This window comes from Pseudomonas sp. R11-23-07 (genome assembly GCF_003852295.1).
GTDB lineage: Bacteria > Pseudomonadota > Gammaproteobacteria > Pseudomonadales > Pseudomonadaceae > Aquipseudomonas.
In genome coordinates, this window is sequence record NZ_CP027761.1 from 517,838 (window position 1) to 748,523 (window position 230,686).

Here is a 230,686-nt window from a genome sequence, read left to right on the forward strand (position 1 = left end):
CAGGTCAGGTATTGCACCATCCAGCCGCCCAGGGTCGGGCCGAGCAACGGGCCGAGCAGGCCGGGGATCGTGATGAAACCCATGATCCGCACCAGCTCGGAACGGGGATAGGCGCGCAGTACCACCAGGCGCCCGACCGGCAGCATCAGCGCCCCGCCCAAACCCTGGATCACCCGCGCACCCACCAGCATGCTCAAGCTGCTGGACAGCGCGCACAGCAATGATCCGATGCTGAATAGCAAAATGGCGCCGAAGAAGATTTTCTTGGTACCGAAGCGATCGGCGATCCAGCCGGATGCCGGGATCAGCAAGGCGACGGTGAGCATGTAGGCAATGACTACGCCCTGCATGCGCAGCGGGTTTTCCGCCAGGTCCCGGGCCATGGCCGGCAAAGCCGTGTTGAGGATCGTCCCGTCCAGCGACTGCATGAAGAAGGCAATCGCTACCACCCAGGGGAGCCAGCGGGCGGTCTTGGCGTCGAGAGGGGCACGATTCGGCATGGGATCCCTTTTGTTAGCAGGCTATGTGTCGGCGATTATGCGCCATCCGTCGCTGCTTTTCCCACTGGCGGTTCGTCTAAGTCCGACAAGGCCGCGTGTTCGCCGACCAAAAAATCCAGCAAGGCGCGGTGCACTGCCAGTGCCGCCTCGCGGGATTCCAGGTCGAGCAAATGGCCAGTATGTTCGGCCACGGCGAAACTGCTGCGCCTCACGTAACTGCCGAACAGTTGTGCATCGGCGGCGGGGGTGTATTCGTCCAGCGTACCGTTGAGAAAGTGCACCGGCGTTTCAATCTGCCTGAGCGCCGGCAGGTAGTTGCCGTCGCCCAATGCCAGCACCTGATGAATATGAAAGCGTGCCTGGCGATACTCGGTGGTGGCCATGTTCGCCAGATGGCGATGGTTGTTGCGCTTGAGGCGGGGCGACAAGTATTTCCCGACCGTCTCGTTGAGCAGATGGCCGACGGCGGATTTGTCATCGGCCTCGATCAACACGCGTACGCGCTCCACATACTCGAGCATCGCCTGGTTGAGGTTCGGCGCCAGGGCCATCACCACCGAGCTTTCGATGGAGGGCGGGTTATGGGCCAGGGTCAGCAGCGTGGAGATGCCACCCCACGAGGCCGAGACCAGATGGTTGACCGCAAAGCGCTGCACCAGCGCCCGTAGGATCTGCACTTCGTCATCTTTGGTGACCAGGTCGAGGTCGGTGTTGTGCTCGCGGGAATAGCCGGAGAAGGGCAGGTCGAACAGCAGCACATTGAAATGCTCGGCCAGGCATTTGCAGGTGCGGGCAAAGGAGCGCGTGGTGGACAGGGCGCCATTGACCATCAGCACGGTTTTTCTGTGTGGGTCGTTGCCCAGTTGCTCTACGTGGACGTTGTAGTGCTTGTACAGCTTGTCTATGACAAAACTTGCCTGGGTCATCGCAACACTCCCTGTCGTGTGGCGGTATGCCATTAGCTTTTATAACGGGGTTTTTTGCGGGCGACAACAGGCTGCCCGGAGTATGGGATTGAACGGTAGGAAGGGGCTCAGCGAAGTGTCCGAAATCAACACAGGACAATGTGGGAGGGGGCTTGCCCCCGATAGCGGTGTGCCAGTCGATAAATACTTGGCTGACCCACCGTCATCGGGGGCAAGCCCCCTCCCACAGGGGATTTCCTTGGTTTACAAGGTCAGTGTCAGGCGTTTGACCAGTGCGCCGGGAAGCAAATTGGATGAAGTGTTGCGCTGGCCATACGTACTCGCCGACAGCAGCAGTTCCCGATCCACAGTCAGCGCTTCCAACTGCGAGCCCAGCAGGCTGAACACGCTGTCGTCAAAGCGCATGGTGCTGACCGGCGCCTTGATCTCGCCGTCTTCCACCCAGAACGTGGCGAAGCGGGTCATTCCGGTCAGGCGCGCCGCCGGCAGGTCGGAGTAGTTCAGGTACCACAGGTTGCTGATGTACAACCCGGTGCCCAACTGCTTGAGGATATCGGCCTGGGCCAGGTTACCGGCGGCCATTTGCAAGGCGCTGGGGGACTCGTCGCTGCTGGCGCCATTGGCGCTCAGGCCATACTCGGCGGCGCTGCGCGAGTTGACCAATTGGCCGTCGGCCTGGCCGGCGTTGATCAACGTGACGTCGCTGCGCGGGTAGCCTTCGGTGGAAAATGCCTGGCTCAGCGAACCGCTGATCTGCTCGGTCACCGTCACCAGCGGGCTCAGGTGTTGTTCGCCGGCATACAGGCGTTGCAGCGAACTGCCCTTGCTGGCGATGGCCTGCGCGGAAAAACCGCCCCAGGTAATGATGCTGATGATTTCTTCCAGCGCCGCCGGAGCGAGGTAGGCGCGGTATTGTCCGGGTGCCAGCGGGTGCAACGGTCGGCCGAGGAATTCAAGCTGGTCGCGGGCCTGTTGGACGCGCCGGGCGAACTCGGCACTGTCCCAGGTGTGCCCGGCGTAGCTGGCCTTGACCGCTTCGCCATTGGCATGGAACAGACTGAAGTCGAAGTTGAAGCTGTTGGCCTGGTGCCAGCCGAACGCGCCGTCGGAGCTGGCAAAGCCACGGCTGATCGGGCCAGCGGCATAGAAGCCGACCAGGTCCACGCCTTCGGCGGCCTGGCTGATGTCGTGCAGCACCTGGGTCAGTTCCGGCAAGGGTCGCAGTTGTTCGTTGTGGCTTCGCCAGGCGTTGTGGTTCAGCAGCAGGTAGGGGTCTGGCGGCAGCAACGGCAAGGTTTCACGCAATTGCTGCAGGCCTGTGGCGAGGCGTTGGCGGTCCAATTGCGGATCACCCGCCAAGGTGATGCCGAGGTCGGCATGGCGACCGGCGTTGATCAGCTTGAGGTTGAGGCTGGCCTGCTGCACCTGGCCGGCCTGGCGTACCTGGGCGTGGTTGAAACGCACGAACTCGGACGCTTCAGCGGCAAAGCCGAGGTGAAACTGTTCCTGCTCGGTGATGGCCTGTTTGAGCCAGTCCACCAGTGCCTTGAAGTCGTTCATCAGGCATCTCCCCCAAATACGTCGACGTTACTGAACACACACGCCGGCGAAGCATGGCCGACGCGGATCACCTGGTTGGGTTCGCCTTTGCCGCAGTTCGGTGTGCCCAGCACCTTGAAGGTGCTGGCATCGCCGACCGCGCTGAGCTTGCGCCAGAACTGCGCGGAAATGGCGCGGTAGTTGGGATTCTTGACCACGCCCTTGAGCTCGCCGTTTTCGATCAGTTGGCCCCATTCGCAGCCGAACTGGAATTTATTGCGCGCGTCGTCGATGGACCAGGAGCGATTGGTCGACATCAGGATGCCGTGTTCGATACCGCCAATCAGTTGGGCCAGGCTCTGGTCGCCTGCCTCGATATTGAGGTTGGCCATGCGGTCGATCGGCGGGCGATTCCAACTGCTGGCACGGCTGTTGGCCACACCGCCCAGCCCCGCGCGAAATTGCGACAGCGCGCCGCCCAACGGCTTGAGCAGCAGCCCTTCGCGAATCAGGAACTGTTTGCTGGCGCGGCTGCCGTCATCGTCATGGCTGTAGCTGGCGAGCTGTTCGGGGATGTCCGGGTCGAACGTCACGTTGAGCAGGTTGGAGCCGTATTGCAGATGGCCGAAGTCGCTGGCCTTCACGAAGCTGGTGCCGGCGTAGTTGCGCTCATCGCCGAGAATGCGGTCCAGCTCCAGTGGGTGGCCGATGGACTCGTGGATCTGCAGGATCATCTGGTCGGGCATCAGCAACAAGTCACGCGGACCCTGGGGCGTGTTCGGTGCCAGCAGCAGTTGCAGGGCCTCATCGGCCACACGCGGCGCGGCGCCGATCAGGCCGAAGCGGCTGATCACGTCAAAACCGCCTTGCTGGCCGAAGTTGCTGCCGCCAAGGGTGCGGGTCTGGCTGTCGCTGCCATCGAAGGCGGTGACATTGACGCCGGGAAACACAAAGCGCTGGGCCTGGCGCAATTGCGCGCCAGCGGTGTTGAGGTAGATCTGTTCGACCGTGGTCTGGCCGAGGCTGACGTCCCAGCTCACCAGGCGCTCATCCCTGGGCACGGCGGCCGACTCATCGCCGAGCAGTTGGTAGCAGTCGCTCAGGGACGGGAAGGGCTGGTCGAAGTCGGGAGACAGGTAGTCGGCAACGTCACTCGAGACCGCTTGCTCGCGCAGGTCGAGCAGCGCGTGGGGCTTGATCCGCCGGGCCTGCTGCTCGGCACGTTCGAGGGCGGCTTGCAGGCCGGCCAGGGACAGATCATTGGTCGCGGCGTAAGCTTCGACGCCGTTGAGACGCACGGTGAGCATGGCGCCTTCGTCATGGCTCAGGTGTGGCGGTTCGGCGACGTTCTTGCGCACCGACAGGTACCGGCCGGATTCGCGCACATAGCGCAGGGAGAAGAATTGGGCGGTGGTGTGCAGGGCACTGAAGTGTTGTTTGAGCGTGGCGTGGTGTTCGAACATGGGGCCTTCCTTGTGGGCAGCTCAGCGCGGGGCAGGCCAACAGAGTAGGCCGGGGCTGGGGGGCTGATCAAGGAGGGGGAGGTGATCGTTCCCACGCTCCGCGTGGGAATGCATCCTGTGACGCTCCGCGTCACGACCTCAAGAGCAGACGCAGAGCGTCCAGGGCGGCATTCCCACGCGGAGCGTGGGAACGATCGGTTGGCGGTGTATCAGTTATTGCGCAGTGGCCCCACTTCACGCAGCGGCTTGCCACGCACCGGCGCATCGCCTGCCACGTAGTAGTCGGCGGTGCTGCGCGGCAGCGGCTGGCGGCCACGGATCTTGTCGGCGATTTTCTCGGCGATCATGATCGTCGGGGCGTTCAGGTTGCCGGTGGTGATGATCGGCATGATCGACGCGTCCACCACACGCAGGCCCTGCATGCCATGCACGCGACCCTCGCCATCGACCACCGCCATCTCGTCGGTGCCCATCTTGCACGAGCAGGACGGGTGGAACGCGGTCTCGGCGTGCTCGCGGATGAACTGGTCGAGCTGTTCATCGGTTTGCACCTCGATACCCGGGCTGATTTCGCGGCCACGGTATGGGTCCAGCGCCGGCTGCTGCATGATTTCACGGGTCAGGCGGATGCCGTCGCGAAATTCCTGCCAGTCCTGCTCGGTGGCCATGTAGTTGAAGAGGATGCTCGGGTAGTCCCGTGGGTTCTTCGACTTCAACTGCACACGGCCACGGCTCGGCGAACGCATGGAGCCCATGTGTGCCTGGAAACCGTGCTCTTTCACCCCGTTGCTGCCGTTGTAGTTAATCGCGACCGGCAGGAAGTGGTACTGGATGTTCGGCCATTCGAATTCCGGACGCGAACGGATAAAACCGCCGGCTTCGAACTGGTTGCTGGCGCCAATGCCCGTGCCGTTGAACAGCCACTCGGCACCGATGGCCGGCTGGTTGTACCAAAGCAGCGAGGGGTACAGCGACACCGGCTGAGTGCACGCATATTGCAGGTACAGCTCAAGGTGGTCCTGCAGGTTTTCGCCGACGCCTGGCAGGTCGTGGACCACCGGGATGTCGAGGCTTTCCAGCAGTTTGGCCGGGCCGACGCCGGAGCGTTGCAGCAGCTGCGGCGAAGCGATCGCGCCGCTGCAGACCAGCACTTCTTTACGCGCACGGGCTTCGACACGCTCTTCAGCAGCGCCGATCAGGTAACGCACGCCGACCGCACGCTTGCCTTCGAACAACACTTTGTCGGTGAGGGCGTGGGTAACGATGGTCAGGGTCGAACGCTTCTTGGCGACGTCCAGGTAACCGCGTGCGGTGCTGGCGCGACGGCCGTTCGGCGTGACGGTGCGGTCCATCGGGCCGAAGCCTTCTTGCTGGTAACCGTTCAAGTCTTCGGTACGCGGGTAACCGGCCTGCACGCCGGCTTCAACCATGGCGTGGAACAGCGGGTTGTTGCCGGCTTTGGGCGTGGTCACGCTGACCGGGCCTTCGCCACCGTGGTAGTCGTTGGGGCCGATGTCGCGGGTTTCGGCTTTGCGGAAATACGGCAGGCAGTCCAGGTAGGTCCAGTCTTCCAGGCCCGGCAATTTCGCCCAGTTGTCGTAGTCCATGGCGTTGCCGCGGATGTAGCACATGCCGTTGATCAGGGAAGAGCCACCCAGGCCCTTGCCGCGACCGCATTCCATCCGGCGACCGTCCATGTGTGGCTCTGGGTCGGTCTCGTAGGCCCAGTTGTAGCGACGGCCTTGCAGCGGGAACGCCAGGGCGGCGGGCATCTGGGTACGGAAGTCGAGGCGGTAGTCCGGGCCACCGGCTTCCAGCAACAGGACGGTGACGCCTTCGTCTTCGGTCAGACGGGTCGCCAGGGTGTTACCGGCAGAGCCGGCACCCACAATGATGTAGTCGTATTCTTGGGACATTGAATGCACCCTCTTTGAAGTGTGGTCAGGTCGGGCCTCATCGGGGGCAAGCCCCCTCCCACATTTGAATGTATTCACAAATCAAAGTGTGGGAGGGGGCTTGCCCCCGATGGCGGCCTCAAAGGCAATACAAATCCCGGGTGTTAAAACACCGAGGCGTAATCGCCCAGCTCAACCTGTACCGATTTGATGCGCGTGAAGTTATTCAGCGAGCTGATCCCGTTCTCACGGCCCACACCGGATTGCTTGTAGCCACCGACCGGCATCTTCGCGTCGGATTCGCCCCAAGCGTTGATCCAGCAGATACCCGCTTCCAGTTGGTGAATCACGCGGTGCGCGCGGTTCAGGTCTTTAGTGACCAGGCCCGCAGCCAAACCGAAGTCGGTGTCGTTGGCGCGGCGGATCACTTCTTCTTCGGTTTCATAGGTGAGGATGCTCATCACCGGGCCGAAGATTTCTTCACGCACGATAGTCATGTCATCGGTGCAGTCGGTGAACACGGTCGGTGCCACGAACGCGCCCTTGGCCAAGTCGCCGTCGGTCAGGCGGTCGCCGCCGCACAGCAGGCGTGCGCCTTGCTCTTTGCCTTTGGCGATGTAGCCCAGCACGCTTTCCATGTGCGCAAAGCTGACCAGCGGGCCGAAGTTGGTGTTGTCATCTTGCGGGTCGCCCACACGGATGCGCGCAACACGTTCAAGAATCTTGGCTTCGAACGCCGCTTGCAGGTGCTTGGGCACGAACACACGGGTGCCGTTGGTGCAGACCTGGCCGGAGCTGTAGAAGTTGGCCATCATCGCGATGTCGGCGGCGCGATCCAGATCGGCGTCTTCGAACACGATCAGCGGCGACTTGCCGCCCAGTTCCATGGTCACTTCCTTGAGCGACGAGCTCGAAGCGCTGGCCATGACCTTTTTGCCGGTGTCGGTGCCACCGGTGAACGAGACTTTCTCGATGCGCGGGTGCTCGGTCAGCCAGGTGCCGACTTCACGGCCGCTGCCGGTCAATACGTTGAACACACCGGCTGGAACGCCGGCTTCGGTGTAGATCTCGGCTAGTTTCAGGGTGGTCAGCGAGGTGACTTCGCTCGGCTTGAAGATCATCGCGTTGCCGGCGGCCAGGGCCGGTGCGGATTTCCACAGGGCGATCTGGATCGGGTAGTTCCACGCGCCGATACCAGCAACCACGCCCAGCGGCTCGCGGCGGGTGTAGACGAAGGACGTGTCGCGCAGCGGAATCTGCTCGCCTTCGATGGCTGGCACCAGGCCGGCGTAGTACTCCAGCACGTCGGCGCCGGTGACGATGTCGACGTATTTGGTTTCGGAGAAGGCTTTGCCGGTGTCCAGGGTTTCCAGGGCGGCCAGCTCATCGTTGCGCTCGCGCAGGATGTCGACGGCGCGACGCAGGATGCGCGAACGCTCCATGGCGGTCATGGCGGCCCAGATCTTCTGGCCTTTTTCAGCGCTGACCACGGCACGCTCGACGTCTTCCTTGGTTGCGCGTTGCACTTGGGCGAGAACTTCACCGTTAGCAGGGTTGATGGCTTCGAAGGTGGCATCGCTGCCAGCGTCGCTGTAGCCGCCGTCAATGTAGAGTTTTTGCAGGTCGAAACGGGCCATAAAGTCCTCGCAAGTGCATAAGTGGTTGGCGTTACCCGCCGAACAGTGGGCCATGTGGATGTGGCAATACTGCGCGGCGGACGTTCAGGGGTTGAGCGTTTATAAGGGCTCTAACTCACCTGCTTGGCCAATTGGAAATCCATGTAGTCGTAAGCGATCCGTTGCGCCTGCTCCGTGTCGAAAGCGTCTCCCGACAAGGCGCCGCGCAACCACAAACCGTCGATCAGGGCCGCCAGGCCTCGAGCTGCGCTGCGAGCCTCGGGTAACGGCATCGCACGGCGGAACTGGCAGCACAGGTTGGAATACAGGCGGTGATCGTTGATCCGCTGCAACCTGTGCAAAGACGGGTGATGCATGCTGGTGGCCCAGAAGGCCAACCAGGTTTTCATTGCCGGGCCGTTGACCTGGCTGGCGTCGAAGTTGCCTTCGATGATCACCCGCAGATGCGCCCGTGGGCTGTCATCGTTCAGGGCACGCCGGCGTTCCTGGACGTTCTCGATCAGCGCGTTCATCAGGTAACGCATCGTCGCTGCGATCAGGCCGTTCTTGTCCTGAAAATAGTGACTGATGATGCCATTCGAGACACCCGCCAGACGGGCGATCAGCGCAATGCTGGCATCTCCCATCCCAACCTGATCGATGGCCGTCAAGGTGGCTTCGATCAACTGCTGGCGGCGTATGGGTTGCATACCGACCTTGGGCATGTAGCACCTCTCCTTAGGCCTGCTGGCGGGCGATCACGTCCATCAGCTTGAAGGCCAGTCTATTTTGTTTTGATTGAACGTTCAATCAACAAAGAATAAGCTCTGCGACAAATGGTCGCTGCCTACAGATATTTCCTACCTGGCAGCCGCGACCTCTGACACCTGCGAAAACCCCTGAAACAGGCCGTATCAGGGCCTGGCTACCGCTTCGGCGGGGTTGAGGATTTTCGGGGTGTCTTTATAACACCCGTCCGTCGACTGCCGAAAAATCGATGTCCCGGGATAACCGTTGCCTTGTGTTTCTCTCTCGCACTGCCCGGAGCATCTGCGCCATGAGTTCTGCCTCTCTTATAAAGACCCCGCCGGAAAAGGTCCGGGTCAACGGTTGGGTGTTCTACACCTCCACCGCGCTGATTCTGTTGTTGACCGCCATCCTGATCATCGCCCCGCAGGAGGCCGGGCGCATGCTCGGCGTCGCCCAGGCCTGGCTGTCGAAAAGCTTCGGCTGGTACTACATGGTGGTCATCGCCGCCTACCTGGTGTTCGTGGTCGGCCTGGCGTTTTCGTCCTACGGCAAGTTGAAACTGGGCAGCAAGGACGACACCCCGGACTTCAGCTACGGCGCCTGGGCCGGCATGCTGTTTTCGTCGGGCATCGGCATTTCGCTGCTGTACTTCGGCGCCTCTGAGCCCCTGGATCACTACTTCAACCCGCCCGAAGGCACGGCCGCCAGCAATGGCGCGGCACGTCAGGCGCTGCAACTGACCTTCCTGCACTGGGGCCTGCATGGCTGGGCGATCTATGCGCTGGTCGGCCTGGCCGTGGCGTACTTCGCGTACCGCCACAACCAGCCGCTGGCCCTGCGTTCGGCGCTGTACCCGCTGGTGGGCGAGCGTTGGGTGAAGGGCGCGGCCGGCCATGCGGTGGACGGTTTCGGCATGTTCGTGACCCTGCTGGGCCTGGTGACCAACCTGGGGATCGGTTCGATGCAGGTGTCGTCCGGGTTGGAAAACCTGTTCGGCATGGCGCACAGCAACACCAACCTGCTGATCGTGATCATTGTGATGAGCACGGTGGCGACCATCGCTGCGGTGTCGGGTGTGGAGAATGGCATTCGCCGCCTGTCCAACCTCAACATCGTGTTGTTCAGCGGTTTGCTGATCTTCGTGCTGCTGTTCGGCCCCACCCTGCACCTGCTCAACGGCCTGGTGCAAAACACCGGTGACTACCTCAACGGCATCATTCTGAAAACCTTCGACCTCTATGTGTACGAAGGCGACGCCGACAAGACCGAGCGCTGGATGGGCCTGTGGACCCTGTTCTACTGGGCCTGGTGGATTTCCTGGGCGCCATTCGTGGGCATGTTCATTGCGCGCATTTCCCGTGGCCGCACCGTGCGCGAACTGGTCGCCGGCGTGCTGCTGATCCCGCTGGGCTTCACTCTGGCGTGGTTGTCGATCTTCGGTAACTCGGCGTTGGACCTGGTGCTGAACCATGGTGCGGTGGAGCTGGGCAAGACTGCGCTGGAACAGCCGTCCATGGCCATCTACCAGCTGCTTGAGCATTACCCGGCGTCGAAAGTCGTCATTGGCGTGTCGATCTTCGTGGGCTTCGTGCTGTTCTTGACGCCTGCGGATTCCGGCGCGGTGATGATGGCCAACCTGTCGTGCAAAGGCGGCAACGTGGATGAAGATGCGCCGCACTGGCTGCGGATCTTCTGGTCGGCGGTGATCACCCTGGTGACCATTGGCCTGCTGTTCGCCGGCAACTTCGAAGCCATGCAGACCATGGTGGTGCTGGCGGGGTTGCCGTTCTCGGTGGTGCTGATTCTGTTCATGTTCGGTTTGCACAAGGCCATGCGCCAGGATGTGGCCATCGAACAAGAGCAGGCGCAGTTGGCTGAACGCGGGCGCCGGGGGTTCAGCGAGCGCCTGACCGCGCTCGACCTGCAACCGAGCCAGGGCACCGTGCAACGCTTTATGGACAAGCACGTCACGCCGGCATTGGAAGAAGCCGCCACAGCGTTGCGCGAGCAGGGATTGGAAGTGCAGACCTTGCTGGGCAAATCCAAACGCTGCATCGGTGTGCGGATCGAGATGGAAGAGGGCAACCCGTTCGTCTACGAAGTCAGCCTGGATGCTTATTCCTCGGCGCCCACTGACCTGCCCGAAGAAGAACGCACCCGCTACTACCGCGCCGAGGTGTACCTGCACAACGGGCCGCAGGAATACGACCTGATGGGCTTCACCCAGGAGCAGATCAGCCGTGACGTGCTCGATCAGTTCGAAAGCCATCGGCAGCTCCTTGGCCGGGTTTATAGCTGAAGCCAAGCAATGCCCTAAATGTGGGAGGGGGCTTGCCCCCGATTGCGGTGTGTCAGTCAGCACATTTGATGCTGATACACCGCAATCGGGAGCAAGCCCCCTCCCACATTGGCCCGGTTCCTTCAGTTGTTTTGCGGTGTTGGTCAGCCCAGGTTTTTGCCTAGGAGGGCGTGATACAGCTCGCTGTCGCCCAGGATCCCCACCACCTTGTTGTTGTCATGCAACACCAGCTTGTTTCCCGTCTGATAGCGAATCTGCAGCGCATCACGCATGCCGATATTGGAATCCACCAGCGTCGGCACCCGGTCCAGGCCTTCTACCGCTTGGCCCGGCGCCCAGTTCTGCAGGTTCATTACCACGCCATTCTGGCGTGCGCCCTGGATGGTGTTGCCTTCGGCCAGGTCCAGCCAGGAATCTCCGCCTGGGTCCAGGCATACCGAACCGTTCACCCGCGTGCAGTTATCCAGCGTGCGCATCAGGCTGCGGCCGCACAGTACGTTGAGTGGATTGGTGTGGGCGACGAAGGTGCGCACATAGTCGTCCGCCGGGTTCAGCACGATTTCTTCCGGCACGCTGTACTGGATGATCTTGCCGTCTTTCATGATCGCGATGCGGCTGCCCAGCTTGAGGGCTTCGTCGAGGTCGTGGCTGACGAACACGATGGTCTTGCTCAGCTTGCGTTGCAGCTCCAGCAGCTCATCCTGCAGGCCCTGGCGGATCAGCGGGTCGAGGGCGGAGAAGGGTTCGTCCATCAGCAGGATATCGGCGTCCATCGCCAACGCACGGGCCAGGCCCACGCGCTGTTGCATGCCGCCGGACAGCTCATCGGGCTTCTTGTTGCGCCATTGGCTCAGGCCCACCAGCTCGAGTTTTTCATCGACCAGGGTGCGCCGTTCTTTCTCTGGACGGCCCTGCATTTCCAGGCCGAAGCTGATGTTCTCGCGCACCGTCAGCCAGGGCATCAGGGCGAACTTCTGGAACACCATGGCGATGCGTTTGGTGCGCATCATTTTCAGCTCGGCGGGGGTGCAGGACGCGATGTCGATCTGGCGACCTTCATGCTCCACGAACAGCTGGCCACGGCTGACGGTGTTGAGGCCGTTGATGCAGCGCAGCAAGCTCGACTTGCCGGAACCCGACAGGCCCATCAGCACACAGATCTCGCCTTTTTCCACATCCAGGCTGGCGTTTTCAACGCCGACAATCTGCCCGGTTTTCTTCAGGATTTCGTTACGGCTCATGCCCTGGTCCAGCAGCTTGAGCGCTTCGCGTGGGTCTTTGGAAAAGATCACGTCGACTTTGTCGAATCGGATAATGCTCATGCATCACCCCCTACTTTGGCATCGGGTTGTTTGCAGATACGGTCGAGCATGATGGCCAGCAACACAATGGCCAGCCCGGCTTCGAAGCCCAGGGCGATGTCAGCGGTGTTGAGTGCGTTGACCACCGGCTTGCCGAGGCCATCGGCGCCGACGAGCGCTGCGATCACCACCATCGACAACGACAGCATGATGCATTGGGTAATACCGGCGGCAATGCTCGGCATCGCGTGGGGCAGTTCAATGCGTGAGAGCAACTGGCGGCGCGAGCAGCCGAACGCCTTGCCGGCATCCATCAACTCTTGCGGTACATCACGGATGCCCAGGTAGGTCAGGCGGATCGGCGCGGCAATCGCGAACACCACGGTGGAAATCAAGCCGGGCACCACACCCAGCCCGAAGAGGGTCAGGGTAGGGATGAGGTAGACGAAGGTCGGTACGGTCTGCATCAGATCGAGAACCGGCCGCATCATGGTGTAGAACATCGGCTTGTGCGCGGCAACAATGCCCAGCGGCACGCCGATGACCACGCAGACCAGGGTGGCGAACAGCACCTGCGCGAGGGTTTCCATGGTTTCCTGCCAGTACCCCAGGTTGAGGATCAGCAGGAAGGAGGCGATGACAAAGACGGTCAGGCCCCATTTGCGTTGGATAAAGTGAGCCAGCAGCGCAATCAGACCGATCAATGCCAGCGGATTGAACCAGGTCAGCGCAAACGTCACGCCGTGGATCATCGTTTCCAGTGTCGATGCGATTGCGTCGAAGTAGTTGGCACCGTGTTGGGTCAACCAGTCGACGAAGGCAGCGATGTACTGGCCTAGTGGGATTTTCTGTTCAGTCAGCATGGTAGTGAATGTCCACATGCGAAGAGGAAAACATCCCGGGGCAGCGCACCGCCCCGGGGTCAGCGGGTGCTATTTGGCGAGGTAAGCTTTAACGGCATCGAGACCTGGTTGGCCATCAACGGTGGTGACACCGGCCAGCCAGGTGTCGAGGATTTGCGGGTTCTTCTGCAGCCAGGCCTTGGCGGCAGCATCGGGCTTCATTTTGTCGTCCAGGACGTTGCCCATCAGGGTGCTTTCCATGTTCAGCGTGAACTGCAGGTTTTTCAGCAACTGGCCCACGTTGCTGCATTCCTGGGTGTAGCCCTTGCGGGTGTTGGTGTAGATGGTGGCCTGGCCGTAGTTGGGGCCGAACGAATCGTCACCCCCGGTCAGGTACTTCATCTTGAAACGCGTGTTCATCGGGTGCGGTTCCCAGCCGAGGAACACGATGGCCTGGCCGCGCTTGGTGGCGCGTTCAACCTGGGAGAGCATCCCCGCTTCGCTGGACTCGACCACTTTGAAACCGGCTTTCTTGAGGCCGAAGGCATCCTTGTCGATCAGCGTCTGGATGGTGCGGTTGCCGTCGTTACCCGGCTCGATGCCGTAGATCTTGCCGCCCAGCTCATCCTTGAATTTGGCGATATCGGCGAAGTCTTTCAGGCCCTTGTCATACAGCGCTTCGGGCACCGCCAGGGTGTACTTGGCGTTTTCCAGGTTGGCGCGTACGGTTTCCACGGTGCCGGCATCGCGGTACTGCTTGATGTCGTTTTCCATGGTCGGCATCCAGTTGCCGAGGAAGATGTCCATGTTCTTGCCGTCAGCCAGGGACTTGTAGGTCACGGGGACCGAAATCATCGTGGTGCGCGGCTTGTAGCCCAGGCCCTTGAGGATTTCGCTGGTGGTCGCGGTGGTGACGGTGATGTCGGTCCAGCCGACATCGGAGAAGTTGACGGTCTTGCATTGTTCCGGTTCTGCGGCGTGCGCCATGACCGGCAGACTCAGCATGGCGGCCAACAACAACGAGGGTGAACCTTTCATCGGGGTAGACTCCTGTGTTTTTTCTGGCGGCATTCGCCGCGCTTTATAGGTGCTGCTATTGGAGTATGCGTCGGACAGCTCTGGCACGGTGCCTTGCAAACGAGTCGAGACTGATCATGTACCAGTGAAAATCTGACGCCTACAGGGGGCGTCGTATCCAGTACAGGGAGGGTCGCATCCAGTGTCGGTGACGTCGCTTACAGATTTTTACCACAGTGAAACTGCAGTTTTTACTCATCTGCACCGCTAAAAACGGCCAAAACAGGCGATCGCACGTTAGCGACGCTGGTGAGCATGGGTGCGTCGGTGTGAGACGCCGTGACGGCGGATAAAAGCTGGATGATGCCGCCATCTGGGCGATCTGAGCGTAGCACCTCGTTCAAGCCTGGCCGCGCTTATCGAGGAGTTTCAGGTTAATGGCTATCAGCGTTTTCGACTTGTTCAAGATCGGCATCGGGCCCTCCAGCTCTCACACCGTCGGCCCCATGCGCGCTGCGGCGTTGTTCGTTCAAACGTTACGCGAACGTGGCCTGTTGGAACAGGTTCGGCGTGTCGAAGTGCAACTCTACGGTTCCTTGTCGGCCACCGGCATCGGCCATGGCAGCGACACCGCCACCATTATGGGGCTGATGGGCGAGTGGCCGGACGCAATCGACCCGTCCCAGATTGGCGTGCGCATCCACACGCTGCGCGAAACCGACACCCTGTTGCTCGACGGTCGCTTGCCGGTGCCGTTCATATGGTCACGGGACATGCGTCTACTCGACGAAAACCTGCCGTTCCATCCCAACGCCATGACCCTGGTGGTGTTCGATGCTGACGGCGAGTTGCACCGCGACACCTACTATTCGGTGGGCGGCGGCTTTGTGGTGGATGAAGCCCAGGCCCAGAGCGGCGTGGCGGACATGGACCGCACCGAGCTGCCGTATGACTTTTCCAGCGCCGCAGAACTGTTGCAGCTGTGCAAGACCCACAACCTGCGCGTCGCCGAATTGATGCTGGCCAACGAGAAGGTCTGGCGCTCCGAAGAAGAAATCCGCAGTGGCCTGATGACCCTGTGGCGTGCCATGCAAGCATGCGTGGAGGAAGGCCTCAAGCATGAAGGCATCTTGCCCGGTGGCTTGAACGTGCGCCGTCGCGCCGCCAAATTGCACCGCAGCCTGCAGGAGTTGAACAAACCCAATGTGATCGGCTCGACCTTGAGCGCCATGGAGTGGGTGAACCTGTTCGCTCTGGCGGTCAATGAAGAAAACGCCGCCGGTGGGCGCATGGTGACGGCGCCCACCAATGGCGCAGCGGGGATCATTCCGGCAGTGCTGCATTACTTCATGAAGTTCAGTGAAGAGGTGACCGAGGCCAACGTGGTCGACTACCTGCTCGGCGCGGCGGCGGTGGGCATTCTGTGCAAAAAGAACGCCTCGATCTCCGGCGCCGAAGTCGGTTGCCAGGGTGAAGTCGGTTCCGCCTGCGCCATGGCCGCAGCGGGCCTGGCGGAAATTCTCGGCGCCACCCCCGAACAACTGTGCAACGCCGCAGAAATCGGCCTGGAACATAACCTGGGCCTGACCTGCGACCCGGTGGGCGGCTTGGTGCAAGTGCCGTGTATCGAGCGCAATGCGATTGCGGCGGTCAAGGCGATCAACGCCGCACAAATGGCCTTGCGCGGCGATGGGCAGCATTTTATCTCCCTGGACCGGGTGATCCGCACCATGCGCGATACCGGTGCGGATATGCATGACAAGTACAAAGAGACGTCGCGGGGCGGGTTGGCGGTGAGTGCGGTTGAGTGCTGAGACCGGGTCACCTGCATCGGCAGACGCAGGTGATCTCAGGCCTTCACATGGCCCAACGGCGCCAACTTCGCCAACCTCAACGCCACCAGCAACGCGCCGATCAGCAACGCCAGGATAAATGCGCCTATTCCGTTCCATCCGGCAAAGTGCCAGAAGAATCCGCCCGCCGTCCCGGCAATGCTTGAACCTGCGTAATAGCAGAACAGATACAGCGACGACGCCTGTCCCTTCGCCTTCACCGCACGACGGCCGATCCAGCTGCTGGCCACCGAGTGGGCGCCGAAGAAGCCGAAGGTAAAGATCAGCATGCCCGGCACCACCAGCCATAGCGGGGTGAAGAGTGTCAGGGTCATGCCGGCGAGCATCAGCACAATGGTGCCCCACAGCACGCGGCGGCGGCCCAGGCGGTCGGCGAGCGAGCCGATTTTTGCCGAGCTGTAGATGCCCGACAGATACACCAGCGACAGCAGGCCGACCACGGCCTGGCTCAGGTCATACGGATCGGCCAGCAAGCGATAGCCGATGTAGTTGAACAGCGTGACAAACGCGCCCATCAGCAGGAAGGCTTCAAGGAACAGCCACGGCAGGCCCGCGTCCTTGAAGTGCATGACAAAGCCGTCCAGCAGGTTGCGCGGCTTGAGGCTGCTGGCGCGGAAGTTGCGCGATTCGGGGAGGATTTTCCAGAACACCGTCGCGGCGATCAGCGCCAGGGCGCCGATGATCAGCATTGCGGTGTGCCAACTGACGAAGTCGATCAGCACGCCAATGATCAGGCGCCCGCTCATGCCGCCAATCGCATTGCCGCCGATGTACAGGCCCATGGCCAGGCCGATGTGCTGCGGGTGGATCTCTTCGCTCAGGTAGGTCATGGCCACGGCGGCCAGGCCGCTCAGGGACAAGCCCACCAGCGCCCGCATCAACAGGATGCCTTCCCAGCTCGGCATCAAGCCGCTGGCAATGGTGGCCAGCGCTGCGCAGAACAGCGCGGCGACCATCACCGGCTTGCGCCCCAGCCTGTCGGAAACCGGCCCGGTAATCAGCAGGCCGAAAGCAAGCATCGCGGTGGCGACCGACAGGATCAGGCTGCTTTGTGCGGCATTGATGGAAAACTCGTGGGACAGCGCTGGCATCATCGGCTGCACGCAATACAACAGGGCAAACGTGGCAAAGCCGCCGGAGAACAGCGCCAACACCGTGCGCATGAACATCGGTGTGCCTTTTTCGATGTACTCGTCGTTGAGCTGCGCGACGACCTCATCCAGGGCAGTGTGCGGGGCTTCTTGGGCGTGTGCAGCAACAGCAGATTTCACGGTGACCTCGGGGAGGAAAGACTGCCACGGCCGGCAATACGAAAAAGAATATAGCTGGCTAATGATTCTTTCCAATATATTGTTCGACCCGTTTGATAGCTTTAGCGACCTAATGAGGTTTGAATGGAATTACGTCACCTGCGGTACTTCATCGCCGTCGCCGAGGAGCTGCATTTTGGCCGCGCCGCGCAAGTGCTGGGCATCTCGCAACCGCCGTTGAGCCAACAAATTCAGGCGTTGGAGCAAGACGTGGGCGCGCGCTTATTTGAGCGCACCAATCGTCGGGTCGAGCTGAGCGAAGCAGGGCGACTGTTTCTGCACGAGGCGCGCCTGGTGCTGGCGCAGGTCGATAAAGCGGCAGACGTCGCGCGACGTGCGCAGCTGGGAGAGCTTGGAGAGCTGAAAATCGGCTTCACGTCGTCGGCGCCGTTCAACGCCAGCATCCCGCAGGCGATCTTTGCGTTTCGCCAGGCGTTTGCGGCCGTGCATTTGAGCCTGCAAGAGATGAGCAGCACCCAGGTGGCCGAATCGTTGCTGGATGAGTCGATCCAGGTCGGGCTCATGCGACCGTTGCCATTGCCGGATTCCCTCAGTGTGATCGAACTGATGCGCGAGCCTTTGGTGGCGGTATTGAGCGCCGGGCACCCGTTGGCCCAGGGCAGCGAAGGCGGCTTGCACCTGGCGCAATTGGCTGACGAACCCTTTGTATTTTTCCCGCGCAGTTATGGCAGCGGCCTCTACGCACAATTACTCAATCTGGCCCGCGACGCCGGGTTCAGCCCGCACTTTGCCCAGGAAGCAGGCGAGGCGATGACCATCATCGGCCTGGTGGCGGCGGGCTTGGGGGTATCGGTGCTGCCCGCGTCTTACCAGCGTATCCGCATTGATGGCGTGGTGTACCGCACCTTGCTGGACCCGGAGGCGGTGACGGCGGTGTGGCTGGTGCAGCGCAAGGGCGCGCAGTCGCCGATGGCGCAGGCGTTTGTGGAGTTGTTGACGCGTAAGGCGTCGGTGTAGGCCGGGTCACATCCGATCGTTCCCACGCTCCGCGTGGTAATGCATCCCGTGACGCTCCGCGTCACTCAGGTGAAGGGGACTGCAACCGTGCACTCGCGGCGGGACGCAGAGCGTCCGAGGCAGCGTTCCCACGCGGAGCGTGGGAACGATCCAAACAATCGGCGTTACTGCATTCCCGCCGAGCGCAACCCGGCCATGATGTCGCGGTCCAGCATGCTCACCCAACGGTTGTAGTTGCGATGGATCTTGCCGTCCTTGTAGCCCAGGTCGCGGCTGTCGCGGTAGGTGATGGCGTAGCTGTTGCGGGTGTAGCGGATGTCGATGGCTGCATAAAACTGGTTGCGCACGGTGATCTCGGCCTGCACCAGTTGCGGGCTCAGGCGTTGTACCGTCCACTCGCGTTTTTGCAGGGCAGCGACGATCACCTGTTTCATTTTTTCTTCGCTGACCTGAGTGGTGGCCGGCAGTTCGTGCTGGGTGTTGAGTACCGGTTTGTTGGTGCAGCCGGCGGTGGTCAGCAGGGCCAGGGTGATCAGGGTCGCGCGTAGCAGGGAAGACATTCCGTTTTCTCCAATTGATTTAAAAGTCAGGACCAGCGGCGGAAGATCAACGAGGTGTTGACGCCGCCGAAGGCAAAATTGTTGTTCATTACGTAGTCGTGATGCATCTCGCGAAAGCCACCTTGCAGGTAATCCAGCGCGCCGCAGTGCGGGTCGACGGCGTCCAGGTTGAAGGTGTGCACGTATTGGTCGCGGTTCATCATCTCGATGCTGAACCATGACTCCAGCGCCCCGCACGCGCCCAGGGTGTGACCAAGAAAACTCTTCTGCGAACTGATGGGCATGCGAGGGCCGAACAGGCTGCTGGTGGCCAGGGTTTCGGCGATGTCGCCCTGGTCGGTGGCGGTGCCGTGGCCGTTCACGTAGCCGATGGCGGACGGCTCAAGCCCGGCATCCTCCAGCGCCAGTTCCATGGCGCGACGCATGGTTTTCTGCTCCGGGCGGGTGGTGTGCTGGCCGTCGGCATTGCTGCCGAAACCAACCAGTTCGGCGTGGATATGCGCACCCCGCGCCAACGCGTGTTCCAACTCTTCCAGCACCAGCATGCCGCCGCCTTCACCGATTACCAGCCCATCGCGGCCGCTGTCGTAGGGGCGCGGGCTGGTTTGGGGCGCGTCGTTTTTCAGGCTGGTGGCGTAGAGCGCGTCGAACACCATGGCCTCGGTGGGGCACAGCTCTTCCGCGCCTCCGGCCAGCATCAAGGGCAGGCGGCCGAACTTGATCGCCTCGTAGGCATAACCGATGCCCTGGCTGCCGCTGGTGCAAGCGCTGGACGTGGGGATCAAGCGGCCGGTCAGGCCAAAAAAAATGCTGATATTCGCTGCCGTGGTGTGCGGCATCATGCGCACGTAGGAGTTGGCATTCAGCCCCTCGGCCACCGAATTCAGCAGCATATTGCCGAACGCTTTGATCTCGTCGGTGCTGCCGGTGGACGAACCACACGCCACGCCCATGCGCCCGTCCTTGATCGACGCGTCGCCGAGCAGGCCGGCATCCTGCAACGCCTGCTCCGCTGCCCACACCGCCAGGCGCGAGACACGGCCCATGCTGCGCAGCTGTTTGCGCGTCCAGTGGGCGGGCACGACGAAATCGTCGATCGGCCCGGCCAGGCGCGTGTTCAGTTCGGTAAAACGGTCCCACTCATCCATGCGCCGGATGCCGCTGCGGTTGGCGCGAAAGTTGGCCGCGATGGTGTCCCAATCGCTGCCCAGGGAGGTCATGCCGGCCATGCCGGTGACGACGACGCGCTTCATCAGCACAAGCCCCCGTTTACGGCCAACACTTGGCGCGTGATATAGCCGGCCTCGGCCGACATCAGGAAATTCACCGCCCCAGCCACTTCTTCCGGGGTGCCCATGCGCTGCGCCGGGATCATCTTCATCAGCTCTTGCACCGGGACGTTTTCATCCAGCATGGCGGTGTCGATCAAGCCCGGTGCGACACAGTTGACGGTGATCTTGCGCTTGCCCAGCTCGATGGCCAGCGCCTTGGCTGCGCCGATCAGGCCCGCTTTGGAAGCACTGTAGTTGACCTGGCCACGGTTGCCGATCAGCCCGGAAACCGAGGTGATGCACACGATGCGCCCGGCGGCACGCCGACGAATCATCGGCATCATCACCGGGTGCAGCACGTTGTAGAAACCGTCGAGGTTGGTGCGCAGCACCACGTCCCAGTCCTCTTCCGACAGGGCCGGGAAGGCGCCGTCGCGGGTCAGGCCGGCGTTGAGCACCACGCCGTAATAAGCACCGTGCTGCTCCACATCGGCCTCAAGGATTGCCTTGCATGCGGCGCGGTCTGCCACATCGAACTGCAGCACCCGCGCCTGGCGGCCCAGGGCCTGGATCTCGACCTGTACCGCGTCGGCTTCGGCCCGCCCGCTGCGACAATGCAGCACGATGTCATGCCCGGCCTGGGCCAGGCGCAGGGCAATGGCGCGGCCGATGCCACGGCTGGAGCCGGTGACCAGTACGGATTCAGTCATGGCGTTTCGTCCTTCGTTTCAGCTAAATAGTTGGCCGCCTGGGGCGGTCGAAATACGTTCAAGCGTGCGCTGGCCTGGATTCCATCGCCAGTGAGGTGGCATTCGAACACCCCCATGCCATTGTCGTCTTCCAGGGAGCGCAGGCCGTGGATGTTCAGCTCGGCGCCGGCGGGGAAGTGCTCCACGTTGCACTCGAACTTACGCGTGCCCAACAGGAAGCCCAGTTCCACCGCCAGGCCCTGCTGGCGCGCGCGACAACCGGCATAGGCGGCGACGCTTTGCGCCATCAACTCGATACCGACCCAGGCCGGCAGGCTGCCGTCTGCGCGGTTGAACAGGCCACCGGGCTTGACGGTGAGGCGGGTATGCACCTGCTCTTCATCGAACGACAGCACCTGGTCGAGCAGGATCATATCGCCCGCGTGGGGCAGCAGTTCGGCGAGTGGCCAATCGATCATGGGGCCTCTCCAATAATCAGGCTGACGTTGTTGCCGCCGAAGGCAAACGAGTTGCTCATCAGGTAGGGTTTTTCCAGGGTGTCGCCCTGTTGCGCCCACTGCAACGCGGGCAGCGCCGGGTCAAGGTGGCCGTCCCACACATGGGGCGGAACAAGGCCGTGAGTCAGGCTCAACCAGCAGAACGCCGCTTCCAATGCGCCCGCCGCGCCGAGGGTATGGCCGCTCATGGGTTTGGTCGATGAACAGGCCACGCCGCCCGGAAACAGGCTGGCGACCGCCTGGCTTTCCATGGCGTCGTTGTGTTGGGTGGCGGTGCCGTGCAGGTTCAGGTAACCGATCTGCGCAGGGGTAAGTTTTGCGCTGGCCAGGGCCTTGCGCATCGCCTGCAACGCACCCTTGCCGCTGGGCTCGGGCGCGGAGATATGGTGCGCGTCGCAACTGGCGCCACTGCCCAGCAGGGCGACCGGCGCCGCCTCGCGGCTCATCACGAACAACACCGCCGCTTCGCCGATATTGATGCCGTCGCGGTTCACCGAGAACGGATTGCAGCGCTCGGCAGACACGGCTTCCAGCGCGGTAAACCCGTTCAGCGTCAGCCTGCACAGGCTGTCGACGCCGCCGCAGAGCACCGCATCGCACACGCCCAGGTCGAGCAGGCGCTGGGCGCTCATCAACGCGCGGGCGCTGGACGTGCAGGCGGTGGAAATCACATAGGCCGGGCCGCTCAACTGCAGCCAGTCGGCGAGGAAATTCGCCGGAGCGCTGAGTTCCTGCTGCTGGTAGTCGTAGTCGCCAGGGAACGCGTGATCGCGCAGGTAGTGGGCAATGCCGCGACTGGCTTCGTCGATGCCCGAGGTGCTGGTACCCAGCACAACGCCCACCCGTGAGGCGCCGTAGGTGTCGACCACCTGGCGAATCTGCGCCTCAATCTGCAACGCCGCTTCCAGCAGCAACTGGTTATTGCGGCTGCTCTGCTGGCCCAATTGCGCCGGAATGGTTGCCAGCTCGCCGCGCACCGCCGCGACCGGCACCACGCGCTCCGGCACCCAGCCGCTCTCGGCGCGCATGCCGCAACAGTCACCGGCAAACAGGCTGCGGCTGACCTCGGCCTGGCCGCGCCCAAGGGCACAGATCACGCCGAGGGCATTGAGGTAAGCGGTCATCGGCCGACTCCCAGCGGAGTAATGCGATAGCTCAACGGTTGGCCCGCCATGTTCACGCTGAACACCTCCGAGGACTGATAGACGATTTGCCAATGGCCCGGCAGCGTTCGCGTGAGGTCCATGGCCTGGGCCGAAGGATACAGCGCACGCACGTCATCCGCCGAGGCCAGGGCAAACAGCAGCGCGGCGAACAGTTCTCGCGCCTGGGGATTGGGCGGCAGCAAGCCATCGGCCTGCCATTGCCCGTCGATCAGCTTCTGCCGGGCCTGGGGAATGCCCAGCGGATCCATCATCGACCAACGAATCGCCGCGCCTTCACGCTGGATCACCAACAGCCAGTCCTGGCTGCGCTCGCCCTCCAGGCGTTGCACATGCAATTGCATCGGCAAGGCCAGCGCCGGGATTTTCTCGGGTAACGGCGCCTGGCTGGCGCACGCGCTGAGCAGCAACAGGCAGCCCATCAACAGCCAGCGCATCATGAGCTCGCGGCCTCTAACGGTTTGCGCGCCACACAGTTGACCAGGGTTTCCTCACGCTGACCCACCGGCGGCGCCTTGCGCAGGCCCCAGCGTTCCAGCAGGCCGAAATCGCTGGAACGGCTCCACCACAAATAGGGATACGAGACGTTCCGCGCGCCGAATTCAAAGCCTTGCTCGCGCAGCATCTGCAGATACTCCTCGGCGCTTTTCTGCACGTGCATCGGGTGGCGGAACAGCCAGCGGATTACCCAGGTGTCGATATAGGCTTCGGTGGACTCGGCAAACAGCAAATAGCCGCCCGGCTTGAGTACCCGATAAAACTCCTTGAGTGCGCGATGTTGCTCGACCAGGTGGTGAAAGGTCTGGTGGCAAAACACGATATCGACGCTGGCGTCGGCGACGTCGAGGGTGGCGCAGTCGCTGCCGATCAGCTCCACGGCCAGGCCCTGGCGAGCGGCTTCTTCGCGGCTCAGGGCCAGGCTGTGAGGGTCGGCATCCAGGCCGATCAAACGCGAGGGCGCGAAGACCTGCTGCAGCAAGTTGAAGGATTTGCCCTGGCCGCAGCCGGCGTCGAGCAACACCGGCGCCACCGGCAGCGGTTCGCTGAACAGGCTGCGCAGGTCGTTGATCGCTACGCGCAATACATGGTGCTGCCAGGTGTGGCTGCGCAGGAACCAGAAGCCGAACCGGGTTTCTTCGACGTAGTTCTTACTCAGGTAGTTTTTTTCAACGGCAGGGCTGGTCATACCGTCTCACTCGCGCAGATTTGCGACAGCATGCGCAGGCGCCGCTTGGGCTCGCTGACAAACGGATTGCGTTCATCCCAGGCGTAACCGGCGAGGATCGAACTGATCATGCGGCGAATATCCGGCGAACTGCCGGCGTGGAAAATCACATCCTGGAACGTCCCGGCGTACCAGCCCTCGACGTAGCAGCGGAAGGTGTCGACCCCGCGCTTCAACGGTTCGGCGAACTCGGTTTGCCAGTCCACCGTTTCGCCTTGCAGTTGGCGATGCAGCAAGCCGGCGGCCATGCTCGCCGAGCGCATGGCGATGGTCACGCCGGAAGAGAACACCGGGTCGAGAAATTCCGCCGCGTTGCCCAACAGCGCAAAGCCCGGACCGTGCAGGGTTTTGACGTTGGCCGAATAGCCGCCGATGCTGCGCGCCGGGGTGTCCCACACGGCGTTTTGCAGCACGCCGGACAGGCTCGGGGTTTGCTCGATAAACCCGCGCAGGCAGGCGTCGAGGTCGCCGTCGTGGCCGTCGAAGTGCTCCTTGGCCGCGACCACGCCCACCGAGCAACGACCGTTGCTGAACGGGATGGTCCAGAACCAGATATCGCGCTTCTCGGGATGGGTGGTCACCAGAATCTTGGTGCGGTCGAAGCCTGGGTGTTCGATGCGGTCTTCGACGTGGGTGAACACGGCCTGGCGCAGCGGGAAATTCGATGGGGCTTCAAGGTCCAGCAGGCGCGGCAACACGCGGCCATAGCCGCTGGCATCCAGCACGAATTTGGCCTTGAGGTGGTACTCGCTGCCATTCTCGCGGCGTACGTGCAGGTAACGACACTCGCCGGAAAAGTCCACGCCGACGATGCTTTCGCCGTAGCGGATTTCCACACCCTGCAGTGCCGCCTGATCGGCCAGCAGCTTGTCGAACTCGGCGCGCTGCACCTGGAAGGTCGTCGGCTTGCCGTTGCTGAAGGTGTCACCGAAATCGAACGCGCTGTAGCGCTCGCCCCAGGCGAACGCGGCACCGGTTTTCAGTTGAAAGCCGGCCGCCTGCACGGCGTCGAGCATGCCGGCTTCTTCGATAAAGTCGATGCAGTGCGACAGCAGGCTTTCGCCAATCGAGAAGCGCGGAAAATGCTGGCGCTCGATAACCAATACATCATGCCCTTTGCGCTTGAGCAGCGCGGCCGCGATGGCCCCGGACGGCCCGGCACCGATCACCACCACTTGGCGACGTTCCATTTCAACTGTGGGCACGAAGGCTCCTTGCCGCTTTGGCGATAATCACATTCATAAGGCGTGTTTCTGTTGCCCGGCCCAGGGCGCCAGCATAAAGCTGAATGCCAGGCCGAGGCTGACCGACAGGCCGAAATTGCTCACTGCCGGGGTACTGGAGACGGCCAGCAGGCCGAACGATAACCAAGTGGTCAGCGCGGCCAGTAAGGTTCCCAGCAGGCTCACGGCAGCACCGCCGATCTGCTCGCGCATCAGGATCGCATAATCGACGCTGATGGCCGTGACCAGCAGCAGGCCGAACAGGCTGAACAGGGTCAGCGGCTGCCCCAGCCAACCGAGGCTGGCCAGGCTGCACAGCGCCGCCAGCAGCGGCAGCGCGACGATGCGCAAGGCGCCGATGAAGCCGAAGGGCAGCATCAACAGCACCACGATCAGTACACAGGACAGCAACTTCAACTCGGCGGCGCTGATTTGGGTGTCGGCGAACACGCGGTTCAAGTCACCCAGGCGATCCACCAGTTGCACGCCGGGCAAGTCCACGGCCTGCACCCGCAGCAAGGCCGGGTTGTTCAAGCCTTGCAGGCTGACCATCGCCGCCACGCCGCCGTCTACCGGGCCCAGCCACAGCGTACGCCATGGCTCGGCCAGCGGGCCTTTGAGCGCGGCGTCGATGTCTTCGGTGGGCAGCGCCTGCAACTGCGCGACTTCGGCCTGCAGCGCGGCGGCGGGCACGCCGAGGTCCAGCAGCGGTTGCCAATGCTGCGCGAGTGTATCCAGCGCCGCGCGCAGTTGCTGTTGTTCGGCGGGCAGGTTGACCAGCTGATTCAGCGCCAGGTAACCCTGCAGCTTGTCCATATTCACCAGTTGATCCAGGCGCTGGCCGAGGGCGGCCTGGCGTTCGAGTAACTGCTGCTGAGTCTCGGCGCGCACCAGGAAGAACTGGCTGGTGGGCTGGAACCCGGTGATGCGCGCCACGGCCTGGGCCTCCTGCAACAATTGCGGCGGTGCGCCGATCCACTGGCGGATATCGTTTTTAGTGTTCAGCTGCCACAGGCCACCGGCGCAGAACAACAGCACCCACACCAGCAGCACCGAGCCTGGTACGCGCTTGATCAATGCAGCCCGCCACTGCCACAAGCGTTCGGCGATGCGCAGCGGCCATTGTGCCGGGCGCAGTTCCACACCGCTGAGCAGCGCGGGCAACAGGCACACGGCTGAGAGATAAGCACCGACCAGACCGGCTGCGGAGAACACCGCGATTTGTGTCAGCGCCGGGAACGGCGTCCAGGCCAGGGCCAGATAGCCGATGCAACTGGTGGCCAGGCTCAGGCTCAGCCCTGGCAGGGTCAGGCGTAATGCCGGCCAACTGCGCCAGGGTTGCAGGCTCCAGCTTTTGGACAGGTAGTGCAGCGGGTAATCCACCGCCACGCCGATCAGGCTCGAGCCCAGCACCAGGGTCATCACATGCATATGGCCGAACAGCGCCACACAGGCCACGGCGCCAAACAGCATGCCGACCACGACCGGCACGAACGCCAGCAGCACCCGCCAGCGCCGGAACGCCAGCAGCAGCAACAGCAGGATGCCCACGGTTGCGCCGCCGCCGACCCAGGTGATTTCCCGCGTGGCTTGCTGCTGCCCATTGGCCGCATAGAGCAAGCCGCTGGCGGCGAGCAGTTGCACACCTTGCTTGCCTGCCTCGGCGCGGCTGGCCTGGAGCAGATCGGCCACTTGCAGCGGCAGTTTCATATCGAACGCATTGCCGGTGGTGCGCGCCCGCAGCAGCACCCAGCTTTTGCCGTCGGCATCGGCGATCAGCGCGCCGCTGCCGATATCCAGCTGTACCGCCCCGTGTTGCGGCTGGCTGTTCTGGATGCGCCCGGTCAGGCCCAGCCAGTCGTCCTGGCTCGGCACCAGGCTGAAGCCGGTAAAGGGGTCGAACAGCGACTGCACACGCTGCTGGATAAAGGCCTCAGGCTGTTCGATCAGTTGCTCGCGGTCCTTGGCCGCAAGCATCGCCAGGCGGCCGCGCAGCAGCTGTTCGCGCAGCGCCGGCAAGTCGGCTTGCAGGTTCCATTGCACCTTTTCAAACAGGCCGCTGGCTTGCCAGCGCTCGGCCAGTTGCTGCGCCACGGCCAGCGCTCGTTGGCGGTCGGCGTGCCCCACCAGCACCAGCATCTCGCGGTTCAGCGGCTCCTGCATGCGCTGCTCGGCTTGCAGCTCCAAGGCGTCCGGCGTACTGCCGGGCACCAGTTCCATCAGGTTGGCCGACAGCGGCGCACCCTCGCGCCACTGCCAGCCGGCCAGGGCCAATACGGCCGCCAGCAGGGTCAGGAACAGGCGCGGCAGCAGGCGCTCACTGGGCAAAGTCATGTTGCTCGGCAATGCTCAATGGCTGGTCGGCGCTGCTGTCCTGCATGCGCAGCAGCGTGCTGTCGCCCTGGGTTTCCAGCAGCTCAATGGTATTGACTAGCTCGCCGCCGTCGATATTGATCTGGGTAAAGACCTGCTTGAGCAGCAGCGAACGCGGGATCAGCGTCAGCTTCCATTGCTGGGCTTGCCCTTGCAGTTGCAGTTCGAAGTCACGTTGCAAGCCACTGCTGTCGCCCTGCAGCACCGCAAGGAACAGGCGATTCTGCTCGGCGCCGGCGCTCTTGTTCGGCAGCAATTGCCAGCCGTTGGCGTCACGCCGGGCGATGCCCTGGGCGCTGATGCGGTAGTCCTGTTGCAGCGGGGTCTTCAACAGCCACAGCAAGCCGTGGTCCTTGGCGAGCACGAAGGTGCCTTTGCTGACCAGCGGCTGGGGCAGGGCGCGCAGGTGTTTTTCCTGGATGAAGTTGCCGTGGATCACGCGGGGTTTGGCTAGTTGATCGCTGAGCTGTTGCAGGTCGAAGGCGTGGGCGCTGAAGCTCAGCAACGCGGCGGCCACTGTAGGAGCGAGCTTGCTCGCGAAAAACCTGAGGGCCCTGCGGGGCGTCAGGTGCAGCGCGTTATCGTTGGCGATCTTCGCGAGCAAGCTCGCTCCTACAGGGGATCTCATTTCAAGGCCCTTTCTACGGCGTCGGTGAATATTTTGGGGGAAGCGAGTTGCATCTCGCGGCTGGCGATCTCTACCGCCACTTGCACGGTGCTGGCGCGGGTCAGGCGTTCGCCGCTGGCGAGGTCGGTGATCAGGTAATTCACCTTCAAGCGATTCTCCCACTCCACCAGGCTGGCGCGCACGTTGAGGGTTTGGTCGAAGGTCGCGCCGCGCACATAGCGCAGCTGCATGTCGATGATCGGCCAGGCGTAGCCGGCTTCGAGCATCGCGGTGTAGTTGTGGCCGATTTTGTCCAGCAGCGCGCAGCGCGCCACTTCCAGGTATTTCACGTAATGCCCGTGCCACACCACGTTCATCGAGTCGATATCGAAAAACGGCACGAGGATTTCAGTGTCGCTGTGCAATACGCCGGGACTACGCATGCAGCCTCCAGTGTTGCGCGGCAATACGTTGCAGGCACAGGCGCAGTTCGCCTTCCAGGGCGCGGTCTTCAATGACCGGCGGGAAATCCTTGGCCAGCGCTTCATGCATCGCCGCCAGCGCCGGTGGCAACGGCCGGGCATCGTCGGCCTGGGCGCGAAGCCATACCCCTTGGTTGGCGGCGAGCAAGGTGGCGGCGGCAACCTGCTCGGTCAACTCCAGTACGCGGATCGCATCGCGGGCGGCGATGGTGCCCATGCTCACTTTGTCCTGGTTATGGCACTCGGTAGAGCGCGAAAACACGCTGGCCGGCATGGTGTTTTTCAGCGCTTCGGCGGTCCAGGCGCTGGTGCCGATCTGCACGGCCTTGAAGCCATGGTTGATCATCGCGCGGTCGGCCGGCGCGCCCGACAGGTTGCTCGGCAGGCCGTGGTTGTAACGCACGTCCACCAGCAGCGCCAGTTGGCGGTCGAGCAGGTCGGCGACGTTGGCCACCAGGGTTTTGAGGCTGTCCATGGCAAAAGCGATGTGCCCGCCGTAGAAGTGCCCGCCGTGCAGCACGCGTTCGGCTTCGGCATCGATGATCGGGTTGTCATTGGCGCTGTTCAGCTCGATTTCGATAAACGAGCGCAACCAATTCAGGCTGTCGGCCAGCACGCCGAGCACATGGGGCGCGCAGCGCAGCGAATAGCGGTCCTGCAGGCGGTGCAGCGGTGCAGTCGGTGCATCGATAGCCAGGTCCTGGCGCAGCCAGGCGGCAACTTGCATCTGCCCGGGGTGGGGCTTGGCGGCGAACAGGCGTTCGTCGAAGTGTTCCGGGTTGCCTTGCAGCGCCACCACATTGAGCGCGGTGATGCGCGTGGCCAGGTGCAGCAGGTAGTCGGCGCGGGCGAAGGCCAGGCAGGCAATGCCCGTCATCACCGCAGTGCCGTTCATCAATGCCAAGGCTTCCTTGGGCCGCAGTACCAGCGGCTGCCAACCCAGTTCGCGGTGCACGTCGGCGGCTTGGCGCCGTTCGCCACGAAACAGTACTTCACGCTCGCCGGACAAGGTCGCCGCCACATACGACAGCGGCGTCAGGTCGCCGCTGGCGCCCACCGAGCCTTCTTCTGGAATCAGCGGCAGCACATCGTGTTCGAGGAACCCCTGCAGGCGCTCCAGCAATTCCACACGCACGCCGGACACGCCGTGGCACAGCGACTGCAAGCGCGCCGCCAGCACGGCGCGGGTGGCTTGGGCGTCGAGCAATTTGCCCAGGCCGCAACCGTGGAAGGTGTAGAGATGACGCGGCAGCGCTTCGACATGGTGCAACGGCACCGCGACCACGCACGAGTCGCCGTAGCCGGTGGTCACGCCGTAGATCACGCCTTCCTTGTCCAGCAGCGAGTCAAGAAACTGCGCGCCCTTGGCGATGCGCTGGCGATACGCGGCATCGTTCTGCAAGCAGGTAGGCACCTGACGGTTGGCCAGGGCCAGTACGTCTTCGATGCGCAGGGGGCGTTCGCCAAAGGTGATCGGCTCAAGAGGCGTCGTCATCGGTCTTCCAGAAAGGGTAAAAGTTGAACCACTGTTGAGGCGCCTGCAGGCAGAACTCACCCAGGCGCGTGGCGTAGCGGGCGGTCCACAGGGCGATGACCTGCTCGCGGGTGCTGCGCTTCCATTCAATCGATTGCGCGAAGGGCTCGATGGTCAGGCGATAGCGGCCCTGGTGCTTGAGGCACATCAGCAGGTTGACCGGGCATTTGAGCAGGCCGGCCAGCAGCCACGGACCTTGGGGGAACGCGGCTGCATGCCCGAGGAAATCCACGCACACCGTGCGCCCGCCGTGCAGCGGGATGCGATCGCCGGCAATCGCCAGCCATTCGCCGTCGTCCAGGCGCTGGCTGAGCAGCAGCATGGTGGCCGGGTCCAGCTCGCTGACCTGGATCAGGCGCAAGTGGGTCGCGCCCGCTTCGCCCAGCAGGCGATTGAAACGCTCGGCATGCTTGGTGTGCACCAGCACATTCATGGTCACGCGTTCGCCGATTTCCGCCAGGGCGCGGCACACTTCCAGGTTGCCCAGGTGCGCGCCCACCAGCATCTGCCCGCGCTCGCCCCGCAATTGGCCGCGTAATTGCGCCGGGTCGTTGATGTCGATCTGTTCCAGGCGCAGCTTGCCGTTCCACACGTCCAGCTTGTCGAGCAGTGAGTCGGCGAAGGCCATGAACTGGGCAAAGACCGTCCTGTGGCTCGGCAGCAGGTCATCACGCCCGCTCCACTGCGCCAGGCGCTGCTGGTAGTGCCAGGCGCTCTGGCGCGCGGTGCGGCCGAACAGGAAAAAGTACAACACAATGCTGTAGAGCAACGGGCTCAACAGGCGGCGGCCGAGGACTTTTGCCGCGACCGCCGTGAGTTTCATCAACCAGAAGCTGCCGCGCTCCTCGCGGTCGGCCCAGTGTTTACCGCTGTCGCTCATGCCTGCCACCGGCGCCACAGGATGGCCGGCGCGCGCACCAGCATGCCGAAGAACAGCCGCGTGTGCATGGCGCTGATGCGCAGGTTGTCGCGGAACAGGCGGAAGTGCGACAGGCCGTCGGCGGGGTAATGCACCTGGGTCGGCAGCCAGCGCATGGGCTGGTTGCGCCAGGCCAGGCGCACGAGGATGTCCGAGTCGAAATCCATGTGCGTGCCAATGTAGGCCGAGTCCATCAGCGCCAGCGTGGGGGCCAGCGGGTACACGCGAAAGCCGCACATCGAGTCGCGAATCTGCAGCGACAGGGTGTTGATCCACACCCACACGTGGGTCAGGTAGCGTGCGTAGAGGCGGCCTTTGGGCACGCTGTCGTCGTATTCGGGGTAGCCGCAGATGACGGCGTCGGGGTGCCGGCGCGACGTGTCGATGAAAGTCTCGACTTCGCGCAGGTCATGCTGGCCGTCGGCATCCACCTGCAGGGCATGGGTGTACCCCAGCCGCGCGGCTTCGCGAAAGCCCGCCATGACCGCGCCGCCCTTGCCCTGGTTGCGGGGCAGCGTCAGCAGGGTGACATGTTCCAGCGTCGCCAACTGGGCCAGCACCGCCGCGCAGGCCGCGCTGCTGCCGTCGTCCACCAGCAGGCAGGGCAGGCCGCTGTCCAGCAGGCTGTGGACCACGGCGGGCACGGCGGCTTCGTGGTTGTAGACCGGGATCAGGGCGCAGGGGTTATGCATGGTGGACCTTCTCAAGGTTGTCGCTCATCTTGTGGCGAGGGAGCTTGCTCCCGCTGGGCTGCGAAGCAGCCCCAATGCAGGCGAACGAATTCATCCTGGCAAATGGCGGTGCCTGAGTCGGGAGTGCTGCGCACTCCAGCGGGAGCAAGCTCCCTCGCCACAAAAGCCTATTCACTTGGCAGGCTCCAGCACTATCCGCCCACTGGAGCAGGCGGCGGCGCCATTGCGGTAGGCGAAGTACAACTTGCTGCGTTCGCGGTCAAAGCGCAGGTGCAATTCGATGTGATCGCCGGGGCGCACCAGTTGCTGGAACTTGAGCACTTCCATACCCGCGAACGTCGTCGGCAGGTCGAGCAATTGCTGGCCCAGGTTGAAGGCCCATTCCACCTGCACCACACCGGGCAGAACCGGCGTCACCGGGAAATGCCCGCTGAAATAGGCCAGGTCCGGCGGAACGCTCAGTTGCAACGTCCACTCGCCGTCGGTTTCGACCTGCGCCAGCACCTCCGGCGCCTTGGGGCGCGGCGCCAGCAACAGCGCCTCGGTATCGGCCTGGGGCAGCTTGCCCTGGCTGTTGAGCGGCAGGTGGCGCAGCAAACGCCAGCGGCGCGGCAAGGCCAGGGCTTCGCAATGCTGGCTCAGGTGCTGGCGCAGGGTTTGGGTCACCGTGCGCCGGCCCTGGTTGCGCAGGGCATGCAGGCCCTCGGCGCTCATCACCACCAGGGCGCCGAGTGAGGCGCGGTTTTCCTGCACCACGCCCAGGCGGGTGTCGGCGACCCATGGATGGTTCATCAAGGCCTGTTCGAGCATCGGCAAGGCGATGCGTTTTTCTTCCAGCTTGACGATGCGGTCCAGGCGCCCGAGCAGTTCGAAGCGGCCATCGGCATGGATGCGCGCGGCGTCGGCGGTCTGTTCGATATGCCCTTCGGGCAAGTAAGGCGAGGCAATGCGCAGGGCACCGTCGGCATCCTGGCTCAGCTGTACGTCGGTAAACGGCTGCCACGGCTGGGCACCCTGGCGCCAGGCGATACCGCCGGTTTCCGAGCTGCCGAGGATTTCCGTCGGCCATTGCTGCAAGCGGTCGTAGAGGCTGGCGGCGGCGTCGACAGGTAAGGCACCGCCGGAGGAAAACACCCGGGAGACCTGGCTCAGCGCCGGCCAGTCGAGGTTATCGCCCATGCGCTTGAGCAATGCCGGGCTGGCCACCCAGGCGAAGTGCGGATGCTCGCGACTGGCACGCTGCATGTCTTCCGGGAATGCCAGCTGCCTGCGCCCAAAGGGGCGCCCGGCGCACAGCGGCCACAGCACACGGAACAGCAAGCCGTAGATATGTTGGGTGGCGACGCTGCCGATGATGCAGGCGTCTTTCAGGTCGGCGCCCCACAGCGCTTCCAGCGCCTGGACCTCATTGGCCAGCTGGCGCAGGGACTTGTCGATGCGTTTGGGTTCACCGCTGGAGCCGGAGGTGCACAGGCTCAGTTGGCAGCTATCCAGGTCGAGTGCGGCTGGGCTCAGTGGCGTGTGATACAGCGCTTGCAGGTCCGACGCCTGCGTCAGCCAGGCATCCACGGCGGCGGCCCAGCGTTGGCGGGTCTGGGGTTGCAGGTCGGCCGGCAGCAGCACGCTGACCCCGGCACGCCAGGCGCCGAGCAGGGCAATCGCCAGCACGCCCGCGTCTTCCAGGTGCACCGCCAGGCGCTGTATGCCACGCGCCTGCAGGCCTGCCGCCAGGCGCAGGGATTGCTCCACCAGTTGAGCATGATTCAGCGCAGGCTCAATAGTGACCTGGCGGTGTTCCTGCGGCTCGAGCAGCAGATGCTCAAGTTTCAAACCTTTCATACGCGGCCTCGAACCCTTTGTCGTACCAGCCATTCCACGGCAAACAACAGCCCCATCAGCCCGTAGGCGATCAAGCCGTTGTACAACGTCCACCAGCTCAGCGGCGCCCACAGGGTGAGGGCGGCGGCGAGCAGGCCATTACCCAGGAAAAACACACTCCACACGACGGTGACCCGGCGCGTATACACAATCGCGTGCGGCGGCAACTGCGGGTCGCTCATGCGCGCCAGGCGTTCGACCATCGGCGGCCCGTATTTAAGGCTCAGGCCGAACAGTGCCAGCATGAACGCGCTGACCAGGCTGGGGTACCAACGCAGCCACTGCGGGTTATCGAACCAGGCCAGCGCCAGGCAAAACACAATCACCACCACCGCCATCCAGCGACTGCCGGGGCGGCGTGCAGCGGTGAGCGCGCGCAGCAGCCACAGGCTGCCCAGCAGCAGGCCGAATTGCCATGGCGCAAAATGCTCGGTGCCGTAATACACCGCAAAGGGGTACAGCAGCCCCGCCAGCAGCAGGCCGAGGCCGATCAGCCGGCTCATGCGGCGGGCTGGACCAGACGGTACACCGCCTCAACCACGTCATTCACGGTGCGCACCGCCTTGAATTCTTCGGCGGCGATCTTCTTGCCGGTCTGGCGCTTGATATGGTCGATCAGGTCCACCGCGTCGATGCTGTCGATTTCCAGGTCCTGGTACAGGTTGGCATCGAGGGTGACGCGTTCAGGTTCCAGTTCAAACAGTTCCACCAAGGCGTCGCGCAGGGTGTTGAAAATATCGTCACGAGTTTGCATGGTCCGGTCTCAAGCTGCCTGTCTGGCCGTGACGAATGCCGCAAGGCTGGCCACGTTGGTGAAGTGATTGCGCGTGTCCTTGGCGTCGGCGTCGATCTTGATGCCGTACGTTTTCTGGATGGCCAGGCCCAGTTCCAGGGCGTCGACCGAATCCAGGCCCAGGCCTTCGCCGAACAGCGTCTGGTCGCTGCCGATGTCGTCGGCACTGATGTCCTCCAGGCCCAGGGCCTCGATGATCAGCGTCTTTATGTCGTGCTCAAGGCTAAGGCGGTGTTGGTCGCTCATCTTCGGCGAGCTCCTTAATGAAATAGTGATGCAGGTAATCGTTGAGCTTGCGTGACGCCTGGGGCGCGGGGCCCAGTGCGGCGAACGCCTGTGGTTCTATATCGGCACCCACGCGCAAACTGAAGTGGAATCGGCATCTGGGAATGCGATACCAGGGCTCGGCCTTGGTCAGGGTGGTGGGGCTGACCTTGATCACCACTGGGGTGATGATTGTCGCACCCCGCAGCGCAATGGCCGCGCCGCCGCGATGAAAGGCAGGTGGCGCACCGGGTGTGGTGCGGGTGCCCTCGGGAAAGATGATCAGGGTCTGGCCTGCGCGCAGGGCGTCGGCCGCCGCGTCCAGCATGTCGGCGCTGCCGTCGTTGCTGATATAGCCGGCGTCGCGCACCGGGCCGCGGGTGAACGGGTTCTGAAACAGGCTCTGCTTGACCACGCAATTGGTCTGGCGCATCAGGCCGATCAGGAACACGACGTCAATCAGCGACGGGTGGTTGGCGACGATCATCTGGCCGGGGCGGCCGAGTTTGTCCGTACCCTCGACGCTGTAGGTGAGGATGCCCAGAAACTTCATCATCCGGATAAAAAACCAGAACAGGCAACTGATGGTGTGACGTGCGCGTCGTTGATGCTGCCTGGCGTCGCCCGGCAGGCAACTGAGCAGCGGGAATACCAGCAGGCGCAGGCACAGCCCGCCGACACCGAACATAAAGAAGCTGGTGGCGGTGGCGAACAGGCGCCAGTAATAGGCCTGCCGTGGTTTGTCGGTCAGGATTTGCGTCGCCAGTTCCATACTCGGTTCTTCCAGGCATGTTGGCAGGCGCCCTGTTCGGTCAGCAGGGTGCGCAGCAGGTTCAGGGCGTGGGGCCACTGGGTTTGAGTGAGTTGGACCGCGCTGCTGTTTAGTTCCAGTTGCCACTCGTCGCCGGGCGTGAGCAAAAGACCGAGGGCGTAGGGGAAGGGCACGTCGGCGATCCAGCTGGCATACGCCTCGGGCGGTTGTTCCTCGGCAATCACCAGCAATACCGCCGGGGCGCCTTCGTTGAGCAACGCGGCGGCTTCGAGCAGGCCGTGTTCGAGGCCATCGCCGGCGGCGGCGAGGGCGGTCATTTCGCTGGTTTCATTGCGCAGGATCGACCACAGGCCAATCACCGCATTGTGCACCGACAGGCTGAACTGGGTCGGCGACAGCGGCTGTTCGTTGGCCAGGTCACTGAGGATGTCGAGGGTGCGCGGGGTCTCGCCGTGGCGCGAAACAAACACCAGCGGCAGCGCTTCACGGCCTTCGGCCAGCGGCCAGCCCACACTGAATGCCATGCGCGCCAGACGGCTCAAGCGCCGGCGCTGCATGGCTGGCAAAAATGACACATCCGGAGAGGCATCGCTGGCGGGCAGCAACACCGGGTCCCGGCACCAGGCCAGCCAGTCGTCCGCACGCTCCAGGCCAGGGGCCCAGGCGCGCCATTGGGCGATGTTGAAGTTGATCACTGAGAAGTTATCCCGCCCCTGCGGGCTTCCATGTGCGGCCAATGGCCCCGGATTCCGGGACAGAGGGCAATGGCCGAATGGCGCGCATTATCCCGGTGCCGTGGGCTTCTAGCAAATATTGGTAAAAATTTGTTCACGACGGATCACAAATAAATTGGACGGATTCACAAATTGTGCGCGATAGAGGGCCGAACTGGATTGTCGGAGCGTTCCCATTCATTTGTGGGCCAGACACAGCGTATGGATGAACGAGGTAGCTAACCGGCGCTTTTGCGCTCTACACTCGGTCATTCATTGATACACGGAGGTTTTCCCATGCGGCGCGTGGTGTTCAATCAGAAAGGCGGCGTGGGCAAGTCCAGCATCGCCTGCAACCTGGCGGCGGTCAGCGCCAGCGAAGGTTATCGAACCCTGTTGGTGGACCTCGATGCACAGGCCAACTCCACCCAGTACCTCACCGGGCTGACTGGCGACGATATCCCCATGGGGATCGCCGACTTTTTCAAGCAAACCCTGTCTTCCGGGCCATTTTCGAAGAAAAACAAGGTGGATATCTACGAAACGCCGTTCGACAACCTGCACGTCATCACGGCCACTCCGGAACTGGCAGACCTGCAGCCCAAGCTTGAGGCCAAGCACAAGATCAACAAGCTGCGAAAGCTGTTGGACGAGCTGAGCGAGGATTACGACCGCATTTACCTGGATACGCCGCCAGCGTTGAATTTCTATGCGGTGTCGGCGCTGATTGCCGCTGATCGTGTGCTGATTCCCTTTGATTGCGACAGCTTCTCGCGCCAGGCCTTGTATGGCCTGTTGGCTGAAATCGAAGAATTGAAGGAAGACCACAACGAAGGCCTGGAAGTCGAAGGCATTGTGGTCAACCAGTTCCAGGCCCGGGCGAGCCTGCCGCAGCAGATCCTCAATGAACTGATTGCCGAAGGCTTGCCGGTATTGCCGGTGTACCTGGCCAGCTCCGTGCGCATGCGCGAGTCGCACCAGGAGAGCAAGCCGCTGATCCATCTGGACCCACGGCATAAGCTGACGCTGCAGTTTGTGGAACTGCATAACCTGCTGGAAAGCGCCTGATCTTAAGGGCTGCATAGACCCAATGTGGGAGGGGGCTTGCTCCCGATAGCGGTGTGTCAGGCACTTAAGTGTCACTGACCCACCGCTATCGGGAGCAAGCCCCCTCCCACATTTTGGATAGCGATCGAGCAGGGGTATTTGGATTTTTCCCACATGGTCTGTAGGAAGGGTCTGGCGCAAGGGATTGGGTCTTGTGTCGTTGCCTACAGCTACGCCAGAATCCGCCGGCTTGTGCGTCTGGATGGGCATCTCTAAGGTTTGCCGGTCGCTGAATGTTCAGTGATCGGGTTTAGTAGCCCGTGGTGAGACGTACGGTAAATCGTCGGTCAGGACTCTCCTGAATTTGATGGTGGCTGTACGGAGGGCGCTTTCGGGCGCGCCGGTTGAGTCTCCCCGGTCTACTAACCTGCGTACAGCTGCCACCCTCCGTTTAGTAGCGGGTTGGTTGCGGCTTCTACCCGGAGACGATTCATGGTTAACCTCTATACCGTTACACCCAACCTGCCCACCGAAACCCTCGTGCTCAACAGCTACGAAACCTTCGCCTCAGTCCGCACCTTATTGCTCAATCTATCCAACGACCTCACCGGCGAACACCGCGATGTGGCCTTGGCTATCCATCAATTGAGTGAGCTTGGCGTCATGCTGGTCAGCCAAATGATGGACCGCCAAGCCCCACTGGTCCAAGGCTGAAACGCGGTCAAAATGTGGGAGGGGGCTTGCTCCTGATGGCAGAGTGTCAGGCACTTAAGTGTCACTGACCCACCGCTATCGGGAGCAAGCCCCCTCCCACACTGTCCTGTGGTGCTTTCCTGATCGGGTTAAACGCCCTGACTACGCAACCAACTCATCAATTGCGGCAACGGAAACGCCCCACTCTGGCGTGCTACTTCGCGGCCATTCTTGAACAGAATCAAACTGGGAATCGAGCGAATCCCCAACTGCGCCGACAACTGCTGATTGGCCTCGCTGTCCAGCTTGGCCAGCCGGCACTTGCCTTCCAGCTGACCGGCGGCCTGTTCAAATACCGGCGCAAACGACTTGCACGGCCCGCACCAATCCGCCCACACATCCACCAGCAACGGCAGGTCACCCTTGATCTGGCTGGCGTAGTCGCCTTGTTTCAATTCAAAGGGTTTGCGCAACAACACAGGCTGCTTGCAGCGCCCACATTTCGGCGCATCACCCAGGCGTTCGCCGGGGATGCGGTTGAGGCCGTTGCAATGTGGGCAAGGGATTACGAGAGGTTCGGACATCGGAGGCTCCTGGGGACTGGCCAATAGGTTGTATGTGGTGCTGGAGCGGAGATTTATCAAGGCTGGGTGCAGCGTCTCATTCGCTCACAGTTTTACCCGCGCTGCGGTGAATCGTCTGTCTAGGCTTCCTGGTGTGCGCCACCGGTCTGTTTGCGGCTATAGCAAATTGCGATAGTTCGAATTCAGGTTTAACCTCCATAGCAAGATGCGATAAGGACGTTGCATGCGAGTCATCAGTGAAAGCAGGATCTGGGAAGCAAAGGGAAAATGGCCGCGCTCGGCAACAGCGTTGGATCAGTGGTATCGCGTGATCAAACGCAACGCCCCCAAGGACTTCGCCGCAATGAAAACCATGTTTCCTGCCACGGACAAGGTAGGTGAATTTCATGTGTTTGATATTGGCGGTAACAAGCTGAGGTTGATTGCGTCGGTGCAGTATCGAATGCAGCGCGTTTACATCAAGCACCTGCTTGACCATCGCGATTATGAGAAGGACAAATGGAAGGAAAAAATCAGATGAGCGCACTTATGCGAGTGGCGGCAGAGCACTGGCAGTTCGTTTCGCCTGTGCTGCGCAAGCCGGAAAACGAGGCAGACTACGACGCACTGGTGTGCGGTTTGGATGAACTATTGAGCCTGGTGGGTGAAGATGAGGACAGCCCGCTGATGAGCCTGGTCGACATTCTGAGCGACTGGATCGAAGCTTATGATCGTGAGCATCGTCCAATGCCCGTCGCCAGCGGCGTCGATGTGCTGCGCTACATGATGCGCGAGCACGATCTCACCCAGAGCGACCTTCCGGGCGTTGGCGCGCAATCAGTCGTCTCGGAAATATTGAGCGGGAAACGCCAGCTCAACGTCCGCCAGATTCGTTGGCTGGCCGAGCGTTTCGGGGTGTCTGTGGAGACCTTTATCTAAGAGGTCAAGACGAACAACTAATCTCCAAATGCTTGCCCCAATCCGGCGGCCGTTGTGCGTACTGCTCCATCCCCGCTTGTTCTTCAAACGGCTTGGTCAGCACCTCATGCAGCCGTCGCACTTCGCTGTAATCGCCTGACTCGGCAGCGGCGATGGCGTTTTGGGCGAGGTAGTTGCGCAGGATGTACAGCGGGTTCACGGCATGCATGCGTTCACGGCGCTGTGCCTCGCTGTCGTCCCCGTCCCGGGCAACACGGGCCTTGTACAGGTCGGCCCAGGCATCGAAACCGGCCAGGTCGACAAAGTCATCGCGTAGCCGCGTGACTGCCAAGGCTGCCGACTCATCGCCAAGACGTCGGAAAAACAGCGTGTAGTCCACGCCGCTGTTCTGCATCAGCTTGAGCAAGCGTTCCACCAGCTGCTGGTCGTCGTCTTCGGCGGTCGTCAGCCCCAGCCGGCGACGCATCAGGTCCAGGTAGTGCGCTTGATACAGCGGCAGGTACAGGCCAAGGGCTTCTTTGAGGGCGTCAACGCTGATAAACGGCGTCAGCGCCTGGGCCAGCGCGCTGAGGTTCCACTGCCCGATCGGCACCTGATTGCTGAAGGAATAACGCCCCTCATGATCGGAATGGTTGCAGATGAAGTGCGCATCGAAGTCATCCAGAAACGCAAACGGCCCGAAGTCGAAGGTGATGCCCAGGATCGACATATTGTCGGTGTTCATCACGCCATGGCAGAAGCCATACGCCTGCCATTTGGCGATCATCTCGGCATTGCGTTCGACGATTTCACGGAACATCGCCAGGTAAGGCTCCGGCTGCTCGCGGCACTCGGGGAAGTGCAGGTTCAATACGTGTTCAGCCAGCTCGGCCTGCTGTTCGGGCTGCTTGGTGTAATAGAAATATTCGAAATGCCCGAAGCGGATATGGCTGGGCGCCAGGCGCAACACCATCGCCCCGCGTTCCTGTTTTTCACGCCATACCGGTGTACTGGAGCCGATCACGCACAAGGCGCGACTGCTGGGGATGCCCAATGCATGGAGGGCTTCGGAGGCGAGGAACTCACGGATCGAGGAGCGCAATACCGCACGCCCGTCGCCCATCCGCGAGTAGGGCGTCATGCCGGCGCCCTTGAGGTGCAGGTCCCAATGCTCGCCGGCCTGGTTATACACCTCGCCCAGCAGCAACCCTCGGCCATCGCCCAGTTGCGGGGTGTAGCCGCCGAACTGGTGCCCGGAATAGACCATCGCCCGCGGTTCAGCTTCGGCCCACAGCTTGTGGCCGCCGAACAGTTCGGCAAACACGGGCGTTTCGGCCGTGGCCGGGTCGAGATCGAGCAGGGCCATGGCGGCGTTGCTCGCCACCACCAGGCGCGGCTCGTCCAGGGGCTCGGGCAGCACATGGGTTGAGAACGCATCGCCCAGGCGTGCGAAGCGGTTGTCGAAGGTCAGTTCGTCGAGGGCTTTCACCGGCCATCTCCAGCAGGATGCCCCCAGCGTTTTGCTGGGGGTAATTCGTTAGTCGAGTTTGCTCGGCGGTGGTTCAGGCGCGTCTGCGACCTTTCCGGCGGGCGGCTCGGGGGTGTCCTGCTCGGGCGCGACGATGGTCTTGCGCTCGTCTTCCACCGGGACCAGTTTGTATTCCTGGCCTTGCATGTTTTTCAGGTACACCTCCATCTGTCGGAACGAGATGTTGATGTGCTGTTTCTTGAACTCACGGTTGATAAAGCGGTTGACCTCGTCCAGCACAGGGTTGCGGTCGCCCAGGTCGCGCACATGCATGCGCAGCTCGTGGTCGAGGGTGCTTTCGCCGAAGTTGAGGAAATACACGTGGGGCTCGGGCTCTTTCAGTACCCGTGGGTTTTCCTTGGCGGCCTTGAGTAACAATTCCTTCACCAGATCCAGGTCGGAGCCGTAGTCCACGCCCAGTTTCAAGGTGACCCGAGTGATGGTGTCGGTCAACGACCAGTTGATCAGTTGCCCGGTAATGAAGGTCTTGTTCGGGACAATGATGTCCTTGTTGTCGAAATCGGTGATGGTGGTGGCGCGAATGCGGATCTTGCTCACCGTGCCCGACAGGTTGCCGATGGTGATGGTGTCGCCGATGCGCACGGGGCGTTCGAACAGGATCATGATGCCGGAGATGAAGTTGGCGAAGATTTCCTGCATGCCGAAGCCCAGGCCGACCGACAGCGCGGCCACCAACCATTGCAACTTGTCCCAGCTCACGCCCAGGGTGGACAAGGTGGAGACAAAACCTACGCCGGCAATCACATAGGACAGCAGCGTCGTGGTGGCATAGGCGCTGCCTTGTGCGAGCTCCAATTTGGACAGCACCAATACTTCGAGTAGACCGGGCAGGTTGCGTGCCAGGGCGAAGGTGATACCGATGATGATCAGCGCGCCGAGCATGTCGCCGATGCTGATCGGCACCATGCTGATATTCGAGCCGGTGCCGCTGGTGTATTCGTACAGCGTGACGTTATCGAGGTAGGAAAATACCGAGATCAGGTCCGACCAGACCCAGTACAGGGCTGCGATAAAGCCCCCGAGCAAGGCCAGGCGGATCAGGCGCAAGGATTGCTCGTTGACCTTTTCGATGTCCAGGGTGGGCTCTTCCACCACCGCTTCGCCTTCACCGGCTTCCTTGGCGGCCTGGCGTTTGGCCAGGGCGCGCGCATAGGCCAGGCGTCGGGCGGCAACGCTCAGCCAGCGCACGAAGGTGGCTTCGATTACCAGCCAGAACATCAGCAGGTACAGGGTGTTGATCAAGCGGTCGCTGAGTTTCAGTGCGGTGTAGTAGTAGCCAAAGCACACGGCAATAAACAATGCGACGGGCAGGGCGGTGAAGACCAGCCCGATCGTCTTGCGAAACAGCGAGGCTTTTTCATGGGTGGGGCTGTTCAGCAGCAGGCGACTGAGCAACCACGCCATCAAGGCATAGCAGGTGAGGACCACGGCGATGCCCAGCACATCTTCGGCAAGCGCCGCCGGTTGGTGCTCGGCGATGGCGACCACGGCCACCAGGGCCAGTACCACCAGCCCGAGCTTGCGTACCCAGCCTTGCAGGAATTCGACCTGGGGTTTTTCCCAGCGAAAGTGCAACTCGGCCACGCCGCCGGGCGCCAGGATGCGGTAAGCGGTGTAGAACACCAGCCACGCCTGGGCGATCTGCAACAAAGCCGAGCCCAGGTTGGCGTTTTGCCCACGGGCGTCGATCTGCAACGCATAGCCGCACAGCGCCAGGCCCAGGGACACCGGCATCGCCAGCAGGATATTGATCAGGATCGCCTGCGGCGTGTGCCACTGGCTGTCGCGCTTGAAGTGACCGATGTCCAGGTGAACTTTGTTGAGGCGCTGATACAGCGCCTTGCGCCGCCACAGCAGCGCGCCGATCAACAGCAGCAGTGGCAGGAACAGCCACGGGCGCTGGGTCAGGCCGTCATACAGTTCGCTGACGCTGGAGGCCCAGGGCAGGGTGGTGATTTGCTTGCTCAGGTGCGCCGGTACGGTTTCCAGCCACTCGGTGTCCAGCGGCTTGTTACTCGGGATCCAGAACATCTGTTCATCGAGCGTGGCGCGCAGGGTGGTGGCGGTGCTCAGCAGTTGTTTCTGGTTCAGTTGCAGGGTGATGGATTCGTTGAGCAGCGCGCTCAGTTCACGGCTCAGGCGCTCCAGCAGGTCGCTGCGGGTAATTGCCAGTTCCAGCAGGGTGCGACGCAATTGCGGGGTGACCTCGTCCGGCGGCTGGTTGGCCAGCAGGTTATCCACATACGCGCTGGGCGAGCTGATCAGCTCGCGCTGCTGGTTGACCTCGAACTGGTACAGGCGAATGTTGGCGATGTCGTCGGCCAGGTCACGGTCGACAGTCAAGCGTGGCAGCGCCTGTTTCTGCTTGTAGAGGATCTTGGACAGCAGCAGGCTGCCCTTGAGCACGTTGATCTGCTCGTCCAGCGCCGAATCGCTTTGGGTGACGGTGTCCAGTTGCTGCTTGGTCTGCAGGTTTTTCTGGGTCAGGTCGTTGAGGCGGTCGGTGCTCTTGAGCAAGTAGTCGGAGAGCTTCAGGTTGGCCGCGCTTTCCGTGGCCAGCAGGCTGCTGCCGCCGGCTTTCTGCGCTTCGATGGACTGTTGGGTCACCGTCTGCTGGGACTGGGCCAGGCGTTTCTGGTTGATCAGGGTTTGCAGGTCCTGGATTTCCTGCTCCAGGCGCGCGGTTTTTTCCTGGATCAGGTCGTGCTGGCTGTTGCCCAGGTCTTGCAACTGGCTGTTGCCGGCCAGTTCCTGGCGGCGCAGGGGGATCAGCGCATTCAGGGCGGCGAGTTCGGCGTTGAGCTGGTTGCGCTGGTCGGCGCTGAGGGCTTTGCCGTTGTCTTTGCCGGTCTTGAGGGTCGCATTGATCTGCTGGATGCGCGTCTGGCTGCTGCTGATCTCGGTCTGGGCGCGCTCGGGGCGGGTTTGGGCGGCGATGGTCAGGCTATTGGCGTCGGCCAGCTCTTTTTGCAGATCACCTTGCTGGGTGGTGCGTTGCACCAGCAATTGTTCAAGCTGCGGCACGGGCAGGCTGGCGTAGCGTTGGGCCACCGGGATGATTTTGGTGGCCTTGAGCCGAGTCAGCTCGCGCTGGTTGTCCGTCGTCTGGCGCGGGGCATCTTCCAGCTGGCGCTTGAGGTCTGCCAGGCGCTGCTCGTACTCTTGCTTGTTAGCCAGGAACGTCAGGGTCTGTTGCAGGATGCTCTGCAACGCCTTCATGTCGGCGTCGGGCAGCTTGCGGTCGGGCAGTTTGTCCAGGGTTTGCTGGACGGCGTCGGCGCTGGGCGGGTCGGCCGCGTGAACGGTGCCAACACAAAGAGTCAGGCCCAGCAGGGCAGTAGCGAGAAAAGTGCGCAGGGTTGGCATAGAGACCGGTCGAGCTAGATGAAGAATCGGGGCGTTGTGGCCCCGCAGTTTAGAGGAAGAGACCGGGGCCCGGGCGACTTCCTTCGGGGAATCTGACGCCGACTTTGCCAATCTTGTTCCCGTCCATGACCGCGACGGTCCAGATGGTGTTGTTCCACTCCACCTGGTCGCCCACCACCGGCGCGCCGCCGACTTTCTGGGTGATGAAGCGGCTCAACGGCATGTCCGGGTCGATACCCTCGAGCTTGAGCCCGTACAAGGCCGACACCGCGCCGAGCTGGGCGTCGCCTTCGAGTACAAAGTCGCCGAAGAAGCGCAGGTCGAGGCCGCGTTGCGGCGCCTGGCTGAACAGTTTGCCCAGGGCCGGCAAGTTGTGTTCATGGCCGATGACGCAGAGCAAATCATCGACTTCCAGCACCGTACTACCCGACGGGTGGAGCAGTTGCTGGCCACGGAACAGCGCCGCGATCCGCGTACCCTCGGGCATTTTCAACTCGCGCAGGGCGGCGCCGATGCACCACTTTTCCGCGCCCAGGCGGTAGACGAACAGCTCCCACTCGCTGGTGACATGCACTTCCAGGGCGGCGCGGGAAATCGGCGCCGGGTCCGGCGGTACGGTGACTTTCAGCAATTTGGCCACCCACGGCAGGCTGGTGCCCTGCACCAGCAGCGACACCAGTACGATAAAGAACGCCAGATTGAAGTACAGCTGGGCATGGGGCAGGCCGGCCATCAGCGGGAACACCGCGAGGATGATCGGCACCGCGCCGCGCAGGCCGACCCAGGCGATAAAGGCTTTTTCCCGGCCGTGGAACGCCTTGAAGGGCAACAGGCCGACCATCACCGACAGCGGCCGTGCAAACAGGATCATCCACAGCGCCAGGCCCAGTGCCGGCAGGGCGATCGGCAGCAAGTCATGGGGCGTGACCAGCAGGCCCAGCACCAGGAACATGCCGATCTGCGCCAGCCAGGCCATGCCGTCGAGCATATGCAGGATGCCATGACGGCTGCGCACCGGTCGGTTGCCGATCACCAGGCCGCACAGGTACACGGCGAGAAAGCCGCTGCCGTGCAAGGCATTGGTCAGCGCGAAGACGAACAGGCCGCCGGCGATCACCAGGATCGGGTACAGGCCGGTAGCCAGGTTGATGCGGTTGACCATCTGCAGCATCAGCCAGCCGCCGCCCAGGCCGACCAGGCCGCCGATGCCGAACTCGCGGATCAGATGGGTCAGCAGGCTCCAATGCAGGCCGGTCTGGCCGCTGGCGAGCATGTCGATCAAGGTCACGGTGAGGAACACCGCCATCGGGTCGTTGCTGCCGGATTCGATTTCCAGGCTGGCGGTCACCCGTTCGTTCAAGCCCTTGCCGCCCAGCAGCGAGAACACGGCTGCGGCGTCCGTGGAACCAACAATGGCGCCGATCAGCAAGCCCTGCACGATGTTGAGGTCGAACAGCCAGGCCGCGGCCATGCCAGTGAGGCCGGTGGTGATCAACACGCCCACCGTGGCCAGGGACAACGCAGGCCAGAGTGCCACGCGGAAACTCGCCACCCGCGTGCGCAAACCGCCGTCGAGCAGGATCACGGCCAGCGCCAGGTTGCCCACCAGGTAGGCGGTCGGGTAGTTATCGAAGATGATGCCGCCGCCATCGACGCCGGCGATCATGCCCACGGCCAGGATGATCACCAGGATCGGGATGCCCAGGCGCGACGACAGAGAACTCACCAGAATGCTCGCACTCACCAGCAACGCGCCGATCAAGAACAGGCTGTTGATGGTCGTCGCATTCAAAGGCAGTACTCCAGAGCAGGGAAAGACAGGGCGCAAACTGACCATGCAGTCTGCGTGCCAGGGATTCTAACCTGTTGAATTGCTGCGCTGTCAAAAGATCGTTCCCATGCTCTGCGTGGGAACGCCTCATTGGACGCTGCGCGTCCGCTCTTGACGTCGTGACGCAAAGCGTCACCTGAGGCATTCCCACGCGGAGCGTGGGAACGATCAAGCCCCCTCCCACATTTTTACAGCCGGAAGCGGCCCACCATGCCGTTCAAATCCACCGCCAGGCGCGACAACTCGCTGCTCGCCGCGCTGGTCTGGCTGGCACCTGTCGCCGATTGCACCGACAGATCGCGGATATTCACCAGGTTACGGTCGACTTCCCGCGCGACCTGCGCCTGTTCTTCCGCTGCGCTGGCGATCACCAGGTTGCGCTCGTTGATCTCGACAATTGCCGTGTTGATGGTGTCCAGCGACATCCCTGCGCCCTTGGCGATGTTCAGCGTGGATTCGGCGCGTTCGGTGCTATTGCGCATCGAATCCACCGCATGCTCGGTGCCGGCCTGGATGCTGCCGATCATGCGCTCGATCTCGCTGGTGGACTGCTGGGTGCGATGGGCCAACGCGCGTACCTCGTCCGCCACTACCGCAAAACCACGCCCGGCCTCACCGGCCCGCGCCGCCTCGATGGCCGCGTTGAGGGCCAGCAGGTTGGTCTGGTCGGCCAGGCCACGGATCACGTCCAGCACTTTGCCGATATCGCGGGATTCATTGGCCAACTCACCGATCAAGGTGGCGGTGGCTTGCACGTCGCCGCTCATGCGTTCGATGGCGCTGACGGTTTCCTGTACCAGGTCACGACCATCACCGGCCGAGGTGGTGGCGTTGCGCGAGGCTTCGGAGGTGCTCACGGCATTGCGGGCGACTTCCTCGACCGCGCTGGTCATCTCGTTCACGGCGGTGGCGGCCTGTTCGATCTCATTGTTCTGCTGGGTCAGGCCACGCGCGCTTTCGTCGGTGACGGCGTTGAGCTCTTCGGCGGCCGATGCCAGTTGCGTGGCGGAGCCGGCGATGCGTTGCAGGGTGTCGCGCAGTTTGTCCTGCATCTTGGCCATGGCGGCGAGCAGGCGGCCGGCCTCATCGTTGCCGTCGACTTTGATCGGGCGCGTGAGGTTGCCTTCGGCCACTTCTTCGGCCGCTTCCAGCGCCTGGGAGATCGGCACGGTGATGCTGCGGGTCAGCAGCCAGGCGAACAACAGGGTCAGCGCGGTGGCGATCACCAGCAGGCTCACGACCATGTTGAAGGCCAGGTCGTACTGGTCTTTGGCTTGCTGGTTGGTGTCCAGGGCCATGCTGTTGTTGATTTCCAGCAGGCGGCTGAGCACCGCATTGACCTGCTCGGAGTTGTTCAGCAGTTCAGTGTTGAGCAGGGCGCGTAATTCGTCGACCTGGTTGGCCCGGGACAGGCTTTTCATGCGCTCTTCGATCTGATGGTACTGGGCCAGCAATCGCACGTATTCATCGTAGGTCGTTCGTTCTTCGCGGCTCTCGATCAGCTTTTCATACACGCCCTGGGCGGTGCGGATCTGCTGGTTGCGCACGTCGAAGGCTTCCAGGGTCTTTTGCTGTACCTCCGGCTCGCGGTTGGTGAGCAAGCGGTACGACAACACGCGCAGGCGCAAGGTCAGCTGGGTGAATTCGTCGAGGGCGCGGATGCTTGGCACGCTGGACAGGGTGATGTCTTCGGTGGCAGCACGGATCTTGCTCATCTGGTTCAGGGCGAACACGCCGAGAAACAACATCAACGCGCCGATAAACGCGAAGCCGAGGAAAGCCCTCGGGGCGATATTCATATTACGAAGAGACATGCTGGAATCCTGGGGAGAAGCGCGATCCATGCGGCCATGAGACGGGGTGTGCATCGCGTATCGGCCCTGCGACTAAAGTCTTAAGGGGGGCGCGCGCTTTTGTCGCAGCTGACCGGGGGTTGCACGGATTCAGGAACCAGATCGGGTAATTGCAGTCACTAAGGCTCGAAAGCGCGGCCCGGCCCTTGAACATCGGGCTGCGCGCCGGGGATAACCCTGGCATCCGAGGTGAATTTTCTTTATCGTCACCGCCCTTTTAAAAAGCCCGAGAAATCAAAATGTTAGAAGCATCCCTCAGCCAACTGGAACAACTGGTCAACGACCTGGTACAGCAGAACCAGGACCTGCTGAGCAGCAACGAATCCCTCAAGGCGCAGCTGGCCCAGGCCAAGGACGAAAACGACAGCCTGCAACTGAACCTGATGGAACAGGAAGAAAAGCATGGCGCCACCGCCGCCCGCATCCAGGCACTGGTTGAGCGTGTGAGCGCAGGGCCTGTCAGCGCATGAATGAAGGGATAAAGGTCGTTTCGATTCTCGGTGAGGATTACTCGATCAAGGCGCCGGCCGGGGAAGACCAGACCCTGATGCACGCCGTGACCATGCTCAAGGCTTCCCTGGCCACGACCAAGAAAAAGTACCCGACCCTGATTGGTGACAAATTATTGGTATTGGCCGCGCTGAACCTGTGCGCCGAGCAGATCGAAATGCAGCAGGCCCATCAACAGGAACTCGACCGTTACCAAGAGCAAGTCAGCGCCACGGTCGAAGTGATTTCCAAGGCGATCCAGCCTTAGAACCACGCATCCTGCATCCCCAGGCACGTATCGTCGCGTGCCTCCAGAATCGCCAGTTCATGATGGCAGCTTGGTACTTCCCAGGTCAGGAAGTACCGGGCGGCCTGGAGCTTGCCTTTATAGAAGGCCACATCGGCCGCATTGCCCTTGGCCAGACCTTCTTCGGCGCGAATCGCCTGTTCCAGCCAGCGCCAGCCAATTACCGTGTGCCCGAACACTTTCAGGTACAGCGCCGAGTTCGCCAGGCTGCTGTTGACCTTGCCCTGGGCGAGATCGCTCAGCAGGCCGAGAGTCACGCTTTGCAGGCGGTTGACCAATTGCTCCAGCGGTTCCCTTAGTGCGGTGAGCGATGGGTATGGCTGCGCCCGAGCACCTGTCTCGGCGATCAGTCGAATCAATTGCTTGAGGCCGGCCCCGCCGTTCTGCGCCAACTTACGCCCAAGCAGGTCCAGGGACTGGATGCCATGGGTGCCTTCGTGGATCGGATTCAGGCGGTTATCGCGGTAATACTGCTCGACCGGGTACTCGCGGGTATAGCCATGGCCGCCGAGAATCTGGATCGCCAGTTCGTTGGCCTTGAGGCAGAACTCCGACGGCCAGGATTTGACGATGGGGGTCAGCAGGTCCAGCAACTCGTGGGCTTGTTTGCGTTCGGTTTCGCTTGGCAGGGTGGTGGTGTCGTCGAACAGGCGTGCGGCGTACAGGCCCAGGTCGAAGGCGCCTTCCACGTAGGCTTTTTGGGTCAGCAGCATACGTTTGATATCGGCGTGCTGGATGATCGATACCGGCGCGGTGCTCGGGTCTTTGCTGTCCGGCAGGCGGCCTTGCGGACGTTCGCGGGCGTATTCCAACGAGTAGAGATAGCCCGCGTAACCGAGCATCACCGCGCCCATGCCGACGCCGATCCGTGCCTCGTTCATCATCTGGAACATGCAACTCAGGCCCTGGTGCGGTTTGCCCACCAGATAGCCGACACAGTTGCCGTTATCGCCAAAATTGAGTGCTGTAGACGTCGTGCCGCGCCAGCCCATCTTGTGAAACAGCCCGGCCAGCAGTACATCGTTGCGCTCGCCCAGGCTGCCGTCAGCGTTGACCAGGAATTTGGGCACGATAAACAACGAAATGCCCTTCACCCCGGCCGGTGCATCGGGCAGCTTGGCCAGCACCATATGCACGATGTTTTCCGACAGCGGATGGTCGCCGCCGGAGATGAAGATCTTGTTGCCCTTCAGCCGATAGCTGCCGTCAGCCGCAGGCTCCGCGCGGGTACGAATATCCGACAGGGATGAGCCAGCGTGCGGCTCGGTCAAGGCCATGGTGCCGAAGAAGCGGCCTTCGATCATCGGTTGCAGGAAGCGTTGTTTCTGCTCCTCGGTGCCGAAACTTTCGATCAGGTTGGCGGCGCCCATGGTCAGGAACGGGTAGGACGTTGATGCCGCGTTGGCGGATTGGAAGTGAGCGAAGCAGGCTTGGGACAGCAGGGTCGGCAACTGCATGCCGCCGGCCTCGAAGCTGCGGGCGGCATTGAGGAAACCGGCTTCCAGGAAAGCATCCACCGCCGGTTTCACTTCCGGAATCAGAATCGCCTTACCGTCTTCGTAGCGCGGTTCGTTCTCGTCGTTCTTGCGGTTGTGAGGCGCGAAGTACTTTTCGGCAATGTTGCGCGCTGTGCTGATGGCGGCGTCGAAGGTTTCGCGATTGTGCTCGGCAAACCGCTCGCGCTGGGTCAGGCCCTCGGCATCGAGGACTTCATACAGCTCGAAAGCCAGATTGCGGGAACTGAGCAGCGTCTCGGACATGGCGGCTTACCTTTGAGGAATTGCCGTGAGTCTAAGTGCGCGAATAGAGGCTGGATAGCAAGATTGATCTGGGTGATGGACGAGCAGAACTCGGAGAGAGGGAATTGAAATGCAATCAAATGTGGGAGGGGGCTTGCCCCCGATAGCAGTGTATTTAAGATCGTTCCCACGCTCTGCGTGGAAACGCCTCTCTTGACGCTCCGCGTCACGCTTCTGGACGCAGAGCATCCTTGAGCTGCATTCCCACGCGGAGCGTGGGAACGATCAGCCCCCTCCCACATTTTTTTTACCGCGTTTAACCGATGGTCATCAGGCTGGCATTGCCGCCGGCAGCAGCCGTGTTAACGCTCAACGCCCGCTCGATCACCAACCGCTCCAGGGCAATGGATGTCTCGCCCTGGGACAAACCATGCACCCCAACAATCGCCCCACCGCGCTGCGCCACTTGCTGGCACACCGCACGCAGCTGGTCGGAATCACCGTGATGCAGGACAGCGTCGAACACCACGTCCTTGGTCCAGTCGGCCACGCGCTTGATCTTCGCCTGAATATCTTTCGGCAGGCGTGGGAACACGGCCTTGGTCAGTTCGGTTTCCGGCCATACCGCAGAACCGCCTACCGCCAATACCGCAGCGAGTTGGGTCAGCAGGTCACCTTCCACTTCCGCCAGGCACAGCACGTGTTCACGCGGCAGGATCGCATAGCTGTTGCGCTCGCCGGTCGGGCCGGCCAGTTGGCGAGTGATACCGCTTTGCGACTGGGCGGCGAATTGGCTGCACAGGGCGCTCAGTTCGCTGAAGTTGTGGCTGTCGGCCCAGGTTTTCAACGCGGTCAGCGGTTGGCTCATGGCGTCGCGCAGGCGCAGGTCCGGTGCGGTCAATGCGTCGCCACGTACGAAGGATTGCTCGATCGCATCGGTAGGACGAGTCGACAGCAGGCGGTACAGGTACAGCGGGCCACCGGCTTTCGGGCCGGTACCCGACAGGCCTTCGCCGCCGAACGGCTGCACGCCCACTACGGCACCCACGATGTTTCGGTTGACGTAGACGTTACCGGCATTGACGTTGTCGATCACCTTGGCGATGGTCTCGTCGATGCGGGTGTGCACGCCCAGGGTCAGGCCGTAGCCGGAGGCATTGATCTGGCCGATGAGCTGGTCGATCTCTTTGCGCTTGTAGCGCACCACGTGCAGCACCGGGCCGAAGATTTCGCGTTGCAGTTCGTCGAAGCTTTCCAGCTCGATCAGGGTGGGCATCACGAAGGTGCCACGCTTGATCTCTTCGCCGTCGGCAATCGCCACCTGGTAAACGTTGCGGCCTTTGTCGCGCATGGCCTGGATGTGCTTCTCGATGCCAGCCTTGGCTTCGGCGTCGATCACCGGGCCGATATCTACCGACAGGCGTTCCGGGTTGCCCAGGCGGCATTCCGCCATGGCGCCCTTGAGCATTTCGATGACGCGGTCTGCCGAATCTTCCTGCAGGCACAACACGCGCAGCGCCGAGCAACGTTGGCCGGCGCTGTCGAAAGCCGACGACACCACGTCAATCACCACTTGTTCGGTGAGCGCCGAGGAATCCACGATCATCGCGTTCTGGCCGCCGGTTTCGGCGATCAGCGGAATCGGACGGCCCTGGGCATCCAGGCGACCGGCGACACTGCGTTGCAGTAAGCGTGCAACCTCGGTGGAGCCGGTGAACATCACGCCTTTGACGCGATCATCACCGACCAGGCGGGCACCGACGCTCTCGCCCTGGCCCGGCAGCAATTGCAGCACGCCTTGCGGGATGCCGGCTTCGAGCAGGATGCGCACGGCCTGGGCGGCGACCAACGGGGTTTGTTCGGCGGGTTTGGCCAGCACCGGGTTACCGGCAGCCAATGCCGCCGCCACCTGGCCGCTGAAGATCGCCAGCGGGAAGTTCCAGGGGCTGATGCACACCACCGGACCCAACGGGCGGTGGGCGTCGTTGGTGAAATCATTACGCGCCTGCACCGCGTAGTAGCGCAGGAAGTCCACGGCTTCGCGCACTTCAGCGATGGCGTTGGCGAAGGTCTTGCCGGCTTCACGGGCCAGCAGGCCCATCAATGGCTGAATCTCGCCTTCCATCAGGTCGGCGGCGCGCTCCAGGATCGCGGCGCGTTCGGCGGGCGGGGTGGCCTGCCAGATCGGCGCGGCGCTGATGGCGCACTGGATGGCATTGTCGACGTCTTCGACGGTGGCCTCCTGAACGTGACCGACCACATCGCGCACGTCGGACGGGTTCAGCACCGCTGCAGCCGGTTGTTCGCTGGCGGCGCAACCGAGCATCGGCGCGGCTTTCCAGTTGTTGTGAGCGGTGGCCAGCAGGGCGCAGGACAGCGATGCCAGGCGATGCTCGTTGGCCAGGTCGATACCGGCCGAGTTGGCGCGGTCGCTGCCGTACAGGTCACGCGGCAGCGGGATACGCGGGTGCGGCAGGCCGAAGCCGCCTTCCACCGTCGCCATCTGCTCGATGTTCGCCACTGGATCGGCCACCAGCTCCTGAATCGAGATGGAGTGATCGGCGATGCGGTTGACGAACGAGGTGTTCGCACCGTTTTCCAGCAGGCGACGTACCAGGTACGCCAGCAGTGTTTCGTGAGTGCCGACCGGTGCGTACACACGGCACGGACGGTTCAGCTTGCCTTCGGAAACTTTGCCCACCACTTGTTCGTACAGCGGTTCGCCCATGCCGTGCAGGCATTGGAACTCGTACTGGCCGGGGTAATAGTTCTGACCGGCAATGTGATAGATGGCCGACAACGTATGGGCGTTGTGCGTGGCGAACTGCGGGTAGATGGCTTCCGGCACCGACAGCAGTTTGCGTGCGCAGGCAATGTAGGAAACGTCGGTGTACACCTTGCGGGTGTACACCGGGTAGCCTTCCAGGCCCTCGACCTGGGCGCGCTTGATTTCGCTGTCCCAGTACGCGCCTTTGACCAGGCGGATCATCAGGCGGTGGCGGCTGCGGCGGGCCAGGTCGATGACGTAGTCGATCACGTAGGGGCAACGCTTCTGGTAGGCCTGGATCACGAAACCGATACCGTTCCAGCCGGTCAGTTGCGGCTCGAAGCACAGGCGCTCGAGCAGGTCCAGGGACAACTCGAGGCGGTCGGCTTCTTCGGCATCGATGTTCAGGCCGATGTCGTATTGCTTGGCCAACAGGGTCAGCGACAACAGGCGCGGGTACAGTTCGTCCATCACCCGCTCGTACTGCGCGCGGCTGTAACGCGGGTGCAGGGCGGAGAGCTTGATGGAGATGCCTGGGCCTTCATAGATCCCACGGCCGTGGGACGCTTTGCCGATGGAGTGAATGGCTTGTTCGTACGAAGCCAGGTACTTCTGGGCGTCGTGTTCGGTGAGGGCGGCTTCCCCGAGCATGTCGTAGGAATAGCGGAAACCCTTGGCTTCGAACTTGCTCGCGTTGGCCAGGGCTTCGGCGATGGTCTCGCCGGTGACGAACTGTTCACCCATCAGGCGCATGGCCATGTCGACGCCCTTGCGGATCATCGGCTCGCCGCTTTTGCCGATGATGCGGCTCAGGGACGAGGTCAAGCCTGCTTCGTTATGGGTCGCGACCAGTTTGCCGGTCAACAGCAGGCCCCAGGTAGCAGCATTGACGAACAGCGACGGGCTGTTGCCCAGGTGGGGGTGCCAGTTGCCGGTGCTGATCTTGTCGCGAATCAGCGCATCGCGCGTGCCTTTGTCGGGGATGCGCAGCAGCGCTTCGGCCAGGCACATCAGCGCCACGCCTTCCTGGGACGACAGGGAAAATTCCTGCAGCAGGCCCTGAACGATACCGGCACGGCCGCCAGCGCTTTTCTGGTTGCGCAATTTTTCGGCAATCGTGGCGGCCAGCTTGTTGGTGGCTTCGGCCATCTCTACCGGCAGGCGCGCCTGCTCGATCAGCATCGGCACCACTTCCGGCTCGGGGCGACGGTAAGCGGCGGTGATCGAGGCGCGCAGTACCGATTGCGGCAGGATGCTCTCGGCGAACTCAAGGAAGCACTGGTGGGCGTGGTCATGCTGGACTTCGCCGGCGTCGTCGGCATCCTTGCTGCCCGAACCGTTGAGCTCGGAAAGGGTTGCGCCACCCTCGAGTTTCTCCAGGTAATTGAAAATTGCCTGTTTGATCAGCCAGTGCGGCGTGCGATCAATGGAGGACGCGGCGGCCTTCAGGCGCTCGCGGGTCGGGTCGTCGAGTTTGACCCCAAGGGTGGTCGTAGCCATTTTCTTATCCTCATGGGTGCCACTACCGAGTGGCATCTGCTGGCGGCAAGATTAGCCTCGCCCATGAAGAGGTGCAACCGGGTGCAACCCTTTTTATTCAGGAAATTTCCGACGGTTGATCGGAAAAATTCCGGCCTTCTCTCGAATCAACTTCTTGTTGGTGCATTTGCTTCTGAGGTTGACTGTTCTTGCTCCGAAAAGGAGCAAAAACCCGGTGTTTGTCCTTAAAACCGCGTAGGTGCAACTTATTCGCGAGAAACTGGTTGCACCTTATTTGCTTTGTTGAATAGCATTCGCGCACCAAGGTGCAACCACTTCCACAGGTCGGTTCATCGGCTGGCGGCTTTCCTGGGGAAACGCCAGTCATAAATGCGCGGCAGGCAGCATCGTTTACCCGGTTAACCACCGGTAGCGGGCTGATTGACCGTCGCTACATAAAAACAAAGCCAGGGCGTCACTTCTATGAGCGTTAGTAATCCCACCCTGATCACGTTCGTGATCTACATCGCAGCAATGGTACTGATCGGCTTGATGGCCTATCGCTCCACCAATAACCTTTCCGATTACATCCTGGGCGGCCGCAGCCTCGGTAGCGTGGTGACCGCTTTGTCCGCCGGCGCTTCCGATATGAGCGGCTGGTTGTTGATGGGCCTGCCTGGCGCAATCTACATGTCGGGCTTGTCGGAAAGCTGGATTGCTATCGGCCTGATCGTCGGTGCCTACCTCAACTGGCTGTTCGTGGCCGGCCGCCTGCGCGTGCAGACCGAACACAACGGCGACGCCCTGACCCTGCCGGATTACTTCTCCAGCCGCTTCGAAGATAAAAGCGGGCTGCTGCGGATCATCTCCGCTGTGGTGATCCTGGTGTTCTTCACCATTTACTGCGCCTCCGGCATCGTGGCCGGTGCCCGCCTGTTCGAAAGCACCTTCGGCATGTCCTACGAGACTGCGCTGTGGGCCGGTGCCGCAGCGACCATTGCCTACACCTTTGTTGGCGGTTTCCTGGCGGTCAGCTGGACCGATACCGTGCAAGCCACACTGATGATCTTCGCGTTGATCCTGACGCCGATCATCGTACTGCTGGCGACCGGCGGCGTGGACACCACCTTCCTGGCCATCGAAGCCAAGGACCCGACCAGCTTCGACATGCTGAAAAACACCACCTTTATCGGCGTTATCTCGCTGATGGGCTGGGGTCTGGGTTACTTCGGCCAGCCGCACATCCTCGCGCGGTTCATGGCGGCGGATTCGGTGAAGTCGATTGCCAATGCGCGTCGCATCTCCATGACCTGGATGATCCTGTGCCTGGGCGGCACCGTGGCGGTGGGCTTCTTCGGCATCGCTTACTTCTCGGCGCATCCTGAGGTGGCCGGTCCCGTGACCGAAAACCCTGAGCGCGTGTTTATCGAACTGGCCAAGATTCTGTTCAACCCATGGATTGCCGGTGTATTGCTGTCGGCCATCCTGGCGGCTGTCATGAGTACCCTGAGCTGCCAATTGCTGGTGTGCTCCAGCGCCCTGACCGAAGACTTCTACAAGGCATTCCTGCGCAAGGGCGCGTCCCAGCTTGAGCTGGTGTGGGTCGGTCGCCTGATGGTGCTGGCGGTAGCCTTGATCGCCATCGCCATGGCCGCCAACCCGGAAAACCGCGTACTGGGCCTGGTCAGCTACGCCTGGGCCGGTTTCGGCGCCGCGTTCGGGCCTGTGGTGCTGATCTCGGTGATCTGGAAAAACATGACCCGCAACGGCGCACTGGCCGGCATCCTGGTCGGCGCGATCACCGTAATCGTGTGGAAGCACTTCGAAGTGCTGGGCCTGTACGAAATCATCCCAGGCTTCATCTTCGCCAGCCTGGCGATCTACTTCGTGAGCAAGATGGGTGCACCGACGGCTGGTATGGTCGAGCGCTTTGATGCCGCGGAAAAAGACTACAACCTCAACAAGTAATACAGCCGGGCGTTGATCGCCTGGTATTCGAAAAGAAGGCCCACGTCCTATGGATGCTGGGCCTTTTTTTATGAAGAAAAAAAGCCCTGCGCAGGATTTCGGCACTGTCGATGTAGGACGTTACTTATTTGCCGGCACAGCGCTCGACTCGGCAAACGGCTGAGGCAGAATCGCTCACCCACCCTTCGCAGAGAAACACCGGATGTTCGCTCCTGCCAATCAAAGTGCCTTTAACCTGACCCTGGACGGGGAGCCTTATGATCTCAAGGTTCATGGGTTCATGGGCGACGAATTTATCAGCCTGCCCTTTCGCTTTGACCTTGAGTTGGTGAGCGAGCGACCCGATCTGGACCTCGATGGCCTGCTGCACCGTCAGGCGTTCCTCGGGTTTGACGCTCAGGGCCACGGTATCCATGGCCGAGTTTACCGGGTCGCGCAAGGCGATTCGGGCAAGCGGCTTACCCGTTACCAGATGACCCTGGTGCCGCAGTTGGCCTATCTGGAGCACAGCACTCACCAGAGGATCTTTCAGCAGAAAACCGTGCCGCAGATCATTGCTCGGGTGTTGGAGGCCCAGGACATTCAGGGTGATACCTTCGTGTTCCGCCTGAGCGGAAAATATCCCGAGCGTGAGTACTGTGTTCAGTTCGACGAAACCGATCTGCAGTTCATTCAGCGCTTGTGCGTTGAGTCGGGCATTCACTATCACTTTCAGCACAGTCCCGAGCGTCACCTGTTGGTGTTTGGCGATGACCAGAGTGTGTTTGGCCAGCCGGACCAGGTCACCCCCTACCTGGCCGGTTCCGGGATGGTGGCCGAGGCCCCTGCGATAAAGCGCTTCATCCTGCGGCTGAAAACCCGTACCGCCGGCGTGAACCTGCGGGCCTACGACTTCAAAAAGCCCAGCCTGGTGTTGGAAAGCACGGCCTCCAGCGGGCAGCACCTGCCCCTGGACGAGCAACGTTACCCTGGAAACTTTACCGATCGTGCGCATGGCAAGTACCTGGCACAGCGTGTGTTGGAGCGTCATCGCAGCGACTTTCGCCAAGCCAGCGGCATCAGCGATCAGCCGGCCTTGGGCACTGGGCGGTTTCTGAAGATGGCTGGCCACCCGCGTCAGGAGTGGAATGACCTGTGGCTGGTTACCCAGTTGCACCACACGGGGCAACAATCGCAAGTGTTGGAAGAGTCTGCGCCTGACACCTATAGGGATGACTTGCCTGCGGGTTACAGCAACGATTTTGTAGTGACGCCCTGGGATGTGCCGTTTCGAACGCCTCTGATCACGCCCCGGCCGCACCTATCCAGCTACCAGAACGCGGTGGTCACCGGGCCTGTCGACAGTGAAATCCATTGCGACGAGTACGGTCGTGTCAAAGTGCAGATGGCCTGGGACCGCGACGGTGAGCACAACGATCATTCCAGCTGTTGGCTGCGCGTGGCGAGCGGCTGGGCCCATGACCGTTATGGGGCGGTGCTGATCCCGCGAGTCGGCATGGAGGTACTGGTGGGTTTCGTCGATGGCGACATGGACATGCCGCTGGTCATGGGTTGCCTGCCCAACGCGGCGAATCGTTTGCCCCTCGACCTGCCGGCGGACAAGACCCGCAGTATTTTTCGCAGCCAGAGCAGCCCTGGTGGCGGAGGCTACAACGAACTGCGCATCGAAGACCGCAAGGGCGCCGAGGAAATCTACCTGCGCGCTCAGCGCGACTGGACCCAGCATGTATTGCATGACCAACAGGTGCAGGTCGATAACCAGCGCCGGGTGAGGGTGGGCGGCGAATCGCACCATGAGTTGCAGGGCGAAGAGCAGCGCATTACCCATGGCAACCGCCTGACGGAACTCAAGCAGGATGACCACCTGGTGGTCGGCGGTTCTCAGCACATGCGTGCCGGTCGCACCCTTCAGTTGGCGGCCGGGCAAAGCATTGTTATCGACGCGGGAGCCAGCGTTACGATTCAGGCGGGAGGGCAGTCGATCACGCTGTCGGCGGGCGGTATTTTCAGCAGCGTGCCGATCCAGCTTGGCGGGGCGCCAGCCCCTGCGGCGGCGCCCTTGAAGCCGGGCTTGAAGGAGGCAGCACTGGCGGCGGTCCCGCTCCCTCTGAGCCCTGTGCAGATTGAGAGCCTGAAACGCAGCGCGCCTTTTTGTGAAGAGTGCGAACGCTGCCGTGACGGGCAGTGCAGTATCCCCGAGCATGCACGGAGTGTTTCTTGATGCAGACGCCCATGGACCCCAGCACCTGGCTGGCGCAGTTCCCGCTGCTTGCCGGTGAGCGAATCTTTGCCGTGCTAGGCACTACCAGCGACGCCAAGCCATTTGCCGCCTGGCAAGCCATGACGGCAGGGCCGGCGCCGCACGCGATCTGGGCCGGCACGGCCTACGACGCTTGGGATGAGGTGATGCCTTACGTGGGCATCGTCGAGTCGGGCAGCGCATTTCTCGATTGGGTCGCCACTGTGCAAGCCGTGGATTGGGGTTGGCTGGCGGTGTCCTCCAGCCCGTTGGAAACCGTAGTTGCCCATCTGCAAAGCTTGACCAAGGTGTTTATGCCCAATGACCAGGCGGTGTTCCTACGCTTCTGGGATGGCGCTCAGTTTCAGCCGATGTGGCAGCAATTGGGTGACGAGGCAGGGACGGTCTTGCCGGTGTTTGGACGTTATCTGATCAATGGTCAGCCGCTGACGGTGGCGACTGGCCCGATCACCCCTGCCAAGCCCTGGCCCTGGTGGCGAGTGCCTGAGCCGTTGCTCAGGCACCTGGCTGAGCGGTCGCCGCAGGTACTGGTCGACAACCTGTTGCAATGGTTGCAAGAGCAGCGTCCTGATGTGTATGCCGCGTTCACGCCGGCCACCTTGCAGCACAAGCTCGCCTGGTTCGCGCGCAGGCCGGGAGTCAACCATGCAGCGCTGGCCGATTACCTCGCTGCGCAGTTGAGTTAACAAAAACACCAGCCGCCATGCGGCCCTGCACCTTTGCGCCGGTAGAAGGTAAACTTCGCCCCCTGCGCAGGAGCAACCATGAATTATCGTCACGCCTTTCACGCCGGCAACCACGCCGATGTCTTCAAACACCTGACCTTGACCCGCCTCATCGCCTTGATGTCGCGCAAGGAGCAGCCGTTCGCCTACCTCGATACCCACGCCGGCATTGGCCTGTACGACCTGCAGGGTGACCAGGCCAACCGCACCGGTGAATACCTGGAAGGCATCGCCCGCCTGTGGGGCGCAGACGACCTGCCGCCGCTCACTGCTGATTACATGCGCGTGCTGCACGAAATGAACCCGGATGGCCAGTTGCGCTACTACCCAGGTTCGCCGGAACTGGCGCGGCGCCTGACGCGTCCCCAGGACCGTGTACTGCTCAACGAAAAGCACCCGGAAGACGGCGTGTTGCTCAAGGACAACATGAAGGGTGATCGTCGGGTCAAGGTGCACCTGGGCGAAGGCTGGCACGTACCGCGCGCCCTGTTGCCGGTGCCGGAAAAACGCGCGCTGATGCTGATCGACCCGCCGTTTGAAAAGCTCGATGAAATGCAGCGTTGCGCGGCGTCCCTCAAGGAAGCCGTCAGCCGCATGCGCCAGACGGTCGCGGCAATCTGGTACCCGGTGAAAGATCCGCGCATGTTGCGCCGCTTCTACCAGGACCTGGCCGGCACCGGTGCGCCGAAACTGTTGCGCGTAGAGCTGCTGGTGCATCCGCTGGACACGCCCAACACCCTGACCGGCTCAGGCCTGGCAATTGCCAACCCGCCGTGGGGCCTGGAAGAGGAGCTGCGTGAATTGCTGCCGTGGCTGTCCAGGCAACTGGGCCAGACTCAGGGCGGGTGGCAGATGGATTGGCTCATCGCTGAATAGCCTATTTCAAGCCAAACACAAAACCAGTGTGGGAGGGGGCTTGCTCCCGATAGCGGAGTGTCAGTCAGTGCATCTGTCACTGGTACACCGCAATCGGGGGCAAGCCCTAATGCCAGTCAGTTAAGCGTACACCACCGTCTGTAGGAGCGAGCTTGCTCGCGAAAAACTCACAGACACCGCGTTTATTCAGGAAGCACGCGTTATCGTTGACGTTTTTCGCGAGCAAGCTCGCTCCTACAAAAAGCCTTAACTGACTGGCTTTAGGGCAAGCCCCCTCCCACATTTTGAGCTGTGTTGCCCCTTTATATCGGGCAGGTCACGCCGGTGCCGCCGATGCCGCAGTAACCCTGGGGATTCTTCGCCAGGTACTGCTGGTGATACGCCTCGGCGAAGTAAACCGTCGGCGCTTCGTCGATTTCGGTGGTGATCTCGCCCAGGCCGGCCTTGGTCAGCTCTTGCTGATAAGCCTCGGCACTGGCTTTGGCCGCCGCCAGTTGCTCCGGCGTGGTGGCATAGATCACCGAGCGGTATTGGCTGCCGATATCGTTGCCCTGGCGCATGCCTTGGGTCGGGTTGTGCAGTTCCCAGAACATCTTCAGCAAGTCTTCGTATTTCACTTTGGCCTGGTCATACACCACCAGCACGACTTCGCTGTGGCCGGTCAGGCCTGAGCAGACTTCTTCGTAGGTCGGGTTCGGCGTGAAGCCGCCGGCGTAGCCGACCACGGTGCTGACCACCCCGTCGCGCTGCCAGAACTTGCGCTCTGCGCCCCAGAAGCAGCCGAGGCCGAAGATCGCAAAACCGACGTCGTCGGTAAACGGGCCCAGCAGCGGGTTGCCGTTGACGAAATGCGTCTCCGGCAGGTTCATCGGGGTTTCACGGCCAGGCAGAGCTTGTTCTTGAGTAGGCAGCACGTTTTTGTTCACCAGAATTTCCGAGCGCAAGACCATGATCAGTCCTCTCGTCAGGTTGATTAGCAGTAAATGGTCAGACAGCCAGTGTGCCCGAGTGTTACAGCGCTGTCAGGCGATTGGCCCGCGTGGATAGCGTTTAAGCTTCTCCAGCAGCTCTGCGCCGGGGATTGGCCGGTCGAACAGGTAGCCCTGGCCCACGTCGCACCGATGCCGGCGCAGGAACGCCAGCTGCGCGGCGGTCTCGATGCCTTCGGCCACCACCTTCAGCTTGAGGTTGTGGGCCATGGCGATGACCGCCGAGGTGATTTCCATGTCGTCCTGGTTATCCGGGATTTCGTGGATAAAGCTCCGGTCGATCTTAATGATGTCGATGGGGAATTTTTTCAAGTAGCTCAGCGACGAATAACCGGTGCCGAAGTCATCCATGGCCAGGGTCAGGCCAAAGCTCTTCAGTTGGTCCAGTTGCAAGCGCGTGTCTTCGGTGGCCTCCAGCAGCAGGCCTTCGGTCAGCTCCAGCTCCAGCAGATTGGGCGGCAACTGTTCTTCCTTGAGAATCGAGGCGATCGAGGCCACCAGGTCCGGGTCGGAAAACTGTTTGGGCGACAGGTTGATCGCTACCTGCAGATTACCCAGGCCCGCCGCTGTCAACTGCCGACTCATGCGGCACGCCTGGCGCGCGATCCATTTGCCGATGGGGATGATCAAACCGGTCTCTTCGGCCACGCTGATGAACTGGTCGGGGCGGATCATGCCCTTTTCCGGATGGTTCCAGCGCAACAGCGCTTCCATACCCAACAGGCGGCCACTGCGCAGGCACAGCTTGGGCTGGTAGAACACATCAAGCTCGTTCTGGGTCAGGGCGCGGCGCAGGTTGTTTTCCACGAACAGTTTGTAGCTCGCTTCGGCATTCAGGGCTTCGGTAAACACCTGCACCTGGTGTTTGCCGTTGGCCTTGGCCTTGTGCAGGGCCAAACCGGCGTTGCGCATCAGGGTCTGCGGGTCGCGGCCGTGCAGCGGTGCGCAGGCCAGGCCTACGGAGCCGGTCACGCTGATCAATTGGTTGTCGACGAACATCGGCTTGTCGAGGGTGGCCAGCAACTGGCTGGCGACCTGCTGGCCGGTCTCCAGGTCGGCATCGTCCAGCAACACCGCAAACTCGTTACTGGCAAAGCGCGCCAGGCTGCCGCCGCTGCTCAGGCTGTTGCGTAGACGACGGGCCAGGCTGATCAACAGCTTGTCCCCGGTCTGGTGCCCGAGGCTGTCGTTGATGCGCTTGAAGTTGTCGATGTCCACCAAAAGCAGGCTGATCGGGCTGTCGCTGTCGCGGGCAAAGCGCTCGTCGAGGTTGCGGATGAAGGCCGGGCGGTTGCCCAGGTTGGTCAGGTTGTCGGTGTAGGCCAGGCGTTCGATGCGCTGTTGCGCCAGCTTGGTCTGGGTGATGTCTTCGTAGATGCCGATGTAGTGGGTCAACTCACGGTTGTCGCCATACACCTTGGAAATCGACAGCTGGCCCCAGTAGGGTTCGAGGTTTTTGCGTCGGCTTTTGAATTCACCTTGCCAGCTGTTGCTCTTGGCCAGGCTCGACGGCGCATCGAACAGCAACTCGCTGAGGTTCTCCAGGGCCGGCAACTGTGCCAGGCGGTGGCCGTGCACCTCTTCGGCGCTGTATTGGGTGATCGCGGTAAAGCTTGGGTTGACGTACTCCACCACGCCATCGCAATTGACCAGCAGAAAGGCATTGGCACTTTGTTCCACGGCACGCTGGAACAGGTGCAGAGCGCTGGTGGCGGTGCGGCGGTTGTGGTTGTTGATGACTTGGGCGAACTGGTCCGCCAACTCGCCGGCAAAGGCGATTTCATCGGACTGCCAGGCACGCGAACTGCCGCTTTGCTCCAGGCACAGCACGCCGACGACCTGGCCATCCACCCGGATGCTCGCGTCGAGCATGGCGTGGATATCCTTGGCGAACAGGCTTTCGGCCATTTCCCGCGTACGCGGGTCGCGCAGGGCATTGGTGGCATCGATCGCGCGGCTGCTGTGCAGGGCTTCGAGGTAATCGGGGAAACAACTGGCGTCAATCGCTTCAGGCAAATGGTATTGCTGATCGGCGCGGTGATAGGCCGAAATCGGCACCAGGCGCTGGCCTTCCAAGTTCCAGATGCTGGCGCAATCAATCTGGTAGATGTCGCAGGCGCTGCGGGTGATCAGTTCGGCGGCTTCTTGCAGCGAATTGGGTGTGGTGTAGCGTTGGCGGGCCAGGAGCAGGATCAACTCCTGCTGGGCGCGTACCCGCTCCAGGTGCTGCAGTTGTTCCTGTTGCGCGCGCTGGTTGAGTTCCAGGGCGATTTGCAGGCGGCTGTTCTGGTTTTCCAGGTCGGCGGTCGGCAACGTGGCGGGAATTTCGCTGAACAGGCCATCAACCACCATCAGGTAGCCGCGCAGCAGGTGGCGATTGTGTTGTTTGTAGGCCTCGCCCATTTCCAGCAGGCTCAGCGGGCCATCGTTGGTGTGCAGGGTGTAGCGCACCAGGTAGTGGGGGCTGAGGCTCAGTTGCTGCTGGATCGCGTCGTGCAGTTGATAGCGTGCCTGGGGCTCCATCAGGCTGGCGTACGGCGTGCCGATCAGGGCGCAGAGTTCGACCGCCGGCAGGCCGAATTGGCGCTCGCAATTGGGATCGAGGTAGAGCAGCGCCCAGCTTGCCTCATTAAGCCGCTCGAAACGCAGCATACCGAGGCGCGAAGGCACCGGTAATTGCGTCACTACCTCGGCCGCCGTTCGGGCGACATCGGGTTGGCTTTTCATGGGGGAAACTCGCTTGGAAAAATGCGCACGGCGCCGGGCTCACGCCCTCTTTACTGTTGCCTGCGGCAAGGTTGCATCATGCGGCACGCACTGACAAGAGAGGATGAAGGCTAAGTGCTATAACCCTGTTATCGGCCACGCAGGGCGTTTCTGCAGTCGAAGTGACGGAAGGTGTACAAGCCTGTCCTATGTATACAACAAACGGGCAAAAAAAGCCCCGCCAAGTGGCGGGGTTGAGGTACGAGCGTGGCGCTCGGAAATCGGTGCGGCAAAGGCCTCCCGCTCAGGGGAGGCCGCTGCGGCTTACAGCAGGATGGTGCGGATGTCGTTCAGCAGCTGGCTCAGGCGCTGGGTGAAGCGTGCCGCCGCCGCGCCGTTGATCACGCGGTGATCGTAGGACAGCGACAGTGGCAGCATCAGCTTGGGCTGGAACGCTTTACCGTCCCAGACTGGCTGGATAGTTGCCTTGGACACACCCAGGATCGCCACTTCCGGCGCGTTGACGATTGGCGTGAAGCCAGTACCGCCAATATGCCCGAGGCTGGAGATGGTGAAGCACGCGCCCTGCATGTCGTCCGGGGTGAGCTTCTTGTCGCGGGCCTTGGCGGCCAACGCAGCAGCCTCGGCAGCCAGTTGCAGCAGGCTCTTCTGGTCGACGTTCTTGATGACCGGTACCAGCAGGCCGTCAGGCGTGTCTACCGCGAAGCCGATGTGCACGTACTTCTTGCGAATGATCGCCTTGCCGCTTGGCGCCAGCGAGCTGTTGAAGTCCGGCAGTTCCTTGAGCAGGTGCGCACAAGCCTTGAGCAGCAGAGGCAACACGGTCAGTTTCACGCCGGCCTTCTCGGCCACGGCTTTCTGCGCAACGCGGAACGCTTCCAGGTCGGTGATATCGGCCTGATCGAACTGAGTTACGTGCGGGATGTTCAACCAGCTCGCGTGCAGACCTGCCGCGCCGATTTGCATCAGGCGGGTCATCGGCACTTCTTCGATTTCGCCGAAACGGCTGAAATCCACGGTGCGGATCGGCGGAATGCCCGAGCCACCGGTAGCGCCGCCGGCAGCTGGCGCTTCCTTGGCTTTCTGCATCATGGCTTTGACGTAAGCCTGCACGTCTTCCTTCAGCACACGGCCGTGAGGGCCGCTGGCCGAGACGGCGCCCAGCTCGACACCGAACTCACGGGCCAGCTGACGCACGGCAGGGCCGGCATGAACCTTGGCACCGCTTGGCGCAGGCGCGGCGGCAGGAGCCGGTGCAGCTTCGGCTTTGGCAGCCGGGGCAGGAGCAGCAGCGGCCGGAGCCGCTTCAGCCTTGGCCGCAGCCGGAGCGGCGGCAGGTGCTGGAGCAGCAGGCGCAGCGCCTTGTACTTTCAGCTTGAGGATGAAATCGCCAGTGCCGACTTCGTCTTCCAGCTTGACCCCGATGCTTTCCACCACGCCGGCAGCCGGCGATGGGATCTCCATGGAGGCCTTGTCGGACTCCAGGGTGATCAGCGACTGGTCGGCTTCGACGGTGTCGCCGACCTTGACCAGCAGCTCGATGATCTTGGCCTTGCCCGACGAGCCGATGTCCGGAACGTGGATGTCCTGGACGGTGGCGGCGGCAGGTGCAGCGGCCGGGGCTGGAGCAGCCTCGGCAGCAGCAGGCTTTTCAGCAGCCGGCGCAGGTGCAGCGGCAGCAGGAGCCGCCGCAGGGGCCGCATCAGCGGCACCTTCGATTTCCAACTCCAGCAGTTCGTCGCCTTCTTTCAGGCGGTCGCCCAGCTTCACTTTCAGGCTTTTGACCACGCCGGCCTTGGGAGCAGGGATTTCCATGCTCGCCTTGTCCGACTCCAGGGTCAGGATGCTCTGGTCGGCTTCGACGGTGTCGCCAACCTTCACAAACAGCTCGATTACTTCACCTTCACCGCTGCCGATGTCAGGTACGCGAATGAGTTCGCTCACAAAAAATCTCCTCAGCAGTTCAGTGGGTTGCGTTTTTCCGGGTTGATCCCGAACTTGACGATGGCGTCAGCCACCACCTTGGGTTCGATCTCACCACGGTCAGCCAAGGCTTCCAGGGCTGCCAACACCACGAAGTGACGGTCGACTTCGAAGAAGTGACGCAGCTTCTTGCGGCTGTCACTGCGGCCGAAACCGTCGGTGCCCAGGACTTTGAATTCCTTGGACGGGACCCACTGGCGAATTTGTTCAGCAAACAGTTTCATGTAGTCGGTAGAGGCGATGACTGGACCCTTACGGCCGGCCAGGCACTCTTCGACGTAGCTCAGTGCAGGCTTCTGGCCCGGGTGCAGGCGGTTGCTGCGTTCCACGGCCAGGCCGTCGCGACGCAGTTCGTTGAAGCTGGTAACGCTCCACACGTCGGCGCCGACGTTGAACTCGTCACGCAGGATCTTCGCCGCTTCACGCACTTCGCGCAGGATGGTGCCGGAGCCCATCAGCTGTACGTGGTGCGCCGCTTCCTTGGTGTCTTCTTCGAGCAGGTACATGCCCTTGATGATGCCTTCCTCGACACCGGCCGGCATGGCTGGCTGCTGGTAGGACTCGTTCATCACGGTGATGTAGTAGAAAACGTCCTGCTGCTCTTCGGTCATCTTCTTCATGCCGTCCTGGATGATCACCGCCAGCTCATAGCCGTAGGTTGGATCAAAGGTGCGGCAGTTCGGAATGGTGGCAGCCAGGATGTGGCTGTGACCGTCTTCGTGTTGCAGGCCTTCGCCGTTGAGCGTGGTACGGCCGGCGGTACCGCCGATCAGGAAACCACGAGTACGGCTGTCGCCTGCGGCCCAAGCCAGGTCGCCAATGCGCTGGAAGCCGAACATCGAGTAGAAGATGTAGAACGGCAGCATCGGCTGGTTGTGGCTGGAGTACGAAGTACCGGCAGCGATGAAGGAGCTCATGGCGCCCGCTTCGTTGATGCCTTCTTCGAGGATCTGGCCCTTCTTGTCTTCCTTGTAGAACATCACCTGATCTTTATCGACTGGCTCGTAGAGCTGGCCGACGGAGGAGTAGATGCCCAACTGACGGAACATGCCTTCCATACCGAAGGTACGGGCTTCGTCCGGGATGATCGGCACGATACGCGAACCGATTTCCTTGTCCTTGACCAGCTGCGCGAGGATCCGCACGAAGGCCATGGTGGTGGAGATTTCGCGGTCGCCCGAGCCGTCCAGGATAGCCTTGAGGGTATCGAGTGGCGGCGTCGGGATGCTCATGCTCTTGGCGCGGCGTTGCGGCACGAAACCGCCCAGTGCAGTGCGACGCTCGCTGAGGTAGCGGGCTTCGGCGCTGTTCGGCTCAGGCTTGAAGAACGGCAGGTTCTCCAGCTCTTCGTCCTTGACCGGGATGTCGAAGCGGTCGCGGAACAGCTTCAGGCTGTCGACGTCGACTTTCTTGGTGTTGTGCGCGGTGTTCTTCGCTTCGCCGGCACCGGTGCCATAACCCTTGATGGTCTTGGCCAGGATGACGGTTGGTTGCTCTTTGTGGTTGACCGCTTCGTGGTACGCCGCGTAGACCTTGTACGGGTCGTGGCCGCCACGGTTAAGCTTCCAGATCTCGTCGTCGGACAGGTCGGCAACCATCGCCTTGAGTTCAGGCGTGTTGAAGAAGTGTTCACGCACGAACGCGCCGTCTTTGGCCTTGTAGTTCTGGTACTCGCCGTCGATGACTTCGTCCATGCGGCGTTGCAGGATACCGTCGACATCCTTGGCCAGCAGCGGGTCCCAGAAACGGCCCCAGATGACTTTGGTCACGTTCCAATGCGCACCGCGGAACACGCCTTCAAGTTCCTGGATGATCTTGCCATTGCCGCGAACCGGGCCGTCGAGGCGCTGCAGGTTGCAGTTGATGACGAAGATCAGGTTGTCCAGCTTCTCGCGGCCGGCCAGGGAGATGGCGCCCAGGGATTCCGGCTCGTCGCACTCGCCGTCACCCAGGAAGCACCAGACTTTCTGCTTGCCTTCGGGAATGAAGCCACGGGCTTCCAGGTACTTCATGAAACGTGCCTGGTAGATCGCCTGGATCGGGCCCAGGCCCATGGATACGGTCGGGAACTGCCAGAAATCAGGCATCAGCCAAGGGTGCGGGTAGGACGACAGGCCCTGACCGTCGACTTCCTGGCGGAAGTTGTTCATTTGCTCTTCGGTGATGCGACCTTCCATGAACGCACGGGCGTAGACGCCTGGCGAGGTGTGGCCCTGGAAGTAGATCAGGTCGCCGCCGTGTTCGTCGGTCGGGGCCTGGAAGAAGTAGTTGAAGCCGATGTCATACAGGGTTGCGCTGGAAGCGAAGCTGGAGATGTGACCGCCCAGGTCCGAATCCTTCAAGTTCGTGCGCATTACCATCGCCATGGCGTTCCAACGTACCAGCGAGCGAATGCGGCGTTCCATGAACAGGTCGCCAGGCATGCGTGCTTCGTGGGTAACGGGGATGGTGTTGCGGTATGGCGTGGTGATGGCGTAAGGCAATTGCGAGCCGCTGCGGGTCGCGAGTTCGCCCATACGGGTCATCAGGTAATGAGCACGGTCTTCGCCTTCTTTGTCGAGAACCGATTCCAGGGCGTCCAGCCATTCCTGGGTTTCGACGGGATCGAGGTCTTGCATGGCTTGCTCCAGGGCGGAAAGGCTACCAGAATCGGTTGCCTGAAGTTTGCGACTGGCCTTGTGGGCAGACGACATAAATTCTTGGATGGCCGAAGGTTGCTTCGGCGTCCTGTAGTTTTACTACAAATCGTCGGCCATTTCAGCCTTTCGAATGTATATACGAGTAGTAAAACTACACAAGACTGAGCGTATGGCTCGGTCTGGCTGGTGAGCATAATCGTTATTGTTGGTCTATTGCGAACAAGAAAAGGTGAAAGTTTGATGTTGCCTGCCAAGATTAATTTAATTTCAGCTATTTCTAACTTTTGTTCGACAGTCCTTCATCGAGCATGGCTCCTGCGTTCACAACTACACGCCATTTACACGCCGATCAAGGATAGACCATGAGCCTTCCAACGCTGGCCGAACTGCCGGCCATTCTCTTGCCTTACGCCAGCCGGGCCGAGCAGTCATTTCGTGACGCAGTGGCCGCGCTGGATGACGATCATGGCCTTTCTGGCTGGACGCCGCAACGGTGGGCCGAGTTCGCGCGGGTGTGCGCCGCCAGTGATTTTGTCATTGAACAGAGTGTGCGTGACCCTTTGATGTTGCTTGAGCTGGCGGCTTGGGGCGAGCTGGACCGGGGGTTTGCGCCGGGTGAGCTGTGCGGGCAGATTGCCGGTGCCGTGCAACAGGCCGAAACAGAAGACGAACTCGGCCGTGTGCTGCGGCGCCAGCGTACGCGTCAGCAAGTGCGCATCATCTGGCGCGACCTGACCCGCCAGGCGGATTTGGTGCAAACCTGCCGCGACCTCTCCGACATGGCCGACGCCTGCATCGACCAGGCCTACCAATGGCTGTACCAGCGCCATTGCGTGCAATTCGGCACGCCAACCGGGCGGCGCAGCGGCGAGGCGCAGCACATGGTCATCCTCGGCATGGGCAAGCTCGGAGCGGTGGAGCTGAACCTGTCGTCGGATATCGACCTGATCTTCGCCTACCCAGAAGGCGGCGAGACGGTGGGGGTCAAGCGCTCCCTGGATAACCAGGAGTTTTTCATTCGCCTTGGTCAAAAATTGATCAAGGCCCTCGACCCGATGACGGTTGACGGTTTCGTGTTCCGCGTCGACATGCGCCTGCGTCCCTACGGTTCGGCCGGCGCGCTGGTACTGAGCTTCAACGCGCTGGAGCAGTACTACCAGGACCAGGGCCGTGACTGGGAGCGTTATGCCATGATCAAGGCCCGCGTCGTCGCCGGTGACCAACTGGCCGGCGCGCAGTTGCTCGACATGCTGCGCCCGTTCGTCTATCGCCGTTACCTGGACTTCTCGGCCATCGAAGCGCTGCGCACCATGAAGCAACTGATCCAGCAGGAAGTAAGGCGCAAAGGCATGGCCGAGAATATCAAGCTGGGTTCGGGCGGTATTCGTGAGGTGGAATTTATCGCCCAGGCGTTCCAGCTGATCCACGGTGGCCGCGATCTCAGCCTGCAGCAACGTCCGCTATTGAATGTGCTGGGCACCCTGGAGGGCCAGGGTTACTTGCCGGCCGCCGTGATCAGTGAGTTGCGCAATGGCTACGAGTTTTTGCGCTACACCGAACACGCGATCCAGGCGATTGCCGACCGCCAGACCCAGATGCTCCCCGACAGCCCGGAAGATCAGGCGCGTATTGCCTTCATGCTCGGTTTTGCCGACTGGGCCGCGTTCCACGAACGCCTGATGTATTGGCGTGGGCGGGTGGATTGGCACTTCCGCCAAGTGATTGCCGACCCTGATGAAGAAGAGGGCGCAGAAAGCGAACTGGTCGTCGGCGGGGAATGGTTGCCGCTGTGGGAAGAATCCCAGGATGACGACGCCGCCTGCCGCCAGTTGAGCGAAGGCGGCTTCAGCGATGCGCCCAAGGCCCTCAAGGCCCTGGCTGGCTTGCGCGGCAGTCCGCAGCTGCGCGCCATGCAGCGCCTCGGTCGCGAGCGGCTGGATGCGTTTATTCCGCGCTTGCTGGCCCAGGCTGTCGAGCACGCCAACCCGGACCTGGTATTGGAGCGCGTATTGCCGCTGGTCGAGGCTGTCGCCCGTCGTTCGGCTTACCTGGTGCTGCTCACTGAAAACCCCGACGCCCTGCGCCGTCTGCTGACGCTGTGCGCCGCGAGCCCGTGGATCGCCGAGCAGATCACCCGTTTCCCGCTGTTGCTCGATGAACTGCTCAACGAAGGGCGCCTGTTCAAGCCGCCGTTGGCGCCGGAGCTGGCCGCCGAGTTGCGCGAGCGCCTTACGCGTATTCCCGAAGACGACCTCGAGCAGCAGATGGAAGCCTTGCGCCATTTCAAGCTGGCGCACCGTCTGCGGGTGGCCGCGTCGGAAATCGCCGGCAGCCTGCCATTGATGAAAGTCAGCGACTACCTCACCTGGCTGGCCGAAGCCATTCTCGAGCAAGTGCTGGCCCTGGCCTGGCGCCAGACCGTTGCCCGTCATGGCTCGCCGCAACGGCTGGACGGCAGCCTGTGCGATCCTGGGTTTATCATTGTCGGTTATGGGAAAGTCGGCGGTATCGAATTGGGGCATGGTTCGGACCTGGACCTGGTGTTTATCCATGATGGCGACCCGCAGGCCGAGACTGACGGCGCCAAGCCGATCGACGGTGCGCAGTTCTTCACGCGCCTGGGCCAGCGCATCATTCACCTGCTGACCACCCAGACCAACTCCGGCCAGCTGTATGAGGTGGACATGCGCCTGCGACCTTCAGGTGCATCCGGGTTGCTGGTGAGTTCACTGGGCGCGTTCGACCGCTATCAACATAATGAAGCCTGGACCTGGGAACATCAGGCGCTGATTCGCGCGCGGGTATTGGTCGGCAGCCAGGATGTGGGCCAGGCATTCGAGCAGGTCCGTGCCAAGGTATTGGGGCGTGAACGGGACTTGGCGAAGCTGCGCCAGGAGGTCAGCGAGATGCGCGCCAAGATGCGTGACAACCTGGGGACCAGGAGCACAGCGGCCGGTATGGGCGCCAATGCCTTCGAAGCCACGGCGCTGTTCGACCTCAAGCAGGACGCCGGAGGTATCGTCGATATTGAATTTATGGTGCAATACGCCGCTTTGGCGTGGTCTGCGCAACATCCATCGTTGCTGCGCTACACCGACAATATCCGCATTCTGGAAGGCCTGGAGCAGGTCGGGCTGATGCCCGCCGCCGATGCCCATTTGTTGCGGGAGGTGTATAAGGCGTACCGCTCCGCCGCGCACCGCCAAGCCTTGCAGAACGAGGCGGGCACGGTGGCCGGGGACCAATTTGCAGACGAGCGGCGCCAGGTGATGCGAATCTGGCAGGCGCTCGGTTTGAGCTGAAACACTATTAGGGCGGGGAGGCATAAGCCTCCCCGCATCGTTTGTGGAAACTACATGAATATTCTGATCGTTGGGCCCAGTTGGGTCGGTGACATGGTGATGGCACAGACACTGTTCCAGTGCCTGCGGCAGCGCTATCCGGACTGCCAGATCGACGTGCTCGCCCCTGAGTGGAGCCGGCCGATCCTCGAGCGCATGCCTCAGGTGCGCAAGGCCTTGAGCTTTCCGCTCGGCCATGGCGCGCTGGAATTGGCGACCCGCCGGCGCATCGGCAAAGCCATGGCCGGCCAGTACGACCAGGCGATCCTGTTGCCCAACTCGCTGAAGTCGGCGCTGGTGCCGTTTTTTGCCGGTATTCCCAAACGTACCGGCTGGCGCGGCGAGTTTCGCTATGTGCTGCTTAACGATGTACGCACCCTGGACAAAGCGCGCTACCCGTTGATGATCGAGCGTTTCATGGCCCTGGCCTACGAACCCGGCGCCGAGCTGCCCACGCCGTATCCGCGCCCCAGCTTGCAGATCGACCCGCTGACCCGCGATGCGGCGCTGGCCAAGTTCGGCCTGGCGCTGGACCGCCCGGTATTGGCCTTGTGCCCGGGCGCCGAGTTCGGCGAGTCCAAGCGCTGGCCGTCGGAGCACTACGCCAAGGTCGCCGAGACCAAGATCCGCGAAGGCTGGCAGGTGTGGCTGTTTGGCTCCAAAAACGATCACTCGGTGGGTGAAGATATTCGCCAGCGCCTGATTCCAGGCCTGCGCGAAGAGGCGGTGAACCTCAGTGGCGAGACGTCCCTGGCCGAAGCCATCGACTTGCTGTCGTGCGCCGACGCGGTGGTGTCCAACGACTCCGGCCTGATGCACGTCGCCGCTGCGCTGAATCGTCCGTTGGTGGCGGTGTACGGCTCGACGTCCCCTGGGTTCACTCCGCCCTTGGCCGACCAGGTCGAAGTGGTACGCCTGGGCCTGGATTGCAGCCCCTGTTTTGAGCGCACCTGCCGTTTCGGCCACTACAACTGCCTGCGCCAATTGCTGCCGCAGCCGGTAACCGATGCCTTGCAGCGGTTGCAGGGCGACGTGGTCGAGGTTCACTGAGTTGCGGGTACTGGTAATCAAGACCTCATCCCTGGGCGACGTGATCCACGCCTTGCCGGCACTCACCGACGCGGCGCGGGCGATCCCCGGCATCCGTTTCGATTGGGTGGTGGAAGAAGGCTTTGCCGAAATTCCGACCTGGCACCCGGCGGTGGACAAGGTGATCCCGGTGGCGATTCGTCGCTGGCGCAAGAACCTCTGGCAAACCATCAAGAGCGGCGAATGGCGGCGTTTCAAACAGGCCGTGCAGTCGACCAAGTATGACCTGGTGATCGATGCCCAGGGCCTGCTGAAAAGTGCCTGGCTGACCCGCTACGTGCGGGCGCCGGTCGCCGGCTTCGATAAAACCTCGGCCCGTGAGCCCCTGGCGGCGCGTTTTTATTCCCGACGCCTGGCCGTGGCCCGTGGGCAACATGCGGTGGAGCGGTTGCGCCAACTGTTTGCCGTGGCGCTGGGTTATGACCTGCCCAAGGGCCTGGGTGACTATGGGCTGAGCGTCGAGAAACTGCTTGGCCTGCCGCCGAAGAAACCCTTCGTGCTGCTGCTGCACGGCACCACCTGGGATACCAAGCACTGGCCCGAAGCCTACTGGCGCGAACTGGCCGAACGCATGGCCCGCCTGGGCGTGGACGTGAAGTTGCCGTGGGGCAACGCCGCCGAAAAAGCCCGCGCCGAGCGCCTGGCCCAGGGCTTGCCCAACGCCGAAGTGCTGCCAAAACTGAACCTGGCGGGCGTAGCCCGTGTATTGGCCAGTGCCCGCGCCTGTGTGGCGGTGGACACCGGCCTCGGCCACTTGGCGGCGGCGCTGGATGTGCCGACCATTTCGCTGTTCGGGCCGACCAACCCGGGCCTCACCGGCGCCTACGGCAAAGGCCAGGTCCACTTGGCCAGCGACTGGCCGTGTGCGCCGTGCCTGCAAAAGCACTGCACCTACCAACCCACCGCCGATGACCTGCGGCGGTTCGACATCACGCGCGAGTCGCCCCTGTGCTTCACGCGCCTGAATCCTGAGCGCGTAGCAAGCCGACTGAGCGCGTTGTTACTGGCTGAGGAGCAGCACTGATGCAACTGGCTTTCGTACTGTACAAATACTTTCCCTTCGGTGGCCTGCAGCGTGACTTCATGCGCATCGCCCTGGAGTGCCAGCAGCGCGGCCATCAGATTCGTGTCTATACGCTGATCTGGGAAGGCGATATCCCGCCCGGCTTCGAAGTGCTGGTGGCGCCGGTCAAGGCGCTGGTCAACCATCGCCGCAACGAAAGGCTCTACGCCTGGATCCAGGCCGACCTGGCCAGGCGCCCGGTGGACCGCGTGGTGGGCTTCAACAAGATGCCGGGGCTCGACCTGTACTTCGCCGCCGACGGCGTGTTCGAAGACAAGGCCCAGACACTGCGCAACCCGATGTACCGCTGGTTCGGGCGTTACAAGCACTTTGCCGAATACGAGCGTGCGGTGTTCGACAAGAACGCCAAGACCCAGATCATGGTGCTGTCCGAGCATCAACAACAACTGTTCAGCCAGTATTACGGCACCCAGCCCGAGCGGTTCCACCTGCTGCCGCCGGGCATCGCCCGTGACCGGCGCGCGCCGCCGAACGCCGCTGACATCCGCGCTGAATTTCGCCGTGAGTTCGGCCTGGCCGAGGATGATTTGCTGCTGGTGCAGATCGGTTCGGGTTTCAAGACCAAGGGCGTCGACCGCAGCCTCAAGGCCGTCGCCGCATTGCCGTCCAAACTGAAGAAACGCACCCGCCTGTTTGTAATCGGCCAGGACGACCCCAAAGTCTTCCAATTGCAGAGCGCCGCGCTGGGCCTGGGCGACCAGGTGCAGTTCTTCAAAGGCCGCAACGATATCCCGCGCTTCCTGCTCGGGGCGGACCTGTTGATTCACCCTGCCTACAACGAGGCGGCCGGCATGGTGCTGGTCGAAGCGGTGGTCGCCGGCCTCCCGGTCCTGGTGAGCCGGGTCTGCGGCTACGCGTTCTACATCGACAAGGCCCAGAGCGGCCGGGTGTTGGACGAGCCGTTCGAACAGGCCCAGCTCAACCAGTACCTGGTGGATATGCTCAAAGATCCACGCGCGCGCGCGACCTGGAGTCGCAATGGTCTGGCCTTCGCCGAGACGGCCGACCTGTTTAGCATGCCGCAGTACGCTGCGGACCTGATTCTGGCGGAGCCAAACCGATGAAGTTGATTCTTGCCGAACCCTTCAACACCCTCTGGGCCGGACGCGATGCGTTCGCCGAGGTAGAGAAGCTGCAAGGCCAGGTGTTCCGCGAGCTGGCCGCTCGCCGTACGCTGCGTACGGTGGTGCAGGGCCAACCCTATTTCGTGAAGATCCACCGTGGTATCGGCTGGGGCGAAATCCTCAAGAATCTGGTCACCGCCAAATTGCCGGTGCTGGGCGCAGGCCAGGAGTGGCTGGCGATCCAGCGCTTGCAGGAACTTGGCGTGCCGACCATGACGGCGGTGGCCTTTGGCGAAAAAGGCAGCAACCCGGCCGACCAGCATTCGTTCATCATCACGCAAGAGCTGACGCCGATCATCAGCCTGGAAGACCTGACCCTCGATTGGGTCAAGCATCCGCCCGTGCCGGCGATCAAGCACGCCTTGACCGTCGAGTTGGCGAACACCGTCGGGGCGATGCACCGGGGCGGCGTCAATCATCGCGATTGCTACCTGTGCCACTTCCTGCTGCACACTGACCGGCCCATTGCGGTCGACACCCTCAAGCTGTCGGTGATCGACCTGCACCGCGCCCAGGTGCGTGCGACGATCCCCGTGCGCTGGCGCAACAAAGACCTGGCCGGGCTGTATTACTCTGCCCTGGAAATCGGCCTGACCCAGCGCGACAAGCTGCGCTTTCTCAAGCATTACTTTCAGCAGCCGCTGCGCCAGATCTTCGCCGAGCAAACCGCGCTGTTGCGCGAACTGGAACGCATGGCCGCCAAGCTCTATGCGCGCAAGCAGCGCTACGGGGATGCGCTCTGATGGCGGGTTGGAATCTGGAACCTGCCTACGCCGCCCTCGCGGACGACTTCGGAAGCCTGGAAGCGGTGTTTGCCCTGCAAGGCGAGCGCCTGACCCGCGACCCACTGTCGGAAGTAATTCGGGTGGAGCGCGGCGGGGTCAATTATTACGTCAAGCGCTATGTCGGGGCTGGCAAAGGCCTGCGCCGCTACCTGGGCAAGCCGCGGGTCAAGTCCGAGTGGCAGAACCTCAAGCGCTTTGCCAAGTGGGGCATTCCCACCGCCGAGGTCATCGCCTGGGGCCTGCAACGTAGCGGATTGGCCTACGACCGTGGCGCGATGATCACCCGTGAGCTGCCCAAGACTGAAGACCTGTCGGCGTTGGCTGAGCGCAACGATCCGCGCCTCAAAGACCCCACGTGGGTTGATGCGATCAGCCGCCAGCTCGCCGAATACACGCGCACCATGCACGATCACCGCTTTACTCATAACGACTTGAAGTGGCGCAACCTGCTGGTCGACGACCAGCGCACCTTGTACCTGATCGACTGCCCCAACGGCGATTTCTGGCGCGGTTTCTGGCTCAAGTACCGCATTACCAAAGACCTGGCCTGCCTGGACAAGGTCGCCAAGTATCATCTGTCGGCCACCCAGCGCCTGCGTTTCTACATGCAATACCGCCAACGCACGCACCTGAAGACGTCGGACAAACAACGAATTCGCCATGTGGTGAAGTTTTTCGAGGGACGTGAATGAGTGACTTCCTGGCGGCCGAAGACCGCGCTCTGCTTGAGCGCAACGGCCTGGCTAGCTTCGACGCGCTGTGGGCCCGGCAACTGGACGCGGTGGACGAGCCGAACACCAGCGGCGACGGCTGGAGCAGCGTGTATCGCCTGGAGCTTGAAGGTCAGGGTTACTACCTCAAGCGCCAGAGCAACTACCTGACGCGCACCTTGCACCGGCCGTTTGGCGAACCGAGTTTTGCCCGCGAGTTTCGCAATATCAGCCTGTACCGAAAGCTGGGTATCCCGGCCTTGCAGGCAGCCTTTTTCGGCGAGCGCAAGGTTGCGGGCGAGCGCCGTGCGATGCTGCTCACCCGTGCCCTGGACGGCTGGAACGACCTTGACTCGTTGCTGGAGCAATGGACGCAACTGAGCGACGCCCAGCAGCACGCGATCCTCCTGGCCTGCGGCAAGCTTGCGCGGCATTTGCACAGCGTGGGCCAGGTGCACGGCTGCTTTTACCCCAAGCATATTTTCCTGCAGGGCCGTGGCGACAGTTATGCCGCGCAACTAATCGACCTGGAAAAAACCCGCCCGCTGCTGTTCGGCTGGCGTGACCGGGTCAAGGACCTGGAACCGCTGCTGCGCCGTGCACCGCAGTGGACCGACGCCCAGGTGCGACAGCTGTTGGCGGCTTACCTTGAGCAGCCCGAAGACAGCGCATCGGTGTCTACCTGGCACCAGCGCCTGACGGCGCGCCGCAGCCACAAGGAGAACCGCTGATGCGTTTGTCCGAGCTGAAAAATGCCGGTCGTACACCCCGCCTGCCGCTGACCCTCGATCTGGCGGATGCGGCAGGTCCGGGGCAACTGCAGCTGCTCAGCCTGTTGCGGGTTTTGCCGGGGCAGCGCTACGTCGGCGCCGCCGTGTGGCGCGGTCGCCCGGTGCTGGCCAAGTTGTTGGTGGGCAGCAAGGCGGCGCGGCATTTCCAACGTGAACTCAGTGGTGTGCGGTTGTTGGCCGAGCAAGGCTTGACCACACCGCTGCTGCTCGCCGACGGTTTGCAGGAAGGTGAGGGGGGCTGGCTGCTGTTCGAGTTTCTCGAAGGCGCCCACAGCCTGGGAGACGCCTGGCTCGCTGTCGAAGGCTTGCCGCCCTTGGCCGACGAACAAACCGCTGTGCTCGCCGAAGCGCTCGGCGCGATTGCGCAGATGCATGCCAAAGGGCTGTGGCAGGAAGACCTGCACCTGGACAACCTGCTGCGCCAGGACGGCAAACTGTATTTGATCGATGGTGCCGGAATCCGTGTCGAAGAGGCGGGCAAGCCGCTGTCGCGCAATCGGGTGCTGGAAAACCTCGGGGTGTTCTTTGCCCAGTTGCCGAAAAACCTCGAGCCGTTTACCGAAGAATTGCTGGTGTACTACCTGCTGGCAAACGGCGAACATGCCTTGCCCCTGGAAGCGCTCGAAAAGCAGGTGCGCAAAGTCAGCGCCTGGCGCTTGAGGGACTATCTGAACAAGGTCGGTCGCGACTGCACGCTGTTCAGCGTGGTGCGTGGCGCCTTCGGCCTGCGCGCGATTCGGCGTGAAGAAGAGGCCGCCATGCTGCCCGTGCTGGAGCAGGCCGATGCGCTGCTCGACCGGGGCCATCTGTACAAGACCGGTGGCGCGGCAAGCGTGGCCAAGGTCGAAGTGGCCGGCCGGCCCCTGGTGATCAAACGCTACAACATCAAGGGTTTCGCCCACTGGCTCAAACGCTTCTGGCGCCCCAGCCGTGCCTGGCATTCCTGGCGCGAAGGCAATCGCCTGGCATTCCTTGGCATCGCCACGCCCAAGCCGCTGGCGGTGTTGGAGAAGCGCTTTTTCTGGTTGCGCAGCCGTGCGTATCTGGTCACTGAATACCTGCCTGGCCCCGACATTATTGAGCGTTTTGCGCCCTATGTTGAAAACGGCGATGCGCCAGAAGATGAGCTGCTGGCGCTGGACCGGTTGTTCGCCGAGTTGATCCGCGAGCGCATCAGCCATGGAGACTTCAAAGGCCACAACCTGTTCTGGAGCGAAGGCCGCTGGGCGATGATCGACCTTGACGCCATGTGCCAGCACCACTCCGCTGCCAGCTTCGCTGGGGCGTATGCCAAGGATCGTGCGCGGTTCATGCGTAATTGGCCGCAGGGCAGTGCGTTGTATCAGGTGATTGATCAGCGTTTGCCCAGGATCTCTCTGTCTGATTCTGTAACGTAAGCAAAGGTCTGGCTGGACAGACCTTTCGATATTATCCCGGCGAACAAAAACGAAAACCTGGGATTAACAACTCCATGGCAAATGAACCGCCAGCTTCCCCGCAGTTTTTACTTTTTGAAAATGAAAGCGAGACTGAGCGAGCCGCAAAAAGTGTGATGGCCAGCTCGCCGACTGGGCAGTTCAGCGATTTCATCGTTTACGTGGATGAAAGCGGCGATCATGGGATGCAAACGCTTGACGTTAACTACCCTATGTTTGTATTGGCTTTTTGCGTGTTTCATAAGCGGCACTATTGCGAAAAGGTCATCCCCGCGCTTCAGAAATTCAAATTCAACCATATGGGGCATGACCTTGTGGGTTTGCATGAATTGGAGATCCGCAAAGAGAAAGGCGCGTTCTCGAACATGTTTATGTCACGCCAGCATAAACACGACTTTCTTGAAGAATTGACCAGTATTATCCAAGTGAGCAATTTCGTATTGATCAGTTGTGTGATTGATAAAATTGCACTTCGTGAACAGCAGGGGCCGATACACAACCCGTATCATCTGGCGTTGGGGTTCTGTCTTGAAACGCTTTACGAATTCCTTCAAGAGAAAAATCAACAGCATGCGTTAACTCATGTGATTTTCGAGCGTCGAGGCCGCAGGGAGGATAATGAGCTTGAGTTGGAGTTTCGCCGAATGTGTGACGGTGCGAATCGTTCAGGTGTTCGTATGCCATTTGACATTGTATTCGCTACAAAACAGGTTAATTCCACAGGGTTGCAACTTGCGGATCTCGTTGCGAGACCCATCGGCATGAGCGTCTTGCGCCCCGGCCAGGAGAATCGAGCCTTTGATGTGCTTACGCGAAAGTTCTACTGCAGTGGAGGGCGTGGCAAGGTCGGAGAAGGGTTCGAAAATTGGGGGCTGAAGATTTTTCCTGTCGCTGAAAGCGAAAAGCCCCGGTGAAACTCACCGAGGCTATAGCGCCGACCAGGATCCCCCAGTCCATTTGAAGCAAATTCTATGCGCGCGATTTTTAGGTGTCAACGCAGCTATTGAGCCAGCTTGCGGCCAGGCGGCGCCAGATGATGGAGCTGCAGTCAGAACTGATACTCCGCCCCCGCCCCCGCATACCACGACCGCCCCGGCGCCGCTTCGTAGTAGCGACCATTGCCGTCCCCCACGATCACCGAGCCCACGTACTGACGATCCAGCAAGTTATCCAGGCGCAAGGTCTGGTGAAAGGTCCAGTGCTCCGCCTTCTGCTCGAACCGCGCGCGCCAGTTGAATACGCTGTAGCCCGGTGCGGCGTGTTGGCGGTTGGTGTCTTCGACGTAGACTTTGCTGCGGTACATGCCTTCGAGGGCGGTACTGACCCAGTCGCGCGGTTTCCAATTCAGTTCGGCGAACAGCGTGGTTTGCGGCACGCCGGGCAGGTAGTTGCCTTTGTCGATGGTATTCGCGCCGCTGGCAAAGGCGCTGTCGTAGGTCGCCTGCAGGCGTGTATAGGCGAGGCTGGTACTCCACTGCTCGCTGAGCTGGCTTTCCACGCCCAGTTCGAAACCGCGACGCGAGGTTCGGCCAGCGTTCTGGTAGCTGGTGCGGCCACCGATGGATTGCTGCACGACCAGTTCGTCTTCAGTGGTGATCTGGAACACGGCGGCGTTGACGTGGGTGTTGGCCAGTTGAGCCTTCAGGCCTATTTCGTATTGCGTGCTGTCAGACGGCTTCAAGCCAAAGTTGAAGCCTTCGACATTGCCTGGTGCATAGGCCAGCTCGGCCTGGGTGGGGGTTTCGAAGCCTTTGCCTGCGCTGATGTAACCGTGCAGGTCGGGCGTGAACGCGTACATCACGCTCATCGACGGGGTGTTCTTCTGGTAGGTCTTGTTGCCGCTGGCGTCGCCATTGCTCAGGAATTGATCGTCGACGTCCAGCTGCATGGTGCTATGGCGGATGCCGGCTTGCAGGGTCCAGCGGTCGAGGGCCCAGTTGGCCTGGATATAGGGGTCGAGACTGCGGGCGGTGTCGATTTCATCACGGCGTAACTCGCCTTTCACGCCCAGGGTGTTGCCGCTGTAGTTCTGATAACCGTGGCGGCTGTCTTCGCTCTGGTCGAAGTCCAGGCCGGTGATGATCATCAGCTCGCCCGGCGCGCGTTCGATGGGCTGCATCCAGCGCACGCTGCCACCGTAGAACTTGCGGTCGAATTGCACGACGCCACCGCCACGCTCGTTCGCGGGCGTGCCCTTGGGGATCGACAGGTACTGAATCACGCTACGCCGCCCGGTGTAAGCGTTGACCTGCAAGGTAGCCTCGCCAAAGTACCGTTCGTAATTCATGCCCAATTGCTGATGATCGATACTTTTACGTGTGTTGTAGGTCAGCGCATTGGCGCTCACCGAACGTGGATCAGCCTTGTACGCCGCCCAGGTCTGGCCCAGCGGATCCTGCGTGCCATTCTGTTCCAGGCTGCTGTAGATCAACGCCAGCTTACTGTCGTCATCCGGCTCGACGTTGAGCTTGGCGAACGTCTGGTCGCGACGCGCGCTGCTGTGGTCGCGATAGCCGTTGGTGTCCATGCGCGAGGCGTCGAGCACGAAGCCGGCGCCGTTGGCCGCACCTTCGGCGGTGAGGTGGTTTTTGTTCAGCCCGTCGCTGCCGACCAGGGTTTCGGCACCGATGCGCGGCGGGCCCTCGCCGTCGCGGGAGAACATCTGGATCAACCCGCCGGCGTTGCTGCCATACAGCGTCGCGGCGGGGCCGCGCAGGACTTCGATGCGTTCGGCGGTATCGAGGTTGAAGGTCGCTGCCTGGCCCTGGCCGTCCGGGGTGCTGGCGGGAATCCCGTCGGCCAGCAGCTTGATGCCGCGCACGCCGAAGGCTGAACGGGCGCCAAAGCCACGGGAGGAGATTTGCAGGTCCTGCGCGTAGTTCTGGCGGTTCTGCACCACCAGGCCGGGCACACGGGACAAGGCTTCGGAGGCGTTGATGCCGAGTTGGCCGTCGCTGATCTGTTCGCGGCTGATGCCGTCGACCGAGTAGGGCAGGTCAAAGGTGGGGCTGGCGCTGCGCGAACCGGTGACCACGCTGGGGTCGAGGATCAGCGGCGCATCGTCAGCCTGGGCGGTATTCACCAAGCCCAGGAGCAGGGCCAGGCAAGCGGGGGTAGATGAGTTCATGAACAGGTCAGGTCCGTGGCGCCACCCGACTCAGGTGCGCGGGTGCAAATATCGCAAGTTTAACGATTCAGCCTGGGAATTGCCGAGTTCCTTGCCGTTGGGCCGAATGAGAGGTTTCCTACGCCAGGCAGCGGCTATGGAAACCTGAGTCGGCGGCTCTAGGGTGCTAGATTTTCGGTCCTCTCAATAAGAAAGAAGAAGCAAATATGTGGACGCTTATCGTGCGGTTATCGGTGCTGCTGGGAATATCTTTGCTGCTGGGCGGCTGCGGTACCGCGACCACTGTGCTGCGAGGTGATGACGTCACTGTTCGGGAGCTCAGGGGCAAGAAAACCTATTGCCAGTCTGTTTCACGCATCTACAGCGGCGTGGCGTATGACCTGTGTGTCCTGCACGGGCCCCCCAATTCCGCAGGCGGACTCTCGCTGAACGGTATTCCGTGGGCCATTCTCGATGTGCCCCTCTCCGGAGTGCTGGATACGCTCGTCCTGCCCTATACCCTCTACCGGCAAAACGCCGACGGTAACCTTGAGCTTCGCTAGCCCTTGGCGCTAACAGCTTCCTAGTGCTTTTAAGCTATAATCCCGCCCTTTAGCTGTTTCCCGCCCGTGCGGGAGGCACACTTTTTTCAGGCGCGACCCGCCTGCATGCAGACTAAAAGAGGCTAGACCCCAGTGGCATTGACGATTCTTGGCCTGTCCGGCGCCCTTAGCCATGATCCTTCCGCGGCCCTGTATATCGACGGCAAGCTGATCGCGGCCGCCGAAGAAGAGCGCTTCGTACGCGACAAACATGCAAAGAACCGCATGCCCTACGAGTCGGCGAAGTTCTGCCTGGAGCAAGCGGGCATCAAGCCTTCCGACGTTGACGTGGTGGCTATTCCGTTCGCTCCGATCAGCTTGTTCGGCGAAGCGCGCTGGCACTATGCCAAGCGTTACTGGTACGCCCCGGACCGCGCGCTCGACGCGATCCTGATGGGCAACCGCCGCTACAAGCGCTATCGCAACAAAATCGTCTGGTGCCTGGAGCAACTGGGCTTTGATCCGAAGAAAATCAAGATCGAACCGGTTGAACACCACCTGGCCCACGCCTCCAGTGCCTACCACTGCTCCGGCTTCCAGGAAAAAACCGCGATCCTGGGCATCGACGGCAAAGGTGAATACGCCACCACGTTCTTTGGTTACGGCGAAAACGGCAAGATCCACAAGATCAAGGAATTCTACGATCCGGACTCCCTGGGCGGCCTTTACGGCGCGATCACCGAGTTCCTCGGTTTCGAGATGCTCGACGGTGAGTTCAAGGTCATGGGCATGGCGCCTTATGGCGATGCCAGCAAATACGATTTCTCGCGCCTGGCCTCCTTTGAAAATGGCGAGTTGGTGATCAACACCGATTACGCCAACGTCATCGGCCTGCGTCGCTATAAAGAGAAGGGCAAGGGGTTCTACTTCTCGCCAAAACTGATCGAGTGGCTGGGGCCCAAGCGCGAAGGCGATATTGCCGACGAGCCGTACATCCACTACGCGGCCAGCATGCAGGCACTGTTCGAGAAACTGGCCTTGCAGATGATCGACCATTACCTGGGCGACATCCTCAAGGACACCGGCAAGCTGGCCTTTGCCGGCGGCTGTGCGCTGAACGTGAAGCTGAACCAGAAAATCATTGCCCGCGATGACGTCAAAGAGCTGTTTGTGCAGCCGGCGTCCGGCGATGCCGGCACTGCCGTGGGTGCGGCCGCCTATGTCTCCCACGCCCGTGGTGTGCCGGTGGAGAAGATGGAGCACGTCTATCTCGGCCCGTCCTATAGCAACGAAGACGTCATCGCGGCGTGCGCCAAGCACGCGAGCAAGCCGAACTGGCGCAAGATCGAAAACATGCCCAAGCGTATCGCCAAAATCATGGTCGATGGCAACCCGGTGGCCTGGTTCCAGGGCCGCATGGAGTTCGGCCCGCGTGCCTTGGGCGGTCGTTCGATCATCGGTTGCCCCAGCGCCACCGGCGTGGCCGATCGTATCAACCACCAGATCAAGTTCCGCGAGCGCTGGAGGCCTTTCTGCCCGTCGATGCTCGACACCGTGGCCCCGCAGATGATCAAGGTCGATCACCCGGCGCCGTTCATGACCTTCACCTTTGAAGTCTCGGAAGAATGGAAAACCCGCGTGCCGGAGGTGGTGCATGAAGACGGCACCTCCCGTGCCCAGGTGCTCAAGCGCGAATACAACCCGCGCTACTACGACATGATGAAGGAGCTGGAAGTCCTGACCGGCAATGGCGTGTCCCTGAACACTTCGCTCAACCGCCGGGGTGAAGCGATGATCTGCTCGCCGACCGACGCGCTGAACATGTTCTTCGGCTCCGACCTGCAGTACCTGATCATGGAAGACATCCTGGTGGTCAAGGACGGCGTGGACCCCTATGACGCCGTGGTTTAAATGCTGAACCGCTTGCGGGGCTGGCGTGAACGTGGCTGGACGCCTGTCGAGGCCGAGGTTTACGCCCAGGCCTGGCAGCGTTACGGCGGCAGTGTGGCGACCCATCCGCAGGTCATCGAACGCTTGGCCGGCCTGGCCCAGCTTCCGGTGCGCTACCTGGGTTGGGAGCAGGACGGCGAACTCAAGGGGGCGATTGCCACCTGGGGGCGCGACCTGGCCCTGTCCAAGGACGTACTCAAGCGCACGGGCAGGAAGGGCCTGTTTGACCTGGGCAATGCCGAGATCATCCTGCCGATTGCCGCCGATGCGCAGGCGCCGCTGCGCCACCGTGGGCGTTACCTGTCAGCGCTGAACGAAGGACGCATCAGCACCCTCAAGCCCCAGGCCGAACAATTGGCCATGGCGCGCACCCCTGAAGAACTCTCGAAAAAGTTTCGCTACAACCAGCGGCGTGAGTTGCGTTTGCTGGAAGAAGCGGGTGGCGTGGTGCGGGCGGTCAACGAGTTTTCCAGCGTGGAACTGGCGGCGATTTATTGCGACCTGTTCCAGCGCCGCTGGGGTTTCCCGGCGGCCGGCGCGGCGCGCTTGGCCGAGGTGCTGGAGCTGCTCAAGGAGTTTCTGTTCGGTTCGGTGCTGTTTCTCAACGACGCCGCAATCGCTGTGCAGTTGGTGTATCAGGTGCAGTCCCGCGAATGGTTCAGCGCCGAATACGTCAACGGCGGTGTCGACCCTGAAACTCGCGCGTTCAGCCCCGGCAGCGTATTGAGTTTCCTTAATACCCAAAGTGCCTGGGAGCAGGCGCGGGCGGCCGACAAGTCGCTGCGCTTTTCCTTCGGGCGTGCCGACCGCGAATACAAGGAGCGCTGGTGCAACCCGGTGCCGGTGTTCAGCGTATGAGCCGCAAACAGCAGTTGCTCAAGCGCCATCGGCGCAACAAGCGCATTGCGCTGTTAATCGGCTTGCTGGTGCTGATCGCGACCGGCGTGCTGGTGGCCTGGTGGCTGCTGCCGATCCTCGCGGTGCTGCTGTGGGCGGCCCATGAAGCCTGGTTTGCCGACCACCTGTTCTACTCGCCAAAAGACCCTTATGCGTACGCCTTCCCGGCCGGCAGCGAACAGCCCGGTTTGCGTCTGGAGGCAGGACGGCTATTGCTGGACGCGTCGTTGGCGGCCGATGAAACCCTGATCGTCGGGGTTGAGTTGAAAAGCTCATGGCTAGGGCGCTTCCTCGACCCGGCGTTGGACGTGCTGGGCCTGGAAACACCGGACCGGCAAGTCTTCGAACGGGGTGTCGCCGGGCGGCGTTATCTCAACCTGACCGGCGCCACTGAAGCACTTGCGGCGGGCAATATCGTCTTGCGCGGACGTTTTTGCCGGATCGAGGGCCAGCCGACGCTATGGCGTTTTCGCCAACCCGACTATCGCCAGCAACGCGTAATGGTGATCGCCCCCCACGCCGACGATGCCGAGCTGGCCGCGTTCAGCCTTTACAGCCAGGCGACACAAAGCTGGATCGTGACCCTGACCGCCGGCGAAATCGAAGCCGAGCATTACCAGCACATGGGTTTGCCCACGGCTGAGGCGGCACGGCTCAAAGGCCGCCTGCGCGCCTGGGACAGCGTCGCCGTGCCGCGTTGGGCCGGTGTGCCCGAGGCGCAGTGTGTGCAACTGGGTTATTTCTGCATGCAATTGCAGGCCATGCAGGCCGCGCCGGATCAGCCTCAGGCCTCGCGCGAAGCCGACTTGGCCGATACGCGACTGTTCCGTCAATTCAATAGCTTTGCTTTGCCCGGGGATGTGGACGGCGCGCCGACCTGGCACAACCTGATCGCCGACCTGCGCGCACTGCTGCTCAAGGCGCAGCCTCAGGTGATCGTGTTACCCACGCCGTTGCTCGACCCGCACGCCGACCATATCTGCGCCCATGCGGCGGTGCTTGAAGCGTTGCAGGGCCTGGCGTGGCAGCCCGACACATTGCTCGGCTACGCCAATCACCTGCATGATAACGACCGCTGGCCGATGGGCGATTCCGGGGCCGGGGTGGCGCTGCCGCCGCATTTCGATGCCGCCGTAGCGCTGGTCCCGTGCAGTTTTAACCTGACCTTGCGCCAGCAGCAGGACAAGGCCATGGCGCTGGGCATGATGCATGACCTGCAGCCGCGAGCGCCGTTCAAGCGTCGCGTGCGCAAGTGGTTGCAGCAGGTGCTGGCGGGCCGTAGTCCATCGCCTTATGGCGAGAACGAATTCTTTCGCAAGGCCGTGCGTCGTCACGAGCTGTTGTGGGTCCTTAAGCAGGACTGAGACCCTATCGAAGGCAGGCCGGCATGGGCCTGTCGCTGTTTTTTACCGGGCCGTGCGCCCGTAGCCAGATCGCTGCATGGAGAGTTATGAAGCCGCGTTTCAAGGTTTTGCAGTTACAGCCGGACTACAACGTCAAGACCCATGATTTCGCCGACCTGGGTGAGCAGATCGTCAAATCCCTGCCGGTTGAGCGTTTCGAGGTGACCTCCGGTTTTCTCAGTGGGCGTCCGCAGCCAGGCCAGCCCTTGAGCGTGGCCGAGCACTCCCACTATTTCGAGTTGCCGGAGAAGTCCCTCAAGGGCATCCGCTTTGGCGCCATGTGGCAGATCTACAAGTATTGCCGCGAGCAGAAATTCGACGTGGTCATCTGTAACCGCTTCAAATCGGTGAACATGATGCTGTCGCTCAACCGTTGGCTGAAGATCCCGTTGTGCATCGGCATCTCCCACGGTTTCGGCGAGTATGCCCGTAGCTATCGCCGGCGCCAGACCCGGCGTTGGGTCAGCCCGGCCTGGCGGTTCGTCGGTGTGTCGGAGGCGGTGAAGGACTACCTGGTGGACCTCAACTGCGGGTTCACCCGTGAGAACACGACCTATGTGACCAACGCGATCGATATTCCCCAGGCAGAGGCTTTGCAGCTGTCCCGCGAGGATGCCCGCCAAGCCCTGGGGCTGCCGATGGACGCACGCATGATCGGCGCCCTCGGCCGCCTGGTGCCGATCAAGGGCCACACCCATTTGCTGCAAGCCTTTGCCACCCTCAAGGACAAATACCCTGAAGCGCAGGTGGGCATCATTGGTTCCGGGCGTGCCGAAGCCGATCTGCGCGCCGACATCGAGCGCCTGGGCCTGACGGGCCGTGCGCATTTGCTGGGCTTTCGCGAAGACGGCATGAAGTACGTGCGCGGTTTCGACATCTGGACCATGCCATCGCTGTTCGAAGGCCTGGGCCTTGCGCTGCTGGAAGGCATGAGCGGCCACTTGCCGGTGATCGCTTCCAACGGCCCTGCGATGCTGCCCCTGGTGCAGGGCGCGGGCGGCTTGTCCCATGACCCAGGCAATGTCGAGCAACTGGCCGCGGCCCTGGACACTTATCTGGCACTGAGCGATGAACAGCTGCGCGCCAAGGGGGAAGAGGTGTTCCGCTATCTGGAAGCCAACCACACCCTCGACGAGTTCAAGCACAAGTACCTGACCCTGATTGAAACCGGTTTGCGTGAAGTAGGTAGAGCATGAATCAGCAGCAACCCCTGGTCTCGGTGATCATTGCTTCCTATAACCATGCCCGGTACATCGAGCAGAGCATCCTCAGCGTGTTGGGGCAGACCTACCCCAATATCGAGTTGCTGGTGGTGGACGATGGTTCCAAGGATGACAGCGTCGAGCGCATCCGGCGCCTGCAGGCCGAGCATGGCTTTGATTTCCAGGTGCAACAGAACCAGGGCCTCAGCGCCACCCTCAACGGCGCGATCGCTCGCGCCAAGGGCAGCCTGATCGCACCGTTCGGTTCGGATGACATCATGTTGCCGGACCGCATCGCGACCCAGGTGGCGTATATGGAAGGCAAGCCGAAGGTGGGCATGTGCGCCGGCAACATCGAGCTGATCGATGGCGATGGCAACCTGCACCCGGAGAAGAAGCAACGTCGCGATGTGCCGTTTCGCAGTCTCGATTTCGACGACATGTTCATGGACCGCAAGCCGTTCCCACCGGCGCCCACCATGCTGATTCGTCGGGACGTGCTCGAGGAGGTCGGCGGTTTCGACCCGCAGATTCCCCTCGAGGACCTGCTGATCCAATTGAAGATCACGGCGGCGGGCTACACCATCGACGCCCTTGACGTGGTGATGGCGCAGTATCGGCAGCACGGCAGCAACACCTACAAGAACCACCGCTACATGATCCAGAACATTCTCAAGACGTACGCCAAGTTCAGCGACCACCCGGCCTATGACGCGGTGCGCTACAACTTCCTGAACTCGATGTTCTTAAAGACCGCCCAGCGCGACCGGCCGTTGGCGCGCGAGATTCTCAAGCAGATTCCACTGAAGTTCTGGGGCCGCAAAACCTTGCGCGGGTTGGTGCGGCTCTACCTGGCACCGCTCAAAAGCTGAGGCGCTCCCCCTGTAGAGCAAGCTTGCTCGCGAAAAACCCGAGGACACTGCAGGCAGTCTGAATGCCCGCGTTATCGTTGACGATCTTCGCGAGCAAGCTCGCGCCTACAGGTGCTTATCACCTGAATGGGCCAGGCTGCGTACCTGCTCGCGAATTTTCGCAGTGGCCGTTGGGCTCGCAACCGTTGCGTAGCCCTTCACCAGCTGCTCGAAGTGCGTTTCGAACAGCCAGTTGCGGTCCTGCGGATAGCGCTGCATGTGGCGCAAATTACGCTGGCGCAATGCGTAGCGCAGGGGCGACGGGTAGATGCGCAGGTCGGCGACATCAATCAGTCCGAACTCGCCGTCGTCCATCAGCAACACGTTGCCCAGGTGCAGCGAGCGGAAGTACACGCCGCGCTCATGCAATTGCGCCATGAACCGACCAAAACGCTCGACCAGCGATTCGCGCAGGCTGCTGTCCAGGCTTTGCAGGGCCTGGCGCAGGGTCAGGCCGGGCAGGGGCGTGTAGGCCACGGCGCTGCTGGCATCGGGCAAGGAGTAGAGCCCGAGGATGTGCGGTGCGGGGATGCCCAGGGTGCGCAATTGCTCGCTGTTGCTGGCAAAGCGCTCTGAATACGGATTGAAGCTACCGGAGGTGTACCAGCGGCGTGGGCGGAACAGTTTGAGGAAACTGCCATCTTCCAGGCGCAGGACTTTTGGCCCGAGGCCATCGGCTTCGATTACATGGGCATTGCTGCACAGCTGGTCGAACTCTTGCGACTTAATGTCTGCCACAGGTAAGCGCAAGAGACTGCGTCGGCGCCGGGCGATATTCAGGCCGGCGATCAGCGCCAGCGGAATCCACAACAGGAACCAGTGCTCTTTAGGGCGCGAGAGAATACCGCCGCCCTCAGTTAGACCTGCACCGATCCCATATGCCAGTAGTGATGAGGCAAGAATGAAAAGCGCTTGGGTACGGTGTCGGAAGCTGCTGTACAAACCCCAGCAGATCATGAGAATCCATGGGATGAAGCCGATGATACCGACATAATACAGCACGCCTAGGGCAAAGCTATGGGGTTCACGCAGAGTTTCGCCCCAACCGAAGCTCAGGTATAGATCAGAATCGTAGCTGTGACCGATCCACGGATGCTCGGCGATACGCTCCAGCGAGAGCTGCCAGAGACCTAGGCGCGAAGAATCGCCGCGTACAGTGATAATTTCAGGGGCAATCGCCACTACCGTCGCGAAACCGAATATCAGACCCGCGATCATCAGAGCCGACCGACGGTTCGGGCTTATGAGGGTCAACCAGAGTGCGGCAACCACCAGCGCTACCAGCGGCGTCCTGGACCCTGTCGCCAATACTGCCGCAAGCATAATGGCAAGCGCGGGAACTGCGAACCACAGACTCTTGAGTTGACGGGTTGTTACGCAGACAAAGAGCCAGTAGATAGTAAAGAAACCGAAGATGTGAGAGCTGAGCAGTGGGTTGTCCAGTGCGCCGCGCCCACCAATCATGCGCATTCCGGGTTCAAAGCTTTTGATGAAATGTGCAAGGTTGAAGAGGGTGGTGACCAGCGCGATGAGCGCCGCGCTGAAAAAGATCGGCTTGAATAGTTCGTTACGGTAATGCAACAACATGCCGCAGCCGGCCAGCAGCATGAACGTATGCATCGGTCTCTTGAAAAGATCGGTATCAGGGTGATGCTCAGGGCTCCATAAGAGACTGATCAATGCCCAGGCCGAAAACATCACAAAAGCGATGATCACAGGCTCGCGGAAGGCCTCCTTGAACTCCCTTGGGCGCAAGCACAACAACAACAGAGTTGGCGCACTGAACAGGCCGTAATAGAGTTTATGCAGTACGTTACGGTTGCCGACGAAGAACAGCGCACTCAAGAGCAACAGCAAGCCAACAGGCAAAATCCACAAGACCAGGAAGTCGAAAACGCGATTTGAGCCATAGATAAGGCGCTTTGAGTGCATACGATAAAGCCATTCCAGAAAGAGAAAGCCGACCATCTTAAGGTAGTGGCTATGTAATGTCGCCCGTCTGATCCAACCGGGCTGCGGGTTACGCCGGGTGCAAGTACAACAGAGAAGCTGTGCTAAAGTCAGCCTCCTTTTTCAAAACGCCGCGTGATATGACCGACTCCAGTCCGAGCGCAAGCCCTTCGAGCTTGAAAATATACTTCCGCCTGCTCAGTTACGTTAAGCCTTATATGGGCTTGTTCGCGTTGAGTATCCTTGGATTTCTGATTTTCGCGTCGACTCAACCGATGCTGGGTTACATCCTCAAATACTTCGTCGACGGCCTGTCCAACCCCGAAGCCGTGCTGTTTCCGACCGTGCCTTTCCTGCGCGACCTGCAGCTGCTGCAGGCGGTGCCGCTGCTGATCATTCTGATCGCGGCCTGGCAAGGCCTGGGCTCATTCCTGGGCAACTACCTGTTGGCCAAGGTCTCCCTGGGGCTGGTCCACGATTTGCGCGTGCAGTTGTTCAACAACCTGCTGACGCTGCCAAACCGGTACTTCGACAATCACAACTCCGGCCACCTGATTTCCCGCATCACCTTCAACGTGACCATGGTCACGGGGGCGGCAACCGATGCCATCAAGGTGGTGATCCGCGAAGGCATGACAGTGATCTTCCTGTTCGCCTCGCTGCTGTTCATGAACTGGCGCCTGACGCTGGTGATGATCGCCATCCTGCCGTTGATTGCGGTCATGGTCAGCACGGCCAGCAAGAAATTCCGCAAGCAGAGCAAGAAGATCCAGGTGGCCATGGGTGACGTCACCCACGTCGCCTCGGAAACCATCCAGGGCTACCGCGTGGTGCGCAGCTTCGGCGGCGAGGTCTACGAAGAAAAAAGATTCTTCAAGGCCAGCCAGAGCAACACCAACAAGCAATTGCGCATGACCCGCACCGGGGCGATCTACACGCCGGCGCTGCAACTGGTGATCTACTCCGCGATGGCGGTGCTGATGTTCCTGGTGCTGTACCTGCGAGGCGATGCGTCGGCCGGTGACATGGTGGCCTACATCACCCTGGCCGGTTTGTTGCCTAAACCGATCCGCCAACTGTCGGAAGTCAGCTCGACTATCCAGAAAGGCGTGGCCGGTGCCGAAAGCATTTTCGAACAGCTGGACGAAGAGGTGGAGGTCGACCACGGCACCCTCGAGCGTGAAAAAGTCAGCGGCCGCCTGGAAGTGCGCAACCTGAACTTCACCTACCCGGGCACCGAGCGCCATGTGCTCAAGGACATCAGCTTTACCGCCGAGCCTGGGCAGATGATCGCCCTGGTGGGGCGCTCGGGCAGTGGCAAGTCGACCCTGGCCAGCCTGATCCCGCGGTTCTATCACCACGAAAGCGGTGAAATCCTGCTCGATGGCATCGAGATCGAAGACTACAAGCTGCTCAACCTGCGCAAGCACATTGCCCAAGTGACCCAGCACGTGACCCTGTTCAGCGACACCGTGACCAACAATATCGCCTACGGTGACCTGGCCGGCGCGCCACGCGAAGACGTCGAGGCGGCGGCGGCGGATGCCAACGCCAGGGACTTCATCGACCAGTTGCCCAAGGGCTTCGATACCCAGGTCGGCGAGAACGGCGTGCTGTTGTCCGGCGGCCAACGCCAGCGCCTGGCGATCGCCCGCGCCCTGCTCAAGAACGCGCCTGTGTTGATTCTCGACGAGGCCACCTCGGCCCTCGACACCGAGTCCGAGCGGCATATCCAGGCCGCGCTGGACAAGGTCATGCAGGGCCGCACGACGCTGGTGATCGCACACCGCTTGTCCACCATCGAAAAGGCTGACCTGATCCTGGTGATGGACGACGGTCGGATCGTCGAACGCGGCACCCACGGCGAACTGTTGGCGCAGAACGGCTATTACGCCCGCCTGCATGCCATGGGCCTGGACGCGCCGGTACCGGCCGATATCACCTGATCTGAAATACGCACACATCTACTGTGGGAGGGGGCTTGCCCCCGATAGCGAAGTGTCAGCTTGCAGAAGTGCTGGCTGATACAGCGCCATCGGGGGCAAGCCCCCTCCCACATTTGCCCTGCGCTATATTCGGCGTCGCGCCAGTCGCAAGCCAGCGCAAACCCTGTGCTAATATCGCGCCCCTGTTCATTTTGTATGTGGGTTGCTCCATGAAGTTGTCCATGCCGCGATTCAATCAAGCCCCTGTCTTGGTGGTCGGCGATGTCATGCTCGACCGTTACTGGCATGGTGGTACCTCACGGATTTCCCCTGAGGCGCCGGTACCGGTCGTCAAGGTCGAGCAAATCGAAGACCGTCCAGGTGGCGCTGCCAACGTCGCCCTCAATATTGCCGCGCTCGGCGCCCCGGCCTCTCTGGTGGGTGTGACCGGTGACGACGAAGCGGCCGACAGCCTGGCCAACAGCCTGCGCGGGGCGGGCGTGCGCGCATTATTCCAGCGCATCGCTCATCAGCCGACCATCGTCAAGCTGCGAGTCATGAGCCGTCACCAGCAATTGCTGCGCATCGATTTCGAAGAACCCTTCGCCACCGACGCCCTGGCCCTCAATAGCCAGGTAGAGGAGTTGCTCGAAGGCATCAAGGTGCTGGTGTTGTCTGACTACGGCAAAGGCGCCTTGAAGAACCACCAGGTGCTGATCCAGGCCGCCAAGGCCCGCAACATTCCGGTGCTGGCCGATCCCAAGGGCAAGGACTTCTCGATTTATCGCGGCGCCAGCCTGATCACGCCAAACCTCAGCGAGTTCGAAGCCGTCGTCGGTGGTTGCGCCGATGAGCACGAGCTGGTGAGCAAGGGCGCGGCGCTGATGGCCGATCTTGAACTCGGCGCCCTGCTGGTGACCCGTGGCGAGCACGGCATGACCCTGCTGCGTCCAGGCCATCCGGCGATGCACCTGCCGGCGCGTGCGCGGGAAGTGTTCGACGTCACCGGCGCCGGTGACACGGTGATTTCCACCCTGGCCGCGTCCATCGCCGCGGGTGAGGAGCTGCCCCACGCCGTGGCCCTGGCCAACCTGGCGGCGGGCATCGTGGTTGGCAAGCTGGGCACCGCTGCCATCAGCGCACCCGAGTTGCGTCGCGCCATCCAGCGCTCCGAAGGCTCGGAACGCGGGGTGCTGGGGCTCGAGCAATTGCTGTTGGCGATTGACGACGCTCGCGCCCACAACGAAAGCATTGTCTTCACCAACGGTTGCTTCGACATCCTGCACGCCGGCCATGTGACGTATCTCGAGCAAGCGAGCGCCCAGGGTGATCGCCTGATCGTCGCGGTCAACGATGACGCGTCCGTCAGCCGCTTGAAAGGCCCTGGCCGCCCGATCAATAGCGTCGACCGGCGCATGGCGGTACTGGCGGGTTTGGGTGCGGTGGACTGGGTGATCAGTTTTTCTGAAGGCACCCCGGAAAACCTGTTGGCCCAGGTCAAGCCAGACGTGCTGGTCAAGGGTGGTGACTATTCCGTCGACCAGGTAGTGGGTGCGGACATCGTCAGTGCCTACGGCGGCACGGTCAAAGTGTTGGGGCTGGTGGAAAACAGCTCGACCACCGCGATCGTCGAGAAAATCCGCAATAACGAATAAAGCCTGTAGCCGCTGGGCTCGCGCCTAGCGGCTGGTTTTCTTCGGCACGATCTTGCGCAGCATCTGCTGCGCCTTGCCGGTCAAGCGCTTGAGCTTCGATTCTTTTTCCGGTTCTGCCAGGCCTTGCTGGCGCAGCCAGTCCTTCCAGCGAATCCGCTCATCACGCACCAGCCAGCCTTCTTGCTGGGCGAAGCTTTCGGCCAGGTACAAACCACGCGTGCTCGCAGGGTACAGCTGATCTTTCTTGACCGTGTACAGCTCGGCCAGCGGCTCGCCGTCTTTGAGCGGCATCAAGTACAGATCCGGACGCTGTCGATCCAGGCGCGCCACCAGTTGGTCACCTTCCAGGCGCTCATCCACATGAAACAGGCTCAGCGACTTGGCCTCTTTCGGCACTTCCAGGCGCAGATCGTAAATCAACTGCAGTGAAGCCGTTGGCAGGTGCACATAGGCCCGTGGGCGCTCGATCAACTGGGTGGTCGCGCAGCGCACCGGGCGCGCGGCGCCGGACAGCGGGCTCAGGCGAAACGGCAGGGCTTCACGGTAATGCAGCGCGGCGGAGTAGGGCGCCGGCAGCCATGTGTCGTTGAAGCGCCCGCCGAGCCAGCCTTCCGGGGTTTCCAGCAAGCACTCTTCGGCAATTTCCTGGATGGCGGTATGCAGCGGCAGGTTCAGTTCATGGGCCGGGACGTAGCCGGAGATCAGCTTGAGCACCACATCGCCGCGATCCTGGCGCCGCTGGCGCACCAGTACCCAGTAATCCTTGTTTTGCCAGTGCAGCGTCAGGCGCACCGAGACGCCGAGGTTCGCCAGTTCCAGGGTGAAGCGTTCGGCGTCGGGCACCTCGACCGGCTTGCGCCGTTGCAGGGTCTGGGCGAAGTTGAGCGGCATACCGACGCTCTGGTAGCTCAGGCCTTCGGGGGTGGCTTCTACGTGCAGCGGCAATGTCTTGAAGTTGCTGGGGTTCTTTCTTATGAGCGTACGCGGCATGTCGGCTCCTTTTTGCGACGGGGTCGGCCGCGTGGGCGGCATCAGAGTTGACGGATGACTCGGGCAGCGGTTGCCACGTTATGGGCCAGGTGCAGCGGATTAATGGTCCCGACAATAGCACTGGCGACACCCGTTTGCGCAAACAACAACATGAAACTGGCCTGAATTGGATCCATTCCAGGCTCCAGGCACACGTGGCCGCTGGCCAGGGCTTTTTTCACCAGGATGCCCTTGCCATGGGCCGCTGCGTATTCAATGACGGCTTTTTCAGCTTGTTCGTTCAAATTGTAAGTGACCATTGCGCAATCACCCTGTTCCAGCGCCTTCACGCCGCCTTCAACGGTCTTGCCGGAGAAGCCGAAACCGCGAATTTTGCCCTCTTTTTTCAGCGCCGCCAGGGTCTGGTACACCTCGCAATCGTTGAGGATATGCAGGTCGTTACCGTCGGAGTGCACCAGCACCAGGTCGATAAAATCCGTTTCAAGTCTTTTCAGGCTGCGCTCGATTGACATCCGCGTATGGGCAGCGCTGAAATCGTGGCGGGAAACGCCCGCTTCGAATTCCTCACCGACCTTGCTGACGATCACCCAATCCTTGCGCTGGTCGCGCAGCAGTGGTCCGAGGCGCTCTTCGCTGCGGCCGTAGGCGGGTGCGGTGTCGATCAGGTTGATGCCCAGCTGGCGCGCCTGGCGCAGCAACATCCGCGCCTCGTCGTCATCCGGAATCTTGAAGCCGCTGGGGTATTTCACCCCTTGGTCACGGCCCAGCTTGACGGTGCCCAGGCCCAGCGGCGACACCAGCAAGCCGGTGCTGCCCAGGGGGCGATGCAGGTCGTGCAGGGTTGGCAGGCTCATGGCAACAGTTGCTCCCAGGCGGGTTGGCCGATAGCAGGCTTTGGCAGCTCGGGCAGGGGGGCGCTGGCGCTTGGGCGGATGCCGTCGCGTTCCAGGCGGGTGATGACTCGGTCGGCGAAATCCGGTGCCAGGGCCAGCTTGGTCGGCCACCCCACCAACAGGCGACCCTGTTCGGCAACGAAGGCGTTGTCGGGACGGGTCAGGCCCGATTGCAGTGGCTCGGCGCGGTTGACGCGCAGGGTGGCCCACTGGGTCTGGCTCATGTCGATCCACGGCAACAACTGGGCAAGCTCTTTCTGGGCGGTAGCGATCTGCTCTTGCGGCGTGCGCGCCACGCCGTCGGCCTCGGCGATATCGCCACCGATGTACCACACCCAGCGACCGTCGGCGGCCGGGTGGGTGGTCACGGTCAGGCGCGGCTTGGTGCCGCCGCCCAGGCAGTGGGCATACAACGGCTTGAGGCCTGGGCCTTTGGCGATGATCATGTGCAGCGGGCGGGTCTGCATCGCCGGCTGGCTCAAGCCCAGGGCCGCCAGCAGATCCGCCGTGCCGGCGCCGGCGCTCAGTACGATGCGTTGGGCGCGGATGCCGCGGCCATCAACCTTCAAGCCGACCAGCGTGTCGCCGTCGAGCAGTGGTTCGATCTGCCGGCCTGCGAGCAAACCGTCACCAGCCAGGTGCGCCAGGCGTTCAATCAGGCTCGGCACGTCCACTACCAACTCCGCCAGGCGATAGACCTTGCCCTTGAAGCGGCGATCTTGCAGCGCCGGGGGCAGTTCGTCGCCCTTGACCTGATCGACGCGACCGCGCACGGCTTTGCTGGCGAAAAAGCTGGTGAGATTACCGGCGAGGGTGCCGGGGGACCACAGGTAGTGGGCTTCGGAGAGCAGGCGCACGCCGGACAGGTCCAGCTCGCCAGTGCCGGCCAGGGCTTCACGCCAGCGGCGCGGCATGTCGGCAATTGCTTCGGAGGCGCCGGTGAGGGCGCCGTGCAGGGCGTATTTCGCGCCGCCGTGGATGATCCCCTGAGACTTCACACTTTGCCCGCCACCCAGGGTCGCGCTTTCCACCAGCACCGTGGAAAACCCCTGGCGGCGCAGGCGCGCATTGAGCCAAAGGCCGGCAACCCCGGCGCCGACAATCAGAACGTCGGTGGAAATAACGGATGGCATCGGCGACCTCAATGTTCAAGACAAGAGGTGCAGTATACAGGCTGTTGAGTGGTGGTCAGTGACCGGCGGTTTTCGAGAACAGCTGAATCACCACCACGCCCAGCACAATCAGGCCCATCCCCAGCATGGCCGGGATGTCCAGCTTCTGCCCGTAGATGAACAGCGCTGCAACGCTGACCATCACGATGCCCATCCCCGCCCAGACGGCATAAGCCACGCCCACCGGCACCGTGCGCACCACCAGCGTAAGCATCCAGAACGCCACGCCATAACCGACGATCACCAGCAACAGCGGGATGGGTGTGCTCCAGCCCTTGATGGCTTTCATGGAAACGGTCGCGATCACTTCCGAGCAGATGGCGATGGCCAGGTAACAGTAGGCGGCGTTCATGGTGCGTTCCTCAAGGTGAAGCTCGTTTGATAAGGTCGGCATTCTAGAGGTTCAACAGATGGGGTAAAGTCATTACCTATCCGAATTCAAGATAGGTTCAGCCATGAGCGTGCAGTGGGATCTGGAACAGATGCGCCTGTTTGTCAGCGTAGCCGAGCAGCGTTCGTTCTCTGCCGTGGCGCGCGGGCAACGCAAGGCGCAATCGGCCATCAGCAACGCTATTGCGATGCTGGAGGCGGACCTCGGCGTCAGCCTGTTCGAGCGTAGCAGCGGCCGCCAGCCGCGCCTGACTGAAGCCGGCGGTGTGTTGCTGGAGGAGGCGCGTGAAGTGCTGCGCCAGTGCGAGCGCCTGACGGGACGGGCGTTGTCGTTGACCCGTGGCGAGGAAGCGTGCCTGCGCCTGGCCCAGGACGAGGCGATGTTGTTCCAGCCGGTGCTCGACAGCTTGGAAGCGCTGGCCGTGCGCTATCCGTTGCTTGAAGTGCAGCTGTCCAGCGCCGCTCAGGGCGATGTGGCGCGCAAGTTGGTGGAACGCCAGGCCGACCTGGGCCTGTTGTTCTACCACGACCAGATCCCCGAAGCCCTCGAACGGCGGGTGGTGGGCAGTGTGGAAATGGTCACGGTGTGCGGTGTGAATCACCCATTGGCCACGGAAAAGTACGTGGATTGCCAACGACTGGCGCAGTTTCGCCAGTTGCTGATGTCGACCCAGACCAGCGTCTACCCCGGCAGCGAAGCCGCCAGCCCGCTGGTGTGGCGGGCCGACAGCTTCTACGTATTGGCCGAATGGCTGATGAGCGGCCTCGGCTGGGCCTGGTTGCCACGGCATATCGTGCAATACCCGACCTACCAGCAACAGATGGTTGAACTGGACAGCGAATGGACCCCGCCGGCGCTGGTGGTAGAGCTGGTGTGGCGCCGCGATGAACACCTCGGGCCTGCCGCACGCTTTTTGGCTGAACGTTTTGCCGAGTGCCTGCAGGCGATCGACTGAAAAAGCCGATAAACTCCGCCGCCATGAATAGAACTCTCTACAGCTGTCTGTTTTACCTGGCGCTGCCGTTGGTAGCTTTACGTCTATGGTTGCGCGCGCGCAAGGCGCCGGCCTATGCCAAGCGCGTGGGCGAGCGGTTTTCCTATGGCTTGCCGGTGATGCAGCCCGGCGGCATCTGGGTGCATGCGGTGTCGGTGGGCGAAAGCATTGCCGCCGCGCCGATGATCCGCGCCCTGCTGGAGCGTTATCCGCAGCTGCCGATGACCGTCACCTGCATGACGCCCACCGGTTCCGAGCGCATCCAGGCGCTGTTCGCCAATGAACCGCGCATTCAACATTGTTATCTGCCGTACGACTTACCCTGCGCCGCCAAGCGTTTCCTCGACCGGGTACAGCCTAGGCTCGCGGTGATCATGGAGACCGAGTTGTGGCCTAACCATATTCACGCCTGCGCCCAGCGCGGTATTCCGGTGGCCCTGGCCAATGCGCGGTTGTCGGCGCGCTCGGCCAAGGGCTACGCCCGGTTTGCCAGGCTGACCGCGCCGATGCTGGCGCAAATGAACTTGATTGCGGTGCAGACCGAGACCGAGGCCGAACGCTTTCGCAGCCTCGGCGCGCGTCCTGAAACCGTTGAAGTCACCGGCTCGATCAAGTTCGACCTGACCGTCGACCCGCAACTGCCGGCCCGCGCCGCCGCCCTGCGCGAACAATGGGGTGCCGGCGAGCGGCCGGTGTGGATCGCCGCCAGCACCCACGAAGGTGAAGACGAAGTCGTGCTTGCGGCCCATCGCCAATTGCTCGCCAGCTATCCCAACGCCTTGCTGATCCTGGTACCGCGTCACCAGGAACGCTTTGACCCGGCCTTTGAGCGTTGCTTGCAGCAGGGCTTTGCCACGGTACGTCGTTCCAGTGGCGAGCCGGTCACCGCAAACACCTCAGTGTTGCTCGGCGACACCATGGGCGAGTTGCTGTTTCTCTACGCTTTGGCCGACAGCGCCTTTGTCGGCGGCAGCCTGGTCCCGACCGGTGGGCACAACCCGCTGGAGCCGGCCGCGCTGGGCAAGCCGGTGATCATGGGGCCGCACCTGTTCAACTTCCTGGAAATCACCGCGATGATGCGCGACGCCGGGGCGTTGCGTGAGGTGGATGATGCAGACGGCTTGGCCGAGGCGGTGCGGCAGCTGTTCGAGTTGCCACAGGATGCGCGCAGGATGGCGCAGGCGGGGTTGAAGGTGATGCAGGCCAACCAGGGCGCGCTTAAGCGCTTGCTGGATGGTTTGGATCGATTGATCACTCACTGACTCAACGCCGATCCAAAATGTGGGAGGGGGCTTGCTCCCGATGACGGAGTGTCAGTCAAAACTACTTGAACTGACAGACCGCTATCGGGAGCAAGCCCCCTCCCACATTGGTTTTGCAGTGTTCTCAAGAACCCGGGCGGGCCTTCAACTGCTCGGCGGCGGCTTTGGCCAGGTCCGGTGGCAGGAAGTCCTTGTCCGGGTTGTAGTCGGCCTTGAGGTAGCGCGTCAGGTCCTGCAGATCCCCTGGGTTCAACGTGCCCGCAGCCTGCTTCAAGCGCAGGTTGTCGAGGATGTAGTCGTAGCGGCTATTGTTGTAGTTGCGCACCGACGCGTAGAGCTGGCGCTGGGCGTCGAGCACGTCGACGATATTGCGCGTGCCCACCTGATAGCCGATTTCCGTGGCTTCCACTGCGCTCTGGTTGGAGATGATCGACTGGCGGCGCGCCTGTACCTGCTCCACGTCGGTGTTCACCGCGCGGTGCAGGTTGCGGGTGTTTTCCACGACCTGGCGGCGCAGGCCTTCGCGTTGCTGCTCGGTCTGGCCCAGGCGCGAGTAGGACTCACGGACCTGAGAGCTGGTCAGGCCGCCGCTGTAGATCGGAATGTTCAGGCGCAGGCCGATGGTGCGCTGTTCGACGTCACCGCGATAGGGCGTGCCGAACGCATTCGGGTTGCTGAAGCCCAGGGCATCGTTATCGCCTTTTTCGTACTGCGCCACCGCGTCCAGGGTCGGCGCGTGGCCGGCCTTGCGCTGCTTGAGGGTTTCCTCGGCGGCAGTGACGGCGTAGTTGCTGGCCAGCAGGTTGAGGTTCTGGCGGCCGGCGGTTTCGACCCAGGCCTTGGCATCGTTCGGCAGCGGTGGCAACACCGGCAGCGTATGGACAATGCCCTGGATCGAATTGTATTGGCGATTGGTCAGGGTGATCAGCGCCTCGAAGGCGTCTTCCACCTGGCGCTGGGCGAGGATACGGTTGGCCCGTGCCGTGTCATAGCTGGCCTGGGATTGCAGCACGTCGGTCTTGTCCGACAGGCCCACATCGAAGCGTTCATTGGATTGGTCCAACTGGCGCTTGAAGGCATTTTCTTCGGCCTTGGTCGAGGCCAGGTTGTCTTGGGCGCGCAGCACGGCGAAGTAGCTTTCGGCGCTCTGCAGGATCAGGTTCTGTTCGGTCGCCGAGAGCTGCAGCGCCGCCTGCTCGTTGGTGGCTTCGGCAGCTTGCAACTGGAACCAGCGGTCGGCACGGAACAGCGGCTGGCTCAAGGTTGCACGCCAGGAGTGCGCATCGCGATTGGCGGTGGCGGCCGGCGTGTCGATCTGGGTGCGTACGTTGTTGATATCAGCGCCGCCGGTCAGGTTCGGCAGCAACCCGGCGCGAGCCTGGGGCACTACTTCTTTCTGCGCGCCGTACTGGGCGCGTGCGGCGGCCAGGTCGGCGTTGTTGTCCACCGCTTCCTGATAGACGCTGACCAGGTCGGTCCTGGCAGACAAGGGCGCTTCAGCTGCCCAGACCATTGTGTGGGTCGCACAAGACACGGCAACTGCCAGTGAAAGTTTGCGCAGCATGAGTCGATCCCTGAGTAAATATTACGATGATAATTTGTTGGCCAAGGCTACGGTGACCCAACTGGAGCGTCAAGCCTTGAGGCAGCTCCCGAGTGTAGTGGCCGGACCGCGGCACAACAATCCTGCAATCACGCCATTTATCATGCCCAATGCCGCGCCATTGGCAATTTGCCCACGCCATGGTCTAGACTGGCCGCGTTCTTGTCGGGGTGCCTTGTTGGAAGGCTGAGATCGGTAAATACCGGATCCCGTTGAACCTGATCAGGTTAACGCCTGCGTAGGGAACAAGATTTCTCGTCACCCGGCGAGTCCTCTTGTGCTTCGTCCGGGATGTTGTTCGACAATCGAACAGCCCTCGTGCGCCAAGCACAGCACTGGTTCCAGTGCCTCCGTCCGTCACAGGTTCGCTCCGACAAACATCCACCGCCTGGAGAGTTGGAGAGCCCGTGATGAGCACAGAAATAAAAAGTACAAAACTGAAAAACACCGTGCACTTGAGTGAATCGGCCAAGGTCGACTCCGGCTCCGTGCAGCCGTTTACCCGCTCGCAGAAAATCTACGTACAAGGCACTCGCCCGGACATTCGTGTGCCGATGCGCGAGGTCAGCCTGGATGTGACGCCCACCGATTTCGGCGGCGAAATCAACGCGCCCGTGGTGGTCTACGACACCTCCGGTCCGTACACCGACCCCAACGTGATCATCGACGTGCGCAAAGGCTTGGGCGATGTGCGCTCGCCCTGGATCGAATCCCGTGGCGACACCGAGCGCCTGTCGGGCCTGAGTTCGCACTTCGGTCAACAGCGCCTGAGCGATGCCGAGTTGACTGCCCTGCGTTTCGCCCATGTAAAGAACCCGCGCCGCGCCAAGGCCGGGGCTAACGTCACGCAGATGCACTACGCGCGCAAGGGCATCATCACCGCCGAGATGGAATACGTTGCCATCCGCGAAAACATGAAGCTTGAAGAAGCCCGCGCCGGTGGCTTGCTTGACCAGCAGCACGCCGGCCACAGCTTCGGCGCCAGCGTGCCGAAAATCATCACCCCTGAATTTGTGCGTGAAGAAATCGCCCGTGGCCGCGCGATAATTCCGGCCAACATCAACCACACCGAATTGGAACCGATGATCATCGGCCGTAACTTCCTGGTGAAGATCAACGGCAACATCGGCAACAGCGCGCTGGGCTCGTCCATTGAAGAAGAAGTGGCGAAACTGACCTGGGGTATTCGCTGGGGTTCGGACACGGTGATGGACCTGTCCACCGGCAAGCACATCCACGAAACCCGCGAGTGGATCATCCGCAACTCGCCGGTGCCGATCGGTACTGTGCCTATCTACCAGGCCCTGGAAAAAGTCGGCGGCGCCGCCGAAGACCTGACCTGGGAGCTGTTCCGTGACACCTTGATCGAACAGGCCGAGCAGGGCGTCGACTACTTCACCATCCACGCCGGCGTGTTGTTGCGCTACGTACCGCTGACCGCCAAGCGCGTCACCGGCATTGTGTCCCGTGGCGGCTCGATCATGGCCAAGTGGTGCCTGGCCCACCACAAAGAGAACTTCACCTACACGCATTTCGACGAGATCTGCGAAATCATGAAGGCCTATGACGTCAGCTTCTCCCTAGGCGACGGCCTGCGCCCTGGCTCGATCGCCGACGCCAACGACGCCGCGCAATTCGGTGAACTGGAAACCCTTGGCGAGCTGACCAAGATCGCCTGGAAGCACGACGTGCAAACCATGATCGAAGGCCCGGGCCACGTGCCGATGCAGTTGATCAAGGAAAACATGGACAAGCAGCTGGAGTGCTGCGACGAAGCGCCGTTCTACACCCTCGGGCCGCTGACCACCGATATTGCGCCAGGCTATGACCACATCACCTCCGGTATCGGCGCGGCGATGATCGGCTGGTTCGGCTGCGCCATGCTCTGCTACGTCACGCCCAAGGAGCACCTGGGCTTACCGAACAAGGATGACGTGAAGACCGGCATCATTACCTACAAAATCGCGGCGCATGCTGCCGACCTTGCCAAGGGCCATCCGGGTGCGCAGATACGCGACAACGCGCTGAGCAAGGCACGCTTCGAGTTTCGCTGGGAAGACCAGTTCAACCTCGGCCTGGACCCGGACACCGCGCGTTCCTATCACGACGAAACCCTGCCGAAGGATTCGGCCAAGGTCGCGCATTTCTGCTCGATGTGCGGGCCGAAATTCTGCTCGATGAAAATTACCCAGGAAGTGCGTGAGTACGCGGCTAACCAGCGCATTGAAGCGGTGGATGTGGACGTGGCCAAGGGCCTGGCGGAGCAGGCGGAGCGGTTCAAGCAGGAAGGCAGTCAGCTGTACAAAAAAGTCTGAAACCCATGATCGTTCCCACGCTCCGCGTGGGAATGCATCCCGTGACGCTCCGCGTCACAAAGGCGGACGCAGAGCGTCCAAAGCGGCATTCCCACGCAGAGCGTGGGAACGATCAGCCCCTCAGAGATACCCCCCTTGAACATTCAACCGAGTACCTACTCCCCCGACATCGCGGTGCCCACCGACAAGCGCGTCTTCGGCGCCCGCGACCTGTTCTCCCTGTGGTTCTCCCTCGGCATCGGCCTGATGGTCCTGCAAACCGGCGCGCTGTTGGCGCCGGGCCTGGGTTTGTCCGGCTCATTGTTGGCCATCTTCCTTGGCACCCTGGTGGGCGTGCTGTTGCTGGCATCCGTCGGTGTGATCGGCAGCGACACCGGCTTGTCCGCCATGGCCGCACTCAAGCTCAGCCTCGGTGCCAAGGGCGCCAGCCTGCCGGCGCTGTTGAACCTGTTGCAATTGATTGGCTGGGGCTCGTTCGAAATCATCGTGATGCGCGATGCCGCCAGTCTGCTGGGCACAAGAGCGTTCAGCGAAGGCAGCCTGCTGGCGAGCCCCTTGCTGTGGACGCTGTTCTTCGGCGGCCTTGCCACCTTGCTGGCGGTGAGCGGCCCGCTGACCTTCGTGCGCCAGGTCCTGCGCAAATGGGGTATCTGGCTGCTGCTTGCGGCCTGCCTGTGGCTGACCTGGAACCTGTTCGTCAAGGCCGACCTCGCTGCCCTGTGGGCCCAGGCCGGTGATGGCTCGATGCCGTTTGCGGTGGGCTTCGACATTGCCATCGCCATGCCGCTGTCCTGGCTGCCGTTGATTGCCGACTACTCACGCTTCGGCAAGCGCGCCAAAAGCGTGTTCGGCGGCACTGCGCTGGGGTTCTTTGTGGGTAATTTCTGGCTGATGAGCCTGGGGGTGGCCTACACCCTGGCATTTGCGCCAAGCGGTGAGGTCAATGCATTGCTGCTGGCCCTGGCCGGCGCCGGCCTGGGTATTCCGCTGTTGCTGATCCTGCTGGACGAGTCGGAAAACGCGTTTGCCGATATTCACTCGGCGGCGGTGTCGAGCGCTATTCTGCTGCGCTTGAAGGTCGAGCACCTGGCGTTGGCCATTGGTGTGATCTGCACCCTGATCGCCTGCTTTGCGCCCTTGGCGCAATACCAGAACTTCCTGTTGCTGATCGGTTCAGTATTTGCACCACTGTTCGGCGTGGTACTGGTGGATCACTTCATCCTGCGCCATCGGCGCCAGGGCGCGGTGACCCAGCTGCACTGGCCAGCGCTGGTGGCCTGGCTGGGCGGCATCGCTACCTATCATGTGCTGGCCAACCTCTATCCGGATATTGGCGCAACCCTGCCGGCATTGCTGCTGGCGGGGCTGCTGCAGTTCATCCTGGGGCGGGCGGTCAGTGGCGCGCGGGCATCAGCTCAGGCTTGATCACACCGGTAAGGCGCGCATAGGGGATGGTGATTTCGATCAACCCCTGTGCATAAGGCGCGATGGTGCTCACGTTGTACTTGAGCACCACGCCGCCACTGGTCAAGGCCACATTCGGGGTTTTCTGGAACGGCCAGTTCTTCACGAACTCCGGATCGCGGTCCATCTTGGTGTTGATCAACCAGCTATTGTGGGCAACTTTTGCCGTATTCCAGAAGGCCTGCTCCTGGCCGGGCAACAACATGTCGGCCAGGCCCAGCTCTTTATGCAGCACACGTGAATAGTTGATGAACCCGCGGCCAGGCTCACCGTGGGCCACGCCGGTGTCCAGGTAGCTGGACACTTCGACGATCACCAGGGCGTCATGCTGCTCGCGTACCTTGGCTTGCAAATACATGCTGTGGCGGTCGGGGGATTCGCGCAGGAACTTGTCCCGGTAGGCATTCAGGGTTGCCGGTACGCTGGCGCCGGGGCTGGTGCGGGTCATTTGCAGCAAGCGCTGCTCCACCAGGCTGTCGAGTTGCGGGTCGGCGGGAAAATGCACGGTATCGATATTCACCAGCGGGCAGTCAGGGCTGCCGCAGCCGGGCTTGGTTTGCTCCGATTTGTCGGTGGTGACGTCCAGCGGCTTGAGCTGGCTGGGTTGGAACAGGCTCTGGCAGGCACCCAGGGTCAAGGCAATACAAGCCACGGAGGCGATTTTTAAAAGCGACATGTGTGTCCTTCGTAAATCGATGGAAAGCGAAAAGAGTAGCGCTTGGACTGCCAACAAGGCCGCCAGTTCGCCACTAGACTGATTAGAGTGAGTTTGACGCCCGCCGTCTATCCCGGCAACCGGAAAGGGGCTGCGCCAACCTGCATGGGCGCGTTAGGATGGCGCCCATTGCACGGCTTATGACGAGGAAGGATATGACGGATTTTACGAAGTCGACGCCGAATAAAATCGAGATTGTTCAGCGCGACTCTGCCTACAAGGGCTTCTACCAGCTCGATCGCGTGCAGTTGCGCCACGAGAAGTTCGACGGCGGCATGAGCCGCGTGATCAATCGTGAAGTCTTCGTGCGCCATGATGCGGTGTGCGTGCTGCCCTACGACCCGCAGCGCGATGAAGTGGTGCTGATCGAGCAGTTCCGCGTGGGCGCCATGGGCCGCACCGACAACCCCTGGCTGGTGGAAATGGTCGCCGGCCTGATCGACAAGGACGAGCAGCCGGAGGAGGTTGCACACCGCGAAGCCGAGGAGGAAGCTGGGCTGACGTTCTCCGCGCTGTGGCCGATCACCAAGTATTTCCCCTCGCCTGGCGGCAGCACCGAATTTGTCCACTTGTACCTGGGCCGTTGCGACAGCTCCCAGGCCGGTGGTATCCATGGATTGGAAGAAGAGGCAGAAGACATCCGCGTCACCACCTGGGCATTCGAAGATGCCTTGCAGGCGGTACGCGACGGTAAGATTTCCAACGCAGCCAGCATTATCGCCCTGCAATGGCTTGCGCTTAATCGCGCGGAAGTGAGGGGGTTATGGCAGTAAAGGCACGGGAACGTTATCGGGTCGACCTGATCGGGCTGCAAGCCGCGTGCGAGGCCAACTACGCGCGGCTGATGCGCCTGCTGCCCGACATGCGCCACGCGCCCGAGGCGCGGCGCATTGCCGTGACCCACGGCGACCAGATGCTCGGCGTGCTGGCCCTGGAAGTCATCGTCAATTGCCCGTACACCACCACCCTGCGCGTGCGCCAGGAACACAGCCTGCCGTGGCTGCCGGTGCCGGAGCTGGAAGTGCAGGTGTACCACGATGCGCGCATGGCCGAAGTGATCAGCGCCGAACATGCACGGCGCTTTCGCAGCATCTATCCTTACCCGAATGTGTTCATGCACCAGCCCGACGAGAAAGCCCAGCTCAATGTGTTCCTTGGCGAATGGTTGAGCCACTGCCTGGCCTTGGGCCATGAGTTCGAAGTCGTGCGGTAGATGTGAACGGTGTCCGTTTGTCCAGGTTTCCTCTTTGTGTCCTGCCCCAGCATAATTGCCCCAACTATCTATTCCTGTGATTGCTAGGGAGAGCGCCTTGCCGAGCGTATCCGCCGTGAACCCTGACGCTGTGCTGCTGGTGCAGCTGACCGACAGCCATCTGTTTGCCGAGGCCGACAGTACGCTGCTGGGTATGAATACCCGCGAGAGCCTGCAGCGGGTGATCGAATTGGTCCGCGAACAACAGCCGTCTATCGATCTGGTGCTGGCCACCGGGGATCTGTCCCAGGACGGCACGCTGGCGTCATACCAGCAATTTCGCGATATGACTGCGCCGATAGGTGCTCCCGCGCGCTGGATTCCCGGCAACCACGATGAGCCGCAGATCATGGCCCAGGCTGCCGTGCACAGCGACCTGCTGGAGCCGGTGGTCGATGTCGGCAACTGGCGCATCATCCTGCTGGACTCCGCCGTACCCGGCTCCGTGCCCGGCTACCTGCAAGACCAGCAACTGCAATTACTCGCCCAGGCCTTGAGCGAAGCGCCGAACCGGCATCATCTGGTGTGCTTCCATCATCACCCGGTGTCGATCGACTGTGCCTGGATGGAGCCTATCGGCCTGCGCAACCCCGATGCGTTGTTTGCCGTGCTCGACCGCTTCCCGCAGGTCAAGGCGGTGCTCTGGGGCCATGTGCACCAGGAAATCGACCGCGAGCGCAACGGTGTACGTCTGCTGGCTTCGCCGTCCACGTGCATCCAGTTCGCACCCGGCAGTGAGGACTTCAAGGTCAGCGAGCAAGCGCCGGGCTATCGCTGGCTGCGCCTGCATGCCGACGGGCGGTTGGATACCGGCGTAGAAAGGCTCCAAGGCTTCGCGTTCCAGGTGGACTACGGCAGCAACGGCTATTGACCACCGACGGCGCGGCTATAGGTCCAGCGCCTTCGCCAACCTGACCACGGTAACGCCTTGCCCCAAGTGCCGCAGCGAGGGTTGGATCAGCACGCAGTTGTCATACGGCGTGAGGATTTCGCGTTCGGCGTCTCGGGCGATCACTGTTCCCGCGTGAGCGATCCGTTCCAGGCCACGGAAGTCATCGGTAAAACTGAAGTCCATGCTGTTCGCGATCACCGGATCGGTGACCTGCAAACAGTGCTGGGCAACGGGCTGTTCCCGGCTTAGAAACCTCGAAACGTCAGCCCCGGTGACGGTTTCAGTCGCCACCAGGAAACGAGCGGCTATATCGAGGGCGACGTGTTCGCTCTTTTTTGAAAAGTGCTGACCTGTTTCGATCAGCAGCGCGTTTTTGGTGCTTTTGGCGTCACCAAACCCGCCGTAGTCACGCATGCGTCGACCATTGGCGTGGCCGGCGTCGGCGACGACGGTGGCCGGTACACCCAACGATTTTGCAAATGCCAGGCCTTTGGCGCACGCCCCGCACATCATCAGGGGTGGGGACTCTTCGTGCATTGAATGGATATCGAGCAGAAAATCGACGTCGTCGATCAGCGGTCGCAGCTCACGGGCGCGGCGCAACTCGACAGACTCTCGCTCGCCGTCCAATACGGATGGCAGCCAGACACGGTTCATGTCCTCGTCAATGAAGCGGGACGCGTCGATGTTTTGCGGGTCGAAGCGTTGATAGGCCTCAACGTTGCCGAACGCCAGTGACAAGCGGCCCTTGCGCGGACGGATACCGCTGCGTAACAGGGTGTCTACCGCGATGGCTCCGCTGACTTCATTCCCATGGGTCAATGCCATGATCAAAACATGCGGCCCCGGTTCGCCGCTGTCGAAACTGTAAACGTAGTCGATCCCGCCATTACCGTTTTTCCATGGGCTGAGGTCGGGGAAGTTGACTTCAATCGGGTATGGCTTCAGGGATGCACGCACTTGCTCTAAGGTTTTCATTTCTGTCTCCGATAGACCAACGTTTAGACGTGTCGCCAGATAGGGCGCGACAAACATGGGAAGCTGGCTTTTATAAGGGCCCGGCTCAACTGGCCGAAGGTTGCGTACCGCGCATGCGCCGGCCGAGGCAGACGATCGACACGACACTGATCAAGATGGTCCCCATCACGTAAAAGCTCGGTGCGAGCTTGCTGCCGCTGGCTTCGATCAACGCGGTCACGATCAATGGCGCAAAACCACCAAACAGGGTGACGGAAAAGTTGTAGCTCAGCGCCAGGCCCGTGCCGCGAATGCTGGTCGGGAAAATGTCGGAAAGCATCGCTGGAATCGGCCCCAGGCAGGCTGCGATCAACAAGCCAACAAGGGCTTGCACGATCAGCAGTGTGGTGAAGCTGGGGAAGGTGTTGAGCAGCACGAACATCGGGTAAGACGAAAACCCGGTAATCAACAGCGCAATGGTCAGTACCCGGTATCGTCCGTAGCGGTCTGAAAGCCCGCCAAATACCGGCGCCATCAGCATTAACGTCACGCCCGTCATCAGCGCCCCGAGGTAAGAAGACGTGGCGGTGATGTTCAGTTGCTTGAACGCGTAGATCGGCATGTACAACTTATGGACATAATTGAATGCGGTCGCACCGGCCACTACACCGATAGCCAGCAGCAGGCTGACATGCCCCTTGATCAAGACGTCTCGCAGCGGGGTTTTGGCCGTGCTGCTGACCAGCGTTTTCTTGAAGTCCGGGGTTTCATCGATTTGTGTACGAATGTAATAGCCCACCGGCCCGATCAGCAGGCCGAAACCGAATGCGACGCGCCAGCCCCATTCGTTCAACTGCACATCCGACAGTACATAACTGAGGATCGCGCTGACCCCCGCTGCCAGGACGGTTGCCAGCCCTTGGGTGGACAGTTGCCAGCTGGCAAAGAAACCCCGGCGCCTGGCGTCTGCGTGTTCGACCATAAACGCCGTCGCGGCGCCGAACTCACCGCCTGTGGAGAACCCCTGAAGCATGCGCGCAACGATGATCAACAACGGCGCGGCCAAGCCAATCTGTTCATAGGTGGGTGCGAAAGTGATTATTGCGGTGCCGAGCAACATGATCATGATCGACAGTGTCAGCGAGGCTTTTCGCCCGGCTTTGTCGGTGTAGGAACCCAGCACAATGGCGCCTAGCGGACGCATCAGAAAGGAAATACCGAATGAGCCCACGGCCAGCAACAGTGAGGTGGTTTCGTTATCGGAGGGGAAAAACTGTTTGCCGATGACGACTGCAAAATAGCCGTAGATCAACAAATCATAGAACTCCAGCGCATTGCCGAAACTGGCAGCGATGATTTCCTTCCATGGGCCTCGTCGGGCTGGGGTCGTTGCCGAGGGTAAGACGGGTGATTGAGCGGTCATGGGTGTGCCCCGGGTGTATTTCACGTTTGGCATTCGGATTCGCCCAAGCTGCTACGCGGCCTGGCGAGATCGAAAGCGTTAATTGTTATGGGTGAAAGCCCGGATGAAAGTGAATCAATAGCGGTGTAGCGGCAATTGCTGATTTGGCACAGGTTTGAGCTGTTTTGGCACGGGCCAGGCCAGCCGCGGCTGGTAGCGGTGGTGAAGCGGAAAAACGGGCGATTATGAGGGGGGCGGCAGCGTTTCAAACGCTGCCAACGCTTCCCATATCTTCATCACCATCTCGCTCTGGTTATCGCGTAACCGATGCAGCGAGACGTCGAAGCTGACGCAAAACTCGGCGCCGCCTGCAATCAGCAGTTCGCCCGACGCCAGCGCATCGTTGACGACCATCTGCGGTAACCACGCAAGGCCCTTGCCACGCTTGGCCATTTCCAGAATCGCATCATAGGAATCGGCTTGGTAAACCATCCGCAACGCCAGGCGCTGTGGCAGTCGCTCCAGGTGCTGCGCCAGCACGCCGCGCAGCGCAAGGGAAGGTGAAAAGGCCAGCCAGGGAATGGGGAGGGCGTTACTGCTTGCGGCTATCTGCTGGCGCGGTTGGCCCTGAGCGTCCGGCGCACTGACCGGTAGCAATTGCTCCTTTGCCAGCACTCGAGAGTCAAAACGCTGCGGGTCGATCAATGACTGGGTCAGCGGGCTGGAAAAGCTCAGCAGCAGATCGACTTCGCCAGCCGACAGCCGGCTGATGGCCTCTTGCGCACCGCTGGTGAGCAGTGACACCGCAAAACTGCCCAATTGCGGGTGCAGCGACTCGTACCAGTCGGGGAAGAAGTCACAGGCCAGGGTTCGCCCGGTGGCGATACGCACGGGTTCATCGCGGCTCAGGGGGCCACCTTTGAATTGCGCTCTGACGGCGGTCAGCAGTTCCAGCGATTGGGTTGCAGCATCCAGAAACAGTACGCCGCAAGGGGTCAGTGACACCGGTTGTGTACGTTCGATCAATGGCGTGCCGACCCATTCTTCCAGCGCCCGGATACGTCGCCCGAACGCGGGGTGCGTGACGCACCGATTTTCCGCCGCGCGCGACAGGCTGCGGGTGCGGGTCAGTTCAATAAAGTCCTCAAGCCATTCCAGTTGCATGCTGTTTTCCCGCTCGGCAACCTATTTAACGCGCCGCCAGTACCGGCGAATTCCACAAGCAATGAAGAAAGAGTGCGCTGATCAAAAAATGAGCAGTTTGCAGCCGATCAGGTGCTTAAGGGGCGTGGAACGGATAGTAACGCCAGCGGCGATGGGCTGCACCCACGACCCCGCTGTTACCTGTAAACTGCGCCTCTTTGGCGCAAGCATGGAGAGCCCGGCATGTCCGCATCAATCTTGTATATCCACGGTTTCAACAGCGCGCCGGCGTCCAACAAGGCCAGCCAGTTGATGACCGTGATGGACAGCCTCGGCCTGGCCGACCAGTTGCGTGTACCGGCCCTGCATCACCACCCGCGTCAGGCGATTCCTCAATTGGAGGAAGCCATCGCGCAACTGGGTCGGCCACTGCTGGTGGGAAGCTCACTCGGCGGCTACTATGCAACCCATCTTGCCGAACGCCATGGCCTCAAGGCGCTGCTGGTCAACCCGGCGATCAGCCCCCATCGGATGTTTGACGGTTACCTGGGCACCCAGAAGAACCTCTACACCGATGAAACCTGGGAATTGACCCACGATCACGTCACAGCGCTGGCCGAGCTGGAAGTGCCGGCTCCTCAAGACGCCGCGCGTTATCAGGTGTGGTTGCAGACCGGGGATGAAACCCTGGATTATCGCCTGGCCCAGCAGTATTACCGGGCCTGTGCCTTGCGCATCCAGGCCGGTGGCGACCATGGTTACCAAGGGTTCGCCCAGCAATTGCCGGCACTGTTGAGCTTTGCCGGCATTGGCGCAGATCAGTATCAATCCTTCGATTTTTCGTCACTGTAAAAATCGCGGGTTACTTTTTTAATCGAACGACTCACGACGAGACCCCATGGCCACTCCCAGCGCTAGCTCTTATAACGCCGACGCCATCGAAGTCCTCTCGGGCCTCGACCCGGTGCGCAAACGCCCCGGCATGTACACCGACACCAGTCGGCCGAACCACCTCGCCCAGGAAGTCATCGACAACAGCGTTGACGAAGCCCTGGCCGGCCACGCCAAGTCGGTGCAGGTCATTCTCCACGCCGATCACTCCCTGGAAGTGTCCGATGACGGTCGCGGCATGCCAGTGGACATCCACCCCGAAGAGGGTGTGTCGGGCGTCGAGCTGATCCTTACCAAGCTGCACGCCGGCGGCAAGTTCTCCAACAAGAACTACCAGTTCTCCGGCGGCCTGCACGGCGTGGGTATTTCGGTGGTCAACGCGCTGTCGAACCACGTCCGGGTCAAGGTCAAGCGCGACGGCAACGAGTACGAGATGACCTTCGCCGATGGCTACAAAGCCACCGACCTGCAGGTGATCGGCACCGTTGGCAAGCGCAATACCGGCACCAGCGTGTACTTCGCGCCGGACCCGAAATACTTCGATTCGCCGAAATTCTCCATCAGCCGCCTCAAGCACGTGCTCAAGGCCAAGGCCGTGCTGTGCCCGGGCCTGCTGGTGAGCTTTGAAGACAAAGGCACGGGGGAGAAGGTCGAGTGGCACTACGAAGACGGCCTGCGCTCCTACCTGGAAGACTCCGTCAGCGACTTCGAGCGCCTGCCCAACGCGCCGTTCTGCGGCAGCCTGGCCGGTAACAAGGAAGCCGTCGACTGGGCGCTGTTGTGGTTGCCCGAAGGCGGCGACAGCGTGCAGGAAAGCTACGTCAACCTGATCCCCACCGCCCAGGGCGGCACCCACGTCAATGGCTTGCGCCAGGGCCTGCTGGATGCCATGCGCGAATTCTGCGAATACCGCAGCCTGCTGCCACGCGGCGTGAAGCTGGCGCCGGAAGACGTGTGGGAGCGCATCGCCTTCGTGCTGTCGATGAAAATGCAGGAGCCGCAATTTTCCGGCCAGACCAAGGAGCGCCTGTCGTCCCGCGAGGCGGCGGCGTTTGTCTCCGGTGTGGTCAAGGATGCCTTCAGCCTGTGGCTCAACGAGCACCCGGAGCTGGGCCTGGCCCTGGCGGAACTGGCGATCAACAACGCCGGTCGTCGCCTCAAGGCCAGCAAGAAGGTCGAGCGCAAGCGCATCACCCAGGGCCCGGCATTGCCCGGCAAGCTGGCCGATTGCGCCGGGCAGGACCCGATGCGTTCCGAGCTGTTCCTGGTGGAAGGTGATTCCGCCGGTGGTTCCGCCAAGCAAGCGCGGGACAAGGAGTTCCAGGCGATCCTGCCGTTGCGCGGCAAGATCCTCAACACCTGGGAAGTCGACGGCAGCGAAGTCCTGGCCAGCCAGGAAGTGCACAACATTGCCGTGGCCATCGGCGTCGACCCGGGCGCGGGGGACATCAGCCAGTTGCGCTACGGCAAGATCTGCATCCTCGCTGACGCCGACTCCGACGGCCTGCACATCGCGACCCTGCTGTGTGCGTTGTTCGTGCAGCACTTCCGCCCGTTGGTGGATGCCGGTCACGTCTACGTCGCCATGCCGCCGCTGTACCGGATCGACCTGGGCAAGGAGATTTTCTACGCCCTGGACGAAGCCGAGCGCGATGGCATTCTCGACCGCCTGGTGGCCGAGAAGAAACGCGGCAAGCCACAGGTCACGCGATTCAAGGGCCTGGGCGAAATGAACCCGCCGCAACTGCGCGAAACCACCATGGACCCGAACACCCGGCGCCTGGTGCAGTTGACCCTGGAAGACTTCGCCGGCACGTCGGAAATGATGGACATGCTGCTGGCGAAAAAGCGCGCACCGGATCGCAAAGCCTGGCTCGAATCCAAAGGCAACCTGGCCGAGGTTCTGGGCTGATGCGCACAGGCGTCGCCCTGGCGATCCTGATGGTGTGCGGGTTGGCGACCACCGATGTGGTTGCCGCGCCCGTGGCTGAACTCAAGCTGGTGTCGGAACACCCGGTAGACGGCATGCGCGGCGGGAACCTGTCGGGCCTGGCGCTATGTGGCGAGCAATTGTGGACCGTGTCGGACCGTGATGATGAGCAGATTTATCGCCTGGACACCCGCGCGCCGACCTGGACCGCCGAAGTGGTGAAGATCGACGTACCCCCCGTGCCCGAATCCGGCCTGCCGTGGGGTTTGCGCTCGCGCACCAAGGCGGCTTCGTTCGTTCGCGGTGGCGACCTGGATTTCGAAGGCATCAGCTGTGATGCCGCAGGCAACCGCTACATCGTCAGCGAAGCCCACGCGGCGGTGTTGCAGGTGCCGGTAGCAGGCGCACCCGAGTGGCTGAAAATTGCCCCAGGCATGGTGCGCGAGGCCCGGGCCAGCGGCATGTTGCTGCACTTCAATGCGTTGTTCGAGGGCCTGACGGTGAACCCGCAAGGCGATCGGATCTGGCTGGCGGCCGAGCGTGAGCGCCGCGGCCTGGTTTCGATCAAGCGCGGGCAGAGCGTGTGGGATTGCGACGGTGCTTGCGTGTTGTTGAGCGAGGCCGGCCTGGAAGTGCAACCGGCGCAGTTCCCCAACGCCAAGGCGGTGTCGAAGGACTTTGCCGACCTCGCGCTGTTCAACGGCAAGCTGTTTACCCTGGAGCGCAATGCGTTCCAGATTTGCCGGCGCGATACGGTGACGGCCAAGGTTGAGCTGTGCTGGTCGTTTGCCGACGAAACCCTGACGCCCGAGCGGCGTTACCCCCAGCCTTACGGCCTGGCCGAAGCCCTGGCGGTGGACGCCGACGGTGCCTGGATTGGCATCGACAATAATTTCGGCGCGCGTGCCGATGGTGAAAAGCGCCCGGTGGTCTATCGTTTCGCCGCCCCGGCCGGTGGCTGGAGTGCCCAGCCATGAGCCGTCACGAATTTGAATTGAATCAGCGCAGCGGCAATTCCGTTGCGCCTTACCCCATGATGAGGCCCGCATGAGTGACATCCTCGCAGACAGCTTAGATGGCGTAGAACGCCGATCGCTGGCTGACTTCACCGAAAATGCCTACCTCAACTACTCCATGTACGTGATCATGGACCGTGCCCTGCCGCATATCGGCGACGGCCTGAAGCCGGTACAACGGCGCATTATCTACGCCATGAGTGAGTTGGGCCTGGACGCCGACTCCAAGCACAAGAAGTCGGCGCGTACCGTCGGTGACGTGCTCGGTAAGTTCCACCCCCACGGCGATTCGGCGTGCTATGAAGCCATGGTGCTGATGGCCCAGCCGTTCAGCTACCGCTACACCCTGGTCGATGGCCAGGGTAACTGGGGTGCGCCGGATGATCCCAAGTCCTTCGCCGCCATGCGTTATACCGAGGCGCGCCTGTCGCGCTACTCGGAAGTACTGCTCAGCGAGCTGGGCCAGGGCACCGCGAACTGGGGGCCGAACTTTGACGGCACCCTCGACGAACCCCTGGTGTTGCCGGCACGTTTGCCGAACATCCTGCTAAATGGCACCACCGGCATCGCGGTCGGCATGGCCACCGACGTGCCGCCGCACAACCTGCGCGAAGTCGCCACGGCATGCGTGCGCCTGTTGGATGAGCCAAAAGCCACGGTCGAGCAGCTGTGCGAGCATATCCAGGGCCCGGACTACCCGACCGAGGCGGAAATCATCACGCCGCGCGCCGACCTGCTGAAGATGTACGAAACCGGCAAGGGCTCGGTGCGCATGCGCGCGGTGTACCACGTCGAAGACGGCGACATTATTGTGACCGCATTGCCGCATCAGGTATCCGGCGCCAAGGTGCTGGAGCAGATCGCCGCGTTGATGCAGGCAAAACCGTCGAAATTGCCGCAAGTCGCCGACCTGCGCGATGAGTCCGACCACGAAAACCCTTGCCGCATCGTGATCATCCCGACCAATAGCCGGGTTGATCATGAAGTGCTGATGCAGCATTTGTTTGCCAGCACCGACCTTGAGTCCAGCTACCGGGTCAACGTCAACATCATCGGCCTGGACGGCAAGCCACAGCTCAAGAACCTGCGCAATTTGCTGGTGGAATGGCTGGAGTTCCGCGTGCAGACCGTGCGCCGCCGCCTGCAATTTCGCCTGGACAAGGTCGAGCGCCGCTTGCACCTGTTGGACGGCTTGCTGATTGCCTACCTCAACCTGGATGAAGTGATCCATATCATCCGTACCGCCGAGCACCCGAAGGCCGAGCTGATCGCGCGCTTCGAGCTGAGCGAAATCCAGGCTGACTACATCCTCGACACCCGCTTGCGCCAGTTGGCACGCCTGGAAGAAATGAAGCTGCGCGACGAGCAGGACGCGCTGCTCAAGGAACAAGCCAAGCTGCAGGCGCTGCTGGGCAGCGAAGCCAAGCTCAAGAAGCTGGTGCGCAGTGAACTGATCAAAGACGCCGAAACCTACGGCGATGACCGCCGCTCGCCGATTGTCGAGCGCGCAGAAGCGAAAGCTCTGACAGAAACCGAGCTGTTGCCTAACGAGAAAATTACCGTCGTTCTGTCGGAAAAGGGTTGGGTTCGTTCCGCCAAAGGGCATGATATTGATGCCACCGGCCTGTCGTACAAGGCCGGTGATGGCTTCAAGACTGCGGCGGCTGGGCGTTCCAACCAATTTGCGGTGTTTATCGACTCGACCGGGCGCAGTTATTCGGTGCCGGCTCACACCTTGCCCTCAGCACGCGGGCAGGGCGAGCCGCTGACCGGGCGCCTCACGCCGCCGCCGGGGGCGAATTTCGAGTGCGTGCTGTTGCCGGACGATGATTCGCTGTACGTCATCGCGTCCGACGCCGGCTACGGTTTCGTGGTCAAGGGTGAAGACCTGCAGGCCAAGAACAAGGCGGGCAAGGCGTTGTTGAGCCTGCCGAACAACGCCAAGGTGATCCTGCCGCGACCGGTGGAGGATCGCGAGCATAACTGGCTGGCCTCGGTGACCACCGAAGGGCGTTTGCTGGTGTTCAAGATCAGCGACCTGCCGCAGTTGGGCAAGGGCAAGGGCAACAAGATCATCGGTATCCCTGGAGAGCGGGTGGCCAGTCGCGAAGAGTACGTGACCGACATCGCCGTCATCCCGGAAGGCTCCACCCTGGTGCTCCAGGCCGGCAAGCGCACGTTGTCCTTGCGCCCCGACGACCTTGAACACTACAAGGGCGAGCGCGGTCGACGCGGTAACAAACTGCCTCGCGGCTTCCAGAGAGTGGATGCTTTGTTGGTAGAAACGCCTGCTTAAGGCGTACTAGAGGCCTCGATCTACGATTTAACGCGTAGATCGACGCTTTGGCGCTGGAGTCATGGCGCATATTCACGGATGATATGGCCTTTCCAGCGCCGGCGTGGCCGAGCGTATTTAGGTTATTTTTAGTATTACATTGTGGTTCGCCGTGCGGCAGCCACCTGGATGGGATGATGACTGCTCCACGCCTTCCTCTATTTTTGATGCTCGCTGGCCTGTTAGGGCTGGCGGGTTGCAGCACGCACCAGCCGGTGTCGCTGTACCAGCTGGACAGCGGAAGTCCGGCTCAGCCAGCACAAACCGCCGGCATGGCCGTTCTGCTGGGGCCGGTAATCGTTGCCGATTACCTGCAACGCGAAACCCTGCTGCAACGTCAGAACGACGGCAGCCTGCAAGGTTCCACCGATGGTCGCTGGGCGGGCAGCCTGTCCTCCGATATCAATCAATTGATGTTGCGTCAGGTGGCCGGCCAGTTGGACAGCCAGCGCGTAGTCCTGGCGCCGGGGCCATCCGGGTTTACCCCGGATGTGCAGGTGCTGCTGACGATCACGCGGCTTGACTCCGGTACCTCGCAACCGGCGATCCTGGATGCACAGTGGCGCCTGATCGACCGTCGCGGCCAGGTGCGGGACAACCGTATCGTGCACCTGCAGGAAGAACATACCGGCACCACGGCGTCCCAGGTCCAGGCCCAGGGCGTATTGTTGCAGCACTTGGCGCAACAGTTGTCGGTAGCGCTCAAGCCGCTGGCCAACCAGCCGCCAATTGCCGAGGCTCCGCGCAAGCAGGCGCCGGCACAGGCCAAGCCGGCCACACCGGAAAAACCCAAGATGCCGATGGCGACACCGATTCGTACGGATTTGGAAGTGTTCAGGTTTTGATCTGAATGGCAGACAAGCAAAAGGCCCGCTGAGTAAGCGGGCCTTTTTTGTATCTGAAAATAGAAGCCATGGCGCAGTCAAATGTGGGAGGGGGCTTGCCCCCGATGGCGGTGTTTCAGTGAGTGATGTGCTGACTGATACTCCGCTATCGGGGGCAAGCCCCCTCCCACAAGGTTCTTGCAGCGTGCTTCAGGGCTTGCGCGTCTCATGCATCCGCGCCAGCTGCCGTTCCAGCATCGACGGGTAAGGCTCCATCAAGCGCTCCACGCAGCTGGCACCCTCAGGGCTGGCAATCGGGCGGATGCGTGCGCGTTGGCGGATCAGCGTGTCTTCACTGATCTTGCGCTCCACCAGCAGCAGGTTGCGGCTGTGTTGCGACAAGGCCAGGGCATCCTGGGCGATCTCGGTCAGCAGCAGGTCGATCTGGCTGATGCCGAACAGGTCATCACCCACCGTCAAACCGAGCTGCAGTTGCAATGTGATACCGCTGTCCGCCACTTCAATCTGCAAAGCATGACCCAGGGCGCGCAACAACTCGCCGCAGCAGATGGCGTTGGTCAGGTAGTCCTCGCCGCTGTCTTCGCTGTGGAACAGCATCAGCGTGCTGCCGTCGTTCAGGGTGTGCAGTTCGCTCTGGTAGAGCGAGGCGGCCTGGTCGAGACAGTCGCGGTAGCGTTCCAGCAGTTCCGTCAAGCGAGCGCGGGGCAGGCGGCGCAGTTGGTCCTGTGCACCCAGTTGCACGGCGAGTACGGCGCTGTACTGAGGTTCGCTGCTTTTGGCGGGAAGCGATTTGGGCGTTACGACGGGAGCGGACTCGGCGGTATCGCGCAGGTCGGCGAACGGGTCTTCGTCGTCCAGCTCGTCTTCTTCGGCCTTGACCACATGCCGCGGTGCAGGCTTCAAGCCCGCTACCGGAGCGCTTTCGTCGAAGCCTGGGTCGCGCAGGTCGCGTACTTCAAACTCAGGCTCGTCGGTGTAGTCGGCGTCGTCGTACTCGGGTTCGGGTTCGATCTCAGGCACGGTCGGCTCCGGGGCGAAGCTGGCATGCAACTGGCGCGCCAGGTCGCCGATTTCGTCCTGGCGGTCGGTGGCTGGAGTGTGTTCGTCGATATCGCGCAGCCAGATGCGCAGTTGCATCAACGGCGTGGAGATATGCCGTCCCAGGCGCAGGCTCAACGCCAGGGCGAGGGCCAGCAGGATCGCGCTCAAGATGCCCATGCTCTGCAGGCTGATGGTCATCGGCTGCTGGAATTGTTGCATGTCCAGGCTGATGCGCAATTGGCCGGCTTTTACATCCTGAAACGTGATATTGCTCTGGTACAGGCCCTCGGCTTCGCCCAACAGGCCGTTTTTCGGGCGCTGCCCGGCTTCGGCCATGATCCGGTTGTCCACGCTATAGATGGCGGCGTGGGCCACCAGCGGGTTCTTGGTCAGGTTGTTGAGCAATACGTTGAGGCTGAGGATGTCGTTAGACACCAACAACTCAGTCGCCGAGGTGGCGGTCTGGGTGGTCAGGCTCTCGCCGAGGGCGTCGGCCTGCTCGTGCATGGCCTGCTTGAACTGCAAACCCATCACGCAGGCGTAGATCACCAGGGCCAGGGCGACCAGGATCACATTATGGCTGGCGATGCGTAATGCGATCGGTACACGGCGGTGGCGCAGTGCCCGGAAGATCAGCAGGAAGAAGTTATCGGTTTTTACTGGCGTGGGCCGGTTCACTTGCGCTCGGCTCTTGGTCCGTGAAGTTGACGCGCAGTATAGCGACAGGCCCATGACCGGCAAAGCGCTGGCTGTGCCCGATGGTCACTGAAAGTGGGTAGAATGCGGTTTTTTTCCAGCCTGGGGGTGCGCTTTGCGCGAAATTGTCCTGATCAACATCACAGGTCTTGACCGACCGGGTCTCACCGCTGCTATTACCGGCGTTCTGGCCCAGGGTGGTGTGAACATTCTCGACATCGGCCAGGCGGTGATCCACGACACCCTGTCGTTCGGCATCCTGGTGGAAATCCCCAGCAACGAGCAGGCTTCGTCGGTACTCAAGGACATCCTGTTTACGGCCTACAAGCTGGATCAGCAGGTGCGTTTCACGCCGGTGTCCGAAGTCGATTACCAGCATTGGGTCGAAGGCCAGGGCAAAAAACGCCATATCGTGACGTTGCTCACCCGCAAGGTCACGGCCGAACAGTTGCAGCGCGTCAGTTCGATCACGGCGCACTACGGCTTGAACATCGACCATATCGACCGTCTGTCGGGTCGCATGCCCTTGGACACGCCCGCAGACAAAGGCAAGGGCTGCATCGAGTTCTCCGTACGGGGCGAGCCGGCCGATGCGCAGGCGCTGCGCGCTGAATTCCTGAGCGTGGCCCAGGAGCTGAATGTCGACATCGCCTTCCAGGAGGACTCGCTGTTCCGACGCAACCGTCGCCTGGCGGTGTTCGACATGGACTCCACGCTGATCGAAGCCGAAGTCATCGACGAACTGGCCAAGGCCGCCGGTGTGGGCGAGCAAGTCTCGGCCATTACCGAGCGCGCGATGGCCGGCGAGCTGGATTTTCGCGCCAGCTTCAAGGAGCGCCTGGCGTTGCTCAAGGGCCTGGATGTGAGCGTGCTCGATTCAATCGGCGCGTCCCTGCGCCTGACCGAAGGCGCCGAAACCTTGTTCGCCGAGCTCAAGCGCCTGGGCTACAAGACGGCTATCCTGTCTGGCGGCTTCACCTACTTCGCCAAGCAACTGCAGGCCAAGCTGGGCATTGACTACGTGTTCGCCAACGAGCTGGAAGTGGTGGATGGCAAAGTGACCGGCGTGGCCGTGGAGCCGATTGTCGATGCACAACGCAAGGCGGACCTGCTCAAGGAGCTGGCGCACAAGGAAGGCTTGCGCCTGGAGCAGACCATTGCGGTCGGCGACGGCGCGAACGACTTGCCGATGCTGGCGATTGCGGGATTGGGTGTGGCGTTTCGTGCCAAGCCATTGGTCAAGCAATCGGCCAAGCAGGCGATTTCGACCTTGGGGTTGGATGGAGTGCTGTATCTGCTGGGCTTGCGTGACCGTGATGGTCAGCTGTAACTCGACAGATCATTCCCACGCTCCGCGTGGGAATGCCTTCTGTGACGCTCTGCGTCAGGCTTTGGGGGCGCAGAGCGCCCTGCGCTGCATTCCCACGCAGAGCGTGGGAACGATCATCAGGCTTTAGGTGAGCCGATACCCTGGCCCATCTGCACCGGCGTGCCCGCCGCCAGTTCCTGCGCCCACTGCACCTGGTCCGGCCCGAACAGCACGATCGCAGTAGAACCCAACTTGAAGCGACCCAACTCCGCACCTTTCTCCAGGTGAATCGGTGCGCGAGCAGCTTCGTCATAGCGGAAGGTTTTCAGCTCGCGTTTCGGTGGTGTTACCAGCCCGGCCCACACCGTCTCGATCGAGGCCACGATCATCGCGCCCACCAATACCACGGCCATCGGGCCGCGTTCGGTGTCGAACAGGCAGACAACCCGTTCGTTACGCGCAAACAGTTCCGGCACGTTTTCGGCGGTGGTCTGGTTCACCGAGAAAATCCGCCCCGGCACATAGACCATCTCGCGCAGGGTACCGGCCAGTGGCATATGTACGCGGTGATAGTCCTTGGGCGACAAGTAGATAGTGGCGAAGTCACCGCCCATGAACGGCGCCGCCAGCGCTGCGTCGCCGCCGAGCAATTCCAGCACGCTGAAACTGTGGCCCTTGGCCTGGAACACACGGCCATGTTCTATCGGGCCGAGCTGGCTGACCGCACCATCGGCCGGGCTCAGTACGGCGCCGGGGGTCGGGTCCAGCGGGCGCGCACCGTCTTTCAATGCGCGGGTAAAGAAGGCGTTGAAATGCTCGTAGGCGGTCACGTCTTCAACCAGTGCCTGGGACATGTCCACCTGGTAACGCTTGGCGAACCAGCGGGTGAAGGCGTTCTTGAACCAGCGCACACGGCACTCGGCAATGCAGCCGGCCAAGCGCGACAGCAGGTGGTGCGGCAGCAAGTACTGACTGAGGATAAACAACTGCTTTTTCATTAAGTGTCCTTAAGCTTCAAATCTCGACGGGGGTGTCGGGGTGGTTGCCCCATTCGCCCCAGGAACCGGCATAACCTTTGACTCGCGGATAACCGAGCGCCTTGGCCACCAGGTAGGTGAAGCCAGAGCGGTGGTGGGTCTGGCAGTGGGTGATGATTTCTTTATCGCGGGTCAGCCCGAGGTCTTCGAGGATTTGCGGCATGTCGCGGCGGATACGCAGGCTACGCGCCTTGTCCATGCCGGCGGTCCATTCGAAGTTCACCGCGCCGGGAATGTGCCCGGCTTTGGCCGCGAGCACTTTTTCGCCGGAATACTCCAGCGGGCCGCGTGCGTCCCAGATACCCAGGTCGGCTGCGCCCAGCCGGCTTTGCAGGTATTCGCGGGTGGCGGTGGGGCCGTCGTGCAGCGTAAGGCTGACCGGGCCACCGGCTGGCGCGGGCACCTCGGTGGAAACCGGATGCTTTTCTTCCAGCCACGCCAGAAGGCCGCCGTCGAGGTAGTGATACTTCTGATGGCCGATGACGTCGAGCATCCAGATAAAACGACCGGCCCAGCCGCCGCCCTCGTCGTCGTAGACCACATAGGTGGCGTCGGGGGTGTGGCCCAGCTCGCCGAACAGCTTTTCCAGGTCGGCCTTGTGCGGCAGCAGGCCTGGCGCGGGGGGCTGGCCCAATTGGGTGCGCTTGGGGTCAACGAAATGCGCGCCGGGGATATGCCCTTCGGCGTAGCGGGCGGCACTGGTGAGGTCCACCAGAATCAGGTGGTCGGCATCCAGGCGACCTTGCAGGTCGCTGGATTCGATCACCAGCGGCAAGCCAGAGAAGTCAGGCATGTGAGGTCTCCTGGGCACAAATGTTGGCGATAAAGGAGGGCGATTGTAGCGCAAGCATCAGGCGCTGCGGTTGGTAAAGCTGTGCAGGGCCTTTTCGATGCATTGCGCGGTTTTACCAAAGGCTTGCACGGTGGTTTCCGAGAACGGCCCGCCACCCTGGTCCGCCACCATCAGCATCACCACGCGGCCATTGCAGCTCAGCGAGCGCAACAGCAGGTGCTCGCCGGTAAACAGGCGGCGCAGGATCGGTGGCAGCAGGGCGGCGAACTGTGCATGGTTGTCAGGGCTGAGACGCACCTGGGCGGACTTTTCCAGCAGGCGTTGCAGCAATGTACTGTTAACCACATCCAGGCTCAGGTTGGCAGCGTCCCTGGGCAAGCCATCGGCCTGATGCACACGCAAGGTGCTCAAAGCGCGATCCGCCATGAACAGCAATACGCGTTGCATGCCGCTGGCGACCAGGGCTTCCTTGGCGCAAGTGGTCAGGTGCATCGCATTGGCAAAGCGGCTCGGCTCGACCAATAGCTCGGTGCAGCGGCTGCGCCACAGTGCCAGTGCTTCGGCCGTGGGCGGCGGCGCGGGCAACAGGCCACGATGGACTTTTTGCACATGCCACGGCCAGATCAGCGACAGGGCCGGGTGCCAGAGGTCAGGCATCAAGGTGCTGCGCGCGCTGGTCACCGCTTGTTGGTGCACTTGCTGCTGCACATCGCCCAATGGCTCCTGCAGGTACAGCGCAGTGAGGTATTGCCAGCGCTCGGTGTGCGGACAGGTCCAGGACTCCTGCGCCGACATTGCCAGGCCATTGGCCAACAATACGGTGTTGGCCGGCTGGTTCAGCCAGCGGCGCAGGTTGGGGTCGGCGTCGAGTAATTGCTGGTGGCGCAGAGGGTCGTCTTCGCGCGCGATGCGCAAGGCCTTGACCAGCAGGCGACGCTCGCCCAGCAGCAGGTGATAGCCCTGGGATACCCAGATAGGCAGGTGCCAGGCCGCAGTCAGGCCAAGGCACAGGTCCAGCAGGCGCACGCCGAATAATTGCTGCTCGACCTGGTGCGCCGACTCGCCTTTGTGGATCACCCGCAGTTCCCATTCCTCCAGGAGCTTGGGGTAGGCGACGGCCATCGGCCACAACGGTGACAGAAACAACAGGCTGCCCCAATGAATATCCTGCCACAGACGCGCCAGGCGGTTGCCGAACAAGCCGTTGGCCTGCTGCGAGGCATGTTGGCTGATCAACAGCAGCTGGCGCAGCGCTACGGGAATTTCATCGGCCGGCACCGAAGGCAGGCGTGCCAGCAGTTCCTCGGCGCGCTTGAGACCGAGGCGGTTGAGCGCCACTTCGAGGTTTTCCGCCGGTTCCGCCAGGCTGCCGTGAGTGTGGCTGTTGGCCTCGCGCATCACGCTGAGCACCAGGGCCGGGCTGTCTTGCATCAGCTCGGCGATGTCCCTTAATGAGCTGCGGCTGTCGCGGATGGCTTTGCACACACGCTCGTGGCTGGCCTGGGGAACGGGCAGCAGCACGTCGTCCAGGCACTTGATCCAGGCGGCGAGTGTGGCGGGTTTTGCAGTTGGAACTGTCGTTTCATTAGCCATGATTGGGGCGCGATCGTCACTTGTGTTCAACACGCCCGGAACGGGCTGAATTGGCTTTTCGCCTTAACGGGCTATAGTCTGGCGCAGTTTTGCCGATAAGTAGAACAAGAGTTTTCCAGCTGCACCCACTATGTCCATGAACCCGACGGCGCAAGTACAGATCCCCTATGGCTAAAATTATCGGCATCATTGTCGTCCTCGCAAGTGTGCTCGGTGGGTACGTCCTGTCCCACGGTAAAATCGCCGCGCTGATCCAGCCGTTCGAAGTGATGATCATCGGTGGCGCCGCCTTTGGCGCCTTCCTCCAGGCCAACCCCGGCTACATGACCATGCATGTGATCAAGAAGTCGCTGGGCATGTTCAGCTCGCGCTTCTCGCACACGTTCTATCTGGAAGTGCTGGGGCTGGTCTACGAGATCCTCAACAAGAGCCGCCGCGAAGGCATGATGGCGATTGAAGGAGACATCGAAGACGCCGCCGCCAGCCCGATCTTCGCCAAATACCCGGCCGTGCTCAAAGACGAGCGCATGACCGCGTATATCTGCGATTACCTGCGCATCATGTCCTCCGGCAACATGGCCCCCCATGAGCTCGAAGGCTTGTTCGACATGGAGCTGTTCAGCCTCAAGGAAGAGCTGGAGCATCCTTCCCACGCGGTGACTGGCATTGCCGACGGCATGCCCGGTTTCGGTATCGTCGCGGCGGTGCTGGGTATCGTGGTGACCATGGCCTCCCTGGGCGAGGGCGACCAGGCGGCCATCGGCATGCACGTCGGCGCGGCGTTGGTCGGTACCTTCTTCGGTATTCTCGCGGCCTACGGTTTCTTCGGCCCGCTCGCCACGTCGCTGGCCCACGATGCCAAGGAAGAGATCAACCTCTACGAAGCGATCAAGGCGTGCCTCGTGGCTTCGGCATCCGGCATGCCGCCCTCGCTGGCGGTAGAGTTCGGACGCAAAGTGTTGTACCCGAAACATCGCCCAAGTTTCGCCGAGCTGGAACAAGCGGTTCGCGGTCGCTAAGCCATGGAAAACAACCAGCCGATCATCATCAAGCGCGTCAAGCGCTTCGCAGCGGGGCACCATGGCGGCGCCTGGAAAATCGCCTTTGCCGACTTCGCGACGGCAATGATGGCGTTCTTCCTGGTGCTGTGGCTGATGTCCACCGCTACCCCTGAACAGAAGATCGCCATCGCGGGTTACTTCAAGGACCCGATTGGTTTTTCGGAAAGTGGCACGCCCTTCGTGATCGACCTGGGTGGCTCGCCGCAGTTGGCGCCTGAGCGCACCATCAACCCGGAAGTGCAGACCGAATCGCCCCAGGAAAAAATCCCGATCGAGCGCGATAAGGTCGAAACCATGGCCGAACAGGTTGAGAAAGAACGCCTCGAGCTGTTGTTGCAGGAGCTGCAGACCAAAGTTGAGGAGAACCCGCAACTGCTGAAGTTCAAGGATCAGATTTCCTTCGAGATCACTCCGGAAGGCTTGCGCATCCAGATCACCGACGCCGCCAACCGGCCGATGTTCGATTCCGGCAGCGCACGCTTGAAGCCGTACTTCGAAGATATCCTGCTGGCCATGGCCGACACCATCAAGGCGGTGCCGAACAAGATCAGTATCAGCGGCCACACCGATGCCAAGCCCTATGCGGGGCAGGGCGACTTCGGCAACTGGGAACTTTCGGCCAACCGCGCCAACGCCGCCCGCCGTGCGCTGGTGGCTGGCAGCTACCCGGACCCGCAAGTGGCGCGGGTGGTGGGCTTTGCGTCATCGCAGCTGTTTGACCCCAAGGAACCGTTCAACCCGATCAACCGTCGGATCGACATCGTTGTGCTGACCAAAAAGGCCCAGCGTGCGATCGAGGGCGATCAACCGCCACCGCCACAGCCGGCTCAGGGTGAAGGCGCCCCCGGTGAAGTGCCGGCGGACCCGAACGCGCTCCCGCCAGGGCAGGAGCCGCTGCCAGCCCATGAACTGCGCCAGAAGCTGAACCTGTTTGATGATGGCGGCGTGAAGGACCCGACGGCGCCTGTGCCTGCGCCGTAAGCGGTCTCTATAAGCCAGAAATGAAAACGCCCCGATCAGCCGGGGCGTTTTCATTTGCGGTCAGAGTGGCAGGTACGCTTTGACGCCACCGATTACGCCCCGCATATCATCCGCGCACAGGCGCGGTACGAAGTACTCTCGACCCTTGGAGCGGGTCTTTCTGTGCAGTTTGTCGAGGCGTTCGAAGCTGACGGTGTAAATCATGTCGCACTTTACCCACAGCTCTTTGTAACGGTCGGATTGAAGTGGGTTGGCGCGTAGCAGATGGTGCCAGTCGTGCCGGATATCTGGTGCAGTAGAGGAAATCGGCACCACGGTGCACAGTTTGCGATTGTGCGTAGAGGTTGGGGATATCACTACGACCTTACGGATCTTCAGCATCTCCGGAGCCACAAAGCCCCGCGTGAAGTCGCACAGCAGTACATCGCCCTGTTTGGGGTGATAGTAGAGAGCCAAATGTTAATTCCCCACAAAAAGCAAAGCCGCCCGAAGGCGGCTTCATTCGACACGCAGCGGAGCTTGCTTCGCCCCTTCTGCGCCGCTGGATCAACTCCGAAAAGGATCCAGACTCCTGCCAGCTTTCGCTGGTGACGGAGCAATTATGGGCATCAGAAAATCCGAATACAAGCCAGCTCGTGTTGTAAGCCACCGAGTTGGACTGAATTCTTGATGCCTGCACCTATTAAATCAATGGATTATGAGGATCGGCGTCCTGATTTATATGTATCAAGACGTTGACCGTCAGTAACTGCTCTCAGGCAAACTCGCAATAATCGACCGATAGCTATTCATCCGTTGCTGCTGCACGCGGCCATCTTCCAGGGCCTTGAGCAATGCACAACCCGGTTCGCGGTCGTGTTTGCAATCGCGGAAGCGGCAGGTGCCGATCAGGTCGTTGAACTCGATGAAGCCCGCTTCCACGTCGCTGCGGCTGACATGGCCGAGGCCGAACTCACGAATGCCTGGGGAATCGATCAGCTCGCCGCCTCCGGGGAAGTGGAACAGCCGTGCGGTGGTGGTGGTGTGCGTGCCCTGGCCGGACAGCTCCGACAGCGGGCCGACACGGGTGTCGACTTCCGGCAGCAGGCTGTTGACCAGCGATGACTTGCCCACGCCGGACTGGCCGACAAACACGCTGATACGCCCGTCCAACTGCTGTTGCAGCTGTTCCATGCCGTTGCCGTGGTGTGCCGAGACTTCCAGTACCGGATAACCCAGGGTGCGGTAGACCGCCAGTAATGCGTTAAGCGCCGGTGCGTTCTGCTCGTCGATCAAGTCGAATTTGTTCAGCAGCAGCAGCGGGCGGATACCGGCATGCTCGGCGGCGACCAGATAGCGGTCGATCAGGTTGGCGTGGGGCTCGGGCAGCGGCGCGAACACAATCACGATCATGTCGACGTTGGCCGCCACCGGCTTGAGCTGGCCGCGGCTGTCGGGGCGGCGCAGTTCGGTACTGCGGGGCAACTGGGCGACGATCACGCCGATGCCCTGGTTGCCAGCGCGCCAGACGACCTTGTCGCCGGTCACCAGCGCAGGCAGGTTGGCGCGCAAATGGCAGCGGGATACCGAGCCGGCGAGCTCGCCTTCCAGCGCCTCGACTTCGACCTGTACGCCGAAGTGCGCGATCACCAGGCCCGTTTGTTCGGGACCCAGGTCGCCGCCCTCAAGCGCTTCCACGGCGGAGGACTCTCGTTTGGCGGCGCGCGCTGCGCGTTCACCTTGAATCTTTTCGATGCGCCAGTTTTGGCGACGATTGAGCTGGCGTTTGGCCATTGGTGTTCCGTGTCGATAATGCAAAAGTTGGGTGAAACGGTCGCGAGTCTAGCACGGCGCCGCCTGCTAAACTGCCTGGCTACGCCAAGGTGCCAAGAGAATCAAGCCATGCAAAACCCACAGAACCTGATTTGGATCGATCTGGAAATGACCGGTCTGAACCCCGACACCGACGTCATCATCGAGATGGCAACGATCGTCACCGACAGCAACCTCAACACCTTGGCCGAAGGTCCGGTGATCGCCATCCATCACAGCGACGCCGTGCTCGCCACCATGGACGAATGGAATACCCGCACCCACGGCAACTCCGGCCTGACCCAGCGTGTACGCGACAGCCGCATCAGCATGGCCGAAGCCGAAGCCGAAACCATCGCGTTCCTGGAAAAATGGGTGCCCAAGGGCAAATCGCCGATCTGCGGTAACAGTATCTGCCAGGACCGTCGCTTCCTTTATACGCATATGAAGGCGCTGGAGAGCTACTTCCATTATCGCAACCTGGACGTGTCCACCTTGAAAGAGCTGGCTGCACGCTGGGCGCCGGAGGTCAAAGACAGCTTCCACAAAGGCAGCACGCACCTGGCGCTGGATGATATTCGCGAGTCGATCGCCGAGTTGCAGCATTACCGCAAGCATTTCATCAAGGCTTGAAGACCTTCCGCCTTGGATCATTCCCACGCTCCGCGTGGGAATGCAGCCCAGGACGCTCTGCGTCCCAATGTGGGAGGGGGCTTGCCCCCGATAGCCGGCGACTCGGTTTATCGCCAAGCGCCCCCTTTTGGTGCCATCAGCAAATGATTAGACTGCCGGCCTCTCTGCAAGGATCGCCATCATGCTGCTGATGCTCTACCTCATCGCCATCACCGCCGAAGCCATGACGGGTGCCTTGTCCGCCGGCCGGCGCGGCATGGACTGGTTTGGCGTGGTGCTGATCGCGTGCGTGACGGCGCTGGGTGGCGGTTCTGTGCGCGATATGTTGCTGGGGCATTACCCGCTGACCTGGGTCAAGCACCCTGAATACCTGGTGCTGACCTCCGTCGCCGCACTGGTGACTATCTTTATCGCACCGCTGATGCGCCATCTGCGCTCGCTGTTCCTGGCGCTGGATGCCGTGGGGTTGGTGGCGTTCACCTTGATCGGCTGCATGACCGCCCTGGAAATGGGGCATGGCATGCTGGTCGCGTCGGTCAGTGGCGTAATCACCGGCGTATTCGGCGGCATCCTGCGGGATATTTTCTGTAACGACATCCCACTGATCTTCCGTCGTGAGCTGTACGCCAGCGTGTCCTTCCTCGCCGCCTGGTTTTACTTGCTGTGCCTGTATCTGGAATTGCCCAGCGAACAGGCGATCCTGCTGACCTTGTTCAGCGGCTTTCTACTGCGCCTGCTGGCGATCCGGTTTCATTGGGAAATGCCCAAGTTCGTCTACAACGACGACGTCCACTAGCGTGCGGCGTGCTGGTTCAGTGCCCATTCCACATGCTCACGCACCAGTTCCGACGGGTAGTCGCGCCGCGCCTTCAAGGCTTCCAACACCGGAATGCTCGAGGGTGCGTTACCCAGGCCCACCGCCAGGTTGCGCAGCCAGCGCTCGTATCCGGCCCGGCGCAAGGGTGAGCCCTCAGTGCTGCTGAGGAATTTATCCTCGTCCCACATAAACAGTTCGGCCAGGGTCGCGTTATCCAGATTGTGCCGTGGCTTGAAATCGCTTTCGCCAGTGGGTCGGGCGAAACGATTCCACGGGCAAACGATCTGACAGTCATCGCAACCGAATACCCGGTTGCCGATCAGTGGGCGCAGGTCCTCGGGAATGGCGCTCTTGAGCTCGATGGTCAGGTAGGAAATGCAGCGCCGGGCATCCAGCACGTAAGGGCCGACGAACGCGTTGGTGGGGCAGATGTCCAGGCACGCCGTGCAGCGGCCACAGTGTTCGGTGGTATGGGGTGGGTCGACCGGTAACGGCAAATCGACAAACAGTTCGCTCAGGAAGAAATAGCTGCCGGCCTTGCGGTTGAGTACCAGGGTGTTCTTGCCGATCCAGCCGAGGCCGGCCTGTTCGGCGATGGCTTTTTCCAGTACGGGTGCACTGTCGACAAAGGCTCGAAAGCCGAACGGCCCGATCTGCGCCTGGATACGGTCAGCCAGTTGCTGCACGCGCTTGCGGATCAGCTTGTGATAGTCGCGGCCCAGGGCGTAACGCGAGACATAGGCTTTTTCCGGCTCGGCCAGCAGTTGTGCCATTTGCGTGTCGCCGGGCAGGTAGTCCATGCGCAGTGACACCACGCGCAAGGTGCCGGGCACCAGTTCTTCGGGGTGGGAGCGTTTGCTGCCATGGGCGCCCATGTAGTCCATCTCGCCGTGGTAGCCCGCGTCGAGCCAGCGTTGCAGGTGCTGTTCATGCTCAGCCAGATCGAGGCCGCTGATGCCGACTTGTTGGAAACCCAGCTCGCGGCCCCAGTCTTTGATCGATTGGGCGAGGGCGGGCAGATCGGAGGTAATAGCGGGCATGAGACACGGGAAACCACAGGTTAGATGCGTATAATTCTGCCAGACATCGGAGCTTGAAGACGCATGCCTCAGACAAAACACGAAATAACCGACGTGCAGCCGCTGTTGCCCGGCCACTTGCCGCAACTGGCTGCGCGCTCCCCGGACGCCCATAAGGGGCAGTTTGGCCATCTATTGGTGATTGGCGGCGACCGAGGCTTTGGCGGCGCCGCGCTGCTCAGTGCCGAGAGCGCGCTGCGCAGTGGCGCCGGTATGGTGTCCCTGGCGACCCGCGTGGAACATGTTCCCGCCGCGCTGGCGCGCTTGCCGGAAGTGATGACCGTGGGCGTGAGTTCGGCCAATCAACTGATGGGCTTGCTGGAAAAAATCTCGGTCATTGTGATCGGGCCCGGTCTCGGCGATGCGTCCTGGGGTAAAAGCCTGCTATCCGTCGCCGCCAACGCGCACCTGCCACAGGTCTGGGACGCCGATGCCTTGAATCAGTTGGCGACCGGCAGCGTCAGCCTGCCTGCCAACTGCGTGATCACTCCGCATCCAGGCGAAGCCGCGCGGCTGCTGGGTATTTCGACAGCCGAGGTTCAGGCCGACCGTCTTAAGGTGGCGCGCGCGTTGAGCCGTAAATTCGACGCAGTGGCTATTCTCAAGGGTGCTGGCAGTTTGATTGCAAGCCCGGACGGGCGCGTTTCACGTTGTGACCAAGGCCATCCCGCCATGGCGACGGCGGGGCTCGGTGACGTATTGGCTGGCCTCGTGGGCGCGTTGCTCGCCCAGGGCATGCCGGCGTATGAGGCAGCTTGCCTGGCCGTGTGGTTGCACGCTACGGCAGGGGATCGCCAGGGCACGTTCGGTCGCGGGCTGGTAGCGAGCGACCTGATACCTGCCATTCGTCAATTGCTGGAGGAGCAGTCGCCGTGCCTGAAGTAAATCTTTTCCTGGCCGATGAAGACGCGATGGTCGCGTTCGGTCACGCTATTGCGCGAGTGACGGGCGGGGCGGGGCTGGTCTTTCTCGAAGGTGACCTGGGGGCGGGCAAGACCACGCTGTCCCGGGGCATCATTCGCGGGTTGGGCCATACCGGTGCGGTAAAAAGCCCGACGTTCACCCTGGTCGAACCTTACGAGATCGGTGAGGTGCGTGCGTTCCACTTCGACCTCTATCGCCTGGTCGACCCTGAAGAGCTGGAGTTCATGGGCATTCGTGATTACTTCGACGAAGACGCGCTGTGCCTGATCGAGTGGCCAGATAAAGGCACAGGCTTTTTGCCAAAGCCTGACATGACCATTACCATTACGCCGCACGAGCACGGACGTCAGCTGAAGTTGTTGCCCCAGAGCCCGCGCGGTGAAGCGTGGCGTGATGCTCTGGCATTGGAATTCAAATAATTGGTGGGGTTAGGTATGCGCTTTCGCGCGTTGGTTGCTGTCGTGGGGGTGTTGCTTGCGGCAATGACTGTCAATGCTGTGGCTGCTTCACAGGTCAAGAGTGTCCGCCTGTGGCGAGCGCCGGATAACACGCGACTGGTGTTCGACCTGTCGGGCCCGGTCCAGCACAGCGTCTTTACCCTCACGGCGCCTGATCGCCTGGTGATCGACATCAACGGTGCGACCCTGGCCGCGCCGCTGAAAGTCTCCACCGCCAACACCCCGATTACGATGATGCGTTCGGCGCAGCGCACGCCGACCGATTTGCGCGTGGTCATCGACCTGAAAAAAGCGGTCACCCCCAAAAGCTTCTCCCTGGCGCCCAACGCCCAATATGGCAACCGCCTGGTGGTCGACCTGTTCGACAACCCCGCCGATGCCGCACCACCGCCTGCGCCGACGCCCAGCGTGGCGACGGTGCCGGCGGTGCCGGTCAACCCCTCGCAGCCGCAGGTCAAGCTGCCACCGCCGCCGCCCGCTCCGGCAGGCAAGCGCGACATTATCGTGGTGATCGATGCCGGCCACGGTGGCGAAGACCCCGGCGCGTCCGGCTCGCGCGGCCAGCATGAAAAAGACGTGGTGCTGGCCATCGCCCGCGAACTGCAACGCCAGGTCAACGGCATGAAAGGCTATCGCGCCGAACTGACCCGTACCGGTGACTACTTCATCCCATTGCGCGGGCGCACCGAAATCGCCCGCAAGAAGGGCGCGGACCTGTTCGTATCGATCCACGCCGACGCCGCCCCATCCTCGGCGGCGTTCGGTGCGTCGGTGTTTGCCTTGTCCGATCGTGGCGCCACGTCCGAGACCGCCCGTTGGCTGGCCGACAGTGAAAACCGTTCCGACTTGATCGGCGGGGCCGGCAACGTCTCCCTCGATGACAAAGACAAAATGCTCGCCGGCGTACTGCTCGACTTGTCGATGACCGCCTCGCTGACCTCCAGCCTGAATGTCGGCCAGAAAGTCCTGAGTAACATTGGCCGGGTCACCTCGCTGCACAAGCAGCGCGTGGAGCAGGCCGGGTTCATGGTGTTGAAGTCGCCGGATATCCCGTCGATCCTGGTCGAAACCGGCTTCATTTCCAACGCCAACGAGGCCTCGAAGCTGGCCAGTGCCAGCCACCAGCAAGCGTTGGCGCGCTCGATCAGCGCCGGCGTGCGCCAGTTCTTCCAACAGAACCCGCCACCGGGCACTTACATCGCCTGGTTGCGTGACTCCGGCAAAATCGCCCAGGGCCCGCGTGACCACCGCGTGCAGCCTGGCGACACCGTGGCCATGCTGGCCGTACGTTTCCAGGTCACCCCCGCCGCCTTGCGCAGCGCTAACAACCTGAAAACCGACGAGTTGAGAATTGGCCAGATGTTGACCATCCCCGGCACTGAATTGGCGGCGCAGTAATGAGCGAATCTGTGTTGAATAGTGGCTCGCGCATCGAACTGCTCAGCCCGCGCCTGGCTAACCAGATCGCCGCAGGTGAGGTGGTCGAGCGCCCGGCGTCGGTGATCAAGGAACTGCTGGAAAACAGTATCGATTCCGGCGCCAGGCGCATTGACGTGGACGTGGAGCAGGGCGGCGTCAAGCTGCTGCGGGTGCGTGACGATGGCAGCGGCATCTCGTCGGATGACCTGCCGCTGGCCCTGGCCCGTCACGCCACCAGCAAGATTCGCGACCTGGAAGACCTTGAAAGGGTGATGAGCCTGGGCTTTCGCGGTGAGGCCCTGGCCTCCATCAGCTCCGTGGCCCGCCTGACCCTGACTTCCCGCACGCGCGACGCCGAACAGGCCTGGCAAGTGGAAACCGAAGGCCGCGACATGGCGCCTCGGGTCCAGCCGGCGGCCCATCCGGTGGGCACCTCGGTGGAAGTGCGCGACCTGTTCTTCAACACCCCGGCGCGGCGCAAATTCCTCAAGGCCGAGAAAACCGAATTCGACCACCTGCAGGAAGTGATCAAGCGCCTGGCCCTGGCGCGCTTCGATGTGGCGTTCCATCTGCGCCACAACGGCAAGACCATCCTCAGCCTGCACGAAGCCAATGATGACGCCGCGCGCGCTCGGCGAGTGGCGGCCGTGTGCGGTGCCGGGTTCCTGGAGCAGGCGCTGCCGATTGAAATCGAACGCAATGGCTTGCGCCTATGGGGCTGGGTCGGTTTGCCGACCTTCTCCCGCAGCCAGGCCGATTTGCAGTATTTCTTCGTCAACGGCCGTGCGGTGCGCGACAAACTGGTGGCCCATGCGGTTCGCCAGGCGTACCGCGACGTATTGTTCAACGGTCGGCATCCGACGTTTGTGCTGTTTTTCGAGGTCGACCCCTCGGTGGTCGACGTCAATGTGCACCCGACCAAGCACGAAGTGCGCTTCCGTGACGGGCGCATGGTGCATGACTTCTTGTACGGCACCTTGCACCGTGCCTTGGGTGATGTGCGCCCGGATGACCAGTTATCCGCGCCAATCGTAACGGCGGTGGTCCGCCCGAGCGGCCCCGAGGCTGGCGAGTTCGGTCCCCAGGGCGAAATGAGCCTTGCTGGTAACCTTCTGCAATCATCGCAGCCGCAGCCGAATTACACCGCGCCCAATTCGGGAGCCGGCGCGGGTTATCAATATCAATACACCCCACGGCCGCAATCGACCGTGCCGGTGGCTGAGGCCCAGGCGGCTTATCGTGAATTCTTCGCGCCGTTGCCGGGTGCCGAGCCGGGCACGGTTGCCTTGCCCGAGGGCGGCGGTGATATTCCGCCGCTGGGCTACGCGCTGGCGCAACTCAAGGGCATCTACATCCTTGCGGAAAATGCCCACGGCCTGGTGCTGGTAGACATGCACGCCGCCCACGAGCGGATCATGTACGAGCGCCTGAAGATCGCCATGGCCAGTGAAGGGCTCAGCGGCCAGCCACTGCTGGTGCCGGAATCCCTGGCAGTCAGCCAGCGGGAAGCCGATTGTGCCGAGGAACACCACGGCGTGTTCCAGAAGCTGGGCTTCGAACTGCAACGTCTGGGCCCGGAGACCCTGGCGATCCGTCAGATTCCTGCGCTGCTCAAGCAGGCTGAGGCCAATCGCCTGGTGTCCGACGTACTGGCGGACCTGATGGAATACGGCACCAGCGACCGTATCCAGGCGCATATCAACGAACTGCTCGGCACCATGGCCTGCCACGGTGCCATCCGCGCCAACCGCCGACTGGCCCTGCCGGAAATGAACGGCCTGCTGCGCGACATGGAAAACACCGAGCGCAGTGGCCAATGCAACCATGGCCGGCCGACCTGGACCCAGATGGGCCTGGATGATCTGGACAAACTGTTCCTGCGCGGTCGCTGATGAGTGCCTTGCCCCCCGCGATCTTCCTGATGGGCCCGACGGCCGCGGGCAAGACCGACCTGGCCATCGAACTGACCAAGGTCTTGCCGTGCGAGCTGATCAGCGTCGACTCTGCCCTGGTTTACCGGGACATGGACATCGGCACGGCCAAGCCTTCAAAAGAGCTGTTGGCCCGGCATCCGCATCGGTTGATCGACATTATCGACCCGTCCGAAAGCTATTCGGCCGCAGATTTCCGTACCGACGCCCTGGCCGCCATGGCTGAAATCACCGCGCGGGGCAACATCCCGCTGCTGGTCGGCGGCACGATGCTGTATTACAAGGCTCTGCAGGAGGGCCTGGCGGACATGCCGCCCGCTGACGCCCAGGTGCGCGCCGAGCTTGAAGATCAAGCCGCGCGCCTCGGCTGGCAGGCCCTGCACGACCAGCTGGCGGCGGTAGACCCGGTGTCTGCGGCGCGCATCCACCCCAACGACCCCCAGCGACTTACCCGTGCGCTGGAAGTCTGGCGCGTCAGCGGCCAGACCATGACTGAACACAGGCTGAAACAAACTGCGCAAAGTGCTGATGCAGACGCATCTGGTCAGTCACAATTGCCCTATACTGTGGCGAATCTGGCCATCGCTCCGGCAGATCGCCAGGTGCTGCATGAACGAATTGCACAAAGATTCACAATTATGTTGGAACAGGGGTTTGTGGAGGAGGTCGTAGCACTGCGTTCCCGAGGTGATCTGCATCCAGGATTGCCTTCGATACGTGCTGTAGGCTACCGCCAAGTCTGGGATCATCTGGATGGCAAGCTGACGTCAGCCGAAATGCAGGAGCGCGGCATCATTGCCACGCGCCAATTGGCGAAGCGCCAGTTCACCTGGCTGCGCAGCTGGAGCGATTTGCACTGGTTGGACAGCCTGGACAGCGACAATCTGTCACGCGCCTTGAAATACTTGGGAACGGTCTCCATATTGAGCTGAGTCCTTGCAATTGCCGTCTATCCTTGGGGGTGTGACGGCCATGAGCTATTTATTTTCCGATTTTTATTATTGATCCTTAAAGGAGTGCGGCACATGTCAAAAGGGCATTCGCTACAAGACCCTTACTTGAATACTTTACGTAAAGAGAAAGTGGGGGTTTCCATCTATCTGGTCAACGGTATCAAGTTGCAAGGTACGATCGAGTCGTTCGACCAGTTCGTGATCCTGCTGAAAAACACCGTCAGCCAGATGGTTTACAAACACGCTATCTCGACAGTCGTCCCTGTTCGTCCGATCCGTCTGCCTAGCGCAGCAGGTGATGAAGCAGCTGACGCTGAGCCAGGTAACGCCTGATAGGAGTCTCCTTTGTTCTTTGAGCGCCACGGTGGTGGTGAGCGAGTGATCCTCGTTCACTTGGATGGACAGGACCCTGAGGCGCGCGAAGATCCGCAGGAGTTTCAGGAGTTGGCAAATTCGGCCGGCGCCGAGACCGTTGCGTTTTTTAACGTGCCGCGTCATCGGCCAACCGCCAAATACCTGATTGGCAGCGGTAAGGTCGAGGAATTGCGCGACCTGGTCCACGCTGAAGAAGCCGATCTGGTGATCTTCAATCACACCCTCACGCCCAGTCAGGAACGTAACCTCGAACGTGTCTTCGAGTGTCGCGTGATCGACCGCACCGGTCTGATTCTCGATATCTTCGCCCAACGCGCGCGTACCCATGAAGGCAAACTGCAGGTCGAACTGGCCCAGCTTGACCACATGAGCACCCGTCTGGTGCGCGGCTGGACTCACCTTGAGCGCCAGGGCGGCGGCATCGGCATGCGTGGTCCGGGTGAAACCCAGCTGGAAACCGACCGGCGTCTGTTGCGGGTTCGCCTGCGCCAGATCAAGGGCCGCCTGGAAAAAGTGCGCAGCCAGCGCGAGCAATCGCGTCGAGGCCGTTCGCGTGCGGATATCCCTACCGTGTCACTGGTGGGGTACACCAACGCCGGCAAATCCACACTCTTCAACAACGTGACGAAATCGGACGTGTACGCGGCAGACCAACTGTTCGCCACGCTCGACCCGACCCTGCGCCGCCTGGATATCGGCGACCTGGGGCCGATCGTCCTGGCCGATACCGTGGGTTTCATCCGGCACTTGCCGCACAAGCTGGTCGAGGCATTTCGGTCTACGCTCGAAGAGTCGAGCAATTCCGACCTGCTGTTGCACGTAATCGATGCGGCTGAACCGGATCGCATGCTGCAGATCGAGCAGGTGATGGTAGTGCTGGGCGAGATTGGTGCACAGGACTTGCCGATCCTCGAGGTCTATAACAAACTCGATTTGCTTGAAGGCGTCGAGCCACAAATTCAGCGCGACGAGAACGGCAAGCCTCAACGGGTCTGGCTGTCGGCGCGTGATGGCAGTGGCCTGGAGCTGCTGGAACAAGCCATTGCCGAGTTGCTCGGCAGCGATTTGTTCGTGGGCACCTTGCGCTTGCCGCAGCGTTTTGCTCGACTGCGTGCACAGTTTTTCGAGCTGGGCGCGGTACAGAAAGAAGAACACGACGAAGAAGGTGTCAGCTTGCTGGACGTTCGATTGCCGCGCTCGGAGCTCAATCGACTGGTCAGTCGCGAGGGTGTCGTACCGGCAGAGTTCATCGAGCAACACACTTTGCAATAAAAGCCTGAGAAAGCGGTTGTGCCGCGGTGGCAGGCATTCTGTAGCATTGGTCGGCGCGCCGTGGGTGCGTCTTTGCTTTATCAGATGGAGAGCGCTATGGCTTGGAATGAGCCGGGTGGCAACTCGAATAATCAGGATCCTTGGGGTGGTAAGCGCCGCAATAATGGCGACCGCAAGGGGCCACCGGATCTCGACGAGGCCTTCCGAAAGCTGCAGGAAAGCCTGAATGGGTTGTTCGGTGGTGGAAAAAAACGCGGTAGTGACGAGGGTGGTCGCACAAGCAAGGGCGGTGGCTATGGCCTGCTGGGCCTGGGCCTTGTCGTGCTTGCGGCCGTCTGGCTGTACAGCGCGGTCTATGTAGTGGACGAGCAGGAGCAAGCCGTGGTGCTGCGCTTCGGCAAGTACTACGAGACTGTCGGGCCAGGCCTGAACATCTATTTCCCGCCGATCGACAAGAAGTACATGGAGAACGTCACGCGTGAGCGTGCCTACACCAAGCAGGGCCAGATGCTGACCGAAGACGAGAACATCGTCGAAGTGCCGCTGACCGTGCAGTACAAGATCACCAACCTGCAGGACTTCGTGCTGAACGTCGACCAGCCGGAAATCAGCCTGCAACACGCAACCGAAAGTGCCTTGCGCCATGTGGTGGGTTCCACCGCCATGGACCAGGTGCTGACCGAAGGGCGTGAATTGATGGCCAGCGAAATCAAGGAGCGCCTGCAACGGTTCCTCGATACCTATCGCACCGGTATCACCGTCACCCAGGTCAACGTACAGAGCGCTGCCGCACCGCGTGAAGTGCAGGAAGCCTTTGACGACGTGATCCGTGCCCGTGAAGACGAGCAGCGTTCGCGCAACCAGGCAGAAACCTACGCCAATGGCGTGGTGCCGGAAGCCCGTGGTCAAGCCCAGCGCATCCTCGAAGATGCCAACGGCTACCGCGACGAAGTGGTCTCCCGTGCCAAGGGTGAGGCAGACCGCTTTACCAAACTGGTTGCCGAGTACCGCAAGGCACCTGAAGTGACCCGTGAGCGTCTGTACCTGGACACCATGCAGGAAGTCTTCAGCAATACGAGCAAGGTTCTCGTGACCGGCAGCAAGGGTGGGCAGAACAACCTGCTGTACCTGCCGCTGGACAAGATGATCGAAGGTGGTCGTAGCGGCGCCAGCGCGCCGTCCACCGGTTCGAATGCCGCTGCCAACGAAGCGAGCGCCCGTGCGGCCGCTGACTTGCTGCAACAGCAAACACGTACCAGGGAGAGCCGTTGATGAGCAATAAATCGCTGACCGCCCTGATTGTGGGCGTCGTCGTGGTCATCGCTGCCTGGAACTGCTTCTACATCGTGGCTCAGACCGAGCGTGCGGTGCTGCTGCAATTCGGTCGCGTGGTCCAGGCGGATGTCCAGCCGGGCCTGCATGTGAAAGTCCCCTACGTCAACCAGGTGCGCAAGTTCGACGCCCGCCTGATGACCCTGGATGCACCGACACAGCGCTTCCTGACCCTGGAAAAGAAAGCCGTGATGGTTGACGCCTACGCCAAGTGGCGCGTCAAGGACGCCGAGCGCTTCTACACCGCGACTTCCGGCCTCAAGCAGATTGCTGACGAGCGTTTGTCGCGCCGTCTGGAATCGGGCCTGCGCGACCAGTTTGGTAAGCGCACCCTGCATGAGGTGGTATCCGGTGAGCGTGATGCGCTGATGGCTGACATCACTCGTTCGCTGAACACCATGGCGGAGAAAGAGCTGGGTATCGAAGTGGTCGATGTGCGGGTCAAGGCCATTGACCTGCCGAAGGAAGTGAACCGCAGCGTGTTCGAGCGCATGAGCACCGAGCGTGAGCGTGAGGCCCGTGAGCACCGCGCCAAGGGTAACGAGCTGGCCGAAGGTATCCGTGCGGATGCCGATCGTCAGCGCCGTGTACTGCTGGCAGAAGCCTATCGCGAGTCTGAAGAGGCCCGTGGTGATGGTGATGCTCAAGCCGCGGCGATCTACGCCAAGGCTTACGGCCAGGACCAGGAGTTCTACGCGTTCTACCGCAGCCTGCGTGCCTACCGTGAAAGCTTCGCGAACAAGACCGACGTGCTGGTGCTGGACCCAAGCAGCGACTTCTTCCGCTACCTGGAAAAGTCCAAGTAACAGGCCTGTCTCTTTGTAGGAACCACTCCGTCGGGCGGCTAAAATGCCTGGCGGGGTGATCCTTTCAGAAAACGGGTGTATGATGCGGCAGCCGGGAAATTCCCGGCTTTTTTGCGTCTGCATGTTCGATTCGGCAGGCGTGACAGGTTTTTCGAGGAAAGTGCCCGACGAGGCCGGTTACAGGTCGTTCGTCACGTCGCTCTTGCGCGTGGTTTATGCAGGCGGCGGGTATTTTCTGCTTCACTCAAGGCTCGGCCGAGGGCTGGCCGCCCGGATCATAGGGGAATGGCGTAATGGCAACGGTAGACCGCTGGCTGCTGCCAGATGGCATCGAAGAAGTACTGCCACCAGAAGCTGCGCGCATTGAAATAGCGCGTCGCCAGGTGTTGGATCTGTTCCAGAGCTGGGGTTACGAGTTTGTCGTGACTCCCCATATCGAGTACCTGGAATCCCTGCTGACCGGCGCGGGCCAGGACCTGGATCTGCGCACCTTCAAGGTTATCGACCCACAATCGGGCCGGCAGATGGGGTTCCGTGCCGACATCACGCCGCAAGTGGCGCGTATCGATGCGCACACCCTGCGCCGCGAGGGCCCGAGCCGCCTGTGCTACGCCGGCAGCGTGCTGCACGCCCAGCCGCGAGCCTTGTCATCGTCCCGCAGCCCGATCCAGTTGGGCGCCGAGCTGTATGGCGATGCGAGCCCGAGCAGCGACGTCGAGGTGATCAGCCTGATGCTGGCCATGCTGCAACTGGCTGATGTGCCGGACGTGCACATGGACCTGGGCCACGTCGGTATCTACCGTGGCCTCGCTCGTGCCGCTGGTTTGTCCGGTGAAGCCGAGCAACAACTGTTCGACGCCCTGCAACGCAAGGCGATTGACGAAGTGATCGCCCTCACCGAAGGCGTGCCGGCTGACCTCGCGCAGATGTTGCGCGCGTTGGTCAACCTGTGCGGCGGCCGTGAAGTGCTGGTGGCTGCACGTGAGCGTCTGGCCAATGCGCCAGCGCCGGTGCTGGCGGCGTTGGACGATGTGCTGGCGATTGCCGAGCAGTTGTCGGCGCGCTTCCCGCAATTGCCGCTGTATTTTGACCTGGGCGAGTTGCGCGGCTACCACTACCACACCGGTGTGGTGTTCGCGGTGTTCGTTCCGGGTGTTGGCCAAGCCATCGCCCAGGGCGGTCGCTACGACGATATCGGCGCCGACTTCGGTCGCGCCCGTCCGGCCACTGGCTTTTCCACTGATTTGAAAACCCTGGTGACCCTGGGGCGTGCTGAGGTCGAGCTGCCGTCTGGTGGCATCTGGATGCCCGACAGTACGGACGCGGCACTCTGGCAGCAGGTTTGCCAGTTGCGCAGTGAGGGTCAGCGTGTCGTCCAGGCCTTGCCTGGGCAGCCATTGGCCGCCGCCCGTGAAGCGGACTGCGACCGGCAATTGATTCAGCAGAACGGGCTTTGGCAAGTATCGCCACTGGCTTCTTGAGTTTTCCTGCCGGCCATCGCCGGCACCAAGTTTGCGCGAATGAGGACAAGTGTTATGGGTAAGAATGTCGTAGTCCTGGGCACCCAATGGGGTGATGAGGGCAAAGGCAAGATCGTTGATCTGCTGACCGAACATGCTGCCGCCGTAGTGCGCTACCAAGGTGGCCACAACGCGGGTCACACCCTGGTCATCGATGGCGAAAAAACCGTCTTGCACCTGATCCCGTCGGGTGTCCTGCGCGAAGGCGTGCAGTGCCTGATCGGCAACGGCGTGGTGGTTGCACCGGACGCCCTGTTGCGCGAGATCACCAAGCTGGAAGAGAAAGGCGTACCGGTGCGTGAGCGCCTGCGTATCAGCCCATCCTGCCCGCTGATCCTGTCCTTCCACGTGGCGCTGGACCAGGCCCGTGAAAAGGCCCGTGGCGAGCTGAAGATCGGCACCACCGGTCGCGGCATCGGCCCGGCCTACGAAGACAAGGTGGCGCGCCGTGGCCTGCGTGTGGGCGACCTGCTCAACATGCCGCGCTTTGAAGACAAGCTGCGTGAATTGGTGGATTACCACAACTTCATGCTGGTGGGTTACTACAAAGAACCGGCCATCGAGTTCGAAAAGACGCTGGCCGAGTGCAAGGAATACGCTGAGCTGCTCAAGCCGCTGATGCTGGATGTGACGGCCGAACTGCACGACCTGCGTCGCGCCGGCAAAGACATCATGTTCGAAGGCGCCCAGGGTTCGTTGCTCGACATCGACCACGGCACCTACCCGTACGTGACCAGTTCCAACACCACCGCTGGCGGCGTTGCTACTGGTTCGGGCGTCGGCCCGATGTTCCTGGACTACATCCTGGGCATCACCAAGGCTTACACCACCCGCGTAGGTTCTGGCCCGTTCCCGACTGAGCTGTTCGACGAAGTCGGCGCGCACCTGGCCAAGCAAGGCCACGAGTTCGGCGCAACCACCGGCCGTGCCCGTCGTTGTGGCTGGTTCGACGCGGTTATCCTGCGTCGCGCTATCGATGTGAACAGCATCTCGGGCATCTGCCTGACCAAGCTGGACGTGCTCGACGGTCTGGAAGCCATCAACATCTGCACCGGTTACAAAGACGCCGCAGGTAATGACGTCGCTCCAACGGACGCCGACAGCTACGTGGGCCTGCAGCCTGTGTACGAAGAAGTGCCGGGCTGGAGCGAGTCGACCGTGGGCGCGAAGACCCTGGAAGAGCTGCCAGCCAATGCCCGTGCTTACATCAAGCGCGTTGAAGAACTGATTGGCGCGCCGATCGACATTATTTCGACGGGCCCGGACCGCAACGAGACCATCGTTCTGCGTCATCCGTTCGCTTAATAAGCTGTTGATGTAAAAAGCAAAGGGCTCCTTCGGGAGCCCTTTGTCGTTTGTGTCTGGCAAGCGGCACGACCCTTGCTGTGTTTCCTTCTTTCCGAGGTGCTATCAATTTAATGGCACCCGTGGTGGAGGGATTCCCAGTGTCTGCCGTTCTCTCGTTGTTACAAAGTCGTCTGTTGCGACCAGTGTTCGTTACCCTAGGTATCGCTCTTTTGGTGCAAGTGCTGGTGGCCGTCGCGCTGACGCGGAGCACCGTCACCGCCTTGGAGGCAGATTTGGGTAATCGCCTGGGCATCGACAGCCAGAAGCTGTCCGGCGAATTGGCCCAGGCCGGCAAGGAAGTCACGTCCAGCCTGGACAGTTTGTCCACCAGCACCCGTCAGCGTCTGACCGCAGGGCTTTCCACGCGCCTTCAGCAAGAGCAGAAGCAATTGCGTGCGACCCTGGAAAAAGACTTGCAGGACTCTGCCAATGACATGGCGCAGTTGCTGGCGTCGGTGGCGCCGCGAGCCATGTGGGACAGCGATGTGCCGACCCTGTCGGAGTTCGCCCGGCGTGCGCAGCGCAATCCCAACGTGTTGTTCGTGGTGTATGACGACGCGGCGGGCGAGCACCTGACCCGTTACCTGAACCGTGAAAACCCGATCAACCAGGCCCTGTTGGCAAAGGGCGCGGGGGAGCGGGCCCTGGATAAAGTGCTGGACGCGGCCAAGACTGATCCTGCGGTGTATTACGTCGAAGCCTCGATCAGCCCCAACGGCGTGGAGATCGGCAAGGTCCGCATGGGGGTTTCCACCGCGTCGGTCGAGGCCGATCTGCAAGCGCTGGACAAGCGTTTTGCCGCGCTGATTGCCAGCGGTGATCAACTGGTCGGTGACAGCCTCAAAGGCGCAGCGGCGGATAGCGCTGCGGCCATGGGCGCGCGCCTGCAATCAGCGCAAGCCACGGCCACCCAGATGACCGCCAACACCACCAGCGCGGTTCAAGAGGCTGCCGGCACCCTGCGCTGGCGCATCGGCATGGGCTTGGCGCTGGTCGGTCTTGGCGTATTACTGCTGATCGCCATCGTGCTCGGTCGCCGCGTCGTCAACCGCTTGAAGCTGCTGATCGCTGCCATGGATGATTTGGCGGCGGGCGAGGGCGACCTTACCAAGCGGGTGCAAATCAGCAGCAAGGATGAGATCGGCGACATGGCTTCGGCGGTCAATCGCTTTGTGGATAAGTTGCAGCCCATCGTGCGCGAAGCGGGGGAGGTGGCCCAGCGCACCGGTGTGGAAATCGGCGCGATGACCTTGCGCAATGCGGGCGCCGACAAGGCTGCCGGTTTGCAGCGTGATGAAGTCGCCGAGAGCCTGCGCGCACTGTCGCAGATGGCCGATGAGGCCCAGGCCGAAAGCCATGCCATGCAGGCGGCGCTGCAACAGGTGGTGGAGATTCGGCAGGCGACGGATGAGAACTCACGCACGTCGGCCGAAGTTGGCAGTTTGATCGAAGCGTTGGCGGGGCAGGTGCAGGCGGGGTCCCAGGTTATTGAGCGCCTGGCCCAACAGAGTGAGCAGATTGAAGTGGTGCTGACGGTGATCCATGGGATCGCCGAGCAAACCAACCTGCTCGCCCTGAACGCCGCCATCGAAGCGGCACGCGCCGGTGAAACGGGGCGCGGTTTTGCGGTGGTTGCAGACGAAGTGCGCGCACTGGCCAGTAAAACCCAAAGCTCCACCGGTGATATCCAGGCGCATATCGTGGCGTTGCAGCAGGGCGCGCGTGAGGCGGTGGACACCATCGGCAAAGCCGGGCGCCAGGCCAGTGAGGGCTTGCTGGTACTGCGCGAGAGCGTGCGTTTGCAGCAGACGGTGCAGGCTTCGGTGGAGCAGGTGCACGCGGCAATCGGCCTGGCGACCCGCGCGGCCGAGCACCAGGCACAGGGCGCGCATGCGGTGCGTGGGCGCGTCGAGGTGATCCACGCCCAGGCCGAGCGTGCTGCGCAGGCGGTGGTGGAAACCACGGCCAGTGGCAAGGTGCTGGACGGGTTGGCGGCGCAGTTGAAGGCGAGTCTGGGGCAGTTCCGAGCTTAGTGTTGCCTGTTCTGGCCTCATCGGGAGCAAGCCCCCTCCCACATGGGAACGCATTCCAAATGTGGGAGGGGGCTTGCCCCCGATAGCGGTCTCAGCGACTCAGATACATCCGCGTCGTCAGCAAATAAACCGGCAACCCCGACACCAGGATCAACAACGCCGCATAAGGCGCAGCCGCCGCAAACTCCACATTCGACGTATGCGCCCACACGGCAGTCGCCAAGGTATTCAGCCCGGTCGGACTCAGCAGCAAGGTCGCCGTCAATTCCTTCATCGCATCCAGAAACACCAGGGCAAACGCCGCACCCAATGCCGGGAAGATGATCGGCAGTGTCACCCGGCAAAACGCACTGAAGGGCGATGCCCCCAGCGTCCGCGCAGCCTCTTCCAGCTGGGGCGCGGCCTTGTTCAATGCCGTGCGTATCGGCGCCTGGGCCAGCGGCAGAAACAACAGCGCGTAGGCGATCAGCAGCAGCGCCGACGTTTGATACAGCGCCGGCACGTAATGCAGGGCGAAATACACCAGGGTCAGTGCAATCACCAGGCCGGGCAGTGCGTGCAGCAGGTAGGGCAGGCGTTCAGCCCAGATCGCCAGTCGGCCTTTATAGCGCACCACCAGCAAGCCTACCGGCACCGCAAACGCCAGGCACACCGCTGCGCCACCCAGGGACAGCGCCAGGGACGATAACAACGCTTCACTGATCTCGGCCACCGGAAACGCCGCCGACGAACCCACGGCCAGCCAATAGCCGAGCATCCCCAGCGGAATGCCGCTGCCGATGACTGCCAGCGCCAGGCAATACAGCTGACCGAGCGGCGCCCACTTGCCCAATTTCACCTGTTCAGCGTGCCGCGCCGCGCCCTGGCCGATACGCACATGGCGGCCCTTGCCACGCATGCGCAGCTCCAGCCACAACAGGGTCAGGCACATCGCCAGCAGTACCGCCGAGAGCATCGCCGCATTGGCGTTGCTGAACTCCAGCTCGAATTGCTGATAGATCGCGGTCGTGAAGGTCTGCAAGCCGATGATCGACAAAGCCCCGAACTCCACCAGCATGTGCAGCGCAATCAGCAGCGCGCCGGCCACCAGCGAGGGCCACAACAGCGGCAAGGTGATGCGTCGAAACACGCCCCAGCGATTCAGGCCCAGGGTGCGCGCTGATTCTTCCAGGGCGGGATCAAGATTACGCAGTGTCGCGGCCACCGGCAGAAACACCAGCGGGTATTTGGACAGGCTCATCACCAGGATCGCGCCGCCGAGGCCTTCGAAGTTGGCGCTCAGCGACACCCAGGTGAAGCTGCTGACAAACGCCGGCACCGCAAACGGCAGACACAGGATCACCCCCCAGAGGCGCCGTCCAGGCAGGTTGCTGCGCTCCAGCAACCAGGCCAGGGACAGGCCGACCACGCCGCACACCACCGTCACGCCCACCATCAGCGCCAGGGTGTTGCGCAGCAGCCCGAAGACATAAGGTCGCCACAGCAGATGCACCGCCTGCGCCCAACCAGCCTGCCAGGTCTTGAGCCCGACATAGGCCAGCGGCAACAGACTCAGGCCTACCAGGAATAGCACCGGCAACAGCAGCCAGATCGAAGGGCGTTTGCGCCGGGGGCGAAAACCTGCGGCGCTGAGCGATGGGTTCATCAGTTCAAGCCAACGTCACGTTCCAGGTCCAGGGCCTCTTCGGCATTGCCCAGGTCGGCGGGGGTGACTTTCGGCGGCTGCAGTTCGTTGAAAGGCTTGAGGCCGCGATTGGACTGCATGCCTTTGCGCAGCGGGTATTCAGCCGAGGTGTTGGTGATCACGCGCTGGCCTTCTTCACTGGCCATGAACGCCAGCAGTTGCTGGGCTTCCTTGGGGTGTTTGCTGGATTTCAGCGCGGCAGCCGAAGACACGGTAATCAGGCCGCCGGCATCGCCGTCGGTGAAATAGTGCAGTTGGGAGTCGAGGTTGGTTTTCTCTTTCTTCAAGGCAAACCAGTAATAGTTGTTCACCAGCACGGTGGCGACTTCGCCGTTTTCCACGGCTTTGAGCGCAACCATATTGTTGCTGTACACCTTGCCGAATGCGCGCAGGCCGGTCAGCCATTCTTCTGCGGCTTCACGCCCGTGCAGCTTGATGATAGCCACCGCCTGCTCCTGGAACGCACCGCTGGTGGGCACGAAGCCAACCTTGCCTTGCCACTCGGGACCGGCGAAATCCAGCACCGATTTGGGCAGGTCTTTTTCGGCAATCAGCTTGGGATTGAAAGCGACGACGCGGGTGCGTGCGGTCACGCCCATCCAGTCACCGTTACTGCCGACGTAGTCCTTGGGCAATACATCGAGGGTGCTGGCGTCGATCCTGGCTAGCAGGCCTTGCTCGCCCAGCTTGTTCAGCGGCGGCGATTCTTCGGTGTAGATCACGTCGGCAGGCGAGCGGTCGCCTTCTTCGACGATTTGGCTGGCCAGTTGATTGCTGCTGCCCTTGCGTACATTGACGTGAATGCCGGTCTTGGCTTCGAAGGCTTTGGCGAGTTCATCGCCGACTTCCTTGTGCTGGCCGTTGTACAGGGTCAGGGAGATCTTTTCGGCGCTATGGGCGGCGGGCGAGAGCAGGGTCAGGCCGAGCAGAGTGATGGTCAGGCCACGCAGAAGGGAGGTCTTGAGACGGGTATCGCGGATCATCATCCGGGGTTTTCCTCACTTGTAAGCTACAAATTCTTACAAGGATAAACGATAAACCTTCTCAAGTGCGCATGAGCAGGCCCCATTACCAAGTTTTAAACCCCAGAAACGAAAAAACCCGCTTTCGCGGGTTTGATCTGAATTTGGTGCCCAGGAGAAGACTCGAACTTCCACGACCTTGCGATCACCAGCACCTGAAGCTGGCGTGTCTACCAATTTCACCACCTGGGCATTATCAAGCGACGTTGCCGCTGTTGATGGGGCGAACTATACGGCGGGCTTTTTAATCTGTAAACCCCTGATTCAAAAAAATAAATCAGGTTTTACGTTAAGAATCAAAGGCCTGAAACGAAAAAACCCGCTTTCGCGGGTTTGATCTGAATTTGGTGCCCAGGAGAAGACTCGAACTTCCACGACCTTGCGATCACCAGCACCTGAAGCTGGCGTGTCTACCAATTTCACCACCTGGGCAGCATCAACAACGTTGCCGTCGTCGATGGCGCGCACTATACGGAGCCCTTTTTCAGCTGTAAACCCCCGGTATGAAAAAAGCCTGGAAAATTCCCTCAATGGTCGTGCAAGGTATGCGTCGGTGGGCTACAAAGGGCTTTTAAACACTTGTTGATGCCTGAAATTTCCCGTTTCAATACGCGTATGCCAAACTAACCCGCATATAGACAAGGTGAAAACTCTCTAATGGCCGATTGGCAGTCCCTCGATCCCGAGGCCGCTCGTGAAGCGGAAAAATATGAAAACCCTATTCCTAGCCGCGAACTGATCCTGGCGCACCTCGCCGATCGTGGTTCGCCTGCTAGCCGTGAGCAGCTGGTTGAAGAATTCGGTCTGACCACCGAAGACCAGCTCGAAGCCCTGCGCCGCCGTTTGCGTGCGATGGAGCGCGACGCTCAGCTGATCTACACCCGCCGTGGCACCTATGCGCCGGTCGACAAGCTCGACCTGATCCTCGGCCGCATCGCCGGCCACCGGGACGGCTTCGGCTTCCTGATCCCGGATGATGGCAGCGACGACCTGTTCATGAGCCCCGCGCAAATGCGCCTGGTGTTCGACGGCGACCGTGCGCTGGCGCGTGTTTCCGGCCTGGACCGTCGTGGTCGTCGTGAAGGCGTGATCGTCGAAGTGGTGTCCCGTGCCCACGAGTCCATCGTCGGCCGTTACTTCGAAGAAGGCGGTATCGGCTTTGTCGTGCCGGATAACCCGAAGGTCCAGCAGGAAGTGCTGATCACCCCGGGCCGCAATGGCGCCGCCAAGGTCGGCCAGTTCGTCGAGGTGAAAATCACCCACTGGCCAACTGCGCGCTTCCAGCCCCAAGGCGATATCGTTGAAGTGGTCGGCAACTACATGGCGCCGGGCATGGAAATCGACGTCGCGCTGCGCACCTACGATATTCCCCACGTCTGGCCCGACGCTGTGCTCAAGGAAGCCGCCAAGCTCAAGCCGGAAGTCGAAGACAAGGACAAAGAGAAGCGCATCGACTTGCGCCATCTGCCGTTCGTCACCATCGACGGCGAAGACGCCCGTGACTTCGACGATGCGGTCTACTGCGAAGCCAAGCCTGGCAAACTGCGCCTGTTCTCCGGCGGCTGGAAGTTGTACGTCGCGATTGCCGATGTGTCCAGCTACGTGAAGATCGGTTCGGCCCTGGATAACGAAGCCCAGGTGCGCGGCAACTCCGTGTACTTCCCTGAGCGCGTGATCCCGATGCTGCCCGAGCAGCTGTCCAACGGCCTGTGCTCCCTGAACCCGAAAGTCGACCGTTTGGCCATGGTGTGCGAGATGACCATCTCGAAAACCGGCGAAATGACCGACTACCAGTTCTACGAAGCGGTGATCCATTCCCAGGCGCGCCTGACCTACAACAAGGTCAGCACCATCCTGGAAACGCCGAAGACCAGCGAAGCCAAAGCCCTGCGTACCGAGTACGCCGACGTGGTGCCGCACCTCAAGCAGCTGTACTCGTTGTACAAAGTGTTGCTGGGTGCCCGTCATGTGCGTGGCGCGATCGATTTTGAAACCCAGGAAACCCGGATTGTCTTCGGTTCCGAGCGCAAGATCGCCGCGATCACCCCAACGACGCGTAACGACGCGCACAAGCTGATCGAGGAATGCATGCTGGCCGCCAACGTGGCCACCGCTGAATTCCTGAAAAAGCACGAGATTCCAGCGCTGTACCGGGTGCACGACGGCCCGCCGCCGGAGCGCCTGGAAAAACTGCGCGCCTTCCTCGGTGAGCTCGGCCTGTCCCTGCACAAAGGCAAGGACGGCCCGACGCCGAAGGACTACCAGGCTCTGTTGGCCAGCATCAAGGACCGTCCGGATTATCACGTGATCCAGACCGTCATGCTGCGTTCGTTGAGCCAGGCGGTGTACAGCGCCGATAACCAGGGCCACTTCGGCCTGAATTACGAGGCGTACACCCACTTCACTTCGCCGATCCGGCGTTACCCGGACCTGCTCACGCACCGCGCGATCCGCAGCGTGATCCATTCCAAGCAGAACACTCCGCACGTCAAGCGCGCCGGTGCCATGACCATTCCGAAGGCACGGATCTATCCGTACGACGAAGCGGCCCTGGAACAGTTGGGCGAGCAGTGCTCCATGAGCGAGCGCCGCGCCGATGAAGCCACCCGCGATGTGGTGAATTGGCTCAAGTGCGAATTCATGAAGGATCGCGTGGGCGAGTCGTTCCCGGGTGTGATCACCGCCGTGACCGGTTTCGGCCTGTTCGTCGAGCTGACCGACATCTACGTCGAGGGTCTGGTGCACGTCACCGCCTTGCCGGGTGACTACTACCACTTCGACCCTGTGCATCACCGCCTGGCGGGCGAGCGCACCGGGCGCAGTTTCCGCCTGGGTGACACGGTAGAAGTACAGGTCATGCGCGTCGACCTCGACGAACGCAAGATCGACTTCGGTATGCCTGACAAGCCGGCCGAGCCTGCGGGTCGCAAAAAGCGTGGCGGCGAAACCACCGCACCGGCCAGCAAAGGCAAAGGGGCTCCTGCGAAAGCGGCGGCCGCCGAGCCTGCGCCGGCCAAGGCTGGTCGTCGTTCGTCGGCCAAGGAAAAGGCCCCGGAAGCCTATCGCCCAAGCGACGCTGCGGCGAAAAATGCCGAGCTGCGCAAGAGTCGCGAGTTGAAGCAGCAGTTGCTCAACGAAGCCAAAAGCGGTGGTAAAGCGGCGTCTGGGGGAAAGTCCCAAGGGGCGGAAAAACCCTCGAGCAAACCCAGTAAACACCGTAAAGGCCCGCCCAAAGCGGGTTCGGCCCCCGCGAAAAGCGGCGGGTCGCGCAAACCTAAGGCCAAGCCATGAGTCTGGAAAAAATCTACGGCGTGCATGCCGTAGAAGCACTGCTGCGTCACCACCCCAAGCGCGTCAAGCAAGTGTGGTTGGCGGAAGGTCGCAGCGAGCCACGCGTGCAGGCGCTGGTCGAGTTGGCCAACCAGAACAAGGTTGCCATCGGCCAGGCTGAACGCCGTGAAATGGACGTATGGGTAGAAGGCGTTCACCAAGGCGTGGTTGCCGACGTCAGCCCGAGCCAGGTGTGGGGCGAGGCCATGCTCGACGAGCTGCTCGACCGTACTGAAGGCGCGCCGTTGCTGCTGGTGCTGGACGGCGTGACCGACCCGCACAACCTCGGCGCCTGCCTGCGTTCGGCGGATGCCGCCGGCGCGCTGGCGGTGATCGTGCCTAAAGACAAGTCGGCGACCCTCACGCCGGTCGTGCGTAAAGTCGCCTGCGGCGCGGCGGAAGTGATTCCGCTGGTGGCCGTGACCAACCTGGCGCGCACCCTGGAAAAGCTCCAGCAACGCGGCTTGTGGATTGTCGGCACGGCGGGGGAGGCTGAAGTCAGCATCTATGACCAGGACCTCACCGGCCCGACCATCCTGATCATGGGCGCCGAAGGCAAGGGCATGCGTCGCTTGACCCGTGAGCATTGCGATTACCTGGTGCACTTGCCGATGGCCGGTAGCGTCAGCAGCCTGAACGTTTCGGTGGCAACGGGCGTGTGCCTGTTTGAAGCCCAGCGTCAGCGCGGTGCCAAGGCGAAGGCCAAGCCCAAGAAGTAAGCCAGGCCTGGCCTGGATCAAACTGTGGGAGGGGGCTTGCTCCCGATTGCGGTGAGTCAGTCACAACATCTGTAACTGAAACACCGCCATCGGGAGCAAGCCCCCTCCCACATTTGTTTTTGTGGTGTTTGGGGGATTGTTCAAATAATCACCAATCACCTTGCGCCGCTCCTTCCCCTTCTCTACAATTGCGCCCCTTGCCCACCTGGCAGGCACGCATGTGCCTCCCCTGCGGCAAGATCCATAAGTGTCATTCACTCCTTGTCTGACCGTTTTTGAGCGGCAGGCTACAACCCGTAAGGAGCATTCATGCGTCATTACGAAATCATCTTTTTGGTCCACCCGGATCAAAGCGAGCAAGTCGGCGGCATGGTTGAGCGTTACACCAAGCTGATCGAAGAAGACGGCGGCAAAATCCACCGTCTGGAAGATTGGGGCCGTCGTCAACTGGCCTACGCAATCAACAATGTTCACAAGGCTCACTACGTGATGCTGAACGTTGAATGCACTGGCAAGGCCCTGGCCGAGCTGGAAGACAACTTCCGCTACAACGATGCAGTGATCCGTAACCTGGTCATCCGTCGCGAAGAAGCCGTTACCGGCCAATCCGAGATGCTCAAGGCTGAAGAAAACCGCAGTGAGCGCCGTGAGCGTCGCGACCGTCCTGAGCACGAAGGCGCTGATAGCGCTGATAGTGATGACAGCGACAACAGCGATAACGCTGACGAGTAATCCACGGACCTTTTAAGGAGCCTATCAAATGGCACGTTTCTTCCGTCGTCGTAAATTCTGCCGCTTCACCGCTGAAGACGTGAAAGAGATCGATTACAAAGATCTCAACACTCTGAAAGCCTACGTATCCGAGACCGGCAAAATCGTTCCAAGCCGTATCACCGGTACCAAAGCACGTTATCAGCGTCAGCTGGCCACCGCTATCAAGCGCGCCCGCTTCCTGGCCCTGCTGGCCTACACCGACAGCCACGGCCGCTGAGACCGGGCAGTCGACAAGTAGTAAGGGATTGAATGCATGCGCGCCTTAGCTGAGTTCATCATGCGCGGTCGTATGCAGGCCACTCTGGTAGTGGCTGGCTGTGCGGCATTGCCGTTGCTTTATTGGTTGGGTGCTGCCGCAGGTTGCCTTGTGCTCCTGCGGCGCGGTTTGAAGGACGCTCTTGGCGTTCTTGCCCTGGGTTTGTTGCCGGCCTTGATCTGGTGGCTGCAAATGGGTGATCCACGGGTACTTCTGGTACTGCTGGGGTCATCGAGCCTTGCGTTGGTTTTACGCGCAAGTGAGTCCTGGGTCCGCACGCTGCTGGTCAGCGTGGCATTGGGGTTGGTGTACTCAGTGATGCTTGGCGCGGCTTTCCGCCCGCAAATCGAGGCGCTGGCGCAGGAAATCGTCAAGATCCTGCCGCTGGCCCTCGGGGATCTCTACCAGCAATTGTCGGTAGATGAGCGAGCGCGGTTTGCGTCACTGATTGCGCCGGTCCTGACCGGCCTGATTGCGGCTTTGTTGCAGGTTGTCAGCGTGCTGAGCCTGATTCTTGGGCGTTATTGGCAGGCGTTGTTGTACAACCCGGGTGGTTTTGGTCGCGAATTTCGCAGTATCAGAATTCCTGCGGGGCCGGCGATGTTGCTGCTGGCGTGCATGGTTGTCGGGCCGAACTTCGGTCCACAGATGGCCTTGTTGGCGCCGATTTGCAGCGTACCGCTGGTGTTTGCCGGGCTGGCCCTGATTCATGGGCTGGTTGCGCGCAAGCGCCTGGCCAGGTTCTGGCTGGTGGGGTTGTACGTCACGCTGTTGCTGTTCATGCAGCTGATCTATCCGTTACTCGTGGTTTTGGCCATTGTCGACGGCCTGATTGATTTTCGCGGACGTCTGGCGTCGAAAGATGCCGATAGCGCGAACGGTGAAGGTTAAAAGTTAGAGGATTTTCACATGCAACTGATCCTTCTGGAAAAAGTCGCCAACCTGGGCAACCTGGGCGACAAAGTGAACGTTAAGGCCGGCTACGGTCGTAACTACCTGCTGCCATACGGCAAAGCCACCGCTGCAACCGCTGCCAACCTGGCTGCGTTTGAAGAGCGTCGTGCTGAGCTGGAAAAAGCAGCAGCAGACAAAAAAGCTTCGGCCGAAACTCGCGCTGCCCAACTGGCTGAGCTGGAAGTGACTATCACTGCCACCGCCGGTGACGAAGGCAAGCTGTTCGGTTCGATCGGCACCCACGACATCGCTGATGCACTGACCGCCTCCGGCGTTGAAGTGCAGAAGAGCGAAGTTCGTCTGCCGAACGGCACCATCCGCAACGTAGGCGAATTCGACGTGGCCGTGCACCTGCACGCCGAAGTTGAAGCCACCGTACGCGTTGTCGTGGTAGCAGCTTAAGCCGCACCTAACTGACTGGCACCTCGCGTGTCAGCCGGTTAACATCGGGCACGATCCTGTTTACAGGTCGTGCCTTTTGTTTTTCTACACACCCCTAAATTCCAAGTGGCCATGAACGAAATCTCCGCTCCTGAGCAATACGATCTGCAAACCGCTGCCCTGAAGGTGCCGCCGCATTCCATCGAGGCCGAACAGGCCGTGCTCGGTGGCTTGATGCTGGACAACAACGCCTGGGAACGCGTGCTGGATCAAGTCTCGGACGGGGATTTCTATCGTCATGACCACCGCCTGATCTTCCGTGCTATCGCCAAGCTGGCCGACCAGAACTCACCGATCGACGTGGTGACCCTGGCCGAGCAACTGGACAAGGAAGGCCAGACCTCCCAAGTCGGCGGCCTGGGTTACCTCGGCGAACTGGCGAAAAACACGCCGTCCGTCGCCAACATCAAGGCCTATGCGCAGATCGTCCGCGAGCGCGCCACCCTGCGCCAGTTGATCGGCATCAGCACCGAAATCGCCGACAGCGCCTTCAACCCTGAAGGCCGCACCGCCGCCGAGATCCTCGACGAAGCCGAGCGCCAGATCTTCCAGATCGCCGAAGCCCGCCCGAAAACCGGCGGCCCGGTCAGCGTCAATGACCTGCTGACCAAGGCCATCGACCGCATCGACACCTTGTTCAACACCGATGCCGCGATTACCGGTATTTCCACCGGCTACACCGACCTCGACGAGAAGACCAGCGGCCTGCAGCCGTCCGACTTGATCATCGTGGCCGGCCGTCCGTCGATGGGCAAGACCACCTTTGCGATGAACCTGGTGGAAAACGCCGTACTGCGCAGTGACAAGGCGGTGCTGGTGTACTCCCTCGAGATGCCAGGCGAATCGCTGATCATGCGTATGCTTTCGTCACTCGGCCGTATCGACCAGACCAAAGTGCGTTCCGGCCAACTCGAGGATGACGATTGGCCGCGCCTGACCTCGGCGGTCAACCTGCTCAACGACCGTAAGCTGTTCATCGATGACACTGCCGGTATCAGCCCGTCCGAAATGCGCGCGCGCACCCGTCGCCTGGTGCGTGAACACGGCGACATTGCGTTGATCATGATCGACTACCTGCAGTTGATGCAGATTCCGGGTTCCAGCGGCGACAACCGCACCAACGAGATTTCCGAAATCTCTCGGTCCCTCAAGGCCCTGGCCAAGGAATTCAACTGCCCGGTGGTGGCGCTGTCCCAGCTCAACCGTTCCCTGGAACAACGTCCCAACAAACGTCCGGTGAACTCCGACTTGCGTGAATCCGGCGCGATCGAGCAGGATGCCGACGTGATCATGTTCGTGTACCGCGACGAGGTGTATCACCCCGAAACCGAGCACAAGGGCATTGCCGAAATCATCATCGGCAAGCAGCGGAACGGGCCGATCGGCTTTATCCGCCTGGCGTTCATCGGTAAGTACACACGCTTCGAGAACCTCGCGCCGGGCAGCTACAACTTCGATGACGATGAGTAATCGGCTTCAGGCGTTTGCCTGAGGGAGCGCACCGAACAGCGCCCTCACCGTGGGCTCGTTGTATTGGTAGTTCCAGCGCAACTCGGTACCGGCAGGGATATCTTCACTGGCAAAGAATGCACTGAGGAAAAAGTTGTCCCTGGGTTGCTCGGCAATCTGTGTCGTGACGTTGAACCGCGCAACCTCTACGTTATAGCCCGTGGATGCCTGCCTGACCGGCAGATTTGCTTCGTACTCAAAAATCGTATTTATTCGCGAAAGTACGTTGTCACCCGACAAAATGACCGGCTGTGGTGCAGCGGGAATGGGTTCAAAAGGTTTGACGTCGATCAAATAGGGATCCTGCCGATAAGCCGCCACATAATACGGCACCAGTTCCCCGCCATAGACGCCGAGCGCCTCACCTTTTATCAGCGGCTTCCTGCTTATGACGGTCTGCTCGCCGATCATCACTGCCTCCTGCACACACTTTTGGTGGGCTGCGGTGAAGGGTGTCACTTCTAGTTTGTCTTCATAGAGGCGTGCAACCCGTTCATACCCTTCCCACTGCAAAAAAGGCAGGATCAGTTCCTTGCTGAAAGTTTGATCGGACGTGAGCGATTTGCTGCGGATTTGTATGCTTCTAATCCGCAATGGGCGACCTGTTAAATCGCGCAGGGGGTAGCGGCCATTGTTGGCGCGATCATAAATGCGTCGATAGTTCTGGCTGTGTTGATAGCTTCGTGTGGACCGCATGGTCTCCATCTCCTGCGGCGTATACAGGCTGTTGACCGTGCCTTCTTCTGCTGAGTCGTATTCGCTGGATGAGTGCGCCGACTCAAACTCGTCGCTAAGCTCCATCGGCTCTCCCGACGGCAAAGCAGCCGCTTGCATGCCACCCATCAACCCCTGGCTGCTCGGATCGATATCCCAGCCACCGGAGGTTTTTGCGCGCAGGTAGGGCCGGTAAGCCCGGAACGGGCTGCGGGCATCGATCAGTCGCAATTTCTGCCCTTCGGCTTTGACCTGAAAGTAGTTCCCGCCCTCCAGGACGTAATAGTGATAGCCACCGTTGGGCAGCGGAGCTGACTGATGGATACCATCAGCGCGCAGCGTCAGGCCTGCCGGGGCGGTTTGCGTGGCGAACAGTGGATCAAGCGCAATCCCGAGGGCCTGCATGGGCGCCGTTGGGGCTAGCCTGGCGAGCGGCGGCAGCGGCGGTTTGGCGATCATTGCCAGGCTATGCTGGTGGATGGCTTGTTTGAGCGTGCCTGCATTCGACTCACGCAAAAGCGCGCTGCGCTCGGCCTCGGTCAGCGTATGTTCCAGCGCGCTGAACAGCGTGCTCGGTGCATGCAGCTCTGTCGCCTCGGCGTCCTGCACGGGGTACTGTTCGCCCTGGCGGATCAGGATGTGACGCACACTGTCCTGTTCGCTGCCAATATGTCCCAGCAGCGGGCCGCTGTTATCATTCTCGTACACTTCGATGCGGCGTGCGCCTGGCCAGCCTGGCAACTGTTCCAGAGTGTGCAGCACCAGTGGCACGCTCTCGTTACTGCTCATCGAATCGAGAAAAATGCCTTTGTGGATGCGTGCGCTGCGCGCCACGTCGCGGTATTGGGTGGCTTCCCACTCTTGTGTTGACGGCAGTTTTTTCTCCTGGTGCAGGTGTTGCCGTTCCTGCGGGCTGAGGGTGGTTTCCATTTCTTCAAGGTGACGCTTGGACAGTTCGGGCATGGTTACGCGAAGGTCCTGTTCAACCTGGCTAACGGGTTCCTCGCCGTGGCTATCGAGCAACGAAAACAGGCGCTGGCGTTGTGCCGGAACGCTTTCCAGCAGGCGTGAGGCAAGGTTTTCGACCGGGGTGAAATAGTCGATGTACAGCGCAGGTAGCAGTTGATTGAATTCTTCCCGCGGCATCTGCTCCTCCAGTGCATGCAGCAGTTCGCCTTTTCTGAAGCGTGAAGCGCTCACCTCGATCGCGTTGGCGCCGCTACCGTGGCTGATCAGTACCTGTTGCCGTTCGTCGACGATTTTCAGCCGCCGGGTCGCAGGCCATTCCGGCAATGCACACACCAGGTGGAACTGGATGAAGGGGGACTGCGGTGTGACCTTAGTGCCTTCGGCGCGATCGAGGTTGAAATCGGCGATCTCCTGGTCCAGGTTGAAGTGCTTGATCGTGTCCCGCAGCAACGGCGGCGGCCTCAGCATATCCTGGTGGAGCTCGCGCAGGCCGGCGCTGTCCATGCCGCCGAGCAGCAGGATCGGCTCAACGGCGGGCTGTTTGATCGAGGCCCCGTCCGGTCCCAGGCGTTGGATCAGCTTGAGGTTGTTCCAGTCGGCGGGCGTCTCATGCTCGGCGCGCCATCCGCCGACAGAGTTGCCCCGCACGGGCGGCGCGTACGCGTCGGGGTCGGTGGGGTGGGACAGCTGCCATTGCTGGCTATCGGGCGCCCGTTGCAAGGCATGAACCTGATCATCGAGCTTCAGGTAATGCCGCTGCGCATGTTTATACAAACCCTGCTTATCCGCGACCAGGCTGTCGGGCAGCACTTTGGGATGCCGATAGGGGGTCAGGTCGGGGTTCCACAGGCGCAAGCCCTTGTTGGCCACGTGCACTTTCAGCAGTTTTACACCGAAGCCGGCGGTCTTGACCACGCCTGCGGTGGCGACTGCCATCGCGACGTCGTCCACCGCGTCGAGAAAGTCGTTCAAGGCCTCTTCGCTATCGCCGCGGCTCCAGGCGGCGAAGCCGTCATAGACGGTATTGAGCAGTTGCAAGGCGCTGACGGCCAACAGCACTTCACCGACGATTGGAATGAATGACGCGGCAAAAAACAACAGTGACTTACCCAGTTCCAGATAGCCCTGCAGACGCTTCTGCCGGCTCACCAGGTCGACGTCGGCAGTGGGCACCGCCAGGATGCGTGCGTCATTCCTGATCTGGATGATGCGTTGCGTAGCCATGTCCTGAAACACATGCGTACGGACCGGGGTCAGGCTGAGCGTGCTCACCAGGCTCGGGCGCGCATTCAGCGACGGTCGCGGGGCCAGATGCAACAGGCTGTCCTGATGTTGCAACGGTACCAGGCGAGTGAAAAAAGCCAGGTACTGCGGCTGTTCCAGGCGTTCGGCCAGGCCGTGGTAGAGATCCTCCCAGGTTGGATGCAGGCGAAACGCCGCGCTGGGGTCCTGGGGTGTGTAGAGAACCATCGGCAGCCCGATCGCCGACGCCTGAATCACCATGACATTGGGCAGAACAACATCCTGGAGGGTCAAAAGGCTGCACCGTATGTCGATGTTATTTCCAGTGGTCTGGAGGCTGCGCAGCTGCAGAAACTGCCAGGTGGTGAACGCCTTCTGCAGGTAGGCGATATGCAGTGCGACCCCAAAGGCAAGCTGCTCTTGACTGGACAAGAGTTGCATGACCTCGGCGGCGGTACGGGACGTGCCGGAGTTGGGCGCGGGTTCAAGCACGTTATCGATATGCGCGAGGTACTGGCTGCCGATATCCAGGTTGCGGCAGACGCTGGCGAAGCGTGTCGCAGCAATAATGCTCAGCACTTCGCCGGTGGGGCCGGGATTGTAAATGGCGGTGCCTGTTTCCATGCCGCCGGTCTCGGCTTCGGTCGCTTCGAAATTCTGCAGGGCCGCTTCCAGCAGCGTCTGCCGGGTGGTGCGGGCGTGTGTACGGATCAGGCCCAACAGGTGATGGTTTTTCCATTCACGGGACAGGATGGCGTTTTCATCGTCCTGCAAACCGAAAAACTCGGTTCGCAGGGTCTGGCGTAACAAAGGCCGGGCAAACTCCTCGGGGTTCTGCAGTTCATCCATCAGGGCCTTGAGGTCGTGCCTGGCCTGATTGCTGCTGATCAGGTCGCGGCGAAAATCGGCGAGCTGCGAAGCCGGCGCCTGGGTCAGCCAGGCCGGTAAGTTGGATTTGATGAATGCCTTGTGGGGCGATTGTGGCAAGGGACTGCTCATGGGCTAGGCCATCCGGAGTGATGATTGACCTGCCGCAGATTACCCATGGAATTTTCGATCAACGGTTAACGGATTAGCCCCCGCGCGTTCTATTAAAGGAGCGTGGTCTGCAGCCCCGTGAGCCTATGGCTTAAAAGCCGACCGCCATCGTCGGAATTGGTCAAAATTTGTGCTATATTCCGCGCCCGCGATTTTTCATCTCAACACCGGTCACCGTCATGCAAACAGCCAAGCCGTTATTTGACTATCCCAAGTACTGGGCCGAATGTTTCGGTCCTGCGCCATTCCTGCCGATGAGCAGGGAGGAGATGGATCAGCTTGGCTGGGATTCATGCGATATCATCATCGTCACCGGTGATGCCTACGTTGACCATCCGTCGTTCGGCATGGCGATCATCGGCCGGCTGCTGGAGTCCCAGGGCTTTCGCGTCGGGATCATTGCCCAGCCGAACTGGCAGTCCAAAGACGACTTCATGAAGCTCGGCGAGCCGAACCTGTTTTTCGGCGTCGCGGCCGGCAACATGGACTCGATGATCAACCGCTACACCGCCGACAAGAAAATCCGTTCCGACGACGCCTACACCCCAGGCGGCATGGCCGGCAAACGCCCGGACCGCGCCAGCCTGGTGTACAGCCAGCGCTGCAAGGAAGCCTACAAGAACGTGCCGATCGTGCTCGGCGGCATTGAGGCCTCCCTGCGCCGCATCGCCCACTATGACTACTGGCAGGACCGCGTGCGCAACTCGATCCTGATCGACGCCACCGCCGATATCCTGCTGTATGGCAACGCCGAGCGCGCGATTGTCGAAGTCGCCCAGCGCCTGTCGTGGGGCCACAAGATCGAAGACATCACCGATGTGCGCGGCACCGCGTTCATTCGTCGTGATACTCCGGCCGGCTGGTACGAAGTGGACTCCACGCGCATCGACCGTCCGGGCAAGGTCGACAAGATCATCAACCCGTACGTCAATACCCAGGACACCCAGGCTTGCGCTATCGAGCAAGAGAAAGGCCCTGTCGACGATCCGGAAGAAGCCAAGGTCGTGCAGATCCTGGCCAGCCCGCGCATGACCCGCGACAAGACCGTGATCCGCCTGCCGTCGGTGGAAAAAGTCCGTGGCGACGCGGTGCTCTACGCCCACGCCAACCGCGTGTTGCACCTGGAAACCAACCCAGGCAACGCCCGCGCCCTGGTGCAGAAGCACGGTGAAGTGGACGTGTGGTTCAACCCGCCGCCCATTCCCATGACCACTGAAGAAATGGACTACGTGTTCGGCATGCCGTACGCACGCGTACCGCACCCGGCGTATGGCAAGGAGAAAATTCCGGCCTACGACATGATCCGTTTCTCGGTGAATATCATGCGTGGCTGCTTCGGCGGCTGCACCTTCTGCTCGATCACCGAGCACGAAGGCCGCATCATCCAGAACCGTTCCGAAGAGTCGATCATTCGCGAAATCGAAGAGATCCGCGACAAGGTGCCGGGCTTTACCGGGGTGATTTCCGACCTCGGCGGCCCGACCGCAAACATGTACCGCATCGCCTGCAAGAGCCCGGAAATCGAATCCGCGTGCCGCAAGCCTTCGTGCGTGTTCCCCGGCATCTGCCCTAACCTGAACACCGACCACTCCTCCTTGATCCAGCTGTACCGCAGCGCCCGTGCGTTGCCGGGTGTGAAGAAGATCCTGATTGCCTCCGGCCTGCGCTATGACCTGGCCGTCGAGTCGCCGGAATATGTGAAAGAGCTGGTTACCCACCACGTTGGCGGCTACCTGAAGATCGCCCCGGAGCACACCGAGGAAGGTCCGCTCAACCAGATGATGAAACCGGGCATCGGCAGCTATGACAAGTTCAAGCGCATGTTCGAGAAGTACACCAAGGAAGCGGGTAAGGAGCAGTACCTGATCCCGTACTTCATCGCCGCCCACCCCGGCACCACCGATGAAGACATGATGAACCTGGCCCTGTGGCTCAAGGGCAACGGCTTCCGCGCCGACCAGGTGCAGGCGTTCTACCCGTCGCCGATGGCCACCGCTACCGCGATGTACCACTCGGGCAAGAACCCGCTGCGCAAGGTCACCTACAAGAGCGACGCGGTAACCATCGTCAAGAGCGAGGAGCAGCGCCGTCTGCACAAGGCGTTCCTGCGCTACCACGACCCGAAAGGCTGGCCGATGCTGCGTGAAGCGCTGACCCGCATGGGCCGCGCCGACCTGATCGGGCCGGGCAAGGACCAACTGATCCCGCTGCACCAGCCGTCCACCGACAGCTACCAGAGCGCCCGTCGCAAGAACTCGACGCCGGCCGGCAGCCATAAGGTCGCCAAGGAAACCACCACCAAAATTCTCACCCAGCACACCGGCCTGCCACCCCGTGGCAGCGACGGCAGCAACCCGTGGGACAAGCGTGAACAAGCCAAGGCAGCGGCCCAGGCGCGGAACAAGCAGGCGGCGAAGGAACGTACCGATGCGGCGAAGGGCAAAGGCGGCAAGCCTGCGCGTAAGCCGGTTGTGCCGCGTTGATCGCAGCTTAAATATGCAGAACGCCAGCCTCATGCTGGCGTTTTGCTTTCTGGCCGGTGGTGAGCCTGTTTGGTAAGGTGGCGGGCATTGGATCGCTATCGGGAGCAAGTCCCCTCCCACATTCTGACCTGTGAATACATTCAAAATGTGGGAGGGGGCTTGCTCCCGATAGCGCCCGTCCAGTCCCCACCCAAACCAAGGAAGAACGCCCCATGAGCAACCCCCTGCTCACCATCGGCATGGACTCCAACCGCTCCCAGTTCATGGCGCGCCAGCGTATTGAAAGCCAGATCAACCTGCCGCGCCTGTTCGCGGCCATCGACGCCGATCCAGGCATCGTTGGCGCAGGCGTTGTCTACATCGACGCCGACTTCAACGTCATTACCCTGCGCGAATTCAAGCCCATCTGCAGCATCCAGCCCAAGCGCATCATCCTGCGGGAGGCGCAGAAATACGTTGCACCCACACAATTCGCTCAACATGTGACGAGCAACCCCAGAGAGTCCAGGCTGATCGGCGAGGCTGTGAACACCGGTATCTCTTGTCTGGGCGCTGTCATCAGTTGGGCTGCGATTGCCAGCGGTACTCTCCTGGTGCCGTTCAGTGCGGGCGCCAGTTCCGTCGTTGTGGTGATAGGGTACGCGGCGGCGGGCGCGAGTTCGCTGCAATGCATCAATGGCCTTGCCCGCACGACGCTTGAGGTGGCCAAGCCCGAGGTCAACGATTGGCTCGACAGTGAAGGCTGGTACCAGAATGCTTCCATTGTGCTCGACGCAGCGTCGCTGGTCGGCGTGGGCGCTTCGACCCTCACGACGGTCAAGCTGGTCAGGGCCGCTAAAGCCTCGACGGGCAAGAGCCTGCGTGATGTGCTGCGCGGTTTGAATCGCCAGGAAAGAGCCAGGCTGACGAAAGAGCTGCTGAGCATCAACCATCCCAGCTTGACCGCGAAGATGCTCAAGTTGAGGCAGGCGTCGGGTGAACTCACCAAGCGTTTCACCCCTACGCAGCTCAAGCACGGCACAACGACCCAGATTAAGGACGCCCTGAGCGCAGTAGTAGGGTTCGGCGGGAGCGCCTACTCCGGAAACGTCAATACCATCGCGATCGGGCTGTACGAGGAAGTAAAAGAATGGGCGAATTGATGACGCTCCGGGACTTTTTCAGGCATTACTTTCTGACGTTTCTGGGCGGCGTATTTGCGGCGTATTTTTCATTGGCGTTGGCCGTGGCGCTGGCGTTCGTCACCTATTTTGATGATGCGCCCCTTGCTCAAGTCGGGCTCAAGATCATGCTGGCCGGGGCGGTGTTCACGCTGCTGACGGTGCATAGCAACTTTATGATCTTGCGCGGTAAGCCCGCTTGGACATGGGTGATGGTCGGTATCTACGTCGCCTGCCTGCTGTTTGTGTTGCCGATGATCCAATACGGCCCTCATCGTGTTCTTTATGGGTTGGCGCTGGTTTTTCCACTGTTCGGGCTGCTGATACTCAACAGCAAGGGGCAGCGCGAGATGCGCGCCAAACTCGTTGAAATTCGCCACCTGCGCCAAGCCCTCGGCGCCAGGCACAAGGCCCCATGACTGGGTAGATTCGCCACCTCCCTCCAAAGGTTCGCCACAAATATGTGCGGCGGCTGCACCATGGCACGTACGATGGCGTTGTTTTGGTGCTGTACTGCACCGGGCTCCACGATAAAGCGCAATGACTGCCGCTCTGGCATAAGTCTTGCGCGCGTTGTGCCCATGCCCTGGCTCGCAGGAGGCCGCCGTGTCGATTCATGTCGCGTTGCACCACGTTACGCATTACCGCTACGACCGCGCTGTCGAACTCGGGCCGCAGATTGTGCGCTTGCGCCCGGCTGCCCACAGCCGCACGCGGATTTTGTCCTATGCGCTGAAAGTGCTGCCCGAGCAGCATTTCATCAACTGGCAGCAAGACCCCCAGGGCAACTACCTGGCACGCCTGGTGTTTCCGGAAAAGACTGACCAGCTGCGCATCGAAGTCGATCTGGTCGCCGAGATGGCGGTCTTCAACCCTTTCGACTTTTTCCTCGAGCCCTACGCCGAGAACATCCCTTTCAGCTACGCCGCCGATGAGCAGCGCGAACTGGCGCCTTACCTGGAAACCTTGCCGCTGACGCCGAAGTTTGCCGCCTACCTGGCCGGTATCGACCGCACACCGTTGCCGGCCGTGGATTTCCTGGTCGGGCTCAACCAGCGCCTGGCCGCCGATATCGGCTACCTGATCCGCATGGAACCGGGCGTGCAAACCCCGGAATTCACCCTGGAAAACGCCTCGGGCTCGTGCCGCGATTCGGCCTGGCTGCTGGTGCAACTGCTGCGCAACCTGGGGCTGGCAGCGCGGTTTGTCTCTGGCTACCTGATCCAGCTCACCGCCGACGTCAAAGCCCTGGACGGCCCCTCCGGTACCGAAGTGGACTTCACTGACCTGCACGCCTGGTGCGAGGTGTATCTACCCGGCGCCGGCTGGATCGGCCTGGATGCCACCTCCGGGTTGTTCGCCGGTGAAGGGCATATTCCTTTGGCTTGCAGTCCCGATCCGTCGTCTGCCGCACCCATCAGTGGCTTGGTGGAACCGTGCGAGTGCGAATTCACTCACGAAATGTCAGTAGAACGGATCTGGGAAGCCCCACGGGTCACCAAGCCCTACACCGAAGAGCAGTGGCTGGCGATCCAGGCCCTGGGTCGGCAGATCGATGGTGACCTGCTCAGGGACGATGTGCGCCTGACCATGGGCGGCGAACCGACATTCGTGTCCATCGACGACCCCGACGGCGCCGAGTGGAACACCGCCGCCCTGGGGCCGGACAAACGTCGCTTGTCCGCTGAACTGTTCCAACGCCTGCGCAAGCACTACGCGCCCCAGGGCCTGGTGCACTTCGGCCAGGGCAAGTGGTACCCCGGCGAGCAATTGCCGCGCTGGTCGCTTAACTGCTACTGGCGCCGCGATGGGGTGCCGATCTGGCACAACAGTGCGCTGATCGCCGATGAGCAAGCAGACTATGGCGCGGATGGCCTGTTGGCCGGGCGCTTCCTGGCCAGCGTCGCCGAACGCCTCAAGCTACCGGTGCACTTTGTGTTTCCGGCGTTCGAAGACAATTTCTACTACCTGTGGCGCGAAGGTGCGCTACCGCAAAACGTCAGCGCCCAGGACCCGCGCCTGAGCGACGATCTAGAACGCGAACGCCTGCGCAAAGTCTTCGGCCAAGGCCTGGATAAAATCATCGGCCAGGTGCTGCCGCTGGCGCGCACCGCCGCCAATGATCGCTGGCAGAGCGGGCGCTGGTACCTGCGCGACAATCACTGCCGCCTGGTGCCGGGTGACTCGCCGTTGGGTTATCGGCTGCCGTTGGCCTCGCAACCTTGGGTGACGGCAGCGGAATATCCGTTCGTGCATCCGACCGACCCGAATCAGGATCAACCGCAACTGCCGACCACCGCGCAACTGCAAAGCCATGGCGAGCCCGCGCCGAGTGAGGAGCGTGAGCCACAGCTGGATGAATCCGCCGACTGGCTGACCCGCACCGCGCTGTGTGCCGAAGCACGGGAAGGGCGCCTCTATCTGTTCATGCCGCCGCTGGAGCGCGTGGAAGACTATCTGGAGCTGGTGACGGCCATTGAGGCCACCGCTGAAGAACTGCATTGCCCGGTGTTGCTGGAGGGCTATGAGCCGCCGGCCGATACGCGCCTGAGCAACTTTCGCGTCACGCCGGACCCTGGCGTGATCGAGGTCAACGTACAGCCGTCCGCCACCTGGGACGAGTTGGTGGAGCGCACCGAATTTCTCTACGAAGAAGCGCGGCAAACCCGCCTGACCACCGAGAAATTCATGATCGACGGCCGCCACACCGGCACCGGCGGCGGCAACCATTTCGTGTTGGGCGGCGCGACACCCAAGGACTCACCGTTCCTGCGCCGGCCCGACCTGCTGCGCAGCCTGATCAGTTACTGGCACAACCATCCATCGTTGTCCTATCTGTTTTCCGGCCTGTTTATCGGCCCGACATCCCAGGCACCACGGGTGGATGAAGCGCGCAACGACGCGCTGTATGAGCTGGAAATCGCCTTTGCGCAAATGCCCGCGCCGGGCGAAGAGTGCCCGCCCTGGCTGGTCGACCGGCTGCTGCGCAACCTGCTGATCGACGTGACGGGCAATACCCATCGTGCCGAGTTCTGCATCGACAAGCTCTATTCCCCCGACGGCGCCACCGGCCGTCTGGGTCTGCTGGAACTGCGCGCATTTGAAATGCCGCCCCATGCGCGCATGAGCCTCACCCAGCAGTTGCTGTTGCGGGCGCTGGTCGCGCGTTTCTGGCGTGAACCTTACGCGCCACCGAAGCTGGCGCGCTGGGGCACCGAACTGCATGACCGCTATTTGCTGCCGCACTTTATCGAACAGGATTTCGCGGATGTGATCGTCGAGCTCAACGCCGCCGGTTATCCGCTGCGCGCCGAGTGGTTCGCCGCGCATCTGGAGTTCCGTTTCCCCAAGGTCGGCGACTATGCCGTCAGTGGTATCGAGCTGGAGCTGCGCCAGGCCCTGGAACCCTGGCATGTGCTGGGCGAGGAGGGCGCGGTGGGCGGCACGGTGCGTTATGTGGATTCGTCCCTGGAACGCCTGCAGGTGAAGTTGAGCGGCTTGCCGCCGCAACGCTACCTGCTGACCTGCAATGGCATCCCGGTACCGCTGCAGCCCACCGGCCGCGTCGGCGAGTTCGTCGCCGGCGTGCGTTACCGCGCTTGGCAGCCGTCCAACTGCCTGCAACCGACCATCGCCGTGCATGCACCGCTGGTGTTCGACCTGCTGGACACCTGGATGCAGCGCTCGCTGGGCGGCTGCCAGTATCATGTGGCCCATCCGGGCGGGCGCAATTACGACAGCCTGCCGGTGAATGCCAATGAAGCCGAGAGCCGGCGGATGGCGCGGTTTTTCCGCTTGGGGCATAGTCCAGGCAAGCTGGACGTACCAACTGTCGTTATCAACGATGAATTGCCAATGACCCTGGATTTACGCCGCTTCCCCAATAAAAATGATTGAATGCGATCCAAATGTGGGAGGGGGCTTGCTCCCGATAGCGGTCTGTCAGTCAGAATATCTGTTGCTGATGCACCGCCATCGGGAGCAAGCCCCCCCCCACAGGGGATTTGCAGTGTTTGTTGAGTTAACCTGACTTCCCTTGCCTCTGCCGAGCGTTCCATGTCCGATTTGCTCGACCGTTACCCCCTGACCCCAGGCACCTATCACGAACTGCTGGATGACAGCGGCGCAGTGCGTGCCCATTGGCAGCGCCTGCTCGACCACCTGCAACGCAGCACGCCGGCCCAACTGGCCCAGCGCCAGGCATTGCTGACCCGGCAGATTCAGGAAAACGGCGTGACCTACAACGTCTACGCCGACCCCAAGGGCGCCGATCGTCCGTGGGAACTGGACCTGTTGCCCCATGTGCTGGCTGCTGATGAGTGGCAGCACCTGTCGGCCGGTATCGCCCAGCGGGCGCGTCTGCTCAATGCCGTCCTCGCCGACCTCTATGGCCCGCAGCGCCTGATCAAAGAAGGCCTGCTGCCCGCCGAGCTGGTCTTTGGCCACAACAACTTTCTCTGGCCGTGCCAGGGTATCCAGCCGCCGGACGGGACCTTTCTGCACCTGTTCGCCGTGGACCTGGCCCGCACGCCGGATGGTCGCTGGTGGGTGACTGCCGACCGAACCCAAGCCCCGTCGGGCGCCGGCTACGCCCTGGAAAACCGTACCATCGTGTCCCGCGCCTTCCCGGATCTGTACCGTGACCTGCAGGTGCAACACCTCACCGGTTTCTTCCGCACCCTCCAGGACACCTTGGCCCGCCAGGCGCCCGGCGATGACCAGCCGCCGCTGATCGTGCTGCTCACGCCGGGGCGCTTCAACGAAAGCTATTTCGAGCATCTCTACCTCGCCCGTCAGCTCGGTTACCCGCTGGTGGAAGGCGGCGACCTCACCGTGCGTGACAGCACGGTGTTCCTCAAGACCCTCAGTGGCCTGCGCCGCGTCAACGCGATCATGCGTCGCCTGGACGACGACTTTTGCGACCCCCTGGAGCTGCGCACCGATTCGGCCCTCGGCGTACCCGGCCTGCTCGATGCCGTGCGCCAAGGCAATGTGCTGGTGGCCAATGCCCTGGGCAGCGGCGTGCTGGAGTCGCCGGGGCTGCTCGGTTTCCTGCCGAAGATCAACGAGTTTTTATTTGGTGAACAACTGATCCTGCCGTCCATCGCCACCTGGTGGTGCGGTGAGGCGCCGGTGCTGGCCGAGGCGCTGGAAAAGCTGCCGCAGTTGCTGATCAAACCGGCGTTCCCCTCGCAGAGTTTTGCCCCGGTATTCGGGCGCGACCTGAACGCCGAACAACGCCAGGCCCTGGCCGAACGCATGCGCGCGCGGCCCTACGCCTACGTTGCCCAGGAATTGGCGCAGCTGTCCCAGGCGCCGGTGTGGCACACCGTGGATGACCACTTGCAACATCGTGCCATCGGCATGCGCGTGTACGCCGTGGCCAGTGACGACGGCTACCGCGTACTGCCCGGCGGCTTGACCCGCGTGGCCGCCGACGCCGACGCCGAAGTGGTGTCGATGCAGCGCGGCGGTGCGAGCAAGGACACCTGGGTACTCGGCGAACGTGCCCCCGGTGGCGAGCAATGGCGCGCCCAGCGCGCGATCGGCGCACACGACCTGGTGCGCCGCGATCCGTATCTGCCGTCACGCGTGGTGGAAAACCTGTTTTGGTTTGGCCGTTATTGCGAGCGCTGCGATGACAGCGCGCGCTGGTTGCGCATCGTGCTGGCGCGCTATGTCGACGGTGACGATCCGTTGGCGCTACAGGCGGCGGTGGAGCTGGGTGAGAGCCTGCGATTGTTGCCGGATGAAGGGGCGCTTCCCGAACGCTTGCTGGCCGCGTTGCTCGGCGATGATTGGCCGTCGAGCCTGCGCGCCAATTTGCAGCGTTTGCAGTGGGCGGCGTCCCAGGTGCGCGGCAAGTTGTCCCGGGAAAACTGGCAGGCCCTGGTGGAGCTGCAACGCGAAGCCCTGCAATTGGAGAGCGAAACCCCGGACTTCGGCGAGTTGCTGGATTTCCTCAACCGCCTGGTGATGTCCCTGGCGGCGCTGTCGGGGTTTGCCCTGGACGATATGACCCGCGATGAAGGCTGGCGCTTCTTGATGATGGGCCGGCGTATCGAGCGCCTGCAGTTTCTCAGCAGCAGCCTTGCGGCGTTCCTGCGCGGTGTGGCGGTATTCGATCAGGCCGGGCTGGAGTGGTTGCTGGAGCTGGGCAACAGCAGCATCACCTACCGCTCGCGTTACCTGGCGGTGCCGCAACTGATTCCGGTGCTCGACCTGCTGTTGCTCGACGAGCAGAACCCCCATGCGGTGCTGTTCCAGCTGAAACTGGTGAGCCGTACCTTGCGGCGCTTGAACGATGATTTCGGCGTGCCACGGGAAACCGGCCTGGGGCCGTTGGTGGAGCAGTTGGCGCGCTTTGACCTGGGTTGCCTGGAGAACCCGCTGTTCGGTGAATCCAGCGTGCGCGCCGCGTTGGACGGCCTGGCCGACCTGCTGCAAGCGGTGGCCGATGAGAGCGGGCAAGTGTCGGATCGCCTGGCCTTGCGTCACTTTGCCCATGTAGATGATGTCAGCCAGCAAACGGTGTCGGTGTGATGAGTGCGCGCTACCAGATTTTCCATGACACCCATTATCACTACGACAGCCCGGTGTCCCTGGCCCAGCAGCTGGCGCATTTATGGCCACGGCCCTGTGCGTGGCAACGCTGCACCTGGCAAACCCTGGATATCAGCCCGCCGCCTTCTTCACGCCGCGATGAACTGGACGTATTCGGCAACCCGATCACGCGCCTGGCGTTCGAGCGGCCCCATGATGAACTGCTGGTCAATGCCGGGCTGACCGTGGAAGTGCTGGCGCGACCCGCGTTGGACTTCCGGCAATCGCCGCCATGGGACCGAACCCGTGACAGCCTCACCTACAGCAGCCAACCGCTGTCGCTGGAGGTGATCGAAGCCTGCCGCTATCGCTTCGAATCGCCTTACGTGCATTTGAAAAAAACCTTCGTCGAATTCTCCGAAAGCTGCTTCCCGCCTGGCGCGCCCTTGTTGATAGGCGTGCAGGCATTGATGCACAAGATCTTCAGCGAATTCACCTTCGATGCCGAAGCCACGCAAGTTGCCACGCCGCTGGTGGAAGTGCTGGAACGCCGTCGCGGCGTGTGCCAGGACTTCGCCCACCTGATGCTCGCCTGCCTGCGTTCGCGCGGGCTGGCGGCACGCTATATCAGCGGCTACCTGCTGACCCAGCCACCGCCCGGCCAGCCACGGCTGATCGGCGCCGATGCGTCGCATGCATGGGTGTCGGTGTTCTGCCCGGAGTCGGGCTGGGTGGATTTTGATCCGACGAATAATGTGCAGCCGGCGCTGGAGCACATCACCCTGGCGTGGGGCCGGGATTTTTCCGATGTGTCGCCGTTGCGAGGGGTGATCCTGGGAGGAGGGAGCCATGACCCGGAGGTGCGGGTGACGGTAATGCCGCTGATGTAACGGGATCGTTCCCACGCTCTGCGTGGGAACGCCTGCGGTGACGCTCAGCGTCACTGTGCGCCGGGACGCGGAACGTCCAAGGCTGCATTCCCACGCAGAGCGTGGGAACGATCAATTATTCAGCCGGGTCTTTCGGTGTTTCAGTCTCGTCTGCTGCCACTTCACCTTCCGCATCCGGGTTCAGTACTCCAGCCTCTTCATCTGCAGCGGCTTTCTTGCGTTGCAGCTTTTCCTCTTTCTTCTGTTCCTTGGCCAAGTCTCTCTGACGTTTGGCGAAGGAGTAATTAGGTTTGGCCATGGGCGATCCTCTAGGGTACGAAGGTGAGGGTGGGCGGCGCGCGGCTGCCTTGGGTCGCTATGGTAGCAGCTTAGCAGCGCGCTTGGCCTTCACTTACCGCTGGCGTAAGCGGCCAGCAGGCCGTTGAACAGTTGATTGAGGTGCATGGCTCAGGCTCCAAGGGGGGATGGGCCGATCATATTCGGTTGCCGCGACGTTGGCTGGTAGATTGTATTGATCAGTCTGATAGCCTAAAGTTGTATACAATCTGTTGATGCAGATCATAAGAATTCACGCCTGAATGAGGCACCCTTGTCGCAATACGCGTTATTCAACCCTGCCTTGGAGATTCACATGTTCGCCAAACTCGTTGCTGTTTCCCTGCTGACTCTGGCTAGCGGCCAGTTGCTTGCCGCAGAGTGCAAGGTCACTGTCGACTCCACCGACCAGATGTCGTTCAACACCAAAGAAATCACCATCGACAAGAGCTGCAAGCAGTTCACCGTTGAGCTGACTCACTCTGGCAACCTGCCCAAGAACGTGATGGGGCATAACTGGGTGCTGACCACTGAAGCCAACATGCAGACTGTGGCTACTGACGGTATGGCTGCAGGTATCGATAAGGATTATCTGAAAGCCGGTGACGACCGCATCATCGCCCACACCAAGATCATTGGCGCTGGTGAGAAAGACTCGGTGACCTTCGACGTCTCCAAGCTGAAAGCCGATGAGAAGTACAGCTTCTTCTGCTCGTTCCCCGGCCACATCTCGATGATGAAAGGTGCCGTGGTCCTGAAGTAACACCGCGTTATCGTTCATCGGGGGCAAGCCCCCTCCCACATTTGAATGTATTCACAAATCAAAGTGTGGGAGGGGGCTTGCCCCCGATAGCGGTCTGACAATCAACGCAACACTACCTGCCTCACCTCAAGGCGCAAACGGCATCACCCGCTTGTGCTCAGTCTTGCGGTAAGTCTCGCAAATAATCCTGAACGCCTCCTCACGCACCGGCTCGCCGTGCAGGAACGCATCGATCTCGGCATAGGTCACGCCATGTGACGCTTCGTCCGGCTTGCCCGGCGACAGGTCTTCCAGGTCGGCGGTCGGCACTTTCTCCACCAACGACTCCGGCGCGCCGAAATGCCGCGCAATCGCCCGCACCTGGTTTTTCACCAGCCCGCTCAGCGGCGCCAGGTCGCAGGCGCCGTCACCGAACTTGGTGAAAAAGCCCATGACCGCTTCCGCCGCATGGTCGGTACCGATCACCAGCCCACCGGCCGCGCCTGCGATGGTGTACTGCGCGACCATACGCATGCGCGCCTTGGTGTTGCCCAGCACGAAGTCGCGGGAGGCCACCGGTTTGCCCTCGAACGCCGCCACTTCATTGGCCAGGGCTTTGACCGCCGGGCCGATGTTGACGGTGTGGCGCTCGTCCGGCTCGATGAAGTCCACCGACGCCTGGGCTTCGTGTTCGTCGAATTGGGTTTCGTAGGGCAGGCGCACGGCGATAAACCGAAAGGCCTCGTCGCCGCTGCTGGCGCGCAGTTCCTGCACGGCGCGCTGAGCCAAGAGGCCTGCGGTCAGGGAGTCGACACCGCCACTGATGCCCAGTACCAACGACTTGAGCCCGGAATTACGCAGGCAGTCCTGGATAAAAGCCACGCGCCTGGCGACTTCTGCCTCAAGGGCGGCCTGGTCTTTGAACGGCGCTTGCACCTTGAGCTGCTGCGCAATCTCACGCTGTACGGCTTGCATGATTCACTCCTTGCTGGATAGGGCAGGTACTTTGAAAACGTGACGCAAATAGGCGACGAAATTGGGGTCGGTGCAATGGGTCTTGCCCGCTTCATCGGAAATCTTCGCGACGGGCTGGCCATTGCAGGCGGTCATTTTAAGCACGATGCTCATCGGTTCCACCCCAGGAATATCACAGGTCAGGTTGGTGCCGATGCCAAAGCTCACATTGATGCGACCGCGCAGCGCACGGAAAATCTCCAGGGCCTTGGGCAACGTCAGGCTGTCGGAGAACACCAGGGTCTTGCTCATCGGTTCGATGCCGAGCTTGTGGTAGTGGGCGATGGCTTTTTCCGCCCACTGCACCGGGTCGCCGGAGTCGTGGCGCAGGCCATCGAACAGCTTGGCGAAGTACAAATCGAAGTCGCCCAGGAACGCATCGGTGGTGATGCAGTCGGTCAGGGCAATGCCCAGCAGGCCACGGTACTCGCGGACCCAGCAATCGAGGGCGGCGATCTGGCTGTCGATCAGGCGCGGGCCGAGTTGTTGGTGGGCCATGATCCACTCATGGGCCATGGTGCCCAACGGTTTCATATCGAACTCGCGGGCCAGGTGCACGTTGCTGGTGCCGACAAAACGCCCAGGGAAGTCGTGCTTGAGCACGCTGACCACTTCCTCCTGCACCCGGTACGAGAAGCGCCGACGCGTGCCGAAGTCGGCCACTTGCAACTCGGACAGCTCATCGCTGCTGGCGTTGGCGGTCAGCCAGTCGAACTTGCGGTACAGCTGCTCGCGGGCCTGTTCCAGGATCACGGTCTGGTAGCGGTAGCGGTTACGCACTTCGCTGACGATGGCCAGCATCGGCACTTCAAACAGGATCACATGCAGCCACGGCCCGCGCAGGCGGATAAACAGCTCGCCGTTCTCGATACCGGTCTGCACGTAGCGCAGGTTGAAGCGGAACAGCCCGAGGAAACGCAAGAAATCCGGCTTCATGAAGCTGATGCGTTCCAGGAAACCCAGTTGGTCCGGGCTCAGGCTCAGCTCGGCGAGGCGCTCGATCTGGTAGCGGATCTCAGCCAGGTAAGGGCGCAGGTCTTCGCTGTTGCGGCAACGGAACTCCCATTCAACTTCCACGTTCGGGTAGTTGTGCAGCACCGCCTGCATCATGGTCAGCTTGTAGAAGTCGGTGTCGAGCAGGTTCTGCACGATGCGATCGGCAAACACACTCTCGCTCATAACGGGAATCTCCAGACGGGTCGGCGAGGGGCGCCGGCCTTTACGCTCAATTGAGGAAGGGGGCTAGTGGCGCATAGACCTGGGTCGGTTTGCCAGTGATTTTTTTGCCAAGGCCACTGGCGCCATCGGGGGCAAGCCCCTTCCCACATTTTGAAATGCATTCCAACCTGTGGGAGGGGGCTTGCTCCCGATAGCGGTATTTCAGGCACTACACAACTTGCTCCAGCATCCATTTCACAAATTCGCGCACCTTGGGCACCTCCGCCGAATGCTCCGGATATGAGAGGTAATAAGCATCCTGGCTCGGCATTGCATGCTGCCAGGGAATCACCAGCTTGCCGTCGGCCAATTCCTCTTCCACCAGAAAGCGTGGCAGCAGTGCCACGCCGCAGCCGACTTGCGCCGCGCGAATGCACATATAAAAGGTGTCAAAGCGCGGCCCGTGGTAACTGTGCTCGGTGTGGAAGCCCTGGCTGGCGAACCAGTCATGCCAGCCTTGAGGGCGTGAGGCGTTTTGCAGCAACACCAGCTCGCTCAGTTGGGTGGGGTCGGTGAACGGCGCTGCTGGCAGGCTCTCCGGGGCGCACACAGGGATGAGTTCTTCACTGAACAACTTCAGGCTTTCTGTGCCGGGGCGTGAACCCTGTCCGAAGTAGAACGCCATGTCGGCCTTGCCTTGCAGCAGTTCGTCCGGTTCCTGTTCGTTGCACAGGTCCAAATGAATCTGCGGGTGGCGCAGGCGCCAGCCCTTGAGGCGCGGCACCAGCCAGCGCGCCCCGAAGGTGTAGGGCGTGGACACGCGCATTACTTCGGTTTCGCCGCCGTAGGAACGCAGGTAGTGGGTAGACATCTCCACTTGGGTGAGGATCTTGCGCACTTCCACCAGGTACAGATCGCCCGCCGGGGTCATCTGCAAGCGGCGCCGCACCCGGCGAAACAGCAGGTGTTGCAGCAACTCTTCCAGCTGCGCCACCTGTTTGCTCACCGCGCTTTGGGTGAGGTTCAGTTCCTCGGCGGCGCGGGTAAAGCTCAGGTGGCGGGTGGCGGCTTCGAAACACTGCAGGGCGGTGATCGAAGGCAAATGTCTTTTGTTCAGCACGGCATGCCTCTTTTTATTCTTTGCATGAATAAACGGAATGATATCTCGCCTAATCGTCGTTTGTTGGCAAGTCTTGGGCCAGCTACAAATGAGGCCTGGATCGCCGCGCCGATTGCGGCGCACATTTTTCTGCTTTTGTTTGAAGGAGTGACCCATGGTTGCCGCATTGCTTGACCGTCTAGGGGTAAACCCGGCGCTGTACCAGGCGGGTACCCAGCCCGTGCATTCGCCGATCGATGGCAGCCGTATCGGCAGTGTGCACTGGGAAGGCGCCGCCGAGGTGGAGCAGCAGGTCAGTCGCGCCGAGCATGCATTCGACGCCTGGCGCAAAGTGCCGGCCCCGCGACGCGGCGAGCTGGTGCGTCAGTTGGGCGACATGTTGCGCCAATACAAGGCCGACCTTGGCGAGCTGGTCTCTTGGGAAGCCGGCAAGATCACCCAGGAAGGCCTGGGGGAAGTGCAGGAAATGATCGATATCTGCGACTTCGCCGTCGGCTTGTCGCGCCAACTCTACGGCTTGACCATCGCCTCCGAGCGCCCCGGCCACCATATGCGTGAAACCTGGCACCCGCTGGGCGTGGTCGGCGTGATCAGCGCGTTCAACTTCCCGGTGGCCGTGTGGGCGTGGAACACGACGCTGGCGCTGGTGTGCGGCAATGCGGTGATCTGGAAACCGTCGGAAAAGACCCCGCTCACCGCGCTGGCCTGCCAGGCGCTGTTCGAACGGGTGTTGAAGAATTTCAAGGATGCACCGCAGTACCTCAGCCAAGTGATTATTGGCGGTCGCGATGCCGGCGCCGCGCTGGTGGATGACCCGCGTGTGGCGCTGATCAGCGCCACCGGCAGCACCCGCATGGGCCGCGAAGTGGCGCCGAAAGTCGCCGCGCGCTTTGCCCGCAGCATTCTCGAACTGGGCGGCAACAATGCGATGATCCTCAGCCCCAGCGCTGACCTGGACATGGCCGTGCGCGCCATTTTGTTCAGTGCGGTCGGCACCGCCGGCCAGCGGTGCACCACCCTGCGCCGGCTGATTGCCCATGAGTCGGTCAAGGCCGACATCGTCACCCGCCTCAAGGCCGCCTACGCCAAGGTGCGCATCGGCCACCCGCTGGAAGGCAACCTGATCGGTCCGCTGATCGACAAGCACGGCTTCGACAACATGCAGGACGCCCTGGAGCAAGCTCTGAGCGAGGGCGGCAAGGTGTTCGGCGGCAAGCGCCAGCTCGAAGACCAGTTCCCCAACGCCTACTACGTGTCGCCGGCGATTGTGGAAATGCCCGAGCAGAGCGACGTAGTGTGCACCGAAACGTTCGCGCCGATTCTGTATGTGGTCGGCTACACCGACTTCGCCGAGGCCCTGCGCCTGAACAACGCGGTGCCACAAGGCTTGTCGTCATGCATCTTCACCACCGATGTGCGCGAAGCCGAGCAGTTCATGTCGGCGGTGGGCAGTGACTGCGGCATTGCCAACGTCAACATCGGCCCGAGTGGCGCGGAAATCGGTGGTGCGTTTGGCGGTGAGAAGGAGACGGGCGGCGGGCGTGAGTCGGGCTCGGATGCGTGGCGCGGGTATATGCGGCGCCAGACCAATACCGTGAACTACTCGCTGGAGTTGCCGCTGGCACAGGGCATAACCTTCGACTGAAGCCCCCTCAAGTCGAAGTGAGAGCAAAAATGTGGGAGGGGGCTTGCTCCCGATAGCAGTGCTTCAGTCAGCGAATCTGTAGCTGACCCACCGCTATCGGGAGCAAGCCCCCTCCCACATTCGGCCGGATTTTCAATTCTGAAAGTTGTTTGTTAGGTCTCATCGGAGTCTGGCAATGCCTTTACGCGAAACATGTTTGTGGGAACACCTCACCCCGAGCCGGCCGGATCGCGCTGCGCTCAAAGGCGAAATCAAGGTGGATGTATGCGTGATCGGTGCCGGCATCACCGGTTTGTCGGCGGCCATTCACTTGCTGGAACAGGGTAAAAGCGTCGCGGTGCTGGAGGCTCACCGCACCGGCCATGGCGGTTCCGGGCGCAACGTCGGGCTGGTCAACGCCGGCATGTGGATCCCGCCGGACGAGATCGAAGCCGGTTTCGGCGAAGCGGTGGGCAGTCAGCTCAACCGCATGTTGGGCGCCGCGCCGTCGCTGGTGTTCGGCCTGATCGACAAATACGCCATCGATTGCCAACTGCGCCGCGAGGGCACTTTGCACATGGCGCACAACGCCCGTGGCGAGGCGGACTTGCGCAGCCGCGAAGCGCAATGGAAGCGCCGCGGTGCGCCGGTCGAGTTGCTGACCGGGCAGGCGTGCGAGCAGGCCACCGGCACCACAAAAATCGCCGCCGCGTTGCTGGACCGACGCGCCGGCACCTTGAACCCGATGGCCTACACCAGCGGCCTGGCGAATGCGGCGGCCGGGTTGGGCGGGCAGTTGTTCGATCATTCCCCGGTCACCCAGCTTGAGCGCCAGGGCGCAGACTGGCTGGTGCAGACCGCCCAGGGTGCGGTGCGGGCCGCACAGGTGGTGATCGCTTCCAATGCCTACACCGAAGGCGAATGGACCGAGCTGCGCCGCAATTTCTTCCCAGGTTATTACTATCAGGTTGCGTCGGCACCGCTCACCGATGACGCCGCCACACGCATCCTGCCGGGTGGCCAGGGTTCATGGGACACGCGCCAGGTACTGAGCAGCATCCGCCGCGATGCCGATGGCCGCCTGTTGCTCGGCAGCCTGGGCAACGGCAACCAGAAACCGGCCTGGTTCCTCAAGGCGTGGGCCGATCGGGTGCAGCAGCACTACTTCCCGTATCTCAAATCGGTGCAGTGGGAATACACCTGGACCGGCTGCATCGCCTTTACGCCCGATCACCTGATGCGTTTGTTCGAGCCGGCGCCGGGGCTGGTGGCGGTCACCGGCTATAACGGGCGTGGAGTGACCACCGGCAGCGTGGTCGGTAAAGCGTTTGCCGACTATTTGTGTCACCAGAATCCCCAGGCGCTGCCGATTCCCTTTACACCGATGCAGCCGCTGGCGGGCGCAGGCCTGCGCAGTTGCCTGTATGAAGCGGGATTCTCGCTGTATCACGCCGGGCAATGTCTGCGGATCGTGATCTGATCCACGAAATAGCGCGCGGAAGCCGGCATTTTCTTAGCCGGCTACCCATCTGTATTGGTGCAAGTCGTAGCAATCGCGCACTGTAAATGTGCAGTTCCGTTACGCAGCTGGTTACAAGTAGTGGAACTGTCGTTTATCCCTCCGGTTGCAGGTGCCACCGTTCGGGGTTGTACTTTTTTGGTGTGCCGGTTGCACCTGTCGGAGCTAGACGGTTGCACGTCCTGGCGAAAGGACTCGAAACGCCAGCAATAACAATGACACCGTGTCTTTTTGAAGAATAAAAAAGTAATGGCACGCGGCTTGCTCTGAGCTTTCAGTGAAAAGTTTGAATGCAAGTTGTCGTGCCAAAAATCAAAAATATCGGAGCACCACTCATGTCCCAGACGTTTTACAAGAAAGGTTTTCTAGCCCTCGCCGTTGCAGCGGCGCTGGGTGTTTCTACGTTTGTTCAAGCTGATGTGAAAATTGGCGTGGCAGGCCCGATGACGGGTGCCAACGCCGCTTTCGGTGAGCAGTACATGAAGGGTGCCCAGGCGGCAGCCGATGAGGTCAACAAGGCGGGTGGCGTCAACGGCGAGAAAATCGTGCTGGTGGCCGGGGATGACGCCTGCGAGCCGAAACAAGCAGTGGCCGTGGCCAACCGCCTGGCCGACCAGGACAAAGTGATCGGCGTGGTCGGGCACTTCTGCTCCTCCAACACCATCCCGGCCTCCGAGGTGTATGACGAAGCGGGCATCATCGCAATCACCCCAGGCTCCACCAACCCACAGGTGACCGAGCGCGGCCTGGGCGCCATGTTCCGCATGTGCGGGCGTGACGACCAGCAAGGCATCGTCGCCGGCGACTACATCGTCGACGTGCTCAAGGGCAAGAAAGTCGCGGTCATCAACGACAAGGACACCTACGGCAAGGGCCTGGCCGACGCCACCGCTGCCCAGTTGACCAAACGCGGTGTGAAGCCGGTGCTGGAAGAAGGCCTGACCCGTGGCGAAAAAGATTTCAGCGCCCTGGTCACCAAGATCCGCTCCCTGGGCGCCGACGTCGTGTACTTCGGCGGCTTGCACCCGGAAGCCGGCCCGCTGGTTCGCCAGATTCGTGAAGCCGGCTTGAAAGACGTCAAGTTCATGTCCGACGACGGCATCGTGACCGACGAACTGGTGGCGACCGCCGGTGGTGCGCAGTACGTGGACGGCGTCTACATGACCTTCGGCGCCGACCCGCGCCTGTTGCCGGACAGCAAGGCGGTGGTCGAGCAGTTCCGTAAAAACGGCACCGAGCCCGAAGGCTACACCCTGTACGCCTACGCCTCGATCCAGGCCCTGGCCGCAGGCTTCAACGGCGCCAAGTCGAACAAGGGCGAGGACGCAGCCAAGTGGCTGAAGGCTCACCCGGTTAAAACCGTCATGGGCGAAAAGGCCTGGGATACCAAGGGCGACCTGAAAATCTCCGACTATGTGGTTTACCAGTGGGACAAAGACGGTAAATACCACCAGCTGGAAAAGCAGAAGTAAGGCTCTGCACCACAGTCCCAATGTGGGAGGGGGCTTGCTCCCGATAGCGGTGGATCAGGTTCAAATCTATTGACTGGCACACCGCAATCGGGAGCAAGCCCCCTCCCACAGGAGACCGTGCTGTTATCAAGATCTGTCTTTTCCTCCAGAAGCGCCGCACACCCACCGGTGTGCAGGTGCTCACCGCGTGAGATTGCGTTATGGATGGTATTTTCCTGCAGCAACTGGTCAACGGCCTGACCCTCGGGTCGGTCTATGGCCTGATCGCCATCGGCTACACAATGGTCTATGGCATCATTGGCATGATCAACTTCGCCCACGGCGAGGTTTATATGATTTCCGCTTACCTCGCGGCGATCAGTCTGGCACTGCTGGCTTACTTCGGCATCGAATCCTTCCCGCTGCTCATTCTCGGCACTTTGGTCTTCACCGTCGTCGTCACCGGCGTGTACGGTTGGGTCATCGAACGTGTCGCCTACAAACCGCTGCGTAACTCCACCCGACTGGCTCCGCTGATCAGCGCCATCGGCATCTCACTGATCCTGCAGAACTACGCGCAGATCGCCCAGGGCGCCAAGCAACAAGGCATTCCCACTCTGCTGGCCGGCGCCTGGCGCGTCGATATCGGCACCGGGTTCGTGCAACTCACCTACACCAAAGTGTTCATCCTCGTGGCGGCATTCGCCGGCATGGCGTTGCTCACCTACATCATCAAATACACCAAGCTCGGCCGCATGTGCCGCGCCACCCAGCAAGACCGCAAGATGGCCTCGATCCTGGGCATCAACACCGACCGTGTGATTTCCTACGTATTCGTCATCGGCGCCGCCATGGCCGCCCTGGCCGGCGTGCTGATCACCCTCAATTACGGCACCTTCGACTTCTATGCCGGCTTCATCATCGGCATCAAGGCGTTTACCGCAGCGGTACTCGGCGGCATCGGCTCCCTGCCTGGGGCGATGCTGGGCGGGATCATCCTCGGTATCTCCGAGTCGCTGTTCTCGGGGTTGATCAACTCCGACTACAAAGACGTGTTCAGTTTCTCCCTGCTGGTGGTGATTCTGATTTTCCGTCCCCAGGGCCTGCTTGGTCGCCCACTTGTGGCGAAGGTGTAAACATGTCTGCTGCCAAATCTATCGATATCAAGAAAAGTGTGGTCGATACGGTCCTCGCCGGGCTGATTTCGCTGATCGTGTTCGGCCCGATCGTCGGCGTGGTGCTCGACGGCTACAGCTTCAACCTGGAACCGGCGCGCGTGGCCACGTTGGTCGCCATCGTGATGGCCGGGCGCTTTGCCCTCAGCCTGTTCCTGCAAACCCCCAAGGGCGTGAAGATCCTGCAGGGTTTCGAGAGCAGCGGCTCCGGCGTGCACGTGCGGGCGCCGGACTACAAGTCGCGGCTGCGCTGGATCATTCCGGCGCTGATCGTGATCGCCATCGTGTTTCCGATCTTTGCCAACAAGTACCTGCTGACCGTGGTGATCCTCGGGCTGATCTACGTATTGCTCGGCCTGGGCCTGAACATCGTGGTCGGCCTGGCCGGTCTGCTCGACCTGGGTTATGTGGCGTTCTATGCCATCGGCGCCTACGGCCTGGCGCTGGGTTACCAATACCTCGGCCTGGGTTTCTGGACGGTGCTGCCGCTGGCCGCCATTGCGGCGGCGTTGGCGGGGTGCATACTCGGCTTTCCGGTATTGCGAATGCATGGTGACTACCTGGCCATCGTGACCCTGGGCTTCGGTGAAATCATTCGCCTGGTGCTCAACAACTGGCTGTCGTTCACCGGTGGCCCGAACGGCATGCCGGTGCCTTCGCCGACCTTCCTCGGCCTGGAGTTCGGCAAGCGTGCCAAGGACGGCGGCATCCCGTTCCACGAGTTCTTCGGCATCGATTACAACCCCAATATCAAGTTCATGTTCATCTACATCGTGCTGTTCCTGGTGGTTCTGGCCGTGCTGTACATCAAGCATCGCCTGACCCGCATGCCGGTCGGGCGTGCCTGGGAAGCCCTGCGCGAAGATGAAATCGCCTGTCGCTCCATGGGCCTGAACCACGTACTGGTCAAGCTTTCGGCGTTCACCATCGGTGCCTCCACGGCTGGTTTGGCCGGGGTGTTCTTCGCCAGTTACCAGGGCTTCGTCAACCCGTCGTCGTTTACCTTCTTCGAGTCGGCGTTGATCCTGGCCATCGTGGTCTTGGGCGGCATGGGCTCGACGGTCGGTGTGGTGATCGCGGCGTTCGTGTTGACCGTTGCCCCGGAACTGCTGCGCAGCTTCTCTGAATACCGCGTGCTGCTGTTTGGCGTGTTGATGGTGGTGATGATGATCTGGCGACCGCGCGGCTTGATCCGCATCAGCCGCACCGGTGTGACACCACGTAAAGGAGTGGCGCCATGAGCAAGGAAGTCGTCCTCTCCGTTGAACACCTGATGATGCACTTCGGTGGCATCAAGGCCTTGAGCGATGTAAGCCTCAAGGTGAAGCGCAACTCGATCTTTGCCCTGATCGGCCCCAACGGCGCCGGCAAGACCACCGTGTTCAACTGCCTCACCGGTTTCTACAAGGCCAGTGGCGGCAAGATCGAACTCAACGTGCGTGGCAAGCAGACCAATGTGATCCAGTTATTGGGTGAGCGCTTCCAGGCCACCGATTTCGTCTCGCCCAAAAGCTTTTTCAGCCGGGTGTACTACAAGATGTTCGGCGGCACCCACTTGGTGAACCGCGCGGGCCTGGCGCGGACCTTCCAGAACATTCGCCTGTTCAAGGAAATGTCGGTGCTGGAGAACCTGCTGGTGGCCCAGCACATGTGGGTCAACCGCAACATGCTCGCCGGTATCCTCAACACCAAGGGCTACCGCAAGGCCGAAAGCGATGCCCTCGACCACGCGTTCTACTGGCTGGAAGTGGTCGACCTGGTGGACTGCGCCAACCGCCTCGCCGGCGAGCTTTCCTACGGCCAGCAGCGCCGCCTGGAAATCGCCCGCGCGATGTGCACGCGGCCGCAGATCATCTGCCTGGATGAACCGGCGGCGGGCCTCAACCCCCAGGAGACCGAAGCCCTCAGCGCGATGATTCGCCTGCTGCGCGACGAACACGACCTCACGGTGGTGCTGATCGAACACGACATGGGCATGGTGATGAGTATTTCCGACCACATCGTGGTGCTGGACCACGGCAACGTGATCGCCGAAGGCGGGCCGGACGCGATCCGCAACGACCCGAAAGTGATCGCCGCCTACCTGGGCGCAGACGAAGAGGAACTCGTATGAACGGGCCTATCCTCGAAATGAAGGACCTGGACGTGTTCTACGGCCCGATCCAGGCCCTGAAAAAAGTCTCGCTGTACATCAACGAAGGCGAAACCGTCAGCCTGATCGGCTCCAATGGCGCGGGCAAATCCACGCTGCTGATGTCGATCTTCGGCCAGCCACGGGCCGAGTCGGGGCAGATTCTCTATAACGGCGTGGACATTACCCACAAGTCGTCCCACTACATCGCCTCCAACGGCATCGCGCAGTCGCCGGAAGGGCGGCGGGTATTCCCCGACATGACCGTCGAGGAAAACCTGCTGATGGGCACCATCCCCATTGGCGACAAGTTCGCGCAGGAAGACATGCAACGCATGTTCGAGCTGTTTCCACGGCTCAAGGAGCGGCGTAACCAGCGCGCGATGACCATGTCTGGTGGCGAGCAGCAAATGCTCGCCATCGCCCGCGCGCTGATGAGCCGGCCCAAGCTGTTGCTGCTTGATGAGCCCAGCCTGGGCTTGGCGCCGATCGTGGTGAAGCAGATCTTTTCCACCCTGCGCGAGCTGGCCTCCACCGGGATGACCATCTTCCTGGTGGAGCAGAACGCCAACCACGCCCTGCGCTTGTCGGACCGCGCCTATGTCATGGTCAACGGCGAGATTCGCCTGACCGGTACGGGCAAGGAACTGCTGGTGAATGAAGAAGTGCGCAACGCCTACCTGGGCGGTCACTGACTGCGCGGTACCCTGTGGGAGGGGGCTTGCTCCCGATAGCGGAGTGTCAGTTTCAGATGTGCTGACTGACAAAACGCTATCGGGAGCAAGTCGAATCGTCGCACCGCCCCTCCCACATTGTTTTGTGTGATCCACAAGGCCTGCGCCAAATTGTGGAAAACAAATTCAGCTCCCCTCCAAAGCGCGACATATAGCCGCCGCAAATCCCTGTTTTGTCACAGTTTTGACTTGTCCCCATCCGCTGTGGAACCGGCTGTGGGTAAGGTGGGAGTAGCTGGCTGCAGGCCTCTGAAACCGTGGCTTGCAGCGGTGTGGTTAGTATTTGATCAGCCACTTTTTCGCGACCCTTCGAGGGGTTTGTCAACCTGTTTAAAGACACAGGTATATGACCGTTGCATGTCACTCCTGCCTGTGGATAAGTCTGTGACTAAACTCTGGAAAGACTGCCGCAGAGGCCGGAATGACTGGCCTGGAGCCATCGTCTAGATGTTCACCGGGGAAAACGCCTACATACGCCTCTGTCCAGGTCAAGCAAAAAACTTTCTAAAAGCTCCTGCAGGCCTTGTATCACGCGGCTCAAGGCGATTTGCACTTGCCCCCAAAGACTGTGGGCGCAGTTGTGGATAACCTGCGCGTATGTGGCTGCAGGCCTTGATCTGCATAGCTCTGCCCGGCGTGGTTAAAAAGTGATCAGGCGAGTAGGAAGATGCGCGCGTAGCGGTTGCCGCGAGGGCAGCGTAAGGGCATTCTGCTGGCAACTTTTCCCGTTGCCCGCAAGGAGACCACCATGTCCGACACGCTGTTTATTACTGGCGCCACTTCAGGTTTCGGTGAAGCCTGTGCCCGCCGTTTTGCCGAAGCTGGCTGGAAACTGGTGCTCACCGGTCGGCGTGCCGAGCGCTTGAATGCGCTGGTCGAAGAACTTTCCAAGCAAACCGAAGTGCATGGCCTGGTGGTGGACGTGCGTGATCGCAAAGGCATGGAAGACGCCATTGCCAACCTGCCGCCCTCGTTCGCCACGTTGCGCGGGCTGATCAACAACGCCGGCCTGGCCGTGGGCACCGATCCCGCGCCCAAGTGCAACCTCGACGATTGGGAAACCATGGTCGACACCAATATCAAAGGGTTGCTGACCACCACCAACCTGCTGCTGCCGCGCCTGATCGCCCATGGCCGTGGCGCCGGGATCATCAACCTGGGTTCCATCGCCGGTAACTACCCTTACCCGGGCAGCCATGTGTATGGCGGGTCCAAGGCGTTCGTGAAGCAGTTCTCGCTGAACCTGCGCTGCGATCTGCAAGGCACCGGTGTGCGTGTGACCAACATCGAGCCGGGCTTGTGCGAGAGCGAATTTTCCCTGGTGCGTTTCGGCGGCGATCAGGCGCGTTATGACGCGACCTACGCGGGCGCCGAGCCGATCCAGCCGCAGGATATTGCCGACACGATCTTCTGGGTGCTGAATACGCCGGCGCACGTAAATATCAACCGCTTGGAGCTGATGCCGGTGAGCCAGACCTGGGCTGGGTTTGCGATTGAGCGCGGGGCCAAGTAAGGCTCAACTGATTGTTCCCACGCTCCGCGTGGGAATACCGCCGGGGACGCTCTGCGTCGCGCTTTGCTGGTGACGCAGAGCGTCACACCATGCATTCCCACGCAGAGCGTGGGAACGATCAAAGGTACACTCCGCTCCTGAAAACCCTCCGCACTGTGCGGTTTAAAGGTTTTGACGGGAGGAAATGTGAGTAACCGAGGTGAGCAGGCACTGCTCAAACAATCGACCATCCTGATGTTCGCAGTTGCGATCGCCGGGATTGTCACGGGTGTGATATCCGGCGCCCAATCCATTCTGTTCGACGGCTTTTTCTCGCTGATCGCCACCGCCATCAAGGTGTTGATGCTGATCACGGCCAAGCTGATCGTCAAGAAAAGCAACGAGCGGTTCCAGTTCGGCTACTGGCACCTGGAGCCTATGGTGCTGTTGATCGAAGGCAGCTTTCTGCTGTTGATCGCCATCTATGCGTTTCTCAACGGCGTGTTCGGCATCATCAACGGCGGGCGCGAGATCGAGTTGGGGCTGGTGATCATTTATGCGGCGGTGTTTACCGTGGTGGAGTTCGCCTACTTCTTCTATGTGCGCTACCGCAATCGCACGCTGAAATCCTCGCTGATCCAGTTCGACAATATCAGTTGGCTGGTGGACGCGATGCTGTCGGTGGGCCTGTTGATCAGCTTTCTGGCGGCACTGCTGCTCAAGTCCCAGGGGTATGGCGAGTGGGCGGTGTATGTCGACCCGCTGATCCTGATCCTGTTGGCCCTGAGCATGCTGGCACCGGCGTTCAAGATCCTGCGCCCGGCGTTGCGTGAGGTGCTGGGGATCGCCCCGGATCACCTGGACGACACCGTGCGCGAAGTGATGGATGCGGCCAAGGCCAGGCATGGTTTCGATGACTACGTGTCCTATGTGCAAAAGCACGGGCGGGCGCGGTTCATCGAAATCCATGTGGTGTTGCCGGCGGATTACCCGGTGGATAACGTCGCGACCCTCGACCTGCTGCGCGAGGAGATATCCACAGGGCTAGGCACGCCGGATGCGGCTCGTTGGTTGACCATCAGTTTTACTGGGGATCGCAAGTGGATTGCGTGATGGCTGTTAGACCGAGGTGAGGCTATCGGGAGCAAGCCCCCTCCCACATTGGATCGGGTTCCAACATGAAACGCGGACAAATGTGGGAGGGGGCTTGCTCCCGATGAGGCCTGAAGGTCAGCCCAAATGCTGGGTCAGACCCTGATAGCAAGTCGCCAAATGATAAGGTGTGGTAGAAGGCATATCCCGGCGGCTCACCTGACCGTCGGCATCCAGGCATTCATGCCAACCCTTCCCATGCAGGAAATGCTCTTGCAGCGCCAGCAATTGACGCTGCAGCACTGCCTCGCTGTCAGGTCTCAGGGTCAACGCCCGCAGGTATTCAGCCTGCGCCCAGATACGCTGGGTGCCGTCGCGCACCGTGCCATCCACAGACAGCATGCCGCTGACCGCACCGCTTAACTTATCCACACCCTTTTGCTCGGCATAGGCAAACGCTCGCGTCAGTGAGGCATGCAGCGCTGTACCGCGCAGCACCTGCGACGACTCGAGCAAAAAGAACCACTCGAACTGATGCCCTGGCTCGAACCAGTTATCCACAGCGCCCAGGGGTTTTTCCATCATCACGCCGTGCTGACGGTCGATAAAGCGCTTTTGCAGGGCGCCGGCCAAGTCCAGCAATGCGTCACGCGTGAGGGGATCGTCACGCACCGCCAGTGTGGCGAGAAAGCCTTCGGCCAGGTGCATCAGCGGGTTCTGCAAGGGGCCCGACTTGAGGCTTGACCAGTTGCGCTCCAGCACTGCTTCGTAGAGGCCGTCGCCGCTGGCGAAGCGTTCGGCGACCACGGCAAGCGCGGCATTGAGCACCGATTCCACCAATGGTTCACGCACCTTGGCCCAGTAATGGGCGCAGGCAAAGATGATGAAGGCGTGGGTATAGAGGTCTTTGCGTTTATCCAGCGGCTGCCCGGCCGGGTCGATGCTGTAGAACCAGCCGCCGTGTTCGGCGTCGTGGAAGTGCCGTTGCAAGGAGCGGAACAGTGTGGCGGCGCGTTCCTCGGCAAAGGCTGCACCGGGTTCGCCGATCAGGCTGGCAAACAGGTACAACTGCCGGGCGCAGGCCATGGCGCGGTAGCGTTGTGGGGGTAACGGCTGGTGATCGGCGTCCAGTGCCTCGTACGGCAGCGCCAGGTCGGCATTCCAGCCCGGGCCCTGCCAGAGCGGCACGATCAGGTTGTGGAAGTGCGTGAGCACGGAGTTCAAAAGAGGTTGGGGCATCGGCTGGCGTCGTCACGGCAGGGGTGTGGCGCGCATGGTATCAGGCTGATCGTTCCCACGCTCTGCGTGGGAATGCTTTTCATGACGCTCCGCGTCATGCGTAGGAACGCGGAGCGTCCCCGGCTGCATTCCCACGCGGAGCGTGGGAACGATCTATCAGCCCGCCAACAACCAGACCCCAGTCGCCGCCGACGCAGCCCCGGCCACCCGCACCAACGGTGCCGCCGCCGCTGGCAGCAAACGTACCACCGCATAGCCCGCCGCGTGCAGCGCCGCCGTTGCGCCGACAAACCCCGCCGCATACGCCCAGGGGCTGGACATGTCCGGTAACTCCAAGCCATGGGCCACGCCGTGAAACAGGGCAAACAACGCCGTCACACCCACCGCCACGAACAACGGCGGCCGTACCGCCAGCGCCACCGCCAGGCCCAGGGCCAGCACCGACGCAGCAATCCCGCTTTCCAGCGCCGGCAATTGCAGGCCTTCAAACCCCAGCATGCCGCCAATCAACATGGTGCCGACGAAGGCGCAAGGCAGGGCCCAGCGTGCATTGCCTTTTTGCTGCGCCGCCCACAGCCCGACCGCAACCATGGCCAGCAAGTGATCGAGACCGCCCAGCGGGTGGCTGATGCCGGCAACCAGGCCATTGTCGCCGTGACCCGGGTGAGCAAACGCGAGGGCGGGGGCCAGCAGCAACGTGGCGGCGGCGAACAGTTTCTTGAGGTTCATACACAGGCTCCGTAGGGGGATCAGGCAGCGGTCAGCAGGCCTTGGCGTTCGATAAAGGCGACGATTTCATCCAGGCCGACGCCGGTTTTCTGGTTGCTGAACACAAAGGGTTTGCCATTGCGCATGCGTTGAGTGTCGCTGTTCATCAACTCCAGCGAGGCACCCACTAGCGGCGCGAGGTCGATCTTGTTGATCACCAGCAGGTCGGATTTGCAAATACCGGGCCCGCCCTTGCGCGGGAGTTTGTCGCCGGCAGACACATCGATCACATAGATGGTCAGGTCTGACAGCTCGGGGCTGAACGTCGCCGACAGGTTGTCGCCGCCGGACTCCACCAGAATCAGGTCCAGGCCGGGAAAACGCCGGTTGAGTTGGTCCACCGCCTCCAGGTTGATCGAGGCATCTTCGCGGATGGCCGTGTGCGGGCAGCCGCCGGTTTCCACGCCGATGATGCGCTCCGGCGCCAGGGCCTGGTTGCGCACCAGGAAATCGGCGTCTTCGCGGGTGTAGATGTCGTTGGTGACCACCGCCAGGTTGTAGCGGTCGCGCAGCGCCAGGCACAGGGCCAGGGTCAGGGCCGTCTTGCCGGAGCCCACCGGGCCGCCGATGCCGACGCGCAGGGGTTGTGTGTTCATGTCAGGTTCTCCAAAAACAGTCTCAGGAACGGAACAGGCGGCTGTACTGGCGTTCATGAGCCATGCACGCCAAAGACAGGCCAAAGGCGGCGCTGCCCAGATGATCGGGTTCGATGCGGTCGGCATGCTGCTGGGCCTGTTGCAGCAGCGGCAGCAGCTCGCTGGTCAGACGCTGCGCGGCTTGCTGGCCCAGGGGCAGGGTTTTCATCAGCACGGCCAGTTGATTTTCCAGCCAGCTCCATAGCCAGGCGGCGAGCGCGTCTTCGGGGCTGATTGCCCAGGCCCGCGCGGCCAGCGCCCAGCCGAGGGCGAGATGGGGTTCAGGGTGTTGGGCAAGAAAGTCGCGGGCGGCGGCGTCCAGTTCCGGCAAGCCATTGAGCAGTTGCTGCAGGGAGTAGCCCATCTGCCGGCTCTCCTGATACAGCTCGCGGGTTTCGCGGCTGGCACGGTGTTCTTCACACAGCTGCGCCAGGCGTGGCCACGCCTGTTCTGTGGCCGCGCCGCAATGGGCGAGCAGCAACGGCGCTTCGAAACGCGCGAGGTTGAGCAGCAATTGATCACTGATCCAGCGCCGCGCGCTGGCGGCATCGTTGACGCGGCCGTTGTCCACGGCCATTTCCAGGCCCTGGGAATAGCTGTAGCCACCAATCGGCAACTGCGGACTGGCCAGGCGCAACAGCGCCCAGGCTGGGTTCATAGACGCACGCCGAACTGATGCAGTTTGGGCGCGTAGTTGAAGGCTTCATCGCCATGCCGCGAATGATGATGGCCACCGCCATAGGCCCCGTGTTCAGGCTGGAAGGGCGCCTCAATGGTGTGCACGTCGGCGCCCAACTGCTCAAGCATGGCCTTGAGCACATAGTCATCGAGCAGGCGCAGCCAGCCATCGCCGACCTGCAGGGCCACATGGCGGTTGCCAAGGTGATAGGCGGCGCGGGTCAGTTCAAACGCGTTGCGACAGGTGACATGCATCAGCTGTTCAGGGCGCGCGCAGACACGTACGACGCGTCCGTCTTCAGCTTGTAGGAATTCGCCATCATGCAGCGGCGGTTGCCCACGCTCCAGAAACAGGCCGACGTCTTCACCCTCGGCACTGAAACAGCGCAGACGGCTTTTGCTGCGGGCTTCGAAGTTCAGCAGCAGTTCGGCGGCCCAGAGGGCTTGCGGGGCGATTCGGCGGTGGATCACCAGCATCAGAAAGCTTCCGGCTATGAGCGATAAGGGAGCTAGAGCAAGGGTCTTGCCAACCCGGCAGGCGCGTAGGAATTTCCTGTCAGCAGGGCGCGAGCGCCACAAGGCAGGGCACTCGCTGAGTGCATCTGTGTGGCAATTTGGTGCGCTTGAGCGGGTTTTAGCACCGTAAAAGGGCATTTTGCGTGGTGAACGGTCATGTGTTGCATGAAACTTCTTTCATCCAATTCTTCGTGGCGTTTTTAAGGATTTTTCCTACAAAGCCACGGGAATTGGCCTTCGTGGAGTTACACGGGGGTTGTTTAAGATTCGCGCCGTGTTTAATTCACTGCGATGTTCATCATGTTCAAGTCACTTATCTGTTCCGTCATTGTCAGCCTGTCGTGCCTTATCTCATCAGCCTCGGCCACTCTTCAACAGCCGCCCACCTTTGTTTCCAAGCCCGCATCATCCTCGGTCGACGATGTGATCGACCGGGCCCATCAATTGCTCGGCACACCCTACAAGTGGGGCGGTACGTCTACCGAGCAAGGGTTCGATTGCAGCAGTTTCCTGGTCTATCTGTTCAAGACCGAAGCGAATATTCAGCTTCCGCGCACCACGGCTGCGATGCACCGTTCCACCGCCGCGACCATCAAGCGCAATGCGTTGAAGCCGGGCGACGCGGTCTTTTTCAAAGGCAACGGGCAGGGGAGGGTGAGTCACGTCGGGCTGTATATCGGCGAAGGCAAATTCATCCATTCACCGCGTACCGGCAAGAATGTGCGTATCGATTCGTTGAGCAATACCTATTGGAGCAAGAACTACACCACGGCCAAGCGCTTTCATACGGCCAGCTGAGGCATTACTCGGTACTGCCCAGGCCTTGCCAATGCTTGAGGCCGATAAAGATGAAGCGCAATTGCTGGGTGATCTTCGCCTGGGGCGTGAGATGGGCAGGCAACGCGTGGGCGGGTGGGTCGATGATATCGGGCAGGGTGGCGAACACACTTTTGACGATGAGGTCGGCCATTACGTGCAAACCTTCGGCATCCAGGTGTTGCAGCTTGGGCATCAGCGTGAGGTCGGCCGCCAGGTCGCGGGTGATGTCTTCGCGCAGGGCGCCGATGGCCTGGCGCACCGCCAGGCAACCGCCATATTGTTCGCGGGCCAGGAACAGGAATTGGGAACGGTTGGCCGAGACCACATCGAGAAAGATCCGCACGGACGCATCGATGATCCCGCCCATCACGAATTCGTTGTGACGCACCAGTCGAATCGTGGCGCGGAAGGTCTGGCCGACTTCACTGACCAATACGAGCCCAAGCTCGTCCATGTCGGCGAAATGGCGATAGAACCCGGTAGGCACGATACCCGCTGTCTTGGCCACTTCGCGCAGGCTCAGGCTGCCAAACCCACGGCCACACTCCATCAGATGGCGGGCAGCGTCCATCAAGGCGAGGCGGGTCTGTTGCTTCTGTTCGGCGCGGGGCAGCATGAGCGGATGGGCTTTGTCGGCGAGTACAGCGACGCACTCTAGCAAAACCGCTTTGCCGGCGTCGAACTTGGCGGGGGCGAGACGTGACGCGGTCTATATAAAAGCGAAAGCCCGATCGACAGACCGGGCTTTTTTATGGGCCACCATGGGCTTAGCTCTGTGCTTGATGCAGTTCTTCCAGACGGTCGGCACCGCCTTCGGCAAGACCTTGGGTGTAGGCGCGATCATTGGCTTGTTCAGCGCCGCCTTCTACCAGACCTTTTTCTTGCAGGCGGTCGTTGCCACCTTCGGTCAGGCCTTCGGTGTAGGCGCGTTTGTTGGCCTGTTCCGAACCGTTTTCAGCAACAGCGCCTTTGGCGTAGTCACGGTTTTCGTCTTCTTGCGAACCGCTGCGCGCCAGGGTCTGGCTGGACTGCACGGCTTGGGCTTTGTTCTGTGGGGTGGCCTGTTCGGCGGCTGGCAGGGCAAAGGCACTGGAAGCCAGGATGGATAACAGGACGGTAGCGAGTACTTGGCGTTTCATGAGGGTTGCTCCTTGGGAGGGCGATAAAGTGGGTACAGGGCTAATGCTACTCTTGATAAGTCGATATAAAAGTTCATAAAGACAATGGTAATAATCAACAGAATTGATTGTTCCCACGGGAGGCTCTAGAACGCGCCTCTCAAGCACGCGGTTTTGCACTGTGGTGGGTATTTTCGACACGAACCTGGGTAACAATGGTGCGTCGTGGATGATCAACCTTGTCTGGTTGATCAGGAAAATCGCTTTTTTCGGCTAAATCGGCCGTTGCGTTAAACCCCCAGGCACTTTGCCAGTCGTAGTCCTATAAGCTGTGTCAAAGGCTGTTGCCCAGCCAGTCGTATTCAGGAGCCATGTGCAATGACGCGCACTCGAAAAATTGTCGCTTGGAGCTGCGCCAGCTTCGTTCTGTTGATTGCCATCGCGGTATTGGTCCTGGTGTTCTTCGACTGGAACCGCATCAAGCCCCCCCTCAATGCCAAGGTCTCCGAAGAGTTGCACCGCCCGTTCGCCATCAATGGCAACCTGGCGGTGGTGTGGCAGCGTGAGCCCGACGAAGGCGGCTGGCGCGCGTGGGTGCCGTGGCCCCATGTGATTGCCGAAGACCTGAGCCTGGGCAACCCCGACTGGTCCAAGCAGCCGCAGATGGTCACGCTGAAGAAAGTCGAGTTGCGTATTTCGCCATTGGCCTTGCTGGCACAACGCGTGGTGATCCCGCGTATCGACCTCACCGAACCGAGCGCCGACCTGCAGCGCCTGGCGGATGGCCGTTCCAACTGGACCTTCAAGTTCGACCCCAAGGACCCCGACGCCGAGCCTTCCAGCTGGGTGGTGGACATCGGCGCCATCGGCTTCGACAAGGGCCACGTCACCCTCGACGACCAGACCCTCAAGACCCGCCTCGATGTGATCATCGACCCGCTGGGCAAACCGATTCCTTTCGGTGAAATCGTCGGTGACGTCGATGCCAAAAAGGTCTTGGAGAAAGGCTCGGCGCCGCAGGACTATGCGTTCGGCCTCAAGGTCAAAGGCCAATACCATGGCCAGGCGCTCGCCGGCACCGGCAAGATTGGCGGGTTGCTCGCCTTGCAGGACGCGGCCAAGCCTTTCCCGCTGCAGGCCCAGGTCAAGATCGCCGACACCAGCATCGCCCTGGCCGGCACCCTGACCGACCCGCTCAACCTCGGCGCCCTCGACCTGCGCCTGAAGCTGTCGGGCAGCAGCCTCGGCAACCTCTACCCGTTGACTGGCGTGACATTGCCCGATTCGCCGGCGTACTCAACCGACGGTCATTTGATCGCCAAGCTGCACGAAGCCAGCGGCGCTTCATTTCGTTATGAAAACTTCAACGGCAAGATCGGCAACAGCGACATCCACGGCAACCTGGCCTACGTTGCGAGCCAGCCACGGCCCAAGCTCAGCGGCGCGCTGGTGTCCAACCAGCTGCTGATGGATGACCTGGCACCCTTGATCGGCGCCGACTCCAACGCCAAGCAGAAAGCCCGTGGCGGCGAAAGCAAACAACCGGCCACCAAAGTCTTGCCGGTTGAAGAGTTCCGCACCGAGCGCTGGCGCGAGATGGATGCCGACGTGGAATTCACCGGCAAACGCATTGTGCACAGCGCCGACCTGCCTTTCACCGACCTCTATACGCACCTGGTGCTCAATGATGGTGAGCTGAGCCTCGAGCCCCTGCGCTTCGGCGTGGCCGGCGGCAAGCTCGATGCGCAGATCCGCTTGAACGGGCGCACCACGCCGATGGAAGGCCGCGCGAAACTCACGGCGCGTAACTTCAAGCTCAAACAGCTGTTCCCGACCTTTGAACCGATGAAAACCAGCTTTGGTGAACTCAACGGCGACGCCGATATTGCCGGGCGCGGCAACTCCGTGGCGGCGCTGCTGGGTACGGCCAACGGTGACTTGAAGATGCTGATCAACGACGGCGCCATCAGCCGTGGCCTGATGGAAATCGCTGGCCTTAACGTGGGCAACTACGTGGTGGGGCGCCTGTTTGGCGACAAGGAAGTGAAGATCAACTGCGCGGCGGCGGACTTCGGCATCAAGACCGGTTTGGCGACGACACGCTTGTTTGTGTTCGATACCGAGAACGCGATCATCTACGTCGATGGCACAGCCAATATGGCGACCGAGCAGTTGGACCTGACCATCACGCCGGAGTCCAAGGGCTTTCGTCTGTTCTCCCTGCGCTCGCCGTTGTATGTGAACGGGCCGTTCATCAAGCCCAATGCCGGGGTGAAAGCCATCCCCCTGGCGCTGCGCGGCGCGGGCATGGTCGCCCTGGGTGTGATCGCCGGCCCGGCTGCCGGGTTGCTCGCCTTGGTCGCCCCAAGTGGCGGCGAGCCGAATGCGTGCGCACCGTTGTTGCAACAGATGCGAGAAGGCAAGGCGCCGAAAACCGTGAAGTAATAACGGACTGCACCTGAAACCAAATGTGGGAGGGGGCTTGCTCCCGATTGCGGTGTATCAGCCAATCAATCTTTGACTGAGACTCCGCCATCGGGAGCAAGCCCCCTCCCACATTGGTATTGCGGTATTACGGGTTACAGACCCTGCAGAATATCCGCCATGTCATCGGCGTGTTCTTCTTCCTGGGCCAGGATCTCTTCGAAGATGCGACGGGTAGTCGGGTCTTTATCGCCGATGTACTGAATGATCTCGCGGTAGCTGTCCACCGCGATGCGCTCGGCCACCAGGTCTTCGTAGACCATTTCCTTCAGCGAATTGCCCGCCACGTATTGGGCGTGGGAATTCTTCGACAACAGGTCGGGGTTGAACTCCGGCTCGCCGCCCAGTTGCACGATGCGTTCGGCGAGTTTGTCGGCGTGTTCGGCTTCCTGGGTAGCGTGCTCCAGGAACTCGTCGGCGGCGACGCTGGCTTTCAGGCCGCTGGCCATGAAGTAATGACGCTTGTAGCGCAACACGCAGACCAGCTCTGTGGCCAGCGCTTCGTTGAGCAGGCGGATGATTTCTTCGCGGTCGGCGTTATAGCCTTCGGTCACGGCACCGTTTTCGACGTTCTGGCGGGCGCGGCTGCGCAGGGTCGCAACGTCAGTCAAGTGTGCTTCAGTCATCTCAATCTCCTGGGGCTAATCCGGTTTTACGCCACGCTCTGCCGGCGTGATCGCTCCAGGTTGTGAGTCGCGCAAGGGGCGAAAAGTTTTATCGGATTTAACCAGATGTGTCATGAGCACTCCGTGTACTGGCGTCGCGGCGACTGGAATATCCATGGGCCGGTGAAGTTGTAACGAGTTTTGACTACACTGCGCTGTAGGCCGCGCCCTTCGGCACGGTAACCGGGAGAAAACTCCATGAAGATGCTGCGTATTCCGTTGATCATGATGAGCCTGCTGCTGTGTTCCCAAGGTTTTGCCGCCACCGCCCAGCAAAACAAAATGACCACCTGCAATGCCGAAGCCTCTACCAAGACCCTCAAGGGCGACGAGCGCAAGGCCTTCATGAAGACCTGCCTGTCGGCCCCGGCGGCCAATGACGCCAAGACCCTGACCCCGCAGCAGCAGAAGATGAAGGATTGCAACGCGTCGGCGAAAACCAAGGCGTTGGCCGGTGATGCGCGTAAAATCTTCATGAGTACTTGCCTCAAGGGTTAATCACAATTGTGCAGGCGCTGCTGATCAAATGTGGGAGGGGGCTTGCCCCCGATAGCGCAATTTCAGTCAACCGATTCATAGGCTGATTCACCGCCGCCCACACTTGATCGCATTCACAACCGACCCCTCGCTTGATTCCCGCAAGGCTGGCAGACTGCCCATCCTTTAACGCCGTTCGTTTTGAGGCTGTATGCCAACGTTTTCTCAGCGTCATGTGTTGTTGCTGTCCAGCTACATCATCATTTTCGGCGGATTGTTGTTGGTGCTGCCGCTGAAACTGCTGCCCAGCCTGCTGGCCGGCCTGTTGGTCTATGAACTGGTCAACATGCTTACGCCCCAGCTTCAGCGCCTGATCGAAGGGCGGCGTGCGCGCTGGCTGGCGGTGGCCTTGCTGGGTACCTTGATCGTCAGCGTGCTCACGCTGATCTTCGCCGGCGCGATCAGCTTCCTGCTGCACGAAGCGGAAAACCCCGGCGCCTCGCTGGATAAATTCATGCACGTGGTCGACCGCGCACGCGGCCAGTTACCGCCGTCCATCGATGCCTATCTGCCCGCCAGCGCCGCCGAATTCCGCGTGGCCATCGGCGACTGGCTGAGCAAACACCTGAGCGAACTGCAACTCGTCGGCAAAGACGCGGCTCATATGTTCGTCACCTTGCTGATCGGCATGGTGCTCGGCGCGATCATCGCCCTGCAGCGCGTGCCCGACCTGACCAAGCGCAAACCCCTGGCCGCCGCGTTGTTCGACCGCCTGCACCTGTTGGTCCAGGCGTTTCGCAACATCGTCTTCGCCCAGATCAAGATCGCCGCGCTCAACACCGCCTTCACCGCCGTGTTCCTCGCCGTGGTGCTGCCGCTGTGTGGCATTCACCTGCCGCTGACCAAAACCCTGATCGTGCTGACCTTCCTGCTCGGCCTGCTGCCGGTAATCGGCAACCTGATGTCCAACACCCTGATCACCATCGTCGCGTTGTCGCTGTCGATTTGGGTCGCCGTGGCGGCGCTGGGGTATTTGATCGTGATTCACAAGGTCGAGTACTTCCTCAACGCGCGCATCGTCGGCGGGCAGATCAGTGCCAAGTCGTGGGAGTTGCTGCTGGCGATGTTGGTGTTCGAGGCCGCGTTCGGCTTGCCGGGGGTGGTGGCGGGGCCGATTTATTATGCGTATCTGAAGAGTGAGCTGAAGCTGGGTGGGATGGTCTAGGTTTTGTGTTGATTGGGCTGACGCCATCGGGGCATAGGTATCTACACAATTTTGTAGCAGCCTACGCTAACCACGATGCGAAGCGAGCCGCTCTTGATCTTGCTCTTGATCTTAAGCGCCCCGTTAAACCACGCTGGCCGGAATTCGATAGTGATTTGGGGGGTAAACCGGCAGGGATGCCGGTTTAGCCGCCCCGCGCCATGGATGGCGCGTGGCGGCGGCCCCCCAAATCACTATCGGATTACGGGCACACCGAGCCTAGGCGAGGTGCCGAGTGGTGGGGCAAGAGCGTTTTGCTTACTTTTGCGCTTTTCAAAAGTGAGACGCCGTAAGGGCGGAACCCATAGCAGCCGTTACCGCAGCAACGGATATGTACTCGCCTTGATCCAACATCCTGGTCGTCTGTCAGGCCGCCATCGGGGGCAAGCCCCCTCCCACATTTTGGTCGCGGGGCATCAGTTAGAGAGGCTTCGGCTCCTGGGCCGCCACAGGTTCAGGGCCACGCCAAAAGTTGCGTAGATACCTATGGCCATCGGGGGCAAGCCCCCTCCCACATTTTGACCGTGTTCACAGATCAAAGGTGGGAGGGGGCTTGCCCCCGATGAAGTCACCACGGTGTTTCAGGTGAAATTCAGCAACCGTAGCGTTTGCTGGCCTCAATCGCCAACCCACTGCCAATACTGCCAAAGATATTACCTTCCACATGCCGCGCATTCGGCAGCATCGCCGAGATGCTGTGACGCAGTGCCGGGATCCCGCTGGAACCACCGGTGAAGAACACCGTGTCCACCTGGGCCACATCCACCGAGGCGTCGTTGAGCAGTTGGGTCACGCTGTTGCGCACGCGCTCGAGCAGGCCATCGATGGCCGATTCGAACAGGTTGCGGCTCAGTTCCACGCTCAAGCCAGGCTCAACCCGGTCCAGCAACACCAGGCGGCTGTCTTCATGGGTCAGCTGGATCTTGGTCTCTTCCACTTCCATCGCCAGCCAGTGCCCGGCACGCTGTTCGATCAGCTTGAACAGGCGGTCGATGCCGCCGGTGTCTTCGATGTCGTAGCGCATGCTGCTCAGGGCCAGCTGGGATTTCTGCGAGTACACCGAGTTGATGGTGTGCCAGGTAGCCAGGTTCATGTGGTGGCTGGTCGGCATGTAGGCGCCGCTTTTCATGCGGCTGCCGTAGCCGAACAGCGGCATCATGCCTTGCAGGCTGAGCTGCTTGTCGAAGTCGGTACCGCCGATGTGCACGCCACCAGTGGCGAGGATGTCGCTCTGGCGGTTGTCGTTATGACGACGGTCCGGTGACAGGCGCACCAGGGAGAAGTCGGAGGTACCGCCGCCGATGTCGACGATCAGCACCAGCTCTTCTTTTTCGATGGTCGACTCATAGTCGAACGCGGCGGCAATCGGTTCGTACTGGAACGAGATGTCCTTGAAGCCGATCTTGCGGGCCACGTCGACCAGGGTGTTTTCCGCTTCCTGGTCGGCCATCGGGTCGTCATCGACGAAAAACACCGGGCGCCCCAGCACCACTTCTTCGAACTCGCGGCCGGCGGTGGCTTCGGCGCGGCTCTTGAGCTGGCCGATGAACAGCGCCAGCAGGTCGGTGAACGGCATCGCCGTGCCCAATACGCTGGTGTCGTGCTTGATCAGCTTGGAACCCAGCAGGCTCTTGAGCGAGCGCATCAAGCGGCCTTCGTAGTTCTCCAGGTATTCGTGCAGCGCCAGGCGACCGTATACCGGGCGGCGCTCCTCGAAGTTGAAGAACACCACCGACGGCAGGGTGATCTTGTCGTCCTCCAGCGCGATAAGCGTCTCCTCGCCGGGGCGGATCCAGCCGACGGTGGAGTTGGACGTGCCGAAGTCGATGCCGCAGGCACGGGCTGGGGATGGGTTTTTCATGTCGATCGGGTTCCGGTTGCAAAACGGCCGCGCAGTGTATGCCAGTCGACGCCGGATGCGTAGGCCGACCATCCGTTAAATAGCGCTTGAAAGCGCGTGATTCGCCCCCACATCTGGTGCATACGGCAAGTGCCTGTAAAACTCCGACGCACCCCAGGCCGCAAGACTCAACACGTGCAAACCAGCGCACCTTGTGTCCGGGCTGTGCGATCTCGTTTAAGGATGGTGAACCACCGATGGATTTCAAAGACTACTACAAGATTCTGGGTGTCGAGCCGAGCGCCGACGACAAGGAAATCAAAGCCGCCTATCGCAAGCTCGCGCGCAAATATCACCCGGACGTGAGCAAGGAAAAAGACGCCGAAGCCAAGTTCAAGGACGCGTCCGAAGCCTATGAAGCCCTCAAGAGCGCGGACAAGCGTGCCGAGTACGACGAGCTGCGCAAATATGGCCAGCACGGTCAGCCGTTCCAGGGACCACCTGGCTGGCAGAGCCGGGGCGGTTTTGGCGGTGGCGCGGGCACTGAGGATTTTTCGGACTTCTTCAGCTCGATCTTCGGCGCGCGCAGCGACGGCTTCGGCGGCGGCCAACGCCGCCCTGCCGGACGCAAGGGCCAGGACGTGGAGATGCAGCTGTCGGTGTCCCTTGAGGAGACGTTGTCCACCGAGTCCAAGCAGATCAGCTTCCAGGTGCCTCAGTACGACGCTTCTGGCCGGCACGTGAGCAATACGGTCAAGAACCTGAACGTGAAGATCCCGGCCGGTGTGGCCGACGGTGAACGCATCCGTCTCAAGGCCCAGGGCGCGCCCGGTATTGGCGGCGGTGCCAACGGTGATCTGTACCTGATCATCAAGTTCGCGCCGCATGCCAAGTTTGAAGTGGATGGCGAGAACCTGGTGATCAACCTGCCGCTGGCGCCGTGGGAATTGGCGCTGGGCACGGAAGTCCCGGTGCCTACGCTGACCGGCAAGATCAACCTCAAGGTGCCCGCCGGCAGCCAGAATGGCCAGCGCATGCGCGCCAAGGGCCATGGGCTGCTGAACAAGGCTGGCCAGCGTGGTTTCCTGTTCGTGCAGCTCAAGGCGGTGATGCCGCCGGCAGGTAGCGACGAGGTGAAAGCGTTGTGGCAGGAGCTGGCCAAGAAAGCCAACTTCAATCCGCGCGAGCAGTTCTAAGGCACTGTACCCGTGGCGAGGGAGCTTGCTCCCGCTGGAGTGCGAAGCGCTCCCAGGATTTTGGGGCCGCTCCGCGACCCAGCGGGAGCAAGCTCCCTCGCCACAGGGCTGAGTCAGAACAGGAAATACCGCTGCGCCATCGGCAGTACTTCAGCCGGTTCACACCACAGCAATACACCATCGGCCTTGACCTGATACGTCTGCGGGTCCACCTCGATATCCGGCAGGTAATCGTTATGGATCAGGTCGCTCTTCTGCACCTCGCGACAGCCCTTGACCACCGCAATCTGCTTTTTCAAACCCAGGGCCTCGGGCAGGCCGGCCGCCTGCGCTGCCTGGCTGATAAAGGTCAGGCTGGTGGCATGCAGTGAGCTGCCGAAGCTGGCGAACATCGGCCGGTAGTGCACCGGCTGCGGTGTCGGAATCGAAGCGTTGGCATCGCCCATCAGGCTGGAGGCAATCGCGCCGCCCTTGAGGATCAGCGTGGGCTTGATCCCGAAGAACGCCGGGCGCCACAGCACCAGATCGGCCCATTTGCCCACTTCGATGGAGCCGACGATATGGCTGATGCCATGGGTGATCGCCGGGTTGATGGTGTACTTGGCGATATAGCGCTTGGTGCGAAAGTTGTCGTTGCCCGGGCCGTCACCGGGCAGGGCGCCGCGCTGTTTTTTCATCTTGTCGGCGGTCTGCCAAGTGCGGGTGATCACTTCGCCGACGCGGCCCATGGCCTGGCTGTCGGAACTGATCATCGAGAACGCGCCGAGGTCGTGCAGGATATCTTCGGCGGCAATGGTCTCGCGACGGATGCGGCTTTCGGCGAAGGCCACGTCTTCGGCAATGCTCGGGTCCAGGTGATGGCAGACCATCAACATGTCCAGGTGTTCGTCGATGGTGTTGCGGGTAAACGGCCGCGTCGGGTTGGTGGAACTGGGCAGCACGTTCGGCAAGCCGCAGGCCTTGATGATGTCCGGCGCATGCCCGCCACCGGCACCTTCGGTGTGGTAGGTGTGGATGGTGCGGCCCTTGAGCGCGGCGAGGGTGGTTTCGACGAAGCCGGATTCGTTGAGGGTGTCGCTGTGGATTGCCACCTGCACGTCGTATGCATCGGCAACGCTCAGGCAGTTATCGATGCTGGCGGGCGTGGTGCCCCAGTCTTCGTGCAGCTTCAAGCCAATGGCGCCGGCCTTGACCTGTTCGATCAACGGCTCGGGCAGGCTCGCGTTGCCCTTGCCGGTAAAGCCGATGTTCATCGGGAACGAATCACTGGCCTGCAGCATGCGCGCCAGGTGCCAAGGCCCTGAGGTGCAGGTGGTCGCGTTGGTGCCGGTGGCAGGTCCCGTGCCGCCGCCGATCATGGTGGTGACGCCGCTGGTCAGCGCCTCTTCGATCTGCTGCGGGCAGATGAAATGCACATGGGAGTCGATACCGCCGGCGGTAAGGATCATGCCTTCGCCGGCGATCACTTCGGTGCTGGCGCCGATGGCCATGGTCACGCCGGGCTGGATGTCGGGATTGCCGGCTTTGCCAATGGCGTGGATGCGGCCGTTCTTGAGACCCACGTCGGCCTTGACGATGCCCCAGTGGTCGATGATCAGCGCGTTGGTGATCAGGGTGTCGACCACTTCATGGGCGAGCAACTGGCTTTGGCCCTGACCGTCACGGATCACCTTGCCACCGCCGAATTTCACTTCTTCGCCATACACGGTGAAGTCCTGCTCGACTTCGACGAACAGCTCGGTGTCGGCCAGGCGGACCTTGTCGCCAACGGTGGGGCCGTACATGTCGGCGTAGGCTTGTTTGGAAATCTTCATCTGTGTCCTCGATCGTTCCCACGCTCTGCGTGGGAATGCATCCTGTGACGCTCTGCGTCACGATGTTAAGAGCGGACGCGGAGCGTCCATGGCGGCGTTTCCACGCGGAGCGTGGGAACGATCAGTCGAGGTCGCCCATGATCCGACCGGCAAACCCAAACACCCGGCGCCCACCGCTCAAGTCCACCAGCTCGACCTCCCGACTCTGCCCCGGCTCAAACCGCACCGCCGTCCCCGCCGGAATATTCAGGCGCATGCCACGGCTCGCGGCGCGGTCGAAGGTCAGCGCATCATTGGTCTCGAAAAAATGATAATGCGAGCCCACCTGAATCGGCCGGTCGCCACTGTTGGCCACGCTCAGGCTGATGGTGCGCCGGCCCACGTTCAGTTCGATCTCGCCAGGCTGGATCTGGAATTCGCCAGGAATCATGCAGGTTGCCCCAGGGTCTTGAAGTAGATGGCGGTCGGGCTGTAGCGCCCGTCCGGGCTTTGGCAGTAGTCGGGCAATTCGCCGACCTTGGTGTAGCGCAACGACTGGTAGAAGGCCTCGGCGTCGGAGCCGGCTTCGGTGTCGAGGTAGAGCAAGCCGCGCTTGTGCTGGCGTGCGGCGAGTTCCAGGGCATTCATCAATTGCTGCCCCAGGCCGTGGCGCCGCGCACGGCTGTGCACCAGCAGCTTTTGCACCTCGGCACGGTTCAGGCCGTTGGCTTTCTGGCACAGCGCCAACTGCACGCTGGCGACCACCTGTTCATCGCGCACCACCACCCACAGCAACAGGCTGGCGTCTTCGATGCCGGCTTGCACACCGGTCAGGTAGGCGCGGGCCTGGGTCTCATCGAAGTCGGCCATGAAGCCCACCGAGGCGCCATGTCGGACCGCGTCCAGCAACAGCTCGATCAAGCCGAGGCGGTAATGGGCAAAGCTTTCAGCATTGACTCGACGCAGTTGCGCAGCGCTCATCGATCTCACTCCTTGGGCGGTTCGGCGCCCGGGTTCAAGGCCAGTTGCATAAAGGTCAGGTCGAGCCAGCGGCCGAACTTGATACCCACTTGCGGCATCTGCCCGGTGGTGATGAAACCCAGGCGTTCATGCAGGTGGATCGAGGCCAGATTGCCGCTTTCGATGGCCGCGACCATCACCTGTTTGCCGCAGATGCGCGCGCGTTCGATCAGGGCCTGCATCAAGCGCGGGCCGAGGCCCTTGCCGCGCTGGTCGTTGCGCACGTACACCGAGTGCTCGACGCTGTAGCGAAAGCCTTCGAAGGGCCGCCAGTCGCCGAACGAGGCGTAGCCGGTGACTTCGGCGTTTTCCACGGCCACCAGGATCGGATAACCCTGGGCCTGGCGGGCGCTGAACCACGCTTGGCGGTTAGCCAGGTCGACCGGCTGTTCGTTCCAGATCGCCGTGGTGTTCAACACCGCGTCGTTGTAGATATCGCGGATTGCCGGCAGGTCTTGCTCGGTAGCATCACGAATCATTGCCGCGCCTCACGCAATGGGTTGATGGACAGTGACCAGCTTGGTGCCGTCCGGGAAGGTGGCTTCCACCTGGATGTCCGGGATCATTTCCGGAATGCCTTCCATCACTTGCTCACGGCTGAGCAGGGTCGTGCCGTAGTGCATCAGGTCGGCCACAGTGCGGCCATCGCGGGCGCCTTCCATCAGCGCGGCGGAAATATAGGCGATGGTTTCCGGGTAGTTGAGCTTCACCCCACGCGCCAGGCGGCGTTCGGCTACCAGGCCGGCGGTGAAGATCAACAGTTTGTCTTTTTCCCGTGGGGTCAAATCCATGGTTCAAGGTCCTTTAAATACATTCTTAAATACAATGCAGATCAAGTGTGGGAGGGGGCTTGCTCCCGATAGCTGAGTGTCAGGCAATGCATCTGCTACTGACCCACCGCTATCGGGAGCAAGCCCCCTCCCACATTTTGATCTTCATGTGCTCCAGATTCTTGGTGCGACTGCTTCGCGGCCGAGTACAGCGGGGCGCAACAGTTTCCATAATTCAATCAACCATCCCCGCGCCAGCAGCGCTTCGCTGGCCAGGCAGCGCGCAACCAGCAAACCGGGCAGTTGGGTCAAATCGCCGCGCACCGCGTTGGGCAGTGAACGGCAGTGTTCGAGCAATTGAGCATCGATTTCACCGGTCACCAGCAGTGTGGCAAACACCGGTTGCCCATCCAGCCCGATAGGCGAGTCCAGCAACCCATCGCCGCCCACAATGCGCTGGCGCTCATGCCAGAGCAACTGGCCGTCGCGGCGGATATCAAGGTGCGATTGAAAGTGGCCGAGGTCGAACCGCTCGCCACTGGCCGGGCGCCCGAGGGCGACCACGTCCCAGTAGAACAACCGCGCATCGCCGTGCAGGTCGATGCGCGTGCTCAGTTCGGCCTGGGCGGCGCTGAATACGATGGTTTCCTGGGGCAGCCATTCCAGAGTCGCGCCGGCCTCCACGCGCAAATTCAACTGCTGAAACGCCGGGCCGCTGGCGCGGTACCACTTGGCCGCGCCGGGGCTGGTCAGTTGCGCCCAGGCGCCTTGGGCAACCTGCGCGCTGATGTCGAGGCGATCACCGCCGGCAATGCCGCCGGGCGGGTGCACGATGATGTGCTGGCACACCTCGGGGCCTTCGGCGTACAGGTGTTTTTGTACGCGCAGCGGGCCGAGGTGGCGGCGCAGCACCGGGCGTGTGGTGTCGCCGAAACGCGCATAACCGAGTTCCAGCTCGGCGCGCCAGCTGGGGGTGAACAGGGCAGGGGTGACGGGCAGGTTCATGGTTTTGTGCTTATCGTTAGGACGCTACAGATTAGATGGTTACCAGTCCGCGTACACCCTCGCTTTGCATATTTTCCCCCCGGCCCTGCTGCACGATTTCGCCACGGGACATCACCAGGTACTGGTCGGCCAGTTCAGCGGCGAAGTCGTAGAACTGCTCCACCAAGAGAATCGCCATGTCACCGCGTGCCGCGAGTTTCTTGATCACCGCGCCGATTTCCTTGATCACCGAGGGCTGAATGCCTTCGGTGGGCTCATCGAGAATCAACAACCGCGGGCGACTCGCCAAGGCGCGGCCGATGGCCAACTGTTGCTGCTGGCCGCCGGACAAATCACCTCCGCGCCGGTGCTTCATCTGCAGCAACACCGGGAACAGCTCGTAGATAAAGGCCGGCACTTCCTTGGCTTGGGCACCGGGGAAGCGCGAAAGGCCCATCAGCAGGTTTTCTTCCACCGTGAGCCGGCCGAAAATTTCTCGGCCCTGGGGCACGTAGGCAATGCCAGCGTGTACGCGCTGATGCGGCTTGAAGCCGGTGATCGGCTTGCCCTCCCACGTCACCGCGCCTTCCTTGGCCGGCAGCAGGCCCATCAGGCACTTGAGCAGGGTGGTCTTGCCCACGCCATTACGCCCGAGCAGGCAGGTGACTTCGCCGATCTGCACGTCAAACGACAGGCCGCGCAGGATATGGCTACCGCCGTAGTACTGGTGCAGCTTGTCGACTTGCAGCATTCTCAAACCTCCTAATGAAACGACGCGGAGCGTCCAGGGCGGCATTCCCACGCGGAGCGTGGGAACGATCAACCACCTTAGCGACCGAGGTAGACCTCGATCACCCGCTCATTTTCCTGCACCTGTTCCAGCGACCCTTCCGCCAGCACGCTGCCCTGGTGCAACACGGTGACGTGGTCGGCAATCGAGCCGACAAAGCCCATGTCGTGCTCCACCACCATCAACGAATGCTTGCCCGCCAGGCCCTTGAACAGTTCGGCGGTGAATTCGGTTTCGGCATCGGTCATGCCCGCCACCGGTTCGTCCAGCAGCAACAGTTGCGGGTCCTGCATCAGCAGCATGCCGATCTCCAGGAACTGCTTCTGCCCGTGGGACAGCAACCCGGCCGGGCGCTGCGCCGAGGCCGTGAGGCGGATGGTGTCGAGCACTTCATCGATGCGGTCTTTCTGCTCGCCGCTCAAGCGTGCGCGCAGGCTGGCCCAGACGGACTTGTCGGTCTTCTGCGCCAGCTCGAGGTTTTCGAACACCGTGAGGGCTTCGAACACCGTGGGTTTCTGGAACTTGCGGCCGATACCCGCCTGGGCGATCTGCACTTCGCTCATGCCGGTCAGGTCCAGGGTTTCGCCGAACCAGGCCTTGCCGTGGCTGGGCCGGGTCTTGCCGGTGATCACATCCATCAGCGTGGTTTTGCCTGCGCCGTTGGGGCCGATGATGCAGCGCAGCTCGCCGACGCCGATGTACAGGTTGAGGTCGTTCAAGGCCTTGAAGCCATCGAAGCTGACGCTGATGTCTTCCAGGGTCAGGATGGTGCCGTGGCGGGTGTTCAGGCCCTTGCCCGCAGCCTGGCCGATGCCGATGGCCTCGCGGCCGCTGCCCGCGTCGAAAATAGGTTCAAGCATGACGTTCCTCATTTCTTCAGCAGGCCGATAACGCCCTTGGGCAGGTACAGGGTGACGAGAATGAACAACGCCCCGAGGAAGAACAGCCAATATTCCGGAAAGGCCACGGTGAACCAGCTCTTCATACCATTGACCACGCCGGCGCCGAGCAACGGGCCGATCAAGGTGCCACGCCCGCCAAGCGCCACCCACACGGCGGCTTCGATGGAGTTGGTCGGCGACATTTCGCTGGGGTTGATGATGCCCACTTGCGGCACATACAACGCCCCCGCCAAGCCGCACAACACCGCGCTCAACACCCACACGAACAGCTTGAAACCGCGCGGGTCGTAGCCGCAGAACATCAGACGGTTTTCCGCATCACGCAAGGCGGTGAGCACCCGGCCGAACTTGCTCTGGGCCAGGCGCCAACCGAGGTACAGGCTCGTCACCAGCAGCAGCACCGTGGCCACGAACAACACCGCCCGCGTGCCCGGCTCGGTGATGCCGAAGCCCAGGATGCTGCGGAAATTGGTAAAGCCGTTGTTGCCGCCGAACCCGGTCTCGTTGCGAAAGAACAGCAGCATCCCGGCAAACGTCAGGGCCTGGGTCATGATCGAGAAATACACGCCCTTGATCCGCGAGCGGAAGGCGAAGAAGCCGAACACCAGGGCCAGCAACCCCGGCGCCAGCACCACCAGGCATAGCGCCCACCAGAAGTGTTGGGTGCCCGCCCAGTACCAGGGCAATTCGGTCCACGACAAGAAGGTCATGAACGCTGGTAACGCATCGCCGGACGCCTGGCGCATCAGGTACATGCCCATCGCATAACCGCCCAGGGCGAAGAACAGACCGTGGCCCAGGGACAACATCCCGGCGTAGCCCCACACCAGGTCGAGCGCCAGGGCGACGATGGCATAGCAGAGGATCTTGCCCACCAGCGTCAAGGTGTAGGCGGAAATATGAAAGGCGTTTTCCGCCGGCAACAGCGACAGTAACGGCAGGGCCAGCAGCGCCGCGAGCAGGATCGCGCCGACGGTGATCGTCACCTTGGGGCCGGCTTTCTGTGCGGCCGTAAGCATCAATGGCTGGTTCATCAGTCGATCACCCGTCCTTTCAGTGCGAAGAGTCCTTGCGGGCGTTTCTGGATAAACAAAATGATCAGCGCGAGGATCAGGATCTTGCCGAGCACGGCGCCGATCTGCGGTTCAAGAATTTTGTTGGCGATGCCCAGGCCGAAGGCCGCCGTGACGCTGCCGGCAAGCTGGCCCACACCGCCAAGCACCACCACCAGGAACGAGTCGATGATATAGCTCTGGCCCAGGTCCGGGCCGACATTGCCGATCTGGCTCAGGGCGACGCCGCCCAGCCCCGCGATGCCGGACCCCAAGCCAAAGGCGAGCATGTCTACCCGCCCGGTCGGCACACCGCAGCAGGCGGCCATGTTGCGGTTCTGGGTGACGGCGCGCACGTTGAGACCCAGGCGCGTCTTGTTCAGCAGCAGCCAGGTCAGCACCACCACGAACAGCGCAAAGGCAATGATCACCAAGCGGTTGTACGGCAGCACCAGGTTGGGCAGCACCTGAATGCCCCCGGACAGCCAGGCGGGGTTGGACACTTCGACGTTCTGTGCGCCGAACACCAACCGCACCAGTTGGATCAGCATCAGGCTGATGCCCCAGGTGGCGAGCAGGGTTTCCAGCGGGCGGCCATACAGGTGACGAATCACCGTACGCTCCAGCGCCATGCCGATGGCGGCAGTGACAAAAAACGCCACCGGCAGCGCGATCAGCGGGTAGAACTCGATGGCCTGGGGCACGTAGCGCTGCATCAGCATCTGCACGACATAGGTGGAATAGGCGCCGAGCATCAGCATTTCGCCGTGGGCCATATTGATCACCCCCAGCAGGCCGAAGGTGATCGCCAGGCCCAGGGCCGCGAGCAGCAGAATCGAGCCCAGCGACATGCCGCTGAAGGCTTGGCCGAGGATCTCCCCGACCATCAATTTACGTTTGACCTGGGCCAGGCTGGTTTCGGCGGCGGTGTGCACGGTGGCATCGGTTTCGACGCCGGGCGCGAGCAACGTCTCTAGGCGCGTGCGGGCCAGCGGGTCGCCCGTGCTGCCGAGCAAGCGCACGGCGGCCAGGCGCACCACCGGGTCGCTGTCGACCAATTGCAGGTTGGCCAGGGCCAGGCTGAGGGCGCTGTGCACTTGCTCATCGGGCTCGGTGGCGAGCCGTTGGTCGAGGAATTTAAGCTGGGCCGGCACCGCGCTTTTTTGCAAGGTGCGCGCCGCATCAAGGCGTACCTTGGGATCGGCCGCAAGCAGTCGCTGGCTGGCCTGTACATTATCGATCAGGCCGCGCAGGCGGTTGTTCAGGCGTACGGTCTTGGTTTCACCGTTGACGGTGAGTTGGCCTTGTTGCAGGGCGTCCACCAGTTCGATGCGCGCCGGGTCTGGCTGGGCGGCCCAGTCCTGGAGGAGCTTGGCTTGCTGCGCCGGGTTGGCGTTGATGAAGTCTTCGGCGTCGCTGGCGTGTGCGGCCAAAGGCAGCAACAGCAGCAAGGCGAGGATGAAACGGTGGAGGGCAGTGGGCATAACACAATGTCCTGATCATGCGGGGGACAGTGTGGGAGGGGGCTTGCCCCCTCCCACATTTTTAGCCTGTGGTGGGGCTTTAGTTGCTCTTCACCGCATAGTCCGGCTTTTTTTCATTGCCCGGAATGTAAGGGCTCCACGGTTGTGCTCGAATCGGCTCATTGGTCTGCCACACCACCGAGAACTGCCCGTCAGCCTGGATTTCGCCGATCATCACCGGCTTGTGCAGGTGGTGGTTGGTCTTGTCCATGGTCAGGGTGAAGCCGGACGGAGCGGCGAAGGTCTGGCCGGCCAGGGCTTCACGCACTTTGTCGACGTCGGTGGAGTTGGCCTTCTGCGCCGCCTGCGCCCACATGTGGATGCCCACGTAGGTGGCTTCCATCGGGTCGTTGGTCACGGCCTTGTCTGCGCCTGGCAGGTTGTGTTTCTTGGCGTAGGCTTTCCAGTCGGCCACGAACTTCTGGTTCACCGGGTTCTCCACCGACTGGAAGTAGTTCCAGGCCGCGAGGTTGCCCACCAGTGGCTTGGTGTCGATGCCGCGCAGCTCCTCTTCACCCACGGAGAACGCCACCACCGGTACATCGGTCGCCTTCAGGCCCTGGTTGGCCAGTTCCTTGTAGAACGGCACGTTGGAGTCGCCGTTCACGGTGGAAATCACTGCGGTCTTGCCGCCGGCGGAGAACTTCTTGATGTTGGCGACGATGGTCTGGTAATCGCTGTGGCCGAACGGGGTGTAGACCTCTTCGATGTCTTTGTCCGCCACGCCTTTGGAATGCAGGAACGAGCGCAGGATCTTGTTGGTGGTGCGCGGGTACACATAGTCGGTGCCCAGCAGGAAGAAGCGCTTGGCGCCGCCGCCTTCTTCGCTCATCAGGTACTCCACCGCCGGGATCGCCTGCTGGTTCGGCGCCGCGCCGGTGTAGAACACATTCGGCGACATCTCTTCGCCTTCGTATTGCACCGGGTAGAACAGCAGGCCGTTGAGCTCTTCGAACACCGGCAAGACCGATTTACGCGACACCGAGGTCCAGCAACCGAACACCACGGCGACCTTGTCCTGGGTCAGCAACTGGCGGCCTTTCTCAGCGAACAGCGGCCAGTTGGACGCGGGGTCGACCACCACCGGCTCAAGCATCTTGCCGTTCACACCGCCCTTGGCGTTGATCTCGTCGATGGTCATCAGCGCCATGTCCTTGAGCGAGGTTTCGGAGATCGCCATGGTCCCGGACAACGAGTGCAGGATGCCGACCTTGATGGTCTCGGCGGCCTGGAGGGTCCAGGTCATGCCCATGGCGGCAATGGATGCCGACAAAGTGAAAGCCTTGATCAAGCTGCGACGCTTCATGGTGCGATCTCCGTAAAACCGATAGTTTTTGTTGGGCAGATACACACGACTTTGCAAGGGCTGTGCCTGCTACGCGAGGCACAGGATTACAGGCGGTTTCGGGAGGCGCCTCGGCACAGTGGCGCACCAGCATGGCGCCACATTCCGTTGCGCAGTGCACGGCAAGCTTCAAAACAGGGCGTTGCGCAATCCACTACTAAGCGGTGACGCTGACCCGTGACAGGATCAGGCGGTCCAGCACCCACACGACGATCAGCGAAGCGCCCACCAACGGGAAAATGATTGCCAGCCCGAGCATGATCGCCATGGCGGTTTTCCATCTGGGCAAATCATGACGCAGAGGCGGCACACCCAGCCCGCCCTGCGGCCGACGCTTCCACCAGATCACCACGCCGCTCACCGCGCTGAGCAGGATCATCAGGCAGATCACCAGCACGATCAGCTGGTTGACCCAGCCGAACATCTTGCCTTCGTGCAGCATCACGCCGGTTTCGGTGGCGCGTGCGACGCCGTTGTAATGGGCCCAGCGCACGTCGGCGAGCACCTTGCCGGTGTACTGGTCTACATGCAGCGTGGCGTCGTTGCGTGGGTCGTCGGCGAACACCGCGACAGTGAACACGCCCGTGGCCGTGGTGGGAAAGGTGATGCTGTAGCCGGGCTCTACCTGGCGCGCCGTGGCCAGGTCGACCACCTGTTGCAGGCTGACGGTGGGCGCGGCGGGGCCTGCATGCATGGCGCCGTGGTTCATGTGTTCGGCATGATCGCCGGACATCGGCATCGGCGTGTTTTCCATGGCCCAGGGCACGGTCTGCTGGCTGGCGGTATTGAGGCTGCGCGCCTGCTGTTCCGATTGCGGCACGTTGTTCCACATCGCCGCCGGGAAGGTGTTCCACAGGTCAGCGTATTGCTTGCCCCAGAACCCCGTCCAGGTCATGCCGCTGAGCAGCATCACCAGCAGAAATGCCGCGCCCCAGAAACCGGCGACGGCGTGCAGGTCGCGCCAGAACAACCGCCCTCGGCTGCCCAGGCGTGGCCATAACACGCCCGCCGATGACTGACCGCGCGGCCACCACAGGTACAGGCCGGACACCACCAGCATCACGCCCCAACCGGCAGCGAGCTCAATCAGGCGGTCACCCGTGGTGCCGATCATCAGCTCGCCATGCAGGGCGCGGGCGATGGCTTGCAGGTTGTTCTTGGCGTCCTGCTCACCGAGGACGATGCCGCGATACGGGTCAACGAATACAGTGATTTCGCGGCCTTGGTGTTGCATCACGAACTGCGCGCTGGCGGTGGCGTCGGCGGGCGGCAGGTATTTGCTGATCGCGGCCTGAGGGTAAGCGGCCTTGGCCCGTTGCAGTTGCGCGTCGGCGCTCAGTGCCTGCGCCGCGGCGGGCACTTTGAGCAGGTCGCCGTACATCAGTGGGTCGAGTTGGGGTTTGAACAGGTAGATGATGCCGGTCAGGGCCAGCAGCACCATGAAGGGGGCGACGAAGAGCCCGGCGTAGAAGTGCCAGCGCCAGGCCAGGTTGTAGAAGGAAACTGTTTTAGTGCTCATCGGGTGCTCCGCAAGGCCTTAGATTTTTTTGTGTCAGTTACACCGCCATCGGGGGCAAGCCCCCTCCCACACTTCACTGCGTTCACAAGGTTCAATTTGTGAACCCTATCCAATGTGGGAGGGGGCTTGCCCCCGATGCTTTTAGAAGCTCATGTCCACCTTGGTCCAGAGGGTTCGCCCCGGCTCCTTGATGGCTTGCGGGTCGCTGGCCGGGTAACCGAACCCGGCGTTGCCGGCCAGGTTCAAATGCTCGGCATAAGCCTTGCCGAACAAGTTGTCGACACCGGTACTGACCTTGAAGTTTTTATTGATGCGGTACGCCGCGTTCAGTGAGAACACACCAAAGCCGCCGCTCTTGTCGAAGTCCTTGCCGACCACATTGCCCTTGTTCGGGTCGATACGGTTTTGCGCCGCGACCACGCGCCACAAGGCCCCGGCGCTCCAATCATCTTCGCTGTAGGTCAGGCCCAGGCGCGCATCCAGCGGCGGCATCTGTGGCAGTGCCTTGCCGTCGCTGCTGTTCTTGCCCCAGGCGTAGGCGAGGCTGGCGTCGGCTTTCCAGTGTTGCGTCAGTGTGTAGGCCGCACCCAATTCGCCACCCATGATGCGCGCGTCGACATTGCGCGCCTGGGAGGTGGTGCCCATCATGCCGGGCCGGTAGTCGAACAGGATGAAGTCGCGTACCTGGCCGACGTAAGCCGAGGCCCACGCTTGCAGGTCGGCGGTTTTGTATTGCGCGCCGACATCCAGCTGGGTGGTCTTCTCGGGCTTTACGCCGTCAAAGGCATTGGCCGAGCCGAGCGCGCCGGTATTGGGGGAAAACAGCTCCCAGTAATCCGGGAAGCGTTCGGCGTGGCCCACGCCGGCATACAGCGTGGTGGGGGTGTCCGCCAGGTCGTGCTCGTAGCGCACAAAGCCTGACGGCAAGGTATCGGCGCGGGTGTCGCCGGCGGTCGGGTTAGGGCGCGACATCATTCCCGAGCCCGTGCGTTGGCGAAAGTCCTTGGCCGAGGCGCGGTCCAGGCGTGCGCCGGTGATCAGGCGGTCGCGGTCGGCGGCGTACCAGGTCAGCTCGCCAAATACGCCGTAGTTGTGGAAGTTGGCGTCCTTGTCGCGCGGCAGCTCCTTGTAGGTGTCGACGCCCATGCTGCTGCGCGCGCGGTGTTCGTTGGTCTGCGCGTCCAGGCCGCCGATCAATTGCACATCGGCCCAGCGCCACGTGGCCTTGACCCTTGCACCGAGGGTGCGGCGGTCGACGTTGGAGGCCATGGGCCCGGCCATCATGCCGGTGCCGGACGGTACGCGCAGGCTGTAGTTGTCCATCACGTGGTCGGCGTAGTTGTAGTAGACCTGAGCCTCAAGCTTATCCAGCACCTCGCCGAGGTTGGACTTCTCGAAGCGCAGCCCCAGGCTTTCGCGCAGGAACTGCGACCCGTCCATACCGCGCCCGGCGTAACGTGCCTCGCCATCGCCACGGCCGGCGGTGAGCTCGAGCAGCGTATCGGCGTCGGGGGTGAAGCCGACAGCGACGTCGCCATTCCATTTGTCATAGCGCGACGCGACCGTGTCGTTGTTGCCGTCCTTGTAATCGTCGGCATGGGCCTGGTTGCCGATCACCCGCACATAGCCCAGCGGCCCGCCGGCAGCGGCATCGATGACCTTGTCGAAACGGCCGTTGGAACCGGCCAATACGCTGGCGTTGAGCCGCGTGCCCAGCTCGCCGAAGTGTTCCGGTTCACGCTCGAACAGCACGGTGCCGGCTGATGCGCCGGGGCCCCACAGCACGGTTTGCGGGCCCTTGATCACGGTGAGCTTGTCGTAGGTTTCCGGTGAGATGTACGAGGTGGGCGCATCCATCCGGCCTGGGCAGGCACCGAGCATCATGCCGCCGTTGGTGAGGATATTCAGGCGCGAGCCGAACATGCCGCGCAGCACCGGGTCGCCATTGGTGCCGCCGTTGCGTACCAGGGCGAAGCCGGGGATGGTCTTGAGGTAGTCGCCACCATCGCTGGCGGGCACTGGCTGGCGTGGGTCTTTCGGGTTGGTGACCACGGTGAGTGGCGAGCTGGGGGCGATCGCGGTGATCACCGTGGGGCTCAATTCGTGTTCGTCCGCGTGGGCCTGCGGAGCAAGCAGTGCGCCGCACAGTACGGCAAAAACAGGGGCAACCCCCAAACGGGTGTCGGCAGAAAACCTGGACATGAAGAATTCCATCAATCAATCGTAAACGACACGGCCAGCAGCCTGCGGCTGTCTGTTTAAAGTCGGCCGGTGTGAAGTAACGCGATGTGGGGCTTACGAGGCGATGGGCGGCGCGCGACTGCGGGCGCCAGGGAAGATGCTTTGCCGGGCGTGGCCCAGGCGCGGGGCGGGGGGAAGGGCGTTGGCGGGCGGCGGGGCGTCGAGGGCGATGAAGGACACGCCGCCGGGCAGGGCCGGGCAACTGAAGAGCAGGCTGCAATAGCCGCACTTTTCCCAGAGCACGTGGTGCTCGTCGGGGGTTTTGGTGGGCTTGGGCTCGCCATGGCAGCTTGGCATGTCCATCGACATACCGGCGTGATGATCCATCGGCATCGCTTGGGAAATCAGCGGGCCGATAAAGATCATCAGCATGGCGAACAGGCTGATCCAACTGCCACGCATCAAGCGCGGGCGTGGAGACAACCTGGCGCGAGAGGCGCCCATCGAGGTCAGCCTATTGGGCGTGCTGATGCGCGTGGGTGGCCACCGGCGGCGTTTTCTGCACCGATACGTTCACGACGACCTTGCCGGCCTTTTCAAAGGTCAGGGTCAGCGGGAACTGCTTGCCGTCGGCCAACAGGCTGCGGTCTTTAAGGCCCAGCAGCATGACGTGGTAAGCCATCGGCGCGAAGGTCAGCTCGCCCTTGGCCGGCACGGCGACGCTGGGTACTTGTTGCATCTTCATCAGGTCGCCTTGCATCACATGCTCGTGCAACTCGGCTTTTTCGGCGACGCTGGTTTCGACACCGAGCAGGCGATCCGGGGAAGCGCCGCTGTTATGAATCACGAAATACGCTGCGACGGTGGGCGCATTCGGCGGCAACTCCTGGGACCAAGGATCGCTGACCAACAGGTCGCCGACCTTGTAGTCATCGGCATTGGCGGCACTGAACACCGGCAGCAGCAACGCCGCCAGAAGCAGGGAAGATTTGAGCATGGCAGTTCTCCAGAACAGTTCTAAACGCAGTTCACTTGCGAAGCAGATCAGACCGTTGGAGAGGCGCGGGGGTTGAGGCTCGGCCATTGCTGGCGTGGCGTGGGATTTTGCAGTGCAGGCGCCAGCAGGCCGCGCAGGGCTTCGAACCCTGTGACATACAGCTGCGGCACATGCCCCGGCAACGCTACCCACGATGCCGAACCTGAGCAACACCAGCAATGCTGCATGGCAGAGTGATCATCCGGCGCCGCGGGAACTTCCAGCGTGCTTAGGGCGAGCGTCTTCAAGCTGGCGCCGTTGGAAGAGCAGAAACTGCCCCACATCAACCGCTTGACCGGGTCATCCGCCTGCTGCATCGCACCGGCCAGCGGCATGGCAAACGCATTGAACAGCACTGCAAGGCAGGCGATCCAGGCAATTGCAAAGCGTTGACGGGCCATGGCGGATAATCCGTAGGGTTAAACGATCAGGCGGGTATTTAGCCTGATCGGGGGGGATAAGTAAAAAGGGGCGGTGTGGTTTGGTGTCGCAGTGCTGGGTTTGAGGATAGACGGGGAATCGAGGGAGTGCCGATCAACAAGGCAACACAGGTCCAATGTGGGAGGGGGCTTGCCCCCGATAGCTGAGTGTCAGCCAGCCCATGTATGGCTGACACGTACCCATCGGGGGCAAGCCCCCTCCCACATTTGGATTGTGTTTGGTTATGGAATGGCGTTAAGCCTGCGAAGTGCGCGGGCAATGTCGGCTTGCGCCATTTTGATCAATGAACCATCGCCTGGGTCTTCTTCGATGCAGGCTTCGAGGAAAGCATCCATATCTTCTTGTGTGTGAAGATGGTCCGCAGTGTCGAAATTTGTGAATTTTGCCTTTCTGTCAGGCAAGTATTGGGCTTTTTTCAGCCATTGGGTCAAGCGTGCTGCGACTTCGGGTTCATCCCGGTTTAGTTCGTCGGCCTCAAGTCTTAGCGCGTGTGCGAACTCGGGATTCGCGATTATGTGTTCGATAATCGTACTTTCAGCAGGCCGAGTCAGGTTCCGCGTACGGGGTTTGTTAGTCATGTGAACCTCATGTTTACGCCGGTGGACGAAGTGTTGAGGATCATCGCCAAGGGTATGCAGTTCTAGGTAGTCAGCGAGTTCCGTTGCGCATGTAGGTAAAGTCTCCTTGATCCGTTACGCAGTCCGAATATGAATTCGTGCACAGAATTCTCCGACAACTCTTTGAGGTTGCCGGTAGGAAACTCAATCTCTAGTCTCCGTACACCGCTGCAAACTCAGCGGTCGGGCGTCGCGGCCCGGATTTCTATGGACGCTGAGCGTCATCGTCTGCTTTCAGTTGGCGCTTTTTTATCGTCTACTGTGCAGCGCTATGGCGGCTGTGCGCGGGATACCTTCGGGTATGCCGGGTTTCCTTAGGACCGGTCCGCGAACCTGCGTACAGCTGCCACCCCCATCGCGTCGCGGCGATCAATGGCAGCTCCACTTTCCTAAGGAGCTTCACAATGATCAAACCCACCCCAAATCCCCCCATCCGGCTGTTCACCGTGGCCGATGGAGTCAGCACCGAAGACCTGCTGGTCAACCTCAGCGAAACACTCGCCTCGGCCAATGCGCTGAGTTGCGGCATTGCCTTTAACCTGGAAGGCGCACCACGCGAGGAATTGCTGGGCGTTGCGCAGTTGATTGAGCTGGCGCAATTGCTTGCTGACAGGGTGCACGAAGGTGTAGGGCAGGCTGCAAGTCGTTAACAAGTTCGATGAGCGATCGTTCCTGCGCTTAGGCGTGGGAATGATCGTGTGGCAGGTATCAGACCTCCCAGCTGGCTTCCCGTATATGATTGAAATTAACGACATCTACGCAGTGCTGATGAGCAAACCCTGCGACCCTGAGATCATCAGTCAAAACCAGATAATTATCTTTTGCTGCGGCAACAATGCCGACGTCGGTAAGACCGTAGGGCGATAGCTCATAATCACGACTTATAGCCAAAGCTGGATTATGAATCTCGATTATTGTTGACAGTGAATTTTTTAATGTTGAATAAAAATCGCGCAGCTTACTTCCATGAAGTCCGTTTGTAAGGTTGCTGACTTCAGCGAGTATGTGAGGGGTTGCAACAAGCTTTTCGAACTGATCAATCACTTTGAGTAGAAGTTGATAGTCGTCATCGCTGTAGCCGCGTGTTCTCTTGAACGCTACGATGCTGGACGTTCCTCCTATCAGGGCCAGGAGTAGCAAATTAGTGTCAACGATGAGTCCTTTTCTTCGATATTGCTTGATGTAGGCCTCTATCATACTTCGCGAATCTTCATGGAGCGGAACTCGCCAGTCTCCGAGTCAATGATGAATGTTTTGTATTTTCGTGCATACATGTGTCCCGCTAGAGATGCACCTAGTCGTTCATATTGATTGGGGTTGGGAACATTGAAGCCCAGTGTAATTGCCCAGGTTTTATTATCTGGATTCAACTCTACTTCCTCGAGCATAAGGTCTTGTAGGGCTGTCTCTTGTCCGAGAAAGTCGTTTGCGGCTGCCTTGGCAACTTGGACGGCTTCTTTAACTTCTATCATGTCAGCTCCTGAATATCCTTGGGTCTGGCTTGAACTGTTCCTGGAGTTTAGCACTTCGTGTTGTGGGTTCATCGCCGTCCCTTGTAGCAACAATAGATTGGATAGAGGTGGCGGATGATCCTGATCTATCGAATGAAATCTGCCAACGAATCGATTGTTTCTGCGGGCGACAAAAGCTCCCGATCTACCGCCGCCAACACCGGCCGCTTCAACACCAACACCGGCACCCCGCGTTCCCGCGCCACTTCCAGCTTCGGCTCGGTGGCTGTGCTGCCACTGTTCTTGCTGATCAGCACATCAATTCTGCGCCGTTCAAACAGCGCACGTTCGTCTTCAAGCAGGAACGGACCGCGTGCGCCAATCACTTCACAGCGATCATTGCCCGGATACACATCCAGCGCGCGCAGCGTCCAGAATTGGTTGGCGGGGATTTCGTCGAGGTGCTGCAACGGTTCGCGACCCAAGGTGAAGAGGGGACGATTGAACGGTTTGAGTGCTTCGATCAGCTCGGCCCAATCACTGACCTCACGCCAATCGTCACCGGCCTGCGGCTGCCACGCTGGTCGGCGCAACGCCCAGCAGGGGACACCGCACAACTGCGCCGCCTGTGCCGCGTTCTGGCTGATCTGCGCCGCGTATGGATGGGTCGCATCGAGGATCAGACTGATCCCCGCATCCCGAACAAACTGCGCCAAGCCCTCAGCGCCACCGTAACCGCCGACCCGCACTTGGCAGGTGAGATCGGTCGGCACACGTCCCACGCCCGCCAGGCTGTAGATATGTTCCGGCCCTAACGTCCGCGCGATGGCCAGCGCTTCGGTCACGCCACCCAGCAGCAGAATTCGTTTCATAGCGGCTTGACCACCTCCAGCAAGGTAATCGGCAGCGCCTGGCGCCAGGTATCGAACTCTCCCAGCGGCTGCGCCTGCGCCACATGGATGCGCGTCAGTTCGCCGCCGTGCTCGGCGCGCCAGTTCATCAGGGTCATTTCGCTTTGCAGGGTTACGGCGTTGGCGACGAGTCGACCACCGGGGCGCAGCTGTTGCCAGCAGCTGTCGAGTACGCCGTCGCGGGTGACGCCGCCGCCGATGAAGATGGCGTCGGGTGTCGGCAGGCCATGCAAGGCGTCCGGGGCGGTGCCGCGTACCAGGTGCAGGCCGGGCACGCCGAGGGCGTCGCGATTGTGTTCGATCAAGTCTTGGCGGCCTGCGTCGGCTTCAATCGCCAGTGCGCGGCAACTGGGATGAGTGCGCATCCATTCGATACCGATGGAACCGCTGCCTGCGCCCACGTCCCACAGCAGCTCGCCCGGCATGGGGGCCAGGCGCGCGAGGGTCATGGCGCGCACATCGCGCTTGGTCAGCTGGCCGTCGTGCTTAAAGGCGCTATCCGGCAGGCCTGCCAGGCGCGACAGGCGTGGCGTGTCGGGCGAGGCCAGGCACTCGATGGCGACCAGGTTCAGATCGGCGGCCGAGTGGTGCTGCCAATCCTCGGCCAGGCCGTCGACACGTCGCTCATTCGCCCCGCCCAAGTGTTCAAACACGCTCAATCGGCTCGGCCCGAACCCGGCCTCGGTCAACACCGCAGCGATCAACGCAGGGCTGCCACCGTCATTACTCAGCACTAACACGCGCACACCGCTGGCCAGATGCGCGTTGATTGCCGCGACGGGCCGCGCCACCACGGATAACGTCACCACGTCCTGTAACGGCCAGCCCAAACGCGCGGCTGCAAGGGATACCGACGACGGCGCGGGCACAATCAGCAACTCTTGCGCCGCAATCTGTCGCGCCAGACTGGCGCCCACGCCATAGAACATCGGGTCGCCGCTGGCGAGCACACATACAGGCGTACCGCGCCGCGCCAGTACCGGTTCCAGGGAGAACGGGCTCGGCCACAACTCGCGCTCACCGCGAATGCACACCGGCAACAGGTCCAACTGGCGCTGCGCCCCTATAATCCGCGTGGCGCGCAGCAAGGCGTGCCGGGCGTTTCTGCCCAGGCCCTTGAAGCCGTCTTCACCGATGCCTACTACCGTCAGCCAGGGCGACATATCAATTCCTTGAACGACATCCGACGGGCAGGCTTTTCATGCCGTCGGACAAAGCAGGCATAATACCGCGCCTTTACCCGTCAACCGGAAGCCCCGTGAACCCAACGCCCGCTCTGAATACCTTGCGCCCCTCGGCTTGTCCGGGGTTGTTGCGCATCGTCCAGGCGCTGGACGGCGGTATTTGTCGGATCAAACTGGCCGGTGGCTCGATCACCGCGGCCCAGGCCAACGCCGTGGCGGACGCTGCCCAGGCGTACGCAGGCGGGGTGATCGAGGCGACCAACCGCGCCAACCTGCAGATTCGCGGGATCGGCGCTGAGCAGGAGGCCTTGATCGCGATGTTGCTGGCGGCAGGCCTCGGCCCGAGCAATGCGGGCGGTGATGACGTGCGCAACCTGATGCTCAGCCCCAGCGCCGGCATCGACCCGCAGATGCTGTTCGACACCCGCCCACTGGCCGGGCAGATCCTCGCCACCCTGGAAAACCATCCGCGCTTTCATCAGCTGTCGGCCAAATTCGCCGTGCAGCTGGATGGCTTCGAGGCCTTGGCGATGCTCGAACATCATCACGATCTGTGGCTGTCGGCCTTCGAACAGGCGGGTGAAACCCTGCTCGCGTTCGGCCTGGCCGGTTGCCCTGGGCTGAATGCACCGTTGGCCGCTGTGCGCTTGGACCAAGGCCATGCCTTGGTGGTGGCCGTGCTCGAAGCCTTTCTCGACCTGGCCACGCCGGAACAAACGCGCATGCGCCATCTGGTTGTGGATAACTTGCTGAGCCGCCTGGGCCTGCCTTTACTGCCGGCGAATGGCTTCAACCGCCCGGCCAGCAGCGCGTCAGGCCATCCGGGCAGTTATCCACAGCGCCAGCAGAACCGGTTCTACGTCACCGCCGTCGCGCCATTGGGCCGCCTGGATTCGGCGATGCTCAAGGGCGCTGCACAGCTGGCCTGCGAGTATGGCGACGCCACCTTGCGGTTCACTCCTTGGCAGGGCGTGCTGCTGCCTAACCTCACACAGCCAGGCGTGGTGACCGAGCAGTTGGCGCAACTGGGCTTTCTCTGCGCAGCCGACCAACCCCTGGCGCGCATGATCGCCTGCACCGGTTCCAGTGGCTGCGGCAAAGGCTTGTCGGATACCAAGGCCGACGCCGTGCAATTGGCCGGCCTGCAACCGGGTCACGACGTTCACCTGTCCGGCTGCCCGCGCTCCTGCGCCGCCGCACACACCGCGCCGGTCACCTTGCTGGCGGTGAGCCCCGGCCACTACGACCTCTATTTTCGCGACGCTGCTCATCCAGGTTTTGGCCGGCTGCACGCGCGCACTCTTTCTATTGACGCGGCGGGCGCCTTGCTGCGCGCTCGCCCACGGAGCAACACCGATGATTGATTACATCCGCGACGGTCAGGAGATCTATCGCAACTCCTTCGCCATCATTCGCGCGGAGGCCAACCTGGCGCGTATCCCGGCGGACCTGGAGAAACTCGCGGTGCGGGTGATTCATGCATGCGGCATGGTCGAGGCCATCGACGGCCTGCAATTTTCCGACGGCGCAGGCAAGGCCGGACGCGACGCGCTGGCGGCGGGCGCACCGATTTTATGCGATGCGCGGATGGTCTCCGAAGGCGTGACCCGTGCGCGCCTGCCGGCCAACAACAAGGTGATCTGCACTCTGCGCGACGACAGCGTGCCGGAGCTGGCGCGCGAGCTTGGCAACACACGCTCCGCCGCTGCCCTGGAACTCTGGCGCCCGCATTTGGCCGGCAGCGTGGTGGTGATCGGCAACGCGCCGACCGCCTTGTTCTACCTGTTGGAAATGCTCGACGCCGGCGCGCCGAAACCGGCGTTGATCCTCGGTTTTCCGGTGGGTTTTGTTGGTGCCGCCGAATCCAAGGCGATGCTCGCCGCCGACAGCCGTGGTGTGCCGTTCGTGATCATGCAGGGCCGCCTGGGTGGTAGCGCCATGGCCGCCGCCGCCGTCAATGCGCTCGCCACGGAGGTTGAATAATGCCTGCACGCGGACGTCTGATCGGCCTGGGCGTAGGGCCCGGCGACCCGGAACTGATCACCCTCAAGGCCCTGCGCCTGCTGCGCGAATCGCCGGTGGTGGCGTACTTCGTGGCCAAGGGCAAGAAGGGCAATGCCTTCGGCATCATCGAAGACCACCTGGTGCCCCAGCAAACCCTGATGCCGCTGGTGTACCCGGTGACCACCGAGGCGCTGCCGGCGCCGCTGTCCTATGAGCAAGTGATCAGCGATTTCTACGACACGGCCAGCGTCGCCGTGGCCGCGCACCTGGATGCCGGCCGCGATGTGGCGGTGATCTGCGAAGGCGACCCGTTCTTCTATGGCTCCTACATGTACCTGCATGACCGCCTCGCCGAGCGCTATGAGGCGCAGGTCATCCCCGGCGTGTGTTCGATGCTGGGCGGTGCTTCGGTATTGGGCGCGCCGCTGGTGTATCGCAATCAGAGCCTGTCGGTGCTCTCCGGCGTGTTGCCCCACGATGACCTCAAGCGCCGACTGGCGGACGCGGATGCGGCGGTGATCATGAAGCTGGGGCGCAACTTTCCCAAGGTGCGCCAGGTATTGGAAGAACTCGGTCTGGCCGGGCGCGCGCTGTATGTGGAGCGCGCCACCATGGCCAATCAGAAAATCGTGCCGCTGGATCAGGTGGAGCCGATGTCGTCGCCGTATTTCTCGTTGATCATCGTGCCCGGTGAACGGTGGCAAGGTTGATGAGCCCGGCGATTGTCATTCTGGGCCAGGGCAGCCTGGCGACCGCGCGCAGGATCCAGCAACTTTACCCGGCTGCGCTGATCCATGGCCTGGACGGTCGGGTTGAGGGTGCAGACCAACGCTACAGCGAATTCGGCGCCACCCTGCGCCAGCTCTACCAGCAAGGCACGCCGCTGATTGCGCTGTGCGCCACCGGCATCGTGATCCGCACCCTTGCGCCGCTCTTGCTCGAAAAGGGTGAGGAGCCGGCCGTGCTGGCCGTCGCCGAAGACGGCAGCGCCGTGGTGCCGCTGCTGGGCGGCCTGGGCGGCGTGAATGTGATGGCGCGCGAGATTGCCGCCGCGTTGGGCGTGGCAGCGGCGATCACCACCAGCGGCGAGTTGCGGTTCGGCACCTGCCTGCTCAACCCGCCCACGGGCTATGCGTTGGCGGACCTGGAGCTGGGCAAGCGCTTTGTCTCGGACCTGCTGGCCGGTGAAAGCGTGCGCATCGAAGGCGCGGCGCCCTGGCTGGAGCAGGCCAATTTGCCGCAGGATCCGCAGGCACGCCTGGCGATTCATGTGGGCAGTGCCGAGCGTACGCCTGCCGCCAACGAATTGCTGATCTACCCGAAGACGGTGTGCGTCACCTGCAAGCCCGGTGCGCACCTGGCGGCACGTGTGCGCACGGCCTTGCAGGAGGCGGGCATTGCCGTGCAAGCGCTGGCGTGCCTGCTGGCGAGCGATCTGCAGATGGCCGAAGCCTCGTTGCATGAGGCCGCGTTGGAATTGGGCGTACCGCTGCGGTTTGCCGAGCTTGAGCCGCTCGCGGACATCACCCTCAGCGTGGCCAAGCAGCCGGTGGATGTGTCACAGGTAGGCCGCCCGCGCGGCCGTCTCGCCGTGATCGGCCTTGGCCCTGGCGCCGCTGACTTGATGGTGCCGGCCGTCAAGGCCGAGTTGGCGCGCTGCACCGATGTGCTGGGCTACGAAACCTACGTGCGCATGGCCGGACCGTTCCGTGACGACCAGGTGCAGCACTGCACGGACAACCGCGAAGAAATGCAGCGCGCACGTCACGCCTTCGAACTGGCCGCCCAAGGGCGCTCGGTGGTGGTGGTGTCGTCCGGCGACCCCGGTGTATTCGCCATGGCCGCTGCGGTGATCGAGGCGTTGCATGAGTCCAGCGACCCGGCCTGGCATCAGGTCGACCTGCAGATCCTGCCTGGTGTCTCGGCTTCCCTGGCCACCGCTGCCCAGGCGGGCGCGCCGCTGGGGCATGATTTCTGTGTGATGTCGCTGTCGGATAACCTCAAGCCCTGGTCGATCATCGAAAAGCGTCTGGACCTCGCGTCCCAGGCCGACCTGGCGCTGGCGTTCTACAACCCGATTTCCCGTGCGCGCCCGTGGCAACTGGGGCGTGCGCTGGAGATCGTCGCGCAGCACCGCACGCCTGAAACACCGGTGGTACTGGGCCGTGATATCGGTCGCCCCGGCCAGACACTGCGCGTCACCACGCTGGGCCAGCTCACCCCGGACCAGGTGGATATGCGGACCATGGTGCTGGTCGGCTCGTCCACCACCTGCACCTTTGCGCGTGCCGGCGGCGGGGAGTGGGTGTACACACCGCGCTGGTACGGCGGTAAACCCGCCTCCTGAAAACACCTCGGCGGTGGTCCGAAAGCTCCGAATGACTCAAGGATTTTCCTGTAGTCGTTCGGGGCTTTTTCTTTTTTTTACGACGAAACCATGAAGCCCTTCGTGCATGCCGCGCTATTGCTGGACGGCGCGCTTGGCCGAGCCGCGCCAAGGGATGTTTGTCGCCTGGAAAGCCCGTCGGTCAGTGGACTAGTGTGGTTACAAGCCCCGAGTCGGGGTGTACGTGGAGAATTGGAAATGGAGCGACATCACAGAAGGATCAACAGTACCAAAAGGCGCAAGTTGATTGCCGCCTACAAATTGCCGGGTGCGCCAGGCACGCACGCGGCTTTACCGCTGGACACCGAAGATGACTGCAATGCGGCGGTGGTCAACAACGGCGTGATTTCCTTTGCCGAGGGGTTGTCCGGGCTTAACCGCGAGTACATTCGCAAAAGCTACCTGTTGGCCAGCAGTTATGTGAGCGATGTATTGAAGGTTCATCGGGGCACCGAGGCCTGGTACGACGAATTTATCAAGGTCATGGTCAGCCTCGGCTGGTTGCCGTTGCGCAGCAGTTTTGAGCGAGTCTCACGCGTCGGCGAGGGGCTGACGGTGCAACTGGCGGCATTGAATATCATCGGCGCGATGCTCGCGTCGATGTCGTTGTCGGGGCCGCTGCTCAGCCTGCTGCCGAAACTGGCCGCGGATGCGCTGGAAGCCTTGAAGCAACAGCCGGCGTCATTCGATTTGTTCAAGCGCAACTGCAGCGTGCACCAGGGCGGTGACTTTGGCGTGGCGTCCTGCGCGCAAACCAATGGCGAAGTGATGATGGTGCTGGTGACCTACAGCAGCCATGGTGTGAGTAAACAGGTGGGTTTGCCGTTCCTTGAATGGGACAGCTCATCGTTCGAGGCCTTCAGCGGGCAGACCTGCCTGGTGCTGAATACCTCGGTGGTCAACGAGAAGACCCTTCAACTGATGCGTGACAGCGCGGGTGACAAGGTGCAGTCGGCCATTGCCAAATACCGGATCTAGGTCACCAGATAACCGCGCACCCCGGTAAAGATAATTTGCGCGGCCAGGGCACACACGAACAACCCCATCAACCGGCTGACAATCTGCAAGCCCTGGTCGCCGAGAATTCGTTCGATCCGATTGGACAGGTACAGCACCACGCCCACGGTAAGGCTGGCCAGGGCGATGCTGAGGATGGCGGTGAGCTTGTCGTCCCAGTGGGGCTGGCTTACCCCCATCACCAGCAGCGCGCCGATGGTGCCGGGGCCGACCGTCAGCGGGATGGTCAGCGGTACGATGGTCACGTCCTGCTGCACGTTATCGGTTTGCACTGCCGACTTGCCTTGGGCCATGCCCAGGGCGGAGATAAAAAGCACGCTGCCGGCGCCGATGCGAAAGGCATCCACGGTGATGCCGAACACACTGAAAATCACCCGGCCGAACAGGTACAGCAGCACGCTCGATACCAGCGTCGCCAGCGCGACTTTCCACGCCAGGCGCCGCCGCTCCTTGCTGGAATAACCACGGGTCAGGCTGATAAAGCAGGACAGCACAAAGAATGGGCTATAGAGCACCAGCATCTTCAGGTAAACGCTGAATAACACATGGAGCATGAGGGGCGGCTCGCGGCAGTAGAAGTGTGCAGAGTCTAACAGGCGACATGGAACAAATGTGGGAGGGGGCTTGCTCCCGATAGCGGTGTGACAGTCAGCTTATTTGTAACTGACCCACCGCCATCGGGAGCAAGCCCCCTCCCACATTTGATTGCGTTTCAAGTCAGGAGGGCGCGTGCTCTGGTCGCTGTTGGCGCTGCGCCACCCAGAATTCCACCAATTCACGCAACTGCGACAGCTCCACCGGCTTGGCCATATGCCCATCCATCCCGGCCTGGCGCGCACGCTCCTTGTGTTCCGAAAGAATGTGCGCGGTCAGCGCCACCACTGGCGTGCGTACGCGTTGGTGGCTGACTTCCCACGCGCGCAGTTGCTGGGTGGCGGAGAAACCATCGAGGATCGGCATTTCACAGTCCATCAATACCAGGTCATAACGCTGGGCTTTCATCGCCTCCAGCGCTTCTTCGCCGTTGCTGGCAGTGTCCGGGTTGAGGTTGAGCTTGCCCAGCATGCCGCGGATCACTTTGGTGGAGATGCTGTTGTCTTCGGCCACCAGGATGCGGAAGTCGCTGGGCACCGTAATCACTGCCGGGGCGGCTGGCGCGGGGCGAGGGTGGGTCACGCCTTTGCTGCGTTGGGCCAGTTCGTCGGCCAGGGTGGTCTTGAGCGTATAGCCGGCCACCGGTTTGGCCAGGATGCGTTTGATCCCGCAGTTGCGCGCGATGATCTTGCTCGGCGCGTTGCTGATGCCCGTGAGCATGATCAGCAGGATATCGTGGTTCAGGCTCGGGTCTTCCTTGATCTTCGCCGCCAGTTGCATGCCGGTCATGCCGGGCATGTTCTGGTCCAGGAGTACCACGTCGAAGTAATCGCGCAGGTGCGCCTTGGTACGCAGCAGGGCCAGGGCCTCCTTGCCGGAAGCCACGGCGCTGACGTTCAGGCCCCAGGCCGAGCATTGCTGCAACAGCACCTTGCGGCAGGTGTCGTTGTCGTCCACCACCAGTACGCGTGCGTCCTTGAGCGGGCCGTCGAGATCGGAGGTCGGATGCTCCAAGCGTTCCGGGTCCAGCGGCAGGGTCAGCCACAGCGTGCTGCCTTGGTGACTGCCGCTCTTGATACCGAACTCGCCGTTCATCAACAGGATCAACTGGCGGGCGATAACCAGGCCCAGGTGACCGCTCAAGCGTGTCGCCGAGAGGAAGTTCTTGCTGTGCAGTTCGCTGTGCAGCAGGGCGTCGCGTTCGGCGGCTTCCATCGGCACGCCGCTGTCTTGTACCGCGATGCGCAGGCGTGGCTGGGTGCTGCGTTCGTCGAGGGCCACGACGATCAGCACTTCGCCCTCGTCGGTTTTGTGCAGGGCGTTTTCCAGCAGGCTCAGCAACGCCTGGCGCAGGCGTGTCGGATCACCGCTGATCACGCGCGGCACCTGGGGCTGGATGAAACTGATCAGCTCGACATTCTGCTGCTCGGCCTTGGCGCGGAAGATGCTCAGGCAGTCGTCGATCAGCGCGTTGAGGTCGAACTGCACATCATCGAGTTCGATCTGTCCCGACTCGAGCTTGGAGATGTCGAGGATTTCGTTGATCAGCGTGAGCAACTCGTTGCCGGCGCTGTGGATGGTCTGCACATAGTCGCGTTGTTTCACCGACAACGGCGTGCCCAGCAGCAACTCAGTCATGCCCAGCACGCCGTTCATGGGGGTGCGGATTTCGTGGCTGATCTTCGCCAGGAATTCGGCCTTGGCGGCAATTTCGGCGTTGCTGGCGGCCAGGTCGCGGCTGAGGCTGAAGCGGGTTTCGACAATGGCGCGCTGGCGCTCGCCGAGGGCCAGGCTCATCAACAGGCCGCTGAGGCAGATAAACGTGAGCAGGGTCACGATCAGGCCTTGCGGCGCCACCAGCGTGAGGCCGAGCAGGGCGGGCAGAATGATCAGCGTGCCGATGTTGAACACCACCATGCCGGCCACGAACAGGCGCGCCGGGCGATAGCCTCTTTGCCAGTGATAGGCCGAGACAAACAGCATGCTCAGGCCGGCCAGCGCGACCAGGGCGTAGGTGATGATGTTCAGCGGCAGGGTGTTGACGAACAACAGCAGCAGGCCACACAGCACGATCAACAAGATGTCGGCCATCAACAGTTTGTTCAGCGGGTGTGGGCCCAGGGGCATGAAGAAACGATAGGCAAACATCAGCCCGCAGGGCGCGGTCAGCAGCAGCGCGAGGTAGGCGCCTGGGGTCTGGATCGCATGCCAGTTCGGCAGCCATGGCCCCACCACGTTGAGCAACAGCGCCAGGCTGAGCATCAACAGCACTTCGCAGGCTGCCAGCCACAGGCTGCTGCGCGAGCGGTGGTAGGCGAAGCGTGTGAGGTTATGCAGGATCAGCATCAGCAGCACGCCGAACAACAGGCCATAGAGCAGCGTCTGGTTCTGATTGGCGGCGGCCAGTACGGCGGGTTCCAGGGTGATGTAAGGGCGTAGCTCGTGCTCCGACACCAGGCGCAGGTACACCTCGAGCGGGCGCTGGCTCTGCGGCATCGGGAGCATGAAGTCACTGCTCGGCAGCGGGCGCTCGGCCTGGGGCTGGCGCGTGCCAGTAGTCTGCTGTTCCACCAGGGTATCGCCATCCAGCACATACAGGCTCAGGTGCGACAGGTCCGGCGCGAACACCCGCAGCACTTGTTCATGCTTGCCGGGTTGCAGCTTGAAGCGTACCCACAACGCACCGTCTGGCTGCGCGGCGGTAATCCGGTCCAGTTCGATGGGGCTGAATTGATTGGTGTAGCGGGCGGAGCGGATATCGCTCAGTTGCAGGTCGGCCTGTTCATCAAGCAATACTGCCCAACCACTGCCTTGCGCAGCGGCTTGAGCCGGGGCCAGGCAGAGCAAGGTCAGCAGGCTGACTGTAAAAGCTAAGGCGATCCTGAGCCAGCGCAAGGCGAAGTCCCTTCGTAGGTGAATGCACGGGTTAACTATGCGCGGGGGGCATGAGTACGGCAAGGGCCAGAGGCCCTTACCTACCCGAACGGATAGCTACTCAGTTGCTCTCGCCACGTTCACGGGCAATGGCGCGGTAACCGATGTCGGTGCGATAGAAGCAGCCTTTCCAGTCGATTTTCGCGGCCAGTTTGTACGCCTGTTGCTGCGCGGCGTCGACACTGGCGCCCATGGCGGTGGCGCACAGCACGCGGCCACCGGCGGTGACGACCTGGCCGTCCTTCAGCGCAGTGCCAGCATGGAACACCTTGCCTTCCAGCGCTGCCGCCGCCTCCAGGCCCTCGATCACATCGCCCTTGGCGTAATCGGCAGGGTAGCCACCGGCCGCCAGCACGATACCGACGCTCGGGCGTGGGTCCCACTGGGCTTCGACCTTGTCCAGGGCCTGGGCCAGCGCGGCTTCCACCAGCAGCACCAGGCTCGACTGCAGGCGCAGCATCACCGGTTGGGTTTCCGGGTCGCCAAAGCGGCAGTTGAACTCGATGACTTTCGGGTTACCGGCTTTGTCGATCATCAGGCCGGCGTAGAGGAAGCCGGTGTAGACGTTGCCTTCGTCGGCCATGCCGCGCACGGTCGGCCAGATCACCAGGTCCATGACGCGCTGGTGCACGTCGGCGGTGACCACCGGCGCCGGGGAGTAAGCCCCCATGCCGCCGGTGTTCGGGCCGCTGTCGCCGTTGCCGACGCGCTTGTGGTCCTGGCTGGTGGCCATTGGCAGTACGTTCTTGCCGTCGACCATCACGATGAAGCTGGCCTCTTCGCCGTCGAGGAATTCTTCGATTACCACGCGCGAACCGGCGTCACCAAAGGCGTTGCCGGCGAGCATGTCGCGCACGGCGTCCTCGGCTTCCTGCAGGGTCATGGCGACGATCACGCCTTTACCCGCAGCGAGGCCGTCGGCCTTGATCACGATCGGCGCG

194 protein-coding genes, 2 tRNA genes, 2 pseudogenes and 1 riboswitch (2 of these 199 cut by a window edge) are annotated in these 230,686 nt (G+C 61.7%); of the genes and pseudogenes, 95 read left to right on the plus strand and 103 right to left on the minus strand.

The annotated features are described in order from the left end of the window. The 7 genes from mdtD to betI form a co-directional block, all read right to left on the minus strand. A protein-coding gene (gene mdtD, locus C4J84_RS02180; RefSeq protein WP_124365531.1) for a multidrug transporter subunit MdtD crosses the window boundary here: on the minus strand, nt 1–500 show its 5' end (the start). Its footprint begins 928 nt before the window's first position; 500 of the gene's 1,428 nt are visible here — the first part of the coding sequence; the start codon lies at nt 498–500; its stop codon lies off the left edge, out of view. 35 nt (nt 501–535) lie between these two features. Beyond that, the gene (locus C4J84_RS02185; RefSeq protein ID WP_124369307.1) at nt 536–1,426 is read right to left on the minus strand and encodes an alpha/beta fold hydrolase; all 891 of its coding nucleotides are present in this window, start codon (nt 1,424–1,426) and stop codon (nt 536–538) included. A 243-nt stretch (nt 1,427–1,669) separates the two neighbouring features. Further along, complete coding sequence (locus C4J84_RS02190) at nt 1,670–2,986, minus strand: TldD/PmbA family protein (protein ID WP_124369308.1); 1,317 nt, start codon at nt 2,984–2,986, stop codon at nt 1,670–1,672. Further along, on the minus strand, nt 2,986–4,428 hold the full coding sequence (locus tag C4J84_RS02195) for a TldD/PmbA family protein (protein WP_124369309.1): 1,443 nt from the start codon (nt 4,426–4,428) through the stop codon (nt 2,986–2,988). The genes C4J84_RS02190 and C4J84_RS02195 overlap by 1 nt, the downstream gene beginning before the upstream one ends. 209 nt (nt 4,429–4,637) lie before the next feature. Beyond that, the gene (gene betA / locus C4J84_RS02200) at nt 4,638–6,344 is read right to left on the minus strand and encodes a choline dehydrogenase (RefSeq protein WP_124365535.1); all 1,707 of its coding nucleotides are present in this window, start codon (nt 6,342–6,344) and stop codon (nt 4,638–4,640) included. A 143-nt stretch (nt 6,345–6,487) separates the two neighbouring features. After that, a complete protein-coding gene (gene betB / locus C4J84_RS02205) occupies nt 6,488–7,960 on the minus strand; it encodes a betaine-aldehyde dehydrogenase (RefSeq protein ID WP_124369310.1) in 1,473 nt (490 codons plus the stop codon). Nucleotides 7,961–8,070: 110 nt separating this feature from the next. Further along, the gene (betI, locus tag C4J84_RS02210; RefSeq protein WP_124360922.1) at nt 8,071–8,664 is read right to left on the minus strand and encodes a transcriptional regulator BetI; all 594 of its coding nucleotides are present in this window, start codon (nt 8,662–8,664) and stop codon (nt 8,071–8,073) included. Between the two features lie 389 nt (nt 8,665–9,053). On the opposite strand from betI, the gene C4J84_RS02215 reads away from it, so the two are divergent. After that, a complete protein-coding gene (locus C4J84_RS02215; RefSeq protein ID WP_256660181.1) occupies nt 9,054–10,988 on the plus strand; it encodes a BCCT family transporter in 1,935 nt (644 codons plus the stop codon). 143 nt (nt 10,989–11,131) lie between these two features. Here C4J84_RS02215 and choV read toward each other — a convergent pair whose 3' ends face one another. From choV to C4J84_RS02230, 3 genes are all read right to left on the minus strand, one after another. Beyond that, complete coding sequence (choV, locus tag C4J84_RS02220; protein WP_124369312.1) at nt 11,132–12,310, minus strand: choline ABC transporter ATP-binding protein; 1,179 nt, start codon at nt 12,308–12,310, stop codon at nt 11,132–11,134. Continuing rightward, nucleotides 12,307–13,152, minus strand: coding sequence for a choline ABC transporter permease subunit (gene choW, locus C4J84_RS02225; RefSeq protein WP_003194913.1), 846 nt, complete (start codon nt 13,150–13,152; stop codon nt 12,307–12,309). The genes choV and choW overlap by 4 nt, the downstream gene beginning before the upstream one ends. Nucleotides 13,153–13,221: 69 nt before the next feature. Continuing rightward, nucleotides 13,222–14,169 carry a choline ABC transporter substrate-binding protein gene (locus tag C4J84_RS02230; RefSeq protein ID WP_124365538.1) on the minus strand — a complete coding sequence of 316 codons (948 nt, stop codon included), beginning with the start codon at nt 14,167–14,169 and terminating at the stop codon, nt 13,222–13,224. A gap of 416 nt (nt 14,170–14,585) precedes the next feature. Between C4J84_RS02230 and C4J84_RS02235 the strand changes: the two genes are divergently transcribed. After that, the gene (locus C4J84_RS02235) at nt 14,586–15,962 is read left to right on the plus strand and encodes an L-serine ammonia-lyase (protein ID WP_124369313.1); all 1,377 of its coding nucleotides are present in this window, start codon (nt 14,586–14,588) and stop codon (nt 15,960–15,962) included. Nucleotides 15,963–15,997: 35 nt separating this feature from the next. Here the strand turns inward: C4J84_RS02235 and C4J84_RS02240 are convergent, their stop codons facing one another. Further along, complete coding sequence (locus tag C4J84_RS02240) at nt 15,998–17,272, minus strand: MFS transporter (protein WP_124369314.1); 1,275 nt, start codon at nt 17,270–17,272, stop codon at nt 15,998–16,000. A 123-nt stretch (nt 17,273–17,395) separates the two neighbouring features. Here C4J84_RS02240 and C4J84_RS02245 point away from each other — a divergent pair, with 123 nt between their 5' ends. Continuing rightward, nucleotides 17,396–18,289: a LysR family transcriptional regulator gene (locus tag C4J84_RS02245; protein ID WP_124369315.1), complete on the plus strand. Its 894-nt coding sequence runs from the start codon at nt 17,396–17,398 to the stop codon at nt 18,287–18,289. Nucleotides 18,290–18,453: 164 nt separating this feature from the next. Here C4J84_RS02245 and C4J84_RS02255 read toward each other — a convergent pair whose 3' ends face one another. From C4J84_RS02255 to C4J84_RS02350, 20 genes are all read right to left on the minus strand, one after another. Next, on the minus strand, nt 18,454–18,849 hold the full coding sequence (locus tag C4J84_RS02255; protein ID WP_124369316.1) for a hypothetical protein: 396 nt from the start codon (nt 18,847–18,849) through the stop codon (nt 18,454–18,456). A gap of 26 nt (nt 18,850–18,875) precedes the next feature. Beyond that, entirely contained in the window at nt 18,876–20,102 is a 1,227-nt protein-coding gene (locus C4J84_RS02260; RefSeq protein ID WP_124365542.1) for a beta-ketoacyl-ACP synthase, read from the minus strand. Next, nucleotides 20,102–20,830, minus strand: coding sequence for a 3-oxoacyl-ACP reductase FabG (fabG, locus tag C4J84_RS02265; protein WP_124369317.1), 729 nt, complete (start codon nt 20,828–20,830; stop codon nt 20,102–20,104). Before fabG ends, C4J84_RS02260 begins: the two co-directional genes overlap by 1 nt. Further along, a complete protein-coding gene (locus tag C4J84_RS02270) occupies nt 20,827–21,288 on the minus strand; it encodes a hotdog family protein (protein WP_124369318.1) in 462 nt (153 codons plus the stop codon). Before C4J84_RS02270 ends, fabG begins: the two co-directional genes overlap by 4 nt. Continuing rightward, nucleotides 21,285–22,451, minus strand: coding sequence for a beta-ketoacyl-[acyl-carrier-protein] synthase family protein (locus C4J84_RS02275; RefSeq protein WP_124369319.1), 1,167 nt, complete (start codon nt 22,449–22,451; stop codon nt 21,285–21,287). The genes C4J84_RS02270 and C4J84_RS02275 overlap by 4 nt, the downstream gene beginning before the upstream one ends. Continuing rightward, complete coding sequence (locus C4J84_RS02280) at nt 22,448–22,930, minus strand: hypothetical protein (protein ID WP_124369320.1); 483 nt, start codon at nt 22,928–22,930, stop codon at nt 22,448–22,450. Before C4J84_RS02280 ends, C4J84_RS02275 begins: the two co-directional genes overlap by 4 nt. Continuing rightward, entirely contained in the window at nt 22,927–23,676 is a 750-nt protein-coding gene (locus tag C4J84_RS02285; RefSeq protein ID WP_124369321.1) for a class I SAM-dependent methyltransferase, read from the minus strand. The genes C4J84_RS02280 and C4J84_RS02285 overlap by 4 nt, the downstream gene beginning before the upstream one ends. Next, nucleotides 23,673–24,920 (minus strand): NAD(P)/FAD-dependent oxidoreductase, encoded by a 1,248-nt coding sequence (locus tag C4J84_RS02290; RefSeq protein WP_124369322.1) that lies wholly within the window; start codon nt 24,918–24,920, stop codon nt 23,673–23,675. The genes C4J84_RS02285 and C4J84_RS02290 overlap by 4 nt, the downstream gene beginning before the upstream one ends. A gap of 33 nt (nt 24,921–24,953) precedes the next feature. Continuing rightward, on the minus strand, nt 24,954–27,272 hold the full coding sequence (locus C4J84_RS02295) for an MMPL family transporter (RefSeq protein WP_124369323.1): 2,319 nt from the start codon (nt 27,270–27,272) through the stop codon (nt 24,954–24,956). Then, on the minus strand, nt 27,256–27,939 hold the full coding sequence (locus tag C4J84_RS02300; protein WP_124369324.1) for an outer membrane lipoprotein carrier protein LolA: 684 nt from the start codon (nt 27,937–27,939) through the stop codon (nt 27,256–27,258). Before C4J84_RS02300 ends, C4J84_RS02295 begins: the two co-directional genes overlap by 17 nt. Beyond that, on the minus strand, nt 27,936–28,361 hold the full coding sequence (locus tag C4J84_RS02305; RefSeq protein WP_124369325.1) for a thioesterase family protein: 426 nt from the start codon (nt 28,359–28,361) through the stop codon (nt 27,936–27,938). Before C4J84_RS02305 ends, C4J84_RS02300 begins: the two co-directional genes overlap by 4 nt. Continuing rightward, nucleotides 28,354–29,895 (minus strand): histidine ammonia-lyase, encoded by a 1,542-nt coding sequence (gene hutH, locus C4J84_RS02310; RefSeq protein WP_124369326.1) that lies wholly within the window; start codon nt 29,893–29,895, stop codon nt 28,354–28,356. The genes C4J84_RS02305 and hutH overlap by 8 nt, the downstream gene beginning before the upstream one ends. Then, complete coding sequence (locus tag C4J84_RS02315; protein WP_124369327.1) at nt 29,879–30,814, minus strand: glycosyl transferase; 936 nt, start codon at nt 30,812–30,814, stop codon at nt 29,879–29,881. The genes hutH and C4J84_RS02315 overlap by 17 nt, the downstream gene beginning before the upstream one ends. Further along, nucleotides 30,811–31,545 carry a glycosyltransferase family 2 protein gene (locus C4J84_RS02320; protein WP_124369328.1) on the minus strand — a complete coding sequence of 245 codons (735 nt, stop codon included), beginning with the start codon at nt 31,543–31,545 and terminating at the stop codon, nt 30,811–30,813. Before C4J84_RS02320 ends, C4J84_RS02315 begins: the two co-directional genes overlap by 4 nt. 171 nt (nt 31,546–31,716) lie before the next feature. Further along, nucleotides 31,717–33,384, minus strand: a complete 1,668-nt coding sequence (locus C4J84_RS02325) for an acyl-CoA synthetase family protein (RefSeq protein ID WP_124369329.1) — start codon at nt 33,382–33,384, stop codon at nt 31,717–31,719. Continuing rightward, nucleotides 33,381–33,926 carry a hypothetical protein gene (locus C4J84_RS02330; protein WP_124365556.1) on the minus strand — a complete coding sequence of 182 codons (546 nt, stop codon included), beginning with the start codon at nt 33,924–33,926 and terminating at the stop codon, nt 33,381–33,383. The genes C4J84_RS02325 and C4J84_RS02330 overlap by 4 nt, the downstream gene beginning before the upstream one ends. After that, nucleotides 33,923–34,177: an acyl carrier protein gene (locus tag C4J84_RS02335; protein WP_003209389.1), complete on the minus strand. Its 255-nt coding sequence runs from the start codon at nt 34,175–34,177 to the stop codon at nt 33,923–33,925. Before C4J84_RS02335 ends, C4J84_RS02330 begins: the two co-directional genes overlap by 4 nt. Before the next feature lie 9 nt (nt 34,178–34,186). After that, nucleotides 34,187–34,462, minus strand: a complete 276-nt coding sequence (locus C4J84_RS02340) for a phosphopantetheine-binding protein (RefSeq protein ID WP_124369330.1) — start codon at nt 34,460–34,462, stop codon at nt 34,187–34,189. Next, on the minus strand, nt 34,440–35,252 hold the full coding sequence (locus C4J84_RS02345; RefSeq protein WP_124369331.1) for a 1-acyl-sn-glycerol-3-phosphate acyltransferase: 813 nt from the start codon (nt 35,250–35,252) through the stop codon (nt 34,440–34,442). The genes C4J84_RS02340 and C4J84_RS02345 overlap by 23 nt, the downstream gene beginning before the upstream one ends. Continuing rightward, the gene (locus tag C4J84_RS02350) at nt 35,228–35,947 is read right to left on the minus strand and encodes a beta-ketoacyl synthase chain length factor (RefSeq protein WP_124369332.1); all 720 of its coding nucleotides are present in this window, start codon (nt 35,945–35,947) and stop codon (nt 35,228–35,230) included. The genes C4J84_RS02345 and C4J84_RS02350 overlap by 25 nt, the downstream gene beginning before the upstream one ends. Before the next feature lie 315 nt (nt 35,948–36,262). Here C4J84_RS02350 and C4J84_RS02355 point away from each other — a divergent pair, with 315 nt between their 5' ends. After that, entirely contained in the window at nt 36,263–37,033 is a 771-nt protein-coding gene (locus C4J84_RS02355; RefSeq protein ID WP_124434864.1) for a ParA family protein, read from the plus strand. Nucleotides 37,034–37,504: 471 nt separating this feature from the next. Then, nucleotides 37,505–37,726 (plus strand): DUF6124 family protein, encoded by a 222-nt coding sequence (locus C4J84_RS02360; RefSeq protein ID WP_124369334.1) that lies wholly within the window; start codon nt 37,505–37,507, stop codon nt 37,724–37,726. Between the two features lie 128 nt (nt 37,727–37,854). Here the strand turns inward: C4J84_RS02360 and trxC are convergent, their stop codons facing one another. Then, on the minus strand, nt 37,855–38,289 hold the full coding sequence (gene trxC / locus C4J84_RS02365) for a thioredoxin TrxC (RefSeq protein ID WP_124369335.1): 435 nt from the start codon (nt 38,287–38,289) through the stop codon (nt 37,855–37,857). Nucleotides 38,290–38,512: 223 nt separating this feature from the next. Between trxC and C4J84_RS02370 the strand changes: the two genes are divergently transcribed. Then, the gene (locus C4J84_RS02370; RefSeq protein WP_124369336.1) at nt 38,513–38,809 is read left to right on the plus strand and encodes a type II toxin-antitoxin system HigB family toxin; all 297 of its coding nucleotides are present in this window, start codon (nt 38,513–38,515) and stop codon (nt 38,807–38,809) included. Then, complete coding sequence (locus C4J84_RS02375) at nt 38,806–39,207, plus strand: type II toxin-antitoxin system HigA family antitoxin (RefSeq protein ID WP_124369337.1); 402 nt, start codon at nt 38,806–38,808, stop codon at nt 39,205–39,207. The genes C4J84_RS02370 and C4J84_RS02375 overlap by 4 nt, the downstream gene beginning before the upstream one ends. Before the next feature lie 4 nt (nt 39,208–39,211). Here the strand turns inward: C4J84_RS02375 and selO are convergent, their stop codons facing one another. The 5 genes and pseudogenes from selO to C4J84_RS26660 form a co-directional block, all read right to left on the minus strand. Continuing rightward, nucleotides 39,212–40,675 carry a protein adenylyltransferase SelO gene (selO, locus tag C4J84_RS02380; protein WP_124369338.1) on the minus strand — a complete coding sequence of 488 codons (1,464 nt, stop codon included), beginning with the start codon at nt 40,673–40,675 and terminating at the stop codon, nt 39,212–39,214. Nucleotides 40,676–40,723: 48 nt separating this feature from the next. Next, complete coding sequence (mscK, locus tag C4J84_RS02385) at nt 40,724–44,101, minus strand: mechanosensitive channel MscK (RefSeq protein WP_124434865.1); 3,378 nt, start codon at nt 44,099–44,101, stop codon at nt 40,724–40,726. 49 nt (nt 44,102–44,150) lie between these two features. Then, nucleotides 44,151–45,893: a potassium/proton antiporter gene (locus C4J84_RS02390; RefSeq protein ID WP_124365567.1), complete on the minus strand. Its 1,743-nt coding sequence runs from the start codon at nt 45,891–45,893 to the stop codon at nt 44,151–44,153. A gap of 227 nt (nt 45,894–46,120) precedes the next feature. Beyond that, nucleotides 46,121–46,993: a methyl-accepting chemotaxis protein gene (locus C4J84_RS26655; protein ID WP_371850830.1), complete on the minus strand. Its 873-nt coding sequence runs from the start codon at nt 46,991–46,993 to the stop codon at nt 46,121–46,123. Then, nucleotides 46,976–47,800, minus strand: a pseudogene (locus tag C4J84_RS26660) (MCP four helix bundle domain-containing protein); the annotation flags it as partial. The pseudogene C4J84_RS26660 and the gene C4J84_RS26655, both read right to left, overlap by 18 nt. Before the next feature lie 224 nt (nt 47,801–48,024). Here C4J84_RS26660 and C4J84_RS02400 point away from each other — a divergent pair. Together C4J84_RS02400 and C4J84_RS02405 are read left to right on the plus strand one after the other, a co-directional pair. Next, nucleotides 48,025–48,255 (plus strand): hypothetical protein, encoded by a 231-nt coding sequence (locus C4J84_RS02400; protein ID WP_124360957.1) that lies wholly within the window; start codon nt 48,025–48,027, stop codon nt 48,253–48,255. After that, a complete protein-coding gene (locus C4J84_RS02405; protein WP_057724383.1) occupies nt 48,252–48,542 on the plus strand; it encodes a cell division protein ZapA in 291 nt (96 codons plus the stop codon). Before C4J84_RS02400 ends, C4J84_RS02405 begins: the two co-directional genes overlap by 4 nt. Here C4J84_RS02405 and C4J84_RS02410 read toward each other — a convergent pair. Both C4J84_RS02410 and putA read right to left on the minus strand, forming a co-directional pair. After that, nucleotides 48,539–50,341 carry an acyl-CoA dehydrogenase gene (locus C4J84_RS02410; protein ID WP_124369342.1) on the minus strand — a complete coding sequence of 601 codons (1,803 nt, stop codon included), beginning with the start codon at nt 50,339–50,341 and terminating at the stop codon, nt 48,539–48,541. The two genes, C4J84_RS02405 and C4J84_RS02410, sit on opposite strands and share 4 nt — an antisense overlap. 295 nt (nt 50,342–50,636) lie before the next feature. Then, entirely contained in the window at nt 50,637–54,587 is a 3,951-nt protein-coding gene (gene putA / locus C4J84_RS02415) for a trifunctional transcriptional regulator/proline dehydrogenase/L-glutamate gamma-semialdehyde dehydrogenase (RefSeq protein WP_124369343.1), read from the minus strand. Nucleotides 54,588–55,049: 462 nt separating this feature from the next. Here putA and putP point away from each other — a divergent pair, with 462 nt between their 5' ends. The 4 genes from putP to C4J84_RS02435 all read left to right on the plus strand — a co-directional run bounded on the left by putP (nt 55,050) and on the right by C4J84_RS02435 (nt 60,395). After that, nucleotides 55,050–56,534, plus strand: coding sequence for a sodium/proline symporter PutP (putP, locus tag C4J84_RS02420; RefSeq protein WP_124369344.1), 1,485 nt, complete (start codon nt 55,050–55,052; stop codon nt 56,532–56,534). Between the two features lie 202 nt (nt 56,535–56,736). Further along, nucleotides 56,737–58,755 (plus strand): type VI secretion system tip protein TssI/VgrG, encoded by a 2,019-nt coding sequence (gene tssI, locus C4J84_RS02425; protein ID WP_124434866.1) that lies wholly within the window; start codon nt 56,737–56,739, stop codon nt 58,753–58,755. Beyond that, entirely contained in the window at nt 58,755–59,480 is a 726-nt protein-coding gene (locus tag C4J84_RS02430) for a DUF4123 domain-containing protein (RefSeq protein WP_124369346.1), read from the plus strand. The genes tssI and C4J84_RS02430 overlap by 1 nt, the downstream gene beginning before the upstream one ends. Nucleotides 59,481–59,558: 78 nt before the next feature. Beyond that, nucleotides 59,559–60,395: a 23S rRNA (adenine(2030)-N(6))-methyltransferase RlmJ gene (locus C4J84_RS02435; RefSeq protein ID WP_124369347.1), complete on the plus strand. Its 837-nt coding sequence runs from the start codon at nt 59,559–59,561 to the stop codon at nt 60,393–60,395. Nucleotides 60,396–60,697: 302 nt separating this feature from the next. On the opposite strand, the gene msrA is transcribed toward C4J84_RS02435, so the two are convergent. The 4 genes from msrA to aceE form a co-directional block, all read right to left on the minus strand. Continuing rightward, complete coding sequence (gene msrA, locus C4J84_RS02440; protein ID WP_124360964.1) at nt 60,698–61,345, minus strand: peptide-methionine (S)-S-oxide reductase MsrA; 648 nt, start codon at nt 61,343–61,345, stop codon at nt 60,698–60,700. Between the two features lie 72 nt (nt 61,346–61,417). Continuing rightward, nucleotides 61,418–64,111: a bifunctional diguanylate cyclase/phosphodiesterase gene (locus C4J84_RS02445; RefSeq protein WP_124369348.1), complete on the minus strand. Its 2,694-nt coding sequence runs from the start codon at nt 64,109–64,111 to the stop codon at nt 61,418–61,420. Between the two features lie 303 nt (nt 64,112–64,414). Continuing rightward, nucleotides 64,415–66,055 carry a dihydrolipoyllysine-residue acetyltransferase gene (gene aceF, locus C4J84_RS02450; RefSeq protein ID WP_124369349.1) on the minus strand — a complete coding sequence of 547 codons (1,641 nt, stop codon included), beginning with the start codon at nt 66,053–66,055 and terminating at the stop codon, nt 64,415–64,417. 11 nt (nt 66,056–66,066) lie between these two features. Next, nucleotides 66,067–68,712, minus strand: coding sequence for a pyruvate dehydrogenase (acetyl-transferring), homodimeric type (gene aceE, locus C4J84_RS02455; RefSeq protein WP_124434867.1), 2,646 nt, complete (start codon nt 68,710–68,712; stop codon nt 66,067–66,069). A 383-nt stretch (nt 68,713–69,095) separates the two neighbouring features. Here aceE and glnE point away from each other — a divergent pair, with 383 nt between their 5' ends. The 9 genes from glnE to C4J84_RS02500 all read left to right on the plus strand — a co-directional run bounded on the left by glnE (nt 69,096) and on the right by C4J84_RS02500 (nt 80,007). Beyond that, nucleotides 69,096–72,035: a bifunctional [glutamate--ammonia ligase]-adenylyl-L-tyrosine phosphorylase/[glutamate--ammonia-ligase] adenylyltransferase gene (gene glnE, locus C4J84_RS02460; protein WP_124369350.1), complete on the plus strand. Its 2,940-nt coding sequence runs from the start codon at nt 69,096–69,098 to the stop codon at nt 72,033–72,035. A 54-nt stretch (nt 72,036–72,089) separates the two neighbouring features. Continuing rightward, nucleotides 72,090–73,124 (plus strand): lipopolysaccharide heptosyltransferase II, encoded by a 1,035-nt coding sequence (gene waaF / locus C4J84_RS02465; RefSeq protein ID WP_124369351.1) that lies wholly within the window; start codon nt 72,090–72,092, stop codon nt 73,122–73,124. A gap of 1 nt (nt 73,125) precedes the next feature. Then, complete coding sequence (waaC, locus tag C4J84_RS02470) at nt 73,126–74,187, plus strand: lipopolysaccharide heptosyltransferase I (RefSeq protein ID WP_124365581.1); 1,062 nt, start codon at nt 73,126–73,128, stop codon at nt 74,185–74,187. Then, nucleotides 74,187–75,311: a glycosyltransferase family 4 protein gene (locus C4J84_RS02475; RefSeq protein WP_124369352.1), complete on the plus strand. Its 1,125-nt coding sequence runs from the start codon at nt 74,187–74,189 to the stop codon at nt 75,309–75,311. The genes waaC and C4J84_RS02475 overlap by 1 nt, the downstream gene beginning before the upstream one ends. Next, nucleotides 75,308–76,114 (plus strand): lipopolysaccharide core heptose(I) kinase RfaP, encoded by an 807-nt coding sequence (gene rfaP, locus C4J84_RS02480; protein ID WP_124369353.1) that lies wholly within the window; start codon nt 75,308–75,310, stop codon nt 76,112–76,114. The genes C4J84_RS02475 and rfaP overlap by 4 nt, the downstream gene beginning before the upstream one ends. After that, the gene (locus C4J84_RS02485) at nt 76,114–76,848 is read left to right on the plus strand and encodes a lipopolysaccharide kinase InaA family protein (protein ID WP_124360973.1); all 735 of its coding nucleotides are present in this window, start codon (nt 76,114–76,116) and stop codon (nt 76,846–76,848) included. Before rfaP ends, C4J84_RS02485 begins: the two co-directional genes overlap by 1 nt. After that, nucleotides 76,845–77,597 (plus strand): lipopolysaccharide kinase InaA family protein, encoded by a 753-nt coding sequence (locus tag C4J84_RS02490; protein WP_124369354.1) that lies wholly within the window; start codon nt 76,845–76,847, stop codon nt 77,595–77,597. Before C4J84_RS02485 ends, C4J84_RS02490 begins: the two co-directional genes overlap by 4 nt. Next, nucleotides 77,597–79,054: a lipopolysaccharide kinase InaA family protein gene (locus C4J84_RS02495; protein WP_124369355.1), complete on the plus strand. Its 1,458-nt coding sequence runs from the start codon at nt 77,597–77,599 to the stop codon at nt 79,052–79,054. Before C4J84_RS02490 ends, C4J84_RS02495 begins: the two co-directional genes overlap by 1 nt. Nucleotides 79,055–79,128: 74 nt before the next feature. Beyond that, nucleotides 79,129–80,007 carry a DUF3800 domain-containing protein gene (locus tag C4J84_RS02500; RefSeq protein ID WP_124369356.1) on the plus strand — a complete coding sequence of 293 codons (879 nt, stop codon included), beginning with the start codon at nt 79,129–79,131 and terminating at the stop codon, nt 80,005–80,007. A 134-nt stretch (nt 80,008–80,141) separates the two neighbouring features. On the opposite strand, the gene C4J84_RS02505 is transcribed toward C4J84_RS02500, so the two are convergent. Further along, complete coding sequence (locus C4J84_RS02505) at nt 80,142–82,220, minus strand: TonB-dependent receptor (RefSeq protein WP_124434868.1); 2,079 nt, start codon at nt 82,218–82,220, stop codon at nt 80,142–80,144. A 206-nt stretch (nt 82,221–82,426) separates the two neighbouring features. Between C4J84_RS02505 and C4J84_RS02510 the strand changes: the two genes are divergently transcribed. The 6 genes from C4J84_RS02510 to C4J84_RS02535 all read left to right on the plus strand — a co-directional run bounded on the left by C4J84_RS02510 (nt 82,427) and on the right by C4J84_RS02535 (nt 89,065). Beyond that, nucleotides 82,427–82,762 carry a YceK/YidQ family lipoprotein gene (locus C4J84_RS02510; protein WP_124360977.1) on the plus strand — a complete coding sequence of 112 codons (336 nt, stop codon included), beginning with the start codon at nt 82,427–82,429 and terminating at the stop codon, nt 82,760–82,762. A gap of 132 nt (nt 82,763–82,894) precedes the next feature. Continuing rightward, a complete protein-coding gene (locus tag C4J84_RS02515) occupies nt 82,895–84,652 on the plus strand; it encodes a carbamoyltransferase (protein WP_124365589.1) in 1,758 nt (585 codons plus the stop codon). Continuing rightward, a complete protein-coding gene (locus C4J84_RS02520; RefSeq protein WP_124369358.1) occupies nt 84,653–85,549 on the plus strand; it encodes a GNAT family N-acetyltransferase in 897 nt (298 codons plus the stop codon). Further along, nucleotides 85,546–86,952 (plus strand): PIG-L family deacetylase, encoded by a 1,407-nt coding sequence (locus C4J84_RS02525; RefSeq protein WP_124434869.1) that lies wholly within the window; start codon nt 85,546–85,548, stop codon nt 86,950–86,952. The genes C4J84_RS02520 and C4J84_RS02525 overlap by 4 nt, the downstream gene beginning before the upstream one ends. An 86-nt stretch (nt 86,953–87,038) precedes the next feature. Beyond that, nucleotides 87,039–88,187, plus strand: a complete 1,149-nt coding sequence (locus C4J84_RS02530) for a glycosyltransferase family 4 protein (protein WP_124369360.1) — start codon at nt 87,039–87,041, stop codon at nt 88,185–88,187. Then, complete coding sequence (locus C4J84_RS02535; protein ID WP_124360982.1) at nt 88,184–89,065, plus strand: glycosyltransferase; 882 nt, start codon at nt 88,184–88,186, stop codon at nt 89,063–89,065. The genes C4J84_RS02530 and C4J84_RS02535 overlap by 4 nt, the downstream gene beginning before the upstream one ends. Before the next feature lie 105 nt (nt 89,066–89,170). Here C4J84_RS02535 and C4J84_RS02540 read toward each other — a convergent pair whose 3' ends face one another. Next, on the minus strand, nt 89,171–91,036 hold the full coding sequence (locus C4J84_RS02540) for a bifunctional O-antigen ligase/aminoglycoside phosphotransferase family protein (RefSeq protein ID WP_124372382.1): 1,866 nt from the start codon (nt 91,034–91,036) through the stop codon (nt 89,171–89,173). A gap of 158 nt (nt 91,037–91,194) precedes the next feature. On the opposite strand from C4J84_RS02540, the gene msbA reads away from it, so the two are divergent. Both msbA and hldE read left to right on the plus strand, forming a co-directional pair. After that, entirely contained in the window at nt 91,195–93,000 is a 1,806-nt protein-coding gene (gene msbA, locus C4J84_RS02545) for a lipid A export permease/ATP-binding protein MsbA (RefSeq protein ID WP_124365595.1), read from the plus strand. 209 nt (nt 93,001–93,209) lie between these two features. After that, nucleotides 93,210–94,634 (plus strand): bifunctional D-glycero-beta-D-manno-heptose-7-phosphate kinase/D-glycero-beta-D-manno-heptose 1-phosphate adenylyltransferase HldE, encoded by a 1,425-nt coding sequence (gene hldE / locus C4J84_RS02550; RefSeq protein ID WP_124369361.1) that lies wholly within the window; start codon nt 93,210–93,212, stop codon nt 94,632–94,634. Nucleotides 94,635–94,658: 24 nt separating this feature from the next. Here hldE and C4J84_RS02555 read toward each other — a convergent pair whose 3' ends face one another. From C4J84_RS02555 to C4J84_RS02570, 4 genes are read right to left on the minus strand one after another with little or no spacing between them, the layout of a single operon-like run. After that, complete coding sequence (locus C4J84_RS02555) at nt 94,659–95,624, minus strand: metal ABC transporter ATPase (protein ID WP_124365597.1); 966 nt, start codon at nt 95,622–95,624, stop codon at nt 94,659–94,661. Between the two features lie 41 nt (nt 95,625–95,665). Beyond that, nucleotides 95,666–96,478 (minus strand): aldo/keto reductase, encoded by an 813-nt coding sequence (locus C4J84_RS02560; RefSeq protein ID WP_124369362.1) that lies wholly within the window; start codon nt 96,476–96,478, stop codon nt 95,666–95,668. Further along, nucleotides 96,475–97,650, minus strand: a complete 1,176-nt coding sequence (locus C4J84_RS02565) for an FAD-binding oxidoreductase (protein WP_124434870.1) — start codon at nt 97,648–97,650, stop codon at nt 96,475–96,477. The genes C4J84_RS02560 and C4J84_RS02565 overlap by 4 nt, the downstream gene beginning before the upstream one ends. 55 nt (nt 97,651–97,705) lie before the next feature. Further along, the gene (locus C4J84_RS02570) at nt 97,706–98,041 is read right to left on the minus strand and encodes a multidrug efflux SMR transporter (RefSeq protein WP_124369364.1); all 336 of its coding nucleotides are present in this window, start codon (nt 98,039–98,041) and stop codon (nt 97,706–97,708) included. Nucleotides 98,042–98,144: 103 nt separating this feature from the next. Here C4J84_RS02570 and C4J84_RS02575 point away from each other — a divergent pair, with 103 nt between their 5' ends. Further along, nucleotides 98,145–99,035, plus strand: coding sequence for a LysR family transcriptional regulator (locus C4J84_RS02575; protein WP_124434871.1), 891 nt, complete (start codon nt 98,145–98,147; stop codon nt 99,033–99,035). 23 nt (nt 99,036–99,058) lie between these two features. Next, complete coding sequence (gene waaA / locus C4J84_RS02580; protein ID WP_124434872.1) at nt 99,059–100,336, plus strand: lipid IV(A) 3-deoxy-D-manno-octulosonic acid transferase; 1,278 nt, start codon at nt 99,059–99,061, stop codon at nt 100,334–100,336. A gap of 124 nt (nt 100,337–100,460) precedes the next feature. On the opposite strand, the gene C4J84_RS02585 is transcribed toward waaA, so the two are convergent. Next, nucleotides 100,461–101,900: a TolC family outer membrane protein gene (locus tag C4J84_RS02585; protein WP_124360993.1), complete on the minus strand. Its 1,440-nt coding sequence runs from the start codon at nt 101,898–101,900 to the stop codon at nt 100,461–100,463. Between the two features lie 195 nt (nt 101,901–102,095). Further along, nucleotides 102,096–102,201: riboswitch (TPP riboswitch) on the plus strand. Nucleotides 102,202–102,349: 148 nt separating this feature from the next. Between C4J84_RS02585 and thiC the strand changes: the two genes are divergently transcribed. Both thiC and cytX read left to right on the plus strand, forming a co-directional pair. After that, nucleotides 102,350–104,254: a phosphomethylpyrimidine synthase ThiC gene (thiC, locus tag C4J84_RS02590; RefSeq protein WP_124369367.1), complete on the plus strand. Its 1,905-nt coding sequence runs from the start codon at nt 102,350–102,352 to the stop codon at nt 104,252–104,254. 135 nt (nt 104,255–104,389) lie between these two features. Beyond that, on the plus strand, nt 104,390–105,679 hold the full coding sequence (cytX, locus tag C4J84_RS02595; protein ID WP_124369368.1) for a putative hydroxymethylpyrimidine transporter CytX: 1,290 nt from the start codon (nt 104,390–104,392) through the stop codon (nt 105,677–105,679). On the opposite strand, the gene C4J84_RS02600 is transcribed toward cytX, so the two are convergent. Then, nucleotides 105,648–106,394, minus strand: a complete 747-nt coding sequence (locus C4J84_RS02600) for an RsiV family protein (protein ID WP_124360996.1) — start codon at nt 106,392–106,394, stop codon at nt 105,648–105,650. The genes cytX and C4J84_RS02600 overlap by 32 nt on opposite strands. A gap of 194 nt (nt 106,395–106,588) precedes the next feature. Here C4J84_RS02600 and C4J84_RS02605 point away from each other — a divergent pair, with 194 nt between their 5' ends. The 3 genes from C4J84_RS02605 (at nt 106,589) to cpdA (ending at nt 108,556) form a co-directional block, all read left to right on the plus strand. Beyond that, nucleotides 106,589–107,206 (plus strand): NUDIX domain-containing protein, encoded by a 618-nt coding sequence (locus tag C4J84_RS02605; RefSeq protein ID WP_124360997.1) that lies wholly within the window; start codon nt 106,589–106,591, stop codon nt 107,204–107,206. Next, nucleotides 107,197–107,646 (plus strand): DUF1249 domain-containing protein, encoded by a 450-nt coding sequence (locus tag C4J84_RS02610; protein WP_124369369.1) that lies wholly within the window; start codon nt 107,197–107,199, stop codon nt 107,644–107,646. The genes C4J84_RS02605 and C4J84_RS02610 overlap by 10 nt, the downstream gene beginning before the upstream one ends. Nucleotides 107,647–107,743: 97 nt before the next feature. Further along, entirely contained in the window at nt 107,744–108,556 is an 813-nt protein-coding gene (cpdA, locus tag C4J84_RS02615; RefSeq protein ID WP_124434873.1) for a 3',5'-cyclic-AMP phosphodiesterase, read from the plus strand. 15 nt (nt 108,557–108,571) lie between these two features. Here the strand turns inward: cpdA and C4J84_RS02620 are convergent, their stop codons facing one another. The 3 genes from C4J84_RS02620 to C4J84_RS02630 form a co-directional block, all read right to left on the minus strand. Further along, nucleotides 108,572–109,555: a M14 family metallopeptidase gene (locus C4J84_RS02620; protein WP_124369371.1), complete on the minus strand. Its 984-nt coding sequence runs from the start codon at nt 109,553–109,555 to the stop codon at nt 108,572–108,574. An 85-nt stretch (nt 109,556–109,640) separates the two neighbouring features. Beyond that, entirely contained in the window at nt 109,641–110,957 is a 1,317-nt protein-coding gene (locus C4J84_RS02625) for an MFS transporter (RefSeq protein WP_124369372.1), read from the minus strand. 222 nt (nt 110,958–111,179) lie between these two features. Next, nucleotides 111,180–112,100 (minus strand): LysR family transcriptional regulator, encoded by a 921-nt coding sequence (locus tag C4J84_RS02630; RefSeq protein ID WP_124365608.1) that lies wholly within the window; start codon nt 112,098–112,100, stop codon nt 111,180–111,182. Between the two features lie 222 nt (nt 112,101–112,322). Between C4J84_RS02630 and C4J84_RS02635 the strand changes: the two genes are divergently transcribed. The 5 genes from C4J84_RS02635 (at nt 112,323) to C4J84_RS02655 (ending at nt 119,096) form a co-directional block, all read left to right on the plus strand. Then, nucleotides 112,323–112,931 (plus strand): YqiA/YcfP family alpha/beta fold hydrolase, encoded by a 609-nt coding sequence (locus C4J84_RS02635; protein WP_124369373.1) that lies wholly within the window; start codon nt 112,323–112,325, stop codon nt 112,929–112,931. A gap of 46 nt (nt 112,932–112,977) precedes the next feature. Further along, nucleotides 112,978–114,882 (plus strand): DNA topoisomerase IV subunit B, encoded by a 1,905-nt coding sequence (parE, locus tag C4J84_RS02640; RefSeq protein WP_124369374.1) that lies wholly within the window; start codon nt 112,978–112,980, stop codon nt 114,880–114,882. Continuing rightward, nucleotides 114,882–115,877 carry an esterase-like activity of phytase family protein gene (locus C4J84_RS02645; RefSeq protein WP_124369375.1) on the plus strand — a complete coding sequence of 332 codons (996 nt, stop codon included), beginning with the start codon at nt 114,882–114,884 and terminating at the stop codon, nt 115,875–115,877. The genes parE and C4J84_RS02645 overlap by 1 nt, the downstream gene beginning before the upstream one ends. Before the next feature lie 70 nt (nt 115,878–115,947). Further along, complete coding sequence (gene parC, locus C4J84_RS02650) at nt 115,948–118,212, plus strand: DNA topoisomerase IV subunit A (protein WP_124369376.1); 2,265 nt, start codon at nt 115,948–115,950, stop codon at nt 118,210–118,212. A gap of 173 nt (nt 118,213–118,385) precedes the next feature. Continuing rightward, the gene (locus C4J84_RS02655) at nt 118,386–119,096 is read left to right on the plus strand and encodes a membrane integrity-associated transporter subunit PqiC (protein WP_124369377.1); all 711 of its coding nucleotides are present in this window, start codon (nt 118,386–118,388) and stop codon (nt 119,094–119,096) included. Nucleotides 119,097–119,285: 189 nt separating this feature from the next. On the opposite strand, the gene C4J84_RS02660 is transcribed toward C4J84_RS02655, so the two are convergent. Next, the gene (locus C4J84_RS02660; protein WP_124369378.1) at nt 119,286–120,815 is read right to left on the minus strand and encodes an AhpA/YtjB family protein; all 1,530 of its coding nucleotides are present in this window, start codon (nt 120,813–120,815) and stop codon (nt 119,286–119,288) included. 133 nt (nt 120,816–120,948) lie between these two features. Here C4J84_RS02660 and serB point away from each other — a divergent pair, with 133 nt between their 5' ends. Continuing rightward, nucleotides 120,949–122,163, plus strand: a complete 1,215-nt coding sequence (gene serB / locus C4J84_RS02665) for a phosphoserine phosphatase SerB (protein ID WP_124369379.1) — start codon at nt 120,949–120,951, stop codon at nt 122,161–122,163. A gap of 116 nt (nt 122,164–122,279) precedes the next feature. Here serB and asd read toward each other — a convergent pair whose 3' ends face one another. Genes asd through C4J84_RS02680 form a run of 3 tightly spaced genes read right to left on the minus strand, consistent with a single transcriptional unit; the run spans nt 122,280 to nt 125,565 of the window. Then, nucleotides 122,280–123,140 (minus strand): archaetidylserine decarboxylase, encoded by an 861-nt coding sequence (asd, locus tag C4J84_RS02670; protein WP_124369380.1) that lies wholly within the window; start codon nt 123,138–123,140, stop codon nt 122,280–122,282. A 16-nt stretch (nt 123,141–123,156) separates the two neighbouring features. After that, entirely contained in the window at nt 123,157–123,972 is an 816-nt protein-coding gene (rhdA, locus tag C4J84_RS02675) for a thiosulfate sulfurtransferase (protein WP_124369381.1), read from the minus strand. Between the two features lie 57 nt (nt 123,973–124,029). Continuing rightward, entirely contained in the window at nt 124,030–125,565 is a 1,536-nt protein-coding gene (locus tag C4J84_RS02680) for an HDOD domain-containing protein (RefSeq protein ID WP_124369382.1), read from the minus strand. Between the two features lie 167 nt (nt 125,566–125,732). On the opposite strand from C4J84_RS02680, the gene motA reads away from it, so the two are divergent. Beyond that, entirely contained in the window at nt 125,733–126,584 is an 852-nt protein-coding gene (gene motA, locus C4J84_RS02685) for a flagellar motor stator protein MotA (RefSeq protein ID WP_124369383.1), read from the plus strand. A gap of 3 nt (nt 126,585–126,587) precedes the next feature. Next, entirely contained in the window at nt 126,588–127,607 is a 1,020-nt protein-coding gene (gene motB, locus C4J84_RS02690; RefSeq protein WP_124369384.1) for a flagellar motor protein MotB, read from the plus strand. A 60-nt stretch (nt 127,608–127,667) separates the two neighbouring features. Here the strand turns inward: motB and C4J84_RS02695 are convergent, their stop codons facing one another. Continuing rightward, nucleotides 127,668–128,063 carry a type II toxin-antitoxin system PemK/MazF family toxin gene (locus tag C4J84_RS02695; RefSeq protein WP_124369385.1) on the minus strand — a complete coding sequence of 132 codons (396 nt, stop codon included), beginning with the start codon at nt 128,061–128,063 and terminating at the stop codon, nt 127,668–127,670. Nucleotides 128,064–128,348: 285 nt separating this feature from the next. After that, the gene (rsgA, locus tag C4J84_RS02700; RefSeq protein WP_005784215.1) at nt 128,349–129,380 is read right to left on the minus strand and encodes a small ribosomal subunit biogenesis GTPase RsgA; all 1,032 of its coding nucleotides are present in this window, start codon (nt 129,378–129,380) and stop codon (nt 128,349–128,351) included. A 108-nt stretch (nt 129,381–129,488) separates the two neighbouring features. Between rsgA and orn the strand changes: the two genes are divergently transcribed. Continuing rightward, the gene (orn, locus tag C4J84_RS02705; protein WP_010213620.1) at nt 129,489–130,031 is read left to right on the plus strand and encodes an oligoribonuclease; all 543 of its coding nucleotides are present in this window, start codon (nt 129,489–129,491) and stop codon (nt 130,029–130,031) included. A 178-nt stretch (nt 130,032–130,209) separates the two neighbouring features. Then, nucleotides 130,210–130,827: a trimeric intracellular cation channel family protein gene (locus C4J84_RS02710; protein ID WP_177412764.1), complete on the plus strand. Its 618-nt coding sequence runs from the start codon at nt 130,210–130,212 to the stop codon at nt 130,825–130,827. Here the strand turns inward: C4J84_RS02710 and queG are convergent. Continuing rightward, nucleotides 130,824–131,888, minus strand: coding sequence for a tRNA epoxyqueuosine(34) reductase QueG (gene queG / locus C4J84_RS02715; protein ID WP_124365620.1), 1,065 nt, complete (start codon nt 131,886–131,888; stop codon nt 130,824–130,826). The genes C4J84_RS02710 and queG overlap by 4 nt on opposite strands. A gap of 63 nt (nt 131,889–131,951) precedes the next feature. On the opposite strand from queG, the gene C4J84_RS02720 reads away from it, so the two are divergent. The 13 genes and pseudogenes from C4J84_RS02720 to C4J84_RS26670 all read left to right on the plus strand — a co-directional run bounded on the left by C4J84_RS02720 (nt 131,952) and on the right by C4J84_RS26670 (nt 146,297). Next, complete coding sequence (locus C4J84_RS02720) at nt 131,952–132,812, plus strand: NAD(P)H-hydrate dehydratase (protein ID WP_124369386.1); 861 nt, start codon at nt 131,952–131,954, stop codon at nt 132,810–132,812. Beyond that, nucleotides 132,800–133,270, plus strand: coding sequence for a tRNA (adenosine(37)-N6)-threonylcarbamoyltransferase complex ATPase subunit type 1 TsaE (gene tsaE / locus C4J84_RS02725; protein WP_124369387.1), 471 nt, complete (start codon nt 132,800–132,802; stop codon nt 133,268–133,270). The genes C4J84_RS02720 and tsaE overlap by 13 nt, the downstream gene beginning before the upstream one ends. A 15-nt stretch (nt 133,271–133,285) precedes the next feature. Continuing rightward, complete coding sequence (locus C4J84_RS02730; protein ID WP_124365623.1) at nt 133,286–134,707, plus strand: N-acetylmuramoyl-L-alanine amidase; 1,422 nt, start codon at nt 133,286–133,288, stop codon at nt 134,705–134,707. Next, nucleotides 134,707–136,620, plus strand: coding sequence for a DNA mismatch repair endonuclease MutL (mutL, locus tag C4J84_RS02735; protein ID WP_124369388.1), 1,914 nt, complete (start codon nt 134,707–134,709; stop codon nt 136,618–136,620). Before C4J84_RS02730 ends, mutL begins: the two co-directional genes overlap by 1 nt. Further along, nucleotides 136,620–137,591 carry a tRNA (adenosine(37)-N6)-dimethylallyltransferase MiaA gene (gene miaA / locus C4J84_RS02740; RefSeq protein ID WP_124369389.1) on the plus strand — a complete coding sequence of 324 codons (972 nt, stop codon included), beginning with the start codon at nt 136,620–136,622 and terminating at the stop codon, nt 137,589–137,591. The genes mutL and miaA overlap by 1 nt, the downstream gene beginning before the upstream one ends. A 93-nt stretch (nt 137,592–137,684) precedes the next feature. Beyond that, nucleotides 137,685–137,945, plus strand: a complete 261-nt coding sequence (gene hfq / locus C4J84_RS02745) for an RNA chaperone Hfq (RefSeq protein ID WP_016976904.1) — start codon at nt 137,685–137,687, stop codon at nt 137,943–137,945. A 12-nt stretch (nt 137,946–137,957) separates the two neighbouring features. Beyond that, nucleotides 137,958–139,259 carry a ribosome rescue GTPase HflX gene (gene hflX, locus C4J84_RS02750; protein WP_124361023.1) on the plus strand — a complete coding sequence of 434 codons (1,302 nt, stop codon included), beginning with the start codon at nt 137,958–137,960 and terminating at the stop codon, nt 139,257–139,259. A gap of 96 nt (nt 139,260–139,355) precedes the next feature. Then, nucleotides 139,356–140,531, plus strand: a complete 1,176-nt coding sequence (hflK, locus tag C4J84_RS02755) for an FtsH protease activity modulator HflK (RefSeq protein ID WP_124365625.1) — start codon at nt 139,356–139,358, stop codon at nt 140,529–140,531. Further along, a complete protein-coding gene (gene hflC / locus C4J84_RS02760; protein WP_003188064.1) occupies nt 140,531–141,397 on the plus strand; it encodes a protease modulator HflC in 867 nt (288 codons plus the stop codon). The genes hflK and hflC overlap by 1 nt, the downstream gene beginning before the upstream one ends. A gap of 293 nt (nt 141,398–141,690) precedes the next feature. Next, nucleotides 141,691–142,878, plus strand: coding sequence for an ATP phosphoribosyltransferase regulatory subunit (locus C4J84_RS02765; RefSeq protein ID WP_124369391.1), 1,188 nt, complete (start codon nt 141,691–141,693; stop codon nt 142,876–142,878). 54 nt (nt 142,879–142,932) lie between these two features. Then, complete coding sequence (locus C4J84_RS02770; protein ID WP_124369392.1) at nt 142,933–144,222, plus strand: adenylosuccinate synthase; 1,290 nt, start codon at nt 142,933–142,935, stop codon at nt 144,220–144,222. Between the two features lie 1,115 nt (nt 144,223–145,337). Then, a pseudogene (locus tag C4J84_RS26665) lies at nt 145,338–145,391 on the plus strand (hypothetical protein); the annotation flags it as partial. A 201-nt stretch (nt 145,392–145,592) separates the two neighbouring features. Further along, entirely contained in the window at nt 145,593–146,297 is a 705-nt protein-coding gene (locus C4J84_RS26670) for a methyl-accepting chemotaxis protein (RefSeq protein WP_372238008.1), read from the plus strand. Between the two features lie 91 nt (nt 146,298–146,388). Here C4J84_RS26670 and C4J84_RS02780 read toward each other — a convergent pair whose 3' ends face one another. The 3 genes from C4J84_RS02780 to C4J84_RS02790 all read right to left on the minus strand — a co-directional run bounded on the left by C4J84_RS02780 (nt 146,389) and on the right by C4J84_RS02790 (nt 149,195). Then, nucleotides 146,389–147,942: an iron ABC transporter permease gene (locus C4J84_RS02780; RefSeq protein ID WP_124369394.1), complete on the minus strand. Its 1,554-nt coding sequence runs from the start codon at nt 147,940–147,942 to the stop codon at nt 146,389–146,391. After that, nucleotides 147,942–148,967, minus strand: coding sequence for an iron ABC transporter substrate-binding protein (locus C4J84_RS02785; protein WP_124369395.1), 1,026 nt, complete (start codon nt 148,965–148,967; stop codon nt 147,942–147,944). Before C4J84_RS02785 ends, C4J84_RS02780 begins: the two co-directional genes overlap by 1 nt. A 141-nt stretch (nt 148,968–149,108) precedes the next feature. Next, nucleotides 149,109–149,195 (minus strand) — tRNA-Leu (locus tag C4J84_RS02790). Here C4J84_RS02790 and C4J84_RS26210 point away from each other — a divergent pair. Then, the gene (locus C4J84_RS26210; protein ID WP_164487761.1) at nt 149,170–149,340 is read left to right on the plus strand and encodes a hypothetical protein; all 171 of its coding nucleotides are present in this window, start codon (nt 149,170–149,172) and stop codon (nt 149,338–149,340) included. The genes C4J84_RS02790 and C4J84_RS26210 overlap by 26 nt on opposite strands. Nucleotides 149,341–149,348: 8 nt before the next feature. Here the strand turns inward: C4J84_RS26210 and C4J84_RS02795 are convergent. After that, a tRNA-Leu gene (locus tag C4J84_RS02795) sits at nt 149,349–149,435 on the minus strand. Between the two features lie 225 nt (nt 149,436–149,660). Between C4J84_RS02795 and rnr the strand changes: the two genes are divergently transcribed. The 7 genes from rnr (at nt 149,661) to dnaB (ending at nt 156,947) form a co-directional block, all read left to right on the plus strand. Then, nucleotides 149,661–152,294 (plus strand): ribonuclease R, encoded by a 2,634-nt coding sequence (rnr, locus tag C4J84_RS02800; protein ID WP_124434874.1) that lies wholly within the window; start codon nt 149,661–149,663, stop codon nt 152,292–152,294. Continuing rightward, nucleotides 152,291–153,052 carry a 23S rRNA (guanosine(2251)-2'-O)-methyltransferase RlmB gene (rlmB, locus tag C4J84_RS02805; protein WP_124365632.1) on the plus strand — a complete coding sequence of 254 codons (762 nt, stop codon included), beginning with the start codon at nt 152,291–152,293 and terminating at the stop codon, nt 153,050–153,052. Before rnr ends, rlmB begins: the two co-directional genes overlap by 4 nt. A 309-nt stretch (nt 153,053–153,361) precedes the next feature. After that, nucleotides 153,362–153,784: a 30S ribosomal protein S6 gene (gene rpsF, locus C4J84_RS02810; protein WP_003236224.1), complete on the plus strand. Its 423-nt coding sequence runs from the start codon at nt 153,362–153,364 to the stop codon at nt 153,782–153,784. 28 nt (nt 153,785–153,812) lie between these two features. Next, complete coding sequence (gene rpsR, locus C4J84_RS02815; protein ID WP_002551829.1) at nt 153,813–154,043, plus strand: 30S ribosomal protein S18; 231 nt, start codon at nt 153,813–153,815, stop codon at nt 154,041–154,043. A 36-nt stretch (nt 154,044–154,079) separates the two neighbouring features. After that, nucleotides 154,080–154,973 (plus strand): hypothetical protein, encoded by an 894-nt coding sequence (locus C4J84_RS02820; protein WP_124361031.1) that lies wholly within the window; start codon nt 154,080–154,082, stop codon nt 154,971–154,973. Nucleotides 154,974–154,991: 18 nt separating this feature from the next. Further along, nucleotides 154,992–155,438 (plus strand): 50S ribosomal protein L9, encoded by a 447-nt coding sequence (gene rplI / locus C4J84_RS02825; protein ID WP_003171376.1) that lies wholly within the window; start codon nt 154,992–154,994, stop codon nt 155,436–155,438. A 111-nt stretch (nt 155,439–155,549) separates the two neighbouring features. Next, entirely contained in the window at nt 155,550–156,947 is a 1,398-nt protein-coding gene (dnaB, locus tag C4J84_RS02830) for a replicative DNA helicase (protein ID WP_003188079.1), read from the plus strand. A 6-nt stretch (nt 156,948–156,953) separates the two neighbouring features. On the opposite strand, the gene C4J84_RS02835 is transcribed toward dnaB, so the two are convergent. Further along, nucleotides 156,954–160,910 carry a dermonecrotic toxin domain-containing protein gene (locus C4J84_RS02835; protein ID WP_124434875.1) on the minus strand — a complete coding sequence of 1,319 codons (3,957 nt, stop codon included), beginning with the start codon at nt 160,908–160,910 and terminating at the stop codon, nt 156,954–156,956. Between the two features lie 218 nt (nt 160,911–161,128). Between C4J84_RS02835 and C4J84_RS02840 the strand changes: the two genes are divergently transcribed. From C4J84_RS02840 to C4J84_RS02865, 6 genes are all read left to right on the plus strand, one after another. Continuing rightward, a complete protein-coding gene (locus C4J84_RS02840; RefSeq protein ID WP_012721927.1) occupies nt 161,129–163,432 on the plus strand; it encodes a YgiQ family radical SAM protein in 2,304 nt (767 codons plus the stop codon). Nucleotides 163,433–163,644: 212 nt separating this feature from the next. Continuing rightward, nucleotides 163,645–164,574 carry an NAD synthetase gene (locus C4J84_RS02845; protein ID WP_124369397.1) on the plus strand — a complete coding sequence of 310 codons (930 nt, stop codon included), beginning with the start codon at nt 163,645–163,647 and terminating at the stop codon, nt 164,572–164,574. Then, nucleotides 164,562–165,011 carry a hypothetical protein gene (locus C4J84_RS02850; protein ID WP_124365636.1) on the plus strand — a complete coding sequence of 150 codons (450 nt, stop codon included), beginning with the start codon at nt 164,562–164,564 and terminating at the stop codon, nt 165,009–165,011. Before C4J84_RS02845 ends, C4J84_RS02850 begins: the two co-directional genes overlap by 13 nt. Before the next feature lie 187 nt (nt 165,012–165,198). Next, the gene (locus C4J84_RS02855) at nt 165,199–168,489 is read left to right on the plus strand and encodes a DUF2126 domain-containing protein (protein WP_124434876.1); all 3,291 of its coding nucleotides are present in this window, start codon (nt 165,199–165,201) and stop codon (nt 168,487–168,489) included. A 159-nt stretch (nt 168,490–168,648) separates the two neighbouring features. Then, nucleotides 168,649–171,135, plus strand: a complete 2,487-nt coding sequence (locus C4J84_RS02860; protein WP_124369399.1) for a circularly permuted type 2 ATP-grasp protein — start codon at nt 168,649–168,651, stop codon at nt 171,133–171,135. Continuing rightward, entirely contained in the window at nt 171,135–172,025 is an 891-nt protein-coding gene (locus tag C4J84_RS02865; RefSeq protein ID WP_124369400.1) for a transglutaminase family protein, read from the plus strand. The genes C4J84_RS02860 and C4J84_RS02865 overlap by 1 nt, the downstream gene beginning before the upstream one ends. Nucleotides 172,026–172,140: 115 nt before the next feature. On the opposite strand, the gene C4J84_RS02870 is transcribed toward C4J84_RS02865, so the two are convergent. Continuing rightward, complete coding sequence (locus C4J84_RS02870) at nt 172,141–172,323, minus strand: hypothetical protein (RefSeq protein WP_124434877.1); 183 nt, start codon at nt 172,321–172,323, stop codon at nt 172,141–172,143. A 333-nt stretch (nt 172,324–172,656) separates the two neighbouring features. Here C4J84_RS02870 and azu point away from each other — a divergent pair, with 333 nt between their 5' ends. Continuing rightward, a complete protein-coding gene (azu, locus tag C4J84_RS02875; RefSeq protein WP_124402906.1) occupies nt 172,657–173,103 on the plus strand; it encodes an azurin in 447 nt (148 codons plus the stop codon). A 126-nt stretch (nt 173,104–173,229) separates the two neighbouring features. On the opposite strand, the gene nadE is transcribed toward azu, so the two are convergent. From nadE to C4J84_RS02890, 3 genes are all read right to left on the minus strand, one after another. Next, on the minus strand, nt 173,230–174,057 hold the full coding sequence (gene nadE, locus C4J84_RS02880) for an ammonia-dependent NAD(+) synthetase (protein ID WP_124402907.1): 828 nt from the start codon (nt 174,055–174,057) through the stop codon (nt 173,230–173,232). Between the two features lie 3 nt (nt 174,058–174,060). After that, nucleotides 174,061–175,275: a nicotinate phosphoribosyltransferase gene (gene pncB, locus C4J84_RS02885; protein WP_124361042.1), complete on the minus strand. Its 1,215-nt coding sequence runs from the start codon at nt 175,273–175,275 to the stop codon at nt 174,061–174,063. A gap of 208 nt (nt 175,276–175,483) precedes the next feature. Further along, nucleotides 175,484–176,374, minus strand: coding sequence for a LysR substrate-binding domain-containing protein (locus C4J84_RS02890; RefSeq protein ID WP_124434878.1), 891 nt, complete (start codon nt 176,372–176,374; stop codon nt 175,484–175,486). Between the two features lie 154 nt (nt 176,375–176,528). Between C4J84_RS02890 and C4J84_RS02895 the strand changes: the two genes are divergently transcribed. The 9 genes from C4J84_RS02895 to C4J84_RS02940 all read left to right on the plus strand — a co-directional run bounded on the left by C4J84_RS02895 (nt 176,529) and on the right by C4J84_RS02940 (nt 187,613). Next, complete coding sequence (locus tag C4J84_RS02895) at nt 176,529–178,019, plus strand: aldehyde dehydrogenase family protein (protein ID WP_124434879.1); 1,491 nt, start codon at nt 176,529–176,531, stop codon at nt 178,017–178,019. Between the two features lie 175 nt (nt 178,020–178,194). Continuing rightward, nucleotides 178,195–179,478 carry an FAD-binding oxidoreductase gene (locus C4J84_RS02900; RefSeq protein ID WP_124408939.1) on the plus strand — a complete coding sequence of 428 codons (1,284 nt, stop codon included), beginning with the start codon at nt 178,195–178,197 and terminating at the stop codon, nt 179,476–179,478. A 374-nt stretch (nt 179,479–179,852) separates the two neighbouring features. Next, nucleotides 179,853–180,989, plus strand: coding sequence for a branched-chain amino acid ABC transporter substrate-binding protein (locus tag C4J84_RS02905; protein ID WP_124361046.1), 1,137 nt, complete (start codon nt 179,853–179,855; stop codon nt 180,987–180,989). Nucleotides 180,990–181,189: 200 nt separating this feature from the next. Next, nucleotides 181,190–182,104 (plus strand): branched-chain amino acid ABC transporter permease, encoded by a 915-nt coding sequence (locus C4J84_RS02910; RefSeq protein ID WP_048727385.1) that lies wholly within the window; start codon nt 181,190–181,192, stop codon nt 182,102–182,104. Between the two features lie 2 nt (nt 182,105–182,106). Continuing rightward, nucleotides 182,107–183,384 (plus strand): high-affinity branched-chain amino acid ABC transporter permease LivM, encoded by a 1,278-nt coding sequence (gene livM, locus C4J84_RS02915; protein ID WP_124361047.1) that lies wholly within the window; start codon nt 182,107–182,109, stop codon nt 183,382–183,384. Next, on the plus strand, nt 183,381–184,256 hold the full coding sequence (locus C4J84_RS02920; RefSeq protein WP_124361048.1) for an ABC transporter ATP-binding protein: 876 nt from the start codon (nt 183,381–183,383) through the stop codon (nt 184,254–184,256). The genes livM and C4J84_RS02920 overlap by 4 nt, the downstream gene beginning before the upstream one ends. Next, nucleotides 184,253–184,969, plus strand: coding sequence for an ABC transporter ATP-binding protein (locus C4J84_RS02925; RefSeq protein ID WP_124361049.1), 717 nt, complete (start codon nt 184,253–184,255; stop codon nt 184,967–184,969). Before C4J84_RS02920 ends, C4J84_RS02925 begins: the two co-directional genes overlap by 4 nt. Before the next feature lie 787 nt (nt 184,970–185,756). Continuing rightward, complete coding sequence (locus tag C4J84_RS02935; RefSeq protein ID WP_124361050.1) at nt 185,757–186,521, plus strand: SDR family oxidoreductase; 765 nt, start codon at nt 185,757–185,759, stop codon at nt 186,519–186,521. A 186-nt stretch (nt 186,522–186,707) separates the two neighbouring features. Then, on the plus strand, nt 186,708–187,613 hold the full coding sequence (locus C4J84_RS02940) for a cation diffusion facilitator family transporter (RefSeq protein ID WP_124369406.1): 906 nt from the start codon (nt 186,708–186,710) through the stop codon (nt 187,611–187,613). A gap of 117 nt (nt 187,614–187,730) precedes the next feature. Here C4J84_RS02940 and C4J84_RS02945 read toward each other — a convergent pair whose 3' ends face one another. From C4J84_RS02945 to ureE, 5 genes are all read right to left on the minus strand, one after another. Continuing rightward, on the minus strand, nt 187,731–188,831 hold the full coding sequence (locus C4J84_RS02945; RefSeq protein WP_124365651.1) for an AGE family epimerase/isomerase: 1,101 nt from the start codon (nt 188,829–188,831) through the stop codon (nt 187,731–187,733). 156 nt (nt 188,832–188,987) lie between these two features. Beyond that, nucleotides 188,988–189,560: a HupE/UreJ family protein gene (locus tag C4J84_RS02950; protein ID WP_124369408.1), complete on the minus strand. Its 573-nt coding sequence runs from the start codon at nt 189,558–189,560 to the stop codon at nt 188,988–188,990. A gap of 20 nt (nt 189,561–189,580) precedes the next feature. Continuing rightward, a complete protein-coding gene (ureG, locus tag C4J84_RS02955; protein WP_017849719.1) occupies nt 189,581–190,195 on the minus strand; it encodes an urease accessory protein UreG in 615 nt (204 codons plus the stop codon). A 22-nt stretch (nt 190,196–190,217) separates the two neighbouring features. Beyond that, nucleotides 190,218–190,892 (minus strand): urease accessory protein UreF, encoded by a 675-nt coding sequence (locus C4J84_RS02960; protein WP_124428537.1) that lies wholly within the window; start codon nt 190,890–190,892, stop codon nt 190,218–190,220. Next, nucleotides 190,889–191,389, minus strand: a complete 501-nt coding sequence (gene ureE, locus C4J84_RS02965) for an urease accessory protein UreE (RefSeq protein WP_124369410.1) — start codon at nt 191,387–191,389, stop codon at nt 190,889–190,891. The genes C4J84_RS02960 and ureE overlap by 4 nt, the downstream gene beginning before the upstream one ends. A gap of 339 nt (nt 191,390–191,728) precedes the next feature. Here ureE and C4J84_RS02970 point away from each other — a divergent pair, with 339 nt between their 5' ends. Further along, a complete protein-coding gene (locus tag C4J84_RS02970) occupies nt 191,729–192,226 on the plus strand; it encodes a C40 family peptidase (RefSeq protein ID WP_124434880.1) in 498 nt (165 codons plus the stop codon). A gap of 4 nt (nt 192,227–192,230) precedes the next feature. On the opposite strand, the gene C4J84_RS02975 is transcribed toward C4J84_RS02970, so the two are convergent. Together C4J84_RS02975 and C4J84_RS02980 are read right to left on the minus strand one after the other, a co-directional pair. Beyond that, nucleotides 192,231–192,863 carry a TetR family transcriptional regulator gene (locus C4J84_RS02975; RefSeq protein WP_057702615.1) on the minus strand — a complete coding sequence of 211 codons (633 nt, stop codon included), beginning with the start codon at nt 192,861–192,863 and terminating at the stop codon, nt 192,231–192,233. 151 nt (nt 192,864–193,014) lie between these two features. Next, on the minus strand, nt 193,015–193,386 hold the full coding sequence (locus C4J84_RS02980; protein ID WP_124361058.1) for a hypothetical protein: 372 nt from the start codon (nt 193,384–193,386) through the stop codon (nt 193,015–193,017). Between the two features lie 357 nt (nt 193,387–193,743). Between C4J84_RS02980 and C4J84_RS02985 the strand changes: the two genes are divergently transcribed. After that, on the plus strand, nt 193,744–195,810 hold the full coding sequence (locus C4J84_RS02985) for an AsmA family protein (RefSeq protein ID WP_124434881.1): 2,067 nt from the start codon (nt 193,744–193,746) through the stop codon (nt 195,808–195,810). A gap of 134 nt (nt 195,811–195,944) precedes the next feature. Here C4J84_RS02985 and C4J84_RS02990 read toward each other — a convergent pair whose 3' ends face one another. Then, nucleotides 195,945–196,475, minus strand: coding sequence for a bacterioferritin (locus C4J84_RS02990; protein ID WP_124365656.1), 531 nt, complete (start codon nt 196,473–196,475; stop codon nt 195,945–195,947). Nucleotides 196,476–196,712: 237 nt separating this feature from the next. Here C4J84_RS02990 and C4J84_RS02995 point away from each other — a divergent pair, with 237 nt between their 5' ends. Then, nucleotides 196,713–197,012 (plus strand): PsiF family protein, encoded by a 300-nt coding sequence (locus C4J84_RS02995; protein WP_124434882.1) that lies wholly within the window; start codon nt 196,713–196,715, stop codon nt 197,010–197,012. 190 nt (nt 197,013–197,202) lie between these two features. Next, the gene (locus tag C4J84_RS03000; protein WP_124361062.1) at nt 197,203–198,216 is read left to right on the plus strand and encodes an AI-2E family transporter; all 1,014 of its coding nucleotides are present in this window, start codon (nt 197,203–197,205) and stop codon (nt 198,214–198,216) included. A 631-nt stretch (nt 198,217–198,847) separates the two neighbouring features. Here C4J84_RS03000 and C4J84_RS03005 read toward each other — a convergent pair. Beyond that, nucleotides 198,848–200,116, minus strand: a complete 1,269-nt coding sequence (locus tag C4J84_RS03005) for an Hsp70 family protein (protein WP_124361063.1) — start codon at nt 200,114–200,116, stop codon at nt 198,848–198,850. 236 nt (nt 200,117–200,352) lie between these two features. Between C4J84_RS03005 and C4J84_RS03010 the strand changes: the two genes are divergently transcribed. Beyond that, nucleotides 200,353–201,291, plus strand: coding sequence for a DnaJ C-terminal domain-containing protein (locus C4J84_RS03010; protein ID WP_124434883.1), 939 nt, complete (start codon nt 200,353–200,355; stop codon nt 201,289–201,291). A 113-nt stretch (nt 201,292–201,404) separates the two neighbouring features. On the opposite strand, the gene ureC is transcribed toward C4J84_RS03010, so the two are convergent. The 17 genes from ureC to C4J84_RS26675 all read right to left on the minus strand — a co-directional run bounded on the left by ureC (nt 201,405) and on the right by C4J84_RS26675 (nt 217,225). Beyond that, entirely contained in the window at nt 201,405–203,105 is a 1,701-nt protein-coding gene (gene ureC / locus C4J84_RS03015; RefSeq protein ID WP_124434884.1) for an urease subunit alpha, read from the minus strand. 121 nt (nt 203,106–203,226) lie between these two features. Further along, a complete protein-coding gene (locus C4J84_RS03020; RefSeq protein WP_124361066.1) occupies nt 203,227–203,535 on the minus strand; it encodes an urease subunit beta in 309 nt (102 codons plus the stop codon). Continuing rightward, nucleotides 203,532–204,065: a GNAT family N-acetyltransferase gene (locus C4J84_RS03025; RefSeq protein ID WP_124369415.1), complete on the minus strand. Its 534-nt coding sequence runs from the start codon at nt 204,063–204,065 to the stop codon at nt 203,532–203,534. The genes C4J84_RS03020 and C4J84_RS03025 overlap by 4 nt, the downstream gene beginning before the upstream one ends. A 5-nt stretch (nt 204,066–204,070) precedes the next feature. Further along, the gene (locus tag C4J84_RS03030; RefSeq protein WP_124434885.1) at nt 204,071–204,583 is read right to left on the minus strand and encodes a GNAT family N-acetyltransferase; all 513 of its coding nucleotides are present in this window, start codon (nt 204,581–204,583) and stop codon (nt 204,071–204,073) included. A gap of 9 nt (nt 204,584–204,592) precedes the next feature. After that, nucleotides 204,593–204,895: an urease subunit gamma gene (ureA, locus tag C4J84_RS03035; RefSeq protein ID WP_003171437.1), complete on the minus strand. Its 303-nt coding sequence runs from the start codon at nt 204,893–204,895 to the stop codon at nt 204,593–204,595. Nucleotides 204,896–205,039: 144 nt separating this feature from the next. Further along, nucleotides 205,040–205,879: an urease accessory protein UreD gene (locus tag C4J84_RS03040; RefSeq protein ID WP_124434886.1), complete on the minus strand. Its 840-nt coding sequence runs from the start codon at nt 205,877–205,879 to the stop codon at nt 205,040–205,042. A 31-nt stretch (nt 205,880–205,910) separates the two neighbouring features. Further along, on the minus strand, nt 205,911–206,609 hold the full coding sequence (gene urtE, locus C4J84_RS03045; RefSeq protein WP_124361070.1) for an urea ABC transporter ATP-binding subunit UrtE: 699 nt from the start codon (nt 206,607–206,609) through the stop codon (nt 205,911–205,913). Nucleotides 206,610–206,686: 77 nt separating this feature from the next. After that, entirely contained in the window at nt 206,687–207,520 is an 834-nt protein-coding gene (gene urtD, locus C4J84_RS03050; RefSeq protein ID WP_164484508.1) for an urea ABC transporter ATP-binding protein UrtD, read from the minus strand. After that, entirely contained in the window at nt 207,517–208,584 is a 1,068-nt protein-coding gene (urtC, locus tag C4J84_RS03055) for an urea ABC transporter permease subunit UrtC (protein WP_124434887.1), read from the minus strand. The genes urtD and urtC overlap by 4 nt, the downstream gene beginning before the upstream one ends. After that, complete coding sequence (gene urtB / locus C4J84_RS03060) at nt 208,584–210,086, minus strand: urea ABC transporter permease subunit UrtB (RefSeq protein WP_124434888.1); 1,503 nt, start codon at nt 210,084–210,086, stop codon at nt 208,584–208,586. The genes urtC and urtB overlap by 1 nt, the downstream gene beginning before the upstream one ends. Nucleotides 210,087–210,165: 79 nt before the next feature. Beyond that, nucleotides 210,166–211,431 (minus strand): urea ABC transporter substrate-binding protein, encoded by a 1,266-nt coding sequence (urtA, locus tag C4J84_RS03065; RefSeq protein WP_124428549.1) that lies wholly within the window; start codon nt 211,429–211,431, stop codon nt 210,166–210,168. Nucleotides 211,432–211,627: 196 nt separating this feature from the next. After that, entirely contained in the window at nt 211,628–212,989 is a 1,362-nt protein-coding gene (locus C4J84_RS03070) for a PepSY domain-containing protein (RefSeq protein WP_124434889.1), read from the minus strand. A 141-nt stretch (nt 212,990–213,130) separates the two neighbouring features. Then, entirely contained in the window at nt 213,131–215,191 is a 2,061-nt protein-coding gene (locus C4J84_RS03075) for a TonB-dependent copper receptor (RefSeq protein WP_124434890.1), read from the minus strand. 93 nt (nt 215,192–215,284) lie between these two features. Further along, complete coding sequence (locus C4J84_RS03080) at nt 215,285–215,674, minus strand: DUF2946 domain-containing protein (RefSeq protein ID WP_124361077.1); 390 nt, start codon at nt 215,672–215,674, stop codon at nt 215,285–215,287. A 10-nt stretch (nt 215,675–215,684) separates the two neighbouring features. After that, nucleotides 215,685–216,167, minus strand: coding sequence for a copper chaperone PCu(A)C (locus tag C4J84_RS03085; RefSeq protein WP_124434891.1), 483 nt, complete (start codon nt 216,165–216,167; stop codon nt 215,685–215,687). Between the two features lie 47 nt (nt 216,168–216,214). After that, nucleotides 216,215–216,607, minus strand: a complete 393-nt coding sequence (locus C4J84_RS03090) for a DUF2946 domain-containing protein (protein ID WP_124369424.1) — start codon at nt 216,605–216,607, stop codon at nt 216,215–216,217. A 261-nt stretch (nt 216,608–216,868) separates the two neighbouring features. Next, complete coding sequence (locus tag C4J84_RS26675; protein WP_256681422.1) at nt 216,869–217,225, minus strand: DNA-binding protein; 357 nt, start codon at nt 217,223–217,225, stop codon at nt 216,869–216,871. Nucleotides 217,226–217,668: 443 nt separating this feature from the next. Between C4J84_RS26675 and C4J84_RS03100 the strand changes: the two genes are divergently transcribed. Beyond that, on the plus strand, nt 217,669–217,914 hold the full coding sequence (locus tag C4J84_RS03100) for a DUF6124 family protein (RefSeq protein WP_124369425.1): 246 nt from the start codon (nt 217,669–217,671) through the stop codon (nt 217,912–217,914). 58 nt (nt 217,915–217,972) lie between these two features. Here C4J84_RS03100 and C4J84_RS03105 read toward each other — a convergent pair whose 3' ends face one another. The 4 genes from C4J84_RS03105 to cbiE all read right to left on the minus strand — a co-directional run bounded on the left by C4J84_RS03105 (nt 217,973) and on the right by cbiE (nt 220,789). Continuing rightward, a complete protein-coding gene (locus C4J84_RS03105; RefSeq protein WP_124369426.1) occupies nt 217,973–218,461 on the minus strand; it encodes a PIN domain-containing protein in 489 nt (162 codons plus the stop codon). Beyond that, nucleotides 218,458–218,736 (minus strand): hypothetical protein, encoded by a 279-nt coding sequence (locus C4J84_RS03110; protein ID WP_124369427.1) that lies wholly within the window; start codon nt 218,734–218,736, stop codon nt 218,458–218,460. The genes C4J84_RS03105 and C4J84_RS03110 overlap by 4 nt, the downstream gene beginning before the upstream one ends. Before the next feature lie 125 nt (nt 218,737–218,861). Then, the gene (locus C4J84_RS03115) at nt 218,862–219,587 is read right to left on the minus strand and encodes a cobalt-precorrin-6A reductase (RefSeq protein ID WP_124369428.1); all 726 of its coding nucleotides are present in this window, start codon (nt 219,585–219,587) and stop codon (nt 218,862–218,864) included. Continuing rightward, on the minus strand, nt 219,584–220,789 hold the full coding sequence (gene cbiE / locus C4J84_RS03120) for a precorrin-6y C5,15-methyltransferase (decarboxylating) subunit CbiE (protein WP_124434892.1): 1,206 nt from the start codon (nt 220,787–220,789) through the stop codon (nt 219,584–219,586). Before cbiE ends, C4J84_RS03115 begins: the two co-directional genes overlap by 4 nt. 38 nt (nt 220,790–220,827) lie before the next feature. On the opposite strand from cbiE, the gene cobG reads away from it, so the two are divergent. The 5 genes from cobG (at nt 220,828) to C4J84_RS03145 (ending at nt 226,178) form a co-directional block, all read left to right on the plus strand. After that, nucleotides 220,828–222,174 carry a precorrin-3B synthase gene (gene cobG, locus C4J84_RS03125; RefSeq protein ID WP_124434893.1) on the plus strand — a complete coding sequence of 449 codons (1,347 nt, stop codon included), beginning with the start codon at nt 220,828–220,830 and terminating at the stop codon, nt 222,172–222,174. Further along, on the plus strand, nt 222,167–222,793 hold the full coding sequence (locus C4J84_RS03130) for a precorrin-8X methylmutase (protein WP_124361086.1): 627 nt from the start codon (nt 222,167–222,169) through the stop codon (nt 222,791–222,793). The genes cobG and C4J84_RS03130 overlap by 8 nt, the downstream gene beginning before the upstream one ends. Beyond that, nucleotides 222,793–223,524, plus strand: a complete 732-nt coding sequence (locus tag C4J84_RS03135; protein ID WP_124365677.1) for a precorrin-2 C(20)-methyltransferase — start codon at nt 222,793–222,795, stop codon at nt 223,522–223,524. Before C4J84_RS03130 ends, C4J84_RS03135 begins: the two co-directional genes overlap by 1 nt. After that, the gene (gene cobJ / locus C4J84_RS03140) at nt 223,524–225,161 is read left to right on the plus strand and encodes a precorrin-3B C(17)-methyltransferase (protein WP_124369431.1); all 1,638 of its coding nucleotides are present in this window, start codon (nt 223,524–223,526) and stop codon (nt 225,159–225,161) included. Before C4J84_RS03135 ends, cobJ begins: the two co-directional genes overlap by 1 nt. Before the next feature lie 237 nt (nt 225,162–225,398). Then, entirely contained in the window at nt 225,399–226,178 is a 780-nt protein-coding gene (locus tag C4J84_RS03145) for a hypothetical protein (RefSeq protein ID WP_124369432.1), read from the plus strand. Here C4J84_RS03145 and C4J84_RS03150 read toward each other — a convergent pair. The 3 genes from C4J84_RS03150 to purD form a co-directional block, all read right to left on the minus strand. Next, nucleotides 226,175–226,771 carry a MarC family protein gene (locus C4J84_RS03150; RefSeq protein ID WP_065883442.1) on the minus strand — a complete coding sequence of 199 codons (597 nt, stop codon included), beginning with the start codon at nt 226,769–226,771 and terminating at the stop codon, nt 226,175–226,177. The two genes, C4J84_RS03145 and C4J84_RS03150, sit on opposite strands and share 4 nt — an antisense overlap. Nucleotides 226,772–226,934: 163 nt before the next feature. Continuing rightward, a complete protein-coding gene (locus C4J84_RS03155) occupies nt 226,935–229,706 on the minus strand; it encodes a hybrid sensor histidine kinase/response regulator (protein WP_124369433.1) in 2,772 nt (923 codons plus the stop codon). A 100-nt stretch (nt 229,707–229,806) separates the two neighbouring features. After that, nucleotides 229,807–230,686 carry the 3' portion of a phosphoribosylamine--glycine ligase gene (gene purD, locus C4J84_RS03160; protein WP_124369434.1) on the minus strand. Its footprint extends 413 nt past the window's final position, so only the last 880 of its 1,293 coding nucleotides appear in the window; the start codon falls outside the window, past its right edge — the gene reads right to left on this strand; the stop codon is at nt 229,807–229,809.

Coding starts and splice junctions, on each gene's coding strand:
- C4J84_RS02185 (WP_124369307.1), bottom strand. CDS start 1,426: ATGACCCAGGCAAGTTTTGTCATAGACAAGCTGTACAAGCACTACAAC.
- C4J84_RS02190 (WP_124369308.1), bottom strand. CDS start 2,986: ATGAACGACTTCAAGGCACTGGTGGACTGGCTCAAACAGGCCATCACC.
- C4J84_RS02195 (WP_124369309.1), bottom strand. CDS start 4,428: ATGTTCGAACACCACGCCACGCTCAAACAACACTTCAGTGCCCTGCAC.
- betA (WP_124365535.1), bottom strand. CDS start 6,344: ATGTCCCAAGAATACGACTACATCATTGTGGGTGCCGGCTCTGCCGGT.
- betB (WP_124369310.1), bottom strand. CDS start 7,960: ATGGCCCGTTTCGACCTGCAAAAACTCTACATTGACGGCGGCTACAGC.
- betI (WP_124360922.1), bottom strand. CDS start 8,664: ATGCCCAAGGTCGGTATGCAACCCATACGCCGCCAGCAGTTGATCGAA.
- choV (WP_124369312.1), bottom strand. CDS start 12,310: ATGAGCATTATCCGATTCGACAAAGTCGACGTGATCTTTTCCAAAGAC.
- choW (WP_003194913.1), bottom strand. CDS start 13,152: ATGCTGACTGAACAGAAAATCCCACTAGGCCAGTACATCGCTGCCTTC.
- C4J84_RS02230 (WP_124365538.1), bottom strand. CDS start 14,169: ATGAAAGGTTCACCCTCGTTGTTGTTGGCCGCCATGCTGAGTCTGCCG.
- C4J84_RS02235 (WP_124369313.1), top strand. CDS start 14,586: ATGGCTATCAGCGTTTTCGACTTGTTCAAGATCGGCATCGGGCCCTCC.
- C4J84_RS02245 (WP_124369315.1), top strand. CDS start 17,396: ATGGAATTACGTCACCTGCGGTACTTCATCGCCGTCGCCGAGGAGCTG.
- C4J84_RS02255 (WP_124369316.1), bottom strand. CDS start 18,849: ATGTCTTCCCTGCTACGCGCGACCCTGATCACCCTGGCCCTGCTGACC.
- C4J84_RS02260 (WP_124365542.1), bottom strand. CDS start 20,102: ATGAAGCGCGTCGTCGTCACCGGCATGGCCGGCATGACCTCCCTGGGC.
- fabG (WP_124369317.1), bottom strand. CDS start 20,830: ATGACTGAATCCGTACTGGTCACCGGCTCCAGCCGTGGCATCGGCCGC.
- C4J84_RS02270 (WP_124369318.1), bottom strand. CDS start 21,288: ATGATCGATTGGCCACTCGCCGAACTGCTGCCCCACGCGGGCGATATG.
- C4J84_RS02275 (WP_124369319.1), bottom strand. CDS start 22,451: ATGACCGCTTACCTCAATGCCCTCGGCGTGATCTGTGCCCTTGGGCGC.
- C4J84_RS02280 (WP_124369320.1), bottom strand. CDS start 22,930: ATGATGCGCTGGCTGTTGATGGGCTGCCTGTTGCTGCTCAGCGCGTGC.
- C4J84_RS02285 (WP_124369321.1), bottom strand. CDS start 23,676: ATGACCAGCCCTGCCGTTGAAAAAAACTACCTGAGTAAGAACTACGTC.
- C4J84_RS02295 (WP_124369323.1), bottom strand. CDS start 27,272: ATGACTTTGCCCAGTGAGCGCCTGCTGCCGCGCCTGTTCCTGACCCTG.
- C4J84_RS02300 (WP_124369324.1), bottom strand. CDS start 27,939: ATGAGATCCCCTGTAGGAGCGAGCTTGCTCGCGAAGATCGCCAACGAT.
- C4J84_RS02305 (WP_124369325.1), bottom strand. CDS start 28,361: ATGCGTAGTCCCGGCGTATTGCACAGCGACACTGAAATCCTCGTGCCG.
- hutH (WP_124369326.1), bottom strand. CDS start 29,895: ATGACGACGCCTCTTGAGCCGATCACCTTTGGCGAACGCCCCCTGCGC.
- C4J84_RS02315 (WP_124369327.1), bottom strand. CDS start 30,814: ATGAGCGACAGCGGTAAACACTGGGCCGACCGCGAGGAGCGCGGCAGC.
- C4J84_RS02320 (WP_124369328.1), bottom strand. CDS start 31,545: ATGCATAACCCCTGCGCCCTGATCCCGGTCTACAACCACGAAGCCGCC.
- C4J84_RS02325 (WP_124369329.1), bottom strand. CDS start 33,384: ATGAAAGGTTTGAAACTTGAGCATCTGCTGCTCGAGCCGCAGGAACAC.
- C4J84_RS02330 (WP_124365556.1), bottom strand. CDS start 33,926: ATGAGCCGGCTGATCGGCCTCGGCCTGCTGCTGGCGGGGCTGCTGTAC.
- C4J84_RS02335 (WP_003209389.1), bottom strand. CDS start 34,177: ATGCAAACTCGTGACGATATTTTCAACACCCTGCGCGACGCCTTGGTG.
- C4J84_RS02340 (WP_124369330.1), bottom strand. CDS start 34,462: ATGAGCGACCAACACCGCCTTAGCCTTGAGCACGACATAAAGACGCTG.
- C4J84_RS02345 (WP_124369331.1), bottom strand. CDS start 35,252: ATGGAACTGGCGACGCAAATCCTGACCGACAAACCACGGCAGGCCTAT.
- C4J84_RS02355 (WP_124434864.1), top strand. CDS start 36,263: ATGCGGCGCGTGGTGTTCAATCAGAAAGGCGGCGTGGGCAAGTCCAGC.
- C4J84_RS02360 (WP_124369334.1), top strand. CDS start 37,505: ATGGTTAACCTCTATACCGTTACACCCAACCTGCCCACCGAAACCCTC.
- trxC (WP_124369335.1), bottom strand. CDS start 38,289: ATGTCCGAACCTCTCGTAATCCCTTGCCCACATTGCAACGGCCTCAAC.
- C4J84_RS02370 (WP_124369336.1), top strand. CDS start 38,513: ATGCGAGTCATCAGTGAAAGCAGGATCTGGGAAGCAAAGGGAAAATGG.
- C4J84_RS02375 (WP_124369337.1), top strand. CDS start 38,806: ATGAGCGCACTTATGCGAGTGGCGGCAGAGCACTGGCAGTTCGTTTCG.
- mscK (WP_124434865.1), bottom strand. CDS start 44,101: ATGCCAACCCTGCGCACTTTTCTCGCTACTGCCCTGCTGGGCCTGACT.
- C4J84_RS26655 (WP_371850830.1), bottom strand. CDS start 46,993: ATGGCCAAGATGCAGGACAAACTGCGCGACACCCTGCAACGCATCGCC.
- C4J84_RS02400 (WP_124360957.1), top strand. CDS start 48,025: ATGTTAGAAGCATCCCTCAGCCAACTGGAACAACTGGTCAACGACCTG.
- C4J84_RS02405 (WP_057724383.1), top strand. CDS start 48,252: ATGAATGAAGGGATAAAGGTCGTTTCGATTCTCGGTGAGGATTACTCG.
- C4J84_RS02410 (WP_124369342.1), bottom strand. CDS start 50,341: ATGTCCGAGACGCTGCTCAGTTCCCGCAATCTGGCTTTCGAGCTGTAT.
- putA (WP_124369343.1), bottom strand. CDS start 54,587: ATGGCTACGACCACCCTTGGGGTCAAACTCGACGACCCGACCCGCGAG.
- putP (WP_124369344.1), top strand. CDS start 55,050: ATGAGCGTTAGTAATCCCACCCTGATCACGTTCGTGATCTACATCGCA.
- tssI (WP_124434866.1), top strand. CDS start 56,737: ATGTTCGCTCCTGCCAATCAAAGTGCCTTTAACCTGACCCTGGACGGG.
- C4J84_RS02430 (WP_124369346.1), top strand. CDS start 58,755: ATGCAGACGCCCATGGACCCCAGCACCTGGCTGGCGCAGTTCCCGCTG.
- C4J84_RS02435 (WP_124369347.1), top strand. CDS start 59,559: ATGAATTATCGTCACGCCTTTCACGCCGGCAACCACGCCGATGTCTTC.
- msrA (WP_124360964.1), bottom strand. CDS start 61,345: ATGGTCTTGCGCTCGGAAATTCTGGTGAACAAAAACGTGCTGCCTACT.
- C4J84_RS02445 (WP_124369348.1), bottom strand. CDS start 64,111: ATGAAAAGCCAACCCGATGTCGCCCGAACGGCGGCCGAGGTAGTGACG.
- aceE (WP_124434867.1), bottom strand. CDS start 68,712: ATGCAAGACCTCGATCCCGTCGAAACCCAGGAATGGCTGGACGCCCTG.
- glnE (WP_124369350.1), top strand. CDS start 69,096: ATGAGCCTTCCAACGCTGGCCGAACTGCCGGCCATTCTCTTGCCTTAC.
- waaF (WP_124369351.1), top strand. CDS start 72,090: ATGAATATTCTGATCGTTGGGCCCAGTTGGGTCGGTGACATGGTGATG.
- C4J84_RS02475 (WP_124369352.1), top strand. CDS start 74,187: ATGCAACTGGCTTTCGTACTGTACAAATACTTTCCCTTCGGTGGCCTG.
- rfaP (WP_124369353.1), top strand. CDS start 75,308: ATGAAGTTGATTCTTGCCGAACCCTTCAACACCCTCTGGGCCGGACGC.
- C4J84_RS02485 (WP_124360973.1), top strand. CDS start 76,114: ATGGCGGGTTGGAATCTGGAACCTGCCTACGCCGCCCTCGCGGACGAC.
- C4J84_RS02490 (WP_124369354.1), top strand. CDS start 76,845: ATGAGTGACTTCCTGGCGGCCGAAGACCGCGCTCTGCTTGAGCGCAAC.
- C4J84_RS02495 (WP_124369355.1), top strand. CDS start 77,597: ATGCGTTTGTCCGAGCTGAAAAATGCCGGTCGTACACCCCGCCTGCCG.
- C4J84_RS02500 (WP_124369356.1), top strand. CDS start 79,129: ATGGCAAATGAACCGCCAGCTTCCCCGCAGTTTTTACTTTTTGAAAAT.
- C4J84_RS02505 (WP_124434868.1), bottom strand. CDS start 82,220: ATGAACTCATCTACCCCCGCTTGCCTGGCCCTGCTCCTGGGCTTGGTG.
- C4J84_RS02510 (WP_124360977.1), top strand. CDS start 82,427: ATGTGGACGCTTATCGTGCGGTTATCGGTGCTGCTGGGAATATCTTTG.
- C4J84_RS02520 (WP_124369358.1), top strand. CDS start 84,653: ATGCTGAACCGCTTGCGGGGCTGGCGTGAACGTGGCTGGACGCCTGTC.
- C4J84_RS02525 (WP_124434869.1), top strand. CDS start 85,546: ATGAGCCGCAAACAGCAGTTGCTCAAGCGCCATCGGCGCAACAAGCGC.
- C4J84_RS02530 (WP_124369360.1), top strand. CDS start 87,039: ATGAAGCCGCGTTTCAAGGTTTTGCAGTTACAGCCGGACTACAACGTC.
- C4J84_RS02535 (WP_124360982.1), top strand. CDS start 88,184: ATGAATCAGCAGCAACCCCTGGTCTCGGTGATCATTGCTTCCTATAAC.
- C4J84_RS02540 (WP_124372382.1), bottom strand. CDS start 91,036: ATGCACTCAAAGCGCCTTATCTATGGCTCAAATCGCGTTTTCGACTTC.
- msbA (WP_124365595.1), top strand. CDS start 91,195: ATGACCGACTCCAGTCCGAGCGCAAGCCCTTCGAGCTTGAAAATATAC.
- hldE (WP_124369361.1), top strand. CDS start 93,210: ATGAAGTTGTCCATGCCGCGATTCAATCAAGCCCCTGTCTTGGTGGTC.
- C4J84_RS02555 (WP_124365597.1), bottom strand. CDS start 95,624: ATGCCGCGTACGCTCATAAGAAAGAACCCCAGCAACTTCAAGACATTG.
- C4J84_RS02560 (WP_124369362.1), bottom strand. CDS start 96,478: ATGAGCCTGCCAACCCTGCACGACCTGCATCGCCCCCTGGGCAGCACC.
- C4J84_RS02565 (WP_124434870.1), bottom strand. CDS start 97,650: ATGCCATCCGTTATTTCCACCGACGTTCTGATTGTCGGCGCCGGGGTT.
- C4J84_RS02570 (WP_124369364.1), bottom strand. CDS start 98,041: ATGAACGCCGCCTACTGTTACCTGGCCATCGCCATCTGCTCGGAAGTG.
- C4J84_RS02575 (WP_124434871.1), top strand. CDS start 98,145: ATGAGCGTGCAGTGGGATCTGGAACAGATGCGCCTGTTTGTCAGCGTA.
- waaA (WP_124434872.1), top strand. CDS start 99,059: ATGAATAGAACTCTCTACAGCTGTCTGTTTTACCTGGCGCTGCCGTTG.
- C4J84_RS02585 (WP_124360993.1), bottom strand. CDS start 101,900: ATGCTGCGCAAACTTTCACTGGCAGTTGCCGTGTCTTGTGCGACCCAC.
- thiC (WP_124369367.1), top strand. CDS start 102,350: ATGAGCACAGAAATAAAAAGTACAAAACTGAAAAACACCGTGCACTTG.
- C4J84_RS02600 (WP_124360996.1), bottom strand. CDS start 106,394: ATGTCGCTTTTAAAAATCGCCTCCGTGGCTTGTATTGCCTTGACCCTG.
- C4J84_RS02605 (WP_124360997.1), top strand. CDS start 106,589: ATGACGGATTTTACGAAGTCGACGCCGAATAAAATCGAGATTGTTCAG.
- C4J84_RS02610 (WP_124369369.1), top strand. CDS start 107,197: ATGGCAGTAAAGGCACGGGAACGTTATCGGGTCGACCTGATCGGGCTG.
- C4J84_RS02620 (WP_124369371.1), bottom strand. CDS start 109,555: ATGAAAACCTTAGAGCAAGTGCGTGCATCCCTGAAGCCATACCCGATT.
- C4J84_RS02625 (WP_124369372.1), bottom strand. CDS start 110,957: ATGACCGCTCAATCACCCGTCTTACCCTCGGCAACGACCCCAGCCCGA.
- C4J84_RS02630 (WP_124365608.1), bottom strand. CDS start 112,100: ATGCAACTGGAATGGCTTGAGGACTTTATTGAACTGACCCGCACCCGC.
- C4J84_RS02635 (WP_124369373.1), top strand. CDS start 112,323: ATGTCCGCATCAATCTTGTATATCCACGGTTTCAACAGCGCGCCGGCG.
- parE (WP_124369374.1), top strand. CDS start 112,978: ATGGCCACTCCCAGCGCTAGCTCTTATAACGCCGACGCCATCGAAGTC.
- C4J84_RS02645 (WP_124369375.1), top strand. CDS start 114,882: ATGCGCACAGGCGTCGCCCTGGCGATCCTGATGGTGTGCGGGTTGGCG.
- parC (WP_124369376.1), top strand. CDS start 115,948: ATGAGTGACATCCTCGCAGACAGCTTAGATGGCGTAGAACGCCGATCG.
- C4J84_RS02655 (WP_124369377.1), top strand. CDS start 118,386: ATGATGACTGCTCCACGCCTTCCTCTATTTTTGATGCTCGCTGGCCTG.
- asd (WP_124369380.1), bottom strand. CDS start 123,140: ATGAAAAAGCAGTTGTTTATCCTCAGTCAGTACTTGCTGCCGCACCAC.
- rhdA (WP_124369381.1), bottom strand. CDS start 123,972: ATGCCTGACTTCTCTGGCTTGCCGCTGGTGATCGAATCCAGCGACCTG.
- C4J84_RS02680 (WP_124369382.1), bottom strand. CDS start 125,565: ATGGCTAATGAAACGACAGTTCCAACTGCAAAACCCGCCACACTCGCC.
- motA (WP_124369383.1), top strand. CDS start 125,733: ATGGCTAAAATTATCGGCATCATTGTCGTCCTCGCAAGTGTGCTCGGT.
- motB (WP_124369384.1), top strand. CDS start 126,588: ATGGAAAACAACCAGCCGATCATCATCAAGCGCGTCAAGCGCTTCGCA.
- rsgA (WP_005784215.1), bottom strand. CDS start 129,380: ATGGCCAAACGCCAGCTCAATCGTCGCCAAAACTGGCGCATCGAAAAG.
- orn (WP_010213620.1), top strand. CDS start 129,489: ATGCAAAACCCACAGAACCTGATTTGGATCGATCTGGAAATGACCGGT.
- queG (WP_124365620.1), bottom strand. CDS start 131,888: ATGCCCGCTATTACCTCCGATCTGCCCGCCCTCGCCCAATCGATCAAA.
- C4J84_RS02720 (WP_124369386.1), top strand. CDS start 131,952: ATGCCTCAGACAAAACACGAAATAACCGACGTGCAGCCGCTGTTGCCC.
- C4J84_RS02730 (WP_124365623.1), top strand. CDS start 133,286: ATGCGCTTTCGCGCGTTGGTTGCTGTCGTGGGGGTGTTGCTTGCGGCA.
- mutL (WP_124369388.1), top strand. CDS start 134,707: ATGAGCGAATCTGTGTTGAATAGTGGCTCGCGCATCGAACTGCTCAGC.
- miaA (WP_124369389.1), top strand. CDS start 136,620: ATGAGTGCCTTGCCCCCCGCGATCTTCCTGATGGGCCCGACGGCCGCG.
- hfq (WP_016976904.1), top strand. CDS start 137,685: ATGTCAAAAGGGCATTCGCTACAAGACCCTTACTTGAATACTTTACGT.
- hflK (WP_124365625.1), top strand. CDS start 139,356: ATGGCTTGGAATGAGCCGGGTGGCAACTCGAATAATCAGGATCCTTGG.
- hflC (WP_003188064.1), top strand. CDS start 140,531: ATGAGCAATAAATCGCTGACCGCCCTGATTGTGGGCGTCGTCGTGGTC.
- C4J84_RS02765 (WP_124369391.1), top strand. CDS start 141,691: ATGGCAACGGTAGACCGCTGGCTGCTGCCAGATGGCATCGAAGAAGTA.
- C4J84_RS02770 (WP_124369392.1), top strand. CDS start 142,933: ATGGGTAAGAATGTCGTAGTCCTGGGCACCCAATGGGGTGATGAGGGC.
- C4J84_RS26670 (WP_372238008.1), top strand. CDS start 145,593: ATGGCCGATGAGGCCCAGGCCGAAAGCCATGCCATGCAGGCGGCGCTG.
- C4J84_RS02780 (WP_124369394.1), bottom strand. CDS start 147,942: ATGAACCCATCGCTCAGCGCCGCAGGTTTTCGCCCCCGGCGCAAACGC.
- C4J84_RS02785 (WP_124369395.1), bottom strand. CDS start 148,967: ATGATGATCCGCGATACCCGTCTCAAGACCTCCCTTCTGCGTGGCCTG.
- rnr (WP_124434874.1), top strand. CDS start 149,661: ATGGCCGATTGGCAGTCCCTCGATCCCGAGGCCGCTCGTGAAGCGGAA.
- rlmB (WP_124365632.1), top strand. CDS start 152,291: ATGAGTCTGGAAAAAATCTACGGCGTGCATGCCGTAGAAGCACTGCTG.
- rpsF (WP_003236224.1), top strand. CDS start 153,362: ATGCGTCATTACGAAATCATCTTTTTGGTCCACCCGGATCAAAGCGAG.
- rpsR (WP_002551829.1), top strand. CDS start 153,813: ATGGCACGTTTCTTCCGTCGTCGTAAATTCTGCCGCTTCACCGCTGAA.
- C4J84_RS02820 (WP_124361031.1), top strand. CDS start 154,080: ATGCGCGCCTTAGCTGAGTTCATCATGCGCGGTCGTATGCAGGCCACT.
- rplI (WP_003171376.1), top strand. CDS start 154,992: ATGCAACTGATCCTTCTGGAAAAAGTCGCCAACCTGGGCAACCTGGGC.
- dnaB (WP_003188079.1), top strand. CDS start 155,550: ATGAACGAAATCTCCGCTCCTGAGCAATACGATCTGCAAACCGCTGCC.
- C4J84_RS02835 (WP_124434875.1), bottom strand. CDS start 160,910: ATGAGCAGTCCCTTGCCACAATCGCCCCACAAGGCATTCATCAAATCC.
- C4J84_RS02840 (WP_012721927.1), top strand. CDS start 161,129: ATGCAAACAGCCAAGCCGTTATTTGACTATCCCAAGTACTGGGCCGAA.
- C4J84_RS02845 (WP_124369397.1), top strand. CDS start 163,645: ATGAGCAACCCCCTGCTCACCATCGGCATGGACTCCAACCGCTCCCAG.
- C4J84_RS02850 (WP_124365636.1), top strand. CDS start 164,562: ATGGGCGAATTGATGACGCTCCGGGACTTTTTCAGGCATTACTTTCTG.
- C4J84_RS02860 (WP_124369399.1), top strand. CDS start 168,649: ATGTCCGATTTGCTCGACCGTTACCCCCTGACCCCAGGCACCTATCAC.
- C4J84_RS02865 (WP_124369400.1), top strand. CDS start 171,135: ATGAGTGCGCGCTACCAGATTTTCCATGACACCCATTATCACTACGAC.
- C4J84_RS02870 (WP_124434877.1), bottom strand. CDS start 172,323: ATGGCCAAACCTAATTACTCCTTCGCCAAACGTCAGAGAGACTTGGCC.
- azu (WP_124402906.1), top strand. CDS start 172,657: ATGTTCGCCAAACTCGTTGCTGTTTCCCTGCTGACTCTGGCTAGCGGC.
- nadE (WP_124402907.1), bottom strand. CDS start 174,057: ATGCAAGCCGTACAGCGTGAGATTGCGCAGCAGCTCAAGGTGCAAGCG.
- pncB (WP_124361042.1), bottom strand. CDS start 175,275: ATGAGCGAGAGTGTGTTTGCCGATCGCATCGTGCAGAACCTGCTCGAC.
- C4J84_RS02895 (WP_124434879.1), top strand. CDS start 176,529: ATGGTTGCCGCATTGCTTGACCGTCTAGGGGTAAACCCGGCGCTGTAC.
- C4J84_RS02900 (WP_124408939.1), top strand. CDS start 178,195: ATGCCTTTACGCGAAACATGTTTGTGGGAACACCTCACCCCGAGCCGG.
- C4J84_RS02905 (WP_124361046.1), top strand. CDS start 179,853: ATGTCCCAGACGTTTTACAAGAAAGGTTTTCTAGCCCTCGCCGTTGCA.
- C4J84_RS02910 (WP_048727385.1), top strand. CDS start 181,190: ATGGATGGTATTTTCCTGCAGCAACTGGTCAACGGCCTGACCCTCGGG.
- livM (WP_124361047.1), top strand. CDS start 182,107: ATGTCTGCTGCCAAATCTATCGATATCAAGAAAAGTGTGGTCGATACG.
- C4J84_RS02920 (WP_124361048.1), top strand. CDS start 183,381: ATGAGCAAGGAAGTCGTCCTCTCCGTTGAACACCTGATGATGCACTTC.
- C4J84_RS02925 (WP_124361049.1), top strand. CDS start 184,253: ATGAACGGGCCTATCCTCGAAATGAAGGACCTGGACGTGTTCTACGGC.
- C4J84_RS02935 (WP_124361050.1), top strand. CDS start 185,757: ATGTCCGACACGCTGTTTATTACTGGCGCCACTTCAGGTTTCGGTGAA.
- C4J84_RS02945 (WP_124365651.1), bottom strand. CDS start 188,831: ATGCCCCAACCTCTTTTGAACTCCGTGCTCACGCACTTCCACAACCTG.
- C4J84_RS02950 (WP_124369408.1), bottom strand. CDS start 189,560: ATGAACCTCAAGAAACTGTTCGCCGCCGCCACGTTGCTGCTGGCCCCC.
- ureG (WP_017849719.1), bottom strand. CDS start 190,195: ATGAACACACAACCCCTGCGCGTCGGCATCGGCGGCCCGGTGGGCTCC.
- C4J84_RS02960 (WP_124428537.1), bottom strand. CDS start 190,892: ATGAACCCAGCCTGGGCGCTGTTGCGCCTGGCCAGTCCGCAGTTGCCG.
- ureE (WP_124369410.1), bottom strand. CDS start 191,389: ATGCTGGTGATCCACCGCCGAATCGCCCCGCAAGCCCTCTGGGCCGCC.
- C4J84_RS02970 (WP_124434880.1), top strand. CDS start 191,729: ATGTTCAAGTCACTTATCTGTTCCGTCATTGTCAGCCTGTCGTGCCTT.
- C4J84_RS02975 (WP_057702615.1), bottom strand. CDS start 192,863: ATGCTGCCCCGCGCCGAACAGAAGCAACAGACCCGCCTCGCCTTGATG.
- C4J84_RS02980 (WP_124361058.1), bottom strand. CDS start 193,386: ATGAAACGCCAAGTACTCGCTACCGTCCTGTTATCCATCCTGGCTTCC.
- C4J84_RS02985 (WP_124434881.1), top strand. CDS start 193,744: ATGACGCGCACTCGAAAAATTGTCGCTTGGAGCTGCGCCAGCTTCGTT.
- C4J84_RS02990 (WP_124365656.1), bottom strand. CDS start 196,475: ATGACTGAAGCACACTTGACTGACGTTGCGACCCTGCGCAGCCGCGCC.
- C4J84_RS02995 (WP_124434882.1), top strand. CDS start 196,713: ATGAAGATGCTGCGTATTCCGTTGATCATGATGAGCCTGCTGCTGTGT.
- C4J84_RS03000 (WP_124361062.1), top strand. CDS start 197,203: ATGCCAACGTTTTCTCAGCGTCATGTGTTGTTGCTGTCCAGCTACATC.
- C4J84_RS03005 (WP_124361063.1), bottom strand. CDS start 200,116: ATGAAAAACCCATCCCCAGCCCGTGCCTGCGGCATCGACTTCGGCACG.
- C4J84_RS03010 (WP_124434883.1), top strand. CDS start 200,353: ATGGATTTCAAAGACTACTACAAGATTCTGGGTGTCGAGCCGAGCGCC.
- ureC (WP_124434884.1), bottom strand. CDS start 203,105: ATGAAGATTTCCAAACAAGCCTACGCCGACATGTACGGCCCCACCGTT.
- C4J84_RS03020 (WP_124361066.1), bottom strand. CDS start 203,535: ATGATTCCTGGCGAATTCCAGATCCAGCCTGGCGAGATCGAACTGAAC.
- C4J84_RS03025 (WP_124369415.1), bottom strand. CDS start 204,065: ATGAGCGCTGCGCAACTGCGTCGAGTCAATGCTGAAAGCTTTGCCCAT.
- C4J84_RS03030 (WP_124434885.1), bottom strand. CDS start 204,583: ATGATTCGTGATGCTACCGAGCAAGACCTGCCGGCAATCCGCGATATC.
- ureA (WP_003171437.1), bottom strand. CDS start 204,895: ATGGATTTGACCCCACGGGAAAAAGACAAACTGTTGATCTTCACCGCC.
- C4J84_RS03040 (WP_124434886.1), bottom strand. CDS start 205,879: ATGAACCTGCCCGTCACCCCTGCCCTGTTCACCCCCAGCTGGCGCGCC.
- urtE (WP_124361070.1), bottom strand. CDS start 206,609: ATGCTGCAAGTCGACAAGCTGCACCAGTACTACGGCGGTAGCCATATC.
- urtD (WP_164484508.1), bottom strand. CDS start 207,520: ATGAGGAACGTCATGCTTGAACCTATTTTCGACGCGGGCAGCGGCCGC.
- urtC (WP_124434887.1), bottom strand. CDS start 208,584: ATGAACCAGCCATTGATGCTTACGGCCGCACAGAAAGCCGGCCCCAAG.
- urtB (WP_124434888.1), bottom strand. CDS start 210,086: ATGCCCACTGCCCTCCACCGTTTCATCCTCGCCTTGCTGCTGTTGCTG.
- urtA (WP_124428549.1), bottom strand. CDS start 211,431: ATGAAGCGTCGCAGCTTGATCAAGGCTTTCACTTTGTCGGCATCCATT.
- C4J84_RS03070 (WP_124434889.1), bottom strand. CDS start 212,989: ATGAGCACTAAAACAGTTTCCTTCTACAACCTGGCCTGGCGCTGGCAC.
- C4J84_RS03075 (WP_124434890.1), bottom strand. CDS start 215,191: ATGTCCAGGTTTTCTGCCGACACCCGTTTGGGGGTTGCCCCTGTTTTT.
- C4J84_RS03080 (WP_124361077.1), bottom strand. CDS start 215,674: ATGGGCGCCTCTCGCGCCAGGTTGTCTCCACGCCCGCGCTTGATGCGT.
- C4J84_RS03085 (WP_124434891.1), bottom strand. CDS start 216,167: ATGCTCAAATCTTCCCTGCTTCTGGCGGCGTTGCTGCTGCCGGTGTTC.
- C4J84_RS03090 (WP_124369424.1), bottom strand. CDS start 216,607: ATGGCCCGTCAACGCTTTGCAATTGCCTGGATCGCCTGCCTTGCAGTG.
- C4J84_RS26675 (WP_256681422.1), bottom strand. CDS start 217,225: ATGACTAACAAACCCCGTACGCGGAACCTGACTCGGCCTGCTGAAAGT.
- C4J84_RS03100 (WP_124369425.1), top strand. CDS start 217,669: ATGATCAAACCCACCCCAAATCCCCCCATCCGGCTGTTCACCGTGGCC.
- C4J84_RS03105 (WP_124369426.1), bottom strand. CDS start 218,461: ATGATAGAGGCCTACATCAAGCAATATCGAAGAAAAGGACTCATCGTT.
- C4J84_RS03110 (WP_124369427.1), bottom strand. CDS start 218,736: ATGATAGAAGTTAAAGAAGCCGTCCAAGTTGCCAAGGCAGCCGCAAAC.
- C4J84_RS03115 (WP_124369428.1), bottom strand. CDS start 219,587: ATGAAACGAATTCTGCTGCTGGGTGGCGTGACCGAAGCGCTGGCCATC.
- cbiE (WP_124434892.1), bottom strand. CDS start 220,789: ATGTCGCCCTGGCTGACGGTAGTAGGCATCGGTGAAGACGGCTTCAAG.
- cobG (WP_124434893.1), top strand. CDS start 220,828: ATGCCGTCGGACAAAGCAGGCATAATACCGCGCCTTTACCCGTCAACC.
- C4J84_RS03130 (WP_124361086.1), top strand. CDS start 222,167: ATGATTGATTACATCCGCGACGGTCAGGAGATCTATCGCAACTCCTTC.
- C4J84_RS03135 (WP_124365677.1), top strand. CDS start 222,793: ATGCCTGCACGCGGACGTCTGATCGGCCTGGGCGTAGGGCCCGGCGAC.
- cobJ (WP_124369431.1), top strand. CDS start 223,524: ATGAGCCCGGCGATTGTCATTCTGGGCCAGGGCAGCCTGGCGACCGCG.
- C4J84_RS03145 (WP_124369432.1), top strand. CDS start 225,399: ATGGAGCGACATCACAGAAGGATCAACAGTACCAAAAGGCGCAAGTTG.
- C4J84_RS03150 (WP_065883442.1), bottom strand. CDS start 226,771: ATGCTCCATGTGTTATTCAGCGTTTACCTGAAGATGCTGGTGCTCTAT.